Source organism: Duganella margarita (assembly GCF_009857535.1).
GTDB classification, from domain to species: domain Bacteria; phylum Pseudomonadota; class Gammaproteobacteria; order Burkholderiales; family Burkholderiaceae_D; genus Rugamonas; species Rugamonas margarita.
This window is the reverse complement of sequence record NZ_WWCS01000007.1, coordinates 1-230,686: the sequence shown is the minus strand read 5'-3', so window position 1 is coordinate 230,686 and position 230,686 is coordinate 1. Positions and strand designations below refer to the sequence as shown.

The following is a 230,686-nucleotide window of genomic DNA, read 5'->3' as shown; positions in this document are numbered from 1 at the left end:
CAGGCAATTGATACTCGACCGGATCTTCGATGGTAATGAACTTGTCCTCACCGTGATTAATTTCGGTAAGCGCCGCATACAACGTGGTGGTCTTGCCACTGCCGGTTGGGCCAGTCACAAGCATCATGCCGTACGGCTCCGCAGCCAGGCGCCGCAATAAATGAATCGTCTGACGATCAAAACCGAGAGAGTCCAGGGTAAGCCGCTGCACGCTATCGGTTAGCGCTTTCTTGTCGAGTATGCGTAGAACAGCATCCTCGCCATGAATACTCGGCATGATTGAAACACGGATGTCAATATCACGCCCTTTCGCGGATACACGGAAGCGTCCATCCTGCGGCACACGCTTCTCACCGATATCAAGCTCCGCCAGCACCTTGATACGGGCGATCGATTGCTCTGCCAACGCTGGATTATTGACGACTGCGATCTTGTTCAGCACCCCATCGATACGAAACTTAATCACCAATCCCTGAGGTAAAGACTCAAGATGAATATCACTCGCTTCGAAGCGAAGCGCATCAAACACCGTAGAGTTGATAAGCCGTACCGCAGGACTGGACTCGCCTTGGATAGAGCTCAGCGTCATGTCTGCACTGTCGTCCCGCGCCAATTCAATAGCGCCCTCGGTACCTACAGCCTGCGCCACCGCGCTGAACATCGATTCGTGCGATTCCAGTTTCGATTGGATCAGTTCCGGGTCCGCCAAATAAATTTCATGCAGATTAATGCGCGCCAGCCAATCGCCGACGTTGGGGTCAAGCGGCATCCCTATAAGCGCAAGAGTTCGCCCTTGGTCATCGACGCCAACAAATGCATGACGCGCCACCATCTCGCTGTAGCTGGCTAGCTCAAACTCAGGTTTAAGCCGACGTAATGCTTCACCGCTCATCACAGGCATTGCCAATAATTCACCCGAAGCTGCAAGCGCTTCATGGCGTGTGCTGCCCATATGCTCAGCCAACCGCGTAAGCCATTGGTACGGTGGCTCCGTGGCGCGTGTAATATCGTCGAGTAAAGATAAGTTAAGCATGTCAATGAATTTCAAACTATGTTCGCCAAGTCAAAAATTGGGCTGTAGAGCATGAGAACGATGGCCCCCACGATCGCACCAATCGCTAACATTAAAATAGGTTCGATCAGACGTCCTGCCGTGTCGATCCAGAGCGCAGTTTCCTCATCGTAGAAGTCAGCGATACGCTCCATCATCTCGTCCAAGTTGCCAGAGGATTCGCCGGCGAGCAGCAGCCGCTGAGCAACCTCTGTACTCAACCCGTATGTCGCCATCACATGCGACAACGCCTTACCCTCGCTCACTGCCAACGCCGCAGCCGTGAGGTCGGCATGCATCGTGACAGGCATCGAAGCCTGCGTCATGCGCATGGCCGACAACACGCTGACGCCACTACGCAGCAGCATGCCCAGTGTGCGATACAGACGAGCGAGCTGCAGCACCAGGACGCGTTCTCCTAACCATGGAAGACTCATCATCTTGCGATAGACCATGGCACGCAACGCGGGATGGGTTGCCACCGCCACAACAATGCCAACCACAATCAGGACGCTAGACCAAGCCAACACCGTGTTGTTACGCACAAAGCCACCCCATAGCTGGACAAACCCAGCTTCGCCTCGGCGGCTTGATCCAGACTCATCGTATACAGCGCTGAAGCGTGGCAGAACGTAGAGCAACAAGAAGCCGATGACCAGAAAGCCGACGCTCAGCAGGATAGCTGGGTAGGTTGCAGCAGCGGTCAACTTGCCACGTATCTCATCGATCTGGCGCTGGTAAAGCATGAAGCGCCGAATAGCCGCCCTCACAGTACCGGTGGTTTCACTGGCCCTGACCATCGCAATATACAAGGGAGAAAAAACCGACGGCAGCATCGCCATCGCGTCGGACAGCTGATTGCCCTGCTGGAGACTCTGCAATAAGGTGTCGTAAATCGCCCGATGCCGTCCCCGCCTGTCGTTTTGTCCCAGCACCTCAATGGCTTCGACGACCGTTTGCCCCGCATCAAGCAGCGAATGAAGCTGCTGGTTAAAGACACTCAAGTTAAATTTTTTCTGCCGGCCTGAACGTTTCAGACCCGCACGCATTTGTCGCAAATCCAACACGCGTGCGCCAGAAGACGCCACAACGCGTCGCGCCTCCGCTTCGCTGGAAGCATCGACCTCGATATGATCGACATTCAGCTGTTGATTCAAAACCTTTGCACGGTAACGCATCATTAACCTTGTCAGTGCCAGTTGGCGATATCAGCGGCCGTGCCGGCGCCTTGGGGCTGCCCATCGCTACCGTAGGAAATCACTTCAAAATCGCGCCCGCCTTCACCGGGCAACTTGTACACGTAAGGATTTCCCCATCCATCTTGCGGGAGTGCTTTGTTCAGATAAGGGCCACGCCATAGCGCTTCATTGGCGGGAGCGACAAACAGCGCAATCAATCCCTGCTCCATCGATGGGTAATGGCCGGTATCGATCCGATACTGGATCAGTCCCTTATCCAGCGCATCGATCTGTGCGCGGGTAATCTGCGCTTTCGATTGCTCTAGCTGGCCGAAGTATTTCGGCCCAACGAACGCAGCCAGTAACCCGATGATGACAATCACGACCAATAGCTCCAGCAGCGTAAAGCCGCTCTGTTCATTGGCCGGCATATACAAACTTCCAATCTCGGTAACTATTCGCGTTCTTGAAGCCAGCCTGGTTTGGCGGGAACTGATCCCGCTTGAGCGGTTTTTGGGGGGACAGGGAATACACGCCGACCAAGTCGTCGCCGTTGTACACATAGCCCCATTCCTTGGCGCCGGTGAGCGGATCGCGGTACAGTTTTCTTATCGCTCTAAAGGTGCGGTTGGTGCGTTGGTCCAGCAGCAGGTCCTCTGGCTTTTGCGGCCATCTTTTTTCCGTCCCCGGTGAACCATTGTAATATGCTGCGATCGCATCCGCGTAAGCCTGGCCGACCAATAACAACTGCGCTTCCTTGTCACGACGCTCAGTAGTGAGCGTATTCTCCAGTGCTCGTACCGAGATGATCGATAACACGGCTACCAAAAACATTACGATCACGTACGTGAATCCACTTTGTCTGGCCATGGCTTACCAACTCCTCAGAGCAGTGCCATCCCGGCCCTTTCCAGGAGCCCCACTCTGTACATCTGCGACGCCGCCCAAACTCGCATCAGTAGGAGCCACCGGCAACCAGCTGTTCGAACTCTGCGTAAAGGGATCGACCGGCAGACTACGAAGGTATTTTTCCTTAACGAGCTCATCAAGCGTGGCTGGGTAGACATTGCGGTCCGCGTAAAAGTGGTCGAGCGCATTTCTCATCACATACAAATCTTCACGAAGCACATCCTCGCGCGTCCGATCGATATTGCCAAAGTAGCGCGGCGCGGCCAGCGACACCAGCAAGCCGATAATGGCCAGTGTTACCAACAATTCGATCATTGTGAACCCGCTATTTCTTTGCACAGTCACCACTCCCGATAAGGCACGCCGTTCAGACCGACAGCATCGGACGTGGAATACACGTCATACACATCATCGCCTTTGACGGGATGCTCAGCCGAAGAGGAAAAGCTCCGCAATCCCCACGTGTTAATCGCAGGCGCTGTCGCATCAGGGTAAAACGGATCGCGTGGTATGCGGCGCAAAAAATACAAGGGTTTGCCGTTATTTTTGGCGTCAGCTACGCCGGAAACCAGATCGACCAGCGTCGCTGGGTATCCACTCGCGGCCAGGTCGGTCAACTTAATCTGACCATCAACCACCGCTTTCTTGTAGGCGTCGAGACCCTGTCTGATATCGCGGAGAGCAAGTCGCAAGGCTTGTTCCTTCTGTCGCTTGACGGTAGTCTCAACGAATGGAACAGCCACCGTCGCCAGCAATCCAAGAATCGCAGCAGACGCCAGGAGCTCAATCAGACTGAAGCCGAATGACCTGCGCCGCTGTCGCTTAGCCAGGCTCATCGCGTAATCGCCAGAGGATGAGCTAACGGTAATCCTGGACGCCCCACCGCATGGGCGCTACCGATCGGCATCATGGCAACTACGCTTATGCCAGTGCCATTACTACTGCCGTTGGGGTTGATCCGCGGCTTTACCGTCAGGGTGAACAGGCGTCCGGCGCCCTTATTACCTGCGTCGCCGTTGGCGCCCAGACTAACCGAGACACGTCCGCTAACCGCATCCACCGCTTGGCTAAAGATACTGCCCTTATCTTTCCCAAAATAGTCGCCTTCTTCCACCGCCAGCACTTCAAGCTCGGCCGGGTCAAACGCCAGCTGCAGAGAGGCGGCACGTAGCAACTCAACACTTTCCATGTTCAACGCCAACTTAACTGTTTCGCCGGCCTTAGCACCGGTTGGGCCACTCCAACTCAGTTGCGGCGCATTCGATCCCGTTGGCGTTGTGACAGGACCGGTAGGAGCCGACGACGCCGTCGGACCTGCTGCACCTCGTCCGGTCGTGCCAGGCAACTCCAACGAATCAACACTGCGCAATTGCAGCGGACGATTGCGTAGCGTCGCCTCAGTGCCTGACCAGAAGGTCTCGGCAGCTGGACCCTTGCGTTGGATATTACGAATCAGATGCGGCGTAATTGAAAGCACGATTTCCGTCTTTTGCCGATTGTCACTTTGGCTGCCGAATAAACGCCCTAGCACTGGCAAGTCCCCCAATAGAGGGATTCGGTTGGCGCTGGAGCGGTCCTCATCGTTAATGAGACCGGCAAGAATCTGCGTTTCGCCATCCTTGAGACGTAACGCCGTATTCACATTCCTGGTGCCGATTTGATAGGCCTGAGAGCCGTTGTTTGTCTTGGTAGAGGAAACTAAGGAGCTTACCTCCAGTGCCAACTTCAAGCCGATTTCATCGCGGACATGAATGTCAGGCTCCACCTCCAGCTTGAGCCCAACGTCAAGATACTGAATGTTCTCGGTGACGAAGGTGCTGTTGCTGGTGGTAGTAACCACAGGAACTTTGTCCCCAATCATGATCTTGGCCTTTTCACGGTCCCGTACCCGGATGCGCGGGTTGGCCAGCAAGTTGGCATCGCCGTTCGTCTTTTGCAGACTCACCGTAGCGCTTGGTGGCGTAATGCCAAGCACTGTAGAATTGAGCGACTGAAGATCGCTGAGTTTCATGACAGAAGTCCCTACCGAACCTGTACTCCCACCGCTGCCGGCAGAGCCGTTGCTCGTGGTGGTGACGGAAAGAGGCGTAATCGTAAACTGGTTCGTCCACTGGATCCCCATATTCAGTAGGCGAGAACGATTGATCTCCAACACCTCAACGTCCAGCATGACCTCCGGTTCTTCCAGATCTTGCAGCGCAATCAGCCGCTCTGCCAATGCAATCGATTCAGGGGTCTCGCGCAATATGAGCATGTTGTATTTGTCATCGACATAGACGTCCTTCAATCTCAGTACAGTCTTCAGCATTGTGGCTGCCTGTTTGGCATCGATGTTGGCCAGATAAAAAACTTTGACCAGTAAGTCCTGATACTCACGTGTTTTGGCGGGTAAATTGGGATAGATCAGCACACTACTTTGGTTGAGTACTTTCTTTTCCAACTGCGCCGTCGACAAAATGACGTCAATCGCATCATCCAGTTTCGTTTGTTTAAGAAACACCGTGGTGCGCTGATCGCTCCTTACGTCGCGATCGAAGATGAAATTGATACCGGTCGTGCGCGACAGCGCATCGAAAACCATTTTGATGCTGGCATCCCGGAACTCAAGATTGATGGGTTTCTTGTATATGCTCCCCAAGGTCGGCACGACCGTCATCTCCTGGGCTTGCAACGATTCAATTTCACGCCGGACGGCGTTGGCCTCCGCCTGTCCCGGTACCAATTGCAACGCTCTTGCTGCCAACTCGCCGGCCTGGGCCAAATCACCTTGTTTCAACGCCGTGCGCGCGCGCGCCGAGTCCTCCATCGCTCGGGCTGCATTATTTAGCGCTTCGAGACCCGCCACCGCGCGCGCGTTATCGCGGTCAAACTTCAGAATGGCCTGATACGACTGTTCGGCTTCAGCTGACTTGCCTTCGGCCGCCGCCGCCGCCCCACGCGCCAAAAGCTTTGCAGTCGCGGTTTCACGCGCACGCAACCAGTCGTTGCGATATCCGATATCTTCCGGCTTTAGCTCAGCAGCCTTCACCAGTTCTGCAACACCCTTGGCGTAGTCGTTCGCCGCCATCGCCGCCACCCCATCGTTATGGTGGCGCTCGGCAGCGCATCCCGCTAACAGGACCAAGGAAATTAAGCCGACACAAACTCGGCTTTGTAGCAATTTAATAAATAGGAGCATGGATTAGTTGTCGCGCGTAGGAAACACCAGCGACTGTTTGGCACCGGAGGGCAAATATTCAAATTCAATTTGGGAAGCAGTTATGGCGGTGACTTTATAACTGCTGTCCAGCACATCACCCGTGCGTGCCACGATGGCGGTATCCCCGCGTGACAAATAAACGATCTGTTCGGCGTTGTCACTCATGCTGCCGACAAACCGGAACGGCAACTCCGGCGGTCCCGGCGGGATCAAATCAACTGCGGCAACCGCTATTGGAGTCGACTGCGCGATTGGCGCTGGCGCCGGTGGCGCCTGCCAATTGCGCGGAGCAAAAGGATCGGCGTTTTCCTCGGGCTCGTCATCATTGACGGTCGTAGCAGCCGTAAGCGCTGGCGGCGATTCCAGGCGCTTGGCGGCACGCGGGGCGGGATCGGAAACTTCAGCGGTTGCACTGTCCACAGTGGGATAAAACACCGCCGCGACCGTCGAAAATAATGCGCTCAATAAGATACCCCATCTGACGCGAACAGATTTATCCACGTCAGTCCTTCCGGAAGAAGGCTGAGAACGCCAACTCGCAAGTCAACGGTGCCACCGCAATATCAGCGCGCGTGCAGCTGATGCTATCGAGATCGACATTTTTCATGGTCTCGGACAACGCATCGACAAAGCTGCGGATGACTGGATAACTGGCTGCCACTGTCAACGTTACGCGATACCTGAGAAAGGGACGATTCGGCGACTCCTCTAGCGAATACCCGATCTCATCAATAGGAAGTTTGATTTCTTCTGCGAGGTGGCCGAACTGTGCGACCAAGTCGGTACTATGAAACCAAGGAAGTGCTGGCGCTACAATCGTGGCTGCCACAGCGGGCGTGGAGGCCAATTGATTCTTAACCGCGCGGCTCGCAACATCAAACTCTTGACGGACCGCACGCGCCGTATGCATCCGATCAAAGTAAAACGCCACAGCAATAGCCAATCCAAATGAAACACATACGAAGGAAGTGCTTAGGACTGGGTGGGCTCGAAACAGACGACGTATTTGAAACCGCCAATAGGAGTACAGCAAAAAACTCTTCATCGCCTTAGAGAAGCCTCTGTACATTAGTAGACATGCTGAGCCGAATAGGAACGCATTGGCTTGCCGGCTGTCGCTTGCATGGGCGACTTTTCCAACCGGAAAGCCAGTTTACTCTAAGGTAAATGGCAAGATTCTCCCCAATTGTCACTATCGGTTTAAATTTAGGACAATGTTGTACAGACGCACATAGGGTCTACAAGAAGGGACGAGTTTTCCTTATTGAGACGTAATATCACCGTCGTCACCACTCCCGCCCGCCTGTCCATCGCGGCCTAGCGAGGTAATGTCGAATTCGGATTTCGTGCCAGGCGCCTTATACTGGTAGGCATGACCCCATGGATCCAGGGGAATGCCTTTTTTCAGATATGGTCCATTCCATTTCGTGCCAACTGTGGAGGGTGCCAGAACCAACGCGTTCAGGCCCTCCTCAGTGGTCGGATAACGACCAACATCCAGACGGAAAGTATCCAGGGATTTTTCGAACGCTTCAATCTGCGCTTTTGCGATCGTCACCTCTGACTTACCCAGCTGCGCAAAGTACTTGGGGCCGACATATGCGGCAAGCAAGCCGATGATGACAATCACAACGAGCAACTCCAACAAGGTAAAACCGTGCATCGTACGTCCTGCTTCGCTTTTACAAATCTTCACAACTACTCCCATGTATCGATGTAACGGCTTGCGCCGAAAATTGGGAGGCTACCATTACTTTGCCAAGATAACAATCTTATTCACTCTGTGGCTTCTTCTCTAATTCTAGAAATCGGTGCAATATTTTCTTAAGTGGTCGAGCGCACCTGCACCACTAGGAAGTAGATCATTCTGCAAACATTTAGAACGAGGCCAGTATCCATAATTTAATGAAAAGCGGCAACAAAAGCAATTAACCTATCTGATCCTCATTACTCTCTATACCAATCAGGCCGGCCAGATAAGGTTCCGGTCGCTGCATCCATGGCAGCTGCTTTGTAATACCGGCAAAGCGCCAAAATTACACCCTACTGGTTTCGCACCTGAACTAGTGTGCCGATTACTCCGGATGCGCTAATCCTGGTACAACATGCTACTCAACGACCTCTTTTGCGCCTCGATACTGCTTAAGCAAGACAAATTCGTCGGCAAGATGTTGACCCCACCCGAACTATGGATTCGGTGCACCGGCCATGTTATGGCCTGCTCTAATACCTTGTCACTGGCTACCATTCCAAGATCCGGCGAGCGCCGCAGCGAGCACCATCCACGCGGCGATCACTTCGTCATTGACCACCGCCGCGCAGCGATGCGTGATGCCCCCCAAAGTCAGCGGGTGATTACCGGATAGAAAATCACGTAGCCAAGCCCATACAGGAGAAAGCTCACGGCAAGCAAACCAAACATGGCCAGCGCCAGCCGCAGACACGCGTGGATGATCCGGGCGCCGAGCCACGCAGCCGCCCTAATAGTCAACGCTAACGAAATCCATCGCATCGCTTCAGCCAAAAGATTGGTTGATCCACTGTGTACTCTCTTCATTGTCACTCCTCGCGTCATCGCGCGCGCTGCTTGCGAGGTTCGCGCTCGCGCGCGATCGCGAGCGCCCGTTCGCACATGCCAACCAGCCCCACACCCAGCTGCCGGTCCTCCCCGTCTTCTCCACCAGCCAATATCCGTGCAACACCGGCATAACGTTGCAACATTGCTTGCTGCCGTAGCTGCGCTGCCGCCTTGGCTCCCGGGCCGGCACCCCATATCTGCGGGCCGCGCGCGCGATTCCGCTTGCGCAGGTGGTAGACGCTTTGCGGCAGCCCCTTCTGCGCTTGGAAGCGTTCAATTCGGCTCGACGCCGTTGCATCGATCCCGTGATGCCGCAATCGTTCGGCAAAGCAGCCGCGCCACCGCCGCAGATCCTCCTTGCGTGGATCGAGCCGGCTGCCATCGGGTGCTGTCTTCTTCACGCACAAGTGCACGTGAGGATGGCGCGAGGGATTACGCCCAGGATCATCCTCATACCGGTGCAGCGCCATCACATACTGGTGATCTGAAAATTCATCACGCGCGAAATCGCGCACCGCACGTAACAAAGCTTGAGCATCCGTCCCTTCCGGCATCGACAAGACGATATTCACCGCCTCTCGCCTGTTGGCTTCATCGGCGATCGGCACGCCGCCATGCTGCCATTCATCTCCCAGCGAGCGGACTTCCTCGCGTCCGAGATATAACTCGCCGTCCGGGCCTTCAACGGCCAACAGCCCATTCCTGGAGATGTAGTCAAGGTGGGCGCGGATGTGCCGCATGCCGCGGCCACCGCCGGAAATACGCACCATAGCCTGCGGCGTGCGTCGGACATTACCGCGCAGCCGTTGGCGGATAGCGTGCGCGCTCGCCGAATTGCCGGCAGCTTGCTTGGGCAGAGGCCGTGGGCCACGGGTCGCCACCCGCCTTGACTGCCGCTGGTTGAATCCCTGGTCCCATGCGAGCAGGAGGGTATCTGTATGGTCCTTGTTCATCCCCGCCCCCATCTGGCGAGATTGCTGGCAAGCAGGCTGGATATCGCTTCGACATGCCCAGTGAACTGGTGGTGCAGCGCTCGGAGCGTGGTCACCAGCTCAGATGAGTTAGCAGCTGAACTGATGGAGGTGGTCGTCGCAAGGCGATTCAGCTGGCGCGCCATCCCCAGCAAGATCAAATTCGAGCGGCCCAGCATTTCTATCTCCGCAGCGCCGAGCTGCGGCGCACTTTCCATCCGCGCGCGTATCAAGGCCACAATCCAGCGATTGTCGGAAAAGCCTTGTAGCCTGGCGCAGGCCGAGACGTAGTCGCTTTCGGCTGCCGTCAGCCGGAGGATCTTCCGCGACTTCGGTTCTTGCGCGGAGGCCTGTTCGCGTTGCGGTACGCCCTCGTCTTTCGCCGTCAGCTTTGCCACGATCTGGCGAAATGCCTGGTTCGATGTCACCCCGTTTGCTTTGCAGTACGCCAGCCACGCGCCCTTGTAGGGGCCAAGATCGATATTGATGCGGTTCGGTCGGGTCGCCATGATGCACCTCATGCAAATGAATGCCACTCAGTTCATCCTACGCCACCAACAGTGGAGCACATTTGATCGGCGTCAGCCTATCCTGCAATAGCTCCAAAAAAGACGTATGCCTTGAAAATTTCAAGCACCGCAGGTGCGAAGGAAGCCAGCCCCAGCTGTAGCACCACCGCAGAGCCATATCGCTTCAGCCCGCTTGAACCGCCGCCGATCAATGAACCAAGAAAGACCAGACTCAGCAGCAAGCAGTCCACCAAACCCCCGCCTGCCGACCAGCCGCACGCTACTGTTCCGTCGCCGCGAGCGCCCGGACAAGCGTAGGCAACCCTGCCCCAGATGCGCAAGGTTCCTCCTCGCATAGACCACCGCAGCGCTTGTAGATGCCCCGGCAGTGCGCCACCATCGGCCACAGCGAACAGCCACAGCCAATCCATCACCGCCTCCCCTTCCGCCACGCCGATCCAATCCCCGCCCCCTTCTTCATTCAGGCAAAAAAAAGACCGCTTCCGGCCATATTCACCGGAAGCGGCCCGCCCATAGCGTCACTCGTCGACGTCGACCTCGGCATCCTGTGCTACCGCCTGCGCTGCGCCGTTCAACCCCGCCCCACCCAGCACCGCCGGTAACCAGCCGCGCTCAGCCATCGCCCGCGCCGCCGCCTCCGCAGCCGCCTGCTTGCTCATCCGCTCCAGCGGAACCGCCGCCGCTGGTGACGCCGCCTGCGCCACCACCGCCAGCAAATGCGCTTTCGGCACGTGCGCAAAATACCCCTGCGCGGTCGGCTGCCACCACTTGCGCATGTCCAGCCCGACCGCCTGCACCAAGTCGGCCACCGCCGCCGGCGTCCGCTCATCCTGATGGACGCCGTCCACACTACAGGCGGTGCAGAACGCGATGCAGTCATCGACCACGTTGCGCGGTTGGCGGCGCAGCCACGCCATCAGGCCGGCGCTGGCGCCGCTTTCCGGCAGGATCGCCGCCAGCGCAGCCCGCTGCGCCTGCCAGCATTCCCATGCCGCGCCGTCCTCGGCGTCCGGCGGCAACTGCGGCGGTTTGATGTCCAGCTGAACCGCCCTGCCGCCGCGCTCGGCATAGAACACCTGCCGCAGCAAATGATGCGCCAGCACCAGCAGCGCCACCTCGGGCTGGCGCACTAGTTCGGCCCGCAGCGCCAGCGTGCGCTGCGCGGTGAGCGTGGCGGTCAGCCGCGCGCTGTGCGGCCCACGTACACGCTGCTTGGTCTTCAGCCCGGTCGTTGCCCCAGTCACCATCTGCGGCCGGTCCTGCGGCCGGATCAGGCCGCGCAGCACGCACGCCTTGCCTTGATCGTCGATCGTCACCAGCGCCCCGGCCAAGGCCCGGTCGGCACGATCGGGCTGTTGCAGCGCGGCTTGCAATTGTCCCTGTTCCAGTTCGACGGCGGCCAGCTCGCGCACTGCCGCCCCGTCCTCATCCGCGCCAGATGCTTCGGCCTGGTCGAGCGCGTCGCGCAGTTGCCCGGCGCGCTGTTCCAGCTGAGCCAGCCGCGCGGCCTGCTCTGGTGTCGGCGGCAGTGTCTCGGTGCGGACCCGGCCATAGGCTGCCAGCGCACTGGCGTCGATCCGGCAGTGCACCGCGATCCAGCGCCAGCCTTCCTTGCGCAGCCGTGCCGCGAGCCGTTCCAGCCGCGCCTGCGCCAGCCGGTCCAGCAGCGCGACGTCGTCGACATAACCCTGCTCCTGCGTGCTGAACAGATCACGTGTCACCAGCCCGCCAGCCTGCTGGTAAGCCTTCAGTCCGACGTAGCGCGCCACCCGGTCCTCCCCCAGCGCCACGCAGTGCTGGGTCAGCAGGCGGCGCAGGCGCTGCGGTTGCCGCTCCCACGCGTTCAGTCCATCCCATGCCGCCAGTTGCGCCGCGTGGTCATCGCTGACCGCCACCGCCGCCATCTGCTCGTAGCTGGCGCGGTCGGCCCGGTACAGGTCGAACAGGCGCGGGGCTACATTGGCCAGTTTCAGGCGTTGGCGCACCGTCAGCTCGCTGACGCTGAACGCCAGCGCGATATCGGCCACGCTGCGTCCCTGTGCCGCCAACGCCCGCATGCCGTCGAAAATGTCGGCGGCATGCATCGCCGTCCGGCCGAGGTTTTCGGCCAGACTGACCAGCACCGCCTCGTCCTCGCCCACCAGCAGGTAAGGCAACTGGTAGTCCTCGGGCAGATCACCTTCGGCGATCAGCTCCCCCACCACCTGCCAGCGGCCTTTACCGGCAGCGATTTCCAGCAAGCCGGTCGGCACGCCGTCCCGCTGCTGCGCGTAGCACACCAGATTGTGCAGCACGCCCATGGCGCGCACCAGCGCCTTCAGTTCGTTCAGGTCGCGGGGCTGCTTGCGCACGTTCGCCACGCTCGGCACCATCTGCCGGTGGGAGGCCGTGCCGATGGTCGCATGCGCCAGTATGCGTTGCGATGCCTGCTGCAAGGCCAGCGCCATGGCGCTGGTCGGGTCGCTGTCACCGGACTGGTCACCGGCGATTGTTTGTTCCGATTCATACATCATGTTCTCCTTGGTCGATATCGATATCGGTAGCGGCTGGCGCACCCGCGCCAGCCGCACTACCCGTTCAGTCCAACAGCGCGAACAGCTGCCGCGCCTGCGGTTGCTGGCTGATGTACTCGCGCAGTCGGTAGAACAGGTCCGCGTAGCGCGCCCCGCCGTGCATGAAGGACAGCCGGTTGAGCGCCATGGCCGTCACGCCCATGCCGGCCACCGTCGCCTCCAGCCAGCCCTCGTAACCGTTCCCCTCGCATTCGACGTGATAAGCCAGCGCGTCGGTCGGTGCCATGAACGCACCGCCGTTCGACAGCAGATAGAACGCCCAGAAACCGCCGGTATAGGCGGAGCAAAGCCGCCCCATGGTGTCGTAGATGGTGTTCTCGGCCAGCAGGAAATGCGGGCCGAAGCGCTGCGGCAGGAAATTCAGCCGCTGTTCGCAGGGCACCAGTTGCGCGGTGATGAGGCCGCTCTCCGCCTCCGGTGCTGCCAAGACTTGTTGATCGTGATCCATGCTGTTCTCCTTGAGTGAAAGTTGACATTGAGGAGGACACGCACTTCATCCTGCAGACAGGTTTGGCGCTTTGCGTGGTTGATCCCCCCACAAGTCCCCCTCGCTCACCCTGGGGGGACTTGTGGGGGGATTGGCGCAAAGCGCGGCCTGTGGCAGGTGCACGGGGTTGACCAGCGCCGCAGGCGCCCCAGGACGGGACGCGGCCGGCTTCATAGCGCACGCGGCGGCTCAAAGGCCATGCCAGCGGCTGTATCGCTGGCATGGCCTTTGAAAGCGTCCTGTCCTCACTTCAGGTTGTTGGGGTGCGGTGTGCCGCGCGCAGCGCGGTACTCCGCCATGGTGCGCCCACCGGGAGTGGCGTCAGCCTCTCCCGCATTTGCGCAGTGGCGGTTGCGGTGTGTCGCGCGCAGCGGGGCACGCCGCCATGGTGTTTGCCTCCGGGAGTGGCGCAGCCTCTCCCGCATCACTGCAGTGGCTGTTGCGGTATGTCGCGCGCAGCGTGGCATGCCGCCCTGGTGTTCACCCACCGGAAGGGGCGCCAGCTTCTTCCGGCCAACCTGCCATAGAGCTTGCAAATACGAAACTGCAGTGGCGAAGGAAGGAAGTTGGGGTTGCGAGCGGAGGACTGGAGGCGGGCCGCAGGCCCGGTCCCGCAGGGACGGAGCGCAGCGACCCGCAAGGAGGACAGGCCCGCAGGGCCTCGCCCAGCCCCATCCCACACACGACGTCGCACGCCGTGCTACATTGCCAGCCTCCAGCCCACGAGGAGTCCGCATGGCCAGCTATTCTGAATTACAAGCACAGATCCAAGTGCTGCGGCAACAAGCCGAAGCCGCGCGCACCAGCGAAATCGCCGCCGCCAAGCAACGTATCCATGCGCTGATGGATGCGCATGGCCTGACACTGGCCGACCTGGCGCCAGCGGCAAACAAACGCATAAAATCGACCGCGCTATCCGAGGCCAAGTACCGCGATCCGGACAGCGACCGCACGTGGAACGGCAAGGGCCGTCCGCCAGCATGGATCGCCGGCAAGGACCCGCGCGCCTTCGGATCAAGTAGGGTCGGCGCCGACCTCGCCGATCATTGATTCTTGCTCAAGCCTGCTTGCCAGTCTGCGCACAGCGTGTTGGCCACCATCCGCCGGTCCATCGCCGGAGCGACTTCACCGCACCACACCGGCCCGCGCTCGCCAACGCCGTCTTGGCATGGTCGACTCTCCGTCGCGCGTAACGACTGACCGCGAGTGACTAACGCGCAGGCGGTGGTTGCCAACCAGCTGTCCAAGGCGGGCATCCGACTGGCGTCAACCTTGAACGCGGTACTGCGCTAAATACCGCGGCCTCATCACCGTAGAAAAATCGCCGGACATGTTCGCTTGCGCGCAGATTTGACCCAGTAAGATTGACCCGCCTTTGACGCCAACCAGCCTGCGAATGGGTACTCTACTCCTAAATTGCATGGGGCATTCGGCCATGCAAATCGATGCTTGAGGTTGGGGCAAAAACTCACGCAAATCAACAATGATGGATATAATTGTTCGCTTGTAGAAAAATGTTCGTAGGTTACGCGGCGTTAGCAGTCTTTAGATGCCAGTTCGTCTGACACTTTGTGTCAGAAAGCTAGAGTCCTGAGAGACTGTCATAGACTGCGGATTAACAGAGCCCCCTCATGATGCGGTCAGCCGGTATAAGCTAGTCCGCCTTGCGAACAGTCCTTCTTTCCGGCTCTATCAACTGCGTCATGTCGGCCAACCACGCGCAGGCAGCGACTAGCTTGAAGGCAACTAAGGGATACTTGAGATTTGTCTGGCCTGCAGCCTCTAAGGTAACGTTGTTAGCCGGAAGCGCGATCTCAAATTCGTCATCAAGGCGCAATGCTTTGAGTTTCCGTAGCTCTATTTCACGAGCGATCGATTCTACGCTACTGCTTTTCAGGACTAGCTGCCCCCTTACAGTCAGCGATATAGCGATGTGGCCGTTGGCGTATGGCTCGAATTGGATATGACCTGTACTCATGAATGGCTCCTTGCGTTCTCAGCAAGCTTACCAGTACTTCTATCTTGTGGTTTGTGTCGCGGTGCAAAAAAAAACTGCCCATCTAGGGCAGTAAGGGAATTTCCCAATGATGAGAGAGACACCGTTATTTTGACCGGCAGACATGACGTCAATATGACAATCAAAGGAGAATCTTCGCTTTTAAGATTATCTCAACACGTTACAAGAAAAAGTTTGTCTCTTTCGCTGCATCGCAGCACAATGAATTCGTCTCCTCTGGTTTCGTGCCTGAAATCGGAATTCGCCCGCATTAATGCGGGCTTTTTTTACACGTAAGAAGTGGCCAAGCCGTGCTACCTCACATGCGCGCGCAGCGTGAAGGTCGGATCGTCAATATCAGCCCGGTGCTAGGCTTTCTTCCTGCGCCCTACATGGAGCTGCACTCTGCATCCAAGCAAGCAGTTGAAGGGCTATCAGAGACGCTAGATCACGAGGTTCGGCAGTTTGGAGTGCGCGTGACGCTGGTGGAGCCATCATTTACCAGGACCAATCTAGACATCAAGCACCACATAGCGCCGCCAAGCTGCCAGCCTATAACGATGAGTTGGATGTGGTTGTAGCGTCCATTCAAAATATGTGCGCAAGGCAACCGATCCGTACGGCGTCGCCACCACGATAGTCCAAGCCGGATTGGGTACTTGGAAAATGCGTCACCCGCCGATAGGAGAAGCGTCACTTCTGGCAAAACTGCGCAGGTTCATGCCTGCTGGTCCGGTCGAGAAGGGAGTAAGGAAAACCTTTGGGCTAAGTTAAATAAGTTGCAGAGGGCTACGCACGCCAAGAGGGACCAACTCAATTACGCCCACGGAAGTACCGGCGAGTTGAACGCGCAAGCCTTCGGTGAACGCCCTTAAAGTGCGTGTTGAGCAGTCTAGACGAAGTCAGGTTTACGAGTATAAGAATCGAAGACGATAAGAATTTTGATGTTGCTCAGATATGGGAGCCCAGACCTCCGCCAACCTCTTCGTATTCCCTACGGCTGCAAGCGCGGCAACCGCTAAAAGCTTATGCTGGAAAGCAAGCCGCTGCATCGCGATGCTTGCCTGACGCTGGCCATGTGAACGACCGGCAGACGCGCCTGCGTATCCTGGGGCACCGCGCCAGGCCAACTTGTACTGGAGATTTAATCCGACGCTGGCAACAGCTCGAAGGCCAACAACTGCGTCACCTCGTCGTCACTGAAGTTATCGTCCGATAGAAGCACCAGGCTGCGATGGCCATTAGGCAGCGGCGGTCCCCAGCTCATGCCTTCCAGGTTGTCGACCTTTTCCAGACCTGCCGAATCAAAGTTTAGTATCAGCCGCTTGCGCAACGGGCGGTAGTCCGCGCCCGCCAGCGACGGATAGCCGACGATGTCGGTGGCACCGTCCACCTCCACTATGTACAGGCGGATATGAAAAACGAAATGGCCGGCCGCATCCTGTACACCAGAGCGTTCCAGTGCCAGCAAATGGAGAGTGTCGAGCACCAGGATTTCCGACACGCCGTTGTCGCCGAAGCGCCCCGCCGCCGGCATGCCCTGCACGCGATCCAGCGGATAGGCGTATTGTGCCAGCACCTTGCCGCTGCGGTTGAACTGGGTAAACCGGCTCACGGCGCCATGCTCCGGCGTCGCGACCGGACCGTCCTGGTACAGCGGCGCCTCCATTCCCAGCCAAAGCGACCGGCCGTCCGGCGCAAACGATAGTCCTTCGAAACTGAGGTTGTTGCGCGGGCCGCGCAGGTGCGTAGGATCGTCCCTGAACAACGCCGGCATCGGCAACGCCGCCCGATAGCCGCCATCGGGTGCGGCCTGCCGCACGAACGGCGACAGCCCCAGTTTGCCGCTGCCTTCACTGGCATACCAGATGCTGCCATCCGTCGGATCGACGCGTACCGCTTCGATATCCGCCACCTCGCCACCCTGGGCCGGATAAGTGCTGCCGTCGGCCTGGCGGAACAGATGCACCGCCTCCAGCTTGACCGCCCGGAACTGCGCCGCATCATAGTCCAAGCGCGCCCTGTAGAACCGCGCGCGACTGAATTCCGAGCGGTCGTCGCTGGCCATCACCCAGGTGCCGGAGCGCGCATCGTAGTCGATGCCAGACAGGCCGCCCACAACCGTGCCGTCAAACACCAGCCGGTGCGGAATGCGCTGCTCGCCGATCAGGCGCAAGCGCGCATGCTCCGCAGCGGTGGCCGGCATCGCCAGCGACAACAGCGTAGCCGCGATGCCGATGCAAAGCCCTGCCCTCAAAACTTCACCCGCATGGTGGCATACAAGGTGCGCGGACTGCCGAGGAAATAACGCCCGGTGGTCAGCGGGTTGGAACTGGTCAGCTCCGCGCCGACGCCGCCGAGGTAGCGGCGGTCGAACAGATTGTCGACGTTGACGGCAAACTCGGTGCGGCTGCCGTAGCCGAACAGGCTGCCGCTCGGCTTATAGCTGAAGTTCAGGCCCACCAGCGTGTAAGCCGGCATGTACTGGCGCAGATAGACCGCCGGGCCGCCGGTGATGACGGTGTTCGGCACGTCGCCATAAGTGCCGGCCGCCTCGCCGACATAATGCGCATTGGCCGTCAGGCGCCAGGCTTCCGACGGCTTCCAGGTGGCTTCCGCAAAGGCGCTGCGGCGCGGCGCACCCAGCACCGGATCGTTGGCCTTGATGCCTTCGGCCGGCGTGTCGCCGACATAGTGCGCATCGTTGTAGGAGGCGTTGGCATACAGCTCGTAGCTGGCGCCACTGGCGCGCAAGGTCAGCTCCACGCCCTGCGAGCTGATGCCGCCCTGGTTGGCAAAGGTGGTGGTGGCGTCGCGCGAGAAGATGTCGCCGTTCGGATTGCCGTTCTGGATTGAGATGCGATCGCGGTAATCGATCTTGTAGGCGCTCAGCGCCGCGCCATAGCCGTTGTCGCTGGTCCAGCGCACGCCAATGTCCTTGTTGATAGACGTTTCTGGCTTGATGCCGTTTTTCGAATCGACCGCCGCCGTGCCTTCGAACACCGTGTCGGGAATCGCGCTGAAGTTCTTCGAACCGCTGGCGAACACCTCCCAGTCGTCGTTCACGCGGAACAGCGCCGCCAGCTTGGGCAGCAGCCGTGAACTTACTTCCAGCGTGCGCACGCCGTTGAACTCCACCGCCGACGAATAATCCTCCTTGAAGCGCTGATAGGTGGCACCGAGATCCAGTTGCAGGCGGTTGTCCATCAGGCTGACCTTGTCCTGCGCGTAGGCCATCGCCGTGTTGGACGAATAATGGCGGTCCTGCGTGATCGAATACAGCGCGCTGTCCTTAAAGGCGCCGCTGACGGTTGGATCGGTGACGGCGAACCAGTTGCGGTCCTTGTCGCGCGTGGTCCGTTCCACCCAGCCGCCGACACGGATGCGCTGGTACTCGCCCAGCGTGCTGGAGACTTCCGCCAGCGCGCCCTTGCGGTCAATGGCGTTGTCGCTGCGGCGCGTGCTGGCTTCGCGCGCCCCCCACTGAGCGACCGGGTTCATGGCATACTTTGCCGCCGCCGGGCAGCCGGCGGTGGCCAGCGACGCGCTGCTGGCACCGGACGGATAGCTGATCGCGCTGACCGGGATCAGGGCGCCACTGGCGGTGCGCTGATACTGGTTCTGGTAGCACTCCTGCACCACGGCGGTCGGCTTGCCGCCTGCCGCGACAGGGCTGTACACCAGGCCATTGCTGGGCAACTGCACGTACGGCACGTAGAACCAGCCGTTGCCGTCCTGTTTGTGCCAGTACGGTTTGACCGTCAGCTTGCCGCTGTCGCCAAAACGCTGGGTCCAGTCGATGTGCATCAGCGTGTCTTCGCTGTTGATGCCGCGCGTGCCGCGATAGTTCTGGTCGATGGCCGGATTGCCGGTCCAGTGGTCGGTCAGGCCGTCGGTGGTCGGATCGCCGTAGAAGGTGGCCTTATACAGCTTCGACGATGCGGCCAGCAAGGCCACCGCGTCGTAATCGTTGTCGCTGAACTTGTTGTAGCTGACGGTGGCGCGCAGGCTGGAGCCGCCGCCCAGGTCCTGCAAAATGCGCGCGTCGATGTGGCGGCGGGTGTTGCGGCCGGATTCATCGCCCGGCCAGGTGCGCACATATTCATGCGAATAATCAAGATAGGCGCTGGTGCCCGACGCCAACTTGCCGGTATCGACCCGCACGAAGCCGCGCTGGTAACCAAAGCTGCCGGTCGACAGTTCCACCTCGCCGCCGCGTTCCTTGGCCGGATCGCGCGTCTTGAAATCGATATAGCCGCCCAACGCCTGATTCGACGGCGTGCCCAAGTCGCCGGCGGTCTGCGAGGCATCGACGCGTACCAGGTTGGCCGGATCGAGCAGCCGGTTCGGCATGGTGCCGCCGTTCGACAAGGTCGAGCCATTCGGAATGCCGTCGATGGAAATGCCGATCTGCTCCTTGTTAAAACCGCGCATCGAGAGGCGCATCGAAAAACTGCCGGTCAGCGCGTCGCTGGAACTGACCTGCATGCCCGGCACGCGCGCCAGCAGTTTGAGCGGATCGAGACCCGCCGGCTGCTCGGCGATCACCGCCTGGTCGATCACGCTGTTGGCGCGCGCCTCGCCTTTACCCAGCACTTGGCCGGTGACCTGCACCACGGTCGGCACAGCCTCCCCCGTTTCCTGCGCCTGAGCCGGCACACCGCATTGCAGTACCGCCACCGATCCGGCCGCGATCACACCCAATTTTGAATACATACGTTCCCCTGTGATGGATAGTCGATGCCTGCGCACCTTTTGATGTCGTCAACAATATTACAATGGTACGTACCAATATGCAAAACGAAAAAATCTAATACTGCATTCGTTCCGATCAAAAAGTTCATTTAATAAAAAGGTACGTACCTAATTCATAAAATCGTCATATTTCACCGAGGTATAAATCATTTCGTTACAATACGGCCATCACGATCAACAGCAGATACACACAATGCGATCCACCAAGACCAACGTGCCGCTGTACCAGCAACTGGCAGAGACACTCAAGCAGCTGATGGCGTCGGGGAACATCGGCGCCAAGGAGCCGATGCCGGCCGAGCGCGAGCTGGCGATCACCTACCAGGTCAGCCGCGACACGGTGCGCAAGGCGATCCGCCTGCTAGAGGAACAGGGACTGCTGTACAGCGACCATGGGCGCGGCACCTTTGCCGCGCCGGAATCGGTGCGCCAGATGTCGCGCTTCCTTGACAGCTTCACCGACGACACCATCAAGCGCGGCGGTGTGCCGGGACAGACCATCCTCAGTATGGAAACCGTGGCGGCCAACATGGCCATCGCCAGCCTGCTGCACATGCAGCCGGACGAGCCGCTGCTGCGCATCAAACGCGTACGCCTGATGAACAACAAGCCTATCGGTTTGCAGGAATCGTTCTTGCGGCTGCCGGAAGGCGCGCAACTGACCCAGAAGGAGCTGGAACAAGTCGGCTCGCTGTACCGCATCCTGATCGATAAGTTCGGCATCAAGCCGTCGGAAAGCCTGGAGAGCGTGGGCGCGGTGGCGGCCCAGGCGGAAGAGGTGGCGCTGCTGGGCGTGACGCTGGGCGCACCACTGCTGCTGTGCGAACGCGTGATGCTGTCCGACCGGCGCGAACCGGTCGAATACTGCGAAATGAAGTACGTACCACCCTATCGCTACAAGACCCGCATCAGCAAGGGCAGCGCCGGCTGACGCGGCGCGCTGGCCTCGGCCGCTCAGCCGATATGGCCACGCAGCGCCAGGTACAGCATGAACACCGCGTCCAGCCCGAGTACCATGGCGCCCGGCCAGCGACGTCGCGCCAGCAGCATCAGCGTGTAGATGAAGCAGCCCAGCGCCAGCGCCACCATCAGGTCGGCGCTGCACGCCGTGACCAGCAACATCAGCAGCGGCGGCAGATAATTTTCCGGGGCGCTGGTATCGAGTTCACGCAGGCCGTCGAGCATGCACAAACCCACCATCACCAATACCGGCGCGGTGGCGCAGGCGGGAATCGCTGTCAGCAAGGGACCGCACAGCAACGCCAGACCGAATAGCGCGGCCACCACCACGCCGCTCAAGCCGGTGCGCGCGCCGGCTTCCACGCCAGCCACCGATTCAACGTAGGCGGTGACAGTCGACGTTCCTGCGGCCGCGCCGATCACGCTGCCCAGCGCATCCGCCGCGAAGGCAGCCCGCGCATGCGGCAAGTCGCCATTCGGTTGCAGCAGGCCAGCGCTGCGTATCACGCCGAACATGGTGGCGGTGCCGGCGAAGAATTCGATCAGCAAAAAATACAGCGTCACCGGCAGCAGCAGCATGAAGTGGGAAGCAAAGCCACGGAAGTCCAGCGCGAACAGCAACTGGCCGGTGAACACCGGCAGGCCGATCCAGCTGGACGGCAGCGTTGTCAGCGGGCGGCCATCGGCACCGGCGACAAACACACCCAGCACGCTCACCGCCAGCATCGTCAGCAGAAAGGCGCCGGGCACGCGCCGTACCAGCAGCATGGCGGTCAGCAGGATGCCGCTTAGCGTCAGCCACGCGCCGCCGTCATGCAGGCGCGAGAAGCCCACCAGCGAACCGGCATCGGCAACCAGCAGGCCGCCGCTGCGCAAACCCAGCCAGGCGATGAACACGCCGATCGAACACTGCATGCCCAGCTTCACCGGCTCCGGGAATGCCGCGACAATGCGCGCGCGCCATTTGGTCAGCGACAGCACCAGGAACACCAGGGCGTTCAGCAACACCATTGCCAGACCGGTCTGCCACGGCACGCCCATCTGCCCCACCACCACCTGGGCAAACACGATGTTGGTTCCCATGCCCGGCGCCAGCGCGATCGGCAGATTGGCCCACAAGGCCATCACCAGCGTGGCCGCCATGGCCGAGACGATGGTGGCCAGGAACAGCCCATTGCGGTCCATGCCCGCCCCGGACAATATCAGCGGATTGACTACCAGGATGTAGCTCATGGCGGCAAAGGTGGTGCAGCCGGCGACCACCTCGCGCGTCGGCGTGGTGCCGCGCGCGCTGAGCTGGAAATAGCGGTCGGCCCATTCAACAAAATTCATGCGGCTTCCTTATATATGAGGTTCAGGCGCGTTGCAACAGAGCAGCCACTTGCGCCCGCGTCGGCAGCGCCGAGCGCGCGCCGGTGGCGGTGACGGCGATGCTGCCGGCCGCGCAGGCGAAGCGCAACGCCTCTTCCAACGGCTGCCCTTCCAGCAGCGCGGCCAGGAAAGCGCCGTTGAAGCTGTCACCGGCGCCGGTGCTGTCCACCACTTCGGCGGCAAACGCCGGCTGGGTGATGGCCTGATCGCGCGTAATCAGCATGGCGCCGCGCGCACCACAGCTGATGACCAGCATGCGCGCGCCAAATTCAAGCAGGCCGGCCATGCCCTCCTCCTGCGGCGCGACGCCGAGAATCGCGCGGTAGGTGGTGTCGTTCATGAAGGCCAGGTCGCACAGCGACAACAGGCGGTGCAGATGCGCGCGGTCCGGCACCATCGCGGTCTCGATGTCGATCGCCAGCGGCACGCCGGCGGCGCGCGCCAGCGCGTGCAACTGCTCGAACTCCGGCAAGTTGTACGGCATCGCATACAGCAGCCGGCTTTGCTCCAGCGCCGCCGCAAACGATTCCGCATACAGCGTCGGACCGGGCATCGGCGAATACACAAGCGCCTTCTCGCCGCTGGCCTCGATGAGGATCAGCGCCGTCGGCGATGTGGCGCCCGGCACCACCCGCAAGTGGCTGGTGACGACACCGAACCGCTCGTACTCGCGGCGCAGAAACTCGCCCTCGCCGTCATCGGCGATGCGACCGTAGGCCAGCGTCGGCCGCCCCAGCAGGCCGGCGGCGCACGCCACGTTTGCCACCGTGCCGCCGGCGTATGGCGGCAGGCGGCGTCCCAGTACCTTCTGGTCGGCCTGCGGCGCCCGGTCGACCGTGAACAGCAGGTCGATATTCGGGTCGCCAAAGGCCAGCAGATCAAACGGGCGCCCTTGCGGAAAATGAAGAAAATCACTCATGCGGTCGGTCCTGTATAGCCGTCAGGTTCAGAAACGGCGGCTGGCCTGGATGCCAAAGATGCGCGGATTGTTATCATTAACAAAACCAGTCAGGTTATTGAAATCAATCCCGCCCACCAGCTGGACGCGATTGGTGATATTGCGGCCGAACAGCGCCACCTCGTTACGATCGTTATCCCACTTGTACCCGAGCCGCAAACCGCCTGTCAACAAGGGTTTTCCGACAAACTCCGCCGAACGGTACAAGGTGAAGTTGACCGCGCTGCGATAGACCCAGTCGGTATAGACGTACCACTCGCCGTTGCTGACCGCGTGGCTGTACTTGAGCGAGGTGTTGGCGCTCCAGCGCGGCGCCTGTGGCAACGGGTTGCCGTCGATGCGCACCAGTGTGCTGCCGGCGCCCGTGACGATGGTGGGATTGAGCAGCGTGCAGGCGGCACAGGCGCCGACCGTCAGCCCGGCATCCTTGATCCGGGTGTAGTTGTAGCTCCCGCCGAAGCTCCACAACAGGTTCTCGGTCAGATAGGCATCCAGGTCAAGCTCCGCGCCGCGCCCGGCGCTGCGGTCGGCGTTCAGCAAGATGGCGGAATTGGAGGTCCCGCCCACCGCCGTCAGTTGCAGATCCTTGACCGTGTAGCTGTAGACATCGAAACTTAGGCGCGCGCGGCGATCCAGCAGGTCGGTCTTGAAGCCGGCTTCATAGGACGTGATGGTTTCCGGCCGCGCCACCGACATCGGATTGAATGACGCTGCCGGCTGGATGGTCGCACCACGGAAGCCGGTGGCGACGCGTCCATACACATTGGCAGCCTGATTCAGCTTGTAAACCCCGCTCACGTCCCAGTTCACCTTGGAGACGCTGGTGCTGGTCGCCAGGCCGGCCGAAGCGTCGATATCGGAGCCGCCGCCCGGCTTGTTGTTCGGTTCCGTGTTCAGATCCTTGTTGTCGCGCGTGTAACGCAGGCCGGCGCGCAGGTTGAAGCGCGGGCTGATATCGTAGTTGATGGAGCCGAATACCGCATAGGCGTCGTTTTTCTGGTGCGAGCGGATGTCCGAGCTGAGCGCACCGCCGCCCAGCGTATCGTAGCTGTAGCTGTCGATCTGGTACTTCTCGTCGAAGTAGAACAGCCCGGCCTGCCATTTGAACGCTTGCGCCACGTCGGATTCCAGCCGCAGTTCTTGCGTCAACTGGTGGTGCCCCTTGGTGCCGTCCGCCGATTCGACCACAAACGGAATCAATCCCGGTCCCGACGGCGGCGCATACACCGCGCCATAACCGCCATCGACATCGCCACGGCTATAGACCCGCACCGTCTCGTAGCCGGTCACCGAATGCAGCGTCAAATCGCCCAGGCGCCACGTCAGCCGCAAATTACCGCCGTAGTTGTTCAGGTGCTGGCCGTTCTGGCCATCGGTCGACACGCTGCCGACATCGAAACCCGGCGCCAGCGCATCACTGCCCTTCTGGATGATGTTGGCGCGGAACAGCGAGGCGCTGCCGTTCATGCTGCGCTGGTGCAGATTGGCCAGCGCACTGAAGCCGCCGCCCGATTGATACAGCACTTGCAAGCGCGCGGCAGTATCGTTATAGCCGCCATATTGGTCCGACTGGCCCGTGTGTGCGTTGCCGATCCAGTCGTCGCGGTGTTGACTCAGAAGGGAAACGCGCGCGGCCCAGTCGCCGCCAAGCGGAAGATTCACCGCGCCTTCCAGCCCGGCGGTGTTGTGCGTGGCGTCGGACAGGGTCAGGTAACCGCCGGACGTCTGCGACGGCCGCACCGAATCGAACTTGACCACCCCGGCCGGCGTATTCCGGCCGAACAGCGAGCCTTGCGGCCCGCGCAGCACTTCGATCCGTTCCAGGTCGAAGGCCGGGAAGCCTTTCAGCACCGCGCTTTCCTGCACCACGTCGTCATAGATCAGCGAGACCGGCTGAGAGGCGTTCTGGTGAAAGTCCACATTGCCGTAGCCGCGCAGGTAAAAGCGCGGGAAGCCACGGCCGAAGGACGACTCCACCTGCAAGCTGGGCGCGCGCCCGGCCAGCATCTGCATGTCCAAGCCGCCGGAGTTGAGCGCGCCCAGCGTGTCGTCGGCGATGATGGTCGCCGACACCGGCACATTCTTGACATTCTCCGCACGCCGCTCGGCGCTGACCGTCACCGTTTGCAGCTGGCCCGCCACTGACGCTGGCTGCTCTTCCTGCGCAAGCGCTGCAGACGCCGCAGTCAAGACCAGTACCACCACCACGATTTCCCTGTTCGCCATGCTCTTTCTCCCGTCGTTAATTTGGAAGAAATTCTACAGTGGTATGTACCACTTAAATTATAAATTTTCATATCCAAATAATTCTGTTGCGTTTAAGCGGAACAGGTATTGAAATCGGCTGACAACCATGAAACAATGGTACGTACCTTTAAAACACAAAAACAACCATGACCATACCTTATACCGCCCCCGCCTACATCACCTTCACCGGCATCGACCGCGCCGACCTGCTGCCCGGCATGCTGGCGCTGTCCGCGCGCTACCCGATCGAATGGGGCGTACTGCTGGACGCCGCCCAGGAAGGCGCACCACTGTTCCCGCTTGCCTCGGTACGCGACGCCCTGCGGGCCGCGCCACTGCGCCTGTCCGCCCACATCTGCGGCGGCGCCGCGCAGGCCATCGTCCAGGGTGGCGATCCGGAATTGAACCTGGCCGGCTTCTCGCGGGTCCAGATTAACCATGCGCGCGCCGGCAGCAGCGACAGCGAGATCCGCCACAGCGCCAGCTTCGCCGCACGCCATGGGGTTCGGGCGGCGCTGCAATGCCAGGGCGAGTTCCCGGCCGACCTGCGGGTCGATTGGCTGTATGACGTTTCCTTCGGCACCGGCGTGCGGCCGACCACCTGGCCACCAACGACTGCCAGCCTGCCGTTCTGCGGCTACTCCGGCGGCCTGGGACCGAACACCGTGCGCGATATGCTGCCGAAGTTTGCCGTCGCCTCCGGCGCCGCCTACTGGATCGACATGGAGTCCGGCGTGCGCAACGAAGGCCGCTTCGACCTCGCAAAATGCGAGGCGGTGTGCCGCATTGTTTTTGATGAGTTGCCGCGCATCGCCAGTTAAACTGACCAGCGATTTTTCCCAACCTTGAACCGGAGACGAATATGCGGCGACTTCTCATCGTGGCGGCCAGCGTAGTGGCGCTTTGCGGTGGACAGCACAGCATGGCGGCCTCGCCGCCGCCGAAGATCATCATCGACAGCGACTTCGGCACGCTGAACGACGACGGCCAGCTGCTGGCCATCGCCGCGCAATTGCAGGCGCGCGGTCGCGTCGAGATACTGGGCTTGACACTGGTCTCCGGTAACAAGTGGCTGCGGCAGGAGACCGCCGAAGCGCTGAAATCCGTTGAGCGGCTGGGCATTGCGCAGCAGGTCGGCGTGTACGCCGGCGCCAACTACCCGCTGTCGCACGATCTGGCCACCGTGCGCGCCGAGCAGCGGATGCATCCCGGCGGCGACGGCTACCTGGGCGCCTGGAGCCGCCCGGAACCACGCTCCGACGCCGACCTGGTGGCGCCGCCGGACGGCTATGCCAGCCATACGGAGCTGCGCGAACAAAGCGCCGCCGAATTCATCGCCGACAGCATCCGCCGCCATCCCGGCGAAGTCACGATTCTCGCCATCGGGCCGCTGACCAACATCGCGCTGGCGGTGCGGCGGTATCCGGAAATTGTTCCGATGATCGGACAGATCATCTACATGGGCGGGGCCTTCGACGTGGCCGGCAACACCACGGCGGCGGCGGAATTCAACTGGTGGTTCGATCCACAGGCGGCGCGCGAAGTGCTTGGGCTGCCGGTGCGGCATGTGATCTTCCCGCTCGACGTTACCGACACCGTCAAGATCGACAAGCAGGTCTACGACCGCGTGGTATATGGCGCCGCCCGCGACGGCATCATCGCGCGCCTGTTCAAGCAGCTCAACGGCTACGGCTACGACGGCAGGAACGGCTTCGAAACCAATCCAGCCTACAGCACCGATGTGTGGGATACGCTGACGCTGGCCTACCTGCTCGACCAGGGATATGCCACGCGTACCGTGCAGCGCTGGGTGGAGATCGACACCAGGGTCGGCGCCACCAATGGCCGCTCGATCGGTCACGCCACCGCGCAACCAGGGCTTCAACTGGCGACCATCGTGGAGCGCTTCGACAACCGCCGCTTTTTCGACTTTTACGTCGACGGCCTGACGGCCGCCGTGCCGGTCGTGCCATCGCGTGCCTCCAGCGTGGAGGGCAAATGAGTAGCGACCCGCAGGCTTCGCTTCTGGCGCTGGTCAAGGGCATGCCCAAAGCCGAACTGCACATCCACATCGAAGGCTCGCTGGAACCGGAACTGATCTTCGCACTGGCCCACCGCAACGGCGTGACGCTGCCCTATGATTCCGTCGAACAGCTGCGGCGCGCCTACGCCTTCAATGACCTGCAATCCTTCCTGGACATCTACTACGCCGGCACCAGCGTGCTGCTGACCGAGCAGGATTTCTACGACATGACGTGGGCCTACCTGCAGCGCGCGCATGCCGACAATATCTGCCACACGGAACTGTTCTTCGATCCGCAATCGCATCTGTCGCGCGGCGTGAACTTTGCCGCCATCGTCGGCGGCATCGACCGCGCGCTGGGCGATGCCGCCGCCGAATGGGGTATGACCAGCGGCTTGATCATGTGCTTCCTGCGTCACCTGTCCGAAGAGGACGCGTTTGCGACGCTGGAACAGGCCATGCCTTACCTGCCGGCCATTGTTGGCATCGGCCTTGATTCATCGGAGCGCGATCATCCGCCGGAAAAATTTTCGCGCGTCTTCGCGCGTTGTCGTGAACTGGGCCTGCGGCTGGTGGCGCATGCCGGCGAAGAAGGACCGCCGGCCTACATCCGCGACGCCCTCGACCTGCTGCACGTGGCGCGCATCGACCACGGCGTACGCTGTCTCGAAGATCCGGCGCTTGTTGAACTGCTGCGCGCGCGCCAGGTGCCGCTGACGGTATGCCCTAAGTCCAACGTCAAACTGAAAGTATTCCCACAGATGGCGCAGCACAATCTGCGCGCGCTGCTGGACGCCGGGTTGATGGTGACGATCAACTCCGACGACCCGGCCTATTTCGGTGGCTACATGAACGAGAATTTCACGGAGATCTTCTCGGCGCTGCCGCTCGACCGCGACGATGCCCTGCGGCTGGCCTGCAACAGCTTCGATGCTGCTTTTGTGAACGACGCCACCAAGGTCGGATACCGCGAACAGTTGTACGCCTACTTCGACCGAGCCGGTCCTGCCTAGCCCGCGCGCCTCTCCGCGCCAGCCAGCTCCTTGACCCGCAGCACCGCCAGCGCTTCGGCGGCCAACGGCTTGCTGAGGACCTGCATGCCGCGCTCCAGATGGCCGTAGGGATGGTGATTTCCACGCCATTTCAAACTCTAAACTTTGGTTTTGCGCCCACGCATGGATGTCTTTCCCGGAACGCTTTGTCCGTACTCACTCCACCATGCACTGAGGGCTTCCATCGTAGGTCCTAGTCCACGGGCCTTTTGGGTGATTTCATACTCGACGCGCGGAGGCACTTCTGCGAACACCGTGCGCAACACAAGCCCGTCCGCCTCCAACTCACGAAGCTGAGCCGTCAACATGTGCTGTGTGATTCCTGGAATCTCTTTGCGTAGCTCCCCAAACCGGTAAAGACGCTGGTTAAGCAGCCACATAATTTCAAGTTTCCACTTCCCCGAAAGCAGAGAAAAAGCGCGCCGCATTTCCTCATGCATGTTGATTTGGACCGAGCCTTTAGTCATCTTTTCCATACTAAGCCCCATTTTTTCATCCTACTTGTAAGTATTCATGTTAGTCGATACCCTCGATGCGTGTTGAACTAAAACACTTGATTAGGAAAACTTTTATGGTCGCTACATACACTTACTGGATCAGTACCACGCTGCTTTCGCTGCTCTACCTAGCATCGGCCTTTATATATATCAACAAGCGCGGCTTTGTCCGAAAAGCACAAGCAGAGTTGGGCTACTCTGCCTCAAACCTCGTGCCATTCATGATCGTAGTAAAGATTCTTGGTCCGGCCGCGATTCTGTTGCATTTCAATGTGGCGCTCAGCGATCTCGCCTATGCAGGTATGTTGTATCACCTGATCCTGTCAGGGCTGGCGCACTTGGGTGTTAGCAAGCCTAAAGGAACAATCCCTGCAGCTGTTGGACTCATCCTGTTGGCCCTTTCATTCGCAACGCAGAACGCGGCTCGCGAACTCCCGTCTCCCTATGCATCGGGTATGACAGTCATCCAAGCAACTCTTAATTAAAGGAAAAATTTTATGACCCGACTTATTGGAAAAATAGCAGTCGTTGTCGGCGCCGGACGCGGCATCGGCCGAGCTAAAGCAAAGCTATTCGCAGCCTAAGGAGCTAAGGTTGCAGTCCTTTCGTTGAGGCAGGCGAATATCGATGCGGTCGTGGCCGACACCGAAGCAGTTGGCGGAACGGCCAGCCAAGAGCAAAGCCTGGGAATCGAGCAGGTGAATCAAGCCATCATTCAGATGGACGGCGTAACGCAACAGAATGCAGCTCTGGTTGAGGAGTCAGCAGCAGTTGCTGAGTCCCTGCAGGACCAAGCCGTGGCACTTTCGAACGTTGCCGGAAAATTTGTATTGAATCAAAACGGCATGACTAACCATTCCGCGCGTCCCTTGCTAGTACCCACACAGCAGCTGAAAGCTGTTGGTGTAAAAAAAACCAGCCGTGGCGCAAACCAAAGCTCGTCGCTCAGCGCTAACGCGTCCGGAATTAAGTCCAAGGCTAGAGCCGAGAAGGATTGGGTTGAGTTCTGAGGCGAGGAAATTTCTTGCCCGATCGGAGACTTTGCTTTGCCGTGGCCACAAATGCAACTCGCTCCCTTAGAAAAACCGAGTCGCGCCTCATCGTCATGGGTTTAAGCCACCCTAGAGGTGACTTTGAGATGTTATGTGCGCATTACGCGACTGGCGATGCTCGAATGAGAAATGCTGTGATCTCTTCGAACGTGCCGAAGTTGATGTCGCTGCCAACCCTGTTGTCGCGATACCAGGCTATCTGGCTGCGCTGACCCTGATCGAAATGGTGCCGGACCAGCGCGACGCCATCCTGGCCCGCGCCGATGCCTATGCCCATAACCGTCTGGTCTGCGGCGTGCACTACCCGAGCGACATCGCCGCCTCCAAGCTGCTGGCCTACACTACCCATGCGGTGATGGAGACCAATCCGCAGTACCAGGCCGAACTAGCGCCCGCCAGGGCTGAGCTGCGCCGTCTGCTGGGCTTGCCGGCGGCCGAATAAGCCTTAAAGAGGTAGCCGTCGCAAAAAAAAATCCGCCGGCGGCTACCTCCGCCTATCCATATTTAGGTAAGCAACTTGAAGCTAAAAATACTGTATGCAAAATTAGGTAATTTGAATGCACAGTTGCAACACCTATCCGATTAGCGAATTACCTAAAACCAAATACAGTTACCGGGCCCTACCTGGTTCAATCTATGAAATACGAAACTGTATCTGTATTGAGAATTAGAGTGCTGTTAACCTCAGCAGTCCTCGATCGCGCAGCAGCGCCATGACCTGATCAACAGCGGCGGGCACTGAGGTGCGATCAGTATCAATCACCACATCCGGGCAACTTGGCGGCTCATAACTAGAGGAAATTCCGGTGAACTGTGCCAGCGTGCCGTCCCGCACGCGTTGGTACAATCCCTTGACGTCACGCTGTTCACAGACCTCGAGCGGGCACCGACAGTAGACCTCAAAAAAGGTATCTGCGCCGATCTGCGCGCGTACCGATTGTCTGTCTGAGGCAAACGGAGAAATAAATGCACAGAAGACGATGGTCCCCGCGTCGAGAAACAATTTGGCCAGTTCACCGGCCCGCCGGATGTTTTCTGACCGATCCTCATCGCTGAATCCCAAGTCGACATTGAGACCACCTCGAAGCAGATCACCGTCAAGCACATACGTACGGTAGCGTTCGTGATGCAGGCGCATTTCGACCGCGTGTGCCAAAGTGGTCTTGCCAGACCCGGACAGGCCAGTCAACCACAGCACAGCGCCGCGGTGCCCATGCAATTTGGCCCTGGACGCTGCGGTCACGTGAGATGTTGGCGACTGGAGGACGTCAGTTTGCATCATGCTATAGCGTATAAAGTGAGATGGACAGACACTTCGATGGCGACGGATCGAAGTGCCTGGATTCAATAACGAGACATCACATCAGCGACTAAGCGGCCGTCCGAACAAAAGATGCGTGTCCGAGGTCACAGGCAGCAAGTGTCCGGTGTCAACACCATGATCGGCACCAAATGCCGACATCGCCTGGATCAGGCTTGCGCTCTGCGATACCGTGCCGGCGGAGGCCACCAAGCTTTGTACCTGCGCTTGAGTTGATGCCGTACCTGCTTCGAAGTAGGCTGGAGCGAAGGTCGAGGGGTTCAGGCTGTCCACCAGATCCGCCTGGTAGGCGGACGGCAACGGTGCGGTGAGCATAGCGGCAGTCGCGTGCGCCGCAGGCTGAGCCAAGGCATTGGACGGAGTGGTCTGCTGAGGATGGGCGGGTTTCGTCGCACTGGTGGCGCTGCCGCCAATAAGGTCATCGTCGTCGCCATAATAGCCGCCCCCTGTTTCAGAGCCGCCACCGCTATCGGTCGGGTCGGAGTTCCAGTTCGAATCGGACGAATTCGCTCCCCAGCTACTGTCATACAAGCCATTATTGACGTTAGACTGGTTGCTGCCCCAGTTTTTGGTTTGGTCGTAGTCGCCCCAGTTAACCGTGTGGGTCCCCGTTCCCCAATTCTCGGTCTGGTTGTAATTGCCATCGACTTCGACATTGGTGCCGCTGCCGGTGGTGTTGGTGTCATTATTATTGCCGTTCACAGTCACCGAGTCACTGGCGCCACTCGTGGACACGGTGCTTGAATTGCCTTGGATTACGGCAGCGCTATCACCGTTGACTGTTACGGACGAATTATCTTCAACATTCGTGGTTGACCCGCTGCCGTTAACAATCTCTGCAGTGCCCGCATCCCTGCCGTTGCCACCGATCGTAATGTTCGAGCCAGTACCGGCGTTGACCGTGTCGCGGGTGCCGGTGACAGTCAGCTGGCTGCCCGCAGCGGTGGTGATGGTCGCGTTGTCGATGGCAAAATTGCCGCCGGTCCCCGAATAGTTGGCAGTGACCGTGCCATCGGCATTTTGCGTGGCCACCATCTCGTTTTGCAGCCGCCCGAGGACTTCGTTGATGGTTTGCGTATCGGTAATCGGCTTCGTGATATCGTTCATGAAAGTTTGCACCGATTGACGGGTATAGCCGTCGGGGCTGTAGATGTAGACGATGTCACCGTTGAACGTGTCCGTATTGGTTTGCTCGACCGGCCCAGGCGCGGCGGTGTTGGCGTTCACCTGGTTGAGGTAGCTTGCGCTGTCATTGGTGAGTTGGGTCAGGTAGCGATTGTACTCGGCTGGATTGGTGTTCCATGCCTTATAGATATCCGCTGCACCGGTCGCTGCCGCAATCCGTTTCTTATCCAGGTAAATGGCGATACCGTAGCGGATGTTGGACTTGTAGTCGAATCGATTATACGTGCCGAGATCGATATTTTTGTCGATCTTGGAGTTCGATAAGCGTGACGCCGCGTCTGCTGCAGTCGAATCGGTAATCTGAAACACCCCGGATGCACTGGTCTCGTATTTCGTGCTGTTCAGACTCCTCGCTGCAGCATCGGGGTTAAAGCCGGATTCGACTTTTGCGATGGCGATCAGGTTGGCGATATCCTGGTTGCTCAGACCGAATACCTTACCTTCCGAAATAATTTCGTTGATCACGGCAGTTTTGGTTGCCGCCGTCGCATCATTCGCATTCCGCGACATACCGTTGACCCCGCTAGAGTTAGGGGTTAGTGCATCGTTGTGATGATTAGTCGTCATGATATTTATCGGGTCCTTAATATGTGTTTCTCGGCGCTGACGTGGTAGTTGTCTTGTTTGAACAAATCGTTCAGGAAGTCGTCAACCGCTTTGGTTCCGGACAGGTGCTTAAAATTCGCGTCATCGAACATTCCCGCAGTGGAGCCCAGATATTTCCCTTGGGGGGTGAACACGTCGGCCCATTCGCAAACACTGCAATTACCAAAATTGGTACTAGATAAAACTACGTAGCTGGTGTCGTTTTTTCGATAGCATTCTCCTGTTGTAATGAATTGCTGATTACCGCGGTTGAACTGGTACTTGTAAACCACGGCCGTTTTGGTACCATGCGCATCAAACTGGACCGACTGCGTGTGGCAATAAGGCAGGTCTTGTTCCTTTTCCTCGCACTGGGTATCGATTGAAATCTTCGCCGGCGCGCAAAGGAACGCGTCATGCTTCGCGTAGCGCGGCGTCACCGGCGCGAGACCTTGATCGGCGGCATGCGCTCCAGCGAGCACCGCGTGAAACAGCATCAGACCGACGCAGAGTTTGGGGAATATGTCGTGCATGTTCATTACCTTTTTCAGAGTTAAAGAGAAATTGTGGTCAGCATCAGTGCAATCGCGTCACGTCGAATTTTCCGCTGGTAATCAATAATTGGAAGTGGGCCGAGCGCCACTCGGCATGGCTTGAAACGCTCTCCAGTTCCGCCTCAGCGAGTGCAGTTTGCGCATTCAATATTTCCACGATGTCGGCAGCGCCACCGCGATAGCGGCGCTGCGCACTCGCCAGCGTGTCCCGTGTCGCATTTAACAGGCGTCCCGCAGCCTGCAGATTGGCAGAGGCAGACACGACATCGGCATACACCTTCACCACCTCTTCGCGAACGATGTGTTGGATATCGGCCAGCTGCTGCAAGGTTTGTTCAGCCTGCGCTTCTGCCTTGCGCACGCGGTAAGTGTGGGCGTAGCCGTCGAATATCGGGATATTCAGCGCCACGCCGATGGTAGTCACCCGCGAACTCAACGCAGACAGCCCCTGCCCAGGATAGCCATTCTTGTACGAATTGATACTAAAATCGACGGTTGGCAACCCCTCAGCGCGGGTGGCACGAATTCGCTCTACCGACGCCAGCCGTTGTGCCTGTAGCGCGCGGATTTCAGGGTGTGACACGACGACCTCATCCAGCCATGCCGCGAGCGGTCCACCAACATCGTCTCCATCAGTGATGACCTTCTCAGTCGATAGCACCGGTAGCACCAGCGGGGTACCCGGATCGAGGCCAAGGGTGTAAGCGAGTATCGCGACCGCTTTGTGGTAGCTGCCTTGGGCACGGCTCTGGTTTAACGCAGCCCTGGCAACGGCGGCAGCAGCTTGCAGCACATCGCCATGGGCGGCCAAGCCGTTGGCCTCGCGGCGCCGGATGCTTTCCAGCGTTTCCGCCGCAGTCGCTTCGCTACGCTGCCGACTTTGCCAAGTGGCGGCCGCAGTCTGGACATCAAAATAGGCGCTCACAGTGGCATTCAAGATTTTTTGTATCGATGCATCATGACTGGCCAGTGCTGCCTGCAGCAGCGCTTGGGAGGACTTTTCGGTGGCGGCTCGTTGGCCGAAGTCAAGCACTCGCCAGGCCAACGATGCATACACCGTGTTGCCTCTGACCGACGTCGCTGGTGGCCCCACATCGTCATAATTGGTGCGGGTATTCAGACTGCTGAGATTGACAGACAACGTGGGCAAATAAGCCGCCCGGCTGATACCGAGTTCGCTAGCCTGCGCTTTCACTTCGGCCCAAGACGCTTTGATTTGGGGGTTGTTACACAACGCAAGGTCAACGGCAGTCTCAAGGTCCAGGCTCCCGCCGGGCACCTGGGGACTGTCGCAAGCGCTATCGTTGACAAGCCTGGCCGGCATGACGTTCAGCGGATCATTGAAGGGATCGCTGAACAATACGGCCATTGGATTGCCCGCCTTCGCCGGCATGAGTATGCCGACACAAAGTTCCGCAACCACCATACACGCCACTTTCGCCAGCCTAGCGCTCATGCATGCTCTCCTTTGCCTCGCGCAAGATGGGGGACATCAAGTAGTCGAGCACCCGGCGACTGCCGGTCTTTACTTCCACACTCACCGCCAAACCAGGCGATAGCGAGACGGCGCGCTGATTGGTCACGATTATTTTTTTATCCAGCGTAATCTTGACGGTGTAGAGCAGGCCGCGCTTATCATCTGGCACCGCATCGCGGGAGACGTGCGTGACCGTCGCCGGAATAGTGCCGTAGCGCGTGTATTCGAACGCATCGACCTTGACCGCCGCCGTCTGCCCTTCCTGCACAAATCCGATGTCCTTGTTCTCGATCGTGGCTTCAACTTCGATCGCATTCGCGGACGGCACGATTTGCATCAGCGGTTGCGCCGCCGGCACCACGCCACCGACGGTGTGGACGTTCAACTGCTGTACCGTGCCATCGATCGGAGCGGTCAATTTGAGTAGGCGAGCATGCGAAGCGACCCGCAATGCGTCCTGTTGCGCCGCAGCCGCCACATTTTGGCTATCGATAAGCTGATCGTAGGCGACGGTGCGCGCCTCTGTGATCAGTTCGCTACGTCTGTTCTCCGCCTCAAGAAGTTGCGCCTCCAGCGCCAGCCTGGCTTGTTCTTTTTCCAGCCAAGCGTGCTGTGAAACATCATGCTCCTGCAGCAGCGCGCGATAGTCGCTCGCTTGTTGTGTGATCAACGGCAACGCAGCCCTGCAATGCGCAATATCGCCGTCTATCCGCTGGAGCTTGCTAAGGTGATCCCGGTACTGCGCCTCCAGGTGCGTGCGCTCCAGCTGCCACTGAATCGCATCGATATTGGCGTCCGCTTGTTGCATGTCCAGCAGGGATGGCCAGACCGGAATGTGATTGCGGTCGATGGCATCGATCATGCCCCGCGCGCGGGCCGCCTTCAGCAGCGCTTCGCTGCGCGATTTAGTCGCTTTGCCATGCTCCGCGTCCTCGGGACCAGTATCCAGTTCCACGAGGACATCGCCCGCCTTTACTTCCTGTCCTTCCAACACATGGACCGCCTTAACACTGGCGACGTCAACCGAAGCAATCGATTTGGTGTGGCTACTGGGAATGATCTTGCCGGTGGCAAGGACGACGATGTCCAATTGCCCCCAATAAGACCAACCCAACAGCAATGCGAACAATGCCAGCAGCACGCGGCCGGTCAGGCGTGCCGTACCCGACACGGGGCGCTCCTGAAGCGACAGCGCGGAGGGCAGAAAATCGGCCTCCGTTTGGGTGAAGGCGACGCCGTTCAGTTCCTTTCTCCGTTGCCAAAAATGTCGCCATGTACGGAGATAATGGTTCAAGAGGCGGCTCGTCGCACCGATGCGCGCAGCGCCCCTCATGCTGTCGCCTCCATGGTGTAGGCAGCCGGCATCGCCGCATGGGGCGTACAAGCATGCGATTCCTGCAACCGGTGCAAGCTGGCGTACAACCCGGATGGGATATTGAGCAACTCCTGATGACTGCCTATTTCGGCAATCTGACCACGCTCCATGACGAGGATGCGATCGGCATCACGCACGGCTGACAAACGGTGGGCAATAATCAGTACTGTTCGCCCGACGCATATATCGCGCATATTGTCTTGAATGATTTTTTCCGATTCATAGTCCAGCGCGCTTGTCGCCTCGTCGAAGATCAGGATGCGAGGATTGGTAATCAACGCACGTGCGATGGCGATGCGCTGACGCTGCCCGCCGGACAGACCGGTGCCATGTTCGCCGAGTTGGGTGTCGTAGCCGTTCGGTAGTTCGCAAATGAAGTCGTGCGCACCGGCCAACTTGGCGGCACCGATGACTTCGTCGATAGGCGTTGATGGATTACTCAGCGCTATATTGTCCCGGATGCTGCGCGCGAATAAGGTGTTCTCCTGCAGCACCACCCCGATCTGATGGCGCAAAGAGACGCTGTCGCTGATGGCAATGTCCTGCCGATCAATCAGAATGCGTCCGCTGTACGGCGCATACAGCCGCTGAACCAGCTTGGTCAGGGTACTTTTTCCTGAGCCTGATCGTCCGACGATGCCGATCACCTCGCCCGCAGCGATAACCAGATCGAGTTTTCTTAAAACGTCACCGCCGTCGGCTCGGTAGCGGAAGCTGACCTGGTCGAAGCGAATAGCGCCTGCCAATTGCGGCATGGGTGATTGCTGCGCGCGGGTTTCGGCGGGTGTATTGAGGATGTCCCCCAGGCGCTGCATCGAAATGCCGACCTGCTGAAAATCGTTCCATACCTGCGCTAACCGAAGGATCGGGGAAGATATGTGGCTGGCGAGCATATTAAAGGCAACTAACTCGCCGACACTCATACTTCCCCCAACCACGTCCTTTGCGCCATACCACATGATGGCTGCCGTGACTAACTTGTTGATCAGACTGACCCCGCCGTTTGCGACCATGGCGATGTTGGTGGCAGCTAACCCGGCACTGACATAGCCGGCCAACTGGCGCTCCCAGCGTTGTTGCCAGCGAGGTTCTACCGCCATGGCCTTGATCGTGTCGATACCATGCAGTGTTTCCACCAGAAAGGACTGGTTTTCGGCGCCCCGGTTAAATTTTTCAGTCAGCCGTGCGCGCAAAATGGGAGTGCACGTCAGGGACAGCACGCCGTATAACGGAATCGATACCAGCACAATGAGGGTCAGGTCGGCGCTATAACACAGCATCACCAGAATGAAGACGAAAGAAAATAGTAAATCCAGCACCAAGGTAATTGCGTTTCCCGTCAGGAAGGTGCGGATATTTTCCAACTCCCTGACCCGCGCCACCGAGTCGCCGACGCGACGACTCTGAAAGTAGGCCAGCGGCAGATTCAGTAGGTGCTGGAACAGCCGGGCGCCGAGTTCCACGTCGATCTTGCTGCTCGTCTGGGAGAACACATAGGTCCGGATGCCGGTAAGCACAGCCTCGAACACCGTCGCGCATACCAGCCCCAACGTGATGACGTTCAACGTTTGCATGGCGTGATTGACGAGGACTTTATCCATCACCACCTGGAAAAACATCGGCGTGACCAAACCGATCAACTGTAAAACAAGTGATATCAGCAGTACTTCACCGAGTAGCTTGCGATACTTGATCACTGCAGGAATAAACCATGAGAAATCGAACTTCGCTAAGTCGCCGGAAATGCTTAAAGCACTGGTAAAGTAGATCAGGTCTCCCGTCCAAAGCGCGAACAACGACGCCTCCGTGATCACCTGCGGAGCGCTGCCGGGATGCTGAATCAGCACGCAAGCACCGGCATCGGCACTGTGCGCGGTATATTTAGCGACAATGAAGAACTTGCCGCTGAGGTCCATGGCCACTGCCGGGAGTGGTGCTTGGGCCAAGCGCGCCGGTGCTTGTTGGACGACTTTCCCCTTCAGGCCAATACTGCGTGCAGCCAGGACTATTTGCTCAGCACCGAAGATTTCACTCAACGCGAATTTATGGCGCAGGGTTGCTTCGTCGGCGGCGATGCCATGCAAGTGTGCAATGCCCAGCACGCACCCCAGTCCCGTATCGAGGCCAGACGGCGCGCGATCTGATTCCCGAACGGGAGCATGCGACAATATATTAACCATGTTTCTAGAGGAGCCTGGAGTTTTAAAGAATGGTAACGCCGCGCGGATTCATGGCCGGATCTTTCCAAAAATGGAACGCGTCATATTTAACAAACACATCTGGCGGTATAATCGGAATACGCTTGATCTGTTCCACGTTCTGACGAATCGTGTGCAATCCTGGCATGCCGAGTTGTTGATCGAACGCCTCAGCCTCGAACGAAACATTGGTGAAACTGTGCTGAAAATAATCGAGGCCAAGCTTTAAATAAAGATTTTTTAGCGTCTGCTCTGGATTTTTAATAAAACTATCGTATGGAATTACGATAAGATTATTTGCTTGTGTGCCAAACCACGCTTCTCGTAAATTGTGCCAAGCCAAACCAACTAGCCCTTTTTCTGGATTCATCACATTATCAACACGAGAATATAACGATGCGCCAGCACTAAAATTGAAAATTCGCGACAATTGCATCGGGTTTTTCTTCAGCATGAGTTCGATGCTATCAATGATCCACCCGATATCTCTGACGCAGCAGATCACTTTCGCCTCGGGAAAAAGCGCGTTGAGAAGCGCAATGCGACCAGTCCAAGACCGATTGGTATCAAACCAGATTTCTGTTGCAGCCTCGCCTTCTGGCGGGTAATAAGTGTTGAATACGCCACGCAAAACGCGTGCACGCCGCTCATCGTCGAAAAATGAGCCGAATTCACCTCCGCACATTTTGGGATGCAAAGCATTGATAAGCGGCGCTACCGGACTGGTAACTGACGCGTGAAATTTCGGATTTTGCTTTAATAAGGCGGAAAGCAAAGTAGACCCGGATCGCGGCAACCCGGAAATAAAATGAAATTTAGATGACATAAAAAAATTAAGATGTCTGAGCCGTTTTTTTGAATGAGAAAATTATACGAACACATTTCAAATTAAAATTCACCAAATGTCACAGAATCCAATCTGATACACGGCGATACAATTTTTCGCTTTTTTATAATTATTTGAAATAATTCGCGACATATCCACACAAAACGAAACAATAATTTTCCATAATTGTCATACGGTTGTAATAATTTCTTGATAATCACATCAGGAAAATTTCGACTTGCGAGAAACTCGCTTCGGTAGCGCTTGCGGCGGATGTCGTTTCAAGTGCGATTGATTTAATGAGATTGACTTCCCCGCCCCTGCTCAAAACGCGTGCTTCGTCCAATTTACGGAAGGAGGTCTGGCATGGTTATCGAGATTCTCGGGGTTGGTTACGCCGACGGCGTTGACATGCGATTTCGTGCAGCTCACCGCAGAGGCAACCCGGCCCAGCCGGTTGCACCTATGCCTTCGATGTTGGTCAGGCTAATTTCCGCCACGGGGACCAGTTGGGGTTCCTTGTCCTCTGCGAAGCACACCCACGCCTGGCCTGCCGCCGGCGGTACCATCAGCACCAATTCCAATGCGCTGCCATCCTTCGTCCCGAACACCCGAACCCCGCTACCCGCGACGACATGCACTGACCGCCCGGTGTGCGGGCGTGCGCTGCGTGAAGCGCTCGACAAAGTTAACGCGACTGCATCAGACGCACTGACCGCCCCATGATCCGTCAGAAGAGCGGTCTTGCCACGCAGCGCTGCCATCCAAAGGTGCAGCCTAGCGAGACCTCCGCCCCGTCGTCGTCCAGGACCAGCGCACCGATCGCCCGCAGGTTTCGCCTGCAGTGCTCGTTTATAAATGTCATGATTCATCGCCCGCTCTGATGCAGATCCCAATCATAGCGCGGCCCGTCCTTCGACAATATCAGCGCGCGCACAGTGCTGCATCGAATGCGGAGCGACGCCACCTGCGCCCCCCGTCCCGGCGCCAACACGCCGCCGCCCACGCTGCAGGCAACGCAGCCTCGCCAAGGGTCGATAGCCGGTGGTCCAGGAAAACCGGTGCCCGCCCGGCAAGCGCCATATGCCCATCCGTTCGCCGTCGCGTCGTGATCGCGTTACACTGGCAGCACCAGATCCCGCCAGGAGCAACCATGTGCGTCAACTACCTCACCGTCAGCCGGCAGATCGCCTTCGACTGGTTCCGCACCCCGATCGAAGCCAGCGACGATTGGCGCGACGAGATCTACCGCGACCACCTGGCGCCGTTCATCGTCCACGACGACCAGGGCCAGCGCAAGGGCGTGGTCGGCAGCTACGGCTTCGTCCCGCAGCGCCATCGGCCGTTCAAGGCACTGACCGAACAAGAAAAGCTGTCGCTGGCGGCAGGCCAGGAGGTCCAGCGAAAACGCATTGCAATGGACACCATGAACGCCCGCGCCGAGGACGTCGGCAGCCGGCTCAACTACAAGCGCTTCTGGCAACAGCAGCAGTTGTGCATCGTTCCCGCCCAGGCAGTGTTCGAACCGAACTGGGAAACCGGCGTGCACGAGCGCTGGCGCATTGCGCTGGCCGGCGAACCATTTGGCCTGCCCGGCATGTGGCGCAGCTGGGAAGAAGCGGACGGCGGCATCGCCCACAGCTTCACCCATTTCACGCTGAACGCCGATCTCCACCCCCTGCTACGGCGCTTCCATAGCGACAAGGAAAAACGTGGCGTCGCCATCCTGCGACCGCAGGACTACGACGACTGGCTGGGGTCCAAAAATCCCGAGTTTGCACGCGCCCTGCTGCAACTCTATCCGGCCGAGCTGCTGCAAGCCGAGCCGGCCCCCAAGGCTCCTGCCAGCCGGCAGGCGCCCAGGGAAGTGGCCGCTGGCGCTCCGCCGGACGTCCAGCTGGACCTGTTCTGACGCGCCCAGCAGCAGTCAAGGCATTCAAGGCGGCGTCAAACCGGGTGCACTGGCGGCCGGCGCCTCGCCGGCAACGCCGGCAGCCCTGATCACGGTCAAGTGGATATCCGCCACCGGGACCAGTTGTGGCGCGTGGTCGTCTGCGTAGCGCACCCAGGCCTGGTCCGCCTCCGGCGGCGCCATCAGCATCAATTCCAGCCCCCTGCCATCCCGCGTCCCGAACACGCGAACTGCCCCGCCATGAACGACCTCGACCGGGCGACCGCCGCGCTTGCGTGGGCTGCGTGCCACGGCCGACAACGCCGACGAGACGGCGTCAACGGCACTGGCCGGGCCTACTGGGGACAACACCGCCGTCTTGCGACGCAGTTCTTCCGTCATCGCCTCGATCGCCGCCATGTCGATGTTCGCCACCACCTCCAGCCGGCGCTCCACCAACGCTGCATCGCGTCGCATCAGCTTGCGCAACAGGTAGAGGTAATACGGCGCGCGGCAGCGCCGGCTATGGTATAGCTCCAGCAACAGCGGCGGCGGCGCCACTGCCAGGGCCAGCAAATGGGTCACAGCGCTGGGATCCATGTCGAGCCGCGCCGCCACCGCACGCCTGGTCTCACCGGCCGCCAGCTTGCGGACGATGAAGCAGCCCAGCTCCAACGGCTGCAATGGCTGACGGTGGGCGTTCTCCGCCACCTGCGCATAATCGTCGAACTGCCGCTCATCCTCGGTCTCGACATACGGGATGACCGCCAGGCCGGCGCGCAACGCAGCCCGGTAGCGGCGCGCGCCAAAGCGTATCCGCAGCCGCCCGCTGGCCATGCGCCGCACCACCAGCGGCTGCAGCACGCCGCGCTGCCGGATATCCGCGACCAGCGCGGCAAACGCCGCGTCCTCGTCGAATTCGCTGCGCGGCTGGTCCGGATCTTCTTCAAACTCGGCCACCGGCGCCGCCGGCGGCACTGCCCGCGTCCGTGACAGCACCAGCCCTTCATCCAGACGGGACAGGTCGAGCACCATGTCAGTCCTCGCGCAGCAGGATGGCGGCAATGGCGTCGAACGACGGCTTGATCTCGCGCCAGGCATCGCGCGCCGCGCTGCGCAGCGGCAGGGCGCCGCCCGCCGGCTGCGGGCCGGCAGGACGCTGACGCAACTGCCACAGCGGCACGCCGGCCGCCTGCGCTTCCGCCACCGCGGTCCGGGTCGGAATATAGGCGTAGCCCATGACATCGCCGCGCGGCACCGGGATCAGCAAGCCCGGATGCTGGAGCACCAGTTGCTGCAGATTGGCGCGCTGGAACGGCGTGCCCTCCACCAGGTTCGGCAGGATGCCGATCAGTTCCAGCCGGGGATTCAGGACCTGGCGGATCTTGTGGTAGCCGTAGCGCCCATGGTGCAGCAGCGTCGCGATGCCGTCGATCGCCTCCTGGTTCAGCTGCACCGGCGCCAGCAGGAAGTCAGCGGTCGCCAGCGCCGCCGCGTAGCGCACGTCCGGACTGGGATTGGTATCCATCACGCACACCCTGAACCGTCCGGAGACCTCGGCCAGGAAACGCTGCAGTGCGTTGACGAACGCATTGTGGCGCTGCGGCTGGCGCTCCATGGCCGCCAGGTCCGGATGGCCCGGCACCATCACCAGTTGGCCGGGCGGCAGCTCACCGGCGCGTCCCTCGAACACCTCCAGCATGGTGAACGGCGCACACGCCACCAGGCCGCCGCGCGCCATGCTGTCGCTGGCATTGAGTTGCTGGTCCAGGTCCAGCAAGAGCGTCGGCGCCGCCAAGCCAGCCAAGCGAAAGCCGAGCTGGCAAGACACGAAGGTCTTGCCCACCCCGCCCTTCTGCGTCGCCACCGCCACGGTTTTCATTGCCACCCCGCGTAATCGTCCCATCCTCCGCTGTTGTACGCCGTCCGCAGCGCGCGGGCATGCGGCAGATCAAACCCGATCCGTTCGCGAAGTGCAACCTAGCAGTAAAAAATTCACGTGCTGAGCGGGATCAATCCCTGCGCAACCAAACCGCGCAAAGCGCCTGACATTAGCGCCAGATCAACCGTCCGTCGCGGCCGCCTTGAAGCACCCGCAATCGTGAATTAGCCTACTCATGTAGTTATTCATATATTAACTTATGTTTCAAATAAGAAAATAGCTTTCAGGGCCATCGCGCCCAAGCTTTGATCTCCAGGAGACCCCATGAACAAGGCAACCGTTTCCCGCATTCTGTCGGCCAGTATCTTCCCCCTGCTGTGCAGCGTCTGTGTACAAGCCTCGGCGCAGGTGCAACAGACGAAAATAACGGAGAACCTGCAATTCGGGTTGAATCTGTTGGTCGCCGCCTGTGTCGTGATCTTCACAGGCTTTTTCGTCATGGCCGGTATTGAAATCGGCGCCCGGCACAAACGGCTAATTGATATTTGGCATCTTCTTGTGGGAGCCGGCATCGCCGCGGGGGCAGGCGTATATGCAGCGCAATTCGTCAAATGAAAATGAAGGGCTCGCCATGGATGACTTCGACGATCCTTTCTTTCGCGGTTGCACCCGCCCTGCGATGCTGCTCGGTATTCCGCTGATGCCGATGGTCATGGTCACGCTGGCCTGCGCGCTGGCGGGGGTGTGGCTGGCTTACCTGTTCACAGCCTACGCCCTGCTCGGCGCTGCCACCGTCTACATTCCGCTGGTGCTGGAAATGCGCGCCGCCACCAAAAAAGACGACCAGCGCCTGCGTCAGCTGTGGCTAAGGGTCCGCATGCGCCTCCTTCACTGGTCATCGCGGCTGCGCTGGGGAGCGTACTCCTACAGCCCGCACAACTACCAACGCCGGAGCTGACATGCGCGCCCTGACCGCACTGCGCCGCCGCGCCAACGCCGAAGCGGCGATCGCCGACCACGTCCCCTTCGGCGGCTGGATCAGCCCCAACGTGATCCGCCTGCGCCACAACGGCGACCTGCTTGCCACTTGGCGCCTCGCCGGCATCGCGTTTGAAACCGCCGATCCGGCGTTTATCGCCGACCGCAAGCGCACGCTGCACAACTTCTGGAACGCGATGGGGGGCGGCCGCTGCGCCATCTGGGCGCACAAGGTCAGGCGCGCGGTCAACCTGATCCCGGGGGGCATGCCGGAACAGGCGTTCGCGCGCCACTTCACGCAACGCTACAACGCCGGCCTGACCAGCAACCGGACAGGCCTGGGCCCACGCCAGATGGTGACCGAACTCTACCTTTCGTTGATTTACCGGCCGCTGAACTGGCCCAAGGCGGGCCTGCGCAAGCGCCTGGCCGGCGCCTCCCTCGCCGAGCTGCTGGCGGCACAGCAAAGCAATCTTGCAGCGATCGACGAAATGGGACAACGGCTGGAAAGCAGCCTGCGCAGCTACGGACCGGAACGGCTGGGCGAGTACCAGCGCGCGGGGCACGCTTATTCCGAGCAAGCGGCGTTCTACGGCTTCCTGCTGAACGGCGTGTGGGAAGAAGTCGCCTGCCATGACACCCGGCTGGCCGAGTACCTGCCGGTCTCGCGCCTGCACTTCGGCGACAGCAATGGCATGGTGGAGATCTGGCATCCCGAACAGCGCCGCTTCGCCGGTCTGCTCGATTTCCAGGACTACCCCAGCACCTCCCAGCCGGGGATGAACAATGCCATCCTGTACAGCGACTACGAATACATCGAAACCCAGAGCTTTTCGATGCTCGGCAAGCGCGACGCCCTGCACGCCCTGGAGCGGCAGCGGGGCCACCTGTATGCGGCGCAGGATCCGTCAACGCGCGAGATCGAGGAGATCGACGCCGCGATGGGCGAAGTCAACAGCGGCGATATCCAGATGGGCGAATACCATTATTCGCTGGCAGTGTTTGGCGACTCGCCGGCGCAAACCGCGCGCCACATGGCGCAAGCGCGCACGGCACTACAGGATGGGCCGGGCTTCAAGATGGCGATCATCGATGCCATCCCCGAATGCGCCTGGTTCGCCCAGCTGCCCGGCAACTGGGGCATGCGGCCGCGTGAAGCCGCGATCACCAGCAAAAACTTCACCAATCTGGCGCCGTTGCATAACTTCGCGCAAGGCAAACGCGACGGCAACCCCTGGGGGCCTGCGCTGGCATTGATGGACACCCCCAGCGGTCAGCCCTACTTCCTCAACCACCACGCCTCGCCGGTGGACCAGGACTCCACCGACGACAAACGCCCCGGCAACACCATCGTCATCGGCCCTACCGGGGTCGGCAAGACAGCGCTGGTCAACGGCCTGATGACCCTGGCCCAGAAATATCCGGGCTACCGCGCCATGTTTTTCGACAAGGAACGCGGCGCAGAAATCTGCATCCGCCGCCTCGATGGCCACTACACCGGCTTCAAGCGCGGTGAACCGACCGGCCTGAATCCGTTCCAGCTACCGCTGACCGAACGCAACATCGCCTACTGCGAACAGTGGCTGCGCCTGCTGGCAGGACCAGCCCAGCCTGGCGACGAGACCCAGGAAGAAAACGAAACCAGCCATGCTGTGCGCACCGTCATGAGCGACGCCATTCCATTCGAGCTGCGCCGCTTATCGACCGTGTGGCAAAACCTGACCGTGCGCCAGGGAGGACGCAGCCTGCGCGACCGGCTGCGCAAATGGACTGCCCAAGGTCCGCTTGGCTGGGCCTTCGACAACCCGCGCCACACGCACCAATTGGACCTGCAGGGCGTCGGCATCTATGGCTACGACTGCACCGAGATCCTCGATGACGCACAACTTTGCTCACCCATCGTCGACCTGCTGCTGCACATGAGCACCGACATGATCGACGGCAATCCCTTCGTCTACTACATGGACGAGTTCTGGAAGTACCTGGAAAACGACCAGTTCGCCGATTCGGTCTACAACCGTCAAAAAACCATCCGCAAACTGAATGGCATCGGCGTCTTCATCACGCAGTCGCCCGCCGATACCCTGCTGCACCGCATCAGCAAGACCATCGTCGAGCAGTGCGTGACCAAGATCTTCCTGCCCAACCCGGCGGCCGACCACGACGACTACGTGCTGGGCTTCAAGCTCAGCGAACAGGAATTCAACCTCATCCGCAACATGAACGAGAACAGCAGGCTGCTGCTGGTCAAGCAAAACCATCAGTCGGCCATCCTGAAGTACGACCTCAGCGACATGCCGGACGTTCTGAACATCTTCTCCGGCTCGCTGGACAACGTGCTGCTGCTGGACGAGATTCGCGCCAAAGTCGGCGATGCGCCAGAGGCGTGGGAGCCAATCCTTCAACAACAAATCCGCCAAAGGCGCCAGAAACTCGCAAATAAGGAGCACCAGCCATGAAACCCAAGCAGTTTGTCATCTCAGTCCTGCTCACAGCAATTTCCGTTGTTGCTTGCGATAGCGAGAAAAAGGGGAATTTGCACAGCAGCAAGGACGGGACGGAAAACTTCGATTTCAAGCCACCACCATCAGCAGTCGCACCGACACCAGAACAGCGCGAGCCTAAGCAAGATTCATCCTCATTGCGTCCTGGCCCGAAGAAGTAAATACAGATCAATTCATTATTGCTTGAACCATCATGAAAACAGCACAAAATCTAGACGCCGCCATTGATGTGCTCCTGGGTAAATTTGTTTCGGAAAAAAGTGCTGCTGTCTGCGCTGTATTGACTCCGATAGCCGTCGCCGCCATGGCGATTACTTTTGTCTTTATCGGACTATCGATCGCGCGCGGCCAGCATGGCGCGCCGATCAAGGAAACATTCTTGCGCCTGGGGCGAACAAGCTTCATCCTCTTGATTTCCCTTAGCGCAGGCACCTATCAGAGTTTTGTGGTCAGCGGCTTGGATGGCGTGGGCGCCTCCTTTATTTATGCGGTCTCTGGAGAAACCAGTTTCGCGGCGCAGCTGGACAAAATGGAAGAGCCATTCGCCGCATTAGGCGAAAGTCTGTGGAGCGACGCCACTACCGGTATCTTTCCTAATGTCGCGTTAATCTTCGCAGCAGCGATCGTATCGCTCGCTGACTCGGCAATTTTCTCAATATCCATAGGCTTTTATGTACTCGCCAAAGTATCGGTTGCCATCGTCATGGCAGTGGGTCCGGCATTCCTCTTGTGCGCGGCCTGGACGCCCACCCAAAAATACGCGGAAAACTGGCTCGGCCAGGCTTTGAATTTCATCTTCCTGAAAGTGCTGGTAACGGTGACGGCGGTGATGCTGACCTCTTTCGCCAGCCAGTTCGCCGCACACATGCTCACCGAGACCGACACCATCAACATCATCCGTGCGGTGTGCGCGCTGCTGATCAATTGCATCGCCCTGACCATCGTCGTGCTGTTCCACCCGCAGCTTGCCAGCGCGCTGTTCGGCGGCGCCTCCATTGCCGGCGTCGGTCGCGCAATCATGCACATGCTGCTTTGGACACCGCAAAGGACACCGTCGCACAATCCACCACCGGCGAGGCCGAATCGAATCGGCAACGCCAGCCCGTCCGGGCCCACCTCGACCCGCAGCAACGCCATCAGCACACCCCGGCCGATTTACCAGAACCTGGCCTTGGCCAATCTTCGTCATCAACAATCAAGGAGAGCAGCATGAAACTACGTCCGCTGATGATCGCCAGCATCATCCTATTCGCACATGGCGCGGCCCATGCCCAGATGGCCGTGATCGACAGCGCCGGACTCGGGCAGGCAATCAAGCAGGTGCAGGCATGGGAAAAACAATACAAGCAAATGATCGAGCAGCAAAACCAGCTGAAGCAACAATTGACTGCAGCCACCGGGTCGCGCGGGCTGGGCGGACTCGCCAGCAATCCCTTGCTGCAAGCCACCGTCCCCTCCGAGCTGCCCGAAATCTATCAGGCGTTGCAAAGCCAGGGCTGGTCCGGACTATCGGTCATGGCGCAAGCCATCAGGCTCCAGGGCAAACTCTACAACTGCGAAAACCGCAGCGGGGATGCGCTGATCACCTGCCAGCGGCTGCTGAACAACGGCGCCCAGCAGCAGGCGCTGCTGCAACAGGCGCTCGCACTCACGACCGCCCGCAGCACACAAATCCAGGCACTGCAACAGCACATTAACGCGACCAGCGATCCCAAGTCGATCGCCGAACTGCAGGCGCGCTTGCAGGTGGAAACCACCCAGGTCGGCAACGACGCCAACCGCCTGGCATTGATGCGCGGCCTGGCCGAAGCCGCCGACCGCAGCGCCGAACAGGCAGTGCGCGAAAAAGTCCTGCACAGCCTGACGCTGAAGACGAACGGCAGCGAAAACTTCCATTTCGTCCCGATGAAATAACCCCACCTGTACGGAGCCCGCCATGCCGGCCGTCCCCTCAAGTGTCCAACCAGCCACGCTCAATTCCGCGCCCACCACGCGCCAGATGCCTGCCTGGGAAGTCTTGATCGACCATCAGCTACAAAGGTCCGAGCGCCGCGCCTGGTGGGTGGCGACGGTCGCCTCCAGCGTCGCGCTGACGGCCGTCGTCGCGCTGGCGGTGCTGGCGCCCTACCGTCGGGATGTGCCTTATCTGCTCGCGCTCGATCGCGTCCAAGGCAATGTCGAATTCATCGGCACCATCGACGACCGCACCATCAAGGGCTACCAGGAAGTGCTTGATAAACACTGGGTTCAGCAATACGTCGTGGCCCGCGAATCCTACTTCTACCGGCTGCTGCAGGACGACTACGACACGGTGCTGGAGCTGAGTGAGGCCGATGTCGGCCGCGATTTCATGCAGACTTACGAGGGGCCGGCCGCGCGTGACAAGCAGCTCGGTGAGCAAACCGAAATCCAGATCAAAATCGTCAGTATCCAGCTGGCGTCAAACGCTGTCGGCCAGCAGGCGACGGTCCGCTTCAGTCGCACCTTGCGCCACCTCGACACCAATCTGGTCGATCCGGTGCAATACGCCATCGCAACCCTAGCCTACAGCTACCGGCCACGGATGTTCGGCAAGGAGCTATCGCTGATCCGCAATCCCCTGGGTTTCAAGGTATCGGTCTACCGGATCGCCAACGAAATGACCCCAGTCACCGTCAAGGGCGACAGGTCCCCGGCCGGCCAGAATGGAGAATGACATGCGCCTGTCCGTCTTCCGCCTGCTGCTTTGCCTGCTGCCTGCTCTGTTCCTGCGCACCGCTGCCGCCGCCCAGCTACCGGTGCCGGCCAGCGGCGATGCGCGCGTGCTCTACCTCGATTACAAAGCCGACGACGTCGCCATCATCAAAGTCCAGCGCGGCGCCGCTACCCGCATCGTGCTGGCAGCACAGGAGCACATCCTGCGTGATGGCGCCGCGACCGGCCTGGGCGCCGACTGCGCCAAACCGGAACACGAATGGTGCATGCGGGCCGACGCCGGCGGCAACCAGGTCCTGATCCGCCCCAAAGACCGCGCTACCGCCAACAATCTCGAACTGCGCACCGACAAACGGGATTACAGCTTCCGCTTCGAGGTCGTACCCGACTCCACCAAGCAGCGCAACGGCGCCGGCAAGCCGCAACACGCCGGCGCGTTACCGATGTACCGGGTCATCTTCCGCTACAGCGAAGCAGCAGCGCCATCGGCCGCCTCCCCGGCCGCGCAAACCGCGCCCACCCCGTCCGAACTGGCGGACGCGGCACGCCCCAGCCCGCGTAACTGGCGTTACACGATGCAAGTGCTGCCTGGCGGCGAAGATATCGTGCCATCGCTGGCGTTCGATGATGGCCGCTTCACCTATTTCCAGTTCCCGGCCAACCGCGAGATGCCAACCATCTACTTCGTCTCCAGCGCCGGCGAGGAGGGGCGCGTCAACTTCCACATCGACCCGCTCGACCCCGCCATGGTGGTGGTCGAGCGCATGGGACGCCGCTTCGTCCTGCGACTGGGGGACGCGGTGGTCGGCATCTGGAACGAGGGCTTCGATGCCTATGGCGTGCCGCCCATCAATGGCACAACGGTCGATGGACTGAGCAGAATAGCGCGCTGAGGTGAATGATGGACAGCACAAACCCCACACCGGCTAAAGATACATCCGCCGAACGCATCGTCTCGGTGAATGACTACGGCGGCGCTGCCAGCAAGCCCTGGTTCAGAGTCTTGCGCGCGGCACTCATCGTGGTGCTGATTGGGGCGGCGATCGCCATGTCGGTACAGCGGGCGAAAGCCTACTTCCATGCCAAGAGCACGGCGCCAGGCCAAGGCCAGTTGCAAACCAGCACCGCCGAACCCCAGCCGGGACGACGCACCTTTCCTGTCACGACCGCTCAGCCCAGCGCGTCACCCAATACGGCGGCCGCCGATGGGGCGCAAGACCTGCAGCTATGCGCCGACAAGCGGCCAAGCGAACCGATGAAAGCCCGCGACGGCACCCTGATCCTGACGCCGACCGGACTGCCGGTGCGGGTGTGCCATGACGGCCAGATCCTGATACCACCGCTGCCGATGCCAGCCCCGCAGCCGCCGTACCAGACAGGAGCCGCCATGCAGCAGCCCGCGGTGACGCCGGCCGCCCATGTTCCCGCCAAGCGCGACGATGGTGATATCGTGCTGCCGCAGCGCACCGCCCCTTACAGCGACGGCGGACCGGCTGTCGCACCGCAGTCCGCATCAGGCCAGTCCGCGCCACTAGCGCCGGCAGAAGACATGGCGGGAACGGGCAGAGACGACTTCCCAAGTGCACACGGTTCGCTGAAGTCCATGCTGCGCGGTACCGCGACCACGGCAGTGCAGGCACAGCGGATCGGTGACCGCCACATGCTGCTGCCGCAAGGCCGCACGATCGATTGTAACCTGTCACTGCGCGTCATCAGCGACGTCTCCGGCATGGCGGTGTGCGTGCTGTCCTCCTACGTATATGGCGATACCGGCGTGGTCGCCCTGGCCGAGCCGGGCTCGATTGCCACCGGCGACTACATCGCCTTTTCGGCGCAAGGGCAGCGCCGCCTGTTCATCACCTGGGGGCGGCTGAAGACCACCAAGGGGGTCATCATCAACATCAATTCGCCGGCGTCCGATGCACTCGGCACGTCGGGCGTGGAAGGCTATGTCGACAACCGCTGGGCTGACCGCATCGGCGCTGCGGTGCTGCTGTCGTCGGTGCAGGACGCGATCGGCTACCAGACCGCGCGCGCCGGCGCCGACCGCAACAACGGCGGCGGCGTGAACGTCTACCCCAACACCACGCAGGCAGGCAGCCACCTGGCCGAGCGCATCCTGGAAAGCACGATCAATATCAAGCCGACCATTTACAAACACCAGGGGGACCGCGCCAGCATCACCGTCGTGCGCGACCTCGACTTCGGGAGCGTATATGCCCTGCACACCAAATGAAGCGCTGCCGCTCGACACCTCGGTACGCGAGCTGTTCCGCCCGCTGGCGGGCTTCCTCGACATCCCGGGCGTGACCGAGATCGCCATCAACCGTCCCGGCGAAGTGTTCGTCGAAGCCGGGCCGCACTGGACCCGGCATGCAGCGCCCGGCCTGACGCTGGAGCGCTGCTGGAGCATGGCCACCGCCATCGCCTCCTACGCCAACCAGCGCGTCGACAGCCAGACGCCCTTGCTCGGCGCCCAACTGCCCGGCCTGCAGCGCATCCAGATCGCCGTGCCGCCGGCGGTCGAGGACCAGACCGTGGCGATGACCATCCGCATCCCGGACAGCGCCGTGCGCAGCTTCGACGCCTACCAGGCCGAGGGATTCTTTAGCCGCTACCTGTGGGCGCGTCCGCCGCAACTGGCAGCGCGGCGCAAGGACCTGGCCCCAGCCCAGCTGATGCTGATCGACAGCCTGGAAACCGGTTCACTGGGCGACTTCCTGATCGCTGCGGTACGCCATAAATTGAATATCGCCTTTGTCGGCGATACCGGCTCCGGCAAGACCTCGCTGATGAAGGCGGCCTGCCAGTACATCCCGGACGAGGAACGGCTGGTCACCATCGAGGACGTGCGCGAAGTGTTCCTGCCGAACCATCCGAACCGGGTCCACATGCTCTACAGCCGCCCCGCCAGCGGCATGGCGACCGTGAGTCCGGCCGACCTGATCGCCTGCAATATGCGCATGAAGCCGGACCGCGTGCTGCTGGCCGAACTGCGCGGCAGTGAAGCGTTCGACTTCCTCAAGCTGCTGACGACAGGCCACAGCGGTTCGCTGACCAGCTACCACGCCGAGTCCTGCGCGCTGGCCATCGAGCGCTACGTCCTGATGTGCAAGGAGCACCCCCAGGCGGCCATCTACGACGCCGACGCCCTGCGCCGGCTGGTGGCGCTGACCATCGACGTCATCGTCCACATCAAGGTCGACCGCGTGTATGCGGATGACGGTGCGCCGCTGCGCAAGGAACGCTACGTCGCCGAAGTCAGCTACGATCCGGTCGCCAAGCTGCAGCACCGCTTCGGCGCCGCCAGCCTGGTGCATGCAGGAGGCCTGCCATGAGCCTGCGCACCGCCCTGCTGATCGTCGCGGTCGGCGCCGCAGCGCTGGCGGCCCTCGCCACATGGGCCTACCTCGCCGGCTATCTGTACTTCCTGCTCAACCAGGCGGCGCCGCGCCACATCGACAGCGGCACCTGGTATCTGTATTGGCAGGCCTACGGCGAGGACCGCGCGCAGCGGTGGCGCCTGATTGCGGCGGCAGCCATACCGCCGCTGATAATCTCCGCAGCGATCGTGTTCGCCCTGGCCGGCAAACAGCGCCCGCTGTACGGCGACGCCCGCTGGGCCACCGAGCGCGAAATCCGCGATGCGGGGCTGCTATGAGCGAGATCATCGTCGGCCGCTACCGGGGCCGCTACCTGACCGCCAAGGACCAGCAGTTCGTGCTGGTGGCCTCCCCCACCGGCGGCGACAAGGGAGTCGGCATGGTCCTGCCCAACCTGCTCAACTATCCCGACTCGGTGGTCAATTTCGACCTCAAAGGCGAAAACTTCCGCTACACCTCGCTGTTCCGCCAGCGCTGCGGCCAGCAAGTCTACCTGTGGGCGCCGTTTGCCGAGGATGGCCGCACCCATCGCTGGAACATGCTCGACGCCATCGCCCGCGATTCGCTGTTCCGCGTCGGCGACATCCTGGCGATCGGCCAGTCCTTCTACCCCAGCGACTGCCATCCCAAGGACAAGTACTGGAACGACAACGCCCGCAACCTGTTCCTCGGCCTGGTGCTGTACCTGATGGAGACCCCGGAGCTGCCCTGCACCCTGGGCGAAGTGTTCCGCCAGTCGTCCGGTGGCGGCAAGCCGGTCAAACAGCACCTGGAAGATATTCTGACCTCGCGCCGCACCAGCAGCCGGCCGCTGAGTCCCGAATGTGTCGACGCCTTCAACCGCTTCCAGTCTGCCTCGTCCGAATCCGTCGGCAACATCATTTCGACCTTCAACGCACCGCTGCTGATCTTCGCCAACCCGATCGTCGACGCCGCCACCAGCCACTCGGACTTCGACCTGGGCCAAGTGCGCCGGCGCCGCATGTCGATCTACCTCAGCATCCCGCCGCACCGCCTCAGCGACGCCGGCATCCTGGCCAACCTGTTCTTCTCGCAGCTGATCGACCTGAACACCCGGCAATTGCCGGAAAACGACCTGACCCTGAAGTTCGAATGCCTGCTGGCCCTGGACGAACTGGCCGCGATCGGCAAGCTCGGCATCCTCGCCAGGTCGAACTTCTACATCCGCGGCTACGGACTGCGCCTGATGTCCAACCTGCAAAGCGTGGCGCAGGCGGTGGGGCTGTATGGCGAAGCCGACGCCCGCACGCTGCTGGCCGACCACACCATCCATATCGCCTATCCGCCCGCCGACCAGGCCGAGGCGGAGGAACTCAGCAAGATCCTCGGCTACCTGGGCCAGTCCGTCGTCAGCACCAGTAACAGCAGCACGGCGGGCGGGTCGTCGCATTCGGAAAACCGCGCCGAACATGCGCGGGCCCTGATGCTGCCGCAGGAGCTGCGCACCATGCCGCGCCATCAGCAGATCGTGCTGCCCCGCTACTGCCGCCCGATCCTGTGCGACAAGGCGCGCTACTACGAAGACCACCGCTTCATCGACCGCCTCAAGTCGGTCAGCCCGACGCTCGCCGCGCTCGACCGGCACGGCTGGCGGCGCGCTGCACACACGCTGGGCGCCGGCCCGTGGTGCAAGGTCTACCCGACCGAAGCGCAGATCAAGCACGCCGCCTTCGTCCTGCGCGAACTGAGCGTCGAGGTGCCGCGCGTACCGATGATCTCGCGCCCGCCGGCCGGCACGATCCACCAGCCGCCATCCCCCAGGCAGACGCGCCCGGTACTGCCCGTCTTCAAGGACGCCGAGGCCCCGACGCCGGAAGAAGCCAACGCCATCGTTGCGGCCTTCTTCGCCCAGTTGCCACTGTTCGATACCGATGGCGACAGCGCCGCCGAAGCTGCCGAACCCGAAACCGCCACCGTCAACCCGGCAAACGCTGCCCGGCAAGCGGCATCATCCGCGCCCGGTGCTGGCGCCGCCCAAGCGGGCAACGGATACGCCGGCATCGACCTGTCCGCCCTCGACCCATGACCTGGAGGCCCCATGCGACACCCTCACCTGCCAACCTGCCTGATGCTACTGATGCTACTGCTGCCCCTGCTGCATGGCTGCAGCAGCCCGCCCGGGCCGCGCACGCCGGACGGCGCCAGCCGCACTTCGGTCAACAACCTCGAGGCGATTGAACGCTACCAGTCCCAGCAGCGACCCGCACCGCCCTCCACGCCGACACAACAGCGCATCCTGCAGCTGGAACAGCAGGTCGAAGCCTTGCGCCGGCAGCTGGCCGCCTTGCAGCCGCCAATCGTCGGCGCGAACCGCAGCAAGCGACCACAGTCTGCGCTCACCGTCGTCGACGGCGTCGAGATCGAGGTACTGCCTGATCGGACCGTGCTGCGCTTTCCGCAAGCGCCAGGACAGGCCGGCTTCGCCCCGAGCGCCGGGATCGCCGCACTGCTGCGCAACGGCGCCGCGCAAGCGACCCGCATCGCGGTCCGCGGCCGCACCGACGCCGTGCGCCCCGACCCGGCGAACAAGCGCCTGGCGGCACAGCGGGCAGCGCTGGCGCGCCGGTACATGCTCGACAACGGCGTCGCGCCGTCGAAAATCCGCAGCAGCTACCAGGCCGCCGGCGACCGCATCGCCGACAACGGCACGCTGGCCGGCCGCGCGCGTAACCGTCGGATCGAGATCGAGCTGGCCGGCCTGGCCACGCCGCCGCTGGCAACCGCAGTCAAGGACAGGAGCACGCCATGAACCAGATCGAAGCCGCCCCGCGGGCCGGTACGACACCAGGCAAATCCGCACACCGCACCAGGCAGCAAGCGCAGCAGCCCCAGCTACCGGGCTTCGAAACGCTGCAACCGCAGGACACCGCTCAGGAGGACGAGGCCAGTCAGGCGCCATCGGGCACAGGACCTGCGCAACAGGGCGCGCCAGCCGCCACAGGCTTTCTCGGACGCCTGAACGCAATCGCCAAGCAGATCGGATTATTCGACGGGCTCAACGGCGCACCGCCTGCCCTCGTGATCGGACAAAACACCGTACCGCCTCCCAGCGCGGGGACAGAGCCGTCCCCCAACCCGGATCCCCCTCCAACATTCGACATCCCGCAATCGCTGCGCAACCGCTACCTGATCGACACCGACGGCAAATATTACTTCCGCGACCGCGACCACGCCCTCGCCTTCGAAGACCTCGGCACGAAACTGCGCACCCTGCACGAGGACGCCGATACCGCAACCTCCATGGTCGAGCTGGCGCAAGCCAAGGGCTGGACTAGGCTCAAGCTGCGCGGCACGGAGGCCTTCAAGCGCGCGGCCTGGCTGGCGGCCGCAGAACGCGGCATCGCCACGACCGGATACCGGCCCACCGCGCTGGACAAAACACGCCTGGCCGAACGGCTGGCGGCCCGCGAGCGCGAAGCTACCCAGCGCGCGAACGCCATCGAGCCACAGGCGGCGCAGCATGGCGAGCCGGCCGCGTCGACGGAAGCGTCACAAAAAACGAAAGCGAATACCAAGACCAGAGCGCCAGCAACAGCGAAAACAAAAACGAAACAGCAAGCCGCCGTAACCGAACCGTCAGCAGCGGAGCAACAGAGGCGCAAGGAAAACAAAGCACTCCCAGCGCCGGAACAAGACACCGCCCACCCGCGGCACCAGCGGGCCGTCGAAGAACTCAAGAAATTCCTGCGCCAGCGCGGGGACAGCGAAGCGGCGGTCTCCATGACCGCCGCGCTGGCGGCCGAGGAACTCGCCAGGCACCGCACGCATTATGGGCGCGTCCTCGAGCACGGACCAGCGCACTACCAGCACAATGCCGACAACGATTTGAGCTACTTCGTCACCCTGCAGACGCCGGGCGGCCGGCAAACCATCTGGGGCGTCGACCTGCAACGCGCCATGGCGGGCAGCGGCGCCGATGTCGGCGACGGCATCGTGCTATCGCAGCGCGGCAGCCGCAGCGTTACCGTCAACGGACCGAAAGTCGACAGCCAGGGCAAGCCCACCGGCAAGCGCGTGGCCATCGACGCCAACCGCCACGACTGGGAAGTCATCTCGCTCGACAACGCTAGGGATTTCCTAAAAGCCGAGCCCGGTGCCCGTAAAGATAACAGCGAAGTCCACCTCAGGCGGACAACCCAGGCTCACCATACAAACCAGGAGCACGGCCAGACGCCCGCGCCCAACAAGCAACGCTGATAAGGCAAACGGCGATGAACACGACCGACAGGCGTACCGATCTCACCACCACCGCGCTTATCACCGAAGCGTTAAAGTTCCAGCGGGCGTTCGGCAAGGAAGCCGCGCTCGCATTCCTGTCCATGCAGGGTGTGGACAAAGCGCTTGCGGAGCGCGCCTTATCCGGCATCTACGACAAGCGTCAACGAGTCAGCCTTTGACAACATCGCCTTCACAAGACCCGAACAGAACAAAACAAACAGCGCGAGGCGACCGACAAACTCACGCCTTCGGGGCCGATCACCACCATCGGGAAACATTGTTCGGCAAGCAGGTAGGTCACTGAAGCGTGCCCCAGATGGCCGGCAACGACGGCACGTGACCGACGGGTGGAACGGCTCCTCATCTGATGTGTCGATATGAAGCTACGAAGGAACGTCGGGCGTCGGCCCCAGAGCCGAAAACAGCGAGGGATCATCGAACATTCGTAAAAGCGCTTACGTCGCATCTCACACATCGTGAGTCGTACAGGTGCCCAGCCGCGTTCTTACGGGAGCACACGCTCGTATTCATCACGAACGTGGCACCGAGCATAGCGCGGCAGACTCTGCGCGGCTTCTATATAAGACATAAAATCCGAGCAACACGTCGGCGACCTACGAGCTCCGACCGGCAGCTTGCGCCCCATTGCCGACCTTCGCAATCTCAGCTTTCAGGGCTTTAGGATACCGTCGGCGCTCGAATTCCTTACTTTCCTCGATCAGACTCTATGCACGCTCGGCTGGTGCGCCGCGTTGTGAATTGATGCTCTCAACACTATACCCCCGCGATCCCGCATGACCTAGTCATTTTGCTGCCACGAGTGTCTGCTTTTCCAAGTCGTGAATGTTTGCTGCAGGGGGAGCGGATCCAACATGTCGACGCAACACGTTAACTGCTTCGGCAGGAGGACTGTTGCGTCGACCTGTTGAATGCGCAGGAGGTAGCGTACTGAGAAGTGGTCGTGCCGGCGCTAGGCGTGCGCCCCCCCCCAATGCAGTCCTTACCGATTCCTGAACGCCATCGTTCAGCGACCGCGCTAAGCTGCGGCTCGCGGGCGCCAAGAGTAAGCCATCGGCTTGCACGACTGTTGGGCTTGCTCAGCCCGGCAGCTTTGCCGCAAGAACGTCAACCTTTTCGATTGACGGCGGCTGGGCGAATAATTCACCAGCTTTTTCCATGAGCGCGGCTGCGACTTCGCCGGAAAGATGAGCTTGCCGCCCAGCCTCATCTGGAAACGCGTCGAAGATACCAAAGGTGGACGGCCCCAGGCGGATGCCGAACCAAGCTGTTGTAGCAGGCTCTGCCTGAACGAGCGGCAGACCACTTAACAGAAAGCTCTCAACGTCCTTTTCCTTACCCGGCTTAGCTTCCAGACGAACAAACAACGCGAGTTTGACCATGATACATCTCCTTGTTAAGCAACAATGGCGTTTGTTGGATCTTCGATTTTTGGATCTGATACGTTTCTACTGCTAGCTGACTAGGACCGCGATAGACAACGACTTTCGTGATGTACTCCAATGATCAGCCAGCAATGAGTTTGTGCGAAGGAACATGGCTATGCTGCGGCGCAGCCGTCTTCGGTGAAGCCCGCATCCGGTACTTGCGGAAGGATTTGACTATCCTCGGCACCAGGGCGGTACAAACAAGATTGTCCCAGTGCAGGTTAGAGAGAGCACGCTAGCCTGAACGATAGTATCACCTATCGAGAATTGGCAGCGCGGTAATGAAAGGCGGATGTCTGTATATGGACTCCTCCTCGTTTGCAAACATTCCGTCTTTGACTTTTAGGTACGACTGCTCACGTATATTCGGTCTCTAACTGCTTTGCCCGTCGTCGGGCAAGGACCATAATGGGCTATTCGCGCGCCGGTTCCCTATCGCTATTTCGGGCTCGGAGGCCACAGACATTCTCGGGTTCTGCCAGCGCCGGTTCGACCTGTTGGCCATCAACGGCTTGTTTCGCAATCGTGGTTGGATACTCCTTTTTACGTACTAGCCGCTCTCTGTTTAAACTGTCACCGGACCAGGCTGGTAGTCCGTGCCCTTGGTCATCATCGCCCAGGCGATACGCGCCGTTTTGTTCGCTAGCGCGACCGCCGCGATATTATGGTGCCTCGTCTGAGCGATGTGTGTTACCCAGCGACTCATCCGATCATTCTTGCTGGCCGCCGTTCGTAAAACTGAACGAGCACCGTGAATCAACAGCGTTCGCAGCTGAGCATCGCCGCGTTTCGTAATGCCCAGCAATCGTTCCTTGCCGCCGGAGCTGTTCTGCCGTGGCGTTAGCCCCAGCGATGCCGCCATCTGCCTGCCACTGTTGAACTGCTTCGCATCGCCGACGTTGGCAACGATCGCTGTGGCGATGATCGGGCCGACGCCGCGCAGTTGCTGCAACCTGGTGGCGACCGGATCGGTAGCCGCCGCAATTTCAATTTCCTGATCCAATTCTTTAACTCTGAGTTCCAGGTTCATGAGATCAAGCCACAAGCCGCGCAGCATGCGACGGAGCCGTATCGTCAGACCATTCTCCATATCCTCCAGCCAGCAAGGCACGGCTGCTCGCAACTGGATCATTTCCCTTGGCGCTACCAAGCCATACTCGGAACATAGGCCGCGAATCTGATTGCCCTTGGCCCTGCGCTGATTACATAACTCAGCCCTGATCCGGTGTATCGCCTGTAAGTCCTGCTGCTCGACAGATTTGATCGCGACGAAGTGCATGTTCGGACGGCTCATCGCTTCACAAATTGCCTCCGCATCGTTCGCGTCGTTCTTGTTGCTCTTCACATACGGCTTGACGAACTGAGGTGCAATCAGCTTCACAGTGAAGCCTCGCTTCTGCAATTGCCGAGCCCAGTGATATGCGCCACCACAGGCTTCCATGCCAATTTCGCACCCCGGTTCAATTTTCTCTAGCAATGCCGACAGCCATTCTGCACGACTTAGCTTCTTGCGCCATACGACCTTTTCGCAACGATCAACCCCGTGCACTTGAAAGACACTCTTGGCCAGATCGACGCCGACGCGGATAATCTTCATGGTGGACTCCTTCTCCTTAACTGGTTGTGTCGAAACTCCAGTTTAGGCGCCTAGACGCCGATAGGTGAGGAGGAGTCCATCCCATTGCTTTTGGCCGTTAGCGCCTATCATGCAGCATTAAAATTTTTAAGACAACGTTCAAACGCATCCAAGCTGGCAACCCGAAATTCCTCGTCTCGCCCCTCACCACAAATCCAAATCGCCAATACTTCTGGAGAAAAAACACCTTCGCCACGTGTTAACAGGCCACCGAGCTGTGCATATAACCGATGATGTACTTCGTTGAAGTCGCGCAGCAGTCTAGGCTTTGTAACGCCTGGGCCCTGGAATTCATACGCATCTCGACCGTACACGGTGTACATATGCCCAAGCCTAGCTAGAAATTGGGCCTGTCTTTCCGGCGTCATTTCCGCCAAAACCTTTTCGCAATCTTTCTGATTCAGTGGCATCAATATCTCGTTCTATGTCGGCTTATGGCCGAACGCGGCTATAGAGGCTCACAGCACGGACATCCATCCGCTTCCCTCCAGTAGGCTAATGAATTGATTCAAGGATTCGTCAGCGACATTTAATGTCCGACGATATCCTCCTTTGGGATGCCATCCTTGGAACTCGATTTCTGATGCTCCAGGAGCATTCTTCAGCAGATTCAACAATGCATCAAGTTCCCCCTCTGAAGAGAGGGTCTCATTATGCCGACGCATCAACCTCAAATATTGCCTCACCAATCCTCCCAAAAACTCACCGGCCGCTCTTGGCCGTTAGGAGCTGAAATCAGCAATCCGCCATCGTACTATCACATCCGGTTCTGATCACCCGCTGCCAAGATGGATTTATAAGAGGCATCAACAGACTCTCCATTGACAGCGGCAGCGACGTTGGCTTTCGCTTCGAACACTCGTTTTTGCAGGTCATTGAACCAGTGCTTCGGGTTTCCCTGGAATTTGAGATTCGGTTCTGGGACGAGTTCAACCTGCCGGCCAAACGGAGTATCGTGGCAAATCAAAATCGTGACAGTGTCCTTTCCATCGCCCCCATCCTTAAATATGACTTCCTTAACATCCGTCAGGCTAATAGAAACATGCACTTCATCTAGTTCAAATCGCAATCGATCACCGTCATCGAACACTTCGACGAGCAAATCCTCACCAAGTGCCTTGGACGCGAGAGCGCCGACGAAGACCACGATGCTTGTCGCGATTAAATCGACAGCTCGATCTTTGTACCAGAAGGCAGCCAGCATCAGCGCCAGTCCAATAAGCCGGAGACAGTGCCAGCGCCAACGAATACCTTGTCGAGAAGTGTTATTCGATATTTTCATGGTGCAGTGTACTTACGTATCGAAGGGACATTATTACTTCAGCCGATTGGTAAAACCAGAAAATGTGTTTGAAGTCCGGTTGTGGCCGAATTATGACTAGCTTACGTCAGACGGAGCCGAGCTATGCTCATTCTTCTTTCTTTTGAAAAATGGCAGCCAACCGAAGTGCCAGCCAAAAAAGGTCGCGAACCAAGGAAGTCCAAGCGCCCACAAGCCCAATAGGTGACCAATACGTTGCCCAAGTTCGGAATCCGTTAACGTGCTGCTGTCCAGGTGCACCCAGAATCCCGCTAAAGCTCCGATAAGGAAAAAGTGAACCAGGTACCAAAAAACAAAGACAATAAAATTTCTCATATCAAGCGCCAACTGGAAATGGAAGGCGTATCTAATCAGCTCTTCACCGACTGCTCTTGGCCGTTAGCCGAACGATTCGATAGTTACTGCAATACGTCGGCCAGCATCGTCGCGACGCTTTTTTGCTCGTATTCGTGCGGTCAGACCTACCCAACCTTGGATGTCAGGATCAGCGCCATGCGCCATCAGCAACTCAACAATTTCAGGATATTCTCCCTGAACTGCCAGGCTCAAAGGCGTTTCTCCAATCAACTCCTCTTCATGCCGATTCACGTTAGCACCAAGTTCCAAGAGAAGCTGAGCCGCTTGATAACTGTCACCCTCAACGGCATAGTGCAATGGGGCACGACTCAAGTCATCAAATGCATCAATATCAAAGCCCTCACTGGCGAGGCGTGATATTTCACTGAGGTTTCCATCACGTGCAGCACGATGCAACTGCTCGGCTTCAAACCAGTCTTCACGAAGTGCCATTGGAAACTTCTGTCCCTTCACTCATTCTGATCGCGTCTGTATGTCTGCTGCTGGCCGAAGCCAGTCGCTGTTCAGGATAGCATGTTGCTTGGGTCTAAAATACACTCATTATCAAATAGTCGCCGCAGAGAATTAGGGCCTTGTACAATTAGCTCACCACAGATCACTAAAAGGACCATCAATGTCTACCTACCAAGACTATCAAAAACAAATCGCCGAACTTCAGGCCAAAGCTGAAGCAGCGCGGCGTACAGAAGTTTCAGAAGCCAAGGCAAAGATCCAAGCGATCATGAACGAATACGGATTGACTGTAGCTGATATCAGCGGGAGTGCCAAGCAGACACCTAAAGCTCCTCGCAAGCCAGTAGAAGTCAAATACAAGGACGAGGCGACTGGCGATACCTGGACCGGCCGTGGACGCGCGCCCAAATGGCTTGCGGGCAAAGATAAAGACGATTACCTGATTCGATGATAGAACCGGTGCGCGCCCACGTTGCTGTATCAGGCGTCAGTTTGCTCAGCCATTTCAAGCGCATCATCTACCTCGATACCGAGGTATCGAACAGTGCTCTCAAGTCGTGTATGCCCGAGTAGCAGTTGGACGGCGCGCAAGTTCTTTGTGCGGCGATAAATGAGCGTGGGCTTGGTTCGCCGCAGCGTATGTGTGCTGTACGCAGTTGGGTCTAGGCCAATTTCATCAAACCATTGATGTGCTATTCGTGCATATTGCCTGGTGGAGATATGCAGGGATTCGCCTATTCGGCTCGGGAATAGAAAATCGTTATGGCGCAGCTCGGCAGCATGAATCCATTCAAGCAGACTTTTCCTGGTGCCGGCAGTTAATTCGAGTTGAACGGGCTGCTTCGTTTTCTGCTGCATCACGGTTGCTCTACTGGCCACGTAACTGCCGTGAATGACATCGAGAACGCGTAGTTGTACCAAGTCACAACCGCGCAGCTTGCTGTCGATCGCTAGGTTGAAGAGTGCCAGATCTCGCTGGCGTCCGTAGATTTCAAGCCGGACTCGAATAGCCCAGATCTCACTGATGCGTAGCGGCGCCTTCTGACCCACTAACTTGCCCTTGTTCCATGGCGTACGGCGCTCGGAAGCGGAAGTGTTTGTGTTAATGATGGACCTCCTTTGTTGGAGCTCCACTATGCGCCGACTTTATCAGTAGGGCCTTATCGCGCGTTAGAATTTGCGCATTTTTCACATAGGCAATAGTGGTATGCTGAGCTGATCGGCTGCAGTCGGCCAATAGGGAAGCCCGATTCGGCTCACATAAAACGGAAATTCATGAAACATTTTGTTGTTTCACCCACTAGTTCAGCAGCTGGAACCCTGCTATACACCCGCTTTCTTAGCGATGCCCATCAACTCGTTTGGGGCCGTGCAATGTTTGTCGGCATATTTGCAAGACTGACTAGCATTTTTTTTGCTAGCATTGAATAAGAAAAATCGAGAGTGCCAGACCCCGACAAATTATCAAAGTCGGCAACAGCAGGACACAGCGACCGGCCAAGAACAGTCCATCCCCCCCATTTAAATATCAAAGTCACCCTTCTATATTATTAAAAACACATGGAACCTGCTACCTTAGCCCTTATAGCCAAACCTGCTGCCGAATTGGTGGGACGTCTTCTTAAACCATTGGTAAAAAAAATTGAAAATGAGATTTCTGCACAAGCACAGGTAGCATTTCACCACTTTTTCGGTAGCTATACAAAGTATCTCGACAACGCGGTTGAAAGACACTCATATTTTACTTCCGTTGTTTTTAAAAATGAGCAACGATTATTGGAAGACTTCTACATTCCACTCACCCTCGTAGAAACAAGGGAGAAAAATAAAATTACAATTATTGATTACCCCGGAGATGAGATCAATAAAACACAAAAACTTCTCATAGTTGATACTGCCGGCATGGGGAAGACGACTTTATTAAAATATCTTTTCCTTAAATGTGTTTCGCAACAAGCTGGCATTCCAATCTTCGTCGAACTAAGAAAGCTGACACGCAAACAATCCTTGCTGGACTTCATCTTAACTCAACTCTCAGACGTAGGGGGGAAATGTCAACCAGATCTTTTCTTCAAACTTTTGGCATCTGGAGATTTTGTTATCTTCCTTGATGGGTATGACGAAATACCTGAAGCGGAGAGACTTAGCGTCACCGCTGCGATACAAAGTTTTATAGAAAAATCGCCAGGAAATAAGTTCATATTAACTTCGCGAGAAGAGGTTGGTTTAACAGCGTTTGCCCAGTTTCAACGCTATACAATTCAACCACTAAAAAAACAGGAAGCGTATACCTTATTGCGAAAATATGCCGATGCCGCGCTGGCTGAAATGCTAATTGGGAAACTAGATCTTCCGGAAAATAACGCAATCCATGAATTTTTGACAAATCCGCTGCTTACTTCGCTTCTTTTTAAGTCCTTCGAGTATAAACACATTATTCCACTTAAACGCCATATTTTTTATCGACAAGTATATGAGTCTTTGTATGAATCCCATGACCTAACAAAAGAAGGCGGCGAATTTCAACGGATTAAGCGTAGCGGACTAGATATAGACCGTCTAGAACACTTGCTTCGCGCTTTAGGCGCAACAACGTATAAGGCTAGCAAAACTGAGTTCACGAAAGAGGAAGCATTGGACTTCATCGAGCGTGCGAAGACCTTAACTTCGGCTCAAAAAATATCCTCATCAAACATCTTGCATGATATAACCCATGCTGTACCACTTTTAGTGGTCGATGGTAATTACTTGCGCTGGAGTCATCGCTCAATTCAAGAATATTTTGCCGCGCAATATATATGCAAAAATACAAAAGGCAAACACGTAAGCATACTATCTGATTATTACGAGAGTAGTGACGCAACGAAGCATCTGAACTTGATAATGTTGTGCGCCGATATTGATAGAGCCGTTTTCGACCAGTCAGTTGGCGCTCGGCTAGCGGAAGGTCTGCTTACGGCGTACAACGAGAGCTACGTGAACGTTGATTCATCCATGGAGACCTCATTAATTAACGAGAGGCGCGCACTTACCGCAGGGCGAAATCAGTTCTTCCTTCGAGTACAACACACCAAAACGCAGCCAGACCATAACGAAGGTCGAATTCTGTATCAGCGTATGATTTCCGGGAAATCTGTCGACAACTTAAATGAAACCGCTGTTCATTATGGAAGCCCAGGTTTTGGAACGAGGGCTACCAAGATTGATCGGTTTATTCAAAGTACAAAAGGGCGTTTTGAATTACCATTTATTAGCAAATTGAACAAGTCAAAAGGCAGTCTGCACGATGAATTTCCACCGGTGGAATTCTTGGAAATTACCGATTCGCCAGATAACCCTTTTAATCACCCTTCAGTCTTCGCAAAAATAAACACTTACTTGGAGTATTATACTGATTGGAAATTCGATCCTGTTGCGGCGCAGGATTATTTAACACTGATTGCAAAGGAAATAAAAGCCAAGCAGGCAGTAGAGCCATGGTAAAAAGGACTTTTTTGCACCATTCCTGTCGCGAATATCTAAATTTGGAGCGAAATTGCAAGCATGAGTGCCCTGCAATACAGAGGTGAAGAATGATGAACTGGATACCGCATAACGCGACATTGAAGCGGTGCGTCTCGGCATTGCTCTGGGTGAATAAGGGCATATGCTGGCTTGGCCGTGCGAGCGGCGAGCTATATCATAGTTCGCTATAGCGAGTCGGCCTTTCAGTCCTGCCGTTTCGGAAGAAGGGCGCATCACAGTAGATTTTTGACCGGGACAACTAGGGGCGTGAAGTTAAAATAGCATATATCAAAAATGTTGTTATTAAATTCTGCACTGAAACTACCAACTCTTCCTATTTCGGTGGACTGCGAAAAATTCCGTCAAAAAATCATCGCACCAATTTATCGGTATTCCAAATGAGCAATAAGCGTCGAAAATTTTGAGGGTCCGATGGGGCGAAACCAGTCCTTCGGCCCGTTAGACTTGCCGCCCAAATATCTGGATCGATATAAAAATCGACTCTCTGCCCAGCAATCTTTGGATAATTCTCAACGTCACCGGCCAATGCACATCGAAGGTTTGTACACGAAATACCATGTGGACGATGCACCGAATCATGAAGGCAAACTTGGGCGCCGTCCGCTACAGCGCCAGCCCGCACCCCAGTTCATCGAGCAAACCGAAAACGCTCGCCTGATAAGCCGCAATGGGGGTCGGCCCTGCTTCCACGAACAACAACGCAGGATCCAGCCGATCGCCGAACAGCATGACAGCCATCGACTGGTTGTCGCGCACCGACATCCAGCACAGGCCCTGCACATCCGGTATGCCCTCCCATACCGCCAGCGCGCGCGCCCGCGTCGCCGGATAACTCGACGCGGCAAAAGCGAACAGGCCGGCGTCATGCAGACCTGCCGCGCGCAAGCCAGTGCTGGTCAGGTTGACGACGCGCAGCGGCGGCAGCCTGATGGCGCTCAGGTGCAGGTCGCTGGCGCGGTCGCGCTCCCAATCGTACAAAAAACCGGCGGACGGCTCCGGCACATCGCGCAGCAGGATCTCCGCCAGCGCGCCGCGCACTTGGCTGACCGCATACATGGTGGGAATGACATTGCCGGTGGCGGGATCGCGTAGCGGACTGAAGCGGGCGTTGCCGCGCCCGCTGTCGTTGAAGGTAGTCGGCCCGTATTTACCACTCACGGCATCGAACTGGTGCACGCGATACCAACTCCCCGCATCCAATTGGATGGTGCGGTAAGGCAGCGCGTCAGCCATGCAGCGGCCCTGCGACATGTTCGCGCGCCGCGCGCACCACGGCGACGGGATCGCTGTCCAGCAGCTCGCGCGGCCGGCGCCCGTCGAGCGCGGCGCTGGTCGACTCGAACCAACTGGCCACCCGCAACGGGGGAGCGTCGCCAAACGCCTGCAGCACTTCGCGCACCGCCCCATGCGGTGTGCCCAGCGCATCGAACGCATAGCGGGGATAGTGCTTGCGCCCGCCCTGCTCGATGGCGAACACCCTGCCCTCTCCAAGCAGGCGGTTGGCGCGCGCATGCGCGTTGTTGCGCTTGTCAGCGCCGGGCGCCAGCGCATCCACCTGGGCCGAGGTCAGCCACTCGGTGCCGTTCAACACCGCCGTCGCCGCACGCTGGCGCAGGCGCTCCTGCACCGGGTCGTGCAGCCGGATTGGCGTCTGTTCCAGAACGGGATCGAATGTACCATCAACGTCAGGGATGATCTGCTGCACCAGGGCGATGACATCGCGCAGCCTGCGGTCGAGTGTGGAAATCGAATCCAGCGTTTGTGTAAATAACGCCTGACTTTCGCCGACCGTCGGCATCGACTGCGACGCCGCCTTCTCCCCCCCCCCAGCATACCGCCGGGATTCGTTCGACAGCCGCTCCAACACCATCAGCCCGCCAGTACGCTGGCGGCGCGGCTTCACCTGGAACTGAATAGTTTGCTTCGCCATGTTTTCCTCCCGCGACCTGAGATTAGTGATCATTATAGCGCATCACCAATCTCATATCACTCCGGCGCAAAGGCACTTAACGCAACAATACCAAGCAATGCGCCTGACAGCGCGCCCTGGCATACATCCCCTTTCCGCACGGAAGCAAAAAGGACTTGCGCAATCAGTGCGCCCATGGATTATACTGTACACACATACAGTACTATTTGATAATAATCATGCTTTGCACAGCCCTCCAACGCCAGCCCATCCCCGACAGCGCCATGCCTCCTTCGGCATTGCCCGACGTGTGGCGCGCCAGCGAATTGGCGGTCTCCCGCGCGCCGGTGCAGCCCACCGGCCACGCACCCCTCGATGCGCAGCTGCCCAACGGCGGCTGGCCGCGCTCGACACTGGTTGAACTGCTGCTGCAGCAGTCCGGCATTGGCGAACTGCAGCTGCTCAAGCCGATACTGCGCGCCTTGGCCAAGGACCAGCGCATCGCTCTGGTGCAGCCGCCCTACCTGCCGCACGCCAGGGCGCTGAAGACCTGGGGTATCGACACCAGCCGGCTGCTGTGGCTGCGCGCCGACCGCGCCGGCGACGCGCAGTGGGCCACCGAGCAGATCCTGCGCAACGGCAGCTGCGGCGCGGTGGTGCTGTGGCAAACCCATATCCGTTCCGAGTCGCTGCGGCGCCTGCACCTGGCGGCGCAGAGCACCGACACCTGGTTCTGGCTGATGCGCCCGCTGTCCTGCGCCAGCGAAGCCTCGCCCGCCCCGCTCCGCCTGGGTCTGCGCCCGGCCGTGGGCGGCGTCGCCGTCGACGTGCTAAAGCGGCGCGGCCCCGCCTGCGATGCGGCCCTGTACATCCCTTTACCCGATATGCCCGCCGGGCGCCACCCACTGCACCATGAAAACGCCCCTGCTGTTCAGTTTGCACCTGCCGCTATTACCGCTCGAAACGCTGCGCCGGTGCTGGTCTGAGGCCGGCGCTTACGCGGTAATGGACGACGGCCAGGTGCTGATCGCCTCGCCGCTGGCGGTCGCCGCCGGTGTGCGGGTCGGCATGCGCAGTGGCGGCGTCGCCACCATCGCGCCCGACACCGTGATGCTGGAACGCGATACTGGCAAGGAAGCGGCGGTGCTGGAAGCGATCGCGCTGGCCCTGCTGCAATTCACGCCGGAGGTCGCCTTCGATGCCGGCTTCAGCCTGCTGCTCGACGTCGGCGCCAGCCTGCGCCTGTTCGGCGGCCCGCTGGCGCTGTCCCGGCAGGTACGCTCCAGCATGGCCCGCCTAGGCTTTACGGCCGTGCTCGGCGCCGCCCCCACTGCGCACGGCGCCTGGTTGCTGGCGCACGCCCCCGCGCAGCGCCGCCCGCCGCACCGGCGCTGCCTGCGCCTGGCGACGCTGGCGGCTCGCCTCGACCGCCTGCCCTGCGCCTTGGAACCGGCCGCCCAAGCCCACCTCGTCTGGCTGGACGGCATCGGCGCCAGACAGCTGGGGGCGCTGCGCCGTCTGCCGCGCGCCGGCCTGCTGCGCCGCACCGGCAAGCCCTTGCTGGCGGCGCTGGACCACGCCTACGGCGACGCCCAAGCGCTGCACCAGTGGATGGCCATCCCCGCCACCTTCGCCGCGCACGTCGAGACCTTCGGCCGCATCGAGCACGCCGAGGCGCTGCTGGTCGGCGCCACCGCGCTGATCCTGCAGATGACCGGCTGGCTCACCGCGCGCCAGCTGGCCGTGATCACCTTCACGCTGCGGCTCGAGCATGAGCGCGGCCGCGCCGCCGTGCCGCCCACGCTGCTGGAGATCATGCTGGCCGAGCCGGCGTGGAAGGAAGCCCATTTGCTGCGCCTGCTGAAGGAACGGCTGGCCAAGCTGGAATTGCAGGCGCCGGTGATCGGCCTGGCGCTGTACGCGGGCCAGCTGCAGCCCATGCTGCCGCCCAACGCCCAGTTGTTCCCCGAACCCGGCGGCTCGCCGGCCGACTTCAAGCGTCTGCTGGAACTGCTGTCGGCGCGGCTCGGACCCGACAACGTGCTGACGCCGCTCGACACCCCCGACCACCGTCCGGAACAGTGCAACAGCTGGGGACCGGCCACCCGGTCCATGAAGCCGGCGGCCGACGCCGACGAACTGCTGGAGCGACCATGCTGGGTGCTGCAACAGCCGATCGCGCTGCGAGTGCGCGACGAGCGGCCGTTCTATATGAGTCCGCTGCGCCTGATCCGCGGCCCGGAACGGCTGGAAGCCGGCTGGTGGGACGACCAGGCCGTCGGCCGCGACTACTACGTGGCGCAGGGCACGGACGCCGCCTGCTATTGGATCTACCTCGAGCGCAGCCAGGACGCCCGCTGGTTCCTGCATGGCATGTACGCCTGACACGGAGCCTCCGCCATGCACACCCTGCCCGACGGCGCCGCTTTGCCGCCCCCTCAATCCGCCACACCCGCGCTGCCCGACTACGCCGAACTGCAGTGCGTCAGCCACTACACATTCCTGCACGGCGCCTCGGCGCCCGAGCAGCTGGTCGCGCGCGCCGCCCAGCTCGGCTACCGCGCGCTGGCCATCGCCGACGAGTGCACCGTAGCCGGCATCGTCAAGGCCCACTGCGCCGCCAAGGAACTCGGCCTGAAGCTGCTGATCGGCAGCCAGATGACGGTAACGCCGGAGGACGGCAGCCCGCCATTCCGGCTGCTGGTGCTGGCGATGAACCGCAACGGCTACGGCAACCTGTGCGAGCTGATCACCGTCGGGCGGCGGCGCGCCGAGAAAGGCAGCTACCTGGTCCGGCCGCGCGACATCGCCGCGCCGCCGCCCGAACTGGCCGCGCTGCGCGGCCTGCCCGACTGCCAGCTGGTGCTGCTGCCGCGCTACGGCGAGGCGCCCGCCGTGCTGGAACGGCACGCCGCCTGGCTGCTACAGAACGCCCCCGGCCGCGCGCGCATCGCGCTGGCGCTGCACTTCCGCTCGCGCGACGAGGAACACAAAGCCACCGTGTGCGCCGTCGCCGCCCAGTTCGCGCTGCCCGTGGTGGCCACCGGCGACGTCGTCATGCACGTGCGCTCGGCCAAGCCGCTGCAGGACACCATGACGGCGATCCGCCACGGCGTGCCGGTGGCGCGCTGCGGCTACCGCCTGGCCGCCAACGCCGAGCAGCACCTGCGCTCGCGCCTGCGCCTGGGCAACCTGTACACGCGCGACATGCTGGCCGAAAGTGTGAGGGTGGCCAAGCTGTGCACCTTCTCGCTCGACGAGCTGCGCTACGACTACCCGGTCGAGATCGTGCCGCCCGGCAAGACGCCGGCCGGCTACCTGCGCGCCGAGGCCTATCTCGGCGCGCACTGGCGCTATCCGCACGGCATCCCGGCCGCCGTGCAGGACCTGCTGGAGCGCGAGCTGCAACTGATCGCCGACCTGCAGTACGAAAGCTATTTCCTGACCGTCTACGACATCGTCCGCTACGCGCGCGCCAATCACATTTTGTGCCAGGGCCGCGGCTCCGCCGCCAACAGCGCCGTCTGCTACTGCCTCGGCGTCACCGCAGTCGACCCGGCGCGCGGCACGCTGGTGTTCGAGCGCTTCATCTCCAAGGAGCGCAACGAACCGCCCGACATCGACGTCGACTTTGAGCATCAGCGGCGCGAGGAAGTCATCCAGTACATCTACGGCAAATACGGCCGCGACCGCGCGGCACTGACGGCGGTGGTCATCAGCTACCACCCGAAGAGCGTGCTGCGCGACGTCGGCACCGCGCTCGGCGTCGACCTGGCCATCGTCGACAAGGTCGCCAAGGCCGGCCACAGCTGGGGCGGGCGCACCGAGCTGGCCGAGCGCATGGTTAGCTGCGGCCTCGACCCGGCCTCCGACATTGCCCACAAATGGGCCTACCTGGCCGAGCACATGATGCGCTTCCCGCGCCACATGTCGCAGCACCCCGGCGGCTTCGTCATCGCCCACAGCAAGCTGTCGCGCCTGGTACCGGTGGAAAACGCCCGCATGGCCGACCGCACCGTGGTGCAGTGGGACAAGGACGACCTGGACGCGGTCGGCCTGCTGAAGATCGACATCCTGGCATTGGGCATGCTCAGCGCGATGCGCCGCACGCTGGAGCTGCTGTCCGGCCTGCGCGGCGAACGCGTCGAGCTGCACGACATCCCGCACGAGGACCCGGCCACCTACGACATGATCTGCCGCGCCGACACCGTCGGCGTGTTCCAGATCGAGAGCCGCGGCCAGATGTCGATGCTGCCGCGGCTGCGCCCGCGCACCTTCTACGACCTGGTGATCGAGGTCGCCATCATCCGTCCCGGCCCGATTCAGGGCGGCATGATCCACCCCTATCTGCGGCGCCGCAACGGCACCGACCCGGTCACTTATCCCAGCGCGGCGATCCAGGGCGTGCTGGAGCGCACGCTGGGCATTCCGATCTTTCAGGAGCAGGTGATGCAGATCGCCATGGTGGCGGCCGGCTTCACGGCCGGCGAGGCCGACCAGCTGCGCCGCGCGATGGCCGCCTGGAAGCGCAAGGGCGGGCTGGAACAGTTCGAGGACAAGCTGATGGCCGGCATGGCCGAACGCGGCTACACCAGCGCGTTCGCCGCCGCCATCGTCGCCCAGATCCGCGGCTTCAGCGACTATGGCTTTCCGGAATCGCACGCCGCCAGCTTCGCGCTGCTGGCCTACGCCTCGAGCTGGATGAAATGTCACGAGCCGGCGGCCTTCCTCACAGCCCTGCTCAACAGCCAGCCGATGGGCTTCTACAGCCCCTCCCAGCTGGTGCAGGACGCCGTGCGCCATGGCGTCGAGGTGCGCCCCGTCGACGTCACCGTCAGCGGCTGGGAAGCCGCGCTGGAGCCGTCCGGCCGGCCGCAGCACGCCGTGCGCCTCGGCTTCAACAACATCCGCGGCATGCAGCAGGACGCGGCCTGGCGCATCGAAGAGGCGCGCGCCGTCCAGCCGTTCCGCGACCTGCACGACCTCGGCGTGCGCGCCGGCCTCGACGCCGCCCAGCTGAAGCTGCTGGCCAGCGCCAACGCGCTGGCGCCGCTCGGCGGCAACCGCCGCGAAGCGCTGTGGAACGCCGCCGGCAGCACGCCGGACAAGGGCCTGCTGCGCGAGGCCCACATCGCCGAAGAGCCGCTCCGGCTGCCGGCGCCGTCCGAGGCGGAAGACCTGGTGGCCGACTACCGCCACCTCGGCCTGACCCTCGGCCGCCACCCACTGAGCTTCCTGCGCGAACGCCTGCGCGCACTGCGCTTCATGCCGGCCGAGGTGCTACAGCACTACGGCGACGGCCAACTGGCGCGCGGCTGCGGCCTGGTCACCGTGCGCCAGCGCCCCGGCACCGCCAAGGGCGTAGTGTTCCTCACCATGGAGGACGAGACCGGCAACGTCAACGTCATCGTCTGGCCCAGTCTGGTCGAACAACAACGCCGCGAAGTGATGGGAGCACGGCTGCTGGGCGTTTACGGCCAGTGGCAGGAAGCGAACAACGTGCGCCACCTGGTGGCCAAGCGCCTGGTCGACCTGAGCCACCTGCTCGGCGAACTCGATACCCGCAGCCGCGATTTTCAGTAAGTTCGGTATCGACATGCACCGGGGCAGCGCGCAGCTTCGTGCAGCAGTGCGACCAGGCACCTGAGCCGCCGTTCGCACGCCCACAACTGCTCCGCCTTATTCTTATTTATTATTACTACTCGTTATTACCATCACTTCGTCATTCCTCTTATTGTTATCCATTAGCGATCACTACCGAACAGGGCGCGGTAATCGGCAGTAACCAACGTCTCTTAGACGTAGCGCAAACCGGCGGCTAACCGACACGTTATCTTCGATACCTGACTGACGCAGGAGAACGCAATGGACGTCCGCATACGCGACCGGATTTTCGCCGCCGCCGATCGGCTGCACCAATCGAACGGCGCCGGGGACAGCTTTCCTACCGTCGGCGCGGTGCGGGAAGTCGCCAAGGTCAATATGAACGACGCCTGCGTGGGAATGCGCGAATGGCGCAAGGCGCAGACAGCGCAGGTGGCGACGATCGCCGTTGATGTTCCCGCACCGCTGCAACAGGCCAGCGACGACGCCCTGCAAGCGCTGTGGCAGGCGGCGACGGCGCTGGCCAACGAGACCCTGCAAGCGGCGCAAGCGGCCTGGCAAGCCGAGCGCTCCGAACTGGAAGCATTGAACCAGCAGGTCGCCAGCGCCTTCGAAACGCAGGCGCAGGAACTCGAGGACCAGAAAACACTGGTTGGACGCGCTCAAGCGGAATGCGCACAGGCAATTGCGGACATGAAGGCGAGCGAGCAACGCGCCGACGCGCTGTCTCAAGAAGACACTCTGCTGCGCGCCGCGGCCGAGCATGCACGGTCCCGGATCACGGAACTTGAACGGCATGCGGAGGTTCTGCGGCGCGAACACGGTGAGTTGCTCACGGCGCTGACCAGCGCCAACCGATACATCGACGAGATGCGCCAGGTGCACACGCGCGAACTGCACGACTTGAAAGCAGCGCAAGCCGCAGCGCTGCAGCAGGTATCCGACGCCCACTTGGCCTGTGGTCCGGTGCTCGCGCTTGCACGCGAGGAGGCAGCCAGCCTGCGCGGGGAACTGACCGCACTGAGGGCGCAAGGCATTGGTCGCCGGGATGCTTGAGCTGATCGCAAGTCATCCGCCTCGGACCGTCGCGCCGTCGCACGGCTTAGCTGAAACGAGTCAAGGCAAGGTGGCTAGTGCATGCAGATAACGCTTCCTGTTTCGTCGACCAGACAATCAACTCTTGCCGCGTCGCGGCTGATCGTTCGGCCTGTTGTCGCCGCCACAGCAGTCTTCCAAACGGTCTGACGAAACAGCTGCCGCATAGCCGCAACAAGCGACCTTTGTCCGCCGTCCGCTCGCAGTTCACGCCGCGCACCGATACCTTGAGCTCGCCCGATCAGTACGGCCGGCGGGCCGCGGGCAGAGGTAGCCATCGACACCCGCCCATCACGCACCGGCGAGCAGCTTGTTACAGCGCTTCCTTGAGAAACGCCGGCAGATTGGGATTGGCCTTCAGCCGCGCACTGAACGATGGATCGTCAACTGCGGTGATCGGATCGAGCTGCATCGGATCCACGCGTTCGGGTGGCGTCAACGCCAGCAAGGAACGGCCGTCCGGCACGGCATCGTCGAACTCCAGGTCCAGCGTCCAGTCATCGCGCGTGGCGAGCACACCCAGCGCCGTCGGCGCCGGCACCGCCGCGAGTTCCGGCAAATGTCGCAAGCCATAATCCAGCTTGGCGATCGCCGTCGCCAGCGACATGCCGCCCATTGCGTCGTTGCCGGGCTCGGTCAAATCCAGGAAATACTGCTTCCTTCCGACCATGAACAGTTCACTGGTTTCGGGTGTGCCCACGGCGAACCCGCCCGCCTCACCTAAGCGAAGCCGGCCGTCGATCAGCACCGCGCGGATGGCGTCGTCGCGCGCGTCAATCAGCGCCGCGTACGGGTCCTCAATGCGCCCCCCTCGATAACCAGCATGTCGGCGCGCAGGCCAGGCTTGATCCGTCCGATGTGCCGCTCCCAGCCAATCATGCGAGCCGGATTGACGATGACCATGCTGACCAGTTCTTCGGGCGAAAAGAGATCGCCCAGCGCGCGGCTGACGGATCGCGCGACCTTCAACTCGCCCAGCATATTCTTGCAGCCGCTTGGCGCCCAGTCGACGCCCAGCGCGATGGGGATCCCGCGCCGCTTGGCCTCCGCGATCCGGGCGGTCTCGCCGTATAGCAGGAAATTGCTGGTGGGCGACCACACCATGCCGGCGGCCGCCGCCAGCTGGTCGAAGTCGGCCGGCTGCAGACCGACACAATGAATGCAGATCAGCGACGGCTTAATGGCCCAGCTGCCGTCCGCCAATTGCAGATCTTGGAACCGCGCGCGGGCATCCGCGTCCGTTCCCTCGCTGAGGTGATAGAAGAACGGCTTGCCGCGCGCCAGGGCCGGCACCAGCTCGGTCGCGATCTGCGCCGGCAGGTAGTCCAGCGTCTGGCCACCGCACGCCGCCCAATCCGCGTCGGCGGGATGTTCGACGTTGCGCACCAACCCTTCGAAATAGGTGCGAAAGCCATCCCGCGTCGAGGCGGAGATGCCCTGGCCCGTCATGACGCCGCCCAACAGGCTACGGCATTCGGCATACCGGACGATGGCCCGCGAGTAATCCTTGTCGGGGTTCTTCGCCAGGATGGAGGCCGGCAACGCGATATCATGCGCGTAAGCTGGTTGCTCGTTGCGCCACTGGTTGCGGTTCGTATACCGGCGCGGCACGAACCACAGCGGCACGAAGTTGTAGGTCAGATGGTTGTGCAGGTCCACCAGGCCGGGAAAGATGGTGCCGGCCGCATCAACCGGCACGACACCGTCAAATTCGGGCGGCACTGCTGCATCGGCCGTTAGCACGTGGGCGATCGTGTTGCCGGCAATGCAGACCTTGCCGCGCCGCAGCATCCCCACCGCCGGATCCATGCTCACCACATCCCCGCGCAACACGGTTTTGTAAACTGCATCGCTTCGCAGCGACGCCGCGCCAACCCGCATGGTCTCTGCGTTGAAAACAATCATCGATGTTCTCCGTGTGGTCAGTGAAGGAAAAGCCGACGGCAGCGCGCCGTCGACGACCTCTCGCCACGCCTTATAGCGCAAGCCTCAGCCATGGAAAAGGATAGCACCTCGCCGCACCGCAAAATGCGCAAATGATCACGCGGTTCCTCGCGATGGTGAGCACGGCCAGCCAGCAATTAGCCGAGCAGTCCCTGTGGTAACGCTCAGTGGTGCCCACGGCTAGCTGAGTACAATTACCGCGGCCAAAACGCACTGCCGCTGACGCCGCGCAAACCGGCTTTCCGTCAACAGCTTACGATGACTCTGTCAGCGGCCGCCGGCTCGTTTGTGTCTCCTGGTCCCCCTTGTAGTACCGGCTGGGCGCTGGCCCTTCCCCCCCACCGCGCCGGGCTTGCGGCCGATGACCAAACGCGTTGCACGCCGCTGGCCATCGGCCGCTTTTTTCAGTGTTGCCATTACGCGGCACACCACATCGGAAGCGTCGCGCATCCATCCGCGTCCCCGCCATTATCTGCGAAGCGTTCGGATAACCGACACGCATCGCAACGATGCGAATGATTGACGACGTCCACCAGCAGCCACGTCGCATGACCCGTACCACTTACCACGCCAGATCGACGTAAGTTCACCCGTCGCCGACAACGCGTCGGTCACCGGCATTGCGCCACGCACCCTGGCGTGGACAGCAGCGACAAGTCTTCGTCATTCGCAGGGCAATCATCGCCAGCGTGCAAGCCGGACATCATGCGGCGGACGCGTCTCCAGACAAGCCGAACATCTGCGCCAAATTATCGTGGCATGCATTCGCCACCCGCGCCATGCTCCGCTCCGTGATGAACATTGCATCCTGTGCAAACTCATTTAGCGCGAGCAGCACATAGCGCCCGATCCCCCTGTTGTCGCAATCCATCAATCCACACAGCATAAAATCAGCCGGCATCGCCAGGCACAAAGGTATCCGCCAGCGGCGCCGTCCAGCGGCGTCCTGGCGACAGGCCGCCACCGCGACCTTCACCCGCACACTGTCGTTGAGCAAAACGGTGTTATGCCACGCAGTGGCGTCAGCGGTGCCGCCGGCCAGCACTGTGTAGTGCCGCACGTCAGCAAGCAGGTCTGTCACCAGCAAGCGGCTGGTACGGGCATGCAGACTGCCGCTCGCCGTGCCCAGCGGCGGCAGTCCAGCGGCGGCGTAGGCGCGCAGGTATCCGCCGAACAGCGCCTTGATGGTGTTGCCCCCCGGCAGGGAAGGATCGTGACGGCAGAGCGCGATGCTGACAGTGCCGTGACGCTGATAAAGCGCGCGCAACTGTTGCAGCACCGCTTCGCGCTGCGATCCGCTGTCGCGACGCTGCCTGATCTCCTGTGCCCGATCAAACAAGGAATGATCAATGATGGCCGGCAGTGCGTCGTGACAGCAGATCCACTCGGCTGCGTGATTGCGAGCAATGGCTTTACCCATGCGGCGCGTGGTCCGGTTGTACAGCAGATCGCCGCAGTAACGCGGGTTGACCAAAATGCGGCGTACGGCGGTGGCGCTCCAGGGCACGCCGGGCAGGCGCGGTGCGCCTTCTTTGCGCAACAACGCGGCGATACGCCGGTCGCTCAAGTCCTGCGCGACGTACAGCTGGTAAATCCGGCGCACCATCGCCACTTCCTCTGCCGGCCCGGGAACCAATGCGACGCGGTCGGTCAAAGCGGACTTGCGCTCTCCCGCAAGCAGCGGCGTGCGCGTGGCGCCATCCGCCTTCACGGATACCCGGCGCAGGCCATATCCCGGCTTGCCGCCCTGCTTATAGCCCATGCTGGCAAAACGGGACTGTGCCGCCAACACCTTGGCGCCCAGCTCGCGGCTGTATTCCGCCGCCATGATGCGCTTGATGCCTTTCAATAGCGCATTCATCGGCGTTCCATCGGCGACGAATGCCTCGGCGCAATAGAGCACGGAAACGCCGCTGCGACGGCACAAGTGCTCGTAGTAGGCGCTTTCGTCAACATCCTGGAACCGCCCCCAACGACTCACGTCGTAGACCAGCACCACCGAAAATCCGCAGTGCGCGCCGGTCACCTCGTCCAACAGCGACAGCAGTCCCGGGCGGTTCTCCAGCCTCAATCCGCTCCGCCCTGCATCAACAAACGTGCGCACCACCGCCAAGCCTCGCTCATAGGCGTAGCGGCCTATCGCATCCAGCTGGTACTGGATTGAACAGTCCTGCGCCGCCGTCGACATGCGCACGTAGGCTGCAGCCGACCACTTGGACGGCGCATCGCTTGGCACCGCGACTGTCTCCATACCGCCTCCACCGCGCATCTGCAGCCGGCTAAAGTGCGAATTGAGAATGAACGAACATCGATCACTCGAAAAGCAAATTACCTGACAACATCAACGCGCGCGTTGCGGTACGCCAAGCAATGCACGCTCTTCCCCCAATCGGCTTCGTGGCAGGCAGATGCGCGTGCAAAGTGCAACAGCATCAAGCGGCGATACGCTCGTCATTTCCGCGACTTCATTCCTCGACCGTGAGCTACTTCGATGTTTGGTCCGATTGTAATGCACTGCTGAGGTGTCTTGCCGAGTCGTTGACCGCGCGATTGCATTTGGTGTCTGCCTTGGGGCCGTTGGTAAAGATGGGGTCGATCAATCGGACGCCTACCAAGACATGTCTGGCCCGACAGGCGCGCTGTGCGACCGTCCGGCCGCACAGCGCGCAAACGCCAGCGAACCGGCACTAGCGCCGCAGGACCACACACCCCCGTCCGCGCAAAGCCAGCGAAAACCCAACAAAAATGGGAACAACTTGACGCAGAAGCCAGCCGCCATTGATGGCAACCCACTTCATCCGACAACGCCGAGAAATTCAAGACAATCAGTGTCTTGTAGAACTAGTCCTGCAAAACCCTTGAGCTTGCGCCCATTTCAAGGCAGGGATCTCTCCAATTGTCACATTGACACATTTAACAACATAATAAATTTAATATAAAAATTTGCCAAATTGACCGTATATTTGTCGCTGATTCGTCATCAACGATTCATCCGCAACGAATACGATCGACAAACGAGTGTCGCGCGCCCTGATTCTCATTAAAATGCCCAGTAAAGGAGGCAGAACGTGCTAACTATGAGTCAATCACGCTTAATCTGGGCGGAAAATAGCAGTTTGTTATCATTGACAATGTGTGATTAATCAATATTAACACGTGTACGCAGGAATTTATTATCTAGAATTTATTTTTGCGAATCAGATCCCTGCGGATCTTTATTATTTTTGGACAACTCTATTTCTCACCTTTAATCAAAGGAACCACTATGATGTATTTCAAAATTTCTTCTCAACTTGAATCAAACGGGAGTGCTCTCTTTCTGACGGCTATATCAGAATCGGCAACGGTAACTGCAGCACCAAACAATTCGGGCGATTCACAACTTTGGACGCCGATAGCGTGGATTAGCCCCACCTACAAAGGTGGTTTCTTGTTAATAAACAAGGCTACAGACACCGCTATCTGTGCGCCGAGCTTTAATGGCCCTGTGACATTGGGAGCGACCGCCAACGCCGCAATATGGAACTGGGCCTTTCCAACAGAAGACCCGGACGTACCGTCCGGCTACGCGGCTCTTCAGCTTACTAACATGCCTAATCAGGATAATCAAAATCTGAATATACTGAACGATGATCCTGAAACACTCGGGGTATGGGTATGGGGAGGTGGATTGAGCAATGAGATTTGGCAGGCTGAGCTATCCCCTATAACCGACTAAGAGTAAGACTGCCCCCATGACGCCAGCGAAGTTGGCGCCAGTAATACCTCCCTATCAACGAAGGTAGTCTGAAAAGACTTCACCGGTTTCGTCACAGCAATGCAAGTGACGCGCAGCAAACTAAACCCCATGTTTTGTCCCTTGGCAGCAGTCTCCCGGCCGCCCATTCTGATGTTGGCCATGGTCTGCAGCGCTTCCGCGCCAGCGGCGGCGACGTTGATCCAGGCATCATTGAATCGCCTCAGCGCGGCCTAAGCCGCTTGTGTCGCATGACAATGGCTCATCGTACCGGCATGCCCAAAGCGTGTGCACGCAGGCGGCCGGCAACACAGCGTGGCGCCAGAGCGGGAAATCCGTCCATCTCGCTTGGTTAGACTCACTTTGAGCTAGCGCAATGACCTTGGTTAGCCACCGTGTACACTGTTTGAGGCATGATGGATTGTCCCTACTCTGCGGCGCTTTGAGCAGGATGTACACCGCGACGGAGATTGTGATGCACAAAGCAACGCAAGAGAAACAGCGACTAGCAAGGGATCGGTTGTCCAGTCTGGGCTTGAACGATGATGAATCGGACCGCGCCAACAGATACATCGCGCTGCACGTGCGCTACGCCAGAAGCCAGGGAAGAGTTCTGTTACCAGGGATTCTTGCCGTGTTGGCCGCGTTCGCATTAGCGCCGATGACTGAGCTTCATGTCAGACGCGAGGTTGTACGTGCCGATCAAAATGATGCGGAACACGTACTGGCGCGAATGATCGGAATCGAGCCGGCACGCAAGCTGTCGGCGGAGTTTGGCGGGATGGATCACATTGATATCCCGCGCGCAGCCGGCGCACTCCTTGCAGTAAGAAATAAAGTGTAGTAGTTCCGTTTTGATCTGACAGTAAAGCCTTGCCAAAGGGTGGGGTTACCCGGTTTGATAGAGGTGCGAATCTTTATTAAACCAGCGCGCAAGCGCCAAGGAGTAACCCCATGAGCAGTGTTCCTCAAAGCGTCATCAGATACAAGGTCGGCTTGCTAAATTTAGCAACCGAACTGGGTAACGTGTCCCGTGCCTGCAAGGTAATGGGCTTTTCGCGAGACACGTTTTACCGCTATCAATCTGCCGTCGAGGCTGGCGGCGTCGATGCCCTGATTGATGCCAATCGCAAGAAGCCCAATCTGAAGAACCGCGTGGAAGAAGCTACGGAGAGCGCCGTTGTGGCCTTCTGCCTGGAGCAGCCGGCCTTCGGCCAGGTCCGCGCCTCCAACGAGCTGCGCAAGCGTGGCATCTTCATCTCTCCATCCGGTGTTCGTTCGGTGTGGCTGCGTCGTGATCTGGAATCGTTCAAGAAACGCCTAGCGGCGCTGGAGCGCCACGTTGCGGAGACGGGCGACGTTCTGACCGAAGCCCAGGTTGTCGCGCTTGAACGTAAGCAGGACGACGATGTCGCCCATGGCGAGATCGAAACGGCCCACCCTGGCTACCTCGGTAGCCAGGACACTTTCTACGTCGGCACGATAAAAGGCGTGGGCCGCATCTACCAGCAAACCTACGTCGACACCTACTCGAAGTGGGCTGCCGCAAAGCTCTACAGCACCAAGACCCCGATCACCGCCGCCGATCTGTTGAACGACCGCGTGCTACCTTTCATGGACGAACAAGGCATGGGCGTCATTCGTGTGCTAACCGATCGCGGCACCGAGTTCTGTGGCAAGGCAGAGTCGCATGATTATCAGCTCTATTTGGCGCTGAACGACATCGAGCACACGAAGACCAAGGTCCGGCATCCGCAGACCAACGGCATCTGCGAGCGCTTCCACAAAACGATTCTGCAGGAGTTCTATCAGGTCGCGTTCAGGCGCAAGATCTACCGCAGCATCGAAGAGCTGCAAGCCGACCTGGATGACTGGATCGCCTACTACAACAACAAGCGCACGCATCAAGGCAAGATGTGCTGCGGGCGCACGCCGATGCAAACTCTAGTTGACGGAAAGGAGGCGTGGCGCGATAAAATCACCACACTGAACAGCTGAATTTGACCTGACAGTCGCAGGCTTCAAACCGGGTAACTGTCAGGATACTGTCTCGATTTTCAAGTGTTGCGCTCAGACCAGTAGCAGGGCCGAGGCCACTGGCGGGTTCCGCCCCAACTCGGACCTTCGCCTTATCGTCAGACACATGCTGAAGGCGACCTTGTTCTTTACACCAAAGCCAAAGGTTCTCGCCCCTAAGGTCGATATTTGCGCGGATGTTATCCTATCGAAAATTCACCGATCAGGAGCACATTTTGGACATGCGATTCTTGCGACATCTTACGTTGACGTTTGCATTCTTTATCTCGTTGATGGCGCACGCCGATCCCATCGCCGAGCAGATGCGGATCAACCAAAAGCGCTATGGCATTGCTGGTCAGGCTCTATTGATTGCCCATAACGACACGGTTTTGTTCCGGGCTGCGGATGGCGTCAAGATCGACAATGTCTTTCCGGTCTATTCGCTCAGCAAGCTGTTAGTCAGCACACTCATCATGCAGCTGGTTGAACAGAGCAAGATCGATCTGGACCAACCCGCCAGTATTTACGTAAGAGACCTCCCAGCCAGTTGGCGAGGCATTACGGTACGGCAGTTCGTCAATCACAGTTCCGGCGTACCGGAATATTTTGAGAACACAGTCAACTTCCTACCTACCGCGCAGGCTGTACTTGCATCACTCGCAGCAAAACCGCTGAACTTTCAGCCAGGCACATCGACGCGTTACACGCAGACCAACTATCTGGTGCTAACCATGCTGCTGGAGGCGCAATATGGCAAGCCCTACGCTCAGATCGCCAAGCAGCGCATCCTGGAGCCACTACACATGGAACACACTTATCTGGGAGCACCCTCGCTCCCCAAGGCCGGTGTACTGACTGCTTACGCAGGTAAGGACGGCAAACTAATCCAAGCCGAGGACGTCGCTTGGCCGGATTACAGCTACGGCCATGCCGAGCTCTACCTGACGGTAGACGACCTGTTCCGTTTCGTCCAAGCTGTCGCAAAAGGCGAGCTGGTCAGCAAGCAGACGTTGCTACAGCTGTGGCAGCCTCCGCTCCTATCGACTGGCCGGCCGGGTATATTCGCCACGGGCTGGGAGTACGGCGAAAGCGGGCAATATCACCACGTCGGCCACGACGGTGGCACTCAGGTACGAGTGCGCTTGGTCTACAAGGACACGCTCGATGGCGATAACTACATCTTCATCTATCTGACCAACGGCAGTGTCAAAAACGTCTGGTCGCGTGTCCTGCTGGACAGCGCCATGGCAGCCGCAGCGCCGGACCAGTTTAGACAGGAAGTATTATCGGAGAAATTAATAGCCTACGCACTGGGCGAGACAAAAACACCGACGGTGGAGGGCATCCCCGACTTGGAACGCTTCATCAACGCCAGCGGTTACGCAGCGCGCGAAAACTTGGGCCTGAACGAGGCTATCCGTGTTTTCACTTTAAACACTACGCTCTTTCCTGACTCAGCTAATACCTGGGACAGCTTGGCCGAGACATACCAAGCGAAAGGCGATCAAGTCAAGGCCAGGCAGTTATACGAGAAGGCACACCTGCTTTCAGCGAAGTCGGGCGCGAGCAAGTAGATCATGCGTCTCCGCTCTCAATGAGTTGGAAGCGGACAGAGCAGGACTGGCGTGCCCAACGACGTCCCCAGTCGCTCCAGTCGCGGACCTTCGCCGCAATCACATTTGAGAGGTTTATTCACGCCCCAGCGCTAACTCAGTTGATACCATCAAAGCTATATGCAAGCTCATACTTGCGGACTAGCGAATCAGACCGTTTCCACTGCTTTGACCCAATTTGTTGGACGTACACTCCTCGGAGAAAGTCGTCGTTAGTCCATAAATAAGGAGATGTATCGAATGCTGGTCTCACTGGTTTAACGCTCACGTATATTAAAAGGTCCGCTTGTGGCCGTATTCAGTCGCCGGTGAGTTTAGCTCATTTGACGGCCTCGCGGATAATCAGGCTGGAACGCGATACCGGATCGAACCACAGCAAACATCAAGTGCACCAGTTTGCGCATGACCGCCCCAATCACTGCCTTCTTTGGCAAGCCGTTTGCATGAAGACGCTCTGCAAAGTTCCTGAGCGCTGGGTTGTGGCGACTGGCGACGACTGCCGGCATATAGAGTGCGCTTCGAGTTGCTCGGTTCCCCGTTCGACACATCGACGTACGACCGCGAATAGATGTACCTGAGGTGCGCTGGCGTGGACTCACACCGAGATGCGCCGCCAACGCTTTTGCACTGTGAAAGCGTTGCATGTCGCCGACATGGCCCAACATCACGGCAATGGTCGCCTTGCCAATTCCAGGAATGCTGGCCAAAAGGTCAGAATCGCGTTTTAGCTGCGGATGGCAAGCGATGTGGTCTTCAATTTCGCGCTCTACCTGTTTGATTTGAACCTTCAGCCATTCCACATGCTGCCTGAGATGTTCCGCCAATTCCAGATTCGCGGCGACGGTGCAAGCCTCTTCTCTGTTTTCCTCTTGCAGGCGCATGTCCTTCAATGCCTTTAAACGATCACACCATGACCTTAACCGTCGCTGCTCCGGCGTAGGCGCTTTCCAAGGCTGCGGGTGCATCTTTTCGCAATACCTGGCGATCAAAGCTGCATCGATTCCGTCATTCTTGTTGCGCACCAGCTCGCTCTGTGCAAATCCTTTGATGCGGGCGGGATTAACAATGCTCACAGTCAGACCTAGGGCCTGCAAACCAAGCGCCACAGGCTCGCTGTACACTCCCGTAGACTCCATGCAGACCAAGCAGCTGTCCAGCTCGACGTTTTGCCTGGTCATCCAATCAGTCAGTTCCTGGTAGCCAGTAGATGAATTCGCCACCGACTTGCTGCGAATTTTCCCTTCGATGATCAGCGCACCATGCAGCTTAAGTTTGCCGACATCTATCCCAATGGCAGTAGCTTCCTTGTCCATGGCTTTCCCTCCTCGTATGCAGGCTTACGTGAACTGCAGTAGCCTCAGATACTGTCCGGACTTTCAGATGGAAATGGGCAAGGGCACCAATCTGACAAGCAGGGTCGAACCCTAAGATCAAGTTATGTGTCACCTTGCCCGGCCGCGCCATCTAGGAACACGATACCACTGGATCGGCAATTTCAATATACGAGATCAAGTCGCGATCACTACAAATAAAGAGATTGTCGACAACTCTTTAAGAGGTAATACTCTTCGGTTGCTAGCCCCCGAATATCAAATGACAGAGAGCGCAATTCAAAAATACTTGCGGGCGGAAATGTCACTCAACAAGATCGCCAAGCTCAACTTTTTTAGTTGGCATATTAGCTCGGAGAAAAAGGCGTTCATCTTTTTCCTCCGAGCGTTTCGCCTCGCGTGCTACTCGATAGTAGGCAAATCCAATTCGTCAGTTAGCCTGTCAAACGTGGCTTCCGAAACTACCATAGCGCTCCTACATCGCTTCAGCAACAGTCCTAACTCTGCCGATCCACGCGCATGGGAGTTCGCTGAAATTACTCGAAGTAACCTGTTTATCTGGTCTTCCGAGAAGTCAGAAGCCATGTAGGAAAGTTCCTGCATCCATCCTGCAACCTGCTCCTTGGACCGCGTTGCACTCAAACGCTGCGTAGCGGTATCGATCACAATGCCTGGAGCGACTCCGAAGAAACTTATGGCCAAGTCGTCCAGTCTCATCCGCTTTACGCGAGATAACGCAAAGCGTTTAAGCGGTTCAAATTTTAGCAGTTCCGATATATCATTGAACCGCGCTGTAGGCAGTTGGTCCACGTAGTTCTCTACGCGTTCTGAAACCGAAGCATCCAAATGATTCCAAATATCAGGCACTTTCATCACAAGGCTTGACATCAGATTGAGATCGTCGTCGGTAGTAGAAGCGCAGATTGAATTTAGCTTACCCTTCAGTGTTTTTTCGTATGTTACGTGATGCAGTGCTGCTGTGGCCATCAGTGCGCTGAAGTAGCGTTGCCTCTGCTTGTGTCCGTGCTGTTTATCGAGCAACCCTTTTAGAAGAAGCACTATAAAGTTGGCAGTGAGCGATTCTTTGGGCTTTTTAAGCGGACCGCCAAGCAGGGATACCTTAGCTCTCTTTTCGTCAGTTGGAAAATATTCAGATGTCACATCTGCGATTACACGGGCTAATGCATATTTTCCTTGAGCAGGTGGATGCTGTAGCAAGTGGGTAATAGCCGAATGAATGTGCAGTCTCGCCAGTTCAGCCGGGGGAGAATACGGTTTCTCGTCGTTGGTTAGTGATGGATGGGCACAACGGTTGCGATCCTCCTGAAGACGAAGCAAATCACTGTGTTCCAGAGGCGATATGAGTTCGAATTTTTCCTTGGCGACATTAAGTAATCCTCTTTCAAATTCTAGCGCGCGTTTTAACCCCTCTGGACCGCTACGTCGGATCTCATCAAGTGTATCCATAAGATTTCCCGCTTCCTTGTCGCCAGAGAGAGATAGTTCTCGTATTTTCTCGATCACATCGAAGCATACCGCTATCCACGTCGCTACAATTGCCGATCTGAACGCACCTACGCGGTAGCTGGAAACGGCCTCGGTAATCAACTCGCGTGCACGCTCATCCCTGCATCGCAGAACTAGCTCGTCTAAGTCCTCTAGGCGTGTCGCCATTATATTCCTCCAAATATTTTCGCAACCTTCAATTTTACAGGCCCGCGCCGGGCTTCCCCCTGAACGCGATCCGCCTTACCGGCACCAATTCAAACCCCTGCGGCGTCAGGCGATGGCCCCTTGGCGGCATTGTTAGCTGCACTCACCAGTACAGAAAATCCGCACGCAACCCACGCTGCCTGAGGTAAACGATCCGCGTGCTAAGGATCAGGAGACACCCATTCCGCCCCCCGCCACATGGCGTGTTCAAACAATCGGAGCACTCTGAAGTCCAACCTACGCACAGCATGCCGCACCATCTCTCGCACATCGCACGTTGCGACGCTGTGCGCCCGCATACGCCCATCACAGGGCCGGTCCTCGACGCCGGCACCGGAGCAGCGCGTTCCCAAGATCGCTTAAGGATGTCAGCGGCGGTCGACGGGTTCGCGTCTCCTGCCCCCGCCAGTGTCGACAGGCCCCTGACCTTGGTGATCGTCGCGTTGTCTTTGGCTGTGCGGACACGCTTATCCGAAATAACCAGCTTGACACCGCGCAGGCCACGGCGGCTCAAGCCGCGAAGGAATTCACTCCAGAAGGTCGCCGCTTCCGAAGGGCCGGTCCCAACACCCAGGATTTCGCGCACACCATCGGTGTTCACGCCGACGGCGACTATCACGGCCACCGACACCACCCAGCCGGCATCGCGCGATTTGACGTAGGTGGCGTCGATCCAGAGATAGGGCCAATCGCTTTCGATGGGGCGATTCAGGTAGTCTGGACGCGGTCGTCGATTTCTTCGCACAGGCGCGAAACCTGGCTCTTGGATATGTCGGTCATTCCCATCGCTTTGACCAGATCGTCCACGGCGCGCGTTGAAATGCCGTGGATATTGGCTTCCTGAATGACTGCCGTCAGGCTTTTTTTCGGCTGTCCTACCACGCTGCGCAGCGCGCCAGCGTCCCCGCCCTTGGGCGGGGACGCCCAAAGGCGGCATCAGCGGCTTAACACCCGTCACGGGGATCCCCGGGCCATCTGACCTCGACCGAGCCGTCGCACCGCACTGCGCGCTTCACGGCGGTGATTGGGCGATTTTTTATCGCTGACGAAATGGTATGCTTGCAATCAAAGTCAGCCACCCGCTATCCGCTCCCTCGTGAGGTGCGCCGTTGGCCCGGAGTGGCCGATGACAAGCATTGCAAACTGATTGTGCAAATTTCTTTTTCTTGACTGTCAGGAGAGCCTATATGGTAGCTACCTCTGGAGTGGTACTGGATTTGGGATGGTTGGCGGTGCTGGACAATACGGACAGTCCGAGTAGTCCGAACCATGCGGTCGTGGGCGGTGCGACGAAGAGCCCGACGCAACAGGATGCGATCTATCGCGGCGTCATGGCGGATCCCGTGGGCTCGGGCCTCGCCGATTTGCTATTATTTGCAGAGCATCTGGTGGTACATGAGTTTTTTATCATTGACAGTCTGGCTTTCCAAGCGAGATTGGGCAGGATTCCACTGGAAATCACCGACTATGTCATACGTAAAGAACCCGACCTGTCGGTATATACGGAGGCCTCCAAAGCCGTCATCGCCTTGACAAAAGAACTGGAGGCCGCAGCCACCGAGTCGGAAGCACTGAAGCAACTGCGCAAGGAATTGTCTCCGGACGGTTCGAGTCCATTCTGGTCGGGCGCCGATAAACGGCTGCACGACCATATGGAACGCTCAGGTGGTGCGCTGCGATTGGTTGCGTCAGCCGCCAGCACCGGCGGTGATACTCTATCCCGCGCCTTGTTTTATCTGGAGTTTAGCCGTCGCCAGGGGGATGTTGCATTGCTAGGTCCTGGGAAGCGCAAATGGCTGCAGCTTATCGGGCACGCGATGGAGGCGTCCATGCATGAGCTCATCGCGAAGAAGTTTGACGATAAACTGCAGGCGGATCTCAAGTCCATGGTCCCGACCGCCTTCTCGACCACCCAGGTCACCACGCCTCCGGTTGCGGAACTAGTGCTGAGGACAGCGATTGCGCAAGGCATCTCGATCCTGGACGCGGCGGTGCAGATACGTGAATCTGCGGATGCCCAAGCGTATCGCGCACTACTTGGCCAGCTTCGAAGCCAGATGACGATTAACCGAGCCACCAGGATGGAAGCGACGCGTCTTTTGGCGGCGTTGGATGACACCGCCACCCTATGGGCCAAGCACCACGATACGCTGATGGGTATCACGCACCAGAAGCGAGAACTTTCCTGGGAAAAAATACCGCTGATCGGTGATATTTTGAAAGCGGCAGGCATGAGCAAAACCGAGATACGCGACCGCATATTGAATCCACAACCGGGGCACCTGGCATTCATCTCGCGCTGGTATCGCCGGCCGGACTAAAGAAGACGCCCCATGCCGGAGGCACTGGCATCCGCACGCGGAGGCCACGCCGTCCAGCGACATGTCGCCGTCTGGCTGCCAGCGGCGTTTCGTGATAGCAAACTACATGGCAGTAATGTCGGGGTGAGCTGGCACCCGCACATCAACTTGCCTGGTAATCGCAATTTTTCCTATCCAATACTCTTTACCTATGTCCGATCAATCAAAAAATGGCATGCCGGAACTGAACGTGAACATCGAGGGCTTACGTTCACAAAGTCAACTGCTCGGCATCTTCGTCGTCGAGCAGGATGTTTCGCCGGAAAAGCGCAAGTGGCGGACCTGGCTGGTGCATTGCCTGGTCAAGGCGGGCAGACACTACAGCGAGGCGCGCACACTGATTCAGCAGCAGCTGGTCGAGGCGCAGCGCCCAGCAACAGAATTGGCGCAGGGACGCCAATTGCATATTTTCGACTTTGCCCTAGCGATGGAAGACTGCATCACTGCGCTGGAAAAAGCCGTGGTATGTCTTCACGCCCTGTCCAGGAGCGAGCCGATTCAGGCTCGCGTGCTGGCATTGCCTCAGCGCCCGCGTCTGAACGAATTCCGCCGGCAGCAGGAACACATGCATCAACAACTGGCATCCGGGCAGACCGGCGATGGTCCCATCATTGTGGGGGTCACAGCCGACGGTTCCGGGATGGCACTACGCGCACTGAAAATGTCGTTTAAAGATCTGCATGAAATCATCACCACGCTATACCTCGACCTGTGCGTGTTCTTTCCCCACCACGAGGTGAATTCGCCGCGCAAGCCGCAAGGTGTTGCGCGCCTGACGATGTCCGCCAGCCTGACGATTACCCCGGGCGCACCGCCCACCTCGACCAACGATGAGACCTGATTCACGCACCGGGGAACGCTGATGATTTTCTGCTTGACGCTATCAGGAGTCGACTGGGCGCTGACCAGGGACGTCGTGTCCATACTGGGCACCGTGTCCACCATCGTGCTTGCCGCCATTGGCCTCACCACGTGGAGGCGGCAACTGCAAGGCACCAGCGAATATGCTTTGGCGACGAACGCACTGCACCTTGCCTACGAGGTGCAGCAGTTGCTCCAGGAAGTACGCAGCCCCATGCTCTTTCTGCGCAAGGAAGAAGTTGAAGCGGGCAACAGAATACAGGAAGAACAGAATATCTACGGCGAAAGAATGAACGCTGTTCACATGAAGTGGGCGGAATTGCAGACGATTCGGCTAAAGGCCCGAGTGATCTGGCAAGCCCCCGCGCATCACTGTTTTGAAGGGCTGCATAAAATAATCGCAGAAATACGCGCCGCGATCTGGTATCACTTCTGGCTGAAGGGTGCTTATGGCGGACCTGGCGCAGAGATTGACCGCAACCCGGAACGATTGCAAGAGAACAACGAGATCATTTACCGGATGGCGGAAGATGACGCGTTTTCAAAGAAAATTGATGCCGCCGTCAGCCAGGTCGAAGAATTTTTCTCAGCCAAGGTCAGGCGAACTTGGCTATCGCGGCAGCCTCACTAGAGGGATTGCCTGCAACGGCAATGATGGCAGCAACGCAGCAAACGCCAGTTGCGCCAGCATCGTCAGTCGCGGCTTCGACAAGGTATTGCCGATAGATGCATATCGCGCCGGATTCGAACTTGTGTTGCGCCTGCGGTGGCGGCGTTGGCATCTGCAGACTGCCGTGGGTTCATCCGTCCGCATGCCCACGCTTGGCCTGCCACTCGGGTTTTTCGATCGCGTTTTTCGCCTGGATCTCCGCCATCTTGCGGCGCTGCTCCGCATGAAAGCTCACATCCTCCCGCTCCAATGCGTCAAGCTGCTCGCGTATTCTCCGCTGTTCATCGGGCGGTAATGCGTTGAATCGCGCGCGATTGCGTTCCAGCAGCGCCATGTAATCGTCTGCCGACAGATCAGGGAATACCGATGCGCGCACCTTTTCCATTTCGGGGGACAGCTTCATATTTGTTCCTCACTTTTAAAATATCTTGTGTGAACATTGCGATGACATCAGCGATACGCTGGCCTGGATCCACGCAGACCACGTCACGATGGTTGCCGGCGTGTCGGTCGCTTGCCAGTAGATTGCGATTCACGCCCCATTCAAACAAAGAATGCATATGCGTTTTTCGTCGGCCATTCCAAATGATCGTATCGTAATTACTGGACATCTTGATTCAGGTCAAACGTAACGTAGAACATTCACCGCTCTTCGCCCCCCCCCTGCGCGCCTTTGCGGACAGCGGCTAAGGCCGCAGGCCGCCGCCCCGCCTTTCGGCGACAATAATTAATAAAGGTACAATCAGATTTCTCAGAATATCGGTGAGGAACGCTTTGCTTGCACGCCTACTCAATTGCCTGCCATTCGGGCTCAGCGGACAGCTTGAACCGCGCGCCCGTCGCGAGGTCCGGTCCTGGACGAGGGACAATGATACCCATCGCATCCTTCGCTACAGCCGCTTTCGCCGTCTTCTCATCTGGGGTACCGAACACCCGGTCATGTTCAGCTTCGCGATCGGGCTGCTGGCGGCCCTGATCTCGCGCATATGCACACGCCAGAACAGTTGGTGGCCCACCCTGCCCGTTCCGGCCCTGCGCCCAGACTTCGACATTTCAGCCTTCGCCAGCGTACCCTGGAGCGTGCAGGCGACCATCGTGGCGCTGGTATACCCCATCGTCGTCTCCTTCATCGCGATCTTGTTGCAGCGGAAGGCGCATTCAACTGTTGCACTCAGGGCCTATCTGCTTGACTCGGGTGTGGTGCCATCCGGCGCCAGCTCCATCGCGCTGTTGATTGCCATGGGCATCCAATACCTGGCCAGTCCATACGCGACGTCCGCAGTCTTGGCGCAGTGCTTCGTACCGCTGATCATCGCCAACGGTGCCTGGCTGACGATCAACGTGCTGCTCACAGCTTTCTTCCTGGGGCGCACCATGCATTTCATCCAGGAAGAGGAACAACGCCGCGCATACACGCGGATTGCGGTGGACCTGGTTCTTCGCAGCGAGCTGGTATTGGCGGTTAAACAGCATCTGTTCGTCAATGCCGCGCAAGATGAATGGCGCCTGTCCGAGTACACCGGTGGGAGATCCCCCGCGCCAGAGGTCCATATGCACGGATTGCTCGACGGCCAGTCGCAAGTGTGCCGTCGCAACAAAACCGACGTGGTGCTGCTGGATGTCCATTTGCATCTGCTCCGCGTCGTCGCCGTTTCGTGGTCGCGGCGCGCGGCAAACGGCGCGTGGGCCGATGAGCGCCGGCCGTCGGTTTTGTCGTTTCCTCCCCGGATAGGTTATCCGGCCAGCGGCAACGCGGCTCTGTGCAAGGTCGATAATGGTCCCTCATTGACCTGGTTCGAGCGCTGGCTGGTAGGCGCTGCGTTCATCTACGGACCCGCACGGCGCGACACAATGTCCTTGTCCACCACTCGCATGCTTGCAGAAATTGGCAGCGAAGTAGAAGTCGCGGTGGAACAGCAGCGCTTTGGCGCCGCCGAGGAAAGTCTGAAAGAACTGATGAAACTGCATACCACCTTGCTGCTGGCCAGCGTGACGCCACCGGAGGCGACCGTCGACAACGCCGCCGCGATCAATGCGTCGCCCTATGGCTGGGGAGCGAATAGTTTCAGCAATGCCTGGTTGGAGCCGTATATCGAAATCGGCCGGATCGCCATTGCTTGCCTAGAGGAAGATGCACGGCTATACCGAACCCTGGTCACCATTCCGGCCAAGATTGCGCTACGGATTCCTCCAAGACCCGCGACGCTGATCACAGAAGCGCAACTGGTCTGCCTCAGGCTTGCCAGCCAGCTGGGCGCCTGGTGGCTACGCAAGGCCGCCGACAGCGCCATACAGGGCGGACCGCCATTTGGAGGCACCTTGGTGGCTCCCCTGAACAAAATACATGAAGGCGCCGTGGTATCGCTTATCGGCAGTTGGGGGCATGTCTACATACCCATCGATCAGCCAACCGGCGCCAGCGATGCCGAAAAATGGAAGGTGCTGGCAGCGCGCGCCGACGTGTATGCCAAGCACATCGAGAACTCGGCCTACATTTTCATGCAAGCAGTGGCGCGCGGCGACATAGTCGGCGCCACCTGGCTACTGGACGGCTTCCTGAAGTGGTGGGGAAACCGGCGCGCCGAGCTCCCGCATGACAGACTGGAGCGCGATTTCCGGACGCGCCACGTCACAATCACGTTGTCGGGAAAATCCTGGGAGGCGGCGAAGCAAAGCTTGTGGGACGGCGAGGCCGAGGTAACCAGCGAGTTTGCCGGTCAGGCATTGAGCCTCGCCATCCGGCGTTACTGGGAAAGCACGCGCTTGTATCTGGTGCTGCTGCTGATTCGTAACGCCAGTGACCATCCCAGTCCCGACAATCTGCCTCTGCTCTGCGCCGGCAAGCTGATACGGGCCGAGCGCCAACAAGCGGGTGGCGAGATTCAGGCCCTGTCCATGGACAGCATCGACGCCGTTCTGACGGCGGCGCTGGCCTTGCTGCACGGCGTGGACAGCCCCGTCCATCGCCTGGACCAGTTCGCAGAGCGGTTGAGTCGCGATCGCAATGAAATCACCGTGTCGGGCTGGACCTACATAAGCTTCGGCAACGGGGCGGATTTTGAATCGATGCAGGCCCCGCTTGCGATTCTGCTGAGCGCGCTGACGGCTGATAGAAACCCTCTCATCAACAGCAAGCGCCTGATTCAAAACTGGTGGCTAAGTATCGAACGTCTGCAGGCTGTCGAACGTTATTGCGCGACGTTGCACGCCTTGGTGGCAACAGACGCTTTCCCAGCTGACAGCGCCGCCGCCATCGCCCACCTGCGTAGGTCGCCCGCAGCGGAACTCGACCTGCCCGGAACACTGGCGGCCGTTGCCGACGCCGCGCGAACCTTGGAACGGCTGGCGATAAAAGAGCGCGGCTTGACGGTACGTGCGTTGTCAATTGACCGCACAAAAGTCGCCGGCCTCCTGAGTGCGGTGACAATCGAGGTGTTTGAGCGCGTGCCGGTTCCATCGGCTATCCGGCAGATCCGCTTTGACCGGACACTGGCGACCGGTGGTGCAGGAACAAGCTATCGAGTTCGTCGTGAACGCTATCTGGAAATGATTGCCTCTGACTATCTTGACAGCGCCGAAGCCATCGGGGAGAGGGTCAGCACAGCACTACTTGCCCAAGCCTTTCGCGACCTGGTCCATACGCAAGCGCTGACAGCGGTCAACAATCCAGGATGGCGCGACAACTACGATCCGTCCACGGAGGACAAGCAACAGCTCGCCGAACAAGTGGCCGGTGTGTGTGCGGAACTTCGTGCGCGCAGCACACAGCCCATCATCCTGGTGGGCCGCTCGCCACTCAGCGACGTGTTGCGACATGAGCATTGGGGAGCAGGCTTCTGGCAATGCCCGGTTCCGCCAGGAGTGGCCATACAGCCCGGCGTCGGCGATGTCCTTGCACATATCAACGGCACACCGGTCTGCCAGTTCGACACGCCGGACGGTGATTGTTATGTGCTGCCCGCCACCTGTCTCGAGGTGCTGCGCGTCCAAGGTGACACGGCTGACGACGCACTCAGTGTGTCATGGACGCCGGACGGCGACCATGACCTGATCTTCAGCTTCCGCTGGAAGGCCGCGTTTTGATCGAGGCCACCGTCTGGCCAGGTCAGCAATGCCGGCCTGCGAAGCAAGCCGTCTAAAAGTCCGGCATGTCGGCAAATGGCAGGCACAGGGTCAGGGGATCGTCCGGCAATGTGGCAAAGCCGTAGCGCTGATAGAACACTGCGACCTCTGCATCCTTGGCGTCGACAAACAGCGCGTAGCCGCCGATCTCGTTCGCCACCCGCGCGGCGCGTGCCATCGCGTGCAGCAACAGGTACTCGCCGTGACCATGGCCCTGGGCCGCCTGCGCTACCGCCAGCCGAGCCAGCGTGAAACCAGGCACTTCGCGCGGCAGCCGTTTCGCCAGCGCTGGCGGCAGCGCCTCCTTCAGCACCATGCGCCTCACCGCCAGCGTGTAATACCCAAGCACCCGGGTCGGCGCTGCATCGTCGATCAGCACATAGCTCTTGGAAATCAGCTTGCGCTGGTGTTGGCCGGCAGTCGTTTGCAGGAAGAAGTTTAGCTCCGACGTGCCGCAGTCGAAGGCGCCGACATCATGGATGCTCTCCAGCGCCACGATTCTGGTTGCCATTCTCAGTCTCCCTTTGGGTAAAGCGCTCGAACGCCCGCGCCAGCGCCGCGTTCGGCTTGGCAGGATTGTCCAGCATGTGCAGCAGCATGGCCGCATCCTTGGCCGACAGCGGGATCGTCTTCTCGCGATCGATGATGCGCTCCGCCTTCTCCAGCGAGGCCTGCACCATGAACTGGTTCAGCGTGGCCCCGGTCAGGTCGGCCGCCTCCTGCAGCTTCTGCGCGACCGCCTGCGGCATGCGGTTGGTGACGCGCGGTTCCGCGCGCTCGATCTCGTCAGTGGATTTCATGTCTTGCCCTTTCGTGCCGCATGCGGCACCTGCAGCCACGCTCTGCCGGAACACAAGGAAGGGGAAGCGTGGCGGAACGCCAGTTGCGTAGGGGAAGCGCCGCGGCGCGTGGAGAGAGCAACTGTTGACCGGCCTAACCAGTATAGGCCGCGTTGCGTCAAAATGCAAACACTGCGTCATTTTGACGCAGCAAAACCCTTCCGCGCCAACACAGACCGCTGCGCGACCCAGCGCCACGCAGCGGCATCAGCGGCTACTCCACCAGCCCCCCACATTCGCAGCCGTTGCCGGCGCCACCCGCAGCGGTGCCGGCAGCCAGCGCAGCTTGGCCAGCAGTCGCTCAGCAGCCTCGGCCGTGCCTGCCTTGCTCAGCCTCTCCAGCGGCACCACCACCTGCGCACCGGCCACCTCGCCCACCACCTGCAACACCCACTCCTTGGACACCTGCCCGAAGTAGTTGCCGGCCCCGGGCCTGCCACCAGTCCGCCATGTCCAGCTGCACCGCCTGCGCCAGCGTCGCAAACTCAGGCGCCGGTCCTTCGCGCGTCTGCGTCGCGTCCAGCGTACTCGCCACGCAGAACGCCAGCAGTTCCAGCACCACCGCCTGCGGCTGGCCTTGCAGCCATGCCAGCCAGTCGCCGCGCGTGACCGGAAGGCGCGCCGGCAGGTCCGCCTTGCGCTGTGCCACCAGCGCGGCAGCGTTTCCCTTCGCGGCCACCTCGGCCAGTGCCGGTCTGCTGCCAGTGATCTTGGCCAGCGTCCCCGGTCCTGGGCCGCCATGTTCCGACAGCGCCCCGCGCAACAGGGTCAAGGCCAGATAGCACAACGCCACGTCGCTGCGGTCCATCAGCACCGCCTGCAACGCTGCCCTGCGCTTCGAGGTCAGTTCGAACATCAGCCGCTCGGAATGCACCCCGCGCGCCTTGCCCCCATTCGCCCGTGTGCACAGTCTGCCTTTTCAGCCGGCCACTGTTACGTGTCAAGACTCCCATACTTGGGTTGTTATATTGCTGAGAATTTGCGTATTTTTCAGCTCGGCAAGATGTTATGCTCTTCCATGAGCCATTTTCCTCTTACGCCGATGACACACCAAGCCCCCGACCAAGAATTCATGCTAGCCGCCATCGAGGAGATGAAGAAAAGCGAAACGCAGATCAAGGTGGGCGCGGCAATTGTGGTGGATGGAGAAATCGTTGCCACGGGTTTTCGAACAACAGGCCAGCACGCTGAGCGTGCAGCGATTGCGTTGGCGCAGCAGCGTGGTGTGAACCTTAAAAAGGCGGTCCTATACGCGACGCTTGAACCTTGTGTAGACCTGCGCCCCGGACAGCAAACGCAGTGTTGCGCCGACTTGATTACGGCTGCCGGAATCAAGGAAGTGGTCATAGGACGATACGATCCCAATCCGAACGTTCACCGCCAAGGGTGGAAGCGCTTGAGAGACGGGGACGTCTATTTACGCGACTTTCATAAAGACCTCCGTGAAGAGATCGACCAGGTCAATAGCCACTTCATGGGGCACTTCTAAAAAGGCGTGGGTCCGAGCGGTGGTGCGAAAGTGGACCACAAGGACACAGGGAAGTTTCTCGTTCAATTCGCCGAAGGCGACGATCGAACCATGGAAATCGCCTGGACAATCGCGGGTGTCGACGCCGCTTACGGATACGCTTTACGTCCAGTCGAAGTAGCGATGGCGCGGTTTGCGAAATCATTCGAAGAGATCGACGACCCTACTGCGTATGAATATCGTCACTCGGTGCGGATTGGCGTTGGCGAAATTGGCCTATTCAAAGGACCTGATGCTTGCGTACTCGTCAAGCCCAAGAAAATCGAGAGCGGCCCGAGATACGGCAACAAGGACAACTTTGTACATTTCGAATATCAAGTCCGCGTTACCAATCCGCGTTAGCAGTCCGGGGGGGCTTGGGCCCCAGGTCTTGATCTGCCCCACGGGGTAACGCCGTGCGTCAGCCCCGCAGCAGCCCGCACTACCACGATGGTAGATGACCAGCAAGCGCAAGCAGAACAGAACCAGCTACGGGGAGGTGCCGGTGTATGAGCAGTAAGTTGCCACAAGGCATCCGTGGGGGCCGACACCTGCAGCGCCGTCCCCTTTCCCGACACTAAGACGCGCGTGCCTTTATAAATTTGTTTCCACATGGAAATTTTGGTATCCTTGCACCAGATCAACTCTCATCAGAATGCCATATGACCGTGCTTGCCTACCTTGAAGATCTCGGCCTCGCATTTGCCGACGTCATGCTGTCCGTCGACGCACCCGGCGGTCACTTGGTACTACCTACTGTGGGCGACACCCGCAACGTGGCACAGGCCCTGCCCGTATCGCCGTCACGCCTGGTAAGGAAATTTTTCCGCCTGAAAGGACTCGGACAATCGGGCATGTTCCTGGTCGCGGGAACCGTCTCGCACATTGAGCGCCTGATCGACAACATAGGCGTGCTGCGATCCAATCGGGTCAGGCTCTCCGCCGCGCAGGCACGCACATTCAACCCCAAAGATCCTGCCAGTATCGTGCATACCGCCTGCCTGCTGACGGAACAACAAGGCTGGCCAGAGTTCGAGATTCTCGGCGTCATCGCCGGCCAGACCTTCGTCCGTAACTACGACGCCAACCGGCTGCGCAGCACGCTACCGTACTACGGCAACGTCTATGTGGCGGGATCCGGTGGCCAGGACCTCTACAAATGGCTGGAAGAGCGCGCCGTTTTCTACGCGGCCGGAGCGCTGGCCGAGGAATCCCTCGCAGACAAGGGGCTCCGTGCAATGAACTCTATTCCCATGGTACTGCTGCGCGAAGATGCGCTCACCCGCGTAAAAACCATCTCGAAGGGCGTCGGCGGCTATTACGAAACCTATTACCTGAGCGACAACGCGCTGCACCCGGTGGGCGATGTCCTCACCGTCACGGCGAGCATCGCCGGCAAAGGGACGACACCGCCGCTGCTGATCGAGCGGATGTATTACCATACCTACGTGAATGACTGGCTGCTGGTCGCTTCGCTGTTTGATACGCCGCTTACCGTAACGCCAGGCGCAGCCATTGAAATTCCGCTCAGCCAGTTCGAACTGTTCAAGATCCCGCCCATCTTTGAGCCTGGGCCTGAACCCAACTGGACCATTCACCGACTGTTGAAATCGGCCGAAGTTGCAGAGATGTTTCGCCTCACCTTGCGTCAGGCCGGCGAGTCTGGCGTCAGTAAACGATTCAGCGAAGGCGCGCGTCCAAGCCGCAGGTTGCTCACTTGCCGGATTTCAGGCGATAAACTCCAACTGTCGCTGGACCAGGAAGGCCATACGCATTACGCCGCCAGAATACGCAACAGCGCCCACGATGAATTGACGCTGCAACTACGACATTGAGGCGCGAAAAGCCCCGCTGGGTCAGGCGATATATCCAGAAGTACACCGGGTCGACAACGCCAATAATTTGCGTCATCGAGCTTCGCCAGCCAATCTGGCTACGCGACCCACTTTGCCCAGTAATTTGCAACTGAATCTGACACACGTGAAGAGCACAATTCGACCTGTCTCATCGGCAGGAGAACGGAGTGATCAACGTGGCATTACTAGGCATAATTCGACGCTGGCACATTCGTGACCAGATTCCCCTACGGGAGATTTCCAGACGGCTGGGCATCTCACGTAACACCGTCCGGCGCTATCTGCGCTCGGAGACCACAGGGCCTACCTATGCGGAACGCCGTATAGCGAGCGGGCTGGATAAATATTCTGTGCAATTATCAGGATGGCTCAAGGCCGAGACGAGCAAGCCGCGTAAGCAGCGCCGTAGTTTGAAACAGATCCGCGCGGACCTGAAAGAGCTGGGATATGAGGGATCGTACGACCGCGTAACAGCATTTGCCAGGCAGTGGATGGCGGGTCAAACTGAGAGTGGGTCACCCATTAGCCGGCCGCTGTCAACAGTTCGAATTTTCCCCTCGCGTTACTCTGCGATTTCTTTCGTTACCTGAGCCATCGTATCGGATCTGCAGGCGTGATGGTCGTGTCCTATGCCTCATTGCTGGTTGCGTGAATCGCACCAGTCACCCATCTGGATCAAGCCAAATTCTCACTTCGCAATTTCGCCCTGACGGCATGGCCGCCCCAGAAGCATCTCGGTACCGTCGTGCGTCCAAATGGAAGAACAATTCTATGGCTGCCGTTATCTAACGGCTCCAAACCCTGGTGGCTCGCATTCCGGACGACTTACTCCCTGAGAACTCAATACAATGGCAGACGGCGAGGCGTCCAATCAATCCGCTGGCTCACACTCCAACCCACTCGCTGGCTCGCCGGGCCGTTGCCACACTTACGAAAAGCAGCGTTCAACTGAAAACTGCTCTCCCGTCTTCAACATATGAAAGCAGGCGCGCGCCAGTTTGTGCGCTACAGCCTTGATCGCGACTACGCTGTTGCGTTTTGCTTTCTTGCGTTGATAAAACTTACGTGCGGGCTCGCAAAATCGAATCGCGAAGTTTGCAGCCTCAACATATGCCCAAGCCAAAAAGCGATTGCCGTTCTTCGTATTGCCTTCTCCCTTTTTCTTCCCGTTAGAGACATGTGCGCTGCCAACGCAGCGACAATAGGAAGCGTAGTTGCCCGGGCCTGAAAACCTGGCAATATCTCCAGTCTCAAGCAAAATAACTGCTGCCAAGATCGTGCCGATACCCGAAACCGAATTGAGCAAACGGTAGCCCGGCGCAACGCGACAGTAGCTGACCAGCGATTTCTCGATTTCATCTATTTGAGCTTGCAGCGCTTGCATCACCGCCAGGTTGGCCTTCATCCCTTTGGCCTCGGTTGCACCGATGGGCATGGCATCGATGTCCAGCTCGGTCAGTTGCTTGATCTCTCTGCCGGTAATGTAGCTGCCTGTTTGCTGAGCCAGACAGGTCTCGATCGACAGGATATTCGTCGTCCTCATTTCCACCAATTGCATGCGTTTGCGAGCGAGATCCCTGACCGCCCTCATGGACTTGGGCATGATGTGCCCCTCCGGCAAAAGTCCGAGTCGGAGCAAATGCGCCAAATGCCGAGCATCCGACTCATCGCCACGATGCTTGAGTCCATCGTACTGCTTGATCGCAGTTGTGTTCGCCAAGTGAAGCACATAGCCAGCCTCAATCAGACCATCGACAAGCCAGTACCAGTTGTAGGTCGACTCCACAACCACGCCGGAAAGCTCCTGCCGATATGGTTCGAGCGCCGAGCAAATCGTCCTCAGATCGTTGACTAGCCGTTTGGAATATACGACCTTGTCGGCTTCGTCGGAGACGACGACAAGGCAGTTGTTGGAATGAAGATCAATGCCACAAAATAACATGACGTCCTCCTCGATAAAGTTCGGATTCGTACCGTGACTTTATTCCTCGGCTCTGCCGAAGGGAGGACGGCTAGATGATTATCAATTCATCGAGCAAACGAACACTCAGTCATATACTAGAACCGCAGCGAGTCTCCCGAATTCGACGCGCGTGTCAGGCTAACTGTCAGATCAGTCGCAATCACAACACCGCCCGCTTGATCTGACTCATGACGACGTCAAACGAAAAGGTTATGTTTAACCTTAGATATCAAATTTATCTCATCCATTGCAATTTCGCAATCCGAGAAAATTGGGAGTCAATCATGGAGCACTCTGTCGCATGGGTCAAAATCAAAAAGTATGAAGAACTCACGGGCGACACTGCGGCCTCGGTGCATGCTCGCCGCCGCGCGGGAAAGTGGCGCGATGGGGTGCAGTGCAAAGTGGTTGATGAAATGCTGTGGGTGAATCTAGCAGCGGCCGAAAGGTGGGTAGAAACATGGGTGCAAGGAACAGCGGTCAAGGAATAGAACTGCGCAAGGGCGTTCGATCCGAGACAATCCGAATCGTCTTTTCGCTCGATGGCAAGCGCTGCCGGGAATCGCTGCCACTCGCGCATACCAAGACCAACATCGCCTACGCGCGCAGGCTGCAAACCGAGGTCCAGATTGCGATCGCGCGCGGCACATTCAGCTATGAAGCATTTTTCCCGAATTCAGTCACTGCAAAAAAAATCCGCTCGACCAAAGCGAGCTTAATAGCAGCAAGCGCAAAGTCGATTCCCACCATCGGCGACTTGATCCGTGACGCCCTGGAACTCTCACGTAAAACCATCGAGCACTCTTCTTTTCTGTGTTATCAGCAAATCGCCGAAACCCATTTATTCCCGCGCTGGGATAGCACGCCGGCAAATGAGTTTTCAGCGAAAGACCTGCGGCTGTGGATCATGGATCTGCCCGGGAAACGGAAAACCATCCAGTTGATATTGACGCCGTTGCGGAACGCCACAGCGCAGGGTGTCGCCGACAACCTTATTGACGAAGATCCGTTCGACCGTATCAAACTCAGCAAGCTTATCTCCAAAGAACAGCGTACGTCGGAATTTACGGCTGATCCGTTCGACATCGATGAGATCGAAGCCATTCTGGCTGCCTGCGTTGGCCCGGAAGAACGCAACATGGTGCTCTTCGCTTTTACGACTGGCATGCGCCCTTCTGAATATATTGCGTTACGCTGGCGTGCGTGCAATGCACCATCCCATTATGTGACGGTCGCCGCATCTTTCGTTGACGGCCAAGCGAAAGAGCGCGCCAAGACCGATGCCGGTTTGCGCAGGATCGATCTGCGCATCGGCGCCAAGGTGGCACTTGAGTCGCAGTTCGCGTACACAGGCGATGTCAATGATCTGGTGTTCCTCAATCCGCGAACGCGAGAACAATGGAAAGGCGATAAACCAATTTATCGGCGCTGGCAGCGCATCCTCAGAAAAGCGGGCGTACGGTTTCGCAATCCGTACCAGACGAGGCATACATTCGCTTCCACCTTACTGATGCTTGGCGCCGTGCCGCTTTATGTCGCCAGCCAGATGGGGCATGCCGACACGATGATGATCACGCGAAATTATGGCAAGTGGATCAAGACCGGACTGGACGGGGATCGCCGCGCACGTCTGCTTCAGCTATACCAGCAAACAGACCCGAACCGAGCAAATGAATTTCCGATTTTTGCCTGACAGGCTAGAGATGCGCCAGGGTTCCATCGAAGACAGGGCAATGACATCTCATTGCCCCAAATATGCCCCAAATTCTTAACATGCCAGCTGTGTGTGCTGCTAAGTCTTTGAAGTAAAAAGAAGAATTCTGGTGGGAAGTGCAAGTTTCGAACTTGCGACCCCTGCAGTGTGAATGCAGTGCTCTACCCCTGAGCTAACCTCCCGTTGAGTGCGAGCATTATAGAGCCTGCCCACACGAAGCGCAAGTCCCGTTTATGCCGGCACCGGCGGATTCAGCGACGCGGTCCAGATGCACTGCCCTTTGACCGCCTTGTCCAGCCCGGCCAGCGTGGCCGCGTGGGCCGCCAGCTCCTCCTCGGAGGCCGGCATGAAGATAATCTCCGCCATGGCCACCGGCTCCAGCAGGTCGCCGATGTTGACCACTTCTTCTTCCACATCCATGCCCAGGCTGTTCTGCCCGCGCGTCATGGCCAGATAGACGTCGGCCAGCAGTTCCGCATCCAGCAGCGCGCCGTGCAGCTTGCGATGCGAGTTGGAGATGCCGTAGCGGTCGCACAGCGCGTCCAGCGAGTTGCGCTTGCCCGGATGCAGTTCTTTGGCCTGCACCAGCGTATCGATCACGCCGCCGATGTGGCTGGAGAAATCCGGCAGGTTTAACAGCCTGAATTCGTGATTCAGGAAGCCCAGGTCGAACGGCGCATTATGGATGATGACTTCGGCGCCCTGGATGTACTCGCGCAGCTGTTCGACAATCTCATGAAACTTCGGCTTGTCGCGCAGGAACTCGGTGGTCAGGCCGTGGACGTTCAGCGCTCCCTCTTCCGAGTCGCGTTCCGGATTGATGTAGAAGTGGAGATTATTCCCCGTCAGCATGCGGTTGTGCAGCTCGACGCAGCCGATTTCCAGGATGCGGTTGCCCAGCTTGGGGTTGATACCGGTGGTTTCAGTATCGAGGACGATTTGGCGCATAGTGTTCCGTAATGAATTTCAGCGTGCAGTATATCAGCGGCCGCGCGCCACTTCCACGCCGCGGTTGGCCAGCATGTCGGCCCGCTCGTTGCCCGGATGGCCATTGTGGCCGCGCACCCAGCGCCATTCGACATTATGCATCTGCTGCGCCGCGTCCAGCGCCTTCCACAGGTCTTCGTTCTTGACCGGCTCCTTGCTGGCGGTTTTCCAGCCCCGTGCCTTCCAGCCGTGGATCCATTCGCTGATGCCTTTTTGTACATACTGGCTATCGGTGTGCAGCACTACCGTGCATGGCCGCTTGAGTACGGTCAACGCTTCGATCACCGCCTGCAACTCCATGCGGTTGTTGGTGGTGTCGCGCGCGCCGCCGCAGATTTCCTTCTCGGCGTTGCCGGCCACCAGCAAGGCGCCCCAGCCGCCCAGGCCCGGGTTGCCTTTGCATGCACCATCGGTAAATATTTCGACCTTATCTTCCATCCTGCTGTTCCCGTTGTTTGTTGGTGACCGGCACCGCCACCGGGGCGGTTGCCGTTTTCCGGCTCCATGCCGGACCGATCAGGCGCATGCCTTTGACGCGCTTGATCGCTTGTACGATGTAGACGCCGCCCAGGTAGGGCCACCAGCGCGACCCGGCATTATCCATGAAGGCGTAGCGGTTGAGCCATTTTTCTGTGCGACAGGCCGGCGCGTAGCAGCCGAAGTGGCTCTGGCTGGCGCTCATATTCAATAATTTTAACCAGTCTTTCATGCGCGGCATAGAGATCAGCTCCTCCGTCGGCGGCAGGAAGGAGGTGCCGCCGACGCGCCGCAGCACATGGCGCGCGCCCCACAGGCTGGCCGGATTGAAACCGCAGATGACCACCTGCCCTTCCGGGATCAGCACCCGCTCGACCTCGCGCAGCACCTGGTGCGGGTCGGTGGAAAATTCCAGTACATGCGGCAACACCACCAGGTCGATGCTTTGCGAGGCGAACGGCAGCTCGGTGTAATCGAGCGTCACCGACACTGCCCGCGCCGGTTCGTCCGCGCTGCGCACCTTGCGGTCGGCGAGGATTTTATAGGGCATGCGGCTGGCCGCCAGCGCGTCCATTTGCGGCATGCCGATCTGCACCGCGTTGTAACCGAAGATATCCGCTGTTAAATTATCGAGACAGCTTTGTTCCCACGCACGCAGGTACACGCCTGCGGGCGTTTGCAGCCAGCCTTCCAGCGCTATAATGGATTTCTCCGACCCCGCCTTATCCATGCTTAGCCTTTTGCAATCCAATGACCATATCTTCTACTCAAGCTCTCACTGTTCTAACGGTTCCAGCATTCCGCGATAACTACCTGTGGTTGATACATGATGGCACACATGCCGCGGTAGTCGACCCTGGCGACGCCAAACCGATCCTGGCGGCGCTCAAAGCGAACGGGCTCAAGCTCACCGCCATTCTACTCACCCATCACCATGCTGACCATATTGGCGGCGTTCCTGAATTATTACAGCATTATCAGGTTCCTGTTTTCGGTCCGCGCAACGAGACCATCGCCGCCGTCACGCTGCCGGTGGGCGAAGGCAAGACTGTCGACGTGCCGGGCCTGACGCTCAAACTGACTGTGCTCGATGTGCCCGGCCACACCATGGGCCACATCGCCTACGTGCGCGAAGCGTCCGCCGATGCACCGACCTGGCTGTTCTGCGGTGACACGCTGTTTGCCGGCGGTTGCGGCAGGCTGTTCGAAGGCACGCCGGCGCAGATGATCAGTTCACTGGGCAAGCTGGCGGCGTTGCCGGACGATACGCTGGTGTATTGCGCGCACGAGTACACGCTGTCCAACCTGCGCTTCGCGCGCGTGGTGGAGCCGGACAATGTGGCGCTGCAGGAACGGGTGAAGGTGGAAACCTACAAGCGCGAGCACGATGTGCCGACGGTGCCCAGCACCATCGCGCTGGAAAAGGCGACCAATCCCTTCCTGCGTTATCGCGAGCCGGCGATTGCGGAGCAGTTGGTGAAGGCCGGGCGTCTCGATCGCATCGACACGCCGCTGGCGACCTTCACGGCGCTGCGTTTGTGGAAAAACGACTTCTAAAGAAAACGGCCCGGGCGGGCCGTGATGCTTAGATTTCTTCGTACAGCGGCAACGTCAGGAATTCTTCAAACGATTCCGAGGTCGACATCTGCTCGAAGATCTGCGCCGCACGCGGATAGGTCGGACCGTCGCCGCCCGGCGCAGCGGCCTGCACCTTGGCCAGTTCTTCCGGGATCATCGCGCGTACCATGTCGGCGGTGACTTTGCGGCCATCGTCCAGCACGCCCTTGTCGGAACGGATCCATTGCCACACTTGCGAACGGCTGATTTCCGCCGTGGCCGCATCTTCCATCAGGTTGTGGATCGGCACGCAACCGTTGCCGGTCAGCCAGGCGCCCAGGTAGTGGATGCCGACGTTGATGTTGTAGCGCAGGCCGGCTTCGGTGATCGGCGCTTCCGGCTTGAAGTCCAGCAGTTGCGCGGCAGTCACGTCGATATCCGGACGCTGTTTCTCGATCTGGTTAGGCTTGTCGCCTAGCACCTTGGTGAATTCGGCCATCGCCAGGTCGACCAGACCCGGGTGCGCGACCCAGCCGCCGTCGTAGCCGTCGGTGGCGTCACGGGCCTTGTCGGTGCGCACGCCGCCCATGGCGATGTCGTTTTTCTCCGGATCGTTCTTGATCGGAATCAGCGCCGCCATGCCGCCGATGGCCGGGGCGTTGCGCTTGTGGCAGGTCTTCAGCAGCAGCAAGGCGTAGGCGCGCATGAACGGCGCGGTCATGGTCACCTTGGCGCGGTCGGCCAGGCAGAAATCTTTGTCCAGCTTGAACTTCTTGATGCACGAGAAGATGTAATCCCAGCGGCCGGCGTTCAGGCCCGCGCTGTGGTCGCGCAGTTCGTACAGGATTTCGTCCATCTCGAAGGCGGCCAGGATGGTTTCGATCAGCACGGTCGCCTTGATGGTGCCTTGCGGCAGGCCCAGTTCCTGCTGGGTCAGCACGAAGATGTCGTTCCACAGGCGCGCTTCGATGTGCGATTCCATTTTCGGCAGGTAGAAGAATGGACCGGCGCCGCGGGCGATCTGTTCCTTGGCGTTGTGGAACATGAACAACGCGAAATCGAAAATACCACCCGAAATGCGCTTGCCATCCACCAGCACGTGTTTTTCATCCAGGTGCCAGCCGCGCGGACGCACGACCAGCGTCGCGACCTTGTCGTTCAGCTTGTAGGATTTGCCGTTCTGCTCGAGCGCGATGGTGCCGCGCACGGCGTCCTTCATATTGATCTGGCCGGTAATCTGGTTGTCCCAGTTCGGCGTATTGGAGTCTTCGAAGTCGGTCATATAGCTGTCGGCGCCCGAGTTCAGGGCGTTGATCACCATCTTGCGCTCGACCGGACCGGTGATTTCCACGCGGCGGCATGCCAGCGCCTTCGGAATCGGCGAGATTTTCCAGTCGCCGCTCCGAATGTGCGCGGTTTCGGCCAGGAAATCCGGGCGTTCTCCGGCATCCAGTTTCTTGGCGCGCTCGACGCGTACGGCCAGCAATTGCTGGCGGCGCGCTTCAAATTCGCGGCTCAGCTTGGCCACCAGCGCCAATGCGTCCGGGGTCAGGATTGCTTCATAGCCGGGCTTGATGTCGCCGGTAATTTCCATGCCTGCTGGCAGAGTGATGGTGGTCATGCGCTAGTCTCCGTAAAAAATATTAACGAATCAATCTCATTATAAGCTTGTTGCATTGCGGTGTTTTTATAAAGTATATTCACTCGTTAGTTATACAAACAAGACTAAAAATCACTTCATCTATGCGTTTTAGTAAAAAGTGACGGGGACGAGACTTTATGGGGCAATTCAGGCAGATTTCCACCTTTGTTGAGGTGGTTGCACGAGGTAGTTTATCGGCGGCCGCGCGCGCCGAAGGTATCGCGCCGGCGATGATCGGACGGCGACTGGATGCATTGGAGGCGCGGCTCGGCGTCAAACTGCTGCAACGCACCACGCGCAAGCTGGCGCTGACCGATGAAGGCGCCGCCTTCCTCGAAGATTGCCAGCGCATCCTGGCCGAACTCGAAGAGGCGGAATCGGCCGTCGCCGAGCGCAGTTTGCACGCTACCGGCCATTTGATGATCTCGGCCCCGGCCGGTTTCGGCCGCCAGCACGTGGCGCCGCTTGTGCCCTCCTTCCTGACCGAGCACCGCGACGTCACGGTCACGCTGAACATGAGCGACCGCGTGGTCGATATCGTCGGCGAAGGCATCGATGTGGCGATCCGCATCGCCAGCTTGCCGGATTCCAATCTGGTCAGCGTCAAGCTGGCCGACAACCAGCGGGTGGTGGTCGGCGCGCCGTCCTATCTGAAACGCCACGGCGAGCCGAAAACACTGGCCGAACTGAGCAAGCACAACTGCCTGGCGATCAGCAGCGAAGGCAGCCAGCGCGGCTGGACCTTCCGGGAAGACGGCAAGAATACGGTACTCAAAGTGAACGGCAATATGGCCAGTAACGACGGACAGGTGCTGCACGAGTGGGCCCTGGCCGGCAAAGGGCTGGCGTGGCGGTCGATGTGGGAAGTGGGCAGTGCGATCGAGGCCGGCAAATTGCAGACCGTGCTCGACGACTATTCTGCGCCGGGCAATGACATTTACGCGGTGTTTGCGCAGCGTCGCCATTTACCGTTGCGGATACGGGCGTTTGTGGACTTCTTGCGGCACAGCTACGCGCAGCAGGACTACTGGCGCAAAGTGAACAGGTAAAAAAAAATCCTCGAATAACGAGGATTTCTTGATCGTTAGATCCAGCGTATTAGATTGGCTGAATGTTCGAAGCTTGCTTGCCTTTAGGGCCAGCGGTTACTTCGAAGGAAACACGTTGGTTCTCTTGCAGCGACTTGAAGCCAGCCGACTGAATCGCCGAGAAGTGAGCGAACAGATCTTCGCCGCCTTCGTCAGGGGTGATAAAGCCGAAACCCTTCGAGTCATTGAACCATTTTACGATACCAGTTGCCATTACAATTCCTATTTCAGTTAATTTGGGCTTGCGCCCGTGATATCGTTTTTGAGGCAAGAAAGACAAACTGTACTACTCTTGAATCTAAACGATGCCGTATTATACCCATTTACGAGAGAAAAGCACGTTTTCGTAAAAATAAATGCAAAGTGCTGTTTTCTTTGATAAAAACCGCTCGCGCTGGGCAGTGATTGTCACTATAGACATCTTAATACTATCGTGTTTGATCCACATCAAGCGCACGACTCATTCAAACGTCGTTGCTTTGGCGTCACGCGTGGCCCACGCCAGCAGCTTCTCCACTTCCGGCGCCACCGGCGGCCAGCCACTGTGACTGGCGATTACCGCGCGCACCAGTTGCTCGACGCGGCGCGCTTCCTGTCCAAATACAGTAAAGCCAAAGGTGCCGGCCGACCCGGCCACGCCATGCAGCACCTCGTGCAGCTGATGCAGCGCCGCCTGCGACGGCTGCTCGCCACCGGCCTGGCACTCATTGAGCGCGGCGCGGATCTTGACCAGGGTGCCGGGCACGGTGGCGGCGAACTTTTCGTTCAGGGCCGCCAGGCGGGCGCGGAAATCGGGATCGACAGGCGTCGCCATATTATTTAGTGCCGAAGATACGGTCGCCGGCGTCGCCCAGTCCAGGCACGATGTAAGCGTGGTCGTTCAGGTGGGAATCCAGCGAGGCACAGTAGATCTTCACGCCTGGGTGGGCTTTCTGGAACACTTCGACGCCTTCGGGCGCTGCGACCAGCGACAGGAAAATGATCTGGTCGTCAGTGACGCCGCGTTTCTTCAGCACGTCCACCGCGTGCACCGCCGAATTGCCGGTCGCCACCATCGGGTCGCACAGGATGAAGGTGCGTTCGACGGTGTCCGGCAGGCGCACCAGGTATTCCACCGGCTGGTGGGTGGCCGGATCGCGGAACACGCCAATGTGGCCGACGCGCGCCGATGGCACCAGGTCCAGCAGGCCGTCGCTCATGCCGATGCCGGCGCGCAGAATCGGCACGATGGCCAGCTTGCGGCCAGCGATCACCGGCGCGTCGATGGTCATCAGCGGGGTTTCGATGGTGCGGGTAGTCAGTGGCAGATCGCGGGTGATCTCGTAACCCATCAGCAGCGTGATTTCCTTGAGCAGGTCGCGGAAGGTGCGGGTCGACGTATCCTTGGCGCGCATGTGGCTCAGCTTGTGCTGGATCAGCGGATGGTCGGTGATGAACAGGTTCGGAAAGCGCGGATCTTGTTTCATTAGGTAAGCTCTTGTTCAGGTAGTTATATGCCGCATTATACAAGCCCGTTGCCCTATTCCACCAACGCCCGCGCCAGAATCGCCGCGCAATCGAGGCCGCCCGGCAACCGTCCGTAAGTGCCGCCCGGCTCCCGTTTCAGGCGCGACGCCACGAACGCCGACGACACGTACGGCGGCGCGTGCCGCAGCAGCAATGCCGCCTGTACCGCCAGCACCACCCGCTCGGCCAGCATGCGCGCGCTGAATTCGTCGGCCTGCTGCTGCGCCAGGTCGGCCAGCAGTGTGCTGCGGTAGGCGACGAAGAAGATGTCGCCGCTGCCGGCCAGCGCCAGTTCCGCGGCCAGCGCTTCGCGCGCCTCGGGTGACTTGCTGAACGCGCGCAGCAGGTCCAGGCACATCACATTGCCCGATCCCTCCCAGATCGAGTTGACCGGCAGCTCGCGGTACAGCCGCGCCAGCGGACTGTCCTCGACATAGCCGCTGCCGCCGATCACTTCCATCGCCTCGGCGCCGAAGCCCGGCCCGCGCTTGCAGACCCAGTACTTGCCGGCCGGCGTCAGGATGCGCGCCAGCATGGCCTGCGCCGGATCGGCCGACTCATCGAAGCAGCGCGCCAGCCGCATCGCCAGCGCGGTGGCGGCCTCGGATTCCAGCGCCAGGTCGGCCAGCACGTTCTGCATCAGCGGCTGCTCGGCCAGCGGACGGCCGAACGCCACCCGGCGGCGGGCGTGGTGCAGCGCATGCGTCAGGGCGGCGCGCATCGCCCCTGCGCTGCCCAGCACGCAATCGAGCCGGGTGTGGCTGCCCATTTCCAGGATGGTCGGGATGCCGCGCCCCGGCTTGCCGATCAGCCAGCCGTAGGCGCCGGTGAACTCCACTTCCGACGACGCGTTCGACCGGTTGCCGACCTTGTCCTTGAGCCGCTGCACGCGGATGGCGTTGCGTTCGCCGTTCGGCAGGTAGCGCGGCAGGAAGAAGCACGACAGGCCGGCGCTGCCGTCTGTATCGGTCTGCGCCAGGATCAAATGCGCATCGCTTTGCGGCGCCGAGAAAAACCACTTGTGGCCGACGATGCGGAATACGTCCTCACCCTCATCGCCAAACAAGGCACGCGCATCGGACAGCGGCACCGGCTCGGCGCGCGTGGTATTGGCGCGCACATCGGAGCCGCCCTGTTTCTCGGTCATGCCCATGCCGATCAGCGCACCGTGCTTCTGCTCGATCGGCAGCGAACGCGGATCGTACTGCGTGGACAGGATTTTCGGCAGCCATTTCTGGGCGATGCGCGGCGCCTGGCGCAGCGCGGGCACCGAGGCGTAGGTCATCGTCACCGGGCATTGCGCACCGTTCTCCACCTGGCCGAACAGCAGATAGCGGGCCGCCCGCGCCACCTGCGCGCCGGCACCGCCCTGCCACGGCGATGCATGCGTGCCATGGCCGATCAGCAATGCCATCAGTTGATGCCAGGCCGGGTGAAATTCCACCTCATCGATGCGGTGGCCTTCACGGTCAAAATTCTGCAACTTGGGCGTGTAGAGGTTGGCAAGGCGCGCCAGGTCCAGTGTTTCCGCCTTGCCCAATTCAGCGCCAAGCGCATGCAGCGCGGCGGCAGCGTCGCCGGCGCCTTCGCGCGCCAGCGCTTCCTGCAGGGCCGGATCGGCCGCAAACAGGTTGATATTTTCAAACGGCGCAACAGTATTGCGCACTTCGTGCGTGTCGAAAGCCTGCATTTTGTCTCCGTTCAAACTGCTGTTGTCAGTTTTCTTGAACAATGCTCAGACTAGCATATTCAAAAGGAGATGCCATGAGCGAAGCCTATCTTTATGAGGCGATCCGCACCCCGCGTGGCCGAGGCCAGCCGGACGGCAGCCTGCACAGCGTCAAGCCGATTTCGCTGGTCACCGGACTGATGCGCGAACTGCAGGCGCGCCACCAGATCGACACCGCCCTCATCGACGATGTGCTGCTCGGCTGCGTCACGCCGGTGGGCGACCAGGGCGCCAACATTGCCCGCATCGCCGCGCTGGCAGCGGGCTGGGACGGCAAAGTGGCCGGCGTCCAGCTCAACCGCTTCGGCGCCTCCGGGCTGGAGGCGGTCAACCTGGCGGCGCAGAAAGTACGCTCCGGCTGGGACGACCTGGTGGTGGCGGGCGGCGTCGAATCGATGTCGCGCGTGCCGCCGGGCGCCGACGGCGGCGCCTGGTCGCTGGACCCGGAAACCAGCTTGCTCACCGGCTACGTCCCGCCAGGCATCAGCGCCGATCTGATTGCCACGCTGGACGACTGCCAGCGCGAACAACTGGACGCCTACGCGCTGCGCTCGCAGCAACGGGCCGCCGCCGCCCGCGCCGGCGGCCGCTTCCGCGCCGTGGTGCCGGTGCGCGACCAGAATGGCGTGCTGGTACTGGCCGAAGACGAGTGCCTGAAACCGTCCACCAGCCTGGAAGCGCTGGCCAGCCTGAAACCGTTGTTTGATGCGCGCGGCGAATCCGGTTTCGACAGCGCGGCGCTGCGCCAGCATCCCCGGCTGGAGCGGCTGCGCCACCTGCACACGGCCGGCAACGCCGGCGTCAACGCCGATGGCGCGGCGCTGACGCTGATCGGCAGCAAGGCCGCCGGATCGCGGTTGGGACTGGAGCCCCGCGCGCGCATCGTGGCGGCGGCCGTCACCGGCGCCGATCCGCTGCTGATGGTGGCCGGCGCCGTGGTCGCCACCCGTCAGGCACTGAAGAAGGCCGGGCTGCCGATCAATTCTATCAGCCTGTTCGAAGTCCACGAATCCTTTGCCGCCGTGGTGCTGCGCTTCCTGCGCGAACTGGACATCGCAGAAGACAAGGTCAACGTCAACGGCGGCGCCATTGCGCTGGGCGATGCGGCGGGCGCCACCGGCTGCATGCTGGTCAGCACCTTGCTTGACGAGCTGGAGGCGCGCCGCCTGCGCTACGGCCTGGCGGCGATGGGCGTCGGCGGCGGCATCGGCATCGCCACCATCGTGGAACGGCTCTGAGATGATCACCACCCACCCGACCGGCGCCGCGCTGGGCGTGCTGATGAAGGCGCGCACCATCAATCCACTGAGCCGCCTGTTCCAGCGCGAACTGGCGACGCTGCTGGACAAACTGGAACTCCAGCGCGACAAGCTGTCCGCCGTCATCATCGGCTTCGACGCCGATCAGGGCGCCACCAGCCATGAACTGGAACACCTGATGGCGCTGACGCCGGCCCAGGCCGCCGACTGCATGCATATGCTGACGGCCTACAACGCGCTGCTGCTGCGCCTCGAAAACCTCGGCGTCCCGGTCATCGCCGCGCTGGCCGGCGAGGTCAGCGGCCATGCGCTGGGGCTGGCGCTGGCCTGCCCGCACCGCATCGGCCTGCACGACGCGCGCCTGAGCCTGCCACAGGTGCAACTGGGACTGGCGCCGGTAGCAGGCGAGATCGCCCGCACCGTGCGGCTGGCCGGCGTCCAGGCGGCCATGCCGCTGCTGCTCGACGGCGTGGTATTGAATGCAATGCAGGCGCAGCAGGCCGGTCTGCTGCACGCCATCGCCGCCGGCGAGGCCGAGCTGGCGCAGCTCACCGCCAATGTCCAGGACACGCGCGCCAGCCGCCAGCCATGGCAGGCGCGGCACTACCGGCTGCCTGGCGGCGCGCTCGATTCGGCGCCCCTGCGCGCCTTGCTGCAGGCCGCGCCGGCCAGGCTGCGCGAACGCGCCGGCGGCCCCCATCCCGCAGCCGAGGCCATCCTGTGCGCGATGGTCGAAGGACTGCAGGTGGACTTCGCCCACGCGCTGCATATTGAGAGCCGATATTTTTGTCAAACCGCCATCAATCCCGCTCTGCGCAAAGGCGTTTCTCCGCTCTAGAAAGCGGTTTTTAGACCGAACTCAAGAGTTTTATACAAAAGTCGCTGGAATGTTGTCTTTTTTCATGTAATTTCCGTGGCATCGGTGATACATTGCGTTCTGGTTTTGCAAGACAAGCGCCACCAAACTGTTACATGCATAAATTGAAAGAGTAAATCTTCGCGATGCCAACCAGTGTTCTGCCCCAGCCGCGTCATGAATTGGATAACCTCATGGAGGAGGCTGGCGATGTTGTGTTTCGATTGAACCAGCTGGGCCAACTGCTGTTCGCCAGCCACCGCGCGACTGCCCGCATCGGCAGCACGGCGCCACTGGCGGGCACGGCACTGATCAAGCTGCTGGCCGACGGCGACCAACCGCTGCTGCCGCCGCTGCTGGCCGCTGCGCTGGCGTCGCGCGCCCCGCAGTTGCTGGAAGCGCGCATCAAAACCCCCGATCTCGAAATCTGGCACGAGCTGCGCATCTCCTGCTACGCCAATGCCGACGGCGCGCCGGAACTGCTGGTGGTCGGCCGCGACATGACGGTGCAGCACGCCACCGAAGAACGCCTGCGCCACATGGCCACCCACGACGCATTGACGGAACTGCCAAACCGCCTGCTGCTGTCGGACCGCATGCGCATGGTGATCGCCAATGCGCGCCGCTCCGGACAGGGCTTCGCCGTCGCCACCATCGGCCTGGACGGCTTCAAGAAAGTCAACGATGGCCTCGGCCACCCCATCGGCGACGCGCTGCTGCGCATGGCCGCGCAACGCCTGCGCAAGACGCTGCGCGACAGCGACACGCTGGCGCGCGTGGGCGGCGACGAATTCGTCGCCATCCTGCCCGGCACCGCCACCGAAGCGCAGATCAAGCTGGTCACGGGCCGCCTGATCGCCACCTTGCAGTCGCCATTTGAAATCGACAGCCACACGATTTACGTCGGCGCCTCGGTTGGCGTCTCGGTCTATCCGCAGCACGGCGAGGACGACATCCGCCTGCTGGCGCTGGCCGACGCCGCCATGTCGCGCGCCAAGGAGACCGGCAAGGCGCGCGCGGTGGTCTACAGCCAGGATCTGGCCGGCCCGCCGCAGCACGATATTTCGCTGGAAGCGGCCATGTTCCAGGCCGTGCGCGAAGGCGAATTCCTGCTGTACTACCAGCCGATCGTCGACGCCCACACGCGCGAAATCCAGGGCTTCGAAACGCTGATGCGCTGGAAGCATCCGACGCTGGGCATGGTGCCGCCGGCACGCTTCATCCCGATCGCCGAGACCAATGGCCTGATCAATCTGCTCGGCGCGTGGGCGTTGAAGGCGGCCTGCGTGCAGCTCAAGCAGTTCGAAGAGGTGGCAAAGCGCAGCCTGTACATCTCTGTTAATATCAGTCCCCGACAATTCCGCAACGATAAATTTTTGGATGTGCTGGATGACGCAATTGCTTTCTCCGGCCTACTTGGTGAGCAATTGGTTTTAGAAATCACAGAAGGCACGCTGATGATCGACCCGGTGCACGCCGAGTCCATCCTGTCCAAAATGGCCGAACGCAAGGCGCGCATCGCGATTGACGATTTCGGCACCGGCTACTCTTCCCTCGCTTACCTGAAGCGCTTCCCGATCTCGGTATTGAAAATCGACCGCACCTTCATCCGCGACCTGCCCGGTTCACAGAAGGACGGCGCCATCTGCAACGCCGTGCTGGATCTGGCCAAGCACCTGGATTTGTCGGTGGTGGCAGAAGGCGTGGAGACCGAAGAGCAGCTGCACTATCTGGAACAGCGCGGTTGCCAGTACATCCAGGGCTACCTGACCGGCAAGCCGATGGCCGCCAATGTGGCGCTGGCGGCGCTGAAGGAAAGCATCCACGCCAAGGTGGTGCCGGCCGACCTGCGGCAGGTGCAGCCATGATCAGCAGCTACAAGGCCGCCACGGCGCTGGGCAACCGGACGCTGAGCGAGCTGGGCGACTGTACGCGCCGGCGCGGCGACATGCCGGGCTTCGCCAAGGCCATTACCGCCATTCTCGGCGCCATGCGCGGCGAGGACGAACAGGAATTCAACATGACGCGCACCGTGCTGTCCGATCCGGTGCTGACGCAGAAAGTGCTGCGGCTGGCCAACAGCGGCATGTACTCGGCCTTCGGCCAGCATGTGAACACGGTGTCGAAAGCGGTGCTGGTGCTGGGTACCGAAGCCATCGGCCACCTGGCGCTGGGCCTGAAACTGATCGAGGAACTGGCCGCGACGTCGACCGACACCACCGTCGCCCACATCGAAATGGAAAAGGCCGTGCTGGCCGGGCTGGTGGCGCAGCAGATCGCCTACACCGCCGAAAGCCGTCACGGTGAAGAAGCCGTGGTGTGCTCGATGCTGCACACGCTGGGCCGCATGATGCTGACCTACTACATGCCGGAGCGCTGGAACGAGTTGCAGCGCCTGGCCGATGAGAGCGGACGCACGGTGGAAGCAGCGGCGCCGGAACTGCTGGGCGTGAGTCTGGAAGAAGTCGGCCACGCGGCGGCGGCGCACTGGGGCTTGCCCAAGTCGCTGCTGAACGGCATGCGCACGCTGGCGCCGGTTGAAGCGGGTGAGGAAATCTCGCCGGCCGACTGGATCGCCGCCCTGTCCACCATGGCCGCGCGCTGCGCCGAATCGCTGTGGCACGACGATGCCGACGGCGCCGAGAAGGTCAGGCAGCTGACCGAAAGCTATGCCGGCACGCTGGGCGTGGAAGCGCCGAATCTGATTCACGCCATCGAGCAGGCCAAGGTGATCGCTGCCAACGATTTGAGCATCGCGCCGCTGTCGCGTCCTGCCGAGCGCCGCGCCAAGGCGCTGGCCAAGACGCGTCAGCGCGCGGCCGGCAACAAGATCCTGCTCAGCGGCCTGTCCGACATGCGCGACGTGCTGGATAGCGCCAGCCCGGGCCAGATGGTGCAGATCGCGCTGGAAACGGTGTACAAGGGCCTGGACTTCTCGCGCGCGGTGGCGTTTGTGCGCAACCGCAAGGAGAACAAATACGCCGCCAAGATCAGCTTCGGCGAAGGCACCCGCGAGCTGCTGGCGGCGATGACGTTCGACGATGCCTACGAGCCTAACGTATTCCATGCGGCGCTGAACAGCGACCGCGTGATCTTCATCGAAAACGCCCACGACGCCAAGTTCTCGGCCAAGCTGCCGCTGTGGTGGCGCAGTTCGCTGGCCGAAGCGCGCAGCTTCGTCATCCTGCCGCTGTCCGCCAACGGCCAGCCGGCCGGCTTCCTGTATGGCGACTGGGACGAATCCTTCCCGCCGATCCAGCTGAGCCAGACCGAGTTTTCGCTGCTGAACGACATGCGGGCGATGGTGGTACGCGCGGTCGAGCGGCGCCACGGCGTGGTGTCGGAAGTAGTCGCGCGCTAAGGTAAAAAGCTTTACACGAACACCTGCTTCAGAGATTGCGCCTCTGCCAGCGCATCACTCCAGGCGCCGATTTGTTCGAGGCTAGCTTTCGCCAATTTCTTGCGCGCGGTTTGGGGGAGCGGCCCGAAGCGCTGGGTCAGCAGACGTTCAAGCACCAGAGCCGCACCTTCTCTGCGGCCACGCTCCAAACCCTGCTCCAGTCCTTGCATCAAGCCTCGCTCCAAGCCTTGCTCCAAGCCCTGTTTCAGGCCCTTCTTCAATCCATCGTCCAGGAACATTTGCTCCAAAGGGTTGAGCAATTTCATGTTGCGCTCCTTTTCCATATGGAGAACCGCTTGCCAGTAGCGCCGTTGATGGGACGCAGGCAAAGCCATCATCCAGTTAATCACATTAAACAGCATAATTATGCGCTGCTTGCGCCAACCATGTTGGTACAGTAGTTTGGTGAGTTGCCACTTGGCGGCATACAATTCATCGGGATCACGGTGCGCCTGCTGGGTTCGCAGATGAGCCAGCGTCACCAAAGCAAACGGGTTGTGCGACGCTAACAGCGTATCAGTCCGGCCGGCGTAATCCAACAGCTTGGCAGTGACGAACGATATCCCCATCACCGTCCCCAATACCTTGTTATGGAAGGCCTGCGGGCGCCATCTGGGATCGTCATCGGCCAGCAACACCAGGCTGGCAACTGGCTGGCCATATTCCTTGAAAATCCGGTAGTTATAGTCCAGCACGCGACGAGCCAGCGCGGCGTCGTGTTGCGCCTGGACTTCAATGTGAATCAGCACCCACTGCACGCCGCCGTTGCGCAGCGACACTTCGACCAGCTTATCGGCTACCACGCCATGAGGCGCATCGCCGAAATTGATACCCGCCAGTTCCTTATCGCGGAAGCGCGGCCTTTTCGACCAGTCGATCTGACCAGCAAGATCGGCAAAGAAAAACGTCATGAAATCCCGGAATGCATGCGTCAATGCGTTCTTCCATGGCAAGTCGTAACGGGCGGGCGGAGCGAAATTGGACATCCATCCAGTCTACGTCCGCGCCCTGCCCGGCTGTATTTATTCGCTACAAAGCCACGCCTGTTTGATAGCCGTCGCTGCGCTGCCAACGGAATGACAGCGTCGCCGCCACGGCGGACAGGCACACCAGTACCGCCGCCACAAAATACACGCTCTCGGCGCCGGCGCGCTCCCACCACTGCGCCAGGAACAGGCCGCCCAGCGAGCCGCCGATGCCGTACGAGATGCTCATGTACAGCGCCTGCCCGCGCGCCTGCAACGGCCCGGCAAACCAGCGCTGCAACGACATCACCGACGACGAATGATGCAGCGCGAAGGTGGCCGCGTGCATCAGCTGCGCCACCACCAGCAGCCAGACATCGTGCGATCCCAGGCCGATCATCAGGAAGCGCACCACACCGACGCCCAGCGCCAGATACATCATGCGCATCGCGCCCCAGCGCTTGAACAGCGGCGCCTGGAAATAAAACAGCATCACTTCAGCCAACACGCCCAGCGACCACATGGCGCCGATCACGGTCTTGCTGTAGCCGCTGCGCTCGAGGTACAGCGAATAAAAAGTGTACAGCGACGTATGCGCCGACACCATCAACGCAGTGGACGCGAAGAAGGCAATCACTTCGCGCCGGCGCAACAGCGACAGCAACGGCGGCGGCGCCACCGCATGCGTGCGGCGCGGCACGTCGCGCAGGCGAAACGCCGCCACAATGGTCGCCACCAGCAGCGCCGCCGCCACCCACGGCAGCGTGACAATGCCGAAATGCTCCAGCGCCACCGACGCCAGCGTCACCGACACGATAAAGCCGATCGAGCCCCACATGCGAATGCGGCCGTAGTAAGTCAGGTCACCCTTCATCTCCGACAGCATCAGCGCTTCGCAGATCGGCGCCTGGCCGCTGGTGAACAAATTGAGGATGACCATGGCCAGCATGAAGTGGCCAAAGCTGCTGCCGAAGAAAAACCCCGAGAAGCCCACCAGCGCGGCAAAGCCGGCCATGCGCAGCACCAGCACGCGGCGGTCGTAGTGATCGGCGACGTAGCCCCACACATTGGGGCCGACGATGCGCAGCACCTGGATCATGGACATCAACACGCCGATCTGCGCGACCGTCATGCCCTTATCGGCAAAGTACAGCGTCGCGTAGGTCGACCAGGTGCCCGCGTGGGCGTAATAACAGAAGAGGAATAAAGCGAAGCTGAGCGCTTGTGCAGGAACCAATTACAGCGCGATGTCAGGCGTCGACACTTTCACGTCGCCGCACTGCGCGCGGTGCATCAGCGCGTGATCGATCAGCACCAGGGCCAGCATGGCTTCCGCAATCGGCGTGGCGCGGATACCCACGCACGGATCGTGACGGCCGAAGGTCTCCACCATCACCGGATTGCCGGCCTTGTCGATCGACGGCCGCGGCGTGCGGATCGACGACGTCGGCTTGATGGCAATCGACACCGTGATGTCCTGGCCGGTCGACAGCCCGCCCAGCACGCCGCCGGCGTTGTTGCCGACGAAGCCCTGCGGCGTCAGCGGATCACCGTGCTCGGTGCCCTTCTGTTCGACCGACTTGAAGCCGGCGCCAATCTCCACGCCCTTGACGGCATTAATGCCCATCATGGCGTAAGCGATGTCGGCATCGAGCTTGTCGTAAATCGGCTGGCCCAGGCCAACCGGAATATTCTGCGCCACCACGTCGATGCGCGCGCCGATCGAGTCGCCGGCCTTGCGCAGCTCGTCCATATAGGCTTCCATGCGCTCGATGACGGCAGCGTCGCCGGTCGCGGCAAAGAACGGATTGTCCGGCACGTGCGACCAGTCCTGGAACGGCACCGCGATCTCGCCCAGCTGGCTCATGCAGCCCTTGAATACGGTGCCGTATTGCTGGTGCAGCCACTTCTTGGCAATCGCCGCCGCGCCGACCACCGGCGCCGTCAGCCGCGCCGACGACCGGCCGCCGCCGCGTGGATCGCGCACGCCGTATTTGTGCCAGTAAGTGTAGTCGGCATGGCCGGGACGGAAAGTATCGGCGATATTGCCGTAATCCTTGCTGCGCTGGTCCTCATTGCGGATCAGCAGCGCGATCGGCGTGCCGGTGGTTACCCCCTCGTACACGCCCGACAGAATCTCCACCGTATCGGACTCCTGGCGCTGGGTCACATGGCGCGACGTGCCCGGTTTGCGGCGGTCCAGTTCCGGCTGAATGTCGGCTTCGGACAACGGCAAACCTGGTGGGCAACCATCGATCACACAACCAATCGCGGGACCGTGCGACTCACCAAAAGTAGTGACAGAGAACAATTTGCCAAAAGTATTACCGGACATAGGAAAAGAATCTTCGGAAAATGGGGAAAGTTCCCCATTTTACCAGCCACCGCACCGTGGCGGGCAGCCCACATAATAATTTCCACAATGCAAGTTTCGCTTGGTAAAATATCATTCTTTTGATACAAGTATGCTGCAAGTGGAATACGGCCTGCAGGTCGGCGCCAGGACGGCTACTGAAAGCGCTGGAAAACCGCATTCATTTTGACAATTCGCTATATACTTGAACGCAAGAACACCGAGTAATCCTGGAGATGCTACACATGCCCCCACCGGTCACACCCCTTGAGCAGTCCAAGGATGATCAAGACGATTTGGTATTCTTAGAAGAGCATCCGGCAGCGCCCGCTGTCCCTGGCGGCCGCAACGTGTGGCGGGTCATGATCATCGATGACGACGAAGACGTCCATTCGACCACCACTTTTGCGCTCGGCAATCTCGACATGCAGCACCGGCCGTTGGAATTTGTCCACGCCTACTCGGCCGGGCAAGCGCGCGAAATGCTCAAGCATGAGGCGGAGATCGCCGTCATCCTGCTCGACGTGGTGATGGAGCAGGATGACGCCGGCCTGCACCTGGTACGCTATATCCGCGAAACGCTGAAACTGCACGATGTGCGCATCATCCTGCGCACAGGCCAGCCCGGCTACGCGCCGGAAATCGACGCCATCCGCGACTTCGACATTAACGATTACAAGACCAAGTCCGAGCTGACCCGGATCAAGCTGTTCACTACGGTGACGGCCGCCATCCGTTCCTATGAGCAGATCCGCAAGATCAACGACAGCCGCCGCGGCCTGAACCAGATCGTCCACGCCAGCACCCAGCTGATGGCGCTGCACGGGGTACAGAATTTTGCGGCCGGCGTGCTGGCGCAAATCGGCGATCTGCTGGGCTGCGAGGCCAACGGCGTGCTGTGCGTGCAGGAATGCCCGGACGACGGCTGCCACGAGCTGATGGTGATGGCCAGCGCCGGCGCTTTCCGTCACCTGAGCAATATCACGCTGACCGTGCGCGAAGACCAGCGCATCCACGAGGCGCTGGAACGGGCGCTGGCGCAACGGCGCAACATCTACGGTCCGGATTACATCACGCTCTACTTCGCCGGCAAGGCCAGCCGCGACTTCGTCGGCTTCCTCGAAGTCAAACGGGCGCCGACCGAAATCGACGAGCGCCTGTTGGAAGTTTTTTGCAGCAACGTTGCAGTCGGCCTCGACAACGTCGAACTGGTCACTCACCTGCATAACGCCGCGTTCTACGACCAGCTGTCCAAGCTGCCCAACCGCACCCGGCTGGTGGAAATTCTCGATGCCACGCTGGCTGGCCCGGCGCGCGACGAGGCCACCTTGTCGCTGGTCGACCTCGACCACTTCGCCGAAACCAACGATGCCCTCGGCCACCAGTTCGGCGACCTGCTGCTGGTCGCCGTCGCCGGCCGCCTGCAAACCGAGCTGGGCGAACGGGTGACCGTGGCCCGCATCGGCGGCGATATCTTCTGCGTACTGGGCGATTCGGCCCAGGTCAATCCGGGCCATATCCTGGCGCTGTTCCAGCGCGCCTTCAGCATTGACGGCCAGGACGTGCAGCTGTCCGCCACGCTGGGGCTGGTGCGACTGAACGAACACGAAGGCAGCGGCGCCGATGCCTTGAAAGACGCCGACATCGCACTCAAGCGTGCCAAGTCGCAACAGCGCGCCGGCCACTTCTACTTCTCGCGCTCGATGGGCGTGGAAATCCGCGAACGGGTGCGCATGATGCACGCGCTGCGCACGGCGTTCGGCCAGAACCAGCTGTTCGTGGTGTACCAGCCGCAAATCGATCTGGTCACGCGGCGCCCGGTCGGCGCCGAAGCGCTGCTGCGCTGGCAAACCCCAGACGGCAAGTTTATCTCGCCCGACCGCTTTATCCCGATTGCCGAGTATTCCGGCCTGATTATCGACCTCGGCGAATGGGTGATGCGCACCGCCTGCCGCGAGCTGGTGGACCTGCGCAAGGCCGGGCATCACGACTTCATGATGTCGATTAACGTCTCCCAGGTGCAGTTCCGCCATCCGCTCTTCCTCGACATGCTGAAGCGCGCGCTGGACGACACCGGAGCGCCACCGCAAAACATCGAGCTGGAAATCACCGAATCGATGGCCATGGAAGAGCCGGACCTGCTGATCAAGATGCTGGGCCAGATCAAGCAGACCGGCGTCAGCATCGCCATCGACGACTTCGGCACCGGCTTCTCGTCGCTGTCCTACCTGCAGCGGCTACAGATCGACCGGCTGAAGATCGACCGCGCCTTCGTCACCGAGATTACCGGTTCGGCGCGCGGCAGCAGCATTGCGGAAATGGTGATCCAGCTGGGCCGCAACCTGGGCCTGGCGGTGATCGCAGAGGGTGTGGAAGACGAGCGCCAGGCGCAGATCCTGCAAGCGCTGGGTTGCCCATTGGCGCAGGGATTCCTGTTCGCCCGGCCGATGACAGCCGCCGCGCTGGACAGCTGGCTCAGCAACGACGCCCTGGAGGGCGCCGCCTGATACTGTGATTAATCTGCGGCCTGTTCGGCTTCGGACGGCCAGTCGCGGATATACGCCTTGAGCATGCGATTTTCAAAACTTTGCGCTTCCAGCACCGCACGCGCCACGTCGTAGAACGAAATCACGCCCAGGATGGTCTTGGCGTTCATCACCGGCAGGTAACGCGCGTGCTTTTCCAGCATGATGCGGCGCACCTCGTTCACTTCCGTGTCCGGCGTAACGGTAATCGGGTGGTCGTCCATGTGCTTGCGGACCGTGCCGCCTCCCACGGTGCCCTGATTGTCATGCAGCGCCCGCAGCACTTCGCGGAAGGTCAGCATGCCCACCAGATCGCCAAATTCCATCACCACCAGCGAGCCGATGTCTTTCTCGGCCATGGTGTTGGCGGCGTCCACCAGCGGTTGATCGGGGGAGATGGTGTAAAGGATGGAACCTTTAACTTGCAGAATTTCGGAGACTTTCATGTTGGGCCGTCCTGTTCGCTGATATGCGCTCTGTGAATGGGAGTTCTAGTTGTTCTAAGCCTTGTTGCGAATGTAGCGTATGCCCGCCAAAAAAGCCAGTGGTTCGCGTAAGCAAAACATAACATTCTGGTCTTAATGCTTATTGCTGTAGGATAGGCGCAAAAACGGAGACCGACATGCCGCATATGCATACCGTGGTTTTCATCCACGGCGCACTGAACGACCATACCGTGTGGACGGCGCAAAACCGCCACCTTGCGGATCTGGGCTATTCCACCCTCGCGATCGACCTGCCGGGCCATGGCGCTTACGCTGGTCCGGCGCTGGCCAGCGTAAGCGCCATGGCCGACTGGCTGCTGGCCACGCTGGAGACAGCCGGCGTGCAACATGCGGCGCTGGTGGGCCACAGCATGGGTTCCCTGATCGCGCTGGAAGTGGCCGGCAAGGCGCCGCAGCGCGTCACGCACCTGGCCCTGCTGGGCTCCGCCTTCCCGATGAAAGTGGCTGAAGCGCTGCTGGACACCGCGCGCAACGACGAAACCCGCGCCATCGACATGGTCACCAAATGGTCGCACGCGCAGGGCTATGCGGACACCGACACCTTGCGCCAGCTGATGCTGCGCCTGGCGGCCGCCAATCCCGCCCAACTGCTGTACACCGACCTCGCCGCCTGCAACGCCTACGATAACGGCGAAACCGCCGCGCGCGCGGTGCGCTGCCCTACCCTGTTCATCTTCGGCGCGGGCGACGTCATGACGCCGTCCAAGGCAGCGCGCCGGCTGATCGAAGCCATGCCGCACGCCCAAACCATGACGCTGGAAGCCGGCCACGCGATGATGGCCGAACAAGCGCGCGCCGTCAGCAGCGCGCTGGCCGGGTTTATCGGCAGTCGATAGGGCCAAAGTGGTCGGCCAGGGTCTTGCCCAGGCCTGATTCCACTGCGGTTTCCACTTCCCGCGCCAGCAGGGCGGCTTCGCGCGCGGCCTGCTGGTCGCGTTCATCGTCGCCGTCGGCCACCACGCCGGCGTTGACCGGCATGCCGGCAAAGACGAACAGGCGGTAGACTTCCGCCAGCGTCAGTTTGTCGGTATTGGCCAGGATGACCCAGTGGTCGGCGCCATCGCTGACCCGCTTGCCCCACTGGACGCGCGGCGGCGCGGCCACCGGCACCCGGCCTACCCAGCCTTCCGCCACCATGCGTTCCAGCAGATTGTCCATTTCATCGAAGCCCAGGCGGGTGCGTTCGCGGATCTGTCCCGAGCTGACCAGCGCCGTATCACCGCACACGGAGGCCACGTGCAGCACGCGCAGGATCGCCATGGCGTCGACAAACTCGCCGCCCGGCAGCGCCTCGTGCCACCAGCGTTCGTACTTCACCACCGGCAGCGCAGCGGTCAGCAAGGCGCCGAACAGCGTAATCATCCACGACACGTAGACCCACAACAGGAACAGCGGCAAGGCCGCCAGCGCGCCATAAATCTTGGAATAAGTCGGGAACTGCGTGATGAAAATGGCAAACCCGCGCTTGGCGATTTCAAAAGCCAGGCCGGCCACCAGCCCGCCCCACGCGGCATCGTGCCAGTCGACGTCGCGGTTCGGCACCACCACGTACAGCAGCGTAAAGGTGGCCATGGTCAGCGTGAACGACAGCACGGTGTAAATCAGCGCCCCCAGGATCGGCACATCGCCAACCAGGTCGCTGGTGGCCATGAACACCTGCGACGACAGCGTCAGCGAGACACCGATGAGCAGCGGTCCGAGTGAAATCAGGGCCCAGTAGACCAGAATGCGCTTGGTCCACGAGCGCTGGCCGCGCACCCGCCAGATGCGGTTGAACACGCGCTCGATCAGGTTCATCATGGCGATCGAGGTGAAGATCAGCGCCACCGCCCCCACCGCCGACAGCCGCGTGGCCTTGGAGGCAAACATGGTCAGGTAGTTAAGGATGGTGCTGGAAATCGTCTTCGGCATCACGCTCTGCACGAAGTACGCCTCCAGCGAGCTGCGGAACGTGTTAAAAATCGGGAAGGTGGTGAAGATCGCCAGCGCGATGGTCAGCAGCGGCACCAGCGCGAACACGGTGGTGAAGGTCAGGCTGCCGGCCACCTGCGGCACGCTCTCCTCCTGCAACCGGCGGCGCGCGAACAGGAACAGATCCCGCACCTCCGGCCAGGACAGCGACCGGACGGTCTGGACGCCGCTGCGGCAGGTGCGGAAGAGATAAGAGAAAACGGGACGAATATATTTTTGGTACATGGGCGCTATCGTATTACAACAGTGGCAATGATGCCATCCGCTAAAGCGCCCTATAATAACGCCGATGAACCATCCTAATCTGACTATTCTTGTACTGTTTTACTCTCGCCATGGCGCCACCCGCAAATTAGCGGAGCTGATCGCCCAGGGAATCGAGAGCGTGCCGGGTTGCGATGCGCGCCTGCGCACGGTGCCGGCGGTGTCCACGGTGACCGAAGCCAGCGAGCCGGAAGTGCCGGCCGACGGCGCGCCTTACGTGGAACTGGACGACCTGACCGAATGCGCCGGCATCGCGGTCGGCTCGCCCACCCGCTTCGGCAACATGGCGGCGGCGATGAAGTATTTCTGGGACGGCACCGCCAACCAGTGGCTGTCCGGCACCCTGGCCGGCAAGCCGGCCTGCGTGTTTACCTCGACCGGCAGCCTGCATGGCGGCCAGGAGTCGACGCTGCTGTCGATGATGATCCCGCTGTTCCATCATGGCCTGATGGTGCTCGGCCTGCCCTACACCCATCCAGAATTGATGACCACTTCCAGCGGCGGCACGCCGTATGGCGCCAGCCACTGGTCTGGCCTCGACGGCAAGAAGGTCATCACCGAAGACGAGAAACGCCTGGCCATCGCAATGGGCAAGCGGCTGGCCGAAACAGCAGTCAAACTTAACGCATAAACCCGGATAAGCGCCATGGAAACCACAATGCAGAAGTATTTTCACTGGGGCGCCATCGGCAGCCTGGGGACGTTGATTATCTTGTGTGTGTTGTGGGAGATGGTGCTGGCGCCGCTAAAGCCGGGCGGTTCATGGCTGGTGCTGAAGGCGGTGCCGCTGCTGCTGCCGTTGTACGGCGTCTGGAAGCGTGACATCTACACGCTGCAATGGACCTCGATGATGATACTGCTGTACTTCACCGAAGGCGTGGTGCGCGGCTGGAGCGATATCGGCTCGCTGTCGGCGTGGCTGGGCTGGGGCGAGGCGGCGGTGGTCTGCGTCTACTTTGTGTGCGCCGTGCTGTATCTGCGTCCGTACAAGCGCGCCGCCAAAAAGATGGCGCGGGAGCTGCTGGACAAGATCAAGGTCAACACGGTCAAATGATAGATTTTCTCACGCAATGCCGCGCCATCGTCGGCGACGCTTATGTGCTCGACGCGCCGGCCGATATGGCTCCCTTCCTCACCGACTGGCGCGGACGCTTTACCGGCAAGGCGCTGGCGGTGCTGCGTCCCGGCTCGGTGGAGCAGGTGGCGGCGCTGGTGCGCGTTTGCGTGTCGCAGCGGGTGGCGCTGGTACCGCAAGGAGGCAACACGGGACTGGTGCTGGGCAGCGTGCCGGATGCCAGCGGCGCGCAGGTGGTGCTGTCGCTGGCGCGGCTGAACAGCATTCGCCAGATCGATCCGGTCAATCGCACCATGACGGTGGATGCGGGCTGCATACTTCAGCAGATTCAGGAAGCGGCAGCGGCCGAGGGCTGCCTGTTCCCGCTGTCGCTGGCGGCGGAAGGCAGCTGCACCATTGGCGGCAATCTGTCGACCAATGCGGGCGGCACGGCGGTTCTGCGTTATGGGAACACGCGCGAATTGTGCCTCGGGCTGGAAGTGGTCACGCCGCAGGGCGAGGTATGGAGCGGCCTGCGTGGTCTGCGCAAGGACAATACCGGCTACGATTTGCGTGACCTGTTCATCGGCGCCGAGGGCACGCTGGGCATCATCACAGGCGCGGTGCTCAAGCTGTATCCGCAGCCGAAGGCCAGCATCACGGCGCTGGCGGCGCTGCCCTCGCCGGCCGCTGCACAGCAGTTGCTGGTGCTGATGCAGGACTATTGTGGCTCCAGCCTGACCGGCTTTGAGCTGATGTCGCGCTACTGCCTGGAGCTGGTGGCGGAGCAGTTCCCGCAACTGCCCAAGCCTTTCGTCACGCCGCATGCGCACTACGTGCTGCTGGAGTTGAGCAGCAGCGAGTCGGAGCGGCATGCGGTCGGGCTGCTGGAGCAGGCAATCGGCGCGGCGCTGGAGCGTGATGTGATCAATGATGCGGTGGTCGCGACGTCGGTGGCGCAGTCGGCTGGCTTGTGGCAGTTGCGCGAGCATATTCCGCTGGCGCAGGCCAAGGCGGGCAAGAACATCAAGCACGATATTTCGCTGCCGGTGTCGCGGATTGCGGACTTTATCGCCGTCACCGGACCGCAGCTGGACGCGGCGTTTCCGGGCTGTCAGCTGGTGTGCTTCGGCCATCTGGGCGACGGTAATCTGCATTACAACGTGGCGCCGCCGGTGGGCATCTCTAACGAGGACTTCCTGGCGAACCAGGAGAAGGTCAACCGTGTCGTGCACGATAGCGTGGTGTCGTTTGGCGGTTCGATTTCTGCCGAACATGGCATTGGCGCGTTGAAGCGCGACGAGCTGGCGCATTACAAGTCGGCGGTAGAGCTGAATATGATGCGAGCCATCAAAGCGGCATTGGACCCGCTGGGTATCATGAACCCCGGGAAAATCCTTTGACCGAGGCTGACATGAAACTGCTGATCGTTGTCGTGATGTGGGCTGCCACGCTGGTGGCGTATGCACAAACCGTCTACAAGTGCCAGGCGGATGGCAAGACGACTTATAGCGATGCGCCTTGCCCTGCTGGCGCAGATGCTTCTACGCTGGAGGCGCCCGCCGCGCCGCCGCGAGACGCCGCCGCAGCCACCGCGTTGCGCCGCCAGCAAAAACAGGCCGACGCGCTGGAAAAGGCGCGTCTCAAGCGCGAGGAGCGTGACGAGCGCGATGCGGCGCGCGTGTCGCAGGCGGCCGCCGTCCAGCGCAAGAAGTGCGACAAGCTCAAACTGAACAAACGCTGGGCCGACGAAGACGCCCGCCGCGCCACCGGCCAGGCCACCGAAGCCGCCCGCCTGCGCGCCCAACGCGCCGGCGAGGCCATGAGCTTGGAGTGTCCCCGCTAATGTCCGACAGCCCCCGCGACTCCGCCGTCCGACCGGACGCCCACTCCGCGCCCGACGTAACCACCACCACGGCACCCGTCGCGCCAGTAAGCGCCGGTGCGCTCCCGCTCCCAGACGCGCCGGCGGCGTCGATGCGCCAGCTGTCACGCTGGCTGCTGCTGGGCGAATGGCGCGCGCATCCGGTGCGGGCCCTGGTGGCGATTGCCGCGATTGCGGTCGGCATCTCGCTCGGCTTCGCCATCCACCTCATCAACGCCGCCGCCTTCAACGAATTCTCCGCCGCCGTCAAAGGCCTGTCCGGCCTCGCCGACGTGCAGGTGCGCGGCACCGAACCATTCTTCGACGAGGCCATCTACCCGACACTGGCGCAACGTGACGGTGTGGTCATCGCCTCCCCCACGCTGGAATTCGACGCCTCCGTTCCAGGCCAGCGCACCGCCCTCAAAATCATCGGCACCGACGCCTTCCGCGCCAGCTACATCTCGCCGGAACTGGTCGGCACGCCCACCGACAACAACATTAACGACACCCTGGCTGACGACGCCCTGTTCCTGTCGGCCGCCGCCCAGCAATGGTTGCAACCGCAGGCCGACACCATCACGCTGCAAGTCGGCACCGGCCAGGTGACACTGCGCGTCGCCGGCGCGCTGCCTGCCGCCCGCGCCGGCCAGCGCATCGCGGTGATGGACATCGGCGCCGCCCAATGGCGCTTCGCAAAACTCGGCCAACTGTCGCGCATCGACCTCAAGCTGCGAGATGGCGTCAACCGCGAAGCCTTCAAGGCCCAACTGGAGAAAGACCTGCAAGCCCGCTATCCCGGCCGCTTCCGCGTCAACCAGCCCAACGACGACGAACAAAACAACAGCAACGAAAGCATGAGCCGAGCCTACCGCGTCAACCTCACCGTGCTGGCACTGGTGGCGCTGTTCACCGGCGCCTTCCTGGTCTTCTCCACGCAAGCACTGTCCGTGATCCGCCGCCGCAGCCAGTTCGCGCTGCTGCGCGTGCTGGGCATGGACCGCCGCCGTCTGCTGCGCCAGATCCTGCTCGAAGGGCTGTGCCTCGGCATCGCCGGTTCGGCCCTCGGCATCGCCGCCGGCTATGGCCTGGCCGCCGCCGCGCTGCATTTCATGGGCGCGGATCTCGGCGCCGGCTTCTTCTCCGGTGTGCGTCCGCAAGTGCAATTCACACCGGTGGCCGCCGCCATCTACTTCGCGTTGGGCGTGGCCGTTGCCCTGCTGGGTTGCGCCGCGCCGGCGCTGGACGCCGCCCGCGCCAAGCCAGCCATCGCTCTCAAATCCGGCAGCGAAGAAGCCGCGATGTCGCGCCTGTCGCGCGCCTGGCCATCGCTGGCGTGCATCGCCCTGGCCGCACTGCTGTCGCAAGCGCCACCGATATTCGAACTGCCGCTGTTCGGCTATCTGTCCATCGCCCTGCTGCTGATTGGCGCCATCGGCCTGATGCCGCGCCTTGCCGCCATCGTATTCCGCTTCGCGCACCAGCGCTGGAGCGCCGCCACCGCCGGCAAACCCGATGCGTCGGCCGTCATGACACTCACCTTGTCCCGCCTCGCCAACGCCTCCAGCCAGGCTGGCATCGCGCTGGGCGGCGTGCTATCCAGTTTCAGCCTGATGGTCGCCATGGCCATCATGGTCGCCAGCTTCCGCGTGTCGCTGGACGACTGGCTGCTGCACATCCTGCCGGCCGATATCTACGTCAGTACCGCCAGCGGCGGCGCCACGGCCGGCTTGCGGCCGCAGGAACAGGCGGCCGTGGCCGCGCTGCCCGGCGTCGCCAGCGCTGACTTCCTGGCCACGCGCTCCGTCGCCCTGGCGCCGGGCCGTCCGCCAGTCACGCTGATGGCGCGCACGGTGGATGCGGCCAATCCCGGCCGCACGCTGGCCATCGTCGGCGCCACGCAACCACCGGTAGCAGGCCAGCCGCCGCCGGTGTGGGTATCGGAAGCCATGGTAGATTTGTACGGCATGAAAGTCGGCCAGCGCATCGAACTGCCGCTGGCCGGCGCCCCGCGCGCATTCCTCGTGGCCGGCGTCTGGCGCGACTACGCCCGACCCACCGGCACCATCCAGATGCGGCTGAGCGACTACCGCGCCATCACCGGCGAACAGGACGTCAGCGGCGTGGCGCTCACGCTCAAACCGGGCAGCCGGCCGGAAGACACCATCAAGGCACTCAAACTGCTGCCGTTCGCCGCCGCGCTGAACGCCAGCGAACCATCGGAAATCCGCGCCATGAGCATGAAGATATTTGACCGCAGCTTCGCCATCACTTACCTACTGGAGGCGATTGCCATCGTCATCGGCCTGTTTGGCGTGGCCGCCACCTTTTCGGCGCAGACGCTGGCGCGCGCCAAGGAATTTGGCATGCTGCGCCACGTCGGCGTCACACGCCGCCAGGTGCTGTCCATCCTGGCGATCGAAGGCGGCTCGCTGACGGCACTCGGCATCGTCACTGGCTTTGCGCTGGGCTGGGTGATCAGCCTGATCCTGGTTTTCGTCGTCAATCCGCAGTCCTTCCACTGGACCATGCAACTGCACATGCCATGGCCGCTGCTGGCCACCGTGGCCGGCCTGCTGCTGGCCGCCGCCGCGCTCACCGCGCTGCTGGCCGGTCGCCAGGCGCTGTCCGGCGGGCCGATACGCGCCGTCAGGGAGGATTGGTGATGTTCATCCGCTTGCTGCGCCTTGCCGCAGCCACGCTGGCGCTCGCACTGTCTTTGCCGGCGCATGCCGCCGCGCCGGAGTTTGCGACGGTCACGCCGCTGCCGGCCGGCGTCACGCTGTCCTTCCCCAAGGACTACGGCGCCCATCCGGAATTTAAAACCGAATGGTGGTACGTCACCGGCTGGCTCGACACGCCGGACGGCAAGCCGCTCGGCTTCCAGGTCACCTTCTTCCGCAGCGCCACCACGCACGACCGCGACAACCCTAGCCAGTTCGCGCCCAAGCAGCTGATCATCGGCCACGCCGCCATATCCGACCCGGCCAATGGTAAGCTGCTACACGACCAGCGCTCCGCGCGCGAAGGCTTCGGCCTGTCCTACGCCAAAACCGGCGACACCGACGTCAAGCTGGAAGACTGGCACATGGTGCGCGCCGCCGATGGAAGCTACACCGTCCATGTCGACAGCGCGCAATTCAAATATGACATCAAACTGACACCCAGCCAGGCCGTGATGCCGGAAGATCAGCGCGGCTACTCGCGCAAGGGTCCGCGCCCGGGCCAGGCCAGCTACTACTACAGCGAACCGCACCTGCAAGTGAGCGGCAATGTCACCCGCAACGGCAAGCCGGTCGCCGTCACCGGCAGCGCGTGGCTCGACCACGAGTGGTTCAGCGAATACGTCGATCCCGATGCCAGCGGCTGGGATTGGATCGGCGCCAACCTCGATGACGGCGGTGCATTAATGGCATTCCAGATCCGAAGCAAGACAGGTGCTAAACTATGGGCGCACGCGACATGGCGTGACGCATCCGGTAAGATCACGCAGTTCGCGCCGGACCAGGTCAGTTTCAGCCCGCAGCGCAAGTGGCGTTCACCGCGCACCAATGCCGAATACCCGGTCGCCACGCGGCTCACCACCGGCGGCAGCGTGTGGGATGTAGTGCCGCTGCAGGACGACCAGGAGCTCGATTCGCGCCGCTCGGTCGGCGCGGTGTACTGGGAAGGTGCGGTCACGCTGAACCGTAACGGCAAGCGCATCGGCCGCGCCTATCTGGAACTGACGGGCTATGTCAGCGCCATGAAATTGTAAGCACAATATAAAGCCGTACCAGACGTCATAACAAGTATATTCACGTAACCGCAGCCACACGATGACCAATAGCACCACCGCCAGCACGCCAACCGCCGCTGCACCGAACGCATCCCGTGAACTTAAAAAAGGCAGCCTCGCCACCTTGCGCGAGCTGGGGCCATTCCTGGCGCCGTACAAGCGCCAGTTCGCCATGGCCGGCATTGCGCTGGTGGTGGCCGCCGCCTCCACGCTGGCTATTCCGGCTGCCTTCAAGCAGATGATCGACCTCGGATTCGGCGGCGCCGGCACGCGCAGCATCAAGCATGTGGACCTGGTGTTCCTGGCGCTGTTTGGCCTTGCCACCATCCTGGCGCTGGCCACGGCGGCGCGCTTCTACACCGTCTCCTGGCTGGGCGAACGCGTCACCGCCGACATCCGCAGCGCGGTCTACAAGCACGTTGTCACGCAAAGTCCGGAATTTTTCGAGACCACGCAGACCGGCGAAGTCCTGTCGCGCATCACCACCGACACCACGCTGATTCAATCAGTGGTCGGCACCAGCATCTCGATGGCCTTGCGCAACGTGCTGCTGTTTATCGGCGGCCTGGCGATGCTGTTTGTGACCAGTCCTAAGCTATCGGCCATCATCATCGGCCTGCTCATTCTGACCGTGCTGCCGATCGTGATGTACGGCCGCCGCGTGCGCACGCTGTCGCGCGACTCGCAGGACCGCGTGGCCGATGCTTCCGCCATGGCCGGCGAAATCCTCAACGCCATGCCGACGGTGCAAGCCTTCACGCATGAGAAAATCGAATCGCAGCGCTTCGGCAATTCAGTCGAAGGTGCCTTCCAGACCGCCATGCGCCGCATCCGCGCGCGCGCCGTGCTCACCATGCTGGCCATCGTGCTGGTGTTCGGCGCCATCGTCTTCGTGCTGTGGCTCGGCGCGCACGCCGTGCTGTCGGGCGAAATGACCGGCGGCGACCTCGGCCAGTTCATTCTGTACGCTTCCATCGTGGCGGGTGCGATTGGCGCGCTGTCCGAGGTGATGGGCGAAGCCCAGCGTGCCGCCGGCGCCACCGAGCGCCTGCTGGAACTGATGTCGGTCAAATCCAAGATCCAGTCGCCGGCCACGCCATTGGCGCTGCCGCCGCGCGCAGCCAACGGCGCCGCCCTGACGCTGAACGACGTGCTGTTCTCCTATCCATCGCGGCCGGAAACCAACTCGCTCGACCACGTGTCGCTGGATATCAAGCCGGGTGAAACGGTGGCGGTGGTCGGTCCTTCGGGCGCCGGCAAGACCACGCTGTTCCAGCTGTTCCTGCGCTTCTACGATCCGCAACGCGGCAGCATCAAGCTCGATGGCGTCGACATCACGCAGCTGGACCTGCACACGCTGCGCGACGCCATCGGCATCGTGCCGCAGGATACGATTATCTTCTCGGCCAACGCCATGGAAAACATCCGCTACGGCCGCGCCGGCGCCACCGATGAAGAAGTGATCGCGGTCGCCAAGCTGGCCGCAGCGCATGAATTCATTGAACGCCTGCCGCAGGGCTATCAATCCTTCCTGGGTGAGCGCGGCGTGCGTTTGTCCGGCGGTCAGCGCCAGCGCATTGCGATTGCGCGCGCGCTGCTGAAGAATCCACCGCTGCTGCTGCTGGACGAAGCCACCAGCGCGCTGGACGCGGAATCCGAACGCCTGGTGCAAAGCGCGCTGGAAGCGGCGATGGTCGGCCGCACCACCGTCATCATCGCCCACCGCCTGGCGACCGTGCAGCGCGCCGACCGCATCATCGTGATGGAAGACGGCAAGATAGTCGAAACCGGCACGCACGCGTCGCTGGTGGCGCTGGGCGGCATCTACGCCAATCTCGCGGCGCTGCAATTCCACAACGTGCATATGGCGCGCTCTTGAAATTAATTATTTTATAAGCACAGCCGGCGCAAGCCAACCGTATGATGGCGTCTTCCAATACAGGGAGACGCCATGCTGCTGCACCGAATACTCAATAGCCTCCAGCAAACCGCAATCTACTATGCGGTGATCGCCGGCGCATTCTTTGCGCTGTGGCTGTGGTGGCGCGCGCGCCCCGGCAGGCGCCAGCCGTTGCAGGCCAAGCCGGTCGAGGCGTCGCAAATCCGCCGTGAGCTATTCACCTCCATTAGCAGCATCATCGTCTTCTCCAGCTACCTGCCGCTGTTGTTCCTGCTAGGCTTTGGCGAATACACGCAGTTCTATCCGCGCATAGCAGATCATGGCTGGGCGTATTTCTTCCTTAGCATCCTGCTGGCGATAGTGCTGCAGGATACCTACTTCTACTGGACCCACCGGCTGATGCACCACCGCCGCCTGTTCCGCTGGTTCCACCTCACGCACCATCGCTCGACCAACACCAATCCCTGGTCGACCTATTCCGTCAATCCGCTGGAAGCCATCGTCGACAGCGGCGCAGGGGTGCTGATCCTGCTGATCGTGCCGATGACCGGCTGGGCGATCCTCACTTTCTCCCTCATCAGCACCGTGTACGCGGTGTACACCCACCTGGGCTACGAGCTGTATCCGCGCGCCTTGTCGCGCCACTGGCTGGGCCGCTGGCTCAACACCTCCATCGCGCACAACATCCACCACGCCAAGGCGCGCTATAACTTCAGTTGGTATTTCCTGTTCTGGGACCGCATGATGGGCACCCTGTCGCCGGACTACGAGGAGCAGTACAGGGCGAAGTGGTAACATGCTGCCTTTCAGGAGACCGCCGTGACCGACGCAGAACTCAAACTCAGTTGCCGCAGCCACCTGCCAGGCCATCGCGCGCCTTCGCCCGCCGAGCTGTTTGCCGCCATGGGCGAATGGTGCGAAATGCACAAGGTCACGCATGACGTCTACGGCAGCGGCGCGCTGATACAGGATTTCGAGGCGAAAGTCGCGCGCCTGCTGGGTTTTGAGGCAGCTGTGTTCTGCATCACCGGCACCATGACGCAAGCGACCGCGTTGCGCATCGCCTGCGCGGAGCGCGGCAGCAAACTGGTGGCGCTGCACCCCACCTCGCATATCCTCAAGCATGAACGCGGCAATCACCAGTTGTTCGACCATTTCCAGGCCTTGCAGATCGGCGATCCAAATCGCCCTTGGACACTGGATGAACTGAAAGCCATCCCGGATCACCTGGGCGCCGCCGCGCTGGAACTGCCTGCGCGCGAGATCGGCGGCCAATGCCCAAGCTGGGACGAACTGGCGGCCATCAAAGCCTATTGCAAAGAGCGAGGCATCCACCTGCACATGGACGGCGCGCGTCTGTGGGAGGCTACGGCAGCATTCGGCCGCCCGGCCAGTGAGATCGCAGCGGGCTTCGACAGCGTGTACGTGTCGCTGTACAAGGGCATCGGCGGCATGGGCGGCGCCATGCTGGCCGGTAGCGCGGCCTTTGTCGCCAAGGCACAGGAATGGTACCGCCGCCAAGGCGGCAATGTCTATCAGCGCACGCCCTATGTGGTGGCCGCCGTCATGCAGTTCGACGCGCGGCTGGCGGCGATGCCGGACTACTTCCGCCGCACGCAGTGGCTGTATGAAGCGCTGCGCGACTATCCGCTGCTGACGCCCAATCCGGCCAAACCGCACGCCAATATGCTGCACATTCACCTACCGGTGAGTCGCCAGCGCGCGCTGGAAATTCGCGGCCGCATCGCCCAGGAACATGGGGTGTGGCTGTTCAACGGCGCCAATCATGCGGCGCTGCCGGACCGCAGCTGGGTAGAGCTGTACATCGGCGACAACCTGCTGTCGCTGTCCGATCAGCGGGTACGCGAGATCCTGGCCTTGTGGTCGGATGCGCTGGCGACCGCATAAACCGGCTATACTGCGCCCCTTTTGTTTGACTGACCACACCATGACCTTCCAATCCCTCGGCCTGATCGACCCCTTGCTGCGCACGCTGGACGCGCTGGGCTACAAGCAGCCTACGCCCGTGCAAAAGCAAGCCATTCCCGCCGTACTGGCAGGCCGCGACGTGATGGCGGCCGCGCAGACCGGCACCGGCAAGACCGCCGGCTTCGCGCTACCGATACTGCATCGCCTGACAATGGAAGGCGCGACCGCGCCGCAATGCGTGCGCGCGCTGGTGCTGGTGCCGACGCGTGAGCTCGCGGAACAGGTTTATGAAAGCTTCCGCAGCTACGGCAGCAACCTGCCGCTGCGCAGCGCCGTGGCGTATGGCGGCGTGGCGATCGAGCCGCAGATCACCAAGCTGCGCAAGGGTTTGGACGTACTGGTGGCGACGCCCGGCCGCTTGCTCGACTTGCACGACCAGGGCGTGATCAATTTTGAACTGCTGCAAACGCTGGTACTGGACGAGGCGGACCGCATGCTGGACCTGGGCTTTGAACGCGACCTGGATATCCTGCTGGCGGCGCTGCCCAAGCAGCGTCAGACCTTGCTGTTCTCGGCCACGTTCTCGGACGAGATTCGCAAGCTGGCCAAGGGCCTGCTGCGCGATCCGGTGTCGATCCAGGTGGAAGCGGCCAATACGGCCGTCAAATCGGTCAAGCAGTGGCTGGTCACCACCGACAAGCGCCGCAAGCCGGAGCTGTTCCTGCATCTGCTGAACAAGCTGGGTTGGACCCAGGCGCTGGTGTTCGTCAAAACACGCAAAGGCGCGGAGGCGCTGGTCAAGGAATTGCTGGACCACGGCCTGACGGCGGACGCCATCCACGGCGACAAAACGCAGCCGGCCCGCCTGCGCGCCTTGGACCGCTTCAAGCGCAAGGAAGTGCAGCTGCTGATCGCCACCGACGTGGCGGCGCGGGGCCTGGATATCGAAGCGCTGCCGCTGGTGGTGAACTTTGACCTGCCGTCGGTGGCGGAAGACTACATTCACCGCATCGGCCGTACCGGCCGCGCGGGCATGGAGGGCGAAGCCGTGTCGCTGGTGTGCGCCGATGAAGTGGATGTGCTAAGGGCGATCGAAACGCTGACCCGCCAGGCGGTGCCCCGTTTCGAGGAACAGGGATTTGAAGCCGACCACCGCGTGCCGGAAACGTCGGCGAAAGGTGCTGCAGCGCCGGCGCGCAAAGGTCCGCCGCCCAATGCCGCCAAACGCCCTGCTGGGGCGCCGCCGCTGGCCAAGAAGCCGGCGCCTCCGAAGGGCGAAGCACGGCCTGCAGGCGGCAGCGAATCGTTGGGCTTCTGGACGCCGCCAGAGAAAGTCGGCAAGCTGGCCAGTCGCGATCGTGTGCCAGGTAGCGCGCCGGCCGGGCGCACCGCCCCACCGCGCAGCAAAGGCGCAGGCTTCGGCGCGCCAAAAGGCGCCGTGGTGGTCACCGGCGCGCGCGGCGCCAAATCGCAGGCCCGTTCCGACGGCCGCGCTGCGGCAAAGCCGGGTGCCCGCAAAGGCAAGCCAGGCCCGCGCTGAGCGATGGGCGCCAGCCCTGCTAAAATAGCTATCTGCGTCGTTCCCGCAACTGCGGGAACCCATGCTGTGTATGGATTCCCGCGTGCGCGGGAATGACGGATATTTGCGCCACCCTACGTTGGAGAACTGAATGCAGCAATACCAGGAATTGATCCAGACCGTCATCGACACCGGCAGCTGGCAGGACAACCGCACCGGCATCCGCACACTGAGCGTGCCGGGCGCGATGATGCGCTTCGACCTGACCAAAGGTTTTCCTGCGGTGACGACCAAAAAGCTGGCATTCAAATCTGTGGTAGGAGAGTTGTGTGCCTTCCTGCGCGCTTCGCGCAGCGCCGCCGACTTCCGCGCGCTGGGCTGCAAGGTCTGGGACCAGAACGCCAACGAAAACCAGCAATGGTTGGATAACCCATACCGCCGGGGCACCGACGACCTGGGCCCGGTCTACGGCGTGCAATGGCGCCAGTGGCCAGGCTATAAGGTGATCGACGCCGATCAGCCAGCCCAGTTGGCCGACGCGCAAAAGAACGGCTTCACCGTGGTCGCGCCGATTGACGAAGACGGTGTGCAGAAAGTGCTGCTCTACAAAGCCATCGACCAGCTGCGCGAGTGCCTGGACACGATCGTGAATAATCCCGGCAGCCGCCGCATCCTGTTCCACGGCTGGAATCCGGCGGTGCTGGACGCCGTCGCCCTGCCGGCCTGCCATCTGCTGTATCAATTCCTGCCCAATCCGACCACCAAAGAGCTGTCGATGTGCCTCTACGTGCGCTCGAACGACCTGGGTCTGGGCACGCCATTCAACCTGGCGGAAGGCGCAGCGCTGATGCATCTGGTAGGCCGCCTGACCGGCTACACGCCGCGCTGGTTCACCTACTTCATCGGCGATGCGCACATCTACGAGAACCACATGGAGATGGTGCAGGAGCAGCTGACGCGCGAACCGTTCCCGCTGCCGCAACTCATCATCGCCGACCGCGTGCCAGCGTTCGCGCAGACAGGCAAGTACGAACCCGAGTGGCTGGAAAAAATCGAACCGTCCGACTTCGCGCTGGAAGGTTACCAGCACCATGCACCGATCACCGCCGCCATGGCCGTATGACGCATCTGGATTTCGTCCCCGGCACGCTGTGCGATGAGCGCATGTGGGGCCGGCTGCTGCCGCTGCTGGGCGATGGCTTTGAATTCAACCACGTCCCGCTGTACAAGGCGCAAACGCGCGAGCAGATGCTGGAGCTGATCGGCTTCCACAGCGCGCCACAGGCCCATCTGGTTGGCTTTTCTCTCGGCGCTTACCTGGCGATGGAATACGCGCTGGCCCACCCTGAACGCGTGGCCTCGCTGACTATTATCGGCAGCGCCGGCAAAAAACTGCTGGACAAGGAAAAAGCCACGCGCCTGCGCATCATTCCGCAGCTGGAAAAAAACCACTACACCGGTATGACCCAGATGCGCCTGCGCGAAATCGTCGCGCCGGAACACATGGACGATCCGGCCATCGTCGGCGTGATCCAGCAAATGGCCGTGGACCTCGGCAAGGACTTGCTGCTGGCGCAGTTCCGCAGCACCATCGAACGCCCGGAGCTGATGGACCGCGTCCACACCCTGCACTGCCCGGCCATGATCGTCGGCGCCGAACATGACAATCTGGCGCCCGCCGCCGACGTCCGCGCGCTGGCCGCCAGTTGGCCCGGCGCCCAGCTGCACATGCTGGGCGAAGGCACCGGCCACATGATGCCGCTGGAGGCGCCTCAGACGCTGGCCCGCTACCTCCAGGACTTCCACCGCAGCCTATGAAAGTCCTGGCCCTGGCAGCTATCTGGTTCTACCAGCGCTACCTGTCGCCGCTGAAGGGCTTTGCATGCTCCTTCCGCATCCACACAGGACGCGATAGCTGCTCGGGCTACGGCAAGCGCGTGATCACCCGCCACGGCCTGCTGAGGGGACTGGCATTACTCAACCGTCGGCTGACGGCATGCGCGGAAGTCCACCATCGCCACTCGCCGCCGCGCCACATCAGCGCGCGCTACCGCGCCCAGGCCGGCCACTGCGACCTGCCATGCGACCTGCCGAACCTGCACTGCAATGCCGGTGATGCCTGCGACGTCCTCGACTGCGCCAGCAACTGCACCGACGGCCGCGATTGCCGCGACTGGTGGCGCAGCCGTCGCCAGCGCGGCAGCGACGAGCAATACGTGCGCATGCCGCCGCCCCCTGGGCCGTAATTTCAACGATAATGACGCCTCTTTACCGCATCGAGAATCATGAGCAAACTCACCATCATCGTCGCCACCGACGCCCAGCGCGGCATCGGCATCAACAACACGCTGCCGTGGAAGCTGCCGGAAGACCTGGCGCATTTCAAGCGCACCACCACCGGCCACCCGATCATCATGGGCCGCAAGACTTTCGACTCCATCGGCCGCCCGCTGCCGAACCGCCGCAACATTATCGTTACGCGTAACGATAAATGGTCGCACGACGGCGTTGAAACCGTCGGCTCGATCGACGCCGCCATCGCGCTGCTGGACGGCGCCGAGGGCTTTGTCATCGGCGGCGCCGAGATTTACCGGCAATCGCTGCCGCTGGCTGACCAGTTGATTATTACGCAAATCGCCCATACCTTCGATTGCGATGCCTTCTTCCCCGAGATCGACGCCACCGCCTGGCAGGAAACCGCCCGCGAGGAACACGTCTCCGCAGCATCCGGTTTGCACTACGCTTTTGTCACCCTGCGCCGCAAGGCCTAAGTTTTAAAGAGGATACCCAATGTCTAGCGAAGGCTTCCACGTCCACGGCCCGCACGATCACGCAGTGGAACACGCTGCCCACGGTAGCGACGGCTTCTCCAACAACATCGCCGTGATGACCGCCATCCTGGCCACCGTCGGCGCGGCGTTCGGCTATCTCGGCGGCGCCACCCAGAACGACGCCGCCCTGTTCAAGAACAACGCCGCCATCGACAAGACCGAAGCGGCCAACCGCTGGAATTACTACCAGGCCAAGTCGGCCCGCCAAAATCTGGCCGAACTGGCCATGACCTTGCCCGGCGTCGATCCCAAGCGCTACGAAGCCGATGCCGCCCGCTACAAGCACGACAAGGAAGACATCAAGAAGGAAGCGGAGAAGTTCGAGGAATCGTCCAAGCAATGGAACGAGAAGTCGGACGAAGCGATGCACAAGCATCACCAGTGGGCACTGGCCACCACCGCCGAGCAGATCGCCATCTCGCTGGCCGCCATCACCCTGCTGACCCGCAAGAAGTGGATGATGGGCCTGGCTTACGGCGTGGCTGGCGTCGGCCTGGTGCTGGGCGGCCTGGCCTGGTTGGCCCACTAAGCAACATTAACTGAGTAGCAATTGCCGCCTGTCATGGCGGCGTCATGCTACTCATGCATTCTGGTACGATAATTTTTTTCCCGCAGCAGCGCTATTTCTGCGAGAATCCCGTTCTTATTTTTTGGCGGCCCGTTCATCCGAGGGGTCGCGCCCTGTCCGCCCCTTCACATCCTGTCAGGGGCGGCTTGCTTTTTTGGAGACATGCATGAAATTTCGTTTCCCCATCGTCATTATTGACGAGGATTTCCGTTCTGAGAACACGTCCGGCCTGGGCATTCGCGCCCTGGCCGATGCAATGGAAAAAGAAGGCATGGAAGTGGTGGGCGTGACCAGCTACGGCGACCTGGCCCAGTTCGCCCAGCAGCAATCGCGCGCATCGGCCTTCGTGCTGTCGATCGACGATGAAGAATTCGGCACCGGCTCGGTGGAAGACACCGACACCGCGCTGAAGTCGCTGCGCGCCTTCGTCGAAGAAATCCGCTACAAGAACGCCGACATCCCGATCTACCTGTACGGCGAAACCCGCACCTCGCGCCACATCCCGAACGACATCCTGCGCGAACTGCACGGCTTCATTCACATGTTCGAGGACACGCCGGAGTTTGTGGCCCGCCACATCATCCGCGAAGCCAAGTCCTATCTGGACGGTCTGGCGCCGCCATTCTTCCGCGCGCTGGTGGAATACGCCAACGACGGTTCCTACTCGTGGCACTGCCCCGGCCACTCCGGTGGCGTAGCCTTCCTGAAGTCGCCGATCGGCCAGATGTTCCACCAGTTCTTCGGTGAAAACATGCTGCGCGCCGACGTCTGCAACGCGGTCGAAGAGCTGGGCCAACTGCTGGACCACACCGGTCCGGTCGCCAAGTCCGAGCGCAACGCCGCCCGCATCTTCAACGCCGACCACTGCTACTTCGTCACCAACGGCACCTCGACCTCCAACAAAATGGTCTGGCACTCGACCGTGGCGCCGGGCGACATCGTGGTGGTCGACCGCAACTGCCACAAATCGATCCTGCACTCGATCATCATGTGCGGCGCGATTCCCGTGTTCCTGATGCCGACCCGCAATCACCTGGGCATCATCGGTCCGATTCCGCTGGAAGAGTTCACGATGGAAAGCATCATGCGCAAGATCGAGGCCAACCCGTTCGCCCGCGAAGCGGTGAACAAGAAGCCGCGCATCCTGACCATCACCCAGTCGACCTACGACGGCGTGGTGTACAACGTCGAGACCCTGCGCGAAATGCTGGACGGCCAGATCGACACCCTGCACTTCGACGAAGCGTGGCTGCCGCACGCCACCTTCCACGACTTCTACAAGAACATGCACGCGATCGGCAAGGACCGTCCGCGCGCCAAGGAGTCGATGATCTTCTCGACCCAGTCGACCCACAAGCTGCTGGCCGGCCTGTCGCAGGCCTCGCAAGTGCTGGTGCGTGAATCGGAGTCGGTCAAGCTGGACCGCGACGCCTTCAACGAGGCGTACCTGATGCACACCTCGACCTCGCCGCAATACTCGATCATCGCCTCGTGCGATGTCGCCGCCGCCATGATGGAAGCGCCGGGCGGCACCGCGCTGGTGGAAGAATCGATCCTGGAAGCGCTGGACTTCCGCCGCGCCATGAAGAAGATCGACGCTGAATGGGGCAAAGACTGGTGGTTCAAGGTATGGGGCCCGAACGAGTTCGCCGAAGAAGGCATCGGCACGCGCGAAGACTGGATCATCAAGGCGGAAGACGACTGGCACGGCTTCGGCAAGCTGGCGCCGGGCTTCAACATGCTGGACCCGATCAAGGCCACCATCGTCAACCCTGGCCTGTCGCTGGACGGCAAGTTCGACGACACCGGCATTCCGGCGTCGATCGTCACCAAGTACCTGGCCGAGCACGGCGTGATCATCGAGAAGTGCGGCCTGTACTCGTTCTTCATCATGTTCACCATCGGCATCACCAAGGGCCGCTGGAACACGCTGCTGACCGCGCTGCAACAGTTCAAGGACGACTACGACAAGAACCAGCCGATCTGGCGCATCCTGCCGGAATTCGCCGCTGCCAATCCGACCTACGAAACCATGGGCCTGCGCGACCTGTGCCAGCAGATCCACGATTTCTACAAGGCTTACGACGTGGCGCGGTTGACCACCGAGATGTACCTGTCGGACATGGTGCCGGCGATGAAACCCTCGGACGCATTTGCCAAGATGGCGCACCGCGAAATCGAACGCGTGGCGATCGACGAGCTGGAAGGCCGCATCACCTCGATCCTGCTGACGCCTTACCCACCGGGCATTCCACTGCTGATTCCGGGCGAGCGCTTCAACAAGACCATCGTTGACTACCTGCGCTTCGCGCGCGACTTCAACGAACGCTTCCCAGGCTTCGAGACCGACGTCCACGGCTTGGTCAAGCGCGAAGTCGACGGCAAGCGCGGTTACTTCGTGGATTGCGTTAAGCAATAAGCATCAGGCAAAACCCAAAAGGCAGCTTCGGCTGCCTTTTTCGTTGTGAGGATGTGACATTTACAAACAATCATCTTAGTTTTCAATCGAATAAGTTCGTCCAAATTTTGGCATTTTAGCCCGATCGTCGGCGATAAAAATTAGAATAGCTTAACTTTGGCTGTTCGCTAAGAAACAAAATAAGTTTCCGTACGTCACTCGGTTTTACAATTGAGCCCGTTAATTCCATTGGGCAATATCGTGAAACTTTCCTCTTCCTTGTTGGTCGCTGTGATGTTGACACTGGCCGCCTGCGGTGGCGGTGGCGGCGGTGGCGGCAGCACGTCGAGCGGCAGCACGGCGCCGAGTAGCAGCGCCGGCGGCGCCGCAGTGACTACCCCCGCCGATCCGGCGCCGACCACGCCAACTGCACCAGCCTCACCAGCGGCACCGGCCACGCCAGCGTCCCCGTCCACGCCCGCTGCGCCGGCCGGCGACACTGCCATCACGCTCTCCAAGGCGGCCGCCTCCCAGTTCCTGGCGCAGGCCACTTTCGGCCCGACCGCCGCGTCCATCGACGCGCTGGTCGCCAGTAACAAGTCCGCCTGGATCAACAGCCAGTTCGCCATGCCGCAAACGCTGCACCGTGACTACATCCAGGAAAGAACGGCCGCCGGCGGCCTGACGGCTTACTCCATGCTGGAATCGTTCTGGAAGCAGGCCGCCATCGGCGACGACCAGTTGCGCCAGCGCGCCGCCTTTGCCCTGTCGCAGATTTTCGTAATTTCCATGGTCGATCCGAACGTAGGAACCCGCTCGGCCGGCGTGGCCGGCTATTACGACATGCTGGGCCAGCACGCCTTCGGCAATTTCCGCAATCTGCTGCAAGGCGTGGCCCTGCATCCGATGATGGGCATTTATCTGAGTCACATGCGTAACCAGAAGGAAGCCGGCGCCCGCGTGCCGGATGAAAATTTCGCGCGCGAGGTCATGCAGCTGATGACCATCGGACTGTATCAGCTGAACCAGGACGGCAGCATCAAGACCAGTGGCGGCAAGCCCATCGAAACCTACACCCACGACGATGTCATGGGCCTGGCAAAGGTATTCACCGGCTGGAGCTGGGCCGGCCCCGACCAGAGCGCTACCCGTTTCAACGGCGGCAACGCCGACCCGGCGCGCGACTGGACGCCGATGCAGAGCTATAGCACCTACCATTCCACTTCGGCCAAGACCTTCCTGGGCGTGACGACCAACGGCAGTGCCGAGGCCGACCTGAAGGTGGCACTCGATACGTTATTCAACCATCCCAACGTCGGCCCGTTCATCGGCCGCCAGCTGATCCAGCGCCTGGTTTCCAGCAATCCGAGCCCGGCCTACATCAGCCGCGTGGCCGCCGCATTCAACAACAACGGCGCCGGCGTGCGCGGCGACATGCGCGCCGTGTTCCGCGCCGTGCTGCTCGATCCGGAAGCCGCCGGCACTGGCAGCGCCAAGAAGCTGCGCGAGCCGGTGCTGCGCATGGTCAACTGGATGCGCGCCTTCAACGCCAAGTCGACCAGCGGCCGCTTCACCATGGTCGGCACTGACGATGCGTTAAGCGGTCTGGCCCAGTCGGCGCTGCGCGCGCCATCCGTCTTCAACTTCTTCCGACCCGGCTACACGCCACCGGGCAGCGCGCTATCCGCCGCCGGCATGGTGGCGCCGGAGATGCAGATCACCGGCGAGCCGTCGGCGACGGGCTACCTGAACTACATGCAGGGCGTGATCCCCAACGGCGCCGGCAACGGCCGCGACATCCAGCCCGACTACAGCGCCGAGCTGGCGCTGGCGGCGCAGCCGGCACAACTGGTCGACCGCGTCGCCCTGCTGCTGGTTGGCGGCCAGATGTCGGGCACGCTGCGCAACCAGCTGATCACGGCGCTGAACGGTGTCGCCCTGCCGGCCGCCACCGCCACCAACGCCGCCACCATCGCGACGGCGCAAAAGAACCGCGTCTACCTGGCCATCTTCCTGACGATGGCCTCGCCTGAATACCTGGCCCAACGCTAAAAGAGGACTGCCATGCACCATCACCCTTCGCGCCGCCGATTCCTCGGCAATATGCTGGCCCTGGCCGGCACCGGCGCCGTACCCTTCACGCTGAATCTGGCGGCTATGGGCAATGCCGCCGCGCAGAACGCCAGCGACTACAAAGCCATCGTCTGCCTGTTCCTGGCCGGTGGCAACGACCATTTCAATACCGTGCTGGCGACCGACAGCAGCTCGTGGAGCGAATACCAGCGCATCCGCACCACCACCGACAGCGGCTCGATCGCCCTGCCCGGCGTCGGCGCCACCGGCGGCGTCCTGCCGATCGTGCCGAACAGCCCCCAGGCCGGCCGCACGTTTGCGCTGCATCCGTCGCTGGGGCCGTTGAAGGAATTGTTTGACGCCGGCCGCCTCGGCGTGCTGGCCAATGTGGGCACGCTGATCCAGCCGACCACGCTGGCGCAGTACAAGGCCGGCGCCGTAGCGCTTCCGCCGCGCCTGTTCTCGCACAACGACCAGCAAGCCACGTGGCAGTCGTCGCAAATGGAATCGTCGGCCACCTCGGGCTGGGGTGGGCGGATGGCCGACATCATGGCCTCGGCCAACGGCAGCTCCACCTTCACCTGCGTCTCCAATGCCGGCAATGCGCTGTTCCTGGCCGGCCGCACGGTACGCCAATACCAGATCAGCGGCAGCAGCGCCGTGCCGATCAACCGCCTGAACGACAGCCTGTTCGGCCTGCCGGCCGGCAGCAATCCACTGCGCCAGATCATTAGCGGCGAACAGTCCGATCCGTTCCAGAAGGACCATGCGGCGGTGGTCGCACGCGCCATCAACGCCCAGGCCACGCTTAGCAGCGCCATGTCGGCGGTCGGCAGCGGCGTTCCCGATCCCACCCAGTACGTCAATCCGAATACCGGCGTGGCGGCGGTCAATCCGCTGGCGGTACAGTTGCAGACGGTCGCCCGCCTCATCGGCGGCCGCAGCACGCTGGGCGTGCGCCGCCAGGTGTTTTACGTTAGTCTGGGCAGCTTTGACAGCCACGATTTCCAGCGCACCAATCAGGCAGACCTGCTGGCCAAGCTGGCGCACGCCATGGCCTACTTCGACGGCGTGATGGGCAACCTGCAAGGCGCCGACATGCGCAAGCAGGTGACGCTATTTACCGCCTCCGATTTCGGCCGTACCTTCACCAGCAACGGCGACGGTACCGACCACGGCTGGGGTGCGCACCACTTCATCATGGGCGGCGCAGTCAAGGGCAAAGACATCTATGGCAGCATGCCGGTGACCGGCCTCGGTCACGCACTGGACGTCGGTTCGGGATCGCTCCTGCCAACCACCTCGGTCGATCAGTACGGCGCCACGCTGGCCAGTTGGTTCGGCCTGTCGGCCACGCAGATTGCCGACGTGTTTCCCAACATCGGCAACTTCAGCAACCGCAACCTCGGCTTTATGGCCGGCTGATCAGGCGGAAACCGCCACCGTCAGCGTGGCGACATAGCCATCGGTGGCGTTGCCGGTGATAGTGGCCATCTGCAGCGAATAGCCGTCGCTGAAGACGTTGTCGGTGGCGAAGCTGATCGCGGCCAGGTTCTTGACGCTGGCGCTGTAGCCGCTGGTGGCGTACACCTCGTTGCTGGTCGCCACCGGGAAGGTGAACTGCGACGTCTTGATGCGGCTCGACGCGGTGGTGGCCTTGGCCAGCGACGGATACACCTCAAAGTGCACGTGCGGCACGCGCCCCGAATAGCAGCCTGGATAGATGGTGGTGAAGGTGATGTTGCCGCTGCTGTCGGTCTCCTGCACGCCGCGCAGATAATTCTGGCCGGTGACGCCGCTGGAATACAACGAGTAGTTGCCGTCACGGTCGCAATGCCACAGGTACACTGCGGCGCCGGATAGTGCCGCGCAGTTGTTGTTGGCGTTGACGATCTGCAGCTTGATGGTCAGCGGCACGCCGCCCGCCGTGCCGCTGGCGCTGCCGAAGCTGCTGCGAATGTCGCTGCGCACCACACCCGATTGCGTCAGTACGTTGACCACGCCAGCGCTGGTGCTGTTGGTGCCGTCGGCAGGATACGGGCCGCCGGTCTCTTCCGGGATAACCGAGCACGAGCCGACGGTCGGCGTGGTGGTCGTGGTCGTCGTGGTGGTGGTTGTGGTGGTCGTGGTCGGCGTCGTGGTCGCGGCCGAGGTGGTGCTGGTGGTTCCGCTGGCGCTGTCGGAACCGCCACCGCAACCCATCATGGGCAGCGTCGAGGCGCCGGCCAGCAGCCAGCGCAACGTCTGCCGACGGTCGCTGTTCAGGTTGAGCATTGCGGCCAGATCTTCGGCCAGGCTGTGTTCGTGCATTTCGTCGTGGATATCCATACCTGCTCCTGCTTGGGTGAGAAAGCCGCCGCGACGCGCAAGGCGTGGCGGCGGATGCAACTGGTGTGACATCAGACCGTGGTATTGACCAGGTTGCCGCTGCTGCCGTGATTGCCGACCTTGGTCGACAGCGCTTGCAGGAACGCTTCCAGCTTGCTGGTGGCGTCGCTGCTGGAGGTGCTGGTGCTGCTATCGGTGCTGGCCGTGCTGTCGGTGCTCGTGCTGGTGCTGACGCCCAGCTTCTCCAGCAGGTTGGCGAACGAGCTCTCCAGCTGGTCGACCGCATCACTGCTGTCGGCGCCATCCGTGCTGTCGGTACTGGTGCTGCTGTCGGTGGTGCCCGAGCTCAGCTTGGCGATCAGGCTTTGCAGGTCGGAATCCAGCTTGCCGGGACCGCCCTGGCCACCAGCCGACTGCTCGCTGTATGGCGGCGGCGTGTCGTTGCTGCTGTTTTGTGCGTGCAGCGCACCCATCAGGCTTTGCAGGAAACTGCCCAGCGCAGCCGCCACGTCGGTGGCATCGGTGGTGGTGCTGTCCGTGCTATCGGTGGTGGTCGACGCGGTCGAGGTGTCGCTGCTGGAACTGGCGCTGCTGCTCGACGAGGTGTCGGTGATGCCGATCGACTTCAGCGCTTCGGCGATGGCGTTGGCGAAGTCGCCGCCATCCGGTGGTGGCGGCGGACGCACGCCTTGCGTGCTGTCGGCGCTGTTGCTGGCGTTGCTGCTGCTGACGTTGGTGCTGCTCAGGCGACTCAGGAAACTGAGCGCGCTGGCGGCGCTGGTGGAACTCAGGGCGCTGATTGACATACGATTCTCCGCTTATTTGGTTTAGAGGTCATGACGGGCACTGCTTTGCAAAAAACGTTAATCGCGCTGCGGATGGCGCGGTTGGTCGTCGGCTTGCTTCTTGCGCTGTTCCGGCGTCAGCACGGCCAGCAATTTCTGTTGCGTCCGCACGCGCTGCAAGGCGATGTTGGCTTCGGCCGTTGCGGCCTCCCTGGCCAGCGCAGCGGCTTTGGCGTCGTCATACTTGTCGGCGCTGGCCAGCGCGTGCAGCGCTTCACGGGCCTTGGCGGCGGCCTTGCCTTGTTCGCGCAGATACGGGGTTTCGGCGTGCAGGATGGCGAAGACCTTGTCTTCCTGCGCTTCGCTCAGCTCCAGACCGTGGAAGAATGGCGGACGGCCAGGGCCGAAACCTGGACCGGGGCCAAAGCCGTGACCGAAGGCTGGGCCGTGGTCGGGGCCGCCGTCCGGGGCGCCACGCGAGCCTGGGCCGCCTGGGCCACGGTCATCGCTTTCCGGGCCACGTGGGCCATGATCGCCTTGCGCCATCGGCGGCGGCTGGTCTGCATCCATGTCTCCGGCGCGGGCGGCGCCTCCTGTCGTCAACAGCGGCAGCGCCAGCACGGCAGCTAGCAGAATGTTGCGACCATTTGATTTTGATGTTTTCATGCCCTGATCCTTGATTGGTAGTGAGCCATCATTTTCTGGGCCGCCCCCGTTAAGTGGCGTTAGGGCAAGGTAAATCTGCGTAAAGATGATGATCTGACATCCAATTCCCATAAGGCAATACGTTGTAAATCCGGGTAAAACCGCGCCGGAAGCCGCATGGGCGCTGTTATGATTGACGATCTGTATCTAAAGAAAAGTGCGGCAATGAAGAGCAAAGTACTGCTGATAGACGACGACATCGAACTCGTTGGGATGTTCAAGGAATACCTGGAACAGGAAGGCTTCGACGTCAAAGCCGTGCACGACGGCGAGGCCGGCACGGCCGAAGCCTTTACCGGCCTGTATGCGATCGCCATCCTCGACGTGATGATGCCGCGCATGAATGGCCTGGAAACCCTGCGCCGCATCCGCACCAACAGCCAGCTGCCCATCCTGATGCTGACCGGCCGCGGCGACGACACCGACCGCATCGTCGGCCTCGAACTGGGTGCCGACGACTACGTGGCCAAGCCGTGCACGCCGCGCGAACTGACCGCCCGCATCCGCGCCATCCTGCGCCGCGCACAAAGCGCGCCGGCCGACCACAGCCAGCAGACCGCCATCTCGGTCGGCCAGCTGATCATGTGGCCGGAACAGCGCCGCGCCACTTGGGCCGGCGACAAGCTGGAGCTGACCAGCACCGAATTTAATCTGCTGGAAGTGCTGGCCCGTAACGCCGGCCGTCCGGTCAGCAAGAACACCCTGTCCGAGCAAGGCTTGGGCCGCCCGCTGGCGCGCTTCGACCGCAACATCGACGTCCACCTGAGCTCGCTGCGCCACAAGCTCGGCACCATCGCCGACGGCCGCTCCTGCCTGCAAACCGTGTACCGCCTCGGCTACCAGCTGATCAAGGAGTAAGCCTTGGGTCGTTTGTTCTGGAAATTTTTCCTGTGCATCTTGCTGGCGCAGTTTGCCGCCACGGTCGGCATCGGCAGCGCCATCTGGCTGAAGAACCGCAACCAGCAGACCAGCCCGCTGGTCAACCTGGACACCAGCCCGCCGGCCGAGATGGCCATCAACGCGGCCGCCGCCACGCTGGAATTCGGTGGCGTCAAGGCGCTGCAGCGGATGCTGGAAAACATGGACCGCCATCGCGTCTACGCGGTGGACGAGCAGGAACACGAACTGCTGGGCCGCATCGTCAATCCCAAGACTTTGCAGGAAACCCGCGTGCGCCTGAAGGAAGACGGCAAGCGCCGCGTGGTGCGCCAGGTGACCGGCGACGACGGCAAGCGCTACATGCTGTTCCTGCCGTCCGGCGAACGCCTGCGCGGCATGGACGGCGACAACCGTCCGCTGCTGGCAGGCCTGGGCGGCGGCGCGCAAATGGCCATGAAGGCGGCCTCGGTGCTGCAAGGCGGCGATGGCCGCGACCGTTTTGAAGACCGTGGCAACCGTCCGCCGCCGGGCTTTGGCAGGGCCGGTGACGCCAACCGCCCTGCCGGCGCACCCGGCCCCACCGGCCCAACCGGCACCATACCGGCGCTGGACGGCGCCCAGGCTGGCGATGGCCGTAGCCGCGGCCCCATGCCGGGCGACGGCCAGCCAGGCTTCGGCGGCCCCGGCCCCGGCATGCAAGGCGACATGGGCGGCGAGCGTCAATGGGGGCCGCGCTTCCAGCCGCTCGGCCCGTGGGTGCCGATTGCCGCCGCCATCCTGGCCAGCCTGCTGTTCTCGGTCCTGCTGGCGTGGTACTTCTCGCGTCCGATCCGCGCCTTGCGGCAAGCGTTTGACGCCGCCGCCAATGGCGACCTGTCGCCACGCTTCGCCAACGAAAACGGCGGCAAGAGTGGCAACGAACTCAACGATCTAGGCCGCGACTTCGACCGCATGACCGCGCGCTTGCGCAGCCTGATGGACGGCCAGACCCGCTTGCTGCACGATGTCTCGCACGAATTGCGTTCGCCGCTGGCGCGCCTGCAGGCCGCGATTGGGCTTGCGCATCAGCAGCCGGAGAAATTGAATGCGTCGATGGAGCGCATCGAACGCGAAAGCGTGCGCATGGACAAGCTGGTCGGTGAGCTGCTGACGCTGGCGCGTCTGGAAGCCGGCGCCATCAAGGCGTCGCAGGAAGAAATCAGCATGGCCGACCTGCTCGACCAGATCGCCGACGACGCCCGCTACGAAGCGGCCAGCCAGCAGCGCAGCGTGGTGCAGGACGGCGAGGCCGATGTGCAGGTCATGGGCCAGCCCGACCTGCTGGGTCGCGCCATCGAAAACGTGGTGCGCAACGCCATCAAGCACAGCCCGGATGGCGGCGAGGTGCAGTTGCAGGTGCGCGCGCTGGCCGACACGCGCCAGTTGGTGATCCGGGTGCTGGATCGCGGACCGGGCGTATCGCCGGCCGATCTGGACACCATCTTCCAGCCCTTCTTCCGCTCCAGTAACGCCAGCACGGAAGGCCATGGCCTGGGACTGGCGATCGCCCAGCATGTGATCCAGGCGCACGGCGGCAGCATCAAAGCCAGCAACCGTGCCGGCGGCGGCTTATGCGTCGAGATGGTTTTACCGGTGAAGAAATAAAAACGCGGGCCGAGGCCCGCGTTATCGTTATGCTTTTGGCAGGGTCACGCCACGCTGGCCCTGGTACTTGCCGTTGCGGTCCTTGTAGGACACATCGCAGACTTCGTCGCTCTCAAAGAACAGCACTTGCGCACAGCCTTCGCCGGCGTAGATCTTGGCCGGCAGCGGCGTGGTGTTGGAGAACTCCAGCGTCACATACCCTTCCCATTCCGGCTCGAACGGCGTCACGTTGACGATGATGCCGCAACGGGCGTAGGTCGATTTGCCCAGGCACACCGTCAGCACGCTGCGCGGAATGCGGAAGTATTCCATGGTGCGGGCCAGTGCGAACGAATTCGGAGGGATGATGCAGACGTCGCTTTTCACGTCCACGAAGGAATTCGAATCGAAATTCTTCGGATCGACGATGGTGCTGTTGATGTTGGTGAAGATCTTGAATTCATCGGCGCAGCGAATGTCGTAACCGTACGACGAAGTACCGTACGAAATTACCTTGCGGCCTTCTTCCTGGCGTACCTGATCCGGGAAGAACGGTTCGATCATGCCGTGTTCTTCCGCCATCCGGCGTATCCATTTATCGCTTTTAATCGTCATCGCAATGCCATCCTTCAAGTTTTACAATGCCCGAGATTTTACGCTAACGCCGCCTTTTTAAGAACTTTTTTACCAGATTGCCCGACAGCAGGTCGTCGATCATCTCCCGGGTGGCCTCGGCGGCGGCGGCCGGGTTCTCCATCGGGAACAGGTGGCCGCCGGGCACGATGCGGAAATGGTTGCCGACCAGCGCCTTGGTGTGCTGGTGGCCGGACTGGCTGGTTTCCCAGGAGTTGTCGCCGCCGATAAAGCCGATCGGTACCGGATAGCCCTTGCGCAGCAGTTGCGGCAGATGGTGCGGCAGCGTGGCGTAGACGGCAGTTTCGTTCTCGCGCGTGAAGCGGAGTTGCACGCCTTCCTCGTGCGGCTTGAGGCCGCTGTCCATGTAGTCGGCCAGTACGCCGGGCGCCCAGGCGGCAAACAGGTCCTTGGCGGCAAAGTGCTGGTAAGCGGCGCCGACATCCGGCCAGACGTTGCGCCGGCGGATGGAGAATTTGGCCGGCGGCATCGTGTAAGCCCGGCCCAGCCGCTTGATCATATGCCAGGCGAAAGCGCGCCAGCCGCCGACCACCGGCGCATCCAGCATCACCACGCAGCGCACCAGGTCGGGACGCTGGAGCCCAACCATCATGCTCAACATGCCGCCCAGCGAGTGGCCGACCAGGATCACCGGTGCGGTGTAGCGCGTGGTGAGTTCGTGGATGTATTCGTCTACCAGCCGCGGCCAGCCGTCGGTGACGGGATACTGCGGATTGTGCGCATGCATGTCGAGCGACTGGATGTCGAAATGCTGGGACAGTTGCGCGAAATATTGCCGGTACACGCCCGCCGGATAACTATTGGCGTGGGCGAAATGCAGCTTGGGCTTGCTCACAAGCGGTCTCCGTATGGTTATTTTTACTTCATTGTAATGTGGACGCTGGCCGGACGCTGGGGGAAACGTTCTAATTTGCCACAAGTGAATCTTCTGTTAATATTATTTTGATATGAAAATTCTAACCATTCTGGCGTTGGCAGCGGTGCTGGACATCGACGCAGCCAAGAAAAGTCTGCCGCAGATCGACAAGGAGATCCGAGGCAAGGCGCCGGCCGTGCCGGAGGGGAAGCCGGACAGCCGCTACGGCCATCTGTCGCAGGCGATGGAGCGCGGCTATGTCGGCGCCAATCCGCACGACTGGAGGGGCTATTACGAGAGCCCGGAGGGGATTGTCTACTACACGGAGACGATCAAGGGACAGACCAAGTGCTGGATGACAGGGCCGGTCACATCGCCGTCAGGGACGAGCAACGGGGCAATCAGTATTGGCTGTCCGGCATCGACCTCGTGGAAGCGGTATTAGCGCCAGTAACGCGCGGTGTCGTGCCGGTATGCCGACGTGGTGATGCTGTCGCCGAATTCCAGCGTGATGGCGCCCGATTGGTCGGTGCGCAGGCCGGTGATGCCCAGCTGGCGGTAACGCTCCACTACCTCCAGTTTTGGATGCCGGTAGCGGTTGCGATAGCCAACCAAAAATAGCGCCAGCTGCGGTTTGACCGATTGCAGAAACGCGTAGGTGGACGACGTGCCGCTGCCGTGGTGCGGTGCAACCAGCACGTCGGCCGGCAGGCGGTTGGCCTCACGCGCCAGCAGCTGCGCTTCCTGTTCGGCTTCGATATCGCCCGCCAGCAGAATCGACTTGTCGCCTGCGGTCAGCTTCAACGTGCAGCTGCGCGCGTTGGCTTTGAGCGCATGGCTGGCGTAGCTGCCAGGCTGGGGGTGCAGGATTTCGAAGTCGACGCCATCCCATCGCCAGCGCTGGCCGGCGGCACAATGGACGTGCTGGCGTGCAGCCTGCGCGATGGCGTGCTGCGGCGACAGCGACGACAGCACCCAGCCGGTACGCACACCGTCCAGCACCGACAACGCGCCGCCGGAATGATCGGCATCGCTGTGCGAAACAATCATGCCATCCAGCGCGTTGATGCCGCGCGCCCGCAGATACGGCACGATAACACGGTTGCCGGCGTTGGACTCGGGACTGTAGGCGGGGCCAGTGTCGTACAGCAGCCGATGGCCGCTGGTTTCGATCAACAGCGCCATGCCCTGCCCCACATCGAACGCGGTGACCGTCATGCGGCCCGGCGCGGGATGCGTGGGTTCGGCGGCCAGCAGCGGAATCCATGTCGCCAGTCCGAGCCAGCGTACCGGCCAGCCACGCGGCGCCAGTAGCCAGATGGTGCCGAACATCGCCCAGCAGAATAACCAGAACGGCGGCTGCGGCGCGTTCCACACGGCGTAGCGCATGGCGCTGAACCATTGCAGGCATTGCGCCAGCAATTCCACCAGCCAATGCGCAAGCCCGAGCACCGGTGCGGCCAGCATCGCAGGCAGCATGCTGCCGATCAGCGCAAGCGGCGTGACGACAAGGCTGATCAGCGGAATGGCTACCGCATTCGCCAGCGGGCTGACCACCGATACCTGGCCAAACAACAGCATCGTCAACGGCACCAGTCCGAGGGTGACCGCGTATTGCGTGTGTGCGCCAACGCGAAGAGCGAGCAAGAAGCGTTCACGGTACGTCGGTGGGATTGGCATGTGCGGCGCCGCTGGATCGTTTCCGTCCGGTGGCGCATGCGTTACGGGCACGGTCCGCCCCACCGTCGCGTACAGGATGACGGCGACGGCGCTGAACGACAGCCAAAATCCTGGCCACAACACTGCCCACGGATCGATCACCAGCACCACGCCAAGCGCGGTGCACAGCACGTGCGAAACGCTGATCAGGCGATTGCACCACAGCGCCGCAGCAACCACCATCAGCATGTATAGCGTGCGCTGCGCCGGCACCCCAAAACCAGCCAGCAGCACATACAGCAGCGCCACCGACGCGCCGACCAGCGCCGCCACCTTCTGCGCCGGCAACAGCAGCGGCAACTGCGCGCGCGTGAAGAACGAACAGCGCCACAACGTAAATGCCGCCAGTGCAAACAGGCCGGCCACCATGGTGATGTGCAAGCCGGAGATGGAAATCAGATGGCCGATGCCGGTGCGGTTAAAGACCTGCCAGTCCGATTGATCGATGCCGCGCTGATCGCCCACCACCAGCGCCACAATCACGCCGGCATACAGCTTGCCGGGTAGCGCGTCCAGTATGCGCTGTCGCAACACGGCGCGGCTATGCTCAATCACATTGCCGGCGCTGACGACGAAGCTGTCCAGGCGCTGATTATCGCGCGCCACGCGCACGTAGCCGGTGGCGCGCAAGCCCTGCTCCAGCAGCCACGCTTCGTAATCAAAATTATAGGGATTGGCGTTGCCATGCGGCCGTTGCAGGCGAACCGTCAATTGCCAGCGCTCACCCGGTTGGATGTCCGGCACCTCGGCCACCTGATCGCGATAGCCCGAGTACCACGACAACGCAATCTTCGGCGGCAGCGCACCATCCGCGCGCTCCACCGCAAAATTAAAGCGCACGCCCTGTGAAAACTTGTATGGCAAATTATCCACCGTGCCGACGATACGTACATCGCGGCCCTCATCGGCCAGCGCCAACTCCGGCGCCAAAGCCCGCTGCGCCAGCCACGCGGCCCAGAAAAATCCCGCCACACAGCCCGCCGCCAGCGCCACGACGCCGCGCACCACAGGCGGGACACGGTGCGCGATGTAGCGCCAGACCAGTAGCAGCACCAGCGACAATCCGAATGCCCAGGCCATCGCCGGCAGCGACGGCAACGCCGCCTGCCACTGCAAGCATGCCGTCCCTATCGCGAAGCCTATCAACGCCATCCGCATAGCACCGCCTCCCCTGCAGCGATACTACGCAAATAAAAACGGCGGCACACTCATGCGCCGCCGCCGTTTGACGCATATCAGACTACGTCAGCTTACATCTTCCAGCGCAAGCCAACAGAGACCGAACGTCCGATCTGGAGCGTGCCGAAATTGGTCTGCTGCGCGTTTCCGGCATTGCCGAAGTGATAGTACTGCTGCTGCATTTCGTTGGTCAGGTTGACGCCACTGATATCGACCGACATGTTGTCGTTGATTTTGTAGGAAACCTGCATGTCCACGCTCTTCTCCGGATGACGCCAGATACCGATCGGATTGGCAAACAACGCGGCTTCGTTGCTGGCCAGGAAGCCGGAGCGCCAGACATAGGACAGGCGCGCGCTGACCGAGCCTTTTTCGTATGCCAGGGTGGCGTTATACGAGCTGTTGGACACGCCGAAGAACGGCGTCTTGAGCTGGGCGATGATCTCGCCGGCATCATTGGCATCAGGCACGTTCTGCGACGAGGTGAGTCGGGTATAGCTGCCCTGGAATCCCAGGCCATCCAGCAGACTCGGCAGCCCTTTCGGGAAGTAGATCAAGCCCAGCTCGGCGCCACTGATCGTGCCGTCGGAGGCGTTGACCGGCGAATTGATCACGTAGTCATAGCCGTTGGTATGGTCGCCGCCCGAGGTCGAGTTGCGGAACGGGTCGTTGGCAGGGTCAACGTGCACCTTGCGACGCAAGCCCACCACCAGGCCGTCGATCTTGCGCTTGAACGCCGTGCCATAGAGTGCGCTGTCCTTCTGGAAATACCACTCTGCCGTCAGGTCCATGTTCTTGGAACGCGTCGGTTTCAGGTCCGGGTTGCCGCCGCTGCCAGAGCCGTAACCCACCTTCGAGACGTCGTCCCCGAGCTGCAACACAGGATTCAGATCACCGAAGTTCGGACGGCGCAGGGTTTCACCGTAGTTGAAGCGCATGACGACGTCCCTGGATGGGTCGTAAATCAGCGTCATGCTCGGCAGTACCTTGCTGGTGGACTTGCTCGCACTGGACGGGGTGACCGCCTTGGTGGTGGCGTCGACCTTGTAGAAGGTCATGTCGGTATCGACCTTGACGTAGCGTGCGCCGAAATTGCCGCGCAGACGATGGCCGAACAGCTCGGTTTGGGTATTCCCCATCAGGAACAGGTTGGCCGTCTTTTCTTCGACCTCGAACGTCTTCTGCAGGCGCAATTGGTCGGTGGTCAGGAAGTTCGGATCGGTCGAGCTAAACAGCTTGCGCCAGTCGTCGATGTGGTCGCGGATGTAGTAGGCATTGGGCTCCACCCATGAGCGCGGAACGTTCGAGATATCGGTGCCGAAGTTCGAGTTGGTGGAGACATACTGCGGGCCCAGCGAGGCCAGGCTGCGGTTCAAGGTGCCCGATTGGGTCCGGTTCGCTTCCGACGCCTTGCGGTCGTCGAAGCGCGCGCCGAAATGGATGGTCTCCAGCGGGCCCCAGTCGGCCTCGTAGATACCGGTAAGATTAGCGGTCGCGGCGCTGCCCTTGTTGCGGTTGGCGTTATCGTAAAACTGCGCCACATTCCACTTGCTCGGATCGGTCAGGTCGGCGTTGTTGTTGTTAAAACCAAACGCCGTGTTGCCGCCGCCGGCATTGAAGTCGACGTTGATGGAAGGCGCGACGCGATCGATCCGGGTAGCGGTGAATTCCGAGTGGTAGGTGCTGGTCTGGTACGACAGATCGCCATCCAGCTTCAGGCGGTCGCCGACATTCCATTTGCCGTTCAGTGCATACACGTAGGAATCGGTTGCCGACGTGGTGTAGTCGCCGCTGTTGAAGCCGTAGACGTTATTGACGGTACGGCTCTTGATGATGTTGGTTCCCGGGAAGGTCGTAATGGTGCTCGCAGGGTTGCTGCCGAGGTCGCCCCACCAGTCCACAAAGCTGAACAGCAACTGGTTAAAGGACTTGTCGCGATAACCGTTGTACATCGATTCGAAGGTGTAGACCGCATCGCTGTTGGGCTTCCACTGCAAGGCGAGATTGGCGGCAGGACGCTCTCGCTTGCCCTGCACGTCGCTCTGGAAAACGGCGTCGCGCGACAGGTAATACGGATAAGCCTTGCCGTTGAAATCCAGCGTTGAACCGGCAGCCGTCGGCAAGCCGGTATGGGTGCCGGGCGTCCAGATACTGGTGTCGGTGATGCGCTGCAAGGGTGTGTAACCTGGCGGCACTTCGGCCGCATTCGGGCTGGTGAACGGTACCATCGCACCCGGCGTCACGCTCTCATTGCGGTACTTTGTCTGGTTGGCCGACAGATTAACCAGAGCGCCAACTTCGCCGATGCCGGTTTCCCAGCGGTTGCTTGCCATGGCGCTGAGTTGCGGGTTGGCCTTTTTCGCCGGATCGAGGTAGGTTTCACGCGCCGAAAGCGACACTTTCGCCTCCTTGAAATCGAACGGCCGCAACGACTTGACGTCCACCTGGCCGGCGATGCCGGTCTCCAGCTGGCTGGCGTCGCGCGTCTTGTAGACGTCAATCTGGCGCACCAGGGTTGACGGAATGTCCTGCAGCGCGACCTGCGTGCCGGATGCGGTAAAAATCGTGCGGCCATTCCAGGTGGTCTGGACGTCCGGCAGGCCACGAATCGACAAGGTGCCGACTTCGCCGCCGGCGCGGTTGGTAACCTGCACCCCGGTCACGCGCTGTAGCGCCTCAACCACATTGTTATCGGGCAGCTTGCCGATGTCTTCGGCCACCACCGATTCCACGACCTGGTCGCTGGTGCGCTTGATCGCCAGGCTCTTGATCAGTGACGCCTTGACGCCGGTGACCACCACGGTGGTTTCAGGCGTCTCAGCTGGCTCGGGCTTGTCGGCGGCCGCTTGCGCCCACACCGACGCGCTGCTAAGCAGGCCGGCGCCCAGCAGCGCGACGACGGACAGTTTCAGATGGCATGGATGTGCGGCGGCCGCCGCGATGCGGATGGATTGGTGGTGCATGTTGTCTCCCTAAGTGTAATTTTTTTTTGATGCAGCTTTAACACCGCTCAATTCATCTTATGGAGATCACAACACCCGATCCAATCGTTTTTTTTCGCCGGCCGATATTGGTTTAGATATCTTCAAGTGTCAGCCGATCAACTGATATCCATAACGGTATCGGAACGACACAATATGTTATTGGCATTAAAGCAATGCTCAAACTATTCTCGAACAGCGACTGAAAGTTACAGCGCATCCAAATAGTTTTAAAAATAACAGGAGACAAAACCACATGAAACAGATTCAGAGGAAACTCATCAGCATTGCCGTTGCCGGCACCTGCGGCGCACTTGCCTTACCCTTACCCGCCTATGCGCAGCAGACCCAGCCCGAAGCGCAACCCGCTGCTGCCGACGAAATGAAGACAGTCACCGTGTCTGGCTCGCGTATTTCCACGCGCGGCTTCACGCAGCCGACGCCCACCACCACTTTGAGTGCCGATGATCTGGCCAAGAGTGCCGAACCCAATGTTTTTAATACGCTGGTCGAACTGCCCGCGCTGCAAGGCGGCACCGGCCGCACCACGTTTACTTACAGCACCAGCAGCGGCGTACAAGGCCTGAGTTCGCTGAGCCTGCGCGGCCTCGGACCGATACGCACCCTGACCTTGCTGGATGGTCAGCGCGTGATCGGCGCCAATGTCACCGGCGTCACGGACATCAGCCAGTTCCCGCAACTGCTGATCAAGCGCGTCGACGTCGTCACCGGCGGCGCCTCGGCCTCTTACGGCTCGGACGCGATTGGCGGCGTGGTCAACTTCATCACCGACAAGAAGTTTGTCGGCTTTAAAAGCAATCTCGAAGGCGGACAGACTACCTATAGCGACGACAAGAACGCAACCCTGCAGGCCGCCTGGGGCCGCGCCTTTCTGGAAGAGCGGCTGCACATCGTCGCCAGCGGCGAATACGGTCGTGAAAAAGGCATCGATTCGGCAGGCTTTGGCGAGATTGGCGTCGGCGGTCGTGACTGGTTCACCAATCCCGACCTGCAGACCCGCTCGCTAGCAGAAACCACCGATGGCAAGCCGCAAATCCGTTTCGTCCATCGTTCGCAACCGTATCAATATGCGCGCTACGGCCTGATTACCAACGGTCCGCTGCAAGGCACTGCGTTTGGCGCGGATGGCGTACCGTATCCCTACTTCTACGGTTCCAACGGCGTACCGACCGGCACCGGCGGCGTCACCAACTGTATCAATCCCGCCTGCGTCGGGGGCGACCGCAGCGGCACGATCCAGGGCGGCTCCAACCTGGCGATGGACCTGACGCGCAAGGTCGGCTATATGCGCGCCGGTTTCAATATCAATAACGACCACGAGCTGTATGCCACCGTCAACCTGGCCAAGGTCACGTCGGCGTTTTCGCCCGTGCCGGGCGCCATCAAGAATGCCAACCTGACCATCCAGTGCGACAACCCTTACCTGCCGGCGTCGATTGTGGCGGGCTGCGCCGCCAACAACATCACCAATTTCCAGTACGGCACCGGCAACGGCCAATTCCCGCGCAACATCAACGTCCATCCTGAGCGCACCCAGCAACGCCTGGTGATAGGCGCCAACGGCAAATTCCCCTTGTTCGGGGTGGACTGGTCGTACGATACCTATGCCGAATATGGCCGCAATCAAACCGATATCGCGGTGCGCGATCTGTCGCTGAACGCCCACTACAACGCCGCCATCGACGCCATTCGCGCCCCGGACGGCACGATTATTTGCCGCAATCCGGTGGCGGTGGCGTCGGGTTGCAAACCGATGAGCATCTTCGGCAACGTGGCGCCAAGTGCCGAAGCGCTGAACTACGTGCTGCCGCCTGCTGGCGCCTTCCAGCACTCGGTACAGCGGCAAAATGTAGTTAGCGCTAACATGAGTGGCGAACTGTTCTCCAACTGGGCCGGACCGTTGTCGCTTGCCACCGGCGCCGAATACCGGCGCGAGAGCTACCGTGTGACCGGCGATCCTTACGGCGCCGGCGTCACCAGCGAGACGCCGAATACCGCCACTTACCCGGCCGATCCTCTGCTCAATGCGCAGATCGGCAACAACTGGTTTTCCGGGAACTATCACAACGCCAACGGCGCCTACAACGTCAAGGAAGCGTATGTGGAGCTGAATGTGCCGGTGCTGAAGTCCGCCACCTGGGGCGAAGGCAATATCAACCTGGCCGACCGCCGCACCAAATACAGCACTTCGGGCATGGTGGGCAGCTGGAAGCTGGGCGGTACCTGGACCGGCCTGGATGGCTGGCGTGTGCGCGCCGTGACCTCGCGCGATGTGCGGGCGCCGAATCTGAGCGAGCTGTTCGCTGCGCCGGTGGTCATCAACGGCACCAATCTTTACCAGGGCAACACGCTGACGGTGCAGCAACGGACCATCGGCAATACCAAGCTACGACCTGAGATTGCCCGCAACTCCATCCTCGGTGTGGTGCTGAACCAGCCGAGCTGGGCGCCGGGCTTCAGTGCGTCGGTGGACTACTTCGATATCAAAATCAATGGCGTGATTTCCACTTTGTCGTCGCAGCAGCTGGTGGATCTATGCGTGGCCGGCAATCAGGAAATCTGCTCGACGATGCTGCTGAACAGCCCTGTTCCCAATACCAACTACGTGACCCTGCAGGCATTCAACCTGGCCTCGCAGTACGTCAAGGGCTACGATGTCGAAATGGCTTACCGCAGCAATCTGACGGCCCTGAACCTGCCCGGCAAGCTGACGTTGCGCGCGCTGGCCACGCATACCATCAGCTTCCTGGTCGATTCCGGAGTGGTGGGCACCGTGCCGACGGAAAACGCCGGCGCCAATCGCGGCAGCACGCCAAACTGGAAGGTGATGGCGTCGCAATCGTGGGATACCGACAGCGGCAGCCTGACGCTCAGCGAACGCTGGATCAGCAGCGGCGTGGTCAGCAACGAGTTCATCGAATGCCGGACCAATTGCCCGGTGTCGACCAATAATCACCAGACCATCGATAACAACCATATGGCGGGAGCGTTCTACATCGACTTCGGCGGCAGTCTCAAGGTGTCGAAGAAAATGACCGCTTACTTCAAGGTGAATAACGTGGCGAATATCTCACCGCCGGCGGCGCCTGGCATTCCGCTGGGCGCCAATCCCGCGCTGTATGACTTGATTGGCCGGGAATACCGCGTGGGTGTGCGTTACAACTACTGACGCGCGGCGTTATTTCAGCAGCATGCGCGGCAGCGCGGCGCGGGCATTGGCGGTGGTGGCCGTTGCCACCTGCTCCACCGTCATGCCGCGCAGTTCGGCCAGCACGGCGCCGATGCGGGGAATCTGGTCGGGGCTGTTGCGGCCCGGATGCACCCAGGAGGGAGAGATGTCCGGGGCGTCGGTTTCCAGCACGATGGCGTCGAGCGGCAGTTCGGCCGCCAGGCGGCGGATCTGCAAGGCGCGGGTGAAGGTCATGGCGCCGCCAAAACCGAGCTTGAATCCGAGGTCGATATAGGTTTTGGCCTGCTGGTCGCTCCCGTTGAAGGCGTGGGCGATGCCGCCGGCCGGCGGAATCTGGCGCACGTGCTTGAGGATCACGTCCTGCGAACGGCGCACGTGCATCAGCACCGGCAGCTCGAATTCGCGGGCGATCTTGAGCTGCTCGCGGAAGAAGAAAATCTGCTTCTCGCGCATCGCCGGTTCGGTCAGCATGGGGATGAAGAAGTCCAGGCCGATCTCGCCCAGCGCCACGAAGCGCGGGTCGGCCATGGCGGCGGCCACCTGTTCGCGCAGCATGCGCAGGTCTTCCTCTTTGGCGTTCGGCACGTAGATCGGATGGATGCCCAGCGCGTAGCAGGCGTTGTCCACGCTGGCCGCCAGTCCGGCGACGATCGGGAAGTTGGCGGTCTCCACCGCCGGAATGACGATCATGCCGACGCCCTGCGCCTTGGCCAGCGCGGCCTGCGCCGCCGATTCGTCGCCGAATTCGTGCGCGTCCAGATGGCAGTGGGTGTCGATCCACATGGCGTTATACCTCGTCGGCCTGCAATCCCTGGTCGGTCATGCGCAGCACGCGGTCGCAGCGGCGCGCCAGCTCGATATCGTGGGTGACGATGACGAAGGCGGTGCCCAAGGTGCGCGATAATTCCAGCATCAGATCGAAAATCTGCTGCGCGGTGCCGTGATCGAGGTTGCCGGTCGGTTCATCGGCCAGCACGCAGGCGGGCTGCGTGACCAGCGCACGGGCCAGCGCCACGCGCTGCCGTTCGCCGCCGGACAATTCGCCCGGCACGTGGGTCACGCGCTTGCCCAGGTTGACGCGTTCCAGGATCTGCTGCGCCGCCGACCGGGATTCGTCGCGCTTGAGGCGGCGGATCAGCAGCGGCATGGCGACGTTATCCAGCGCGCTAAATTCCGGCAGCAGGTGGTGGAACTGGTAGACGAAGCCCAGCGATTTATTGCGCAGGTCGCCGCGCGCGGTTTCACTGAGGCTGGCAAAGTCCTTGCCTTGCAAGGTGACGCTGCCTTTGGTCGGCGTATCGAGGCCGCCCAGCAGATGCAGCAGCGTCGATTTGCCGGAGCCGGAGGCGCCGACGATGGCCACGCGTTCGCCGCGCCGCACGTCGAGATCGATGCCGGCCAGCACCTGCACCGAATACGAGCCCTGGGTAAAGGTCTTGCCGAGATTGCGGCAGGACAGGACGACTGGTTCACTCATAGCGCAGCGCCTCCGCAGGTTTGACGCGGGCGGCCCACCAGCTTGGATACAGCGTGGCGACAAACGCCAGGATCACGGCCACGCCGCCGATCTTGAAGACGTCCGGCCAGCGCAGGTCCGACGGCACGGTGCTGATGTAGTAGATATCCTTGGACAAGAACTGCACTCCCAATAAATGTTCAATAAACGGTACGATCACATCGATGTTCAGCGCCACCAGCACGCCGCCGGCCACGCCCAGCGCGGTGCCGAGGATGCCGACCAGCGCGCCCTGGATCATGAAGATCTTCATGATCGACGGCGGCGAGGCGCCCAGTGTGCGCAGGATGGCGATGTCGGCCTGCTTGTCGGTCACGGTCATCACCAGCGTCGACACCAGGTTGAAGGCAGCCACGGCGATGATCAAGGTCAGGATGATGAACATCATGCGCTTCTCGGTCTGCACGGCGGCGAACCAGTTGGCGTTGAGCTTGGACCAGTCGCGCACGAACAGGTCGCCCGGCATCGAGGCCTTCAGTTCACCGGCCACCTGCGGCGCGCGGTTCATGTCTTTCAGGCGCAGGCGCAGGCCGGCCGGGGCGTCGATGCGCAGCAGCTTTTCGGCGTCGGTCAGGTGGACGAAAGCCAGCGACGAATCGAACTCGTTGTGCCCTGCTTCAAAGATGCCGACCACGGTGAACGAACGCAAGCGCGGCAGCACGCCGGCCGGCGTCGGCTGGCCCTGGGCCAGCGCCAATGTGACCTTCTCGCCCAGGTTGACGCGCAGCGCGCGCGCCAGCTCGATGCCCAGGACGATATTGTAAGCGCCCGGCTGCAAGGCGTTGAAGCTGCCGCGCTTGGTTTGTCTGGCGACGTCGGACACTTGCGGTTCCTGCGCCGGCAGCACGCCGCGGATGATGGCCGGCCGCAGCACGTCGTCACGCACCAGCATGCCCTGGGTTTCGGCGAACGGCGCGGTGCCGACCACTTCCGGATTCTTGCGGGCGTCGATGGCTTCCTGCTGCCAGTTCGGCATGGCGCCGCTGTTATCGAAGATTTCCACGTGGGCCAGCACCGACAGCATGCGGTCCGTCACTTCCTTCTGAAAGCCGTTCATCACCGACAGCACCACGATCAGCGCGGCCACGCCCAGGCCAATGCCGGCCATGGAAATCAGCGAGATAAACGAGATAAAACTATTGCGTCCGCTGCGCTTGCCGGCGCGCGTGTAGCGCAGGCCGACCAGCCACTCGAACGGCAGATTCTTCACAATACTCATAGGCTCCGGAAGGGATCACACGAAATTAGCCCGAAGTGTGCCATACAAACGCACTTTCATGGGTGAAACACCGAACTTTCCGCCCATAAAAAACCGCGCCGGGCAGCATAGCTGCGGGCGCGGCAAAGGATCTTAAGATCTTTTTAAGCGGCGAATTGCTCGCTCTTTTTCGATTTGCGACGGCCCATGAAGCCGACCAGCCCCACGCCCACCATCATCATGGCCCACGATTCCGGCTCCGGTACGGCCGAGACCGTCAGCACGGTCTGCGAGCTGTGATCCAGGCTCTTGTACTCGGTGTAGCTGTACTGGGCGGCGCCATTGAACTGGTAGTCCTTGGCGGCCTGCACCCAGGTGTTGGCGTCATGGGAAATTTCATCGTTGTGGTCGAAGACGCCGCCGGTTTCAGCCAGCACAACGCTGTTGGCCGGATTGGTCACGCTCCACAGCGCCAGCTGGAATGCCGCCGCCTTGTTTTCGTTGTAGACGCCGCCCACGAAGATCTGGCTGTACGAGCTTTCATACAGATTGCGCACCAGTTCGCTTGGAGCGTAGCTGGACGCGCCATAGTTGGTGACCGACGGGATGCCCCAGGTAAGCGGATCGATGCAGAATGCCAGCACGCTGCTGCTGCCATTGACCAGGTTCCAAGGTTCGACGGTGGTGGCGGGCGAACCGAAGATGCTGGAGTCGGCATTGAAATACAGGACAGCCGACTTCGATTCGATGTTGATTGCCTGGCTGGCCTGTGCAAAGACCAGGGTGGCGGCGAGAACGACGGCTTTGAGTGCGAATTGTTGGTTCATGATTTCTTTTCTCTTTATAAAATTTATATCAATTAAGCGTGGACTGCCGGGCACTGGCCCACCAGCTGAACTGCCTGACTGCTTTCTTGCATCAAATCGGCGATGGTCGGCGTGACCACGCCGGCCGCTGCCGCGTCGCTGGCGGCGACGTTGAAGTAGACGTCGGTCATGTCCGCCGTCTTGCCGTTGCTCATGGTGACGCTGCTGCGTTCCAGGTGCAGGTTGTTGTTGGCGTCCAGGAAAGGCAGCTCGGTGTAAGCGACCTTCAGGCTGGTGACGCCCGCTTGCGCCAGACTCAGCAGCTCGCCGGCGTCGGTCTTGCCGTCGCTGTTGGCGTCCTGCCAGATGCGCAAATCGGTGAAGTGCGTATCCCTGGCATCGACCACGCCGTCGCCGTTGCTGTCGTAGGTGGCCAGCTTGGCGAAGCCCGAACCTTTGCTGGCGCCGCCGAACAGCTCGCTGATGTCGTCGATCTGGCCGTTGCCGTTCTTGTCGATCGCCAGGAAGCCGTCGTTCTTCGACAGCCAGCCGGACTGGATCGCCTTGCCGGTGCCCAGCAGGTCGAAGCTGCCGGTCATGTCCTGACGGGCGATGGTGTGGATGCCGTCGCCGTTGAGGTCGATGGCGATCGGCGTGATGCTGGCATCCCAGCTCATGTCGTTCTTGCCCGAAGTCAGCGTGATGGTGTCGGTCTTGGTGGTGTTGACCGGGTTCTTGGCGTCGCCGACCACGTCCGAATCGATGCTGTCGTTGCTGCCGGCGTTCTTCACGCCCCACTTCCAGTCGCTCATGTTGTAGGTGGCCTTATCCGAAGAGAAGTACACCTTGACGTTGGTCTTGTCGAACGCCAGGTAGTAATCGCCCGGATTCAGGTCGGTGAATTTGTAGCTGCCGCTGGCGTCGGTCTTGATCGTGGTGCCGACCTGCTTGCCGGTGACCGCGTCGAACAGCGACACGCTGATGCCGCCGATGCCCTCTTCACCGCTATCCTGGATACCGTTGTGGTTGGCGTCGCGCCACACCTTGTCGCCGATGCTGGCCTTGCGGTAGATGCCGGCGTCCTCGGTGGTGATGTTCTGGCCGGTCGCCAGGGTGATGGTGCCGGTCTTGCCGCTGCTGCCCGACACGGTGGTGATGTCGGAATCCTTGGCATCGGTGCCGACGCCGGACTTGGTGAAGTACCAGCCGCTGTTGTTGACCACTTCCACCTTGTAGTTGCCGGCGCTCAGGTCGTCGAACAGGTACTGGCCGCCATCGTGGGTGACGGTGGTGCCCTTCAGCGCGCCGGTGGCGGCGTCGTACAGCTTGACGGTGACGCCATCCACGCCCTTCTCGCCGCTGTCCTGCACGCCGTTGTAGTTGCTGTCTTCCCACACGCGGTCGCCGATGCTGGCCGATTTGACCAGGCCGGCGTCATGGGTCTTGTCGACCTGCCCGGAGCTGAGCGTGAACTGCGACACCAGGCCGGTGCTGTCGGCGTCCGAATCGGCGCTGGTGCTGCTCCCCTGGTTTTGTTTGGTGAACACGTAGCCGTCCGGCGCGGTGAACTGGACCGAATACTTGCCCGGGGTCAGATCGCTGAACGAATACAGGCCGCTGGCGTCGGTGGTAGCGGTGGCGACGGCGGCGCCTTTTTCATTCAGCAGCGTGACCTTGACGCCCTTGGCGGCGGTCTCGCTGCTCTGCTGGATGCCATCGCCGTTGGTGTCGTACCAGACCTTGTCGCCGATTTCGCCTTTTTGATACAGGCCGGCGTCCAGCGTGGTGACGTTCTGGCCGGCGGTCACGGTGACCGAGCCCAGGTTGCCGCTGGCGTCGGCATCGCTGTCGGTGGCGCCGCTGCTGCCCTGGTCCTTGGCGGTGATCAGGAAGCCGCTTGGCGCCTTGATGCCGACCGAATAGGTACCCGCTTCGACGGAGAATTTGTAGTTGCCGTTGCTGTCGGTGGTGGTGGTCTTGACCACCGCGCCGTTGACGTCGCGCAGTTCGACGGTGACGCCGGACTTGCCGGCTTCGCCATCATCCTGGATGCCGTTGGCGTTCTTGTCGATCCACACGCGGTCGCCGATGGTGGCGGCGGCCAGCACGCCGGCGTCCACGCTCTTGTCGATCTGGCCCGAGGTCAGCTTGACCACGTGCGACACGCCGGCGGCGTTGACGTCGGAGTCGATGGCGTCATTGCTGCCGACATTGGCGGTGGTGAAGGTCATCCCTTCCGGCAGCGAGGCCTTGTCGAACACCACGGTGTAATTGCCCGGTTTCAGGTTGCTGAACTGATAAGCGCCGTTGGCGTCGGTGGTGACGCTGGCGCCAACCTGCTTGCCGTCGGCATCCAGCAATGTCACTTTCACGCTGCATACACCGGATTCGCTGCTGTCTTGCAGGCCGTTCTTGTTGGTATCCAGCCAGACGCGGTCGCCGATGCTGCCCAGCTTGTACAGGCCGGCATCGACGGTGGTGTTGACCTCGCCCGCTTTCAGCGTGACAACTGCGCTCTGGCCGGTGCTGCTGAAGTCGCTATCAATGGTGTCGTCGGCGCCGGCGTCCTTGCCGGTGAAGTAATAGTCCTTCGGCGCGGTGACCGACACGGTGTAGCTGCCCGGATCGGCGCTAAAGCTGTACTTACCGTCGGTGCCGGTGGTGGTGGTCTGCACCACTTTGCCGGTGCTGTCCTTCAGCTGCACGGTCACGCCGCCAATACCGGCTTCGCCCGCATCCTGCACGCCGTTGCCGTTCTTGTCCTCAAACACCAGGTCGCCCAGCTTGGCCGGGACGGCGACGATGCCCGCGTCCAGGTCGGTGTAGACCTGGCCCGAAGTCAGGGTGACTTGCGCGGTCTTGCCGGTGGTGACGTTGGCGTCCGAATCCTTGGCGTCGTTGCCGCCCAGGTCGGCACCGGTGAAGATGTAGTTGGCTGGCAGGCTGGCTTTGTCGAACTGCACGCTGTACGTGCCCGGCTTCAGGTTGGTGAAGCTGTAGTTGCCGTTGGCGTCGGTGGTGGCGGTAACGCCGGTCGGATTGCCGGCCGCGTCCAGCAGGATGACCTTGACGTTGGCCACGCCGGCTTCGCCGCTGTCCTGCACGCCGTTCTTGTTGGTGTCCATCCAGACCTTGTCGCCCAGCGTCGCGCCTTTGTAGAAGCCGGCGTCGACATTGTTGTTGGTCTGGCCGGCGGTCAGCGTGATGACATCGCTCTGGCCGCTGGCGTTGATGTCGCTGTCGACCGCGTCCACGCCCTTGTGCTGGTCGGTGGCGGTCATGCCGGTTGGAGCCGTCACGGACACCGTGTATTTGCCCGGATCGACGGTGAAGCTGTACTTGCCATCGGCGCCGGTGGTGGTGGTCTTGACGATGTTGCCGTTAGCGTCCTTCAGGTCGACCTTGACGCCGACGATGCCGGCTTCGCCGCTGTCCTGCACGCCGTTGCCATTGGTGTCTTCCCACACGCGGTCGCCCACGGTGGCTTGCTGAATCACCAGGCCGGCGCGCAGCGTCAGGTCCTGGCCCGAGGCCAGCGTGACTTGCGCGGTCTTGCCGGTACCGGTGTCGGCGTCCGAACCGATGCCGCCCGGACCGCCCTGGGCGGCCGAGGTGAAGTCGTAGCCGGCCGGCAGGCTGCTCTTGTCGAACTGCACGCTGTACTTGCCTGGGGTCAGGTTGGTGAACTGGTAGTGGCCATCGGCATCGGTGGTCGCCGCGGCGCCCGGCACGGCAACGCCGTTGGCGTCCAGCAGGATGACCTTGACGCCGGCGGCGCCGGTTTCGCCGTTGTCCAGGCGGCCATCACGGTCGGCGTCGAACCAGACGACCTGGCTCAGCGAGGCCGGACGGTAGACGCCGGCATCGATGTCGTTGTTGACGTCGCCCGACGCCAGCGTGACCGTGGCGTTGCCGGCAGCATTGACGTCGCTGTCCAGCGCGCCATTGCCGCCCTTGCCGGCGCCGGTGAATACATAGCCCGACGGCGGCGCCACCGACACGATATACGTGCCCGGATCGACGGTAAAGCTGTACTGGCCGCCGTCATGGGTGACCACGGTGCTGACCACGTTGCCGCCGGCGTCCTTCAGCGAGACGGTAGCGCCATCGACGCCCTGCTCACCGGTATCCTGCACGCCGTTGCCGTTGGTGTCTTCCCACACGCGGTTGCCGACAGTGGCCTGGACCACCACGATGCCGGCATCGACGTCATCGTTGTGGTCGCCCGAATTCAGCGTGACTAGCGCGGTCTTGCCGGTGACGACGTCGGCGTCCGAGCCGGTATCGGCCGCGCCCTGGCCGGCGGTAGTGAACACGTAGTTGGCCGGCAGCGAGGCTTTGTCGAACTGTACGCTGTACGTGCCTGGCTTCAGATCGTTGAAGCTGTAGTTGCCGCTGGCGTCGGTGGTGGCGGTGATGCCGGTCGGGTTGCCGGACGCGTCCAGCAGGATGACCTTGACGCCGGCCACGCCGGTTTCGCCGCTATCCTGCACGCCGTTGCGGTTGGCGTCCAGCCAGACTTTGTCGCCCAGCGAGGCTGGACGATAGAAACCGGCGTCAACGTCGGTCTTGACCTGGCCCGGCGTCAGCGTGATGACGGCGGTGTTGCCACCGGCGTCGATGTCGCTGTCGGCGGCGGCGTCGCCGCCCTTGCCGGCGCCGGTGGCGACGTAGCCGTCCGGTGCGGTGACCGATACCGAATAGGTGCCGGGATCGACGGTAAAGCTGTACTGGCCGCCGTCATGGGTGGTGACGGTGCTGACGACTTTGCCGCTGCTGTCCTTCAGCGCGACCTGCACGCCGTCGATGCCCTGCTCGCCTGCGTCCTGCACGCCGTTGCCATTGGTATCTTCCCACACGCGGTCGCCCACGGTGGCTTGCTTGATGACGATGCCGGCGTCCAGGTGCTGATTGCTGTCGCCCGAATTCAGCGTCACTTGCGCGGTCTTGCCGGTGTTGACGTCGGCGTCGGAATCCTTGGTGGCGTCGCCGCCCTGGCCTTGCGCGGTCAGCAGGTAATTGGCCGGCAGCGTGGTCTGGTCGAACTGCACACTGTAGGCGCCCGGTTTCAGGTTGCTGAACTGGTAGTGGCCGTTGGCATCGGTGGTGGCGGTAGCGCCGGCGACCGGGTTGCCGCTGGCGTCCAGCAGCGTGACCTTGACGCCGGACACGCCGGCTTCACCGCTGTCCTGCACGCCGTTGCGGTTGGAGTCGTACCAGACGGTGTCGCCCAGCGACACGGGACGGTACAGGCCGGCGTCGGCCTTGTTATTGGTTTCGCCCGGCGCCAGCGCAATCGGCGCGGTGCTGCCGGCGGCGTTGATGTCGCTGTCGGTGGCGTCGCTGCCGCCCTGGCCCTGCTGGGTGGCGACATAGCCGGCCGGAGCCTGCACGGTGACCGAATAGGTGCCGGCGTTGACGTCGAAGTGGTATGCACCCGAGGCATCGGTGGTGGTGCTGGCGACGACCTGGCCGCCGGCGTCCTTCAGCTGCACCGTCACGCCGGCGATGCCTGCTTCGCCGGCATCCTGCACGCCGTTGCCGTTGGCGTCTTCCCAGACAAAATCGCCAAGGTGCGCCTGTGGCACTTTGAAGGTCAGGTAATTCGGCGTGGCGCTGGTGTCGGCCGCGCCGCAGCCCACCGTGCCGCCCGCATCGCGCACTTTGAAGCCGACGTCGAAGCTGCCCGACGTGGTCTGGCTCGGCTCGAAGGCCAGCTTGCCGGCGGCGATGTCGGCGGCGGAGACTTCCGCGCCAATGGCCACGGCCGCGCCGTTCAGCGTCAGTTTGCCGGCGGTCGGCAGCGAGGTGATGATGACGGACATGAAGGCGTCGTGCTCGACCTTGTCGACGAAACCGAAGTCGGATTGCGCCAGCGCTACCGAACTGCCGTTGCTGAGGTTGAAGGTCTTGTCGGCGCCGGTCGGCGCATCGTTGACCGGGTCCACCACCACTTGCAAGCTCAACGTGATGTTGTTCGAGACGCCGGGCCCCTGGTCCAGCACGAATTCGAAGGTGGCGAACTTGCCGTTGTAGTTTTCCGCCCACTGGCCGGGACGCACGTAGATAGTATCGGCGTCGACCTTGCCAATCAGCCCAGTGTCCTTGGTGGTAACCGTTCCGTCGGGCAATACCACTGACATTGCGTTGATTTTCAGCGTGGTGCTGGCGGTGTAGCCAGCGCTGGCCAGCAGATCGCGCACGTCAAAAGTACCGTTAGTATCTTCGCAAATGTGAATAGTGGTAGCAAGACTGATCGAACTCATACAGGGCCTTCAAAAAAATAGTTTTTGGAATTATCAATTGGGGCCCACACGGCTGACTACGCTGATTGGGTAGGCAGTGGCGGGTAAGGCAAAAATGGCATCACGGTGTTGGAGTGATACCTGCCGGACATCTAAGTTGTCGCAATTATAGCGAACATTTACTTACAATAATTAATTATTTGCATAGTAATGTGGTTTTTCCGTAATGGTTGTTTCCATAAAGAATTAATTCAACAAAACCCGCAATGCCCTACAATCTCGGGATGAACGAAATTACCCTGGCCCTGCCCTTCGCCCTGCCTCCGCCTGAATTGGCAAAAGACTTGTTACACGCCCTGAAGACGCCGGCGCTGGCCGCCCTGCTGGGCCGCCACAGCGCGCTCCAATATAGCGAGTTCGACAACAATAGCCGCGTGCTGCCGCATGAGTCGTGGCTCAGCAACGCGCTGGGTCTCGGCGACAATGCCGCGCTCGCCAGCGCCTGTATGCGCGGCTGCGGCCTCGGCGAGGCGGCCGCGCAAGGATATTGGTTCATGCTGCAACCGGCCTATGTGCAAATCTCGCGCACCCATTTTCTGCTGACCGACCTGCGCGGCCTGCAACTGAGCGAGGCCGATTCGCGCGCCCTGTATGAGGTGGCGCGGCCCTATTTTGACGATATCGGCAAGCCGCTGCTGCATGGCGCGCCTGGCCTGTGGTTTGTGCGCGCCGACGACTGGGTCAGCCTGAGCACCGCCTCGCCGGACGCCGCCACCACCCAGAGCATGGGCGACTGGCTGCCGGAGGGCGAGCACGCGCGCTCCTTCCGCAAGCTGCAAAATGAAATCCAGATGCTGTGGCATGAACATCCGGTCAACGAAGCGCGCCAGGCGCGCGGCCTGCAACCGGTGAATTCCTGCTGGTTGTGGGGCGGCGCCGGTCCGGCTGCGCCGAGTGGCCGGGTAGCCATCAGCGCCGACACCGCGTGGATGGCGACACTGGCGGCGCCAGAACTGCGCCAGCCAACGGCGCAGCAGCTGATCGCTCAACCGGGCACGGTGCTGCTGGCCGACCTGATCGCGCCAGCGCAAGCGGGCGACTGGGCCGACTGGCTGGCGCGCATGCAACGCATCGAGCAGGAATGGTTTGCGCCGCTGCTGGCCGCGCTGAAGGATGGCCGCATCAGTAGCGTCAAGCTGGTGCTGAGCCACCGTTTCGGCACCAGCACCGTCACCAGCAGCAAACTGGCGCAACGCAAATTCTGGCGCCAGCCGTCCCTGAATCCTTTGTTGAAGCAATCATGACCCGTATCGCCACCCGCAACATCCCGTTCCGCGAATCCGAAATGCTGCGCCAGAACGGCATCCACCCGGTGCTGGCGCGCCTGTATGCTGCGCGCGGCCTGACCGATCCGAAAGAGCTGTCCAGTGAGCTGGCGGCGATGATTCCGCCATCCGGCCTGCTGCACATCGGCGCCGCCGCCGTATTTCTGGCCGACTCCATCGCTGCGCACAAGCGCATGGTGATCGTCGCCGATTACGACTGCGACGGCGCCACCGCCTGCGCCGTGGCGCTGCGCGGGCTGCGCGCCATGGGCGCCGATATCGACTTCATCGTGCCGAACCGCTTCGAGTACGGCTACGGCCTGACGCCGGAAATCGTCGAACTGACCGCGCGCGAAAAGCAGCCGGACATCATCATCACCGTCGATAACGGCATCGCCAGCATCGACGGCGTGGCGGAAGCCAACCGGCGCGGCATCGAAGTGGTGGTGACCGACCACCACCTGCCGGCCGACACCCTGCCCGCCGCGCGCGTGATCGTCAATCCGAACCAGCCGGAATGCGGCTTCCCGAGCAAACATATCGCCGGCGTTGGCGTGATGTTCTACGTGCTGCTGGCCTTGCGCGCGGAACTGCGCAAGCGCGGCGTGTTCGACGCCCAGACGCAGCCCAAGCTGGACAACCTGCTGGACCTGGTGGCGCTGGGCACAGTGGCCGACGTGGTCAAGCTGGACGCCAACAACCGCATCCTGGTGGCGCAAGGGCTGAAGCGCATGCGCGCCGGCCGCATGCACGCCGGCGTGGCGGCGCTGTTCCGCGTGGCCGGCCGCGAGCCGCGCAACGCCAATCCGTTCGATCTGGGCTTCGCGCTCGGGCCGCGTCTGAACGCGGCCGGCCGGCTGGAAGATATGTCACTGGGGATCGAATGCCTGGTCACCGACGACGAGGACCGCGCCTGGCAGCTGGCGCAGCAGCTCAACGAAATCAACCTGAAACGGCGCGAGATCGAAGCCGACATGCAGGATGCGGCGCTGCTGCACCTGGACGCCTTCGAACCGGCCGAAAGCAGCACCATCTGCGTGTTCGACGACTCCTGGCACCAAGGCGTGATCGGCATTGTCGCCTCGCGCCTGAAGGAGAAGTTCTACCGCCCGACCATTACCTTCGCGCCCGGTGCGGACGGCTGGATCAAGGGATCGGGCCGCTCCATCCCCGGCTTCCACCTGCGCGACGCGCTGGACCTGGTGTATAAAAAAGCGCCGTCGCTGATCGACAAATTCGGCGGCCACGCGATGGCGGCCGGCCTGACGCTGCGCGCCGACGCTTTCGACGCCTTCGCCAAGGCGTTTGAGGAAGTGGGCCGCGCGTGGCTCAGCAAGCAGCAGCTGGAACGCGTGGTCGAAACCGACGGTCCGCTGGAAGACGCCTACTACACTACCAACTTTATCGAACTGATGGCCGGCCAGGTTTGGGGCCAGGGCTTTGCGCCGCCGGTGTTCTGCGACGATTTCCGCGTGGTCAGCCAGCGTATTTTGAAAGAGCGCCACCTCAAGCTGCTGCTGGAGAAAAATGGCGCCCGTTACGACGCCATCTGGTTCGGCCACACCGACGCACTGGGCGACCGCGCCAAAGTCGCCTTCCGGCTGGACGCCAACGAGTATAACGGCGTGACGAAAGTGCAACTGCTGGTGGAGCACGCCGAGGCGGCATAATTGAAAACGGATTGTATTTTATCCGAAAACGGAGTATAAAGAATCCATTACCGGAGGATTTATGCTGAACTATGCCTACCCTCGCAGCCGTTTCGAGCCGACCGTACTGGTGGATCTCAACGCCAAGGCCGAGCGCGAACGGCTGTCGCAGTCTGCCCTGAAGGGCTTTTTCAAGCTGGTCGGCACCTGGAAGGTGCGCGACGAAGATGCACGCCAATTGTTGGGCGGCTTGTCCAACAGCGCCTATTACGACTGGAAGAAAAACCCGGAACGCACGCTGGAAGTCGATTGCATCACGCGTATTTCCTACCTGCTGGGCATTTACAAGGCGCTGCACATCATCTACGGCGACAAACTCGCCGATGAATGGATCAGCCTGCCCAACAACAACCAGATTTTCGAGGGCCGCACGCCGCTGGCATATATGCTGGGCGGCGGCCTGCTCGCCATGCAAACCGTGCGCCAATTGCTGGACGCCCGCCGCGGAGGACTGTAAGTGCCGGTCAGCCTTGTTCCGCCTTTAACCGCGCTGCGCCAGTTCGACACCTGCCGTTTGCTGCCCTCCCGCTTTGCGGACGTGGAGGATTCCGTGCTGGCGCCGTTGGCCGACAGCGATGCCCACCTGCGCGACCTGTTCGACCTGGATAACGCCACCAACGCACGCCTGCGCACGCAAAACGGCGGCGCGGCCGGCATCAATGTCGATGAACTGGTGTTCGGCGTGCCGAACTTCCGCATCGTCAACGCCGCCTTTACCTATGCGCATCCGCAGGGCAGCCGCTTCAACGACGGCCGGCGCGGCGCCTGGTATTGCGCATTTGACGCCGAGACGGCGCTGGCGGAAGTCAGCTTCCACAAGGCCGTGGAGTATGCGGAAATCAACCGCTTCGACGATAGCGTGCAGTATCAGTGCATGCTGGCCGATTTCACCGCCACCTTCCACGACCTGCGCAACCAGCCGCGCTATGACGATTGCCTGGCGGCGGACAGCTACGTCGCCTCGCAGACGCTGGCCGAGCGGCTGCTGGACGGCGGTTCGCTGGGGCTGATCTACCCGAGCGTGCGGCGCGAGGGCGGCATCAACCTGGCCTGCTTCCGCCCCGCCCTGGTGGGGAATGTTCGCAAGGGCGCGGTCTATCGTTTAACATGGCAAGGCAGCCCTGTACCGAAGATAGAAATTATTTAATATGCAAACCAAACCAGAAAAAGACCTCGAACTCCGCGCCAAAGTGAACCGCGAAACGGCGCGCCTGCCATGGAGCGAGCTGCTGAAGCATTTCGCGCAAGGGAACGTGGTGTGGGTCGCCAATTCGCTGGACCTGGTCGAGGTGGCCGTCCGCATCTCGCACGACGACAAGGCCAACATCAGCCAGTGGATGAACTCCGGCCTGCTGGCCAAAGTGACCGACCAGCAGGCCGCGGCATGGCTGGCAGCCGACGCACAGCTGTGGGCCAGCGTGGTCAGCCCTTTCATCCTGGTACAGGAACAAAAGGCCCTAAACTAACTGCTCACTGGGCGTACAGGTAGCCGCAGCTTTGATCGGCAATGTCGCGGGCCAGAATGCGGTCGTACAGGCCGACGTTTTGCTTCAGCGTACGTTCGACATCTTCGGCCAGCAGCAGCCCGGCGGCGACCTGGCGTCCGGCGGCAGCGCGCACGGCGGCCACGTAGGCGTCGCGCGTCGCGTAGCGCTGCTCCAGACTAGGCCGGGGATCGCCGGCCGCGACGCGCTCCGCTTCGGTGCGGGCGAACGGCACAAAGCTGCCGTCAAAGCGCGAGGTGGCCCAGGCGAAGCGGGTGTCGGAAGCGCGCAGGTTCCAGCCGGTATGGGTGCCCAGCGGCGCTTGCAACTCGACCAGGCGCACGCCGCCTTTGTCGTTGCCGTCGGCGTCCGGCGCCGGCACGCGGGTTTCGTAGTCGTCGCCGTGGCCGGGTGGCACGCTGTCAGCGATGCCTTGCGTGGCGAAGCGGCGGCCGAAGTTCAGGCGCGGTTCGCGCAGGTTCTGCGCCGGCGGCGTCAGCCCGAAGCCCTTGGGGAAAATGGCGCGGTAATCGGCCACCGTGGTGAGCGTGCCGTCCGCCAGTTGCGGATAGGCGCTGGCGGGCGGCGGCTTGCCGTTGACGGTCCACTCGTCGAGCGCCACGATCAGTGCGCGCATCGGCAGGTAATGATCACTGGTCGAGACGCAGGCGGTGAACGGCGCGCGCCTGGCGGAGCGGCCAACATAATGCTGGGCGCCCATGAAACCGTAGATGCGCACATTGTCGGCCGGCGCTACATCGCGCTCCCCGTCGGGCGTGGTGGCGATCAGCGAGGCGCCGCGGTTCCAGAATTCGGTGGAGGTGTTGGCGTAAATTAGCTTGGGCAGCCTGCCCTGTTTGTCGCGCGCCTTGTCGAGCGTGGACGCGGTGAGGCCGCTGACCGGATCGCGCGCCGGCGCGCTGGTGAACGGGAAAGCGTCGGCGGGATAGTCATGCTCCTCCATCATTGATGGATGGCGCGTCGGTTGCGCGAAGCGGCTATTGAAGCCCGCCGAGCCGCCGGCGCCGGGCACTTGCAGATACGCGCCGCTGAATACCAGCTTGCCGCCTTCGTCGACGTTGAGGCCATCATGCAGCATACGGGCGATGACGCGGCCGGACTGGCTGATGCCGAACATCAGCACATTGCGCGGCGCGGCGGCGTTTTCAAATGGGTGATCGCGGAACCAAGACAGCAGGTCGCGGATGCCGGCCAGCCCGGCGCCGGTGACGTAGGGGTCTTTCGCCACATACGTGAGTTCATAGATGGTATCGGGCTGGAAGCCGCCTTCCAGCTGCACCCGCCCGGGACCGCCCTTCAGGTCAGGCTCGACGAATCGCCAGGCGCTGCGGGCGATGGGGCGGCGCTGGTCGTCGGGTCGCGCACGCGCGGTCAGCCGCGCGTGCGGATCGTTGGCCACGGCCGGCTCATACGTCAGGCCGCGCATGCCGGCGTAGGTGGCCATGTCGGTTGGCGTGTTGACGGTGAATTCATTCTGCACCCTGCCCTTGACGCCCTTGGCTACCGGCGGCGCAAACACCAGCGGCCGCGGCGCCGGCATGCCGGCCGCAGGGGGCGCAGACGGCGCGACGTCCCACGTCCACGCGGAGAACAGCAGCGAAAACCCGTGGCGCATCCGGAAGCCGTCGCCCGCATCGGCGGCGGTGGTGGGATCGTTATGTGCCGGACTGCGGCCGTTGACCTGGCCGAGGATGGCGATGTTGCCGCGGTTGTTCACATCATAAAGCAAGGTGGTGGGTTGCGCGCCGGCCCGCCGCAGCATTGGCGGCAGTGACCACCGCAAAGGCAGCCAGGGCGATCGACATGCGCGGCAGGGAGAAGCTGGGTACCGGGTGCAGGCTCATAAAAAATATGCTGGGCAGTTGGGACTGTCCAGCATATTAGCAGAGCGGATTAGTTGGAGAGCAGCAGGCTGGCGATGATGCCGGTGGTGATCGCAACCAGCACATAATCGCCGCCGGTCTGGACCCAATGGTAGCCACGCGGCGGCGCGCTCAGACGGTGGCCGCGCCAGTCATCCACCACATACTGGCGATTGCGGTATTCCGGCGGCAGGCGGCCGCCCTTGCGCAGATCATGACGCGGGCCGGCGCCACGGTCGTCACGGCGGTTGTCGTGTTGATCGGCGCGGCGGTCGTCATGGCGATCATTCTGTCGGTAGTCGGTACGGTCGTTGCGGCGCTCGTCGGAACGGCTGAAATCCGGGCCGCCGCGACGGTCGTCATCACGGTGGCGGTCCTGCGCCGAAGCCGCGCCGGTTACGCCAATAAAGGCTGCCAGGACGGCAGCGGTAATCAGTTTGTGGTTCATGTTGAACTCCTGTTATTTGCTTCGATAGAGTCAGCTTACCCCGCACCATCAAACTGCTCTGTACGCTGGCGTACGTTGTTCAGGTCGGTGTGTCGACCTCGTCCCATTCGCGGTCTTCAAAGCGCACCAGCCAGTTCAGCGCATGGTGGCGCTCCTGCAGCACGCCGTCGTTGATGCCGGCCGGTGCCGCAGTTTTCTTCAGGATGGCCTGGCGGCTGGCCCAGTGCAGACGGTAATGCAGGTCCAGCGCATCGAGGATCTCGCCCGCAGCGCGCGCCACGGGCTGCTTGCGCAAGCCTTCGGTGCCACGATCGATAACGGTGCTGGAAATCGACGCCACGTCGCAGATCGCATCGGCGAACGGCAGCGCCTCTTGCAAACCCAATGCCCATTGCAGCACCAGGATCGCTTCGTAACGCCACAGGAACTGGGTGATCTCCTGCTCGCTCGGCGTCTCTTGCGCCAGGAAGGCGCGTTCGGCGTCGGTGAGCGCGGCGAAGGCCGGCGGGAAGCGCTGCTGCAAGTCGGCCACCGTGATCGGCGTCTTGCTGGTCAACGATTCAGCGCGGATGGCGACCACAAACAACGCCAGCATGCGGCGCAGGATGTCTTCCGGCGCGCGCAGGCGTAGTTCCAGCTCGGACACCAGCGGCGGCAGATCGGCCGGGGCATCGATTTTCAGCGCGGCCAGTTGCGCGTCGGTGCGCGCCTTGCGTTGCCAGGCTTGCGGCGGGTATGGCATCACCGCGCCAGTACCGGCCTCGGCATCCTCGCCGGAAGCGGCCAGCAGCATGCGGCCTCGCGGATCGCGCACCGTACCGTCCTGCATGAACAGCAGCGCGTTGGCGCTTTCCGCCCAGGCGTGGAAAGCCGCCATGTCGGCCGGATCGACGGCAAAGCTCAGATGGTGCCGTACGCGCTGCAGGTGGCGGATCACGTGATAGCGGGTGCGCGTCATCTTGCCGCCGTTTTGCTCGGCCAGATAATGCATAAAGCCGTTCAGGTGCGGCGCCAGTTCGGCGTCGTTGTAATCCCGGCGGCCGTTCAGTACATGTGGAAAGCCCGGCTTGGGCAGGTCGCCGACGGTGCAGTAGGCGTTGAGCAGAGTGTGGTTGCTGATGTCCTTCGGGGAGAACAGCTGCTTCAGTCGATTGAGCATAATTGGTTATCTGTTAACGCATATCCAGCGCGCGGCGACGGCGCGGCGGCGGAAATGCCTGGTCCAATGCGGCCAGATCACCGGCGGAAAGCTGGATCTCGGCCGCGGCGCGGTTGGCGCGCAAGTGTACAGGATCGACGGCCTTGGGGATAGCGATCACGCCATCCTGATGCAGCACCCAGGCCAGCGCGATCTGCGCCGGCGTGACGCCATGTGCACCGGCCACCGCCTGGAGGCCGGAGTTGCCGAGCAGCGCGGCCTGTTCAGGGCCGTGGGTTTCCAGCGGCGAGTAGGCCATGATGGGCAGCTGGCGTTGGCGCGCCCACGGCAGCAGGTCGAATTCGATACCGCGCTTCATCAGGTTGTACAGCACCTGGTTGGTGGCCGGAGCGCCGTAGGCTAGCGATTCCTCCAGGTTATCCAGGTCGAAGTTGCTGACGCCATAGGCCTTGATTTTGCCCGCCTGCTTCAGCGCCTCGAAGCCGTCGAAGGTTTCGGCGAGCGGATGGTGGCCTTGCCAGTGCAGCAGATACAGGTCGATGGTGTCGACCTTCAGGCGGCGCAAGCTGCGTTCGCAGGCCTCCTGCACGCCATCGAAGCTGGCGTTGTGCGGATAGACTTTGCTGACGATGTAGGCGTCGTCGCGACGGCCGGCGATGGCCTCGCCGACCACTTCCTCGGCGCCGCCCTCGCCGTACATTTCGGCGGTGTCGATCAGCGTCATGCCCAGGTCGAGGCCCAGTTGCAGCGCGCGCACTTCGTCCTGGCGGCGCGCGGCCTGCTCGCCCATATTCCACGTGCCCTGTCCCAGCGCCGGCACCTCGCGTCCGGCCATCTTCAGCGTCTTCATACTGTCTCCCGTTTCGTCGAACCGACAGTATAAAAAAAATCCGGCGCCAAGGGGCGCCGGATTCTCTGGAAGCAACAACGATTACGGCAGCTTGCTCAGCGTGGCCGTGGCGTCGATCAGGCCAAAGCCGTCATACACGCTCCACAGCTTGGACGCCGCCGTGCCGGCGACCGAATACGGCGGCACGCGGGCCGGCGCCGAGGTCTGCAACAGGCTCTTCAGCTGTTTCGGCGGCAGCTTGCCGGGACCACCGGCCTTTTGCAGCAGCAGCGCCGCAACGCCGGCGGCGTGCGGTGCAGCCGCGCTGGTGCCGAAGAAGTTAGGACGGCCATTGCCTTCGAAATCCTGGCCAGGATAGAAGAAGGTGGTGTCGCCGCCATCCGGCGCCGCCAGGTCAGGCTTTTTGCGGGTTTCCGCCACAGGCAGACGGTTGCCGTCGGCATCCAGCGCGATGACCACCGGACCTGGGCTGCTGAATGGTTCCAGCACCGGTTTGTACGGCGAAATCTGCGTGACCGGGTTGGTGTAGCGATAAGCGGCAACACTGTTGGCGGCGGCCACGGCGCTGTGGCCAAAGGTGACCGGGCTGGTGCGGACGGCGAAGGCGCCGCCGTCAAAGCCGCCCATGTTCACCAGGCGCACGCGCGAGGCGGTATGTGCGCCGACGCTGGTACGGCCAATCAGGATGCGCAGCGACGTCAACCCGGCGCCGCCGGACAGGCTGACATATTCCATGCCGTTATCGGTGTTGATGTTATTGCTGGCAAAGCTGAACACGCAATTACCGCTGTCGTCGAAGAAGTACAGATTCAAGTCGGTACTGACGGCGCCGGCATAGAACGGATCATCCCATTGCAGCAACAGGCTGGAGCCGCTCGGCGTGTAGTTGATCCGTGTCACATAGTTGCCACCGCCGAAGTCCAGCCAGCCGCCACCGACGTTGGCCTTGGTGGAGCCGGCCGCCGGCGTACCGGCGCAGGTGGCCGCCGAGGCCAGCTTGATATTGCCGATATTGGTCGGCGCCGTCGAGAACGTGGCGGCCGGCACATCGATCGAACCGCCGCCACCGGCCGCGCCCTGGTTACCGGCCGACGAGAAATAGCTCACCGGCTTGCCGGCCAGCGTGGTGCTGGTGACGACATCGTTGACCGCCTGTGCGACCTGGCCGTCGGAGAAGAACGGTTCGTCGTAGTAGAACACGTCGTCGACGATGACGTCGGCGCGGCAGTCCGGGTGGGTGCGCAGCGTGCGGATGTTGTCGGCAAAGGCGGCCTCGCCGTCGAAGGCGGTGGCGAAGCACAGATCGGCGGCCGGGGCCACGTCCTGCACGATCTGCATCATGGCGCGGCCTTCGTCGGTATTGCTAGGGTCAACCAGGTCGATCACGAACTTCGGCGTGCGCAGGTCGCCGCTGGCGATGTCGGTGGCGGCGCGGATGCTGGTGAAGCTGGCCGGTGAACCGTCATACGAGTCGGACAGCACGCCGACCGTGATGCCGGCGCCGGTGATGCCGGTGGCGTTGGCCACGTCCGAATGCAGCACCTTGGTGCCTTGCGAGGTGGTCACGCCGATATTGCGTTGCGGACGCAGCGACAGTTTCATCACGCGCAGCCCGCTGATGGCGGCCAGGCCTTCGATCTGGTTGGTCGGCACGTAGGCCGACACGGCGCCGTTGCGGAACGCGCGATTAACGCCGGTGACATTGGCGCCGGCCGCCTTCAGGCTGGCGACCACGGTGTCGAGCGAGCTCTGGCCATCGAGGTAGATATCGACCAGCACGCGGCCGCTACGGTCGGTCAGGCCGTCGTAGTTGGCTTGCAGGCCGGTGCTGACCGTCTGACGGGCGGCGACCGGGGTTTTCTGCTTGTCCAGCAGGTCGGACAGGCCGGCGTCGAGTTTAGCGTGCTGAGCCTGGACCAGGCCGGTTGCGCCAGCCAGCAGCAGCGCCAGTAATGGAGTGATGTGTGCGGTTTTCATGGATCTCATCTTCACAGTCGTATGTTGAACGAATTCAGACTTGCGAACGGCGGCGGCGTGCCGCCACGCCCACCAGGCCCAGGCCGGCCATCAGCATGCTGATGGTGGCCGGTTCCGGCACCGGCGCGGCGTTGGCGTAGGCGCCGTGCAGCTTGATCTCGTAGGCATCGCCCTCCTGGCTCTGGCTCTGCCAGCCGGTCAGGGCGCCGCCGTTGATCGGCAGGACCTGGTCCTTGCCGAGCAGGCTGCCAAAGATCGGGCCGCTGGAGCTGACCGGGGTATAGCCGGCGCCGGCGATAGCCAGGTAGTAATAGCCGGTAGCGACGACATTCTTGGTGATGGTAATGGTGGATTGCAGGCCAATATTCGGATCATCGTCATTGGCCACCACGCCGTGGCCGGCGCCGTCGAACAGGAACAGCGCGGTGTCGAAATTGTTGGTGTTCCAGGCCGACGCCGTGGTGGTGGCGCTGAAGGTGGTGCCGGCGTACAGGTAGACGCGGAACAGATCGGCGTAATCGGTGGCCGAGGTGGTCAGCAGCGAGCCGCTGATGGTGGAAATCACGCCCGTGGAAAAGGTCTGGGCAGAGCCGAGCAGTTGACCGGCGTCGCCGCTCTCGGTTACCGCGCCGGCGTGGGCAGCGCCGGCCGCCAACGTCATCAGGGCGGCGCCAGCCAGGGTGCGCAGCGATTGTTTACGGCGAATCTGTTTAGTCATCACTCTGTCCTATGTGTGTACGAAATTGATAGACAAATGACTCTTTTGCATGTCATATGTGCAATCGATTCTATACTGAATTGCTGGTCAGATTGAAAACTTTTCAAGAATAATTATTTTGTCGCAAAAACAACTAACGGCACGCATTGCATGTTGACAGCCTCATCAATTTATGACAACGCATCACGCTTTACCGCTTGCGTCAATTCCCCCTTCAGGGCGGTGAACAAGATGTCCATGCCGGAGCAATATATCTGGTCGATCTCGGATACCCGCAGGAACGGCATGACCTCGGTGATGCGGGGGAACTCCTCGGGCGAATAGAAATTTTCCAGGATGATGGGGGTGGCGTCCGGCTGCCTGGCGCGGCTGCCGACTTCGGCAACGCCGGCACCGACCGTGAAGTTCGCCATGAGCCGATAATAACGGCCGCTTTGCTCCGGGCTCAGCCCGGCCTGATGGAACAGCAGCAGCAGTTGCTCGTAAAATTTCAACGCCACTTGCGTGCGGAAGCGCCGCGAGACCATGCTGAGGAAGGCATGCGGATGCTCGATGGCGATGGTGCGCAGCGCGTCGAAGGTGCGGCGCACGCGCTCCAGCGGCGTGCCGTCGGGCGTCAGGCGCGCGGCAACGTCGACCAAAATGATGTCCAGGATGCCGTCCAGCAGCTCGGCCTTATTGCGGAAATGATGGTACAGCGCCATCGCCTCGACACCCAGCATGCCGCCCAGCTTGCGCATGCTGAGCTGGTCGATGCCCTGCTCGTCAATCAGCGTCAGGGCGACCTGGGCGATGCGGTTGCGGTCCAGTGGTTCGGCCTTGGCTTTGGCGCTCTTCTTTTCAGCTGTCATTGATGGTTTTTTGCAGTGTAGTGTATGACCCTATGAATTATCGCATTAGAAAGGACGCGTTAGCAGTGCCTCAACATATCCCCGAACCGGCCGACCTGGAGTTGTCCGACCTGATTGAAGTGAACGCACGCCTGGCGCTGTTTGCGGCGGCGCCGGCCGACTTCGCGTGCCTGGCCGTGCAGGTGCCCGGCACCGGCGCGACGCTGATGCGCGTGCCTGCCATGCCCACCCCGGCCATGAACCGGGTGGTCGGCCTGGCCGGCGACAGCGCCCTGACGGACCAGACGCTGGCCTGGATCAGGCAGACGTTTGCCGACGGCGGCATCAGCGAGTTCTGGCTGCATGCATGGGACTTGCCGGCCGACGCCCCGCTACAAGCCGGTTACGCCGCGCGCGGCTGGCGCCCCGACGAGCAAGCGGCCTGGGTCAAGCTGCTGTGCGATCTGGATGGCCCGCTGCCGGCGCCCCGCCCTCATCCGGCAATACAGGTGCGCCAGGCCCGCGCCGACGAGACGCTGTTGAGCGGCGATATCGTTTGCCGCAGCTTCGGCATGGCGCCGGCGCTGGCGCCGTGGATGGGCGCCGTGGTGGGCCGCCCAGGCTGGCAGGTGTACTTCGCTTGCGAAGCCAACGGCGCGCCGGTGGCGACGGCCGCGCTGTTTACCGACGGTCCGCATGCGTGGCTGGGCATGGGCGCCACCTTGCCCGAGGCGCGCCAGCAAGGGTGCCAGCAAATGCTGCTCGCCGTGCGTCTGGCGGCGGCCAGGGCGGCCGGCTGCACCGTTGCCGGCATCGAAACGGAAGCGCCGCCCGCAGGCGAAACCCGGCACTCGCTGAACAATATCCGTCGCGCCGGTTTCCGGGAGGTTGGACGGCGATTCAACTATCGCTGTCAGACGAGCGACTTTACAGCGTAAGTTTCATCGTGTATTCTGTGGTTTTACACTGTAAAGTCAAATAGGAGTCGCAATGGATCGTCGTAATTTTCTTACCGCTAGCGCCGCCACCGTGGCTGCCGGCGCCGCTTCTACATCCGTGGCGGCCACCCGCAGCAGCGCGCAGGGCGACCGGATCACCGTCAGCAAGCCCGACGGCCTGAATCCGCCGGGCATCCGCACCGCTGGCGTCAAGATGGTGCCGGTGGTCGGCGGCAAGTACAAAGTGTGGACCAAGAAAATCGGCAGCGGCCCGGTCAAGGTTTTGCTGCTGCATGGCGGCCCTGGCTTTACGCATGAATACCTGGAAGCGATGGAGTCGTTCCTGCCGCAGGCCGGGATCGAGATGTATTACTACGACCAGCTTGGCTGCGGCAATTCCGACCAGCCGGACGATCCATCGCTGTGGACGCTGCCGCGCTATCTGGAGGAAGTCGAGGAAGTGCGGATCGGACTGGGGCTGGACAACTTCGTACTGTACGGCCACTCGTGGGGCGGCGTACTGGCGATCGAGTATGCGCTGCATCACCAGCGTCATCTGCGCGGGCTGGTCATCTCGAATATGACCGCCGGCATCCAGTCGCTGTTGCAGCACCTGGACGTCATCAAACGGCAACTGCCGCCGGAGATCCAGGTCAAGCTGCAGGCGCTGGAAGCGGCACAAGCCTACGATGCGCCCGAGTACGAGCAGATCATGATGGAGCACCTGTATCCCAAGTTTATCTGCCGCACGACGCCCTGGCCGGATGCGGTGGAGCGGGTGTTCCGCCACGCCAATCAGAAGATTTACAACCAGATGCAGGGCAAAAGCGAGTTCCTCGTGACCGGCAACCTGAAGGACTGGGAGCGCTGGGATCGCCTGCATGAAATCAAGGTGCGGACGCTGACCATCGGCGCCAAGTACGACGAAATGGATCCGCAGGACATGAAGAAAATGGCGACCATGATGCCGCGCGCCACCTCGGTGATTTGCGAAGAAGGCAGCCATCTGTGCATGTGGGATGCGCAGGCATACTACTTCGAGCACCTGCTCAAATTCCTCAAAGCTGTCTGAGTTTTTGGTCAGTGGCCGCCGCCAAGGTAGGCGGCGATGACCTTGGGATCGGTCTTCAGGCTGTCGGCCGGGCCATGGACGGAGATGTGGCCGTTTTCCAGCACGTAGCCATAGTCTGCCACGTTCAGCGCGGCGGCGGCGAATTGTTCCACCAGCAGCATGGTCACGCCTTCCGCTTTCAGGCGCTGGATGATGCGGAACACCTCCTCCACCAGGATCGGAGCCAGGCCCATCGACGGTTCGTCCAGCAGCACCACGTCGGGATTGAGCATGACCGCGCGCGCCATGGCCAGCATTTGCTGTTCGCCGCCGGATAGCGTGCCGGCCAGCTGGTGCTGGCGTTCCTTCAGGCGCGGGAATAGTTCCAGCGCTTTTTCCAGGTCGCGCTGGATGTCGCCTTTCGGCCGCGCGCGGGTGAAGCGCGGGAAGGCCCCCAGCAGCAGGTTGTCGGTAACGCTCATGGAGGCGAACACGCGCCGCCCTTCCGGCGAATGCGCCAGCCCGGCGCGGGCGATCTGGTGCGAGTCGCTGCCAGTGATGTCCTTGCCGGCCAGCGTGACCTTGCCGCTCTTCGGCTTGAGCATGCCGGAGATCGCGCGCATGGTGGTGGTCTTGCCGGCGCCGTTGGAGCCGATCAGGGTGACCAGTTTGCCTTTCGGCACTTCCAGCGAGATGCCGTGCAGGACGTCGACTTTGCCGTAGGCGGCGTGCAGGTTGGTGATCGAGAGCATGTGGTGTCCTTGTCAGTGCGCAGTGGCGCCAGCGCCGCCGTGTTCTTCGCTGCTGCCGCCCAGGTAGGCTTCGATCACTTTCGGATCGCTTTGCACGGCGGCCGGTTTGCCTTCGGCGATTTTCTGGCCGAAGTCCAGCACCGTGACAGTGTCGGACAAGGCCATCACCACGTCCATGTGGTGCTCGATCAGGATGATGGTGATGCCGTGGTCGCGGATCTTGCGGATGATGGCCATCAGTTCCTTGATGTCGGGCGCGGTCAGGCCGGCCGCCGGCTCGTCCAGCAGCAGCAGGCGCGGGCTGAGGCCGAGCGCGCGGCCGATTTCCAGCAGCCGCTGTTTGCCGTACGGCAGGTTGCGCGCTTCTTCGCCGGCCAGGTCGGCCAGGCCGACGAATTCCAGGATGCTGGCGGCCCGCTGGCGCGCGCCCTGCTCTTCCCGCTTGTAGCGCGGGGTTTGCAGCATGACGTCCAGCACATTCGAGTGGAAGGTGTTGTGCAGGCCGACCAGCACGTTTTCTGTCGCGGTCATTTCGCCGAACAGCTGGACGTTCTGGAAGGTGCGGGCGACGCCGCCCAGCGCGATCTCGGACGGCGTGCGGCCGGAGATCACGGCGCCGGCGAATGCGACCTTGCCTGCGGTCGGCTTGTAGATCCCGGTCAGCACGTTCATCATGGTGCTTTTGCCGGAGCCGTTGGGACCGATCAGGCCGTGCACGGCGCCCTGGGCGACGTTCAGGTTGACCTGGTTGAGCGCTTTCAGGCCGCCGAACTGCATCAGGATCTGGTCGACGGATAGCAGCGTGTCGCCGTCCTTGCCGCCCTGTGCGCGCGGGAACGGTTCGGCGCCGGCGCCCGAGGCCAGCGGCTGCGCATGCACGCGCGCCCTGCCCAGCAGTCCTTGAAGGAAGCCGACGATGCCGTCCTGCAGGTAGTAGACGACGAACAGCGTCATCAGGCCGAAGATGGTCAGGCGCCAGTCGACGATGTTTTCCAGCTTGAAGGAGAACGCGGCCATGCCGATGGCGGCGATCAGCGGCACGGCGACGCTGCGCGGGGTGGCGCGCTTGCGGGCGATGGCCAGCGCCGCGCCGATCACGCCCAGCACGGCGGCGGCCACGGCGATCTTGCGGAACAGTTCGATGTCGGCCAGCAGGCTGGGCAGCATGACGACGATCAGCGCGCCGATCAAGGCGCCGGAGCGGGTCTTGCGGCCGCCCATGATGACCGCCAGCAGGAACAATATGGTCAGTTCGAAGGTGTAGGTGCTGGGATTGATGTACTCCTCCGAGTACGCATACAGGCTGCCGGCCAGCCCGGCAAAGCCGGCGCTGATGATGAAGGCGTAGACCTTGTAGCGGTAGACCGAGACGCCCATGCAGTCCGAGGCGATCGGGCTGTCGCGCAGCGCTTCGAAGGCGCGTCCGAGGTTGGATTTGAGGATGCGGTGGACCACGATCAGCGAGATCACCATCAGCGCCGCCACCATGTAGTAGTACTGCACTTCATCCAGCTTGGCGCCGAACAGCACCGGCTTGGCGATCTTGATACCCATCGGGCCTTCGGTGAGGAAGGTCATTTCGTTGATCAGGATCTGGATGATGGTGCCGAAGGCCAGCGTGACCATGGCCAGGTACGGGCCGGTGACGCGCAGCGCCGGCAGCGCGAGGATGGCGCCGAACACCGCCGCGCCGATCACGCTGGCGGGGATGGCGATCCAGAACGGCGCGCCGAGCTTGAACACCACCACGCCGGTAACGTAGGCGCCGATGCCGAACAGGCCGGCGTGGCCGAGCGAGACCTGGCCGGTGTAGCCGACCACGATGTCGAGGCCAAATAATAGTATGGCGTAGATCAGGATCGTTTCGAATAGATGGATATAGTAAGGATTAGGAATCAGCACCGGATACAGCACCAGCACCGCCAGTCCCACCACGCTTGCCGCGACGATCGTCTTGTTCATGGGTCAGACCTTTTTGATGGCGGCTTTGCCGAACAGGCCGGAGGGCTTGATCGCCAGCACCAGCAACAACAGCAGCAATCCCGGCACGTCCTTGTAGCCGGTGGAGATGTAGTAGCCGGCGGTGGTTTCGGTAATGCCCAGTATCAGGCCGCCGACGATGGCGCCGACGCCGGAGGTCAGGCCGCCGATGATGGCGACCGCGAAGGCTTTGAGGCCGAGCGAGGCGCCCATGGTGGCGCCGGTCAGCGTCAGCGGCGCCACCAGCACGCCGGCAAACGCGGCTACGGCCGACGACAGCGCGTAGGAAAAGGTGATCACGGCGCGGGTGTTAATGCCCATCAGGCCGGCCGCGTCGCGGTCGTTGGCGGTGGCGACGACCGCCTTGCCGTAGATCGATTTGCGGTTGAAGATTTCAACCGCCGCCATGATGGCCAGCGCGCCGACCACCACCGCGATCTGCATCGGCTGGACGTTGGCGCCGAGGATCTCAATCGGCGCCGAGGACAGCGGCGACGGGAAAGTCAGATCGTCCTTGCCCCAGATGTTTTCGGCGACGTTCTTGAAGATGATGGCCAGCGCGATGGTGGACATGATCCAGCCGAATTCGGATTTGATTTTGATTGCCGGCCGCACGCCGATCCACTCGACGAACATGCCTTGCAGCGCGCCGAAAACGATCACCAGCGGGATCATCAGCAGGTAGCTCATGTAGGGCCCGCCGTGGATGGTGCCGACCAGGCTGAGCCCGACCAGGGCGCCCAGCATCAGCGACTCCCCCTGGCCGAAGTTAAGCGTGCCGGAGGTGGCGAAGGTGAGCTGGTAGCCGAAGGCGATGACGGCGTAGATCATGCCCAGCGCGATGCCGCTGAACACCAGTTGCAAGAGAATTTCCATGGTAAGCCCCCTGGACGACAAGAAAATGGCCAGGCTTGCTGCCGGATCGGCGCAAGTCTGGCCACAGTGGCACGATGCGGCCTTGCTTGCTTACTTGGCCAGCACCACTTTGCCGTCCTTGACTTCGCCGAAGACGGTGGTCTGGGCGTTGATGGCTTCGTGGTTGTCCTTGCTATACGGCTTGTCGTAGGTGGTGACGACGCCGTCGACTTTTTCGCTCAGGTTCTCCAGCGCGGCCTTGACCTTGGGACCGTCGGTGCTGCCGGCCTGCTTGATGGCGGCGGCCAGCAGGTAGATCGAGTCGTAACCCTGCGCCGCCGACACCGGTGACGGCATGCGGCCCTGCGGCGGGTTGTAGGCCTTGATGTAGGCGTCGATGAAGGCTTTGCGCTTCGGCGTAGTGGGGTCCTGGATGAAGGTCTGCGGCATGCGGGTGCCGTTGCCGTTCTTGCCGGCGTTGTCGATGAAGTTGGCCATCGACAGGGTCCAGCTGCCGATCAGCGGCACTTTCCAGCCCAGTTTTTCCATGCCGTTGGCGATCTGCGCCAGTTCGGGGCCGATGCCGTAGGTGAGCACGACGTCGGCGCCGGCCTGCTTGGCTTTCAGCAGCTGGGCGGTCATGTCGACGTCCTTGATGTTGTACTTCTCCACGGCCACCGGCTTCATGCCGCGCGCGGTCAGCACTTTCTCCAGGTCTTCGCGCCCCAGCTGGCCGTAGTTGGTGGAGTCGGCCAGGATCGCGACCTTTTTGAATTTGCGATTGTCGACCGCCTCCTTGATGATCATCTGCGACTGGATCTGGTCGTTGGCGGAGTTGCGAAAGATGTAGTTGTCCGGCTGGTCGGCGAACTGCTTGGTGATGATGGAGCCGGTGGCGACGTTGTTCATGACCGGGATTTTGGCGTCCTGGTAAAAACGCTGCGAGGCCAGCGCCACGCCCGTGTTGATGTAGCCGACGGTGGCCACGACTTTTTCCTTGTTGATCAGTTCCTGGGCGATCTGCACGCCGCGTTCCGGCTTGGCTTCGTCGTCGCGTTCGATCAGCTGGATCTGGCGGCCGAGGACGCCGCCTTTGGCGTTGATGTCGGCCACTGCCAGTTTGACGCCGTCGCGCATCGACACGCCCATCGGCGCGGAGCCGCCGGTGAAGGGACCGGCGACGCCGATCTTGATGGGCTCTGCCGCCGAAGCAGATGCCGAGAAACCGAGTGCCAGACCTGCAACAAGCATGTTCAACTTGAAGTTCATGTGCCATCTCCTGTTATACAACGTTTTTTTATCGTAGTACGCTGGATAGTCGCCCCCATCGGAAACCCATTGTAGGTTAGTAGAACTTCATCAGCAACAGATAGCTGTGCGGCATCGCAACAAGCGATGCGCGGCGGGAGACGCTCCGCCCCTAGCGGCTAGCGCCGGCCAGCTTGAGGGCGCGGTTGGCGAAGCGCATCTGGGTTTCGGCCAGCGCTTCGTTGCGCTCGAAGCCCATGGAGCCGTCGCGCAGGCCGATGGCCATGGCCATCACGGCTTCCGGGTAGTCGAGGTCGGCGGCTTTTTCGATCCAGCGGCGGGCCGCCAGTTCGTCGCGCTTGACGCCGTCGCCGGCGAGGTAGAGTTTGGCCAGCGCGTACATGGCGGCCGGAGTCTCGCGGGTGGCGGAAAACTGCAGCCAGTGGGCGGCGGCCGTCATGTTGCGCGCGACCGCCATGCCGTTCTGGTACATCATTCCCAGATAATAGGCGGCCAGCGGGTCGCCTTTTTGCGCGGCGCCGCTGAACAGCTGGAAGGCGCGCGGCAGGTTGGCCGGCGCCTGCTCGCTGCCGCGCAGGTATTTGCGCCCTTCTTCCACCGGGCTGGCCGGCGCCGGGCCAGCCAAGGCGACGCTGGCCAGCGCGAGGCTGGCAGCGAGAACGGAGAAGGCGCGGCGTGCGGTCGTCATTTGCTCAAGTCGATGCTGTACAGGGCGAAGCCTTTGCCGCCGCCATCGTCGGCTTTCAGCTGGCTGACGTTGGCCAGGCCGGCGGCGCGGGCGAGGTCCAGCTGGTTCGGGGCGGAGTGGAATACGACTGGCCCCTTAGTGGCAACTGGGGCGAAACGCCAGCTGCGGGTGGCGCCGTTGTGCGCGCGCGTCAGTTGGCCGGTTTTCTTGATGTAGGCGATCAGCACGTCGCGGCTGGAGTCCGGCGCGGCGATGACGGTGCGGCTGCCATCCAGGCCGGGGAAACCGCCGCCCCCGCTGGCGCGGTAGTTGTTGGTGGCGATCAGGAATTCCTGCGTCGGCGACAGCGGCGCACCTTTGTAGTGCAGGCCGATGATGCGCTGGCCGGCCGGCCGGGTGACGTCGATCTGGTAGCTGATGTCGGCATTGGTTAGCATGTCGAAGTTGAAACCAGCGAAGCCGGTGTTGACCAGTTCCTGCGGCGCGGTGGCGGCGGGGTCGATGCGGTTGAAGCGCTCGGCGGATTTTTCCAGCCAGGCTTTCAGCTGTGCGCCGTTGAGTTTCACGGCGTGCAGCGCGTTCGGGTACAGATACAGGTCGGCGGCGTTGTTGAGCGCCACGGCGCCCGGCTTGACGTCGGTGTAGTCAGCCACACCGGCGGCGCCGGTCTTGAACGGCGACGCCATCGACAGCACCGGCAACGCAGCGTACTGCGGCAGGTTGGCTTTGACGTAGTCCTGCACGTAGGCGGTCTGCGCCTGGTTGACCAATTCGATGGCGCTGATGTCGCCGACGTCGGCGAAGTAGCTGGTCATGCGGAAGTCGCTGGTGCCGACCGGCGTTTGCACGTAGCGGATGGTGGCCGCGTGTTCGTTGGCTACCAGCGCGGCGATGGCCGGGTCGGCGGCGACGTAGCTGCCATCGGCCTGCCTGGTGCTGCGCGCTTCGACCGTGGTGCGGCTTTTGTCGATCACCCAGTGGCTGCCGTCATAGGTCAGGTGCAGGCCGATCACGCCAAGGTGCTTGCCCCACAGGTTGGCCATCACGGCCGGCACGCCGTAGATGGTGCCTTTGACTTTGTCGACGCCCGGCAGGTTGAAGCCGGCGCGCTGGCTGGCGGCATCCGGAAACGGCAGGTGTTCGTGACCGATCAGCAGCGCGTCCACGCCCGGCACTTGCGCCAGGTAGTAGTTGGCGTTTTCCATTTGCGGCGTGTATGGCGCGCCATCGACGCCACCGTGCGAGACGGCGATGATCAGGTCGGCGCCCTCGGCGCGCATCTGCGGGATGTATTTTTGCGCGGTTTCGCGCACGCCTTCGGCGTAGACCTTCCCTTCCAGCCAGCGCTTGTCCCACGACAGCACGCCCGGCGGCGTAAAGCCGATCACGCCGATCTTGATGGTGGCGCGCAGCGGCTTGCCTTCCGGGCCGTTGGCGATGATCTCGCGCGTGAGAATGCGGTATGGCGCGAACAACGGCTGTTTGGTCTTGGCGCTGTAGATGTTGGCCAGCACGATCGGGAAGTCGGGGCCGGCGCAACGCGGCGCGTCGGCCGGCACGCCGTCGACGTCGAAGTGGCTGGCGGTGACCTGGTTCAGATAGGCCAGGCCGTAGTTGAATTCATGGTTGCCAATGCCGGCGATGTCGACCTTCAGCTGGTTCATGGCTTTGTAAATGGCCAGCGTGTCGCCGCAGGCCACCGGCTGGACCAACGCCTGGTAGTCGGCCAGCGCCGTGCCTTGCAGGGCGTCGCCGTTGTCGATCAGCAGATTGTTCGGGTATTCGGCGCGCGCCTGCTTGATCAGCGTGGCGGTGCGTTCCAGCCCGAGCGCGGGATCGGCCTGCAGCTTGTAGTAATCATAACTGAGCACATTTGCGTGCAGGTCGGTGGTCTCCAGCAGCGCCAGCGTCGCCTGCGCCCCGGCGCGCGGGCCGTTGTCGAACGGAAAACCGGCGCAGCCGGCAAGCAGCAGGGGCAGAGCGAGGTGGAGGAGACGCATGGGCTGGGCGAATTGGGCGAAATAGCGATTTTACAGGCTGCGACATTCTATCTGGTTTTGGGGAAATATTGTGGCAAAAATGGCAGCATTGCGCGCGCGGCGGAGCCGGCAGCGCGCCGCACTGGGAGAGCCGGCCCGGCTAGCGTATAATTCAGGGTTTGATTTCAGCCTAAGAGAAGAAGAAAACCATGGAAGCCGAACGTATCAACGCCCTCACCTCCCTGCTCGCCGATCTGACCACGCGCGAAGCCGAACTTCGGAGGTATCTTTGACTTCGATCGCAAGTCGGAGAAACTGGAACAAGTAAACGGCGAGCTGGAAGATCCAGCCGTCTGGAACGACCCGAAAAAAGCCCAGGACCTGGGCAAAGAGAAGAAATCGCTGGAAGCCATCGTCTTCTCGCTGACCAAGGCTGACGCCGACCTGAAAGACATGGCCGACCTGGTCGCCATGGCCAAGGAAGAAGGCGACGACGACACGCTGGAAGCGCTGATCGTCGACGCCGAGGAAGTGCGCAAGGTCATCGAGGGCATGGAATTCCGCCGGATGTTCAACAATCCGATGGACCCGAACAACTGCTTCATCGACATCCAGGCTGGCGCCGGCGGCACCGAAGCCCAGGACTGGGCCTCGATGCTGCTGCGCCAGTACACCCGCTATTGCGAACGCAAGGGCTTCAAGGTCGAGATCATGGAGCAGTCCGACGGCGAGGTGGCCGGCATCAAGACCGCCACGCTGAAGGTGGAAGGCGAATACGCCTACGGCTTCCTGCGCACCGAGACGGGCGTGCACCGCCTGGTGCGCAAGTCGCCGTTCGACTCGGCTGGCGGCCGCCACACCTCGTTCGTGTCGCTGTTCGTGTACCCGGAAGTGGATGATTCGATCGACATCGAGATCAACCCGGCCGACCTGCGCATCGATACCTACCGCGCCTCCGGCGCCGGTGGTCAGCACATTAACAAGACCGATTCCGCAGTGCGTCTGACCCACGGCCCGTCGGGCATCGTGGTGCAGTGCCAGAACGACCGTTCGCAGCACCGCAACAAGGCCGAGGCGATGGAAATGCTGAAGGCCAAGCTGTATGAAATGGAACTGCGCAAGCGCATGAGCGAGCAGCAGAAGCTGGAAGACTCCAAGACCGACGTCGGCTGGGGCCACCAGATTCGCTCGTATGTGCTGGACCAGTCGCGCATCAAGGACTTGCGCACCAACTTCGAGACCGGCAATACCAAGGGTGTGCTGGACGGCGACATCGACGATTTCATCTCCGCTTCGCTCAAACAAGGCGTGTAATGACTACTCAGCGGACCACTCAGCGTGCTTTTATCTTCGACATGGACGGTACCATTGTCGACAATATGTCGTTCCATGTGAAATCGTGGCTGGAGTTCTTCCAGCGCCGCGGCCACGTGCTGGATGCGGATGACTTCTTCCGCAACACGGCCGGCCGCCAGGGCCATGAAATCATGAGCACCTACTTCGGCAAGTCGCTCAGCAAGGAAGAAAGCGCGGCGCTCGACTTCGAGAAGGAAGCGCTGTACCGCGAGCTGTACGCGCCGCACCTGGCGCCGACCGCCGGTTTCGTCGACTTCATTGAACGCGCCAGGGCGGCCGGCATCAAGCTGGCCGTGGCCACCGCCGCGCCAAACGAGAACATCGACTTCACGCTCGACGGTCTCGATCTGCGCAAGCAGTTCCACGCCATCGCCGGCGCCGCCGATGTGGCGCGCGGCAAGCCGAATCCGGACGTGTTCCTGCTGGCGGCCGAACGCGCCGGCACCCTGCCGGCCAACAGCATCGTGTTCGAGGACGCGCCGCTGGGCGTGGAAGCGGCGCGCCGCGCCGGCATGCGCGCGGTCGTGCTGACCACTACCCTGCCGGCCGAAGCGTTTGCGGAGTTCGACAATGTGATCGCTGTCGTCAGCGATTTCAGCGCGCTGGATGTGGACGAGCTGTTCGCCTCCGCCACCAATTAATCATCACCTCAATCAAAGTAAAGACCATGACTACGGATCTTCAAGACCAAGCAGCCGCTCCTGACGAAAACAAAATCATTGCGGAGCGCCGCGCCAAGCTGGCCGCCATCCGCGAGCAAGGCATCGCCTTCCCGAACGACTTCAAGCCGGAACACAAGGCGGCCGACCTGCACGCGCAGTTCGGCGGGAAGACGCGCGAAGAGCTGGAAGCGGCGCCGGTCACCGTCAAGCTGGCCGGCCGTATGATGCTCAAGCGCGAAGCCGGCAAGAAGGCCGCTTTCGCCACGCTGCAGGATTCGTCGGGCCCGAAGGCCGATGGCCGCATCCAGATCTACGCCACGCTGGACCTGACCGGCGAAGCCGCCATGGCCGCGCTGCACCACTATGACCTGGGCGATATCCTGGGCGTGGTCGGCACGCTGTTCAAGACCAAGACCGACGAGCTGACCATCAAGGTCACCGAACTGCGCCTGATCACCAAGTCGCTGCGCCCGCTGCCGGACAAATTCCACGGCCTGGCCGACCAGGAAACCAAGTACCGCCAGCGCTACGTGGACCTGATCATGAACGAAGAGACGCGCCGCACCTTCAAGGCGCGTACCGCCGCGATTTCGTCGATGCGCCGTTTCATGGAAAAGAACGAGTTCATGGAAGTGGAAACGCCGATGCTGCACGCCATTCCTGGCGGCGCGGCGGCCAAGCCGTTCATCACCCACCACAATGCGCTGGACATGCAGATGTTCCTGCGCATCGCGCCGGAGCTGTACCTGAAGCGCCTGGTGGTTGGCGGCTTTGACCGCGTGTTCGAGATCAACCGCAACTTCCGCAACGAAGGCGTGTCGATCCGTCACAACCCGGAATTCACGATGATGGAATTCTACGCGGCGTACACCGACTACAAGTGGATCATGAACTTCACCGAGGAGATCATCCGCCAGGCGGCGATCGACGCGCACGGCACCGCGACGCTGACCTACGGCGGCCGCGAGCTGGATCTGGCCAAGCCATTCCACCGCCTGACCATCGTGGAAGCGATCAACAAGTTCGCACCGGGCTACACGCCGGAGCAGCTGGGCGATGCGGAATTCATCAAGAAAGAACTGCTGAAGTTCGGCGTCAAGCCGTTCGCCACCGCCGGTCTGGGCGCGCTGCAACTGGCGCTGTTCGAGGAAACCGCCGAGGCGCAGCTGTGGGAACCGACCTTCATCATCGACTATCCGGCGGAAGTGTCGCCGCTGGCGCGCGCGTCCGATACCGCCGCCGGCATCACCGAGCGTTTCGAGCTGTTCATGGTCGGTCGCGAGATCGCCAACGGCTTCTCGGAGCTGAACGATGCGGAAGACCAGTCGGCGCGCTTCCTGGCGCAAGTAGCGGCCAAGGACGCGGGCGATGAAGAGGCGATGTTCTACGACGCCGACTACATCCGCGCGCTGGAATACGGCATGCCGCCAGCCGGCGGTTGCGGCATCGGCATCGATCGTCTGATGATGATCATCACCGACTCGCCGAACATCCGCGACGTGCTGCTGTTCCCGCACCTGCGCCGCGAAGAGTAATCACCCGTAATCACCCCGACGCCCGCGCCGTCGTTCCCGCAAAAGCGGGAACCCATGCTGAAAGCAAGCCGCCCACTCAGCATGGATTCCCGCCTTCGCGGGAATGACGGTGCTGAGGCCAGTGTCCCCTGACTAGACAAGCCGTTACTGGATCACGCGGTAGCACGGCGTGTACGGCTTGCCGGCCAGTTTCATGCGCGACTGGGCGACGAAGGAGGCCAGCAGCGCGTCCATCGGCCCCATGATGGCCTTGTCGCCGTGGATTTCGAAGTGGCCGTATTTCTCGATCGCGCGCATGCCTTCTTCCTTCACATTGCCGGCCACGACGCCCGAAAACGCGCGGCGCAGGTTGGCGGCCAGCAGGTGCACCGGCTGGTCCTTGTGCAGGCTCAGATTGCGCATGTTCTCGTGCGTCGGCGGGAATGGACGCTGGAATTCGGCGTCGATCTTCAGACCCCAATTGTAGTAATAGGCATCGCTGCGCGACTTGCGGAACTCGCGCACCGCCTTGATCCCGGCCTGCATCTCGCGCGCCACCAGTTCCGGATCGTCGACGATGATCTTGTAGCGCTGCTGCGCCTCGGGCCCCAGCGTATCGTGAATGAACTGGTTGATCTGAACGAAGTATTCGCGCGAGGTTTCCGGACCGGTGAAGATCAGCGGGAACGGAATCTCGGCGTTATCCGGATGCAGCAGGATCCCCAAGATGTAAAGGATCTCCTCGGCGGTGCCGGCGCCGCCCGGGAACACCACGATGCCGTGGCCGGTGCGCACAAACGCTTCCAGACGTTTTTCAATATCCGGCATGATTACCAGCTCATTGACGATCGGATTCGGCGATTCGGCGGCGATGATGCCCGGCTCGGTGATGCCCAGATAGCGGCCGCGGTGCAGCCGTTGCTTGGCGTGGCCGATGGTGGCGCCCTTCATCGGCCCCTTCATCGCACCCGGGCCGCAGCCGGTGCAGATATCCAGGTCGCGCAGGCCCATGGCGTAGCCGACTTCCTTCGAATAGTTATATTCGGCGCGGTTGATCGAGTGACCACCCCAGCACACCACCAGATTCGGATTGAGCATCGGTTTCAGCACCCCGGCATTGCGCAGGATGTGGAACACGGCGTCGGTGATGCCTTCGGTTTTGTCCAGGTCGAACTTGGGGTTGTCGGTCACCTCGTTGCTGACGAAGACGATATCGCGCAGCACCGAGAACAGGTGCTCGTGGATGCCCTTGATCATTTTGCCGTCAACAAAAGCGATGGCCGGCGCGCCCTTGATGTCGAGCTTGATGCCGCGCTCGCGCTGGACGATGCTGATGTCGAACGATTGGTAGCGCTCCAGCAGCTCCTTGCCATCGTCGATGGTGCTGCCGCTATTGAGCACCGCCAGCGCGCATTTGCGAAACACGTTATACAAGCCGCCCTGGCTAGTATCGAGCAGTTTATTCACTTCCGCCTTGGAGAGAATCTCCAGGTGGCCCTCGGGGGAAATCTGGGTATCGACAACGTCATGTTCCATGATGCGTAAATCCTATTCAGTTTCTATAAGTGTTGCGCCACCAATATACGACAAACTCGTCACTTGTGGGCTGGCAAATGATTAACAGAAATGACACGGGTTTGCGACGGCCACATCAAAAAGTGCATCGGCAGCCACTTTGTAGATTAAAATGGCGCCCAATTTGGCCACCCCACAAGGGTGTCCAGTTCCTTTAGACCATAATTATTAGGAGGAACCGCATGAGCGGTGCGACCACCACCAACACGGAAGCAGCGATTCCGGAGTTCAAGCAGATCATGGGGCATCCCGCCCCACTGTGGATGTTGTTCATGACCGAGTTCTGGGAGCGCTTTGCGTTCTACGGCATACGCTGGGCCCTGGTGCTCTACGTGGTGGCACAGTTCTACAACGGGGACGCGGCGGGCGAATCGTCGGCCAACCTGGTGTACGGTTCCTACCTGGCGCTGGTGTACGCAGCGGCGCTGTTCGGCGGCTATGTGGCTGACCGCGTGCTCGGCTACCAGCGCTCGATCCTGGTCGGCGCCGCCTTCATGGCGGCCGGGCTGTTCATGATCGCCTTCCCCAACGAGACGGTGTTCCAGTTCGGTCTGGCCACCATCATCGTCGGCAACGGCATGTTCAAGCCCAACATCTCGACCATGGTCGGCAAGCTGTACAGCACCGGCGACACCCGCCGCGATTCCGGCTTTACCGTGTTTTACATGGGCATCAACTCCGGCGCGATGGTGGCGCCGGTGCTGACCGAGTGGCTGGCGAGCGCCGTGTTCGGCACCGGCGGCATGCCGGCCTATAAGGTGGTGTTCATGTCGGCCGGCGTCGGCATGCTGGTCAGCCTGGTGTGGTTCTACATCGGCCGCGCCCAGCTGAAAGGCATCGGCGCGCCCGACGCCCGCAACGCCGATCCGAAACGCCTGCTGTACGTGGTGCTCGGCTCCGTGTGCGTGATTCCGGTGGTGTACTCGCTGCTGGCGACCGGCGCCAAGAACCTGCAAGTGGTGCTGTCGGTGCTGTTCGTGCTGCTGGCGGTGATGCTGCTGGTGGAAGGCATCAAGAACGGCAAAGTGGCGCGCGACAAGGTGATCGCCATGCTGCTGATCTTCTTCTTCAACATCATGTTCTGGTGCTTCTTTGAGCAGGCCGGCAGCTCGTTCACCTTCCTGGCCGAGAAAATCGTCGACCGCGAGATGTTCAACTGGACCTTCCCGGTGGCCTGGTTCCAGACCGTCAACTCGCTGGCGATCATCGCCTTCGCGCCGCTGGTGGCCTTCATCTGGGTGGCCATGGGCCGCGCCAATCCGTCGATCCCGCGCAAGTTCGGCCTGGGCCTGATCTTCAACGGTACCGCCTTCCTGCTGCTCATGTTCGCGCTGTCGAGCCTGGTGGACGCCAACAACAAGATCCCGTTCTGGACGCTGTTCATGGTCTACGTGCTGCAATCGATCGGTGAGCTGTGCCTGTCGCCGATCGGCCTGTCGATGGTGACCAAGCTGGCGCCGACCCGTCTGGTGGGCCTGGGCATGGGCGGCTGGTTCCTGTCGACCGGCATCGGCAACAACCTGTCGGGCATCTTCGCCTCGGCGGTGTCGGGCGAAGGCGGCATGTCGGTGCCGTCGGCACTGCACGGCTATACCTTCGGCTTCTGGTCGCTCATGATCGGCGGCGTGCTGCTGTTCCTGATCGCCCCGCTGATCCAGAAATTGATGCACGGTGTGAAATAAACCAAACGGCGCCCGGGGGCGTAATGCCGTTCAGTGAAGCAACGTCGTTCCCGCGCACGCGGGAACCCATGCCGCGTTTGCCCGGCAGACGTCCGATGGATTCCCGCTTTCGCGGGAATGACGGTGAGAAATAAACCAAACGGCGCCCGAGGGCGTAATGCTGTTCAGTGAAGCAACGTCGTTCCCGCGCACGCGGGAACCCATGCCGCGTTTGCCCGGCAGACGTCCTATGGATTCCCGCTTTCGCGGGAATGACGGTGAGAAATAAACCAAACGGCGCCCGAGGGCGCCGTTTTTACTTGGTGGCTCAGCGACTGAGCGGGTGGGCGTTGAGCCAGGCTTGCAACTGGTCGGCGGCGCTGGTCGACAGGTGCAGGCCGAGCTTGGTGCGGCGCCACAGGATGTCCTGCGCGGTGCGGGCCCACTCGTAGCGGCGCAGGTATTCCACTTCCACCGCGTACAGGCCGGGGACGATTTCCTCGCCGAGGTCGGCCAGCGCGGCGCGGCCGTCCAACAGCGTATTGATGCGGGTGCCGTAGGCGCGGCAATAGCGCGTCAGCAGCGCCGCCGGCAGCCAGCCGTAGCGGCTGCGCTGGGCGCCGACCCAGCTGTCGAACTCCTTGACCGAGCGGTTCTGCGGCGTGGCGCCAAACAGGTCGCCGCCCGGCAGGCAGGCGTCATGGGTCCAGCCGCCGTGGCGGTTGCCGAGCGCCTTGGCGATGTGGTCGACCGCCTCTTCCGCCAGCTTGCGGAAGGTGGTGATCTTGCCGCCGAACACACTCAGGATCGGCGGCCCGTGGCTGTCGACCTCCAGCCGGTAGTCGCGCGTGACCGCCTTGGCGTCGGCGCCATCCTCCACCAGCGGCCGCACGCCCGAATAGGTCCACACCACATCGGCCGGCACCACCGGCGCAACGAAATACTGGCTGGCCAGCTGGCACAGATAGGCAATCTCGTCCTCGCTGATGGCAACCTGGCTGGCGTCGCCGTGGTAATCGAGGTCGGTGGTGCCGATCAGCGTAAACTCGCCCTCATACGGAATCGCAAACACGATCCGCCCATCCGGATGCTGGAAAATATACGCGTGGTCATGCTCGAACAGGCGCTTGACCACAATGTGGCTGCCCTTGATCAGCCGCAGCTGGCCGCCGCCCTCCTTCGGCAGCGTCGCGTGCAGCAGCGCGGCGGTCCACGGCCCTGCCGCATTGACCACATAGCGGGCGTTGACGCGGATCTCGCCGCAACTCGGCTTGAACAGCGTGGCCTGCCAGTCGGCGGCCTGGCGCTCCAGTCTGGTGCAGACCGCCTGGGTCAGGATGGTGGCGCCTTTCTCGCCGGCGTCGATGGCGTTCAGCACCACCAGCCGCGCGTCGTCGACCCAGCCGTCGGAATACACGAAGCCGCGCGCAAACTCCGGCTTGAGCGGCTGGCCCAGCGCATGGCCGCGCAGCCTGATGGCGGCCGACGCCGGCAGCAGGTCGCGCCGCGCCAGCCGGTCGTACAGCCACAGCCCGGCGCGGATCAGCAGCGCCGGCCGCTGGCCCGGCGCGTGCGGCATGACGAAGCGCAGCGGCCACATGATGTGCGGCGCGGCGCGCAGCAGCACCTCGCGCTCGAGCAGCGCCTTGCGCACCAGGTTGAACTCGTAATACTCCAGATAGCGCAGGCCGCCGTGGATCAGCTTGGTGGACGCCGACGACGTGTGGGCGGCCAGATCGTCCTTCTCGCACAGCACCACCGACAGCCCGCGGCCGGCGGCGTCGCGGGCAATGCCGGCGCCGTTGATGCCGCCGCCGATGATCAGGACATCGCAATCGAGAATATGCTGGGGTTGCGCCATGTAATGCCTTGGGAGTGATATCCCTGTACGTTACGTCAAGTGACGCCAAGTAACAATAGCCTTGTTCTATAATCGCGCATACTTCCGCAACCGAGAGATAGTGCTTTGACAACCTCCAACCTGCCGGCGTGGGTCAACCGCCGCAATCTGATCCGTGCCGCCATCGGCGCCGGCCTGGCCGCCCTGGTGGGCGGCGGCCTGCTGCTGGCGTATCTGCTGCTGTACGTCGCACCCAATTTACCGTCGCTGGACGCTATCACCGACTACCGGCCAAAGATCCCGTTGCGCATCTACACCGCCGACAACGCCCTGATCGGCGAATTCGGCGAGGAACACCGCGACTTCATCCCGATCAAGGACATGCCGGAGCTGATGAAAAAATCGCTGCTGGCGATCGAAGACAAGCGCTTCTACGAACATAACGGCATCGACTGGAAACGCGCGCTGGGCGCGGCCAAGGCCAATCTGGGCGGCGCCATGCGCCAGGGCGGCTCCACCATCACCATGCAGGTGGCGCGCAACTTCTTCCTGACGCGCGACAAGTTCTACAGCCGCAAGCTGACCGAAGTGATGCTGGCCCTGAAGATCGAGGCCGCGCTCAGCAAGGAGCAGATCCTGGAACTGTATATGAACCAGATCTACCTCGGCCAGCGCTCGTTCGGCTTCGGCGCCGCCGCCCAGACCTACTTCGGCAAGCCGCTCAAGGACCTGGACGTGGCGGAAACCGCGATGCTGGCCGGCCTGCCGCAGAATCCGGCGCGCCACAACCCGGCTGTCAACCCGAAACGCGCCAAGCAACGCCAGCAGGTGGTGCTGCGCGCCATGCGCGACCTCGACTACATTACCGACGCCCAGTACCAGAAGGCGTCGCATGAAACCCTGCACATCAACCGCAAGGGCCAGGACTTCGACGTCCACGCCGAATACGTGGCCGAACTGGCGCGCCAGACCGTGTACGCGCAGTTCAAGGAAGAAGCGTACACGCGCGGCATCAGCGTCTACACCACGATCCTGAAGGCCGACCAGAAAGCCGCCTATGACTCGATGCGCCGCAATGTGCTGAACTACGACCAGCGCCACGGCTACCGCGGCCCGGAAGCCTTCATCACGCTGCCGGCCAACGAGGACGAGCGCGACGACGCCATTGAGGATGCGCTGCAAAAGCGTCCCGGCAGCGACGGCCTGATCCCGGCCGTGGTGCTGGAGGTCGGCGCCAAGGCCATTAAGGTGCAAAACCCGTCCGGCGAAGAAATCACCATCAGCGGCGACGGCCTGCGGCTGGCCGCCGGCGCGCTCAGCGACAAGGCCAAGGACGCGATCCGCCTGCGTCCCGGCGCCGTGATCCGCATCCTGCAGGGCGACAAGGGCGGCTGGGCGGTCAGCCAGGTGCCGCAGGTGTCGGCCGGCTTCGTCTCGATCGACGCCGTCACCGGCGGCTACCACGCGATGGTGGGCGGCTTCGACTTCAACCTGCAGAAGTTCAACCACGTCACGCAAGCCTGGCGCCAGCCGGGCTCGTCGATCAAGCCGTTCGTGTACTCGGCGGCGCTGGAACGCGGCTTCTCGCCGGCCACCCTTATCAACGACGCCCCGCTCAACCTGACCGGCGCCGAAACCGGCAACGAAGCGTGGTCGCCGAAGAATGACGACGGCAAGTTCGACGGCCCGATCACCATGCGCACCGCGCTGGCCGAGTCGAAGAACGTGGTATCGGTGCGCATCCTGCGCGCCATCACCGTGCCGTACGCGCACGGCTACCTGGGCAAGTTCGGCTTCGACCTGGCCAAGCATCCGAAGAACCTGACCATGGCGCTGGGCACCGGCGCGGTGACGCCGACGCAGCTGGCCGGCGCCTACGCAGTGTTCGCCAATGGCGGCTACTCGGTGGAGCCCTACCTGATCGCCAAGATCGTCGATGGCGACGGCAAGATTATCTCCGAGGTCAAGCCGCGCGACACCTTGCCGGACGACGCCCGCGTGATCGACCCGCGCAACGCCTACGTCACCGACTCGATGCTGCGCCAGGTGACCCGCACCGGCACCGGCGGCGCCGTGGCGCGCCTCGGCCGTCCCGACCTGGCCGGCAAGACCGGCACCTCCAGCGACGCGGTGGACGGCTGGTTTGCCGGCTACGGCGGCGGCATCGTCGCCGTCTCGTGGATGGGCTATGACGATTCGCGTTCGCTGGGCGGCAAGGAATTCGGCGCCACCGTGGCGCTGCCGATCTGGATCGACTACATGAAAGTGGCGATGCAGAGCCGGCCGCCGCAAGAGCGTCCGGTGCCGGCCGGCCTGACGCAGGTCGATGGCGAATGGCTGTACGACGAATTTACCGGCGACGCCGCGCGCCATACGCTGGACATGGACGACCAGCCGGCCGGCGCCGAAAATGTGACCCCGGGCGAGGTACTGACGCCGGGCACGCCAGTTGCGCCGGCTGGGGCGCCGGCTCCGGCGGCGCCCGGCGCGGAAAACATCAAGCCGGTACCGACCGGGCCAGGCCGCTAAGCCGGACCACGCAGGCTGAGGCCGGCCGAGTTAGGCTGCCAGATAGCCGCGCATCATCTGCACGGCGCTGTCGGCAAAGCGGTCCGGCCCGATGTCGGCGGCGCGGTACTTCCAGCGCTTGACGTACCAGTCCTGGAAGGTAGCGAGAATGTGCGCGGCGATCAGGTCCGGACTGCCGCGCAGTCCCGGCACTTGCGCGATCAGCTCGGCAAACAGCGCCTGCACATGCAGTTCCGACTCCTTGGCGGTACCGCGCTGCTCGGCCTGCAACACGCGCGAATCCATGAAAACGAAGTAAAACCACGGCTGCAAAATCTCCGACACATAGATCGAGGCGCGGATCAGCGCCTCCAGCCGGTCCAGCGGATCGGCGACGGCGGCGAACATCTTCGGCACCTCGTGGGTGGCGTGGCGCACCACATCCTCGATCATCTCGGCCAGCTGGTCCTTGCTGCGGATGTAGCCGTACAAGCCGCCCATCGACAGCCCGGTCTCGCCGCACAGATCGCGCAGGTTCATGGCGCGGAAGCCGACCGCGTTGGCCAGCTTGAAGGTGGCGTTGAAGATTTTTTCCAGGTTCTCCAGCGCCGGCTTGCGGCGCTTGACCGTGATGCGGTCGGCATAGCGGTCGAGCAGATAGGCCCAGATATTGACGCCGTCGAGCGGCGTCATCGCCTGGAATTGGTGGAAGTCGAATGGCGCCGGCAAGGTTGTCCCTATAGTTTATTTTTGATTATGATTATAGCGCAGCCGTTTGCGCCGGCTCAGCAGACCTGCAAATTGGCTTCGCAGGCCGTGCGCGTGGACTGCAAGGCCTGCGCGCCGGTGCTACATTCAGAGCACCGGGCCAGCTGAGTCCGGCTACGACAACAATATCATCTCGGAGACCACCATGCGCCACCGCATCCTGCACTGCCTGACCGTCTGCCTTATGCTATTTGCCGCCGTGCCATCGCCAGCGTCGGCGGCTGGCTACACGCAAACCCACTACCCGATCGTGCTGGTGCACGGGCTGTTCGGCTTCGACCGCGTCGGTCCGGTCGACTACTTCTACGGCATCGCCCCGGCGCTGCGCAGCGGCGGCGCCGACGTCTACGTCACCTCGGTGTCGGCCGCCAACAGCACCGAAGTGCGCGGCGAACAGCTGCTGTTGCAGGTCAAGCAAATCCTGGCGGCCACCGGCGCCACCAAGGTCAACCTCATCGGTCACAGCCACGGCGCGCCGACCTCGCGCTATGTGGCCTCGGTGCGGCCGGATCTGGTGGCGTCGGTCACCAGCGTGGGCGGCGTCAACCAGGGTTCGCGCGTGGCGGACGTGCTGATCGGTGCGGTGCCGGACGTGACCTACGGCGTCGCCAACGCCGTGTCCGGCCTGATCAGCTTCCTGTCCGGCAGCCCGACGCTGCCGCAGAATGCGCGCGCGGCGGCGGTCTCGCTGAGCACCGCCGGCACCGCCGCCTTCAACACCCGCCACCCGCAAGGCGTGCCGGCCACCGCCTGCGGCGAAGGCGCCTACCAGGTCAACGGCGTGTACTACTTTTCGTGGAGCGGCGCCAAGCCGCTGACCAATGTGCTGGACGCCAGCGACCCGGTGCTGGGGCTGACCGCGCTGGCCTTCAACGGCGCCAAGAATGACGGTCTGGTCAGCAGTTGCTCCAGCCATCTGGGCCGCGTGATCCGCGACGACTACGCGCTCAACCACCTGGACGAGGTCAACCAGCTGATCGGCATCACCAACCTGTTCGAGACCAATCCGGTCACCTTGTATCGCCAGCAGGCCAACCGCTTGCAGGGACTGGGGCTGTAATGCGCACCGCGCTGCGCCTGGCGATCGTCGGTATGCTGGCGGGCGCCGGCATCGCCCTGCTGCTGCGGCATGATGCGCCGGCCGCCCCGGCGGCGCTGATGGCCGCGCACGCCGCATCAACGCAGGATGGCCCGCCGCCCGGACACGCCGCCGGCACGCAGCCGGACGGCGCCGCGCGCGCCGACGCCAACGACCGCCTGCAAGTCAACGCCGAACTGGCCTACCTGTTCGACTACTACCTGGCGGGCCTGGGCCAGCGTCCACTGGAGGCAATCCGCGCCGACATCATTCGCGAACTGGACAGGCGCCTGCGCCCCGCCCCGGCCGCTGAAGCACGGCGCCTGCTGGACGCCTACCTGGCCTACAAGCGCGCGCTGGTCGACCTCGAACGCGACCTGCCGCCAGCCACCGATCCGGTGCAAGGCGCGCGCCAGCGCCTGGCCGCCGTCCAGCAACTGCGCAGCGCCTACTTCAGCAACGACGACAGCACCGGCCTGTTCGGCGCCGGCGACGCCTACGACCTGGACGCCATCGCCCGGCTCGACATCAACAGCGACGCCAGCCTGACCGACGCCCAACGCCAGCAGCGGCTGGCCGCGCTGGACGCCCGCCTGCCGCCCAAACTGCGCGAGGACCGCGAAGCGCCAACCCGCATCATCAAGCTGGAAGCGGCGGTCAGCCAGGCGCGCGCGCAAGGCGCGGACGACAACGACATCTACCGCCTGCGCGCGACCGCGTTGTCGCCCTCCGCCGCCGCGCGTCTGGCTGACGTCGACCGCGAGGAGGCCGACTGGCAGCGCCGCATCAGCGCCTACCAGAGCCAGCGCCAGCAACTGCAGCAATCGGCCAGCGACGCCGCCGCGCTGCAGCAGCTTCGCGATGCCGGCTTTACGCCCGACGAACAAAAGCGCCTGCCCGCCTACGAATAATCAATGCACGTAGCGGGCGATGAAATACACCCCGCCCAGCATCAGCGAGGCAAAGCCGTATAGCTTCCACATATGGCTCATCAAGGACTTGTGCAAATCCTCGCGTTGCTGCGCCAGCGCCGCGTTGAAGTCTTCGCGCTGCTTGGCCAGCGCTGCGTGAAAGTCCTCGCGTTGCTTGGCCAGCGCGGCATGGAACTCCAGCTTGTGTTCGTGTAGCAGCGTCAGCAAGCGCTGGATATCGTCCTTGATCGCAAAGCTGACGCGGATCACCGCCAGATCCACCTGCAATGCAGTCAGGCGCGCTTCCAGCGCCATCAAACGGACTTCGGTGGGCGGGCGTTCGCCGTTTTCCGCATGGGGCGGGCTATCGATGGCGGGCATGATGGGCCTCCTTGATGAGTCACCAAGCTATCACCGCACCGCATGCCGCGTTTGATTTGCATCAAACGAAAAAAAGGCAGCCGCGAGGCTGCCTTAGTGTACTACTACGCCAAACGTGGCTTACGTTGTTGTTGGTTAGCGCCCGGTTCCTGCGCCCTGTATCCGTGCGACCAACTGGCGACGTCCAGCGTGGCCGCCGACACCGCCGTCTATCCCTCGCTCATCACCAGCCATCCTTGAATCGACGGCAAGCGTACTACGCCGATTTGATTGACCGCGCCGCCCACCAGCAGCGCCACCATCATGATGGCCCCGGCGTCATCACCGTCCACTTGACCAGCAGATGCGTGAACATCCGGCCTCCGGCGCCTGGTTAGATTTGGTGAATAGTGTTCCTACCAAACTAATATGCGACTCCGACCACGTCACCGTCAATCACATTCGTGCCCAGTGTGGCGTGGCGCGCACAGTCTCAGCCGACGGCCACGCGGTTGCGGCCGGCGCGCTTGGCCTCGTACATGGCGACGTCGCCGGCCGAAATCAGGCGGATCAGATCGTAGCTGTGCTGGTCCGAGCAGACCACGCCGAGGCTGGCCGTGTAGCGCACCGACACGCCCTCCCAGTCGACCACCGCGTCCTCGATACGGGCGCGTACGCGCTCGGCGATATTCAGCGCCGCCGCGCGGTCGACGCCGTCGAGCACCAGCACAAACTCCTCGCCGCCGAAGCGCGCCATCAAGTCGTGCGGCCGCAGTTCCAGCTTGAGCAGTCGCGCCAGGTGGCGCAACACCTCGTCGCCGACCGGATGGCCGTGCGTATCGTTGATCTGCTTGAAGTAATCGACATCGATCATGATCACCGCCAGGCTGCGGCCGCCGCGCAAGGCGCGCAGGCCGACCCGCTTGCCCTGGAGGTCCAGGCCGGCGCGGTTCAGGGCGCCGGTCAGCGCATCCAGCGTCGACAGCCGGCGCAGGCGCTCCGCATAACGCCACATGACCATCTGGATCAGGCCAAAAGCGATGCAGATCTGCGCCAGCGGAATGGCCAGCGTGCTCAGGCCCATCGCCAGCGAGCTGCTGCGGTCGGCCAGATCGCCGTGCAGCAGCATGTGCACGCCCCGCAGGAACAGCGCCAGCCCCAGCAGAACAAACCCGGTCAGGCTGACGATGCTGACCCGCCACACGCCATGGCGGGCCACCACCACCGCGCACAGCCAGTTGAGCAGCGCAAAATAAAACCCGCTGAAGCACAGGCGCGCGCGCAAGCTCGGCGCCACCAGCGTGAACCAGGCAGGGATCAACAACGCGATCGCGGTAATCACGCCGATTGCGGGCCACGACAAGTTGGCGGCGCAGTGCACGCGCAGGCCGCGCAGCACCAGCGCCAGGCCGAAAGCGACCACGCCGTAGCCGATTACACCATGCAGCAGCACCGGCAGCGACTCCACGCTGGTCAAGCCCAGGCCGAGGCAGGCCACCACATTGCCGCCGGCCCACCAGCGCTGTTCCGGCGGACTTTCGGTATAACAGGCCGACACCACCAGCAACGCCGTGGTCAGCAGCGTCACGCAAACTTGCACCAACAAAAGAGTATCGAGATTCAGCACGCCAGCTTCCAGGTAATGAACTGTCAATGTAGCAAAGTGACCGTCTCGAGGCAATGGTTAAATTGCAGAAAAGAAATATTGCCGGCGGGCCCGAATCGGGTACAGTAACGCATCGTCCATTCCCTGTCGTTCCATGCCCTATCCTATCGAGCACAAGCTGGTGATCGGCATTGCCTCCAGCGCCTTGTTTGACCTGACCGCCTCGCACCAGGTGTACCTGGAACACGGCGCCGAAGCCTACCGCAAGTACCAGGAAGCCCAGCTTTCAACCGTGCTGGACAAGGGCGTCGCCTTTCCCTTCATCCGCCGCTTCCTCGACATCAATAAACACCACCCGCACAGCGCGCCGGTGGAAGTGGTGCTGTTTTCGCGCAATTCGCCGGAGACCGGGCTGCGCGTGATGAACTCGATCGCCCACTACGGACTGGACATCTCGCGCGCCTGCTTCCTGACCGGCGAATCGCCGTACCGCTACCTGCCGGCCTTCAACACCTCGCTGTTCCTGTCGGCCAACGAGGAAGACGTCAAGCGCGCGCTGGCTGCGCAGTACCCGGCCGGCCTGGTGCTGCCGTCGCGCACCGAGGACGACGAGGCCGACGGCGAACTGCGCATCGCCTTCGACTTTGACGGCGTGATCGCCGACGACGAATCTGAAACTATCTTCAAGCGCAACAACGACGTCAGCGAATTCCACGCCCACGAGACCGAGCGCGTCGCCATTCCGCACCAGCCCGGACCGCTGGCCGATCTGTTCCGCAAGCTGTCGCTGATGCAGCAGCTGGAGGAAGACGCCCAGCGCGCCGATCCGGCCTACAAGAAAATCCTGCGCATCGCCATCATCACGGCGCGCAGCGCGCCGTCGCACGAGCGGGTGGTGACCACCTTGAAGAGCTGGGGCGTGTCGGCCAACGAGACTTTCTTCCTGGGCGGCATGGAAAAAGCACGCGTACTGGGCATTTTCCGGCCGCACATGTTCTTCGACGACCAATTGAGCCACCTGCAATCGCCGGCCGGCAACATTCCGATGGTGCACATCCCGTTCGGCATCGCCAACCGCTAACTCCGGGGTCAGGTCTCACATTTCTACACGAGCTCATGTTCGATTGTGAGACCTGACCCCGGATTGATGCTTCGTCTATAATGTCGTGAGCGGCATGGCCACCCGGGCGATGCCTGGATAACCGTTGAATGTGTGTTGTGTCGTCAGCCTTAACTAAATCCATCCCCAAACCCGGCAACCGCTTTGCCCTGCCCGCGCTGCATGGCTCGGCGGACGCGTACGCCCTGGCGCAAATCGCGCTCGAACTCAAATCCCGCGGCCAGATGCTGGCCGTCGTGGTGGCCAACGCCAGCGACGCCCAGCGTCTGCTGGACGAAATTCCCTGGTTCGGCGGCACGCAGCTGCGCTGCCACCTGCTGCCGGACTGGGAAACGCTGCCCTACGATGCCTTCTCGCCGCACCAGGACCTGGTGTCCGAGCGCCTCGCCACGCTGCACGAAATCTCCAGCGGCCAGTGCGATGTCATGCTGGTGCCGGCCACCACTGCGCTGGTGCGCATGGCGCCGCCATCGTTCCTGGCCGCCTACACCTTCTTCTTCCAGCAGGGCGAATCGCTGGACGAAGCGCGCCTGAAAGCGCAACTGACGCTGGCCGGCTACACCAACGTCACGCAGGTGATGTCGCCCGGCGAATACTCGGTGCGTGGCGGCTTGATCGACCTGTTCCCGATGGGCTCCGCGCTGCCGTACCGGCTCGACCTGTTCGGCGACACCATCGAAACCATCCGCACCTTCGACGCCGACACCCAGCGTTCGCTGTACCCGGTCAAGCAGGTGCGATTGCTGCCGGGCCGGGAATTCCCGATGGACGAAGCGTCGCGCACCGCCTTCCGCAACCGCTGGCGCGAACACTTTGAAGGCGATCCGTCGCGCTCCGTGGTGTACAAGGACATCAGCGCCGGCATCGCCTCGGCCGGCATCGAATACTACCTGCCGCTGTTCTTCGACGACACCGCCACGCTGTTCGACTACCTGCCGCAAGGCGCGGTGGTGGCCACCGTCGGCGACATCGAGGCCGCCATCAAGCGCTTCTGGACCGACACCGGCTCGCGCTACCGCTTCCTGCGCGCCGACCGCGAACGCCCGATCATGGCGCCGGAACAGCTGTTCCTGTCTGACGAACAGTTCTTCGTGCTGGCCAAGCCATATCCACAGATCGCCATCCGCCAGAACGCGGACGCCGGCGCGTCCGAGCTGTCGGCGCCGGTGCCCAACATCGCCGTCAACCGCCACCTGGACTACCCGCTGACCAATCTGCGCGCCTACCTGATGCAGTCCGGCGCGCGCGTGATGATCTGTGCCGAATCCAACGGCCGCCGCGAAACGCTGCAGCAGTACTTCACCGAATACGGCCTAGAACTGGCGCCGGTCGAAGGCTTCGACGGCTTTATCGCCTCGGACGCCAAACTGGCGCTGGGCGTGGCGCCGCTGCACGCCGGCTTCGAGTTGTCGGTCAACGGCAAGCCGCTGATCTTCATCACCGAGACCGAGTTGTACGCCGGCTCCGGCCGCCGCGCCGGCAAGAAGAAGCAGGAAGCCGTCACCCAGGTCGAATCGATGGTGCGCGACCTGTCGGAGCTGAAGATCGGCGATCCGGTGGTGCACATCAATCACGGCATCGGCCGCTACATGGGCCTGACCAGCATGGACCTGGGCGAAGGCGACGCCGAATTCCTGCACCTGGAATACGCCAAAGAGACCAAGCTGTATGTGCCGGTGTCGCAGCTGCATGTGATTTCGCGCTACTCCGGCGCCTCGCCGGACGACGCGCCGCTGCACACGCTCGGTTCCGGCCAGTGGGAAAAAGCCAAGCGCCGCGCCGCCGAACAGGTGCGCGACACCGCCGCCGAGCTGCTCAACCTCTACGCCCGCCGCGCGCTGCGTCAGGGCCATTCGTTCGAGTATTCGGCGCACGACTACGAGCGTTTCGCCGACAGCTTCGGCTTCGACGAAACGCCGGATCAGCAGGAAGCCATCAACAACGTCATCAAGGATATGACCTCGGGCAAACCGATGGACCGCCTGGTGTGCGGCGACGTTGGCTTCGGCAAGACCGAGGTGGCGCTGCGCGCCGCCTTCATTGCCGTCATGGGCGGCAAGCAGGTCGCCATCCTGGCGCCGACCACGCTGCTGGCCGAACAGCACGCGCAAACCTTCGCCGACCGCTTCGCCGACTGGCCGGTGCGCATTGCCGAGATGTCGCGCTTCCGCACCGGCAAAGAGATCGCCCAGGCGATCAAGGGCATGGCCGACGGCACGCTGGACATCATCATCGGCACCCACAAGCTGCTGTCGGATGACGTCAAGTTCACCCGCCTCGGGCTGGTGATCATCGACGAGGAGCACCGCTTCGGCGTGCGCCAGAAGGAGACGCTGAAATCGCTGCGCGCCGAAGTCGACGTGCTGACGCTGACCGCCACGCCGATCCCGCGCACGCTGGGCATGGCGCTGGAAGGCCTGCGCGACTTTTCCGTCATCGCCACCGCGCCGCAAAAGCGGCTGGCGATCAAGACCTTCGTGCGCAGCGAGGGCGAGTCGATCATCCGCGAGGCCTGCCTGCGTGAGCTCAAGCGCGGCGGCCAGGTCTACTTCCTGCACAACGAGGTCGAGACCATCCAGAACCGCATGGCGATGCTGACCGAGCTGCTGCCGGAAGCGCGCATCGCCGTGGCCCACGGCCAGATGCACGAACGCGACCTGGAAAAAGTGATGCGCGACTTCGTCGCCCAGCGCTACAACATCCTGCTGTGCACCACGATTATCGAAACCGGTATCGACGTGCCGACCGCGAACACCATCATCATGCACCGCGCCGACAAATTCGGCCTGGCGCAGCTGCACCAGCTGCGCGGCCGCGTCGGCCGTTCGCACCACCAGGCCTATGCCTACCTGCTGGTGCACGACGTGCAGTCGCTGACCAAACAGGCGCAGCGCCGCCTCGACGCCATTCAGCAGATGGAAGAACTGGGCAGCGGCTTCTATCTGGCCATGCACGATCTGGAAATCCGCGGCGCCGGCGAGGTCCTCGGCGACAACCAGTCCGGCGAGATGACCGAGATCGGCTTCCAGCTGTACTCGGACATGCTGAACGAAGCGGTGCGCTCGCTCAAGGCCGGCAAGGAGCCGGACCTGGCGGCGCCGCTGTCGACCACCACCGAAATCAATCTGCACGTGCCGGCGCTGCTGCCGGCCGATTTCTGCGGCGACGTCCACGAGCGACTATCGATCTACAAGCGCATGGCGAATTGCGAAACGCAAGGCAAAATCGACGACATGCAGGAAGAGCTGATCGACCGTTTCGGCAAGCTGCCGGACCCGGTCAAGGCGCTGATCGAAACGCACCGCCTGCGCATCGCCGCCAAGACGGTGGGCATTATCAAGATCGACGCCCATACCGAGGCCGCCAGCCTGCAGTTCATGGCCAAGCCGCCGATCGACCCGATGCGCATCATTGAGCTGATCCAGAAAAATCGTCAGATCAAATTGAATGGACAGGATAAACTGAAGATCACCGCGGCCATGCCGGACTTGGCTGCGCGCGTCACGCAGATCAAGGCCGCCATCAAGCAACTGACTGCATAACAGCCGCATAACGAATACTTTAACTACATTAACGCACATGACTAACGCAAAAACCGCCATGAACCTCGTCCTGCAAGGGGTCGGCGATTGCAAGGCGCGGCTGGAGCGCATTGGCGCCCTCACCGCGTCCGCCAACCTGACCTGGCTGGGCGAGCGCGCGCTGCGCTGCGAAGGCATCGCCTTCTCGCCGGCGCTGCGCCAGACCCTGGAAGTGGCGGCGCAGGCCGCGCAGCTGGACGCCACCTATTCGATCGGCTTGCACAAGATGAGTGACTACAAGCTGGTGGCCATGGACATGGATTCGACGCTGATCACCATCGAGTGCATCGATGAAATCGCCGATATGCAGGGTTTGAAAGCTCAAGTATCGGAGATCACCGAAGCGGCAATGCGCGGCGAACTGGATTTCGCCGAGAGCCTGCAACGCCGCGTGGCGCTGCTGGAAGGCCTGGATGCATCGGCGCTGGAGCGCGTGTATGACGAACGGCTGCAATTGTCTCCCGGCGCCGAGACCATGCTGAAGGCGGTGCAGGCGGCCGGCATGAAAACGCTGCTGGTGTCGGGCGGCTTCACCTTCTTCACCGAGCGCCTGAAAAAGCGCCTGGGCCTCGACTACACCCATGCCAACGAGCTGGAAATCGTCGACGGCAAACTCACTGGCAAGGTGGTAGGCGGCATCGTCGACGCCGAAGAGAAGAAGCGCACGGTGGAACGCGTGTGCGCGGAGCTGGGCATCTCGCCATCACAGGCGATTGTGATGGGCGACGGCGCCAATGACCTGAAGATGATGAGCATTTCCGGCATGTCGGTAGCGTTCCGCGCCAAGCCGGTGGTGCGCGAGCAGGCCAACGTGGCGCTCAACTTCGTCGGCCTCGATGGCATCCTGCCGCTGCTGACCTGACGCCGCCGTAGACCGACCCGGCCTATTTATTCTTCAGTGCGGCCAGCAGTCCCTCGCTGGCGTCCTCCAGATAGTCCAGCACATCGTCGAAGCCGCGGCCACCGCCATAGTAGGGATCGGGCACCGCATCCACACCGCTGTGCGTGGCGTGCGCCATCATCATGCCCAGCTTGTGGCGGTGCTGCGGCGGACACGCAGCCAGCAGCAGCTTGAGGTTATCGTGATCCATCGCCAGCAGATGGTCGAAGTCTTCAAAGTCCTGCGCCGTCACCTTGCGCGAACGCTGCGCCGACAAATCGTAGCCGCGCCGCGACGCGTATTCCATCGACCGCTCATCCGGCGGCGCGCCGATATGGTAGCCGTGCGTGCCTGCCGAGTCGATGACAAAACGGTCGCTCAAGCCGGCCGCCGCCACGCGCTGGCGGAATACCCCCTCCGCCGTCGGCGAACGGCAGATATTGCCCATGCAGACAAACAGCACCGATACTGGTTTCGCCATCGTGGCCGCTCCTTATATAATCATCATCGTTGCATTCTATGCGAAAAAGGATAAAGCATGAATTTGAGTTGCGGCTGCCGCGTAAGCAAGGTGCATGATGCTGTACAGGGCGCGGACATCGCGCTGGCGGTGCTTTATCCTGCGCTTGGCGAAGAACATACCGAACACTTTGGCCCTTACTCGCTGGACGTGGCCAGCAACGCCGCGCCGGCCGTTGGCACCTACCCGCTGGTGGTGATCTCGCACGGCCATTCCGGCACGCCATGGGCGTATCGCCAGCTGGCCAGGCATCTGGCGCTGTCGGGCTTCGTAGTCGCCCTTCCCGCCCACACTGGCAACACCCGCACCGACAATTCGCTGGCCGGCACCGCCGCCAACCTGGCCAACCGTCCGCGCCACATCACGCTGACCATCGACGCGGTGCTGGCCGACGACACGCTGGCGCCGCACGTCAGCCACAACGGCGTGGCGGTCATCGGCCACTCGATCGGCGGCTACACCGCGCTGGCAGCGGCCGGCGGCTTGCCGTGGACCGGCCCTTATGAACGCAAGGATTCGCACGCGCTGCCGGAGCCGGTGCCGGTCACGCCCGATGCGCGCATCCGCTCCCTGGTGCTGCTCAATCCCGCCACGTTCTGGTTCATTGCCGGCTCGCTGCGGCCGGTGCAGGTGCCGATTCTGATCCGCACCGGCGAGAAGGATGACGTTACTCCGATCGAGCATGCGCACAAGATTATGGAAGGCGTGGCCGAGCCGTCGCTGGTCGAGCACAAGGATATCCCCGGTGGCGGCCACTTCGCCTTCATGAGCAAGTTCCCGCCGGAGATGACGAAGCCGAACTTCAAGCCATCGCAAGATCCGGAAGGCTTCGACCGCGAAAGCATCCAGCCGGCGTTCTTCGCCGACGTGACCGCCTTCCTGCGGCGGACACTGTGCGACACGCCGGCCGCCGGCTAGCTATACTCAGGCCATCATTAAGGAAAGGAGAGATCATGTCGCAAGAACTCGTATTGGAAGGCCGCCTGGAATCGGCCAAGACCACCGCATGGTGGCTGTATGTGATCCACGCGGTCAGCTTTGTATTTTCGCTCGGCGCGTTCTCCATCATCCCGCTGATACTCAACTACCTGCAACGGCCCAGCACCGAGGGCAGCTTCGTGCACAGCCATCACACCTGGATGATTCGCTCGTTCTGGTGGTATGCGGTGTGGGTAGTGGTCGGCGCCGTGTTCTTCATGACCATTATCGGCATTCCGGTGGCATGGTTGATCTGGATCGGCGCCTGGCTATGGAAGGCGTATCGCCTGATCGTCGGCATCAGCCGCATCAACCGGAACGAACCGGCTCCAGTGTAAGTGCCTGCCGCAGGCCCGCGACGATCACGTCGTAGGCCTGCTGGCGGCTTTCCTCATCCCGCGCGCGCAGCACGAAGGATGGATGGTAGACCGCCACCACCCAGCGTCCCTCATGCTGGAATGGCGCATCGATCACGGCGCTCATCGTCGCGCTGCCATCCTTCAGCACTGACTTCAATGCCGTGGCGCCCAGCGCCACCACCACTTCCGGCTTGACCTTCTCCAGTTCCTGCTCCAGCCAGACGTGGCAGGCGCTGACTTCGCGCTGCGCCGGCGTCTTGTGCAAACGGCGCTTGCCCCGCAGTTCCCACTTGAAGTGCTTGACGGCGTTGGTCAGGTAGACGCTGTCGCGTGCCACGCCCGCTTCGGCCAGCGCGCGGTCCAGCACCGCGCCGGCCGGACCGACAAACGGCAGGCCTTGCAGGTCCTCCTGATCGCCCGGTTGTTCGCCCACCAGCATGATGCGTGCCTTGCGCGGGCCGACGCCCAGCACGGCTTGCGTGGCGTTGCGCCATAGTTCGCAGCGGCGGCATTGATCCAGCGTGTCCGGTTGTTCGCGTTGCGGTTGCGCGCGTTCCGCCGTTACCGCGATGGTGGTGGCGCCGCTGCGCTGGCCGACGGTGCTGGTCTGGCCGGTGCGGCGGTCGCCGTTGGCGGCGGCGCTGATCATGGTCGGCACGATGGCGCCTTCCGGCAGGTTTTTCCAGAAGCGCGACGGAATATGGCTGCGCAGCAGGTCGGCATTCAGACGCGCTGGGTTAAAGATGCTGCGGTAGTAGGTGAGCCACAGTGCTTCGCCGGCGTCGTCGATGTCGGCCGCGCTGCGCATGCGTGGCGGCGCGTCGTGCAGTTGCTGGCCGTCCCACAGCACGGTGGCGGTGGGCGTGGCGATCATCCAGGTGGTGTCGCCCATGCGGCGGGCGAAGTGCCGGGCGACTTGCGGGAGCACTTCGTGCGTCGGCTCGAACCAGGCGACGAAGCGTGGCGCGCCATCTTCCTCCTTGCGTTCGCGGAATCGTACATAGGCATGCATGTCGTGCTCCTCGCGGCGGACGGCTTTGACCATGGTGTACAGGCGCGCGCCGTCCGGATCGGCGGCCGACATCACATCGCGTTCTCCCAGCTGCCAGCGCCAGACCACCTTGTACAGGAAGGCCCAGCGGTCAGGGGCGCTGAAGCAGGCAGCGCTGACCAGCATCTCGACCAGTTCGCGCGGCAGGCGCAACGCAGCCGTCGACGTGACCGGCTGCGCGGTGGCGTCGGGGGCGGTCACGGCGGCGGCCGACGAGAACAAATCGCCCTCGTCCTCGCTACCGGCCCATTCCGCCGCCTCCGGCGGCACGCGCTGCGCGATCAACTCCCGCACCGCCGCCCGCCATTCGTCAAACGACTGCACCACCTTGCGTATCATGCTGCCTGCAACTCCGGCCACAAATTCATTTGCTGCGGCGCCTCCGCCATCGACCGCCGCAGATGCTCGGACGGGCTGGCGTCGCGCGCAGGAAAATAATCCGCCGTGATGATGAACGGCGCAATCTTCTTCATACTGCAGCGCAAACGCGACAGATCGGCATAGCGCACCTGCCGCAGCCGGCGCAGATCCACAATGCGCTGCGCGTTGCGTAATCCTATGCCAGGCACGCGCGCGATCATGTGCGGTTCCGCACGATTCAGGTCCAATGGAAAGTGCTCGCGATGCGCCAGCGCCCACGCAAGTTTGGGATCGATGTCCAGCGCCAGGTTGCCGCCGCTGGCCGGCAACAACTCCTGCGCCTGGAAACCATAACTGCGCAGCAGGAAGTCGGCCTGATACAGCCGATGCTCGCGCATCATCGGCGGCGGCGCCAGCGGCACGCTCTTCGGACTTTGCGGAATCGGACTAAACGCCGAATAGTAGACGCGCTTGAGTTTATAGCTGCCGTACAGCGTCTCCGCCGTCGACAAAATCTGCTGGTCATCGCTGGCATCGGCGCCGACGATCATCTGCGTGCTTTGCCCGGCCGGCGCAAAGCGCGGCGACTTCGGCTCCTCCGCCTTTTCATCCAGCTTGCGCCGGATCGAGCCCATGGCCAGCTTGATCGTGTGAACACTCTTTTCCGGCGCCAGCTTCTGCACGCTGTCCTGCGTCGGCAGCTCGATGTTGACGCTCAGCCGGTCCGCATAGCGCCCCGCCGCCTCGATCAGCGCCGGATCGGCATCCGGTATCGTCTTCAGATGGATATAGCCGCGAAACTGGTGCACCTCGCGCAACTCACGCGCCACCTGCACCAGCTGCTCCATGGTGTAATCGGCCGATTGGATGATGCCCGAGCTGAGAAAAAGCCCATCGATGTAATTGCGGAGATAGAAATCGGTAGTCAGCCGCACCACCTCAGCGACCGCGAAGCGCGCACGCGGCACGTTGGACGTCCGCCGATTCACGCAATATTGGCAGTCATACAAACAGTAATTGGTCAGCAGGATCTTGAGCAGCGAGACGCAGCGTCCATCCGGTGTGTAGCTGTGGCAGATGCCCATGCCGGTGGTCGCGCCAAAACCGCCCTTGCCGATGGAGTCGCGCTTCGGCGCGCCACTGCTGGCGCATGAAGCGTCGTATTTAGCCGCATCTGCCAGGATTTCCAGCTTGTCCGTCAATTCCATCGCATGCCTCGATATACTGTATTTTCATACAGTATATCAGAACTTGTTCAGGACAAAATACCTTTCAGGGCGCCGACCAATTTGCCGCACTCTTCGTCGGTGCCGATTGTAATGCGCAGGAACTGGTCGATGCGCGCCGCCTTGAAGTGGCGCACGAGGATGGCGCGCTCACGCAGCGCTGCCGCCAACTGCGCACCATCATGCTGCGGATGACGCGTGAAGATAAAGTTGGCCTGCGACGGCAGCACCTCAAAGCCCAGCGCCTGCATCTGCGCGGTCAGCCACGCGCGGCTGGCGATGATGGCGTTCGAGGTCTGCTCCATATGGGCCACATCGTCCAGCGCCGCCACCGCGCCGGCCTGCTGCACCTGCCCCAGCGGATAGCAATTGAAGCTGTTCTTCACGCGCTCCAGACCCGCAATCAGGTCCGGATGGCCGAGCGCAAAGCCGACCCGCAAACCAGCCAGCGAACGCGATTTGGACAGCGTCTGAATCACCAGCAGATTATCGAAGCGGCCCAGTAGCGCAGCGGCGCTCTGCGCGCCGAAGTCCACATAGGCTTCATCGATCACCACCACCTGTTCCGGATGCGCCGCCAGCAGGGCCTCGATCTGCGCCAGCGGCAGCGCAATGCCGGTCGGCGCGTTCGGATTGGCCAGGATGATCGCGCCGCACGGCTGCTGATAATCCTCCACATCGATCTCGAAGCGCTCGTTCAGCGGAACGTAGAAAGCCTCAATCCCATACAGGCTGCAATAGGTCGGATAGAAGCTGTAGCTGATATCGGGCGTCAGCAGCGGTAAATCGTGCTTGAGCAAAGCGTGGAAGGTATGTGCCAATACTTCGTCCGAGCTATTGCCGACGAAGACCTGTTCGCGCGTCAGGCCGAAATGGCGCGCCACTGCATCCTTCACCACCGCGTTGGACGGATCGGAATACTTGCGCAGGCCGTCGCCTGCCGCTTCCTGCATCGCGGCGACCGCCCTCGGTGACGGACCGTAGGGATTTTCGTTGGTGTTCAACTTGATCAGGCCAGGCATCTGCACCTGTTCGCCCGGCGTGTATGGCGTCAAGCCGTGAACCACTTTACTCCAGAACTTGCTCATGCCATTTCCTCAAATGCCCGCTCGATGTCGGCGATTAAATCATGTACTTCTTCCAGGCCCACGTTAAAGCGTATCAGTATGCCCTTGTCGGTCCAGTCCTTGCGCATATGCTGTATGCGGTACGGCATCACCAGGCTGTTGGCGCCGCCCCAGCTATAGCCGATCTTGAACAGCTTGAGCGCATCGACAAAGCGGTCGGTCTGCGCTTCGGTATACCGTTCGTCGAAGATCACCGAGAACAGGCCGCCGGCGCCGCTGAAGTCGCGCTTCCACGTCTCATGGCCGGGACATTCCGGGAACGCCGGGTGCAGCACCCTGGCGATCTCGGGCCGGGTTTGCAGCCAGGCCGCCAGCTTGCGCGCAGCCGCGTCGTGCGCGTCGAAGCGCAGGCGCATGGTCGGCAAGCCGCGCTGCACCAGATACGCATCGTCCGCACCCACGCCCAGGCCCAGCCGCATGTGCGCAAGGCTGATGCGGTCGTGCAGCTCGCGGTCGCGCGTGATGACGGCGCCCATCAGCACATCCGAACCGCCGGACTGGTACTTGGTCAGCGCCTGCATGATGATGTCCACGCCCAGATCGAAACCGCGCAACGCCAGGCCGGCAGACCAGGTGTTATCCAGCGCCACCAGCACGCCGCGTTCATGCGCCGCCTTGCAGATGGCCGGCAGGTCGGGCACTTCCATCGACACCGATCCCGGCGCCTCGGTCCAGATCAGCTTTGTATTCGGCTGGATCAGCGCCGCGATGCCCTCGCCGATCAGCGGATCGTAGTAGCGCGCGGTGATGCCGAAATCGGCCGACAGCCAGCGTCCCAGTTCGCGGTTCGGGTTGTAGACGTTATCCGGCAGCAGCACATCGTCGCCGGATTTGAGCAGCGCGAAATCCACCATCGAGATGGCGGCCAGACCGCTCGGCGCCAGCAGGCAGTACTTGCCGTCCTCGATTTCCGCCAGCCGCGCCTCCAGCGTAAACGTGGTTGGCGTCCCATGCAGCCCGTAGGTATAGGCGTTCTTGTCTTTCCATTCGCCCGAGCGCATGGCCGCCACGTTCTTGAACAGCACCGTGGAGGCGTGATGGATGCCGACCGGGAAAGCGTCGAAGCCTGCCGGCGCCTTGTAATCGGTGTGGATCAGCGCCGTCTGCGGGGATTTTTTCACGGTCGCCATCAACGCATATTGCCGGTGTGGCCCAGCGAGTAGCGGCCGGGCTGCGGCCAGACGGTCAGGCCGTGCGGCTCCTGGCCGACCTTGACCTGCTTGACGTCGCCGTTGGCGGTATCGATGCGGTACACCACATCATCAAAGCGGCCGGACAGCCACAGATATTTGCCATCGGCGCTGACGTTGCCCATGTCCGGGCTGCCGCCGCCGGGAATCGCCCATTGCGACACCACTTTTTCGCTGGCGAAGTCGATCACGGTCACGCGGCCCTTGCCTTTGCGCTTGCCGTGAATATTGTGCGTGCCACGGTTGGCCACATATAGCTTGGTGCCGTCGCGGCTTGGATACAGGCCGTGCGCGCCGACGCCGGTCGGGATGAAGCCGACCTTGGTGAAGGTGGCCGCATCGACGATGTGCACGCCGTCGGCGTCCATGTCGGCGATGTAGTAACGCCTGCCGTCCGGCGAGACGCGGATATCCTGCGGCATGCCCTTCTTCTTGCTGCACACCTCATTCGCCAGCAACTGGTCGATCGGGTCTTTTTCGGAGAAGCGCGTGGCCGGCATCGACAGCTTCAGATAGCCGTCCACCTTGCGTTCTTTCAGGTCGATGCGCGCCACGGCGCCGTCGAATTCGCAGGTGAACATGGCGTAGCGGCCGTCCGGCGAGAAGTCGGCGTGGTTGATGCCGCCGCATTGCGGCACATCGATCGCGTACTGCATCGCCATTGTCTTCGGATCGCGGAAGTCCAGGCGGTGCAACGCTTCCGCCACCACAATGGCGGATTTTCCGTCCGGCGAGAAGTACATATTGTATGGGTCGTCCACCGCCACCTGTGGGCCAGGCTTGCCGGTGCGCGGATCGATCGGCGTCAGGCTGCCCTTGTTGGTGCGCTCGGCGTTATTCGCCACCCACAGTGTTTGCAGGTCGTAGGCCGGCACCACGTGCTGCGGGCCGACGCCGACCTTGAACTTGTCGACCACCTTCAGCGTTTCCGGATCGATCACATACACGTCATTGGAGCGCAGATTGGGCACGTAGACGCGTTGCAGCTGGTCCTTGGTGGCTGGGCTCATATTGGCCGGGCCGATGCCGGCGTAGACGTTGACCGGCGCCGCAGGCGCAGTACCGGCGGCCGGCGCGGCTTGTGCAGCCTGCGCATTCTCCATATTGGCGACAGCCAGCAAACCGCCAGCGCCGATCAAACCAGCGACGGCCAGCGCCGCCAAGACGATACGATTAGTTTTCATTTGGATGCTTTACTAGAAGTAGACGGCGCGCCATGCGCCGCAAAATCGGAAATCGCTGCCACCGAGGCGTCGACAATGCGCTGCACGCCAAGCTTGCCCAATTCGGCGGTAGCGCGGCGCGCGTCACCGCGCACGCCTTGCGCTGCGGTCGGCGACGGCCCTTTGGCCAGCGCCTCGGTACGCACCAGGGATTTATCGGTAGCCAGCATCAGCGCCGCATCGGCCAGGCCGGCGTGCAGGCCGATTTCGGCCTTGCTGTAGCCGCGCTTTTCAAGGTCGGCGATAAACGGTTCCTGCGTGACGTCGTAGTAGGCCAGCAGCGCCAGGGCCGCAGCGTCGCCGTCCTTGGCCCAGGCCTTGTTCAGTTTCTGCGCCACGCGGGTTTCGCTTTTCTGGTAACCGCCATGGTCGCCGATGAAGACAATGCGGCGGAAGCCATGCTGGCGCAGGCTCCGCGCGGTGGCGGCCAACAGCTCTTCAAAGGTGGATTCAGGAATCGACAGGGTGCCGGCAAATTTCATGTGGCCGGCCGGTGGCGTGATGCTGCCTTCCGGGACGTAAGCCACTACCGGGGCGACCACCGCATTGCCGAGCTTTTGCGCGATCATCCGCGCCAGCACGGTGGCGCGCACATTGTGCTTGCCCAGGGCGATATAGGGGCCGCTTTGTTCAGTGCCGCCGATCGGGATGATGGCGGTGGTGGCGCCGGCGTCGATGCGGCTACGCAGCTCGGTGCTGGTCATCTCTTCCAGCATGACGGCAGCGTCGGCAGCCATGACGGGCCGCGCCAGCAGGCCGGCCAGCAGGCAGGCGGCAAGCGCCGCCGGGAGTTTCAAGTCACGCATAAGGCTCACTAACAAAAAAAGGCGGACCGCGATAACGCCGGTCCGCCTTTATTATAGTGGATGTATCGAGAAAAACGCCTTAAAGCGCCTCGCCCCACAAATCATGCGCGTCGGACGTGGTGATTTTCACATCGACGAACTGGCCGACGGCCAGCTTCTTGTGCGGTTCGTACGGCGGTTTGACGTACACCACGCCGTCGATTTCCGGCGCGTCGGCGGCCGAGCGGCCCACGCCGCCGGTGCGGTTGACTTCATCGATCAGCACACGCACGGTCTTGCCGACTTTAGCTTTCAGGCGCGCTTTCGAGATTTCTTCCTGCAGCAGCATCACGCGACCACGGCGCTCTTCGCGCACTTCTTCCGGCACCGGATTGGCCAGTTCGTTGGCGGTGGCGCCCTCCACCGGCGAGTAGGCGAAGCAGCCCAGGCGGTCGATCTGCGCTTCCTTCAGGAAGTCCAGCAGGTATTCGAATTCCGCTTCCGTCTCGCCCGGGAAGCCGGCGATGAAGGTCGAACGGATGGTCAGGTCCGGATTCATTTTGCGCCAGGCCAGGATGCGGTCCAGGTTCTTCTCGCCGCTGGCCGGACGCTTCATGCGCTTCAGCACATCCGGATGCGCGTGCTGCATCGGAATGTCCAGGTAAGGCAGAATGTGTTCGCCCATCAGCGGGATCACCTGATCGACGTGCGGGTATGGATACACGTAGTGCATGCGCACCCAGGCGCCGTAGGACTTGGCCAGTTCACCCAGCGCTTCCATCAGCTGCGTCATGTGGGTCTTGATCGGACGGCCGTTCCAGAAGCCGGTGCGGAACTTGACGTCCACGCCGTAGGCAGAGGTGTCCTGCGAAATCACCAGCAGTTCCTTGACGCCCGACTTGAACAGGTTCTCCGCTTCCAGCAGCAGTTCGCCGATAGGACGCGACACCAGGTCGCCGCGCATCGATGGAATGATGCAGAACGAGCAGCGGTGGTTACAGCCTTCCGAGATTTTCAGGTAGGCGTAATGCTTCGGCGTCAGCTTGATGCCCTGCGCCGGAATCAGGTCGATGAACGGCTCGTGCGGTTTAGGCAGGTGCAAGTGGACCGAATCCATCACTTCAGCCAGCGCGTGCGGGCCGGTGACGGCCAGCACCTTCGGGTGGACCTTGGTGATGATGTCGTCGCCAGCGGCGTCCTTCTTGGCGCCCAGGCAGCCGGTGACAATCACCTTGCCGTTTTCGGCCAGCGCTTCGCCGATGGCGTCCAGCGATTCCTGCACGGCGGCGTCGATGAAGCCGCAGGTGTTGACGATTACCAGATCGGCGCCGGCGTAGGACTTGGCGGTCTCGTAGCCCTCAGCACGCAGCTGGGTCAGGATCTGTTCGGAGTCGACCAGCGCTTTAGGGCAGCCGAGCGATACAAAGCCCACTTTCGGTGCTGGCGCGCCGGCGGCTGGCTGGGGAAAACGGGAGAGTGGTTGCGATTGCATATGGTTGCCTAAAGCTTCACAATAATTACGAGCAATCGACGATTATACCATGTTACGATAGTGGCTTAACGCCCATTGCTAGAGGAGATTGTGTGGCAACACTGAAAGACGTCGCAATGCTTGCTGGTGTAGGCATGTCGACAGCATCGCGCGCCATTTCCGGCGCCGGCCCGGTCTCGGCGGAAGCGATGAAGAAGGTGCAAGCCGCCATCGAGCAACTCAACTTCCGCCCCTCCTCCATCGGCCGTTCGCTGTCGGCGCAGTCGCTGGGCATGATCGGCATTTTCTGCCCCTCCTTCTTCGGCGCCTACTACGGCACCATTCTCAAGCAAACCGACATCGAACTGCGCGCCATGCGCCGCCACGTGGTGGTGGCCACCGGTTGCGGCGACGGCACGCCGCGCGATGAAGCCATCGAAGCGGTCAAGTTCCTGATCGGCCGCGATTGCGACGGCATCGTGGTGCTGGGTCACGACCTGCTGGACGAAGATATGCAGATGCTGCACAAGATGCATCCCAAGATGGCCTTCCTCAACCGCCGCAGTCCGGGGCTGGAGGCGTCGTCGTTCTGCCCGGACCACTACCACGGCGGCGAACTGGCGGCGCGCACCTTGCTGGACGCCGGCCATCGCCAGCTGGCGGTGATTTCCGGTCCGGTCGGCACCTCGGACAATGAGGAGCGCCTGAACGGCTTCTTCGACGAGCTGGCGCGCCACGGCATCGAACGCGACGCGGTGCGCCTGATCGCATCGGACTTCTCGCGCGAAGGCGGCTTTGGCGCCACCCAGCAGCTGATCAACGAGGGCAGCCGGTTCACCGGCCTGTTTTGCGCGAATGATGAAATGGCGGTCGGTTCCATGTCGTGCTTCCACCGCGCCGGCATTCGCGTGCCGGATGACGTGTCGATCGTCGGCTATGACGATGACTACTCGGCAGAGTTCTCGTCACCGGGCCTGACCTCGGTGCACATCCCGATGCAGCAGTTGACGCAGAACGCGGTGCGCTGGCTGCTCAACATCTGCTACGGCACCCAGCACGAAATCGCGCGCGCGTTCCCGGTGACGGTGACGGTGCGCGGCTCGGTGGCGCCCCACGCCAATCGCTGAGCTATGTACGCCACGATACAGAAAACCCGCAAGCGCCGCCTATAATCGTTGCAACATCAACGATGAAAGACTCCCGTGGCGCTGAGCGGCATGCTGAAACGCGATTTGTCCTGGCTGTGGGCAGCGATTGCCGCCATGGTGATGGCGCTGATCTGGCTGCTGCTGCAACTGGGACGGCAAGGCGCCGATGCTCAGGTGGCGTCCGCCCGCGCGCGCGCGGCGGTGATTTGCCAGATCATGCGCTCCGGCGTCGAACGCATGAATGTGCGCCAGACCGGCGGCGAAGTGCTGGCGCGCGCCGTGGTCGACATGGCACTGCGCGAAGACGCCGGCTTCGAAGGCGGCTTGTGGACGACCCAGCGCGGCGTGTATGCGTACGCCTTTCCCACTTATGACGGCAGCGGCGTCAAGAACGACGCCCCGGCGGCCGAACTGCCGCGCATCGCCGCCTTGTCCCAGCAGGCGCTGGCCGGCGGCGCGGCGGTGTTCGACGTCCGGCCCGGCCTGCGCGAGGCGGTCGTCTACAGCGCCTGCCCGGTCTCGGCCGACCTGGCCGGATGGACCCTGACCCGCGTCGCCACCATCGCCGCCGGCACCCTGAATCACCTGGTGCTGGCGGTCAGCCTGCTGCTCGGCTCTTTGCTGCTGGCCGGCGGCTGGTTCGCCTTCCTGCTGACGCGCTGGGGCCGCGAGGCGCAGCGTCTCGGCGCCCTGCTCGCCGCCAGCGAACGGATGGCCGCGCTGGGCAGCCTGGCGGCCGGTCTGGCACACGAAATCCGCAATCCGCTCGGCACCATCCGCATGAAAGTGGACAATGCGCTGGCCGCGCCGCCGGCCAAGCGCGAAGCGCGCACCGACGCCGCCCTGCGCACCACGCTGTTGCAGGTGCAGCGCCTGGAAACGCTGATCTCCAGCCTGCTGGCGCTGACGCAGCCGTTTCATCCCCAGCGCACGCCGGTGGCATTGGACGACTGGTTCGCGCAGCGCCTGCTGGCGCACGCCGACGCCGCCGCCGACCTGGGCCTGACCACCGCGCTGGCGGTGCAGCCGGAACTGGCGCAAGCGGCGCGCGGCCTGCCCCTGTTCGATCCGGCCCACATGGCGCGCGTGATCGATAATCTGCTGTGGAATGCACTGGCCCACACGCCCGTCGGCGGCCATATCGAGCTGGGGGCGGCGCGCGACGGCGCGCGACTTCTTATATGGGTGGCCGACGACGGCAACGGCGTGCCGCCAGCGCTGCGTCCCACGCTGTTTGACCCATTGGTAACCGGCCGCGAAGGTGGCACCGGGCTGGGGCTGGCGGTGGTCCGGGAGGTGGTCCAGGCACACGGCGGCCGGGTCAGCCTGGACACCGCACGCCAGCGCGGCACCCGCATTGAACTGGAGTTGCCATGGCCTTGATACTGATCGTCGACGATGACACCGCATTCCGCATGACGCTGGCCGAGACGCTGGACGATCTGGGCTACCAGGTGCGCCAGGCCGGCAGCTGCGAAGCCGGCCTGGCCAGCCTGGGCGACGGCGGCATCGATCTGGCGCTGGTGGATTTGCGCCTGCCCGGCGACGATGGCCTGGCGTTCCTGCGCGCCGCGGCGACAATGGCGCCCGGCCTGCCGTGCATCGTGCTGACGGCGTATGCCAGCGGTTCCAACACCATCGACGCCATGCGCCTGGGCGCCTTCGACCATTTGACCAAGCCGGTCGGCCGCGACGAACTGGCGCAGGCGCTGGCCCGTGCGCTGCGCGCGCATCAGCCGGCGGTCGCCGAGGCAGTCGACGACGACACCCAGGCCGGCGAACAAATGCTCAGCAACAGCGCACCGATGCGGGCCATCTTCAAGCGCATCGGGCTGGTGGCGGACAGCGATAACTCGGTGCTGGTGCTCGGAGAGACCGGCACCGGCAAGGAACTGGTGGCGCAGGCGCTGCACGCCAACAGCGCCCGGGCGGCCGGTCCTTTCGTCGCCGTCAACTGCGCGGCGATTCCGGCCGAGCTGCTGGAGAGCGAACTGTTCGGCCATGTCAAAGGCGCGTTCTCGGGCGCCGCCAGCGACCGGCTCGGGCGCTTCCGCGAAGCCGACGGCGGCACCCTCTTCCTCGACGAGATCGGCGACATGGCGTTGCCGACCCAGGCCAAGATCCTGCGCGTGCTGCAGGAGCGCGAAGTGACGCCGGTCGGTGGCCGGCAGGCGGTGGCGGTCGATTTGCGGGTGGTGGCAGCCACTCATCGCGATCTGGAAGCGGAGGTGGCGGCCGGCCGCTTCCGCGCCGACTTGTGGTACCGGCTGCAGGTGATCACCATCAAGCTGCCGCCGCTGCGCGCGCGCGACGGCGACGTGGCGCTGCTGGCCACGCATTTCCTGCGGCAGCACGTGCATGGCCGCGCCAAACGTCTGGCGCCGGCGGCGCTGGCCGCGCTGCAAGGCCACCCGTGGCCGGGCAATGTGCGCGAGTTGCGCAACACCATGCTGCGCGCCATCGCCCTCAGCGAGGGGGACTTGATCGACATTGAACACCTCGGACTGGACGCGGCGCCGCTATCGCGGGCGGCGCCGGCACCAGCGACTGAGGCAGCGACAGCGGCGGCGGCGACAGCACCGGTGACGGTGGCAGCCACGCCGGCTGGCACTGCGGAGATCGACTGGGACGGACCGCTCGACCGCGCGGTGGAACTGCTGGAATCCTGCATGCTGCGGCGAGCGCTGGCCGCCGCCGACGGTAACCGCAGCGAAGCGGCCCGGCGTCTGGGCCTGTCGCGGCAACAGCTATACCGCAAGCTGGCGCAATACGACATCGAATAGGGACAGTTGTCCGCTTTGGTGACGGCCCATCGTCACCAAAGCGGACACATTGCCTGTTGCGGCCGCCATAACTTGCGCAAATCAGGCACAGTCCGGCATGGCACGGGATCTGCATAGTCATGGGTACACCTCTTACAGAAGGAGTACATCATGAACGTTATCAAATCTTCCGTGCTGTCGCTCGCCCTGGGCCTGGCAACCCTGACCACCGGCGCCATCGCCGCGCAAGTGCCGCCACCGCCTGACCAGGCCGCGCCACCGCCGCCACCGCCCGTACCACCAGTTCCGCCGGAAGGGGCAACAGGCGTCCCGCCAGCACCGCCTGCTGCGGCGAACGCACCGCCGCCGCGTCCGGACAGAGCCGCTCGCCTCGCAGCCGCAGCGCCGGCCCGCC

Annotated in this window: 199 protein-coding genes, 1 tRNA gene and 3 pseudogenes (1 of these 203 cut by a window edge); 98 read left to right on the top strand and 105 right to left on the bottom strand. The window is 61.8% G+C overall.

Annotated elements, in window-relative coordinates:
* From GTP55_RS13560 to GTP55_RS13485, 16 genes are all read right to left on the bottom strand, one after another.
* Positions 1–1,048 carry the 5' portion of a GspE/PulE family protein gene (locus tag GTP55_RS13560; protein WP_229257916.1) on the bottom strand. 614 nt of this gene lie to the left of the window's left edge, so only the first 1,048 of its 1,662 coding nucleotides appear in the window; its start codon is at positions 1,046–1,048; the stop codon falls past the left edge of the window.
* Positions 1,045–2,232 carry a type II secretion system F family protein gene (locus GTP55_RS13555; protein ID WP_161045462.1) on the bottom strand — a complete coding sequence of 396 codons (1,188 nt, stop codon included), beginning with the start codon at positions 2,230–2,232 and terminating at the stop codon, positions 1,045–1,047. The genes GTP55_RS13560 and GTP55_RS13555 overlap by 4 nt, the downstream gene beginning before the upstream one ends.
* A gap of 8 nt (positions 2,233–2,240) precedes the next feature.
* Positions 2,241–2,660: a type II secretion system major pseudopilin GspG gene (gene gspG, locus GTP55_RS13550; RefSeq protein ID WP_161045461.1), complete on the bottom strand. Its 420-nt coding sequence runs from the start codon at positions 2,658–2,660 to the stop codon at positions 2,241–2,243.
* Positions 2,647–3,099 (bottom strand): type II secretion system protein, encoded by a 453-nt coding sequence (locus GTP55_RS13545; protein WP_161045460.1) that lies wholly within the window; start codon positions 3,097–3,099, stop codon positions 2,647–2,649. The genes gspG (GTP55_RS13550) and GTP55_RS13545 overlap by 14 nt, the downstream gene beginning before the upstream one ends.
* Before the next feature lie 3 nt (positions 3,100–3,102).
* Positions 3,103–3,477 (bottom strand): type II secretion system protein, encoded by a 375-nt coding sequence (locus GTP55_RS13540; RefSeq protein ID WP_161045459.1) that lies wholly within the window; start codon positions 3,475–3,477, stop codon positions 3,103–3,105.
* A 2-nt stretch (positions 3,478–3,479) separates the two neighbouring features.
* Complete coding sequence (locus GTP55_RS13535) at positions 3,480–3,974, bottom strand: type II secretion system protein (protein ID WP_161045458.1); 495 nt, start codon at positions 3,972–3,974, stop codon at positions 3,480–3,482.
* Entirely contained in the window at positions 3,971–6,316 is a 2,346-nt protein-coding gene (locus GTP55_RS13530; protein ID WP_161045457.1) for a secretin GspD/PilQ domain-containing protein, read from the bottom strand. The genes GTP55_RS13535 and GTP55_RS13530 overlap by 4 nt, the downstream gene beginning before the upstream one ends.
* 3 nt (positions 6,317–6,319) lie before the next feature.
* Complete coding sequence (locus tag GTP55_RS13525) at positions 6,320–6,838, bottom strand: hypothetical protein (RefSeq protein WP_161045456.1); 519 nt, start codon at positions 6,836–6,838, stop codon at positions 6,320–6,322.
* A 1-nt stretch (position 6,839) separates the two neighbouring features.
* The gene (locus GTP55_RS13520) at positions 6,840–7,382 is read right to left on the bottom strand and encodes a hypothetical protein (RefSeq protein ID WP_161045455.1); all 543 of its coding nucleotides are present in this window, start codon (positions 7,380–7,382) and stop codon (positions 6,840–6,842) included.
* Positions 7,383–7,598: 216 nt separating this feature from the next.
* Positions 7,599–8,000 (bottom strand): type II secretion system major pseudopilin GspG, encoded by a 402-nt coding sequence (gene gspG, locus GTP55_RS13515; RefSeq protein WP_202423697.1) that lies wholly within the window; start codon positions 7,998–8,000, stop codon positions 7,599–7,601.
* 681 nt (positions 8,001–8,681) lie between these two features.
* A complete protein-coding gene (locus tag GTP55_RS13510; protein ID WP_161045453.1) occupies positions 8,682–8,894 on the bottom strand; it encodes a hypothetical protein in 213 nt (70 codons plus the stop codon).
* A 14-nt stretch (positions 8,895–8,908) separates the two neighbouring features.
* A complete protein-coding gene (locus GTP55_RS13505; protein ID WP_161045452.1) occupies positions 8,909–9,868 on the bottom strand; it encodes a relaxase/mobilization nuclease domain-containing protein in 960 nt (319 codons plus the stop codon).
* Positions 9,865–10,395: a hypothetical protein gene (locus GTP55_RS13500; protein ID WP_161045451.1), complete on the bottom strand. Its 531-nt coding sequence runs from the start codon at positions 10,393–10,395 to the stop codon at positions 9,865–9,867. Before GTP55_RS13500 ends, GTP55_RS13505 begins: the two co-directional genes overlap by 4 nt.
* Before the next feature lie 77 nt (positions 10,396–10,472).
* Positions 10,473–10,826, bottom strand: coding sequence for a hypothetical protein (locus GTP55_RS13495; RefSeq protein WP_161045450.1), 354 nt, complete (start codon positions 10,824–10,826; stop codon positions 10,473–10,475).
* 108 nt (positions 10,827–10,934) lie between these two features.
* The gene (locus GTP55_RS13490) at positions 10,935–12,929 is read right to left on the bottom strand and encodes a ParB/RepB/Spo0J family partition protein (RefSeq protein ID WP_161045449.1); all 1,995 of its coding nucleotides are present in this window, start codon (positions 12,927–12,929) and stop codon (positions 10,935–10,937) included.
* A gap of 64 nt (positions 12,930–12,993) precedes the next feature.
* On the bottom strand, positions 12,994–13,437 hold the full coding sequence (locus GTP55_RS13485) for an antirestriction protein (RefSeq protein ID WP_161045448.1): 444 nt from the start codon (positions 13,435–13,437) through the stop codon (positions 12,994–12,996).
* 774 nt (positions 13,438–14,211) lie between these two features.
* On the opposite strand from GTP55_RS13485, the gene GTP55_RS13480 reads away from it, so the two are divergent.
* Positions 14,212–14,526 (top strand): H-NS histone family protein, encoded by a 315-nt coding sequence (locus GTP55_RS13480; protein WP_161045447.1) that lies wholly within the window; start codon positions 14,212–14,214, stop codon positions 14,524–14,526.
* Between the two features lie 604 nt (positions 14,527–15,130).
* Here GTP55_RS13480 and GTP55_RS13475 read toward each other — a convergent pair.
* The gene (locus tag GTP55_RS13475) at positions 15,131–15,454 is read right to left on the bottom strand and encodes a hypothetical protein (RefSeq protein WP_161045446.1); all 324 of its coding nucleotides are present in this window, start codon (positions 15,452–15,454) and stop codon (positions 15,131–15,133) included.
* Positions 15,455–15,765: 311 nt separating this feature from the next.
* Between GTP55_RS13475 and GTP55_RS13470 the strand changes: the two are divergent.
* Positions 15,766–16,246 (top strand): annotated as a pseudogene (locus GTP55_RS13470) (SDR family NAD(P)-dependent oxidoreductase); the annotation flags it as partial.
* Positions 16,247–16,616: 370 nt separating this feature from the next.
* Here the strand turns inward: GTP55_RS13470 and GTP55_RS13460 are convergent.
* Both GTP55_RS13460 and GTP55_RS13455 read right to left on the bottom strand, forming a co-directional pair.
* Positions 16,617–17,729 (bottom strand): esterase-like activity of phytase family protein, encoded by a 1,113-nt coding sequence (locus GTP55_RS13460; protein WP_229257915.1) that lies wholly within the window; start codon positions 17,727–17,729, stop codon positions 16,617–16,619.
* Positions 17,726–20,188 carry a TonB-dependent receptor domain-containing protein gene (locus tag GTP55_RS13455; protein ID WP_161045445.1) on the bottom strand — a complete coding sequence of 821 codons (2,463 nt, stop codon included), beginning with the start codon at positions 20,186–20,188 and terminating at the stop codon, positions 17,726–17,728. The genes GTP55_RS13460 and GTP55_RS13455 overlap by 4 nt, the downstream gene beginning before the upstream one ends.
* 232 nt (positions 20,189–20,420) lie before the next feature.
* Here GTP55_RS13455 and GTP55_RS13450 point away from each other — a divergent pair, with 232 nt between their 5' ends.
* Positions 20,421–21,158, top strand: coding sequence for a GntR family transcriptional regulator (locus GTP55_RS13450; protein ID WP_161045444.1), 738 nt, complete (start codon positions 20,421–20,423; stop codon positions 21,156–21,158).
* A 23-nt stretch (positions 21,159–21,181) separates the two neighbouring features.
* Here the strand turns inward: GTP55_RS13450 and GTP55_RS13445 are convergent, their stop codons facing one another.
* Genes GTP55_RS13445 through GTP55_RS13435 form a run of 3 tightly spaced genes read right to left on the bottom strand, consistent with a single transcriptional unit; the run spans position 21,182 to position 25,742 of the window.
* Entirely contained in the window at positions 21,182–22,519 is a 1,338-nt protein-coding gene (locus GTP55_RS13445) for an NCS2 family permease (RefSeq protein WP_161045443.1), read from the bottom strand.
* Positions 22,520–22,541: 22 nt separating this feature from the next.
* Positions 22,542–23,477: a carbohydrate kinase family protein gene (locus GTP55_RS13440; protein ID WP_161045442.1), complete on the bottom strand. Its 936-nt coding sequence runs from the start codon at positions 23,475–23,477 to the stop codon at positions 22,542–22,544.
* 27 nt (positions 23,478–23,504) lie between these two features.
* Positions 23,505–25,742 carry a TonB-dependent receptor gene (locus GTP55_RS13435; RefSeq protein WP_161045441.1) on the bottom strand — a complete coding sequence of 746 codons (2,238 nt, stop codon included), beginning with the start codon at positions 25,740–25,742 and terminating at the stop codon, positions 23,505–23,507.
* A gap of 167 nt (positions 25,743–25,909) precedes the next feature.
* Here GTP55_RS13435 and GTP55_RS13430 point away from each other — a divergent pair, with 167 nt between their 5' ends.
* The 3 genes from GTP55_RS13430 to GTP55_RS13420 are packed head-to-tail and all read left to right on the top strand — an operon-like array spanning position 25,910 to position 28,799.
* Positions 25,910–26,584 carry a phosphoribosylanthranilate isomerase gene (locus GTP55_RS13430; protein WP_161045440.1) on the top strand — a complete coding sequence of 225 codons (675 nt, stop codon included), beginning with the start codon at positions 25,910–25,912 and terminating at the stop codon, positions 26,582–26,584.
* A gap of 41 nt (positions 26,585–26,625) precedes the next feature.
* Complete coding sequence (locus tag GTP55_RS13425) at positions 26,626–27,765, top strand: nucleoside hydrolase (RefSeq protein ID WP_161045439.1); 1,140 nt, start codon at positions 26,626–26,628, stop codon at positions 27,763–27,765.
* Positions 27,762–28,799, top strand: a complete 1,038-nt coding sequence (locus GTP55_RS13420; protein WP_161045438.1) for an adenosine deaminase — start codon at positions 27,762–27,764, stop codon at positions 28,797–28,799. Before GTP55_RS13425 ends, GTP55_RS13420 begins: the two co-directional genes overlap by 4 nt.
* Here GTP55_RS13420 and GTP55_RS29580 read toward each other — a convergent pair.
* Complete coding sequence (locus GTP55_RS29580) at positions 28,796–28,933, bottom strand: hypothetical protein (RefSeq protein WP_202423696.1); 138 nt, start codon at positions 28,931–28,933, stop codon at positions 28,796–28,798. The two genes, GTP55_RS13420 and GTP55_RS29580, sit on opposite strands and share 4 nt — an antisense overlap.
* Positions 28,934–28,936: 3 nt before the next feature.
* Entirely contained in the window at positions 28,937–29,314 is a 378-nt protein-coding gene (locus GTP55_RS13415; protein WP_161045437.1) for a winged helix-turn-helix transcriptional regulator, read from the bottom strand.
* A gap of 95 nt (positions 29,315–29,409) precedes the next feature.
* Between GTP55_RS13415 and GTP55_RS13410 the strand changes: the two genes are divergently transcribed.
* The 3 genes from GTP55_RS13410 to GTP55_RS13400 all read left to right on the top strand — a co-directional run bounded on the left by GTP55_RS13410 (position 29,410) and on the right by GTP55_RS13400 (position 30,829).
* Entirely contained in the window at positions 29,410–29,820 is a 411-nt protein-coding gene (locus tag GTP55_RS13410; protein WP_161045436.1) for a DoxX family protein, read from the top strand.
* A 150-nt stretch (positions 29,821–29,970) separates the two neighbouring features.
* On the top strand, positions 29,971–30,345 hold the full coding sequence (locus GTP55_RS29575; protein WP_202423705.1) for a hypothetical protein: 375 nt from the start codon (positions 29,971–29,973) through the stop codon (positions 30,343–30,345).
* A gap of 133 nt (positions 30,346–30,478) precedes the next feature.
* Complete coding sequence (locus GTP55_RS13400; RefSeq protein WP_161045435.1) at positions 30,479–30,829, top strand: phosphatase PAP2 family protein; 351 nt, start codon at positions 30,479–30,481, stop codon at positions 30,827–30,829.
* A 225-nt stretch (positions 30,830–31,054) separates the two neighbouring features.
* Here the strand turns inward: GTP55_RS13400 and cysC are convergent, their stop codons facing one another.
* The 7 genes from cysC to GTP55_RS13365 all read right to left on the bottom strand — a co-directional run bounded on the left by cysC (position 31,055) and on the right by GTP55_RS13365 (position 39,908).
* Positions 31,055–31,669: an adenylyl-sulfate kinase gene (gene cysC, locus GTP55_RS13395; protein ID WP_202423695.1), complete on the bottom strand. Its 615-nt coding sequence runs from the start codon at positions 31,667–31,669 to the stop codon at positions 31,055–31,057.
* 81 nt (positions 31,670–31,750) lie between these two features.
* Complete coding sequence (locus GTP55_RS13390; protein WP_161045434.1) at positions 31,751–33,460, bottom strand: transglycosylase SLT domain-containing protein; 1,710 nt, start codon at positions 33,458–33,460, stop codon at positions 31,751–31,753.
* 5 nt (positions 33,461–33,465) lie between these two features.
* The gene (locus tag GTP55_RS13385) at positions 33,466–34,011 is read right to left on the bottom strand and encodes a hypothetical protein (RefSeq protein WP_161045433.1); all 546 of its coding nucleotides are present in this window, start codon (positions 34,009–34,011) and stop codon (positions 33,466–33,468) included.
* Between the two features lie 43 nt (positions 34,012–34,054).
* Positions 34,055–35,488, bottom strand: coding sequence for a TolC family protein (locus tag GTP55_RS13380; protein ID WP_161045432.1), 1,434 nt, complete (start codon positions 35,486–35,488; stop codon positions 34,055–34,057).
* Positions 35,478–36,803, bottom strand: coding sequence for an HlyD family type I secretion periplasmic adaptor subunit (locus tag GTP55_RS13375; RefSeq protein ID WP_229257914.1), 1,326 nt, complete (start codon positions 36,801–36,803; stop codon positions 35,478–35,480). The genes GTP55_RS13380 and GTP55_RS13375 overlap by 11 nt, the downstream gene beginning before the upstream one ends.
* A gap of 35 nt (positions 36,804–36,838) precedes the next feature.
* Positions 36,839–39,064 (bottom strand): type I secretion system permease/ATPase, encoded by a 2,226-nt coding sequence (locus tag GTP55_RS13370; protein ID WP_161045430.1) that lies wholly within the window; start codon positions 39,062–39,064, stop codon positions 36,839–36,841.
* Positions 39,065–39,086: 22 nt separating this feature from the next.
* Positions 39,087–39,908 carry a sulfotransferase family protein gene (locus GTP55_RS13365; RefSeq protein ID WP_161045429.1) on the bottom strand — a complete coding sequence of 274 codons (822 nt, stop codon included), beginning with the start codon at positions 39,906–39,908 and terminating at the stop codon, positions 39,087–39,089.
* Positions 39,909–41,061: 1,153 nt separating this feature from the next.
* On the opposite strand from GTP55_RS13365, the gene GTP55_RS13360 reads away from it, so the two are divergent.
* Positions 41,062–41,820, top strand: a complete 759-nt coding sequence (locus GTP55_RS13360; RefSeq protein ID WP_161045428.1) for an SOS response-associated peptidase family protein — start codon at positions 41,062–41,064, stop codon at positions 41,818–41,820.
* A 24-nt stretch (positions 41,821–41,844) separates the two neighbouring features.
* Here GTP55_RS13360 and GTP55_RS13355 read toward each other — a convergent pair whose 3' ends face one another.
* Positions 41,845–42,831 carry a ParB/RepB/Spo0J family partition protein gene (locus GTP55_RS13355; protein ID WP_161045427.1) on the bottom strand — a complete coding sequence of 329 codons (987 nt, stop codon included), beginning with the start codon at positions 42,829–42,831 and terminating at the stop codon, positions 41,845–41,847.
* 4 nt (positions 42,832–42,835) lie between these two features.
* Complete coding sequence (locus GTP55_RS13350) at positions 42,836–43,681, bottom strand: ParA family protein (RefSeq protein ID WP_161045426.1); 846 nt, start codon at positions 43,679–43,681, stop codon at positions 42,836–42,838.
* Between the two features lie 324 nt (positions 43,682–44,005).
* On the opposite strand from GTP55_RS13350, the gene GTP55_RS13345 reads away from it, so the two are divergent.
* The 15 genes from GTP55_RS13345 to GTP55_RS13275 are packed head-to-tail and all read left to right on the top strand — an operon-like array spanning position 44,006 to position 57,658.
* Entirely contained in the window at positions 44,006–44,296 is a 291-nt protein-coding gene (locus GTP55_RS13345; RefSeq protein WP_161045425.1) for a hypothetical protein, read from the top strand.
* Positions 44,274–44,639, top strand: a complete 366-nt coding sequence (locus GTP55_RS13340; RefSeq protein ID WP_161045424.1) for a VirB3 family type IV secretion system protein — start codon at positions 44,274–44,276, stop codon at positions 44,637–44,639. The genes GTP55_RS13345 and GTP55_RS13340 overlap by 23 nt, the downstream gene beginning before the upstream one ends.
* A 1-nt stretch (position 44,640) precedes the next feature.
* Positions 44,641–47,118, top strand: a complete 2,478-nt coding sequence (locus GTP55_RS13335) for a VirB4 family type IV secretion/conjugal transfer ATPase (RefSeq protein WP_161045423.1) — start codon at positions 44,641–44,643, stop codon at positions 47,116–47,118.
* Positions 47,115–47,324 (top strand): hypothetical protein, encoded by a 210-nt coding sequence (locus GTP55_RS13330; protein ID WP_161045422.1) that lies wholly within the window; start codon positions 47,115–47,117, stop codon positions 47,322–47,324. Before GTP55_RS13335 ends, GTP55_RS13330 begins: the two co-directional genes overlap by 4 nt.
* Before the next feature lie 32 nt (positions 47,325–47,356).
* Complete coding sequence (locus GTP55_RS13325) at positions 47,357–48,376, top strand: TrbL/VirB6 family protein (RefSeq protein WP_161045421.1); 1,020 nt, start codon at positions 47,357–47,359, stop codon at positions 48,374–48,376.
* Entirely contained in the window at positions 48,373–49,077 is a 705-nt protein-coding gene (gene virB5, locus GTP55_RS13320; protein ID WP_161045420.1) for a P-type DNA transfer protein VirB5, read from the top strand. The genes GTP55_RS13325 and virB5 overlap by 4 nt, the downstream gene beginning before the upstream one ends.
* A 22-nt stretch (positions 49,078–49,099) precedes the next feature.
* Positions 49,100–49,858, top strand: coding sequence for a VirB8 family type IV secretion system protein (locus tag GTP55_RS13315; protein ID WP_161045419.1), 759 nt, complete (start codon positions 49,100–49,102; stop codon positions 49,856–49,858).
* 1 nt (position 49,859) lies between these two features.
* The gene (locus GTP55_RS13310) at positions 49,860–50,750 is read left to right on the top strand and encodes a TrbG/VirB9 family P-type conjugative transfer protein (protein WP_161045418.1); all 891 of its coding nucleotides are present in this window, start codon (positions 49,860–49,862) and stop codon (positions 50,748–50,750) included.
* Between the two features lie 5 nt (positions 50,751–50,755).
* The gene (locus GTP55_RS13305) at positions 50,756–52,093 is read left to right on the top strand and encodes a TrbI/VirB10 family protein (protein WP_161045417.1); all 1,338 of its coding nucleotides are present in this window, start codon (positions 50,756–50,758) and stop codon (positions 52,091–52,093) included.
* On the top strand, positions 52,074–53,195 hold the full coding sequence (virB11, locus tag GTP55_RS13300; protein ID WP_161045416.1) for a P-type DNA transfer ATPase VirB11: 1,122 nt from the start codon (positions 52,074–52,076) through the stop codon (positions 53,193–53,195). Before GTP55_RS13305 ends, virB11 begins: the two co-directional genes overlap by 20 nt.
* Entirely contained in the window at positions 53,192–53,518 is a 327-nt protein-coding gene (locus GTP55_RS13295) for a hypothetical protein (RefSeq protein ID WP_161045415.1), read from the top strand. The genes virB11 and GTP55_RS13295 overlap by 4 nt, the downstream gene beginning before the upstream one ends.
* The gene (locus GTP55_RS13290) at positions 53,515–55,287 is read left to right on the top strand and encodes a type IV secretory system conjugative DNA transfer family protein (RefSeq protein WP_161045414.1); all 1,773 of its coding nucleotides are present in this window, start codon (positions 53,515–53,517) and stop codon (positions 55,285–55,287) included. The genes GTP55_RS13295 and GTP55_RS13290 overlap by 4 nt, the downstream gene beginning before the upstream one ends.
* Before the next feature lie 12 nt (positions 55,288–55,299).
* Positions 55,300–56,010: an OmpA family protein gene (locus GTP55_RS13285; protein ID WP_161045413.1), complete on the top strand. Its 711-nt coding sequence runs from the start codon at positions 55,300–55,302 to the stop codon at positions 56,008–56,010.
* Positions 56,007–57,458, top strand: coding sequence for an LPD7 domain-containing protein (locus GTP55_RS13280; protein ID WP_161045412.1), 1,452 nt, complete (start codon positions 56,007–56,009; stop codon positions 57,456–57,458). The genes GTP55_RS13285 and GTP55_RS13280 overlap by 4 nt, the downstream gene beginning before the upstream one ends.
* Positions 57,459–57,472: 14 nt before the next feature.
* Positions 57,473–57,658 (top strand): hypothetical protein, encoded by a 186-nt coding sequence (locus tag GTP55_RS13275; protein ID WP_161045411.1) that lies wholly within the window; start codon positions 57,473–57,475, stop codon positions 57,656–57,658.
* A gap of 918 nt (positions 57,659–58,576) precedes the next feature.
* On the opposite strand, the gene GTP55_RS13270 is transcribed toward GTP55_RS13275, so the two are convergent.
* The 5 genes from GTP55_RS13270 to GTP55_RS13250 all read right to left on the bottom strand — a co-directional run bounded on the left by GTP55_RS13270 (position 58,577) and on the right by GTP55_RS13250 (position 62,670).
* Positions 58,577–58,879: a putative quinol monooxygenase gene (locus GTP55_RS13270; protein ID WP_066419950.1), complete on the bottom strand. Its 303-nt coding sequence runs from the start codon at positions 58,877–58,879 to the stop codon at positions 58,577–58,579.
* 610 nt (positions 58,880–59,489) lie between these two features.
* Entirely contained in the window at positions 59,490–60,521 is a 1,032-nt protein-coding gene (locus tag GTP55_RS13265; protein ID WP_161045410.1) for an IS110 family RNA-guided transposase, read from the bottom strand.
* Positions 60,522–60,628: 107 nt separating this feature from the next.
* Positions 60,629–60,970, bottom strand: a complete 342-nt coding sequence (locus tag GTP55_RS13260) for a hypothetical protein (RefSeq protein ID WP_161045409.1) — start codon at positions 60,968–60,970, stop codon at positions 60,629–60,631.
* 347 nt (positions 60,971–61,317) lie between these two features.
* A complete protein-coding gene (locus GTP55_RS13255) occupies positions 61,318–61,842 on the bottom strand; it encodes a hypothetical protein (protein ID WP_161045408.1) in 525 nt (174 codons plus the stop codon).
* A gap of 417 nt (positions 61,843–62,259) precedes the next feature.
* Positions 62,260–62,670, bottom strand: a complete 411-nt coding sequence (locus GTP55_RS13250; RefSeq protein WP_161045407.1) for an ankyrin repeat domain-containing protein — start codon at positions 62,668–62,670, stop codon at positions 62,260–62,262.
* Positions 62,671–62,851: 181 nt separating this feature from the next.
* On the opposite strand from GTP55_RS13250, the gene GTP55_RS13245 reads away from it, so the two are divergent.
* Positions 62,852–63,142, top strand: coding sequence for an H-NS histone family protein (locus tag GTP55_RS13245; RefSeq protein WP_161045406.1), 291 nt, complete (start codon positions 62,852–62,854; stop codon positions 63,140–63,142).
* A gap of 29 nt (positions 63,143–63,171) precedes the next feature.
* Here GTP55_RS13245 and GTP55_RS13240 read toward each other — a convergent pair whose 3' ends face one another.
* Positions 63,172–63,798, bottom strand: coding sequence for a tyrosine-type recombinase/integrase (locus tag GTP55_RS13240; protein WP_161045514.1), 627 nt, complete (start codon positions 63,796–63,798; stop codon positions 63,172–63,174).
* Positions 63,799–64,251: 453 nt separating this feature from the next.
* Between GTP55_RS13240 and GTP55_RS13235 the strand changes: the two genes are divergently transcribed.
* Positions 64,252–66,174, top strand: a complete 1,923-nt coding sequence (locus tag GTP55_RS13235) for an NACHT domain-containing protein (protein ID WP_161045405.1) — start codon at positions 64,252–64,254, stop codon at positions 66,172–66,174.
* Between the two features lie 645 nt (positions 66,175–66,819).
* On the opposite strand, the gene GTP55_RS13230 is transcribed toward GTP55_RS13235, so the two are convergent.
* Together GTP55_RS13230 and GTP55_RS13225 are read right to left on the bottom strand one after the other, a co-directional pair.
* Positions 66,820–67,449 carry an RES family NAD+ phosphorylase gene (locus GTP55_RS13230; protein ID WP_161045404.1) on the bottom strand — a complete coding sequence of 210 codons (630 nt, stop codon included), beginning with the start codon at positions 67,447–67,449 and terminating at the stop codon, positions 66,820–66,822.
* On the bottom strand, positions 67,442–68,146 hold the full coding sequence (locus GTP55_RS13225) for an antitoxin Xre/MbcA/ParS toxin-binding domain-containing protein (RefSeq protein ID WP_161045403.1): 705 nt from the start codon (positions 68,144–68,146) through the stop codon (positions 67,442–67,444). Before GTP55_RS13225 ends, GTP55_RS13230 begins: the two co-directional genes overlap by 8 nt.
* 218 nt (positions 68,147–68,364) lie before the next feature.
* Between GTP55_RS13225 and imuA the strand changes: the two genes are divergently transcribed.
* The 4 genes from imuA to GTP55_RS13205 all read left to right on the top strand — a co-directional run bounded on the left by imuA (position 68,365) and on the right by GTP55_RS13205 (position 74,785).
* The gene (gene imuA / locus GTP55_RS13220; RefSeq protein WP_229257913.1) at positions 68,365–69,111 is read left to right on the top strand and encodes a translesion DNA synthesis-associated protein ImuA; all 747 of its coding nucleotides are present in this window, start codon (positions 68,365–68,367) and stop codon (positions 69,109–69,111) included.
* Positions 69,038–70,510, top strand: a complete 1,473-nt coding sequence (locus GTP55_RS13215) for a Y-family DNA polymerase (protein WP_161045402.1) — start codon at positions 69,038–69,040, stop codon at positions 70,508–70,510. Before imuA ends, GTP55_RS13215 begins: the two co-directional genes overlap by 74 nt.
* A gap of 15 nt (positions 70,511–70,525) precedes the next feature.
* Positions 70,526–73,708, top strand: a complete 3,183-nt coding sequence (locus tag GTP55_RS13210) for an error-prone DNA polymerase (protein ID WP_161045401.1) — start codon at positions 70,526–70,528, stop codon at positions 73,706–73,708.
* A gap of 282 nt (positions 73,709–73,990) precedes the next feature.
* Positions 73,991–74,785, top strand: coding sequence for a DNA-binding protein (locus GTP55_RS13205; RefSeq protein WP_161045400.1), 795 nt, complete (start codon positions 73,991–73,993; stop codon positions 74,783–74,785).
* Between the two features lie 352 nt (positions 74,786–75,137).
* On the opposite strand, the gene GTP55_RS13200 is transcribed toward GTP55_RS13205, so the two are convergent.
* The 3 genes from GTP55_RS13200 to GTP55_RS13190 form a co-directional block, all read right to left on the bottom strand.
* Positions 75,138–75,524 carry a hypothetical protein gene (locus tag GTP55_RS13200; protein ID WP_161045399.1) on the bottom strand — a complete coding sequence of 129 codons (387 nt, stop codon included), beginning with the start codon at positions 75,522–75,524 and terminating at the stop codon, positions 75,138–75,140.
* 77 nt (positions 75,525–75,601) lie between these two features.
* Entirely contained in the window at positions 75,602–76,729 is a 1,128-nt protein-coding gene (locus GTP55_RS13195; protein ID WP_161045398.1) for an amidohydrolase family protein, read from the bottom strand.
* Between the two features lie 742 nt (positions 76,730–77,471).
* Entirely contained in the window at positions 77,472–79,019 is a 1,548-nt protein-coding gene (locus tag GTP55_RS13190; protein ID WP_161045397.1) for a recombinase family protein, read from the bottom strand.
* 1,014 nt (positions 79,020–80,033) lie between these two features.
* Here GTP55_RS13190 and GTP55_RS13185 point away from each other — a divergent pair.
* The 4 genes from GTP55_RS13185 (at position 80,034) to GTP55_RS13170 (ending at position 84,097) form a co-directional block, all read left to right on the top strand.
* Positions 80,034–80,486: a ricin-type beta-trefoil lectin domain protein gene (locus GTP55_RS13185; RefSeq protein ID WP_161045396.1), complete on the top strand. Its 453-nt coding sequence runs from the start codon at positions 80,034–80,036 to the stop codon at positions 80,484–80,486.
* Positions 80,487–80,979: 493 nt separating this feature from the next.
* Positions 80,980–81,348: a hypothetical protein gene (locus GTP55_RS13180; protein ID WP_161045395.1), complete on the top strand. Its 369-nt coding sequence runs from the start codon at positions 80,980–80,982 to the stop codon at positions 81,346–81,348.
* Between the two features lie 110 nt (positions 81,349–81,458).
* Positions 81,459–82,502 carry an IS481 family transposase gene (locus GTP55_RS13175; RefSeq protein ID WP_161045394.1) on the top strand — a complete coding sequence of 348 codons (1,044 nt, stop codon included), beginning with the start codon at positions 81,459–81,461 and terminating at the stop codon, positions 82,500–82,502.
* A 260-nt stretch (positions 82,503–82,762) separates the two neighbouring features.
* Complete coding sequence (locus GTP55_RS13170) at positions 82,763–84,097, top strand: serine hydrolase domain-containing protein (RefSeq protein WP_229257925.1); 1,335 nt, start codon at positions 82,763–82,765, stop codon at positions 84,095–84,097.
* 353 nt (positions 84,098–84,450) lie between these two features.
* Here GTP55_RS13170 and GTP55_RS13165 read toward each other — a convergent pair whose 3' ends face one another.
* The 3 genes and pseudogenes from GTP55_RS13165 to GTP55_RS13155 form a co-directional block, all read right to left on the bottom strand.
* Complete coding sequence (locus tag GTP55_RS13165; protein ID WP_161045392.1) at positions 84,451–85,449, bottom strand: IS110 family RNA-guided transposase; 999 nt, start codon at positions 85,447–85,449, stop codon at positions 84,451–84,453.
* Between the two features lie 420 nt (positions 85,450–85,869).
* Positions 85,870–86,934 (bottom strand): hypothetical protein, encoded by a 1,065-nt coding sequence (locus tag GTP55_RS13160; protein WP_161045391.1) that lies wholly within the window; start codon positions 86,932–86,934, stop codon positions 85,870–85,872.
* A gap of 715 nt (positions 86,935–87,649) precedes the next feature.
* Positions 87,650–88,047: pseudogene (locus GTP55_RS13155) on the bottom strand (transposase); the annotation flags it as partial.
* Positions 88,048–88,367: 320 nt separating this feature from the next.
* Here GTP55_RS13155 and GTP55_RS13150 point away from each other — a divergent pair.
* The 3 genes from GTP55_RS13150 to GTP55_RS13140 all read left to right on the top strand — a co-directional run bounded on the left by GTP55_RS13150 (position 88,368) and on the right by GTP55_RS13140 (position 91,032).
* Positions 88,368–89,501, top strand: a complete 1,134-nt coding sequence (locus tag GTP55_RS13150) for a hypothetical protein (RefSeq protein ID WP_161045390.1) — start codon at positions 88,368–88,370, stop codon at positions 89,499–89,501.
* A 214-nt stretch (positions 89,502–89,715) separates the two neighbouring features.
* Complete coding sequence (locus GTP55_RS13145) at positions 89,716–90,381, top strand: hypothetical protein (RefSeq protein ID WP_161045389.1); 666 nt, start codon at positions 89,716–89,718, stop codon at positions 90,379–90,381.
* A gap of 21 nt (positions 90,382–90,402) precedes the next feature.
* Positions 90,403–91,032, top strand: a complete 630-nt coding sequence (locus GTP55_RS13140) for a hypothetical protein (RefSeq protein ID WP_161045388.1) — start codon at positions 90,403–90,405, stop codon at positions 91,030–91,032.
* 169 nt (positions 91,033–91,201) lie between these two features.
* On the opposite strand, the gene GTP55_RS13135 is transcribed toward GTP55_RS13140, so the two are convergent.
* Complete coding sequence (locus GTP55_RS13135; protein ID WP_161045387.1) at positions 91,202–91,474, bottom strand: hypothetical protein; 273 nt, start codon at positions 91,472–91,474, stop codon at positions 91,202–91,204.
* Positions 91,475–92,010: 536 nt separating this feature from the next.
* Between GTP55_RS13135 and GTP55_RS13130 the strand changes: the two genes are divergently transcribed.
* Complete coding sequence (locus tag GTP55_RS13130; RefSeq protein ID WP_161045386.1) at positions 92,011–95,154, top strand: hypothetical protein; 3,144 nt, start codon at positions 92,011–92,013, stop codon at positions 95,152–95,154.
* 52 nt (positions 95,155–95,206) lie between these two features.
* On the opposite strand, the gene GTP55_RS13125 is transcribed toward GTP55_RS13130, so the two are convergent.
* The 3 genes from GTP55_RS13125 to GTP55_RS13115 all read right to left on the bottom strand — a co-directional run bounded on the left by GTP55_RS13125 (position 95,207) and on the right by GTP55_RS13115 (position 96,888).
* Complete coding sequence (locus GTP55_RS13125) at positions 95,207–95,704, bottom strand: GNAT family N-acetyltransferase (protein WP_161045385.1); 498 nt, start codon at positions 95,702–95,704, stop codon at positions 95,207–95,209.
* Entirely contained in the window at positions 95,667–95,993 is a 327-nt protein-coding gene (locus tag GTP55_RS13120) for a type II toxin-antitoxin system TacA family antitoxin (RefSeq protein ID WP_161045384.1), read from the bottom strand. Before GTP55_RS13120 ends, GTP55_RS13125 begins: the two co-directional genes overlap by 38 nt.
* A gap of 340 nt (positions 95,994–96,333) precedes the next feature.
* Positions 96,334–96,888 carry a hypothetical protein gene (locus tag GTP55_RS13115; protein WP_161045383.1) on the bottom strand — a complete coding sequence of 185 codons (555 nt, stop codon included), beginning with the start codon at positions 96,886–96,888 and terminating at the stop codon, positions 96,334–96,336.
* 162 nt (positions 96,889–97,050) lie between these two features.
* Here GTP55_RS13115 and GTP55_RS13110 point away from each other — a divergent pair, with 162 nt between their 5' ends.
* The 4 genes and pseudogenes from GTP55_RS13110 to GTP55_RS13095 form a co-directional block, all read left to right on the top strand.
* Positions 97,051–97,521 carry a deaminase gene (locus GTP55_RS13110; RefSeq protein ID WP_161045382.1) on the top strand — a complete coding sequence of 157 codons (471 nt, stop codon included), beginning with the start codon at positions 97,051–97,053 and terminating at the stop codon, positions 97,519–97,521.
* 30 nt (positions 97,522–97,551) lie between these two features.
* Positions 97,552–97,902: a hypothetical protein gene (locus GTP55_RS13105; protein ID WP_161045381.1), complete on the top strand. Its 351-nt coding sequence runs from the start codon at positions 97,552–97,554 to the stop codon at positions 97,900–97,902.
* A gap of 299 nt (positions 97,903–98,201) precedes the next feature.
* Positions 98,202–99,374, top strand: coding sequence for a hypothetical protein (locus GTP55_RS13100; protein WP_161045380.1), 1,173 nt, complete (start codon positions 98,202–98,204; stop codon positions 99,372–99,374).
* A 197-nt stretch (positions 99,375–99,571) separates the two neighbouring features.
* A pseudogene (locus GTP55_RS13095) lies at positions 99,572–99,886 on the top strand (helix-turn-helix domain-containing protein); the annotation flags it as partial.
* Positions 99,887–100,323: 437 nt separating this feature from the next.
* Here the strand turns inward: GTP55_RS13095 and GTP55_RS13090 are convergent.
* Positions 100,324–101,337, bottom strand: a complete 1,014-nt coding sequence (locus tag GTP55_RS13090) for an IS110 family RNA-guided transposase (RefSeq protein WP_161045379.1) — start codon at positions 101,335–101,337, stop codon at positions 100,324–100,326.
* Positions 101,338–101,642: 305 nt separating this feature from the next.
* Between GTP55_RS13090 and GTP55_RS13085 the strand changes: the two genes are divergently transcribed.
* Positions 101,643–101,849, top strand: a complete 207-nt coding sequence (locus GTP55_RS13085; RefSeq protein ID WP_161045378.1) for an excisionase — start codon at positions 101,643–101,645, stop codon at positions 101,847–101,849.
* Positions 101,819–103,051, top strand: coding sequence for a site-specific integrase (locus GTP55_RS13080; protein WP_161045377.1), 1,233 nt, complete (start codon positions 101,819–101,821; stop codon positions 103,049–103,051). Before GTP55_RS13085 ends, GTP55_RS13080 begins: the two co-directional genes overlap by 31 nt.
* 128 nt (positions 103,052–103,179) lie before the next feature.
* Here GTP55_RS13080 and GTP55_RS13075 read toward each other — a convergent pair.
* The 4 genes from GTP55_RS13075 to GTP55_RS13060 form a co-directional block, all read right to left on the bottom strand.
* Positions 103,180–103,254: transfer RNA gene (locus GTP55_RS13075), tRNA-Val, on the bottom strand.
* Positions 103,255–103,303: 49 nt separating this feature from the next.
* On the bottom strand, positions 103,304–104,020 hold the full coding sequence (dnaQ, locus tag GTP55_RS13070) for a DNA polymerase III subunit epsilon (protein ID WP_161045376.1): 717 nt from the start codon (positions 104,018–104,020) through the stop codon (positions 103,304–103,306).
* Positions 104,021–104,053: 33 nt separating this feature from the next.
* The gene (rnhA, locus tag GTP55_RS13065; RefSeq protein ID WP_161045375.1) at positions 104,054–104,497 is read right to left on the bottom strand and encodes a ribonuclease HI; all 444 of its coding nucleotides are present in this window, start codon (positions 104,495–104,497) and stop codon (positions 104,054–104,056) included.
* Positions 104,487–105,266, bottom strand: a complete 780-nt coding sequence (locus GTP55_RS13060; protein ID WP_161045374.1) for a class I SAM-dependent methyltransferase — start codon at positions 105,264–105,266, stop codon at positions 104,487–104,489. Before GTP55_RS13060 ends, rnhA begins: the two co-directional genes overlap by 11 nt.
* A gap of 20 nt (positions 105,267–105,286) precedes the next feature.
* On the opposite strand from GTP55_RS13060, the gene gloB reads away from it, so the two are divergent.
* Positions 105,287–106,093, top strand: a complete 807-nt coding sequence (gene gloB, locus GTP55_RS13055) for a hydroxyacylglutathione hydrolase (protein ID WP_161045373.1) — start codon at positions 105,287–105,289, stop codon at positions 106,091–106,093.
* A gap of 28 nt (positions 106,094–106,121) precedes the next feature.
* Here gloB and aceB read toward each other — a convergent pair whose 3' ends face one another.
* The gene (gene aceB, locus GTP55_RS13050; RefSeq protein ID WP_161045372.1) at positions 106,122–107,714 is read right to left on the bottom strand and encodes a malate synthase A; all 1,593 of its coding nucleotides are present in this window, start codon (positions 107,712–107,714) and stop codon (positions 106,122–106,124) included.
* A 158-nt stretch (positions 107,715–107,872) separates the two neighbouring features.
* Here aceB and GTP55_RS13045 point away from each other — a divergent pair, with 158 nt between their 5' ends.
* Positions 107,873–108,784: a LysR family transcriptional regulator gene (locus GTP55_RS13045; protein ID WP_161045371.1), complete on the top strand. Its 912-nt coding sequence runs from the start codon at positions 107,873–107,875 to the stop codon at positions 108,782–108,784.
* Between the two features lie 49 nt (positions 108,785–108,833).
* Here GTP55_RS13045 and GTP55_RS13040 read toward each other — a convergent pair whose 3' ends face one another.
* From GTP55_RS13040 to GTP55_RS13025, 4 genes are all read right to left on the bottom strand, one after another.
* A complete protein-coding gene (locus GTP55_RS13040) occupies positions 108,834–109,037 on the bottom strand; it encodes a cold-shock protein (protein WP_020703630.1) in 204 nt (67 codons plus the stop codon).
* A gap of 246 nt (positions 109,038–109,283) precedes the next feature.
* Positions 109,284–109,637: an Hpt domain-containing protein gene (locus GTP55_RS13035; RefSeq protein ID WP_161045370.1), complete on the bottom strand. Its 354-nt coding sequence runs from the start codon at positions 109,635–109,637 to the stop codon at positions 109,284–109,286.
* A gap of 1 nt (position 109,638) precedes the next feature.
* Positions 109,639–110,289 (bottom strand): uracil phosphoribosyltransferase, encoded by a 651-nt coding sequence (upp, locus tag GTP55_RS13030; protein ID WP_161045369.1) that lies wholly within the window; start codon positions 110,287–110,289, stop codon positions 109,639–109,641.
* A 53-nt stretch (positions 110,290–110,342) separates the two neighbouring features.
* Positions 110,343–112,019, bottom strand: a complete 1,677-nt coding sequence (locus GTP55_RS13025) for an isovaleryl-CoA dehydrogenase (RefSeq protein ID WP_161045368.1) — start codon at positions 112,017–112,019, stop codon at positions 110,343–110,345.
* Between the two features lie 74 nt (positions 112,020–112,093).
* Here GTP55_RS13025 and GTP55_RS13020 point away from each other — a divergent pair, with 74 nt between their 5' ends.
* The 4 genes from GTP55_RS13020 (at position 112,094) to GTP55_RS13005 (ending at position 117,534) form a co-directional block, all read left to right on the top strand.
* On the top strand, positions 112,094–113,296 hold the full coding sequence (locus GTP55_RS13020; RefSeq protein ID WP_161045367.1) for an acetyl-CoA C-acetyltransferase: 1,203 nt from the start codon (positions 112,094–112,096) through the stop codon (positions 113,294–113,296).
* A gap of 1 nt (position 113,297) precedes the next feature.
* Positions 113,298–114,155: an enoyl-CoA hydratase-related protein gene (locus tag GTP55_RS13015; RefSeq protein ID WP_161045366.1), complete on the top strand. Its 858-nt coding sequence runs from the start codon at positions 113,298–113,300 to the stop codon at positions 114,153–114,155.
* Between the two features lie 212 nt (positions 114,156–114,367).
* Positions 114,368–116,041, top strand: coding sequence for a putative bifunctional diguanylate cyclase/phosphodiesterase (locus GTP55_RS13010; protein ID WP_161045365.1), 1,674 nt, complete (start codon positions 114,368–114,370; stop codon positions 116,039–116,041).
* A complete protein-coding gene (locus tag GTP55_RS13005; RefSeq protein WP_161045364.1) occupies positions 116,038–117,534 on the top strand; it encodes an HDOD domain-containing protein in 1,497 nt (498 codons plus the stop codon). The genes GTP55_RS13010 and GTP55_RS13005 overlap by 4 nt, the downstream gene beginning before the upstream one ends.
* A gap of 11 nt (positions 117,535–117,545) precedes the next feature.
* On the opposite strand, the gene GTP55_RS13000 is transcribed toward GTP55_RS13005, so the two are convergent.
* The 3 genes from GTP55_RS13000 to aroC are packed head-to-tail and all read right to left on the bottom strand — an operon-like array spanning position 117,546 to position 120,873.
* The gene (locus tag GTP55_RS13000; RefSeq protein ID WP_161045363.1) at positions 117,546–118,559 is read right to left on the bottom strand and encodes a DUF4351 domain-containing protein; all 1,014 of its coding nucleotides are present in this window, start codon (positions 118,557–118,559) and stop codon (positions 117,546–117,548) included.
* Between the two features lie 43 nt (positions 118,560–118,602).
* Positions 118,603–119,775: an MFS transporter gene (locus GTP55_RS12995; RefSeq protein ID WP_161045362.1), complete on the bottom strand. Its 1,173-nt coding sequence runs from the start codon at positions 119,773–119,775 to the stop codon at positions 118,603–118,605.
* Entirely contained in the window at positions 119,776–120,873 is a 1,098-nt protein-coding gene (gene aroC / locus GTP55_RS12990) for a chorismate synthase (RefSeq protein WP_161045361.1), read from the bottom strand.
* Between the two features lie 263 nt (positions 120,874–121,136).
* Here aroC and GTP55_RS12985 point away from each other — a divergent pair, with 263 nt between their 5' ends.
* On the top strand, positions 121,137–123,398 hold the full coding sequence (locus GTP55_RS12985) for a GGDEF/EAL domain-containing response regulator (RefSeq protein ID WP_161045360.1): 2,262 nt from the start codon (positions 121,137–121,139) through the stop codon (positions 123,396–123,398).
* 8 nt (positions 123,399–123,406) lie between these two features.
* Here the strand turns inward: GTP55_RS12985 and GTP55_RS12980 are convergent, their stop codons facing one another.
* Positions 123,407–123,862 (bottom strand): CBS domain-containing protein, encoded by a 456-nt coding sequence (locus tag GTP55_RS12980; protein ID WP_161045359.1) that lies wholly within the window; start codon positions 123,860–123,862, stop codon positions 123,407–123,409.
* Between the two features lie 176 nt (positions 123,863–124,038).
* On the opposite strand from GTP55_RS12980, the gene GTP55_RS12975 reads away from it, so the two are divergent.
* Positions 124,039–124,758, top strand: coding sequence for an alpha/beta fold hydrolase (locus GTP55_RS12975; RefSeq protein WP_161045358.1), 720 nt, complete (start codon positions 124,039–124,041; stop codon positions 124,756–124,758).
* Here the strand turns inward: GTP55_RS12975 and GTP55_RS12970 are convergent.
* Positions 124,742–126,118 (bottom strand): YihY family inner membrane protein, encoded by a 1,377-nt coding sequence (locus GTP55_RS12970; RefSeq protein ID WP_161045357.1) that lies wholly within the window; start codon positions 126,116–126,118, stop codon positions 124,742–124,744. The two genes, GTP55_RS12975 and GTP55_RS12970, sit on opposite strands and share 17 nt — an antisense overlap.
* A gap of 64 nt (positions 126,119–126,182) precedes the next feature.
* On the opposite strand from GTP55_RS12970, the gene wrbA reads away from it, so the two are divergent.
* The 18 genes from wrbA (at position 126,183) to GTP55_RS12880 (ending at position 147,496) form a co-directional block, all read left to right on the top strand.
* Entirely contained in the window at positions 126,183–126,788 is a 606-nt protein-coding gene (wrbA, locus tag GTP55_RS12965) for an NAD(P)H:quinone oxidoreductase (RefSeq protein ID WP_161045356.1), read from the top strand.
* Positions 126,789–126,803: 15 nt separating this feature from the next.
* Positions 126,804–127,211 carry a DUF2069 domain-containing protein gene (locus GTP55_RS12960; protein WP_161045355.1) on the top strand — a complete coding sequence of 136 codons (408 nt, stop codon included), beginning with the start codon at positions 126,804–126,806 and terminating at the stop codon, positions 127,209–127,211.
* On the top strand, positions 127,208–128,614 hold the full coding sequence (locus tag GTP55_RS12955; RefSeq protein ID WP_161045354.1) for an FAD-binding oxidoreductase: 1,407 nt from the start codon (positions 127,208–127,210) through the stop codon (positions 128,612–128,614). The genes GTP55_RS12960 and GTP55_RS12955 overlap by 4 nt, the downstream gene beginning before the upstream one ends.
* Before the next feature lie 11 nt (positions 128,615–128,625).
* Positions 128,626–129,057, top strand: a complete 432-nt coding sequence (locus GTP55_RS12950) for a DUF4124 domain-containing protein (RefSeq protein WP_161045353.1) — start codon at positions 128,626–128,628, stop codon at positions 129,055–129,057.
* A gap of 131 nt (positions 129,058–129,188) precedes the next feature.
* Positions 129,189–131,741, top strand: coding sequence for an ABC transporter permease (locus GTP55_RS12945; RefSeq protein ID WP_161045512.1), 2,553 nt, complete (start codon positions 129,189–129,191; stop codon positions 131,739–131,741).
* Entirely contained in the window at positions 131,741–132,832 is a 1,092-nt protein-coding gene (locus GTP55_RS12940) for a lipocalin-like domain-containing protein (RefSeq protein WP_161045352.1), read from the top strand. The genes GTP55_RS12945 and GTP55_RS12940 overlap by 1 nt, the downstream gene beginning before the upstream one ends.
* A 61-nt stretch (positions 132,833–132,893) precedes the next feature.
* Positions 132,894–134,732, top strand: a complete 1,839-nt coding sequence (locus tag GTP55_RS12935) for an ABC transporter transmembrane domain-containing protein (RefSeq protein WP_161045351.1) — start codon at positions 132,894–132,896, stop codon at positions 134,730–134,732.
* Positions 134,733–134,804: 72 nt separating this feature from the next.
* Complete coding sequence (locus tag GTP55_RS12930; protein ID WP_161045350.1) at positions 134,805–135,548, top strand: sterol desaturase family protein; 744 nt, start codon at positions 134,805–134,807, stop codon at positions 135,546–135,548.
* Between the two features lie 24 nt (positions 135,549–135,572).
* Positions 135,573–136,661 carry a threonine aldolase family protein gene (locus GTP55_RS12925; protein WP_161045349.1) on the top strand — a complete coding sequence of 363 codons (1,089 nt, stop codon included), beginning with the start codon at positions 135,573–135,575 and terminating at the stop codon, positions 136,659–136,661.
* Between the two features lie 40 nt (positions 136,662–136,701).
* Positions 136,702–138,222, top strand: coding sequence for a DEAD/DEAH box helicase (locus tag GTP55_RS12920; protein WP_161045348.1), 1,521 nt, complete (start codon positions 136,702–136,704; stop codon positions 138,220–138,222).
* Between the two features lie 130 nt (positions 138,223–138,352).
* Positions 138,353–139,324 (top strand): thymidylate synthase, encoded by a 972-nt coding sequence (locus tag GTP55_RS12915; RefSeq protein WP_161045347.1) that lies wholly within the window; start codon positions 138,353–138,355, stop codon positions 139,322–139,324.
* Positions 139,321–140,019, top strand: a complete 699-nt coding sequence (locus tag GTP55_RS12910; RefSeq protein WP_161045346.1) for an alpha/beta fold hydrolase — start codon at positions 139,321–139,323, stop codon at positions 140,017–140,019. Before GTP55_RS12915 ends, GTP55_RS12910 begins: the two co-directional genes overlap by 4 nt.
* Entirely contained in the window at positions 140,016–140,447 is a 432-nt protein-coding gene (gene yidD / locus GTP55_RS12905; RefSeq protein ID WP_161045345.1) for a membrane protein insertion efficiency factor YidD, read from the top strand. Before GTP55_RS12910 ends, yidD begins: the two co-directional genes overlap by 4 nt.
* 39 nt (positions 140,448–140,486) lie before the next feature.
* Positions 140,487–140,972, top strand: coding sequence for a dihydrofolate reductase (locus GTP55_RS12900; RefSeq protein ID WP_161045344.1), 486 nt, complete (start codon positions 140,487–140,489; stop codon positions 140,970–140,972).
* A 19-nt stretch (positions 140,973–140,991) separates the two neighbouring features.
* Positions 140,992–141,561, top strand: a complete 570-nt coding sequence (locus GTP55_RS12895; RefSeq protein WP_161045343.1) for a DUF4337 domain-containing protein — start codon at positions 140,992–140,994, stop codon at positions 141,559–141,561.
* Positions 141,562–141,766: 205 nt separating this feature from the next.
* The gene (locus tag GTP55_RS12890; protein ID WP_110847703.1) at positions 141,767–144,019 is read left to right on the top strand and encodes an arginine/lysine/ornithine decarboxylase; all 2,253 of its coding nucleotides are present in this window, start codon (positions 141,767–141,769) and stop codon (positions 144,017–144,019) included.
* Between the two features lie 273 nt (positions 144,020–144,292).
* A complete protein-coding gene (locus GTP55_RS12885) occupies positions 144,293–146,050 on the top strand; it encodes a DUF1800 domain-containing protein (protein WP_161045342.1) in 1,758 nt (585 codons plus the stop codon).
* A 12-nt stretch (positions 146,051–146,062) separates the two neighbouring features.
* The gene (locus GTP55_RS12880) at positions 146,063–147,496 is read left to right on the top strand and encodes a DUF1501 domain-containing protein (protein WP_161045341.1); all 1,434 of its coding nucleotides are present in this window, start codon (positions 146,063–146,065) and stop codon (positions 147,494–147,496) included.
* On the opposite strand, the gene GTP55_RS12875 is transcribed toward GTP55_RS12880, so the two are convergent.
* The 3 genes from GTP55_RS12875 to GTP55_RS12865 form a co-directional block, all read right to left on the bottom strand.
* Positions 147,497–148,399: an intradiol ring-cleavage dioxygenase gene (locus GTP55_RS12875; protein ID WP_161045340.1), complete on the bottom strand. Its 903-nt coding sequence runs from the start codon at positions 148,397–148,399 to the stop codon at positions 147,497–147,499. It abuts the gene before it with no gap.
* Positions 148,400–148,470: 71 nt separating this feature from the next.
* Complete coding sequence (locus GTP55_RS12870; protein WP_161045339.1) at positions 148,471–149,205, bottom strand: hypothetical protein; 735 nt, start codon at positions 149,203–149,205, stop codon at positions 148,471–148,473.
* A gap of 57 nt (positions 149,206–149,262) precedes the next feature.
* Positions 149,263–149,850 (bottom strand): Spy/CpxP family protein refolding chaperone, encoded by a 588-nt coding sequence (locus GTP55_RS12865; protein ID WP_161045338.1) that lies wholly within the window; start codon positions 149,848–149,850, stop codon positions 149,263–149,265.
* 204 nt (positions 149,851–150,054) lie between these two features.
* Between GTP55_RS12865 and GTP55_RS12860 the strand changes: the two genes are divergently transcribed.
* Positions 150,055–150,747 carry a response regulator transcription factor gene (locus tag GTP55_RS12860; protein ID WP_161045337.1) on the top strand — a complete coding sequence of 231 codons (693 nt, stop codon included), beginning with the start codon at positions 150,055–150,057 and terminating at the stop codon, positions 150,745–150,747.
* Positions 150,748–150,750: 3 nt separating this feature from the next.
* Positions 150,751–152,412 carry a sensor histidine kinase gene (locus GTP55_RS12855; protein WP_161045336.1) on the top strand — a complete coding sequence of 554 codons (1,662 nt, stop codon included), beginning with the start codon at positions 150,751–150,753 and terminating at the stop codon, positions 152,410–152,412.
* Positions 152,413–152,439: 27 nt separating this feature from the next.
* Here GTP55_RS12855 and dcd read toward each other — a convergent pair whose 3' ends face one another.
* On the bottom strand, positions 152,440–153,006 hold the full coding sequence (gene dcd, locus GTP55_RS12850; protein WP_110847696.1) for a dCTP deaminase: 567 nt from the start codon (positions 153,004–153,006) through the stop codon (positions 152,440–152,442).
* Between the two features lie 43 nt (positions 153,007–153,049).
* Entirely contained in the window at positions 153,050–153,880 is an 831-nt protein-coding gene (locus GTP55_RS12845) for an alpha/beta fold hydrolase (protein ID WP_161045335.1), read from the bottom strand.
* A 112-nt stretch (positions 153,881–153,992) separates the two neighbouring features.
* On the opposite strand from GTP55_RS12845, the gene GTP55_RS12840 reads away from it, so the two are divergent.
* Positions 153,993–154,346: a hypothetical protein gene (locus GTP55_RS12840; protein ID WP_161045334.1), complete on the top strand. Its 354-nt coding sequence runs from the start codon at positions 153,993–153,995 to the stop codon at positions 154,344–154,346.
* Here the strand turns inward: GTP55_RS12840 and GTP55_RS12835 are convergent.
* On the bottom strand, positions 154,343–156,778 hold the full coding sequence (locus GTP55_RS12835; protein WP_161045333.1) for a DNA internalization-related competence protein ComEC/Rec2: 2,436 nt from the start codon (positions 156,776–156,778) through the stop codon (positions 154,343–154,345). The genes GTP55_RS12840 and GTP55_RS12835 overlap by 4 nt on opposite strands.
* 92 nt (positions 156,779–156,870) lie before the next feature.
* The gene (locus GTP55_RS12830) at positions 156,871–159,762 is read right to left on the bottom strand and encodes a TonB-dependent receptor (RefSeq protein WP_161045332.1); all 2,892 of its coding nucleotides are present in this window, start codon (positions 159,760–159,762) and stop codon (positions 156,871–156,873) included.
* A gap of 274 nt (positions 159,763–160,036) precedes the next feature.
* Here GTP55_RS12830 and GTP55_RS12825 point away from each other — a divergent pair, with 274 nt between their 5' ends.
* Positions 160,037–162,970, top strand: a complete 2,934-nt coding sequence (locus GTP55_RS12825) for a TonB-dependent receptor plug domain-containing protein (RefSeq protein WP_161045331.1) — start codon at positions 160,037–160,039, stop codon at positions 162,968–162,970.
* A 9-nt stretch (positions 162,971–162,979) separates the two neighbouring features.
* On the opposite strand, the gene GTP55_RS12820 is transcribed toward GTP55_RS12825, so the two are convergent.
* From GTP55_RS12820 to GTP55_RS12800, 5 genes are all read right to left on the bottom strand, one after another.
* Positions 162,980–163,774 carry a TatD family hydrolase gene (locus tag GTP55_RS12820; protein ID WP_161045330.1) on the bottom strand — a complete coding sequence of 265 codons (795 nt, stop codon included), beginning with the start codon at positions 163,772–163,774 and terminating at the stop codon, positions 162,980–162,982.
* Positions 163,775–163,778: 4 nt separating this feature from the next.
* Positions 163,779–164,468 carry a lipoprotein-releasing ABC transporter ATP-binding protein LolD gene (gene lolD, locus GTP55_RS12815; RefSeq protein ID WP_161045329.1) on the bottom strand — a complete coding sequence of 230 codons (690 nt, stop codon included), beginning with the start codon at positions 164,466–164,468 and terminating at the stop codon, positions 163,779–163,781.
* Positions 164,461–165,726, bottom strand: a complete 1,266-nt coding sequence (locus GTP55_RS12810) for a lipoprotein-releasing ABC transporter permease subunit (protein ID WP_161045328.1) — start codon at positions 165,724–165,726, stop codon at positions 164,461–164,463. The genes lolD and GTP55_RS12810 overlap by 8 nt, the downstream gene beginning before the upstream one ends.
* A 143-nt stretch (positions 165,727–165,869) precedes the next feature.
* Entirely contained in the window at positions 165,870–166,532 is a 663-nt protein-coding gene (locus GTP55_RS12805) for a PEPxxWA-CTERM sorting domain-containing protein (RefSeq protein WP_161045327.1), read from the bottom strand.
* 32 nt (positions 166,533–166,564) lie between these two features.
* Positions 166,565–172,714: an SdrD B-like domain-containing protein gene (locus GTP55_RS12800; protein WP_161045326.1), complete on the bottom strand. Its 6,150-nt coding sequence runs from the start codon at positions 172,712–172,714 to the stop codon at positions 166,565–166,567.
* 326 nt (positions 172,715–173,040) lie between these two features.
* Here GTP55_RS12800 and GTP55_RS12795 point away from each other — a divergent pair, with 326 nt between their 5' ends.
* The 5 genes from GTP55_RS12795 to GTP55_RS12775 all read left to right on the top strand — a co-directional run bounded on the left by GTP55_RS12795 (position 173,041) and on the right by GTP55_RS12775 (position 177,256).
* Positions 173,041–174,060 carry a hypothetical protein gene (locus GTP55_RS12795; RefSeq protein WP_202423693.1) on the top strand — a complete coding sequence of 340 codons (1,020 nt, stop codon included), beginning with the start codon at positions 173,041–173,043 and terminating at the stop codon, positions 174,058–174,060.
* The gene (gene recJ / locus GTP55_RS12790; RefSeq protein ID WP_161045324.1) at positions 174,057–175,751 is read left to right on the top strand and encodes a single-stranded-DNA-specific exonuclease RecJ; all 1,695 of its coding nucleotides are present in this window, start codon (positions 174,057–174,059) and stop codon (positions 175,749–175,751) included. The genes GTP55_RS12795 and recJ overlap by 4 nt, the downstream gene beginning before the upstream one ends.
* Positions 175,752–175,812: 61 nt before the next feature.
* Positions 175,813–176,247: an antitoxin Xre/MbcA/ParS toxin-binding domain-containing protein gene (locus GTP55_RS12785; RefSeq protein ID WP_161045323.1), complete on the top strand. Its 435-nt coding sequence runs from the start codon at positions 175,813–175,815 to the stop codon at positions 176,245–176,247.
* On the top strand, positions 176,248–176,937 hold the full coding sequence (locus GTP55_RS12780; RefSeq protein ID WP_161045322.1) for an RES family NAD+ phosphorylase: 690 nt from the start codon (positions 176,248–176,250) through the stop codon (positions 176,935–176,937).
* A gap of 1 nt (position 176,938) precedes the next feature.
* Entirely contained in the window at positions 176,939–177,256 is a 318-nt protein-coding gene (locus tag GTP55_RS12775) for a DUF2288 domain-containing protein (RefSeq protein ID WP_161045321.1), read from the top strand.
* A 4-nt stretch (positions 177,257–177,260) separates the two neighbouring features.
* Here the strand turns inward: GTP55_RS12775 and GTP55_RS12770 are convergent, their stop codons facing one another.
* From GTP55_RS12770 to GTP55_RS12740, 7 genes are all read right to left on the bottom strand, one after another.
* A complete protein-coding gene (locus GTP55_RS12770; RefSeq protein WP_161045320.1) occupies positions 177,261–179,012 on the bottom strand; it encodes an alpha/beta hydrolase domain-containing protein in 1,752 nt (583 codons plus the stop codon).
* A 176-nt stretch (positions 179,013–179,188) separates the two neighbouring features.
* Complete coding sequence (locus tag GTP55_RS12765) at positions 179,189–179,605, bottom strand: RcnB family protein (protein ID WP_161045319.1); 417 nt, start codon at positions 179,603–179,605, stop codon at positions 179,189–179,191.
* 79 nt (positions 179,606–179,684) lie between these two features.
* Positions 179,685–180,764, bottom strand: a complete 1,080-nt coding sequence (locus GTP55_RS12760) for a DUF4272 domain-containing protein (RefSeq protein ID WP_161045318.1) — start codon at positions 180,762–180,764, stop codon at positions 179,685–179,687.
* 13 nt (positions 180,765–180,777) lie between these two features.
* Positions 180,778–181,614 (bottom strand): aldo/keto reductase, encoded by an 837-nt coding sequence (locus tag GTP55_RS12755; protein WP_161045317.1) that lies wholly within the window; start codon positions 181,612–181,614, stop codon positions 180,778–180,780.
* Positions 181,615–181,695: 81 nt separating this feature from the next.
* Positions 181,696–183,591: a S8 family serine peptidase gene (locus GTP55_RS12750; protein ID WP_161045316.1), complete on the bottom strand. Its 1,896-nt coding sequence runs from the start codon at positions 183,589–183,591 to the stop codon at positions 181,696–181,698.
* Positions 183,592–183,625: 34 nt separating this feature from the next.
* On the bottom strand, positions 183,626–184,309 hold the full coding sequence (locus GTP55_RS29855; protein ID WP_229257912.1) for a DVUA0089 family protein: 684 nt from the start codon (positions 184,307–184,309) through the stop codon (positions 183,626–183,628).
* A gap of 170 nt (positions 184,310–184,479) precedes the next feature.
* A complete protein-coding gene (locus GTP55_RS12740; RefSeq protein ID WP_161045315.1) occupies positions 184,480–185,160 on the bottom strand; it encodes a TetR/AcrR family transcriptional regulator in 681 nt (226 codons plus the stop codon).
* Positions 185,161–185,225: 65 nt separating this feature from the next.
* Here GTP55_RS12740 and GTP55_RS12735 point away from each other — a divergent pair, with 65 nt between their 5' ends.
* Together GTP55_RS12735 and GTP55_RS12730 are read left to right on the top strand one after the other, a co-directional pair.
* Positions 185,226–186,077: a hypothetical protein gene (locus GTP55_RS12735; RefSeq protein WP_161045314.1), complete on the top strand. Its 852-nt coding sequence runs from the start codon at positions 185,226–185,228 to the stop codon at positions 186,075–186,077.
* A gap of 52 nt (positions 186,078–186,129) precedes the next feature.
* Positions 186,130–187,149 carry a proline iminopeptidase-family hydrolase gene (locus tag GTP55_RS12730; RefSeq protein ID WP_161045313.1) on the top strand — a complete coding sequence of 340 codons (1,020 nt, stop codon included), beginning with the start codon at positions 186,130–186,132 and terminating at the stop codon, positions 187,147–187,149.
* A gap of 8 nt (positions 187,150–187,157) precedes the next feature.
* Here GTP55_RS12730 and GTP55_RS12725 read toward each other — a convergent pair whose 3' ends face one another.
* The 6 genes from GTP55_RS12725 to GTP55_RS12700 all read right to left on the bottom strand — a co-directional run bounded on the left by GTP55_RS12725 (position 187,158) and on the right by GTP55_RS12700 (position 194,672).
* Complete coding sequence (locus tag GTP55_RS12725) at positions 187,158–187,880, bottom strand: ABC transporter ATP-binding protein (RefSeq protein WP_161045312.1); 723 nt, start codon at positions 187,878–187,880, stop codon at positions 187,158–187,160.
* 12 nt (positions 187,881–187,892) lie between these two features.
* Positions 187,893–189,842 carry an ABC transporter permease subunit gene (locus tag GTP55_RS12720; protein WP_161045311.1) on the bottom strand — a complete coding sequence of 650 codons (1,950 nt, stop codon included), beginning with the start codon at positions 189,840–189,842 and terminating at the stop codon, positions 187,893–187,895.
* Between the two features lie 3 nt (positions 189,843–189,845).
* Positions 189,846–190,736 carry a branched-chain amino acid ABC transporter permease gene (locus GTP55_RS12715; RefSeq protein ID WP_161045310.1) on the bottom strand — a complete coding sequence of 297 codons (891 nt, stop codon included), beginning with the start codon at positions 190,734–190,736 and terminating at the stop codon, positions 189,846–189,848.
* Positions 190,737–190,826: 90 nt separating this feature from the next.
* The gene (locus GTP55_RS12710) at positions 190,827–191,984 is read right to left on the bottom strand and encodes an ABC transporter substrate-binding protein (RefSeq protein WP_161045309.1); all 1,158 of its coding nucleotides are present in this window, start codon (positions 191,982–191,984) and stop codon (positions 190,827–190,829) included.
* A gap of 151 nt (positions 191,985–192,135) precedes the next feature.
* Positions 192,136–192,672, bottom strand: coding sequence for a tetratricopeptide repeat protein (locus GTP55_RS12705; protein ID WP_161045308.1), 537 nt, complete (start codon positions 192,670–192,672; stop codon positions 192,136–192,138).
* Positions 192,669–194,672 (bottom strand): bifunctional 2',3'-cyclic-nucleotide 2'-phosphodiesterase/3'-nucleotidase, encoded by a 2,004-nt coding sequence (locus GTP55_RS12700; RefSeq protein ID WP_161045307.1) that lies wholly within the window; start codon positions 194,670–194,672, stop codon positions 192,669–192,671. Before GTP55_RS12700 ends, GTP55_RS12705 begins: the two co-directional genes overlap by 4 nt.
* Before the next feature lie 188 nt (positions 194,673–194,860).
* Here GTP55_RS12700 and prfB point away from each other — a divergent pair.
* The 3 genes from prfB (at position 194,861) to lysS (ending at position 198,204) form a co-directional block, all read left to right on the top strand.
* Positions 194,861–195,965, top strand: a protein-coding gene (gene prfB / locus GTP55_RS12695; protein ID WP_161045306.1) for a peptide chain release factor 2 whose coding sequence is annotated in 2 segments (ribosomal slippage) — positions 194,861–194,941 and positions 194,943–195,965 — 1,104 coding nt in all. Because the reading frame shifts where the segments join, the coding sequence is not laid out codon by codon here.
* On the top strand, positions 195,965–196,648 hold the full coding sequence (locus tag GTP55_RS12690; protein WP_161045305.1) for an HAD family hydrolase: 684 nt from the start codon (positions 195,965–195,967) through the stop codon (positions 196,646–196,648). Before prfB ends, GTP55_RS12690 begins: the two co-directional genes overlap by 1 nt.
* Positions 196,649–196,674: 26 nt before the next feature.
* The gene (gene lysS, locus GTP55_RS12685; protein ID WP_161045304.1) at positions 196,675–198,204 is read left to right on the top strand and encodes a lysine--tRNA ligase; all 1,530 of its coding nucleotides are present in this window, start codon (positions 196,675–196,677) and stop codon (positions 198,202–198,204) included.
* A 144-nt stretch (positions 198,205–198,348) separates the two neighbouring features.
* On the opposite strand, the gene ppnN is transcribed toward lysS, so the two are convergent.
* On the bottom strand, positions 198,349–199,719 hold the full coding sequence (ppnN, locus tag GTP55_RS12680; RefSeq protein WP_110847659.1) for a nucleotide 5'-monophosphate nucleosidase PpnN: 1,371 nt from the start codon (positions 199,717–199,719) through the stop codon (positions 198,349–198,351).
* Positions 199,720–199,940: 221 nt separating this feature from the next.
* Here ppnN and GTP55_RS12675 point away from each other — a divergent pair, with 221 nt between their 5' ends.
* Entirely contained in the window at positions 199,941–201,440 is a 1,500-nt protein-coding gene (locus tag GTP55_RS12675; RefSeq protein WP_161045303.1) for a peptide MFS transporter, read from the top strand.
* A gap of 307 nt (positions 201,441–201,747) precedes the next feature.
* On the opposite strand, the gene glpD is transcribed toward GTP55_RS12675, so the two are convergent.
* Complete coding sequence (glpD, locus tag GTP55_RS12670) at positions 201,748–203,280, bottom strand: glycerol-3-phosphate dehydrogenase (protein ID WP_161045302.1); 1,533 nt, start codon at positions 203,278–203,280, stop codon at positions 201,748–201,750.
* A gap of 105 nt (positions 203,281–203,385) precedes the next feature.
* Between glpD and GTP55_RS12665 the strand changes: the two genes are divergently transcribed.
* Positions 203,386–205,788 carry a penicillin-binding protein 1A gene (locus GTP55_RS12665; RefSeq protein WP_161045301.1) on the top strand — a complete coding sequence of 801 codons (2,403 nt, stop codon included), beginning with the start codon at positions 203,386–203,388 and terminating at the stop codon, positions 205,786–205,788.
* 30 nt (positions 205,789–205,818) lie between these two features.
* On the opposite strand, the gene GTP55_RS12660 is transcribed toward GTP55_RS12665, so the two are convergent.
* Positions 205,819–206,496, bottom strand: coding sequence for a TetR/AcrR family transcriptional regulator (locus tag GTP55_RS12660; protein ID WP_229257911.1), 678 nt, complete (start codon positions 206,494–206,496; stop codon positions 205,819–205,821).
* 184 nt (positions 206,497–206,680) lie between these two features.
* Here GTP55_RS12660 and GTP55_RS12655 point away from each other — a divergent pair, with 184 nt between their 5' ends.
* Together GTP55_RS12655 and GTP55_RS12650 are read left to right on the top strand one after the other, a co-directional pair.
* Positions 206,681–207,595: a lipase family alpha/beta hydrolase gene (locus tag GTP55_RS12655; protein WP_161045300.1), complete on the top strand. Its 915-nt coding sequence runs from the start codon at positions 206,681–206,683 to the stop codon at positions 207,593–207,595.
* Complete coding sequence (locus GTP55_RS12650) at positions 207,595–208,524, top strand: lipase secretion chaperone (RefSeq protein WP_161045299.1); 930 nt, start codon at positions 207,595–207,597, stop codon at positions 208,522–208,524. Before GTP55_RS12655 ends, GTP55_RS12650 begins: the two co-directional genes overlap by 1 nt.
* Here GTP55_RS12650 and GTP55_RS12645 read toward each other — a convergent pair whose 3' ends face one another.
* The 3 genes from GTP55_RS12645 to GTP55_RS12640 all read right to left on the bottom strand — a co-directional run bounded on the left by GTP55_RS12645 (position 208,525) and on the right by GTP55_RS12640 (position 210,484).
* Positions 208,525–208,905 carry a hypothetical protein gene (locus tag GTP55_RS12645; protein ID WP_161045298.1) on the bottom strand — a complete coding sequence of 127 codons (381 nt, stop codon included), beginning with the start codon at positions 208,903–208,905 and terminating at the stop codon, positions 208,525–208,527. It lies immediately after the preceding gene.
* Positions 208,906–209,114: 209 nt separating this feature from the next.
* Entirely contained in the window at positions 209,115–209,237 is a 123-nt protein-coding gene (locus tag GTP55_RS30055) for a hypothetical protein (RefSeq protein WP_267876853.1), read from the bottom strand.
* A 140-nt stretch (positions 209,238–209,377) separates the two neighbouring features.
* A complete protein-coding gene (locus tag GTP55_RS12640; RefSeq protein ID WP_371868347.1) occupies positions 209,378–210,484 on the bottom strand; it encodes a GGDEF domain-containing protein in 1,107 nt (368 codons plus the stop codon).
* A 160-nt stretch (positions 210,485–210,644) separates the two neighbouring features.
* On the opposite strand from GTP55_RS12640, the gene GTP55_RS12635 reads away from it, so the two are divergent.
* The 3 genes from GTP55_RS12635 (at position 210,645) to serB (ending at position 216,053) form a co-directional block, all read left to right on the top strand.
* Positions 210,645–211,571 carry a 5'-nucleotidase gene (locus GTP55_RS12635; protein WP_161045296.1) on the top strand — a complete coding sequence of 309 codons (927 nt, stop codon included), beginning with the start codon at positions 210,645–210,647 and terminating at the stop codon, positions 211,569–211,571.
* 128 nt (positions 211,572–211,699) lie between these two features.
* Positions 211,700–215,152 carry a transcription-repair coupling factor gene (mfd, locus tag GTP55_RS12630; protein ID WP_202423692.1) on the top strand — a complete coding sequence of 1,151 codons (3,453 nt, stop codon included), beginning with the start codon at positions 211,700–211,702 and terminating at the stop codon, positions 215,150–215,152.
* A gap of 37 nt (positions 215,153–215,189) precedes the next feature.
* Entirely contained in the window at positions 215,190–216,053 is an 864-nt protein-coding gene (gene serB, locus GTP55_RS12625; RefSeq protein WP_371868345.1) for a phosphoserine phosphatase SerB, read from the top strand.
* 22 nt (positions 216,054–216,075) lie between these two features.
* Here the strand turns inward: serB and GTP55_RS12620 are convergent, their stop codons facing one another.
* On the bottom strand, positions 216,076–216,552 hold the full coding sequence (locus GTP55_RS12620; RefSeq protein WP_161045294.1) for a low molecular weight protein-tyrosine-phosphatase: 477 nt from the start codon (positions 216,550–216,552) through the stop codon (positions 216,076–216,078).
* A 57-nt stretch (positions 216,553–216,609) separates the two neighbouring features.
* On the opposite strand from GTP55_RS12620, the gene GTP55_RS12615 reads away from it, so the two are divergent.
* Entirely contained in the window at positions 216,610–217,509 is a 900-nt protein-coding gene (locus GTP55_RS12615) for an alpha/beta hydrolase family protein (RefSeq protein ID WP_161045293.1), read from the top strand.
* Between the two features lie 35 nt (positions 217,510–217,544).
* Positions 217,545–217,907: a DUF4870 family protein gene (locus GTP55_RS12610; RefSeq protein WP_161045292.1), complete on the top strand. Its 363-nt coding sequence runs from the start codon at positions 217,545–217,547 to the stop codon at positions 217,905–217,907.
* On the opposite strand, the gene GTP55_RS12605 is transcribed toward GTP55_RS12610, so the two are convergent.
* The 7 genes from GTP55_RS12605 to rimO form a co-directional block, all read right to left on the bottom strand.
* Positions 217,879–219,318, bottom strand: a complete 1,440-nt coding sequence (locus GTP55_RS12605) for a UdgX family uracil-DNA binding protein (protein WP_161045291.1) — start codon at positions 219,316–219,318, stop codon at positions 217,879–217,881. The two genes, GTP55_RS12610 and GTP55_RS12605, sit on opposite strands and share 29 nt — an antisense overlap.
* On the bottom strand, positions 219,315–220,547 hold the full coding sequence (locus GTP55_RS12600; protein WP_161045290.1) for a putative DNA modification/repair radical SAM protein: 1,233 nt from the start codon (positions 220,545–220,547) through the stop codon (positions 219,315–219,317). Before GTP55_RS12600 ends, GTP55_RS12605 begins: the two co-directional genes overlap by 4 nt.
* 47 nt (positions 220,548–220,594) lie before the next feature.
* Positions 220,595–221,653 carry a histidinol-phosphate transaminase gene (gene hisC, locus GTP55_RS12595; RefSeq protein ID WP_161045289.1) on the bottom strand — a complete coding sequence of 353 codons (1,059 nt, stop codon included), beginning with the start codon at positions 221,651–221,653 and terminating at the stop codon, positions 220,595–220,597.
* Positions 221,650–222,822 (bottom strand): cystathionine beta-lyase, encoded by a 1,173-nt coding sequence (locus tag GTP55_RS12590; RefSeq protein WP_161045288.1) that lies wholly within the window; start codon positions 222,820–222,822, stop codon positions 221,650–221,652. Before GTP55_RS12590 ends, hisC begins: the two co-directional genes overlap by 4 nt.
* The gene (locus GTP55_RS12585) at positions 222,822–224,066 is read right to left on the bottom strand and encodes a YncE family protein (protein WP_161045287.1); all 1,245 of its coding nucleotides are present in this window, start codon (positions 224,064–224,066) and stop codon (positions 222,822–222,824) included. The genes GTP55_RS12590 and GTP55_RS12585 overlap by 1 nt, the downstream gene beginning before the upstream one ends.
* The gene (locus GTP55_RS12580; protein WP_161045286.1) at positions 224,063–224,911 is read right to left on the bottom strand and encodes a creatininase family protein; all 849 of its coding nucleotides are present in this window, start codon (positions 224,909–224,911) and stop codon (positions 224,063–224,065) included. Before GTP55_RS12580 ends, GTP55_RS12585 begins: the two co-directional genes overlap by 4 nt.
* Before the next feature lie 79 nt (positions 224,912–224,990).
* Positions 224,991–226,382 carry a 30S ribosomal protein S12 methylthiotransferase RimO gene (gene rimO, locus GTP55_RS12575; protein ID WP_110847635.1) on the bottom strand — a complete coding sequence of 464 codons (1,392 nt, stop codon included), beginning with the start codon at positions 226,380–226,382 and terminating at the stop codon, positions 224,991–224,993.
* A gap of 92 nt (positions 226,383–226,474) precedes the next feature.
* Between rimO and GTP55_RS12570 the strand changes: the two genes are divergently transcribed.
* The 4 genes from GTP55_RS12570 to GTP55_RS12555 all read left to right on the top strand — a co-directional run.
* Entirely contained in the window at positions 226,475–227,488 is a 1,014-nt protein-coding gene (locus tag GTP55_RS12570; protein WP_161045285.1) for a LacI family DNA-binding transcriptional regulator, read from the top strand.
* Positions 227,489–227,578: 90 nt separating this feature from the next.
* On the top strand, positions 227,579–228,892 hold the full coding sequence (locus GTP55_RS12565) for a sensor histidine kinase (protein ID WP_161045284.1): 1,314 nt from the start codon (positions 227,579–227,581) through the stop codon (positions 228,890–228,892).
* Entirely contained in the window at positions 228,883–230,292 is a 1,410-nt protein-coding gene (locus GTP55_RS12560; protein ID WP_161045283.1) for a sigma-54-dependent transcriptional regulator, read from the top strand. The genes GTP55_RS12565 and GTP55_RS12560 overlap by 10 nt, the downstream gene beginning before the upstream one ends.
* A 150-nt stretch (positions 230,293–230,442) precedes the next feature.
* On the top strand, positions 230,443–230,686 hold a 244-nt coding region (locus GTP55_RS12555; protein WP_202423691.1), incomplete at its 3' end, for a hypothetical protein.

Coding starts and splice junctions, on each gene's coding strand:
- GTP55_RS13555 (WP_161045462.1), bottom strand. CDS start 2,232: ATGATGCGTTACCGTGCAAAGGTTTTGAATCAACAGCTGAATGTCGAT.
- gspG (WP_161045461.1), bottom strand. CDS start 2,660: ATGCCGGCCAATGAACAGAGCGGCTTTACGCTGCTGGAGCTATTGGTC.
- GTP55_RS13545 (WP_161045460.1), bottom strand. CDS start 3,099: ATGGCCAGACAAAGTGGATTCACGTACGTGATCGTAATGTTTTTGGTA.
- GTP55_RS13535 (WP_161045458.1), bottom strand. CDS start 3,974: ATGAGCCTGGCTAAGCGACAGCGGCGCAGGTCATTCGGCTTCAGTCTG.
- GTP55_RS13530 (WP_161045457.1), bottom strand. CDS start 6,316: ATGCTCCTATTTATTAAATTGCTACAAAGCCGAGTTTGTGTCGGCTTA.
- GTP55_RS13520 (WP_161045455.1), bottom strand. CDS start 7,382: ATGAAGAGTTTTTTGCTGTACTCCTATTGGCGGTTTCAAATACGTCGT.
- gspG (WP_202423697.1), bottom strand. CDS start 8,000: ATGCACGGTTTTACCTTGTTGGAGTTGCTCGTTGTGATTGTCATCATC.
- GTP55_RS13510 (WP_161045453.1), bottom strand. CDS start 8,894: ATGAAGAGAGTACACAGTGGATCAACCAATCTTTTGGCTGAAGCGATG.
- GTP55_RS13505 (WP_161045452.1), bottom strand. CDS start 9,868: ATGAACAAGGACCATACAGATACCCTCCTGCTCGCATGGGACCAGGGA.
- GTP55_RS13500 (WP_161045451.1), bottom strand. CDS start 10,395: ATGGCGACCCGACCGAACCGCATCAATATCGATCTTGGCCCCTACAAG.
- GTP55_RS13495 (WP_161045450.1), bottom strand. CDS start 10,826: ATGGATTGGCTGTGGCTGTTCGCTGTGGCCGATGGTGGCGCACTGCCG.
- GTP55_RS13490 (WP_161045449.1), bottom strand. CDS start 12,929: ATGATGTATGAATCGGAACAAACAATCGCCGGTGACCAGTCCGGTGAC.
- GTP55_RS13485 (WP_161045448.1), bottom strand. CDS start 13,437: ATGGATCACGATCAACAAGTCTTGGCAGCACCGGAGGCGGAGAGCGGC.
- GTP55_RS13480 (WP_161045447.1), top strand. CDS start 14,212: ATGGCCAGCTATTCTGAATTACAAGCACAGATCCAAGTGCTGCGGCAA.
- GTP55_RS13475 (WP_161045446.1), bottom strand. CDS start 15,454: ATGAGTACAGGTCATATCCAATTCGAGCCATACGCCAACGGCCACATC.
- GTP55_RS13455 (WP_161045445.1), bottom strand. CDS start 20,188: ATGTATTCAAAATTGGGTGTGATCGCGGCCGGATCGGTGGCGGTACTG.
- GTP55_RS13450 (WP_161045444.1), top strand. CDS start 20,421: ATGCGATCCACCAAGACCAACGTGCCGCTGTACCAGCAACTGGCAGAG.
- GTP55_RS13445 (WP_161045443.1), bottom strand. CDS start 22,519: ATGAATTTTGTTGAATGGGCCGACCGCTATTTCCAGCTCAGCGCGCGC.
- GTP55_RS13440 (WP_161045442.1), bottom strand. CDS start 23,477: ATGAGTGATTTTCTTCATTTTCCGCAAGGGCGCCCGTTTGATCTGCTG.
- GTP55_RS13435 (WP_161045441.1), bottom strand. CDS start 25,742: ATGGCGAACAGGGAAATCGTGGTGGTGGTACTGGTCTTGACTGCGGCG.
- GTP55_RS13430 (WP_161045440.1), top strand. CDS start 25,910: ATGACCATACCTTATACCGCCCCCGCCTACATCACCTTCACCGGCATC.
- GTP55_RS13425 (WP_161045439.1), top strand. CDS start 26,626: ATGCGGCGACTTCTCATCGTGGCGGCCAGCGTAGTGGCGCTTTGCGGT.
- GTP55_RS13420 (WP_161045438.1), top strand. CDS start 27,762: ATGAGTAGCGACCCGCAGGCTTCGCTTCTGGCGCTGGTCAAGGGCATG.
- GTP55_RS13415 (WP_161045437.1), bottom strand. CDS start 29,314: ATGGAAAAGATGACTAAAGGCTCGGTCCAAATCAACATGCATGAGGAA.
- GTP55_RS13410 (WP_161045436.1), top strand. CDS start 29,410: ATGGTCGCTACATACACTTACTGGATCAGTACCACGCTGCTTTCGCTG.
- GTP55_RS13400 (WP_161045435.1), top strand. CDS start 30,479: ATGTGCGCATTACGCGACTGGCGATGCTCGAATGAGAAATGCTGTGAT.
- cysC (WP_202423695.1), bottom strand. CDS start 31,669: ATGATGCAAACTGACGTCCTCCAGTCGCCAACATCTCACGTGACCGCA.
- GTP55_RS13390 (WP_161045434.1), bottom strand. CDS start 33,460: ATGACGACTAATCATCACAACGATGCACTAACCCCTAACTCTAGCGGG.
- GTP55_RS13385 (WP_161045433.1), bottom strand. CDS start 34,011: ATGCACGACATATTCCCCAAACTCTGCGTCGGTCTGATGCTGTTTCAC.
- GTP55_RS13380 (WP_161045432.1), bottom strand. CDS start 35,488: ATGAGCGCTAGGCTGGCGAAAGTGGCGTGTATGGTGGTTGCGGAACTT.
- GTP55_RS13370 (WP_161045430.1), bottom strand. CDS start 39,064: ATGGTTAATATATTGTCGCATGCTCCCGTTCGGGAATCAGATCGCGCG.
- GTP55_RS13365 (WP_161045429.1), bottom strand. CDS start 39,908: ATGTCATCTAAATTTCATTTTATTTCCGGGTTGCCGCGATCCGGGTCT.
- GTP55_RS13360 (WP_161045428.1), top strand. CDS start 41,062: ATGTGCGTCAACTACCTCACCGTCAGCCGGCAGATCGCCTTCGACTGG.
- GTP55_RS13350 (WP_161045426.1), bottom strand. CDS start 43,681: ATGAAAACCGTGGCGGTGGCGACGCAGAAGGGCGGGGTGGGCAAGACC.
- GTP55_RS13345 (WP_161045425.1), top strand. CDS start 44,006: ATGAACAAGGCAACCGTTTCCCGCATTCTGTCGGCCAGTATCTTCCCC.
- GTP55_RS13340 (WP_161045424.1), top strand. CDS start 44,274: ATGCAGCGCAATTCGTCAAATGAAAATGAAGGGCTCGCCATGGATGAC.
- GTP55_RS13335 (WP_161045423.1), top strand. CDS start 44,641: ATGCGCGCCCTGACCGCACTGCGCCGCCGCGCCAACGCCGAAGCGGCG.
- GTP55_RS13330 (WP_161045422.1), top strand. CDS start 47,115: ATGAAACCCAAGCAGTTTGTCATCTCAGTCCTGCTCACAGCAATTTCC.
- GTP55_RS13325 (WP_161045421.1), top strand. CDS start 47,357: ATGAAAACAGCACAAAATCTAGACGCCGCCATTGATGTGCTCCTGGGT.
- virB5 (WP_161045420.1), top strand. CDS start 48,373: ATGAAACTACGTCCGCTGATGATCGCCAGCATCATCCTATTCGCACAT.
- GTP55_RS13315 (WP_161045419.1), top strand. CDS start 49,100: ATGCCGGCCGTCCCCTCAAGTGTCCAACCAGCCACGCTCAATTCCGCG.
- GTP55_RS13310 (WP_161045418.1), top strand. CDS start 49,860: ATGCGCCTGTCCGTCTTCCGCCTGCTGCTTTGCCTGCTGCCTGCTCTG.
- GTP55_RS13305 (WP_161045417.1), top strand. CDS start 50,756: ATGATGGACAGCACAAACCCCACACCGGCTAAAGATACATCCGCCGAA.
- virB11 (WP_161045416.1), top strand. CDS start 52,074: ATGCCCTGCACACCAAATGAAGCGCTGCCGCTCGACACCTCGGTACGC.
- GTP55_RS13295 (WP_161045415.1), top strand. CDS start 53,192: ATGAGCCTGCGCACCGCCCTGCTGATCGTCGCGGTCGGCGCCGCAGCG.
- GTP55_RS13290 (WP_161045414.1), top strand. CDS start 53,515: ATGAGCGAGATCATCGTCGGCCGCTACCGGGGCCGCTACCTGACCGCC.
- GTP55_RS13285 (WP_161045413.1), top strand. CDS start 55,300: ATGCGACACCCTCACCTGCCAACCTGCCTGATGCTACTGATGCTACTG.
- GTP55_RS13280 (WP_161045412.1), top strand. CDS start 56,007: ATGAACCAGATCGAAGCCGCCCCGCGGGCCGGTACGACACCAGGCAAA.
- GTP55_RS13275 (WP_161045411.1), top strand. CDS start 57,473: ATGAACACGACCGACAGGCGTACCGATCTCACCACCACCGCGCTTATC.
- GTP55_RS13270 (WP_066419950.1), bottom strand. CDS start 58,879: ATGGTCAAACTCGCGTTGTTTGTTCGTCTGGAAGCTAAGCCGGGTAAG.
- GTP55_RS13265 (WP_161045410.1), bottom strand. CDS start 60,521: ATGAAGATTATCCGCGTCGGCGTCGATCTGGCCAAGAGTGTCTTTCAA.
- GTP55_RS13260 (WP_161045409.1), bottom strand. CDS start 60,970: ATGCCACTGAATCAGAAAGATTGCGAAAAGGTTTTGGCGGAAATGACG.
- GTP55_RS13255 (WP_161045408.1), bottom strand. CDS start 61,842: ATGAAAATATCGAATAACACTTCTCGACAAGGTATTCGTTGGCGCTGG.
- GTP55_RS13250 (WP_161045407.1), bottom strand. CDS start 62,670: ATGGCACTTCGTGAAGACTGGTTTGAAGCCGAGCAGTTGCATCGTGCT.
- GTP55_RS13245 (WP_161045406.1), top strand. CDS start 62,852: ATGTCTACCTACCAAGACTATCAAAAACAAATCGCCGAACTTCAGGCC.
- GTP55_RS13235 (WP_161045405.1), top strand. CDS start 64,252: ATGGAACCTGCTACCTTAGCCCTTATAGCCAAACCTGCTGCCGAATTG.
- GTP55_RS13230 (WP_161045404.1), bottom strand. CDS start 67,449: ATGGCTGACGCGCTGCCTTACCGCACCATCCAATTGGATGCGGGGAGT.
- GTP55_RS13225 (WP_161045403.1), bottom strand. CDS start 68,146: ATGGCGAAGCAAACTATTCAGTTCCAGGTGAAGCCGCGCCGCCAGCGT.
- imuA (WP_229257913.1), top strand. CDS start 68,365: ATGCTTTGCACAGCCCTCCAACGCCAGCCCATCCCCGACAGCGCCATG.
- GTP55_RS13215 (WP_161045402.1), top strand. CDS start 69,038: ATGAAAACGCCCCTGCTGTTCAGTTTGCACCTGCCGCTATTACCGCTC.
- GTP55_RS13210 (WP_161045401.1), top strand. CDS start 70,526: ATGCACACCCTGCCCGACGGCGCCGCTTTGCCGCCCCCTCAATCCGCC.
- GTP55_RS13205 (WP_161045400.1), top strand. CDS start 73,991: ATGGACGTCCGCATACGCGACCGGATTTTCGCCGCCGCCGATCGGCTG.
- GTP55_RS13195 (WP_161045398.1), bottom strand. CDS start 76,729: ATGATTGTTTTCAACGCAGAGACCATGCGGGTTGGCGCGGCGTCGCTG.
- GTP55_RS13190 (WP_161045397.1), bottom strand. CDS start 79,019: ATGGAGACAGTCGCGGTGCCAAGCGATGCGCCGTCCAAGTGGTCGGCT.
- GTP55_RS13185 (WP_161045396.1), top strand. CDS start 80,034: ATGATGTATTTCAAAATTTCTTCTCAACTTGAATCAAACGGGAGTGCT.
- GTP55_RS13180 (WP_161045395.1), top strand. CDS start 80,980: ATGCACAAAGCAACGCAAGAGAAACAGCGACTAGCAAGGGATCGGTTG.
- GTP55_RS13175 (WP_161045394.1), top strand. CDS start 81,459: ATGAGCAGTGTTCCTCAAAGCGTCATCAGATACAAGGTCGGCTTGCTA.
- GTP55_RS13170 (WP_229257925.1), top strand. CDS start 82,763: ATGCGATTCTTGCGACATCTTACGTTGACGTTTGCATTCTTTATCTCG.
- GTP55_RS13165 (WP_161045392.1), bottom strand. CDS start 85,449: ATGGACAAGGAAGCTACTGCCATTGGGATAGATGTCGGCAAACTTAAG.
- GTP55_RS13160 (WP_161045391.1), bottom strand. CDS start 86,934: ATGGATACACTTGATGAGATCCGACGTAGCGGTCCAGAGGGGTTAAAA.
- GTP55_RS13150 (WP_161045390.1), top strand. CDS start 88,368: ATGGTAGCTACCTCTGGAGTGGTACTGGATTTGGGATGGTTGGCGGTG.
- GTP55_RS13145 (WP_161045389.1), top strand. CDS start 89,716: ATGCCGGAACTGAACGTGAACATCGAGGGCTTACGTTCACAAAGTCAA.
- GTP55_RS13140 (WP_161045388.1), top strand. CDS start 90,403: ATGATTTTCTGCTTGACGCTATCAGGAGTCGACTGGGCGCTGACCAGG.
- GTP55_RS13135 (WP_161045387.1), bottom strand. CDS start 91,474: ATGAAGCTGTCCCCCGAAATGGAAAAGGTGCGCGCATCGGTATTCCCT.
- GTP55_RS13130 (WP_161045386.1), top strand. CDS start 92,011: ATGTTCAGCTTCGCGATCGGGCTGCTGGCGGCCCTGATCTCGCGCATA.
- GTP55_RS13125 (WP_161045385.1), bottom strand. CDS start 95,704: ATGGCAACCAGAATCGTGGCGCTGGAGAGCATCCATGATGTCGGCGCC.
- GTP55_RS13120 (WP_161045384.1), bottom strand. CDS start 95,993: ATGAAATCCACTGACGAGATCGAGCGCGCGGAACCGCGCGTCACCAAC.
- GTP55_RS13115 (WP_161045383.1), bottom strand. CDS start 96,888: ATGTTCGAACTGACCTCGAAGCGCAGGGCAGCGTTGCAGGCGGTGCTG.
- GTP55_RS13110 (WP_161045382.1), top strand. CDS start 97,051: ATGAGCCATTTTCCTCTTACGCCGATGACACACCAAGCCCCCGACCAA.
- GTP55_RS13100 (WP_161045380.1), top strand. CDS start 98,202: ATGACCGTGCTTGCCTACCTTGAAGATCTCGGCCTCGCATTTGCCGAC.
- GTP55_RS13090 (WP_161045379.1), bottom strand. CDS start 101,337: ATGTTATTTTGTGGCATTGATCTTCATTCCAACAACTGCCTTGTCGTC.
- GTP55_RS13085 (WP_161045378.1), top strand. CDS start 101,643: ATGGAGCACTCTGTCGCATGGGTCAAAATCAAAAAGTATGAAGAACTC.
- GTP55_RS13080 (WP_161045377.1), top strand. CDS start 101,819: ATGGGTGCAAGGAACAGCGGTCAAGGAATAGAACTGCGCAAGGGCGTT.
- dnaQ (WP_161045376.1), bottom strand. CDS start 104,020: ATGCGCCAAATCGTCCTCGATACTGAAACCACCGGTATCAACCCCAAG.
- rnhA (WP_161045375.1), bottom strand. CDS start 104,497: ATGGAAGATAAGGTCGAAATATTTACCGATGGTGCATGCAAAGGCAAC.
- GTP55_RS13060 (WP_161045374.1), bottom strand. CDS start 105,266: ATGGATAAGGCGGGGTCGGAGAAATCCATTATAGCGCTGGAAGGCTGG.
- gloB (WP_161045373.1), top strand. CDS start 105,287: ATGACCATATCTTCTACTCAAGCTCTCACTGTTCTAACGGTTCCAGCA.
- aceB (WP_161045372.1), bottom strand. CDS start 107,714: ATGACCACCATCACTCTGCCAGCAGGCATGGAAATTACCGGCGACATC.
- GTP55_RS13045 (WP_161045371.1), top strand. CDS start 107,873: ATGGGGCAATTCAGGCAGATTTCCACCTTTGTTGAGGTGGTTGCACGA.
- GTP55_RS13040 (WP_020703630.1), bottom strand. CDS start 109,037: ATGGCAACTGGTATCGTAAAATGGTTCAATGACTCGAAGGGTTTCGGC.
- GTP55_RS13035 (WP_161045370.1), bottom strand. CDS start 109,637: ATGGCGACGCCTGTCGATCCCGATTTCCGCGCCCGCCTGGCGGCCCTG.
- upp (WP_161045369.1), bottom strand. CDS start 110,289: ATGAAACAAGATCCGCGCTTTCCGAACCTGTTCATCACCGACCATCCG.
- GTP55_RS13025 (WP_161045368.1), bottom strand. CDS start 112,019: ATGCAGGCTTTCGACACGCACGAAGTGCGCAATACTGTTGCGCCGTTT.
- GTP55_RS13020 (WP_161045367.1), top strand. CDS start 112,094: ATGAGCGAAGCCTATCTTTATGAGGCGATCCGCACCCCGCGTGGCCGA.
- GTP55_RS13015 (WP_161045366.1), top strand. CDS start 113,298: ATGATCACCACCCACCCGACCGGCGCCGCGCTGGGCGTGCTGATGAAG.
- GTP55_RS13010 (WP_161045365.1), top strand. CDS start 114,368: ATGGAGGAGGCTGGCGATGTTGTGTTTCGATTGAACCAGCTGGGCCAA.
- GTP55_RS13005 (WP_161045364.1), top strand. CDS start 116,038: ATGATCAGCAGCTACAAGGCCGCCACGGCGCTGGGCAACCGGACGCTG.
- GTP55_RS13000 (WP_161045363.1), bottom strand. CDS start 118,559: ATGTCCAATTTCGCTCCGCCCGCCCGTTACGACTTGCCATGGAAGAAC.
- aroC (WP_161045361.1), bottom strand. CDS start 120,873: ATGTCCGGTAATACTTTTGGCAAATTGTTCTCTGTCACTACTTTTGGT.
- GTP55_RS12985 (WP_161045360.1), top strand. CDS start 121,137: ATGCCCCCACCGGTCACACCCCTTGAGCAGTCCAAGGATGATCAAGAC.
- GTP55_RS12980 (WP_161045359.1), bottom strand. CDS start 123,862: ATGAAAGTCTCCGAAATTCTGCAAGTTAAAGGTTCCATCCTTTACACC.
- GTP55_RS12975 (WP_161045358.1), top strand. CDS start 124,039: ATGCCGCATATGCATACCGTGGTTTTCATCCACGGCGCACTGAACGAC.
- GTP55_RS12970 (WP_161045357.1), bottom strand. CDS start 126,118: ATGTACCAAAAATATATTCGTCCCGTTTTCTCTTATCTCTTCCGCACC.
- wrbA (WP_161045356.1), top strand. CDS start 126,183: ATGAACCATCCTAATCTGACTATTCTTGTACTGTTTTACTCTCGCCAT.
- GTP55_RS12960 (WP_161045355.1), top strand. CDS start 126,804: ATGGAAACCACAATGCAGAAGTATTTTCACTGGGGCGCCATCGGCAGC.
- GTP55_RS12955 (WP_161045354.1), top strand. CDS start 127,208: ATGATAGATTTTCTCACGCAATGCCGCGCCATCGTCGGCGACGCTTAT.
- GTP55_RS12950 (WP_161045353.1), top strand. CDS start 128,626: ATGAAACTGCTGATCGTTGTCGTGATGTGGGCTGCCACGCTGGTGGCG.
- GTP55_RS12945 (WP_161045512.1), top strand. CDS start 129,189: ATGCGCCAGCTGTCACGCTGGCTGCTGCTGGGCGAATGGCGCGCGCAT.
- GTP55_RS12940 (WP_161045352.1), top strand. CDS start 131,741: ATGTTCATCCGCTTGCTGCGCCTTGCCGCAGCCACGCTGGCGCTCGCA.
- GTP55_RS12935 (WP_161045351.1), top strand. CDS start 132,894: ATGACCAATAGCACCACCGCCAGCACGCCAACCGCCGCTGCACCGAAC.
- GTP55_RS12930 (WP_161045350.1), top strand. CDS start 134,805: ATGCTGCTGCACCGAATACTCAATAGCCTCCAGCAAACCGCAATCTAC.
- GTP55_RS12920 (WP_161045348.1), top strand. CDS start 136,702: ATGACCTTCCAATCCCTCGGCCTGATCGACCCCTTGCTGCGCACGCTG.
- GTP55_RS12915 (WP_161045347.1), top strand. CDS start 138,353: ATGCAGCAATACCAGGAATTGATCCAGACCGTCATCGACACCGGCAGC.
- GTP55_RS12910 (WP_161045346.1), top strand. CDS start 139,321: ATGACGCATCTGGATTTCGTCCCCGGCACGCTGTGCGATGAGCGCATG.
- yidD (WP_161045345.1), top strand. CDS start 140,016: ATGAAAGTCCTGGCCCTGGCAGCTATCTGGTTCTACCAGCGCTACCTG.
- GTP55_RS12900 (WP_161045344.1), top strand. CDS start 140,487: ATGAGCAAACTCACCATCATCGTCGCCACCGACGCCCAGCGCGGCATC.
- GTP55_RS12895 (WP_161045343.1), top strand. CDS start 140,992: ATGTCTAGCGAAGGCTTCCACGTCCACGGCCCGCACGATCACGCAGTG.
- GTP55_RS12890 (WP_110847703.1), top strand. CDS start 141,767: ATGAAATTTCGTTTCCCCATCGTCATTATTGACGAGGATTTCCGTTCT.
- GTP55_RS12885 (WP_161045342.1), top strand. CDS start 144,293: ATGTTGACACTGGCCGCCTGCGGTGGCGGTGGCGGCGGTGGCGGCAGC.
- GTP55_RS12880 (WP_161045341.1), top strand. CDS start 146,063: ATGCACCATCACCCTTCGCGCCGCCGATTCCTCGGCAATATGCTGGCC.
- GTP55_RS12875 (WP_161045340.1), bottom strand. CDS start 148,399: ATGGATATCCACGACGAAATGCACGAACACAGCCTGGCCGAAGATCTG.
- GTP55_RS12870 (WP_161045339.1), bottom strand. CDS start 149,205: ATGTCAATCAGCGCCCTGAGTTCCACCAGCGCCGCCAGCGCGCTCAGT.
- GTP55_RS12865 (WP_161045338.1), bottom strand. CDS start 149,850: ATGAAAACATCAAAATCAAATGGTCGCAACATTCTGCTAGCTGCCGTG.
- GTP55_RS12860 (WP_161045337.1), top strand. CDS start 150,055: ATGAAGAGCAAAGTACTGCTGATAGACGACGACATCGAACTCGTTGGG.
- dcd (WP_110847696.1), bottom strand. CDS start 153,006: ATGACGATTAAAAGCGATAAATGGATACGCCGGATGGCGGAAGAACAC.
- GTP55_RS12840 (WP_161045334.1), top strand. CDS start 153,993: ATGAAAATTCTAACCATTCTGGCGTTGGCAGCGGTGCTGGACATCGAC.
- GTP55_RS12835 (WP_161045333.1), bottom strand. CDS start 156,778: ATGCGGATGGCGTTGATAGGCTTCGCGATAGGGACGGCATGCTTGCAG.
- GTP55_RS12830 (WP_161045332.1), bottom strand. CDS start 159,762: ATGCACCACCAATCCATCCGCATCGCGGCGGCCGCCGCACATCCATGC.
- GTP55_RS12825 (WP_161045331.1), top strand. CDS start 160,037: ATGAAACAGATTCAGAGGAAACTCATCAGCATTGCCGTTGCCGGCACC.
- GTP55_RS12820 (WP_161045330.1), bottom strand. CDS start 163,774: ATGTGGATCGACACCCACTGCCATCTGGACGCGCACGAATTCGGCGAC.
- lolD (WP_161045329.1), bottom strand. CDS start 164,468: ATGAGTGAACCAGTCGTCCTGTCCTGCCGCAATCTCGGCAAGACCTTT.
- GTP55_RS12810 (WP_161045328.1), bottom strand. CDS start 165,726: ATGAGTATTGTGAAGAATCTGCCGTTCGAGTGGCTGGTCGGCCTGCGC.
- GTP55_RS12805 (WP_161045327.1), bottom strand. CDS start 166,532: ATGAACCAACAATTCGCACTCAAAGCCGTCGTTCTCGCCGCCACCCTG.
- GTP55_RS12795 (WP_202423693.1), top strand. CDS start 173,041: ATGAACGAAATTACCCTGGCCCTGCCCTTCGCCCTGCCTCCGCCTGAA.
- recJ (WP_161045324.1), top strand. CDS start 174,057: ATGACCCGTATCGCCACCCGCAACATCCCGTTCCGCGAATCCGAAATG.
- GTP55_RS12785 (WP_161045323.1), top strand. CDS start 175,813: ATGCTGAACTATGCCTACCCTCGCAGCCGTTTCGAGCCGACCGTACTG.
- GTP55_RS12775 (WP_161045321.1), top strand. CDS start 176,939: ATGCAAACCAAACCAGAAAAAGACCTCGAACTCCGCGCCAAAGTGAAC.
- GTP55_RS12765 (WP_161045319.1), bottom strand. CDS start 179,605: ATGAACCACAAACTGATTACCGCTGCCGTCCTGGCAGCCTTTATTGGC.
- GTP55_RS12760 (WP_161045318.1), bottom strand. CDS start 180,764: ATGCTCAATCGACTGAAGCAGCTGTTCTCCCCGAAGGACATCAGCAAC.
- GTP55_RS12755 (WP_161045317.1), bottom strand. CDS start 181,614: ATGAAGACGCTGAAGATGGCCGGACGCGAGGTGCCGGCGCTGGGACAG.
- GTP55_RS12750 (WP_161045316.1), bottom strand. CDS start 183,591: ATGAAAACCGCACACATCACTCCATTACTGGCGCTGCTGCTGGCTGGC.
- GTP55_RS29855 (WP_229257912.1), bottom strand. CDS start 184,309: ATGACTAAACAGATTCGCCGTAAACAATCGCTGCGCACCCTGGCTGGC.
- GTP55_RS12740 (WP_161045315.1), bottom strand. CDS start 185,160: ATGACAGCTGAAAAGAAGAGCGCCAAAGCCAAGGCCGAACCACTGGAC.
- GTP55_RS12730 (WP_161045313.1), top strand. CDS start 186,130: ATGGATCGTCGTAATTTTCTTACCGCTAGCGCCGCCACCGTGGCTGCC.
- GTP55_RS12725 (WP_161045312.1), bottom strand. CDS start 187,880: ATGCTCTCGATCACCAACCTGCACGCCGCCTACGGCAAAGTCGACGTC.
- GTP55_RS12720 (WP_161045311.1), bottom strand. CDS start 189,842: ATGAACAAGACGATCGTCGCGGCAAGCGTGGTGGGACTGGCGGTGCTG.
- GTP55_RS12715 (WP_161045310.1), bottom strand. CDS start 190,736: ATGGAAATTCTCTTGCAACTGGTGTTCAGCGGCATCGCGCTGGGCATG.
- GTP55_RS12710 (WP_161045309.1), bottom strand. CDS start 191,984: ATGAACTTCAAGTTGAACATGCTTGTTGCAGGTCTGGCACTCGGTTTC.
- GTP55_RS12705 (WP_161045308.1), bottom strand. CDS start 192,672: ATGACGACCGCACGCCGCGCCTTCTCCGTTCTCGCTGCCAGCCTCGCG.
- GTP55_RS12700 (WP_161045307.1), bottom strand. CDS start 194,672: ATGCGTCTCCTCCACCTCGCTCTGCCCCTGCTGCTTGCCGGCTGCGCC.
- GTP55_RS12690 (WP_161045305.1), top strand. CDS start 195,965: ATGACTACTCAGCGGACCACTCAGCGTGCTTTTATCTTCGACATGGAC.
- lysS (WP_161045304.1), top strand. CDS start 196,675: ATGACTACGGATCTTCAAGACCAAGCAGCCGCTCCTGACGAAAACAAA.
- ppnN (WP_110847659.1), bottom strand. CDS start 199,719: ATGGAACATGACGTTGTCGATACCCAGATTTCCCCCGAGGGCCACCTG.
- GTP55_RS12675 (WP_161045303.1), top strand. CDS start 199,941: ATGAGCGGTGCGACCACCACCAACACGGAAGCAGCGATTCCGGAGTTC.
- glpD (WP_161045302.1), bottom strand. CDS start 203,280: ATGGCGCAACCCCAGCATATTCTCGATTGCGATGTCCTGATCATCGGC.
- GTP55_RS12655 (WP_161045300.1), top strand. CDS start 206,681: ATGCGCCACCGCATCCTGCACTGCCTGACCGTCTGCCTTATGCTATTT.
- GTP55_RS12650 (WP_161045299.1), top strand. CDS start 207,595: ATGCGCACCGCGCTGCGCCTGGCGATCGTCGGTATGCTGGCGGGCGCC.
- GTP55_RS12645 (WP_161045298.1), bottom strand. CDS start 208,905: ATGCCCGCCATCGATAGCCCGCCCCATGCGGAAAACGGCGAACGCCCG.
- GTP55_RS12635 (WP_161045296.1), top strand. CDS start 210,645: ATGCCCTATCCTATCGAGCACAAGCTGGTGATCGGCATTGCCTCCAGC.
- mfd (WP_202423692.1), top strand. CDS start 211,700: ATGTGTGTTGTGTCGTCAGCCTTAACTAAATCCATCCCCAAACCCGGC.
- serB (WP_371868345.1), top strand. CDS start 215,190: ATGACTAACGCAAAAACCGCCATGAACCTCGTCCTGCAAGGGGTCGGC.
- GTP55_RS12620 (WP_161045294.1), bottom strand. CDS start 216,552: ATGGCGAAACCAGTATCGGTGCTGTTTGTCTGCATGGGCAATATCTGC.
- GTP55_RS12615 (WP_161045293.1), top strand. CDS start 216,610: ATGAATTTGAGTTGCGGCTGCCGCGTAAGCAAGGTGCATGATGCTGTA.
- GTP55_RS12610 (WP_161045292.1), top strand. CDS start 217,545: ATGTCGCAAGAACTCGTATTGGAAGGCCGCCTGGAATCGGCCAAGACC.
- GTP55_RS12605 (WP_161045291.1), bottom strand. CDS start 219,318: ATGATACGCAAGGTGGTGCAGTCGTTTGACGAATGGCGGGCGGCGGTG.
- GTP55_RS12600 (WP_161045290.1), bottom strand. CDS start 220,547: ATGGAATTGACGGACAAGCTGGAAATCCTGGCAGATGCGGCTAAATAC.
- hisC (WP_161045289.1), bottom strand. CDS start 221,653: ATGAGCAAGTTCTGGAGTAAAGTGGTTCACGGCTTGACGCCATACACG.
- GTP55_RS12590 (WP_161045288.1), bottom strand. CDS start 222,822: ATGGCGACCGTGAAAAAATCCCCGCAGACGGCGCTGATCCACACCGAT.
- GTP55_RS12585 (WP_161045287.1), bottom strand. CDS start 224,066: ATGAAAACTAATCGTATCGTCTTGGCGGCGCTGGCCGTCGCTGGTTTG.
- GTP55_RS12580 (WP_161045286.1), bottom strand. CDS start 224,911: ATGCGTGACTTGAAACTCCCGGCGGCGCTTGCCGCCTGCCTGCTGGCC.
- rimO (WP_110847635.1), bottom strand. CDS start 226,382: ATGCAATCGCAACCACTCTCCCGTTTTCCCCAGCCAGCCGCCGGCGCG.
- GTP55_RS12565 (WP_161045284.1), top strand. CDS start 227,579: ATGCTGAAACGCGATTTGTCCTGGCTGTGGGCAGCGATTGCCGCCATG.
- GTP55_RS12560 (WP_161045283.1), top strand. CDS start 228,883: ATGGCCTTGATACTGATCGTCGACGATGACACCGCATTCCGCATGACG.